This is a genomic window from Aliirhizobium cellulosilyticum (assembly GCF_014198105.1).
GTDB lineage: Bacteria > Pseudomonadota > Alphaproteobacteria > Rhizobiales > Rhizobiaceae > Neorhizobium > Neorhizobium cellulosilyticum.
The window spans coordinates 1485727-1712437 of sequence record NZ_JACIGW010000001.1 but is presented as its reverse complement, the minus strand read 5'-3'; the positions used below and the strand labels follow the sequence as shown (position 1 = coordinate 1712437).

Annotated in this window: 223 protein-coding genes, 7 tRNA genes and 1 riboswitch (1 of these 231 cut by a window edge); of the genes, 147 read left to right on the top strand and 83 right to left on the bottom strand. The window is 58.7% G+C overall.

What is annotated here, in order from left to right; translation table 11 throughout:
- On the top strand, positions 1-216 hold the end of the coding sequence (locus GGE33_RS08100; protein ID WP_183821939.1) for an acyltransferase family protein. Its footprint begins 882 nt before the window's first position; only the last 216 of its 1098 coding nucleotides appear in the window; its start codon lies off the left edge, out of view; it ends in the stop codon at positions 214-216.
- Between the two features lie 9 nt (positions 217-225).
- Here the strand turns inward: GGE33_RS08100 and GGE33_RS08095 are convergent, their stop codons facing one another.
- The 4 genes from GGE33_RS08095 to GGE33_RS08080 form a co-directional block, all read right to left on the bottom strand.
- Positions 226-435, bottom strand: a complete 210-nt coding sequence (locus GGE33_RS08095) for a KTSC domain-containing protein (protein ID WP_183821937.1) — start codon at positions 433-435, stop codon at positions 226-228.
- 342 nt (positions 436-777) lie between these two features.
- Complete coding sequence (locus tag GGE33_RS08090) at positions 778-1158, bottom strand: hypothetical protein (protein ID WP_183821935.1); 381 nt, start codon at positions 1156-1158, stop codon at positions 778-780.
- Between the two features lie 332 nt (positions 1159-1490).
- On the bottom strand, positions 1491-1682 hold the full coding sequence (locus GGE33_RS08085) for a hypothetical protein (protein ID WP_183821933.1): 192 nt from the start codon (positions 1680-1682) through the stop codon (positions 1491-1493).
- A gap of 267 nt (positions 1683-1949) precedes the next feature.
- Positions 1950-2105: a hypothetical protein gene (locus GGE33_RS08080; RefSeq protein ID WP_183821931.1), complete on the bottom strand. Its 156-nt coding sequence runs from the start codon at positions 2103-2105 to the stop codon at positions 1950-1952.
- A gap of 380 nt (positions 2106-2485) precedes the next feature.
- On the opposite strand from GGE33_RS08080, the gene GGE33_RS08075 reads away from it, so the two are divergent.
- The gene (locus GGE33_RS08075; protein ID WP_183821929.1) at positions 2486-3205 is read left to right on the top strand and encodes a YrbL family protein; all 720 of its coding nucleotides are present in this window, start codon (positions 2486-2488) and stop codon (positions 3203-3205) included.
- Between the two features lie 63 nt (positions 3206-3268).
- Positions 3269-3484, top strand: coding sequence for a hypothetical protein (locus GGE33_RS08070; RefSeq protein ID WP_183821927.1), 216 nt, complete (start codon positions 3269-3271; stop codon positions 3482-3484).
- A 48-nt stretch (positions 3485-3532) separates the two neighbouring features.
- On the opposite strand, the gene GGE33_RS08065 is transcribed toward GGE33_RS08070, so the two are convergent.
- Positions 3533-4168 (bottom strand): hypothetical protein, encoded by a 636-nt coding sequence (locus GGE33_RS08065; protein ID WP_183821925.1) that lies wholly within the window; start codon positions 4166-4168, stop codon positions 3533-3535.
- Between the two features lie 44 nt (positions 4169-4212).
- On the opposite strand from GGE33_RS08065, the gene GGE33_RS27920 reads away from it, so the two are divergent.
- The 6 genes from GGE33_RS27920 (at position 4213) to GGE33_RS27465 (ending at position 7574) form a co-directional block, all read left to right on the top strand.
- A complete protein-coding gene (locus tag GGE33_RS27920) occupies positions 4213-4905 on the top strand; it encodes a methyltransferase domain-containing protein (protein ID WP_394353611.1) in 693 nt (230 codons plus the stop codon).
- Between the two features lie 149 nt (positions 4906-5054).
- The gene (locus GGE33_RS08060) at positions 5055-5708 is read left to right on the top strand and encodes a glycoside hydrolase family 19 protein (RefSeq protein WP_183821923.1); all 654 of its coding nucleotides are present in this window, start codon (positions 5055-5057) and stop codon (positions 5706-5708) included.
- Entirely contained in the window at positions 5708-6058 is a 351-nt protein-coding gene (locus GGE33_RS08055; RefSeq protein WP_183821920.1) for a hypothetical protein, read from the top strand. Before GGE33_RS08060 ends, GGE33_RS08055 begins: the two co-directional genes overlap by 1 nt.
- Positions 6058-6486 carry a hypothetical protein gene (locus GGE33_RS08050; RefSeq protein ID WP_183821918.1) on the top strand — a complete coding sequence of 143 codons (429 nt, stop codon included), beginning with the start codon at positions 6058-6060 and terminating at the stop codon, positions 6484-6486. Before GGE33_RS08055 ends, GGE33_RS08050 begins: the two co-directional genes overlap by 1 nt.
- A complete protein-coding gene (locus tag GGE33_RS08045) occupies positions 6468-6752 on the top strand; it encodes a hypothetical protein (RefSeq protein ID WP_183821916.1) in 285 nt (94 codons plus the stop codon). Before GGE33_RS08050 ends, GGE33_RS08045 begins: the two co-directional genes overlap by 19 nt.
- Positions 6753-7163: 411 nt before the next feature.
- Positions 7164-7574: a hypothetical protein gene (locus GGE33_RS27465; protein ID WP_246435752.1), complete on the top strand. Its 411-nt coding sequence runs from the start codon at positions 7164-7166 to the stop codon at positions 7572-7574.
- Positions 7575-7686: 112 nt separating this feature from the next.
- Here GGE33_RS27465 and GGE33_RS08035 read toward each other — a convergent pair whose 3' ends face one another.
- Both GGE33_RS08035 and GGE33_RS08030 read right to left on the bottom strand, forming a co-directional pair.
- Positions 7687-7971 (bottom strand): hypothetical protein, encoded by a 285-nt coding sequence (locus GGE33_RS08035; protein WP_183821912.1) that lies wholly within the window; start codon positions 7969-7971, stop codon positions 7687-7689.
- 125 nt (positions 7972-8096) lie between these two features.
- Positions 8097-8170 (bottom strand) — tRNA-Cys (locus tag GGE33_RS08030).
- 241 nt (positions 8171-8411) lie between these two features.
- Between GGE33_RS08030 and GGE33_RS08025 the strand changes: the two genes are divergently transcribed.
- The 6 genes from GGE33_RS08025 (at position 8412) to exoR (ending at position 16469) form a co-directional block, all read left to right on the top strand.
- On the top strand, positions 8412-8609 hold the full coding sequence (locus tag GGE33_RS08025) for a hypothetical protein (RefSeq protein WP_148146396.1): 198 nt from the start codon (positions 8412-8414) through the stop codon (positions 8607-8609).
- Between the two features lie 172 nt (positions 8610-8781).
- Positions 8782-9435 (top strand): protein-L-isoaspartate O-methyltransferase family protein, encoded by a 654-nt coding sequence (locus GGE33_RS08020; RefSeq protein ID WP_183821910.1) that lies wholly within the window; start codon positions 8782-8784, stop codon positions 9433-9435.
- Between the two features lie 218 nt (positions 9436-9653).
- Positions 9654-10547 carry a PopZ family protein gene (locus tag GGE33_RS08015; RefSeq protein ID WP_183821908.1) on the top strand — a complete coding sequence of 298 codons (894 nt, stop codon included), beginning with the start codon at positions 9654-9656 and terminating at the stop codon, positions 10545-10547.
- A gap of 133 nt (positions 10548-10680) precedes the next feature.
- Positions 10681-13596 (top strand): valine--tRNA ligase, encoded by a 2916-nt coding sequence (locus tag GGE33_RS08010; RefSeq protein ID WP_183821906.1) that lies wholly within the window; start codon positions 10681-10683, stop codon positions 13594-13596.
- A gap of 352 nt (positions 13597-13948) precedes the next feature.
- On the top strand, positions 13949-15205 hold the full coding sequence (locus GGE33_RS08005) for an OmpP1/FadL family transporter (protein WP_148146400.1): 1257 nt from the start codon (positions 13949-13951) through the stop codon (positions 15203-15205).
- Between the two features lie 469 nt (positions 15206-15674).
- Positions 15675-16469 carry an exopolysaccharide production regulator ExoR gene (gene exoR / locus GGE33_RS08000; RefSeq protein ID WP_183821897.1) on the top strand — a complete coding sequence of 265 codons (795 nt, stop codon included), beginning with the start codon at positions 15675-15677 and terminating at the stop codon, positions 16467-16469.
- A gap of 47 nt (positions 16470-16516) precedes the next feature.
- Here exoR and xth read toward each other — a convergent pair whose 3' ends face one another.
- Positions 16517-17323, bottom strand: coding sequence for an exodeoxyribonuclease III (xth, locus tag GGE33_RS07995; RefSeq protein WP_183821895.1), 807 nt, complete (start codon positions 17321-17323; stop codon positions 16517-16519).
- Between the two features lie 94 nt (positions 17324-17417).
- A complete protein-coding gene (gene erpA / locus GGE33_RS07990; RefSeq protein ID WP_148146403.1) occupies positions 17418-17747 on the bottom strand; it encodes an iron-sulfur cluster insertion protein ErpA in 330 nt (109 codons plus the stop codon).
- A 170-nt stretch (positions 17748-17917) separates the two neighbouring features.
- On the opposite strand from erpA, the gene GGE33_RS07985 reads away from it, so the two are divergent.
- The 13 genes from GGE33_RS07985 (at position 17918) to GGE33_RS07925 (ending at position 33242) form a co-directional block, all read left to right on the top strand.
- Positions 17918-19135: a deoxyguanosinetriphosphate triphosphohydrolase gene (locus tag GGE33_RS07985; protein ID WP_183821894.1), complete on the top strand. Its 1218-nt coding sequence runs from the start codon at positions 17918-17920 to the stop codon at positions 19133-19135.
- A 63-nt stretch (positions 19136-19198) separates the two neighbouring features.
- Complete coding sequence (argS, locus tag GGE33_RS07980; protein ID WP_183821892.1) at positions 19199-20956, top strand: arginine--tRNA ligase; 1758 nt, start codon at positions 19199-19201, stop codon at positions 20954-20956.
- Between the two features lie 65 nt (positions 20957-21021).
- Positions 21022-24018, top strand: a complete 2997-nt coding sequence (locus GGE33_RS07975) for an SPOR domain-containing protein (protein WP_183821890.1) — start codon at positions 21022-21024, stop codon at positions 24016-24018.
- Between the two features lie 127 nt (positions 24019-24145).
- Positions 24146-25162, top strand: coding sequence for a beta-N-acetylhexosaminidase (gene nagZ, locus GGE33_RS07970; protein ID WP_148146407.1), 1017 nt, complete (start codon positions 24146-24148; stop codon positions 25160-25162).
- Between the two features lie 69 nt (positions 25163-25231).
- Positions 25232-26035, top strand: coding sequence for a segregation and condensation protein A (locus GGE33_RS07965; protein ID WP_183822451.1), 804 nt, complete (start codon positions 25232-25234; stop codon positions 26033-26035).
- On the top strand, positions 26032-26760 hold the full coding sequence (gene scpB / locus GGE33_RS07960) for an SMC-Scp complex subunit ScpB (RefSeq protein WP_183821888.1): 729 nt from the start codon (positions 26032-26034) through the stop codon (positions 26758-26760). The genes GGE33_RS07965 and scpB overlap by 4 nt, the downstream gene beginning before the upstream one ends.
- 154 nt (positions 26761-26914) lie before the next feature.
- Positions 26915-27127: a twin-arginine translocase TatA/TatE family subunit gene (locus GGE33_RS07955; protein ID WP_112507697.1), complete on the top strand. Its 213-nt coding sequence runs from the start codon at positions 26915-26917 to the stop codon at positions 27125-27127.
- Positions 27128-27160: 33 nt separating this feature from the next.
- The gene (gene tatB, locus GGE33_RS07950; RefSeq protein WP_183821886.1) at positions 27161-27994 is read left to right on the top strand and encodes a Sec-independent protein translocase protein TatB; all 834 of its coding nucleotides are present in this window, start codon (positions 27161-27163) and stop codon (positions 27992-27994) included.
- Positions 27991-28812: a twin-arginine translocase subunit TatC gene (gene tatC, locus GGE33_RS07945; protein WP_148146410.1), complete on the top strand. Its 822-nt coding sequence runs from the start codon at positions 27991-27993 to the stop codon at positions 28810-28812. Before tatB ends, tatC begins: the two co-directional genes overlap by 4 nt.
- 50 nt (positions 28813-28862) lie before the next feature.
- Entirely contained in the window at positions 28863-30143 is a 1281-nt protein-coding gene (gene serS, locus GGE33_RS07940; RefSeq protein ID WP_148146411.1) for a serine--tRNA ligase, read from the top strand.
- A gap of 12 nt (positions 30144-30155) precedes the next feature.
- The gene (surE, locus tag GGE33_RS07935; RefSeq protein ID WP_183821883.1) at positions 30156-30926 is read left to right on the top strand and encodes a 5'/3'-nucleotidase SurE; all 771 of its coding nucleotides are present in this window, start codon (positions 30156-30158) and stop codon (positions 30924-30926) included.
- Positions 30927-30934: 8 nt separating this feature from the next.
- Positions 30935-31576 carry a protein-L-isoaspartate(D-aspartate) O-methyltransferase gene (locus GGE33_RS07930; RefSeq protein ID WP_148146506.1) on the top strand — a complete coding sequence of 214 codons (642 nt, stop codon included), beginning with the start codon at positions 30935-30937 and terminating at the stop codon, positions 31574-31576.
- Between the two features lie 124 nt (positions 31577-31700).
- Entirely contained in the window at positions 31701-33242 is a 1542-nt protein-coding gene (locus GGE33_RS07925; RefSeq protein WP_183821881.1) for a LysM peptidoglycan-binding domain-containing M23 family metallopeptidase, read from the top strand.
- Positions 33243-33374: 132 nt separating this feature from the next.
- Here the strand turns inward: GGE33_RS07925 and GGE33_RS07920 are convergent, their stop codons facing one another.
- Positions 33375-34247 carry an ATP-binding protein gene (locus GGE33_RS07920; protein ID WP_148146414.1) on the bottom strand — a complete coding sequence of 291 codons (873 nt, stop codon included), beginning with the start codon at positions 34245-34247 and terminating at the stop codon, positions 33375-33377.
- Between the two features lie 182 nt (positions 34248-34429).
- Here GGE33_RS07920 and yajC point away from each other — a divergent pair, with 182 nt between their 5' ends.
- From yajC to GGE33_RS07900, 4 genes are all read left to right on the top strand, one after another.
- Positions 34430-34786, top strand: coding sequence for a preprotein translocase subunit YajC (gene yajC, locus GGE33_RS07915; protein WP_148146415.1), 357 nt, complete (start codon positions 34430-34432; stop codon positions 34784-34786).
- Positions 34787-34899: 113 nt separating this feature from the next.
- On the top strand, positions 34900-35286 hold the full coding sequence (locus GGE33_RS07910; protein WP_183821879.1) for an Mth938-like domain-containing protein: 387 nt from the start codon (positions 34900-34902) through the stop codon (positions 35284-35286).
- A gap of 1 nt (position 35287) precedes the next feature.
- Positions 35288-36142, top strand: coding sequence for a phytoene/squalene synthase family protein (locus GGE33_RS07905; protein WP_183821877.1), 855 nt, complete (start codon positions 35288-35290; stop codon positions 36140-36142).
- 40 nt (positions 36143-36182) lie between these two features.
- Positions 36183-36743 (top strand): hypothetical protein, encoded by a 561-nt coding sequence (locus GGE33_RS07900; RefSeq protein WP_246435751.1) that lies wholly within the window; start codon positions 36183-36185, stop codon positions 36741-36743.
- On the opposite strand, the gene trmFO is transcribed toward GGE33_RS07900, so the two are convergent.
- From trmFO to GGE33_RS07885, 3 genes are all read right to left on the bottom strand, one after another.
- Entirely contained in the window at positions 36721-38130 is a 1410-nt protein-coding gene (gene trmFO, locus GGE33_RS07895) for a methylenetetrahydrofolate--tRNA-(uracil(54)-C(5))-methyltransferase (FADH(2)-oxidizing) TrmFO (RefSeq protein ID WP_183821875.1), read from the bottom strand. The genes GGE33_RS07900 and trmFO overlap by 23 nt on opposite strands.
- Positions 38131-38314: 184 nt before the next feature.
- Entirely contained in the window at positions 38315-38458 is a 144-nt protein-coding gene (locus GGE33_RS07890; RefSeq protein WP_119940433.1) for a DUF1127 domain-containing protein, read from the bottom strand.
- Positions 38459-38773: 315 nt separating this feature from the next.
- Positions 38774-38920: a DUF1127 domain-containing protein gene (locus GGE33_RS07885; protein ID WP_112507721.1), complete on the bottom strand. Its 147-nt coding sequence runs from the start codon at positions 38918-38920 to the stop codon at positions 38774-38776.
- A gap of 643 nt (positions 38921-39563) precedes the next feature.
- On the opposite strand from GGE33_RS07885, the gene GGE33_RS07880 reads away from it, so the two are divergent.
- From GGE33_RS07880 to GGE33_RS07865, 4 genes are all read left to right on the top strand, one after another.
- Positions 39564-39648 (top strand) — tRNA-Leu (locus GGE33_RS07880).
- A gap of 159 nt (positions 39649-39807) precedes the next feature.
- On the top strand, positions 39808-41280 hold the full coding sequence (gene tig, locus GGE33_RS07875) for a trigger factor (RefSeq protein WP_183821873.1): 1473 nt from the start codon (positions 39808-39810) through the stop codon (positions 41278-41280).
- A gap of 88 nt (positions 41281-41368) precedes the next feature.
- Positions 41369-42991: an ABC-F family ATP-binding cassette domain-containing protein gene (locus GGE33_RS07870; RefSeq protein ID WP_183821871.1), complete on the top strand. Its 1623-nt coding sequence runs from the start codon at positions 41369-41371 to the stop codon at positions 42989-42991.
- 137 nt (positions 42992-43128) lie between these two features.
- Complete coding sequence (locus tag GGE33_RS07865) at positions 43129-43614, top strand: hypothetical protein (protein WP_183821869.1); 486 nt, start codon at positions 43129-43131, stop codon at positions 43612-43614.
- Between the two features lie 65 nt (positions 43615-43679).
- Here GGE33_RS07865 and GGE33_RS07860 read toward each other — a convergent pair whose 3' ends face one another.
- From GGE33_RS07860 to GGE33_RS07840, 5 genes are all read right to left on the bottom strand, one after another.
- Positions 43680-44054, bottom strand: a complete 375-nt coding sequence (locus GGE33_RS07860; protein ID WP_183821867.1) for a hypothetical protein — start codon at positions 44052-44054, stop codon at positions 43680-43682.
- A 114-nt stretch (positions 44055-44168) separates the two neighbouring features.
- Positions 44169-44510 carry a hypothetical protein gene (locus GGE33_RS07855; protein ID WP_183821865.1) on the bottom strand — a complete coding sequence of 114 codons (342 nt, stop codon included), beginning with the start codon at positions 44508-44510 and terminating at the stop codon, positions 44169-44171.
- Between the two features lie 109 nt (positions 44511-44619).
- Positions 44620-45237, bottom strand: a complete 618-nt coding sequence (locus tag GGE33_RS07850) for a glutathione S-transferase family protein (protein WP_183821863.1) — start codon at positions 45235-45237, stop codon at positions 44620-44622.
- Between the two features lie 96 nt (positions 45238-45333).
- On the bottom strand, positions 45334-45789 hold the full coding sequence (locus GGE33_RS07845) for a GNAT family N-acetyltransferase (RefSeq protein ID WP_183821861.1): 456 nt from the start codon (positions 45787-45789) through the stop codon (positions 45334-45336).
- 71 nt (positions 45790-45860) lie between these two features.
- A complete protein-coding gene (locus tag GGE33_RS07840) occupies positions 45861-47072 on the bottom strand; it encodes an NADP-dependent isocitrate dehydrogenase (protein ID WP_148146426.1) in 1212 nt (403 codons plus the stop codon).
- A 228-nt stretch (positions 47073-47300) separates the two neighbouring features.
- Here GGE33_RS07840 and GGE33_RS07835 point away from each other — a divergent pair, with 228 nt between their 5' ends.
- The 9 genes from GGE33_RS07835 (at position 47301) to rpsD (ending at position 55899) form a co-directional block, all read left to right on the top strand.
- Entirely contained in the window at positions 47301-47831 is a 531-nt protein-coding gene (locus tag GGE33_RS07835; protein WP_183821859.1) for a hypothetical protein, read from the top strand.
- A 53-nt stretch (positions 47832-47884) separates the two neighbouring features.
- Positions 47885-49891 carry an FUSC family protein gene (locus GGE33_RS07830; RefSeq protein ID WP_183821857.1) on the top strand — a complete coding sequence of 669 codons (2007 nt, stop codon included), beginning with the start codon at positions 47885-47887 and terminating at the stop codon, positions 49889-49891.
- Positions 49892-49953: 62 nt separating this feature from the next.
- Entirely contained in the window at positions 49954-50793 is an 840-nt protein-coding gene (locus tag GGE33_RS07825) for an RNA methyltransferase (RefSeq protein ID WP_183821855.1), read from the top strand.
- Positions 50777-51577 (top strand): glutamate racemase, encoded by an 801-nt coding sequence (gene murI, locus GGE33_RS07820; protein WP_183821853.1) that lies wholly within the window; start codon positions 50777-50779, stop codon positions 51575-51577. Before GGE33_RS07825 ends, murI begins: the two co-directional genes overlap by 17 nt.
- A gap of 399 nt (positions 51578-51976) precedes the next feature.
- Positions 51977-52228 (top strand): hypothetical protein, encoded by a 252-nt coding sequence (locus GGE33_RS07815; RefSeq protein WP_148146431.1) that lies wholly within the window; start codon positions 51977-51979, stop codon positions 52226-52228.
- On the top strand, positions 52225-52680 hold the full coding sequence (locus GGE33_RS07810; protein ID WP_343062357.1) for a GNAT family N-acetyltransferase: 456 nt from the start codon (positions 52225-52227) through the stop codon (positions 52678-52680). The genes GGE33_RS07815 and GGE33_RS07810 overlap by 4 nt, the downstream gene beginning before the upstream one ends.
- Before the next feature lie 65 nt (positions 52681-52745).
- Positions 52746-53384, top strand: coding sequence for a LysE family translocator (locus GGE33_RS07805; RefSeq protein ID WP_183821851.1), 639 nt, complete (start codon positions 52746-52748; stop codon positions 53382-53384).
- A 150-nt stretch (positions 53385-53534) separates the two neighbouring features.
- The gene (locus GGE33_RS07800; RefSeq protein WP_148146434.1) at positions 53535-55058 is read left to right on the top strand and encodes a helicase HerA domain-containing protein; all 1524 of its coding nucleotides are present in this window, start codon (positions 53535-53537) and stop codon (positions 55056-55058) included.
- A 223-nt stretch (positions 55059-55281) separates the two neighbouring features.
- Positions 55282-55899, top strand: a complete 618-nt coding sequence (rpsD, locus tag GGE33_RS07795) for a 30S ribosomal protein S4 (protein WP_148146435.1) — start codon at positions 55282-55284, stop codon at positions 55897-55899.
- Between the two features lie 122 nt (positions 55900-56021).
- On the opposite strand, the gene sthA is transcribed toward rpsD, so the two are convergent.
- Both sthA and GGE33_RS07785 read right to left on the bottom strand, forming a co-directional pair.
- Positions 56022-57521 carry a Si-specific NAD(P)(+) transhydrogenase gene (gene sthA, locus GGE33_RS07790; RefSeq protein ID WP_246435750.1) on the bottom strand — a complete coding sequence of 500 codons (1500 nt, stop codon included), beginning with the start codon at positions 57519-57521 and terminating at the stop codon, positions 56022-56024.
- A 199-nt stretch (positions 57522-57720) separates the two neighbouring features.
- On the bottom strand, positions 57721-58572 hold the full coding sequence (locus GGE33_RS07785) for a helix-turn-helix transcriptional regulator (protein ID WP_183821849.1): 852 nt from the start codon (positions 58570-58572) through the stop codon (positions 57721-57723).
- Between the two features lie 105 nt (positions 58573-58677).
- Here GGE33_RS07785 and GGE33_RS07780 point away from each other — a divergent pair, with 105 nt between their 5' ends.
- Complete coding sequence (locus tag GGE33_RS07780; RefSeq protein ID WP_183821847.1) at positions 58678-59574, top strand: SDR family oxidoreductase; 897 nt, start codon at positions 58678-58680, stop codon at positions 59572-59574.
- A gap of 15 nt (positions 59575-59589) precedes the next feature.
- Here GGE33_RS07780 and radC read toward each other — a convergent pair whose 3' ends face one another.
- The 4 genes from radC to GGE33_RS07760 are packed head-to-tail and all read right to left on the bottom strand — an operon-like array spanning position 59590 to position 63921.
- Positions 59590-60408 (bottom strand): RadC family protein, encoded by an 819-nt coding sequence (radC, locus tag GGE33_RS07775; RefSeq protein ID WP_183821845.1) that lies wholly within the window; start codon positions 60406-60408, stop codon positions 59590-59592.
- A gap of 3 nt (positions 60409-60411) precedes the next feature.
- Positions 60412-61251, bottom strand: a complete 840-nt coding sequence (gene map / locus GGE33_RS07770; RefSeq protein ID WP_183822447.1) for a type I methionyl aminopeptidase — start codon at positions 61249-61251, stop codon at positions 60412-60414.
- 47 nt (positions 61252-61298) lie between these two features.
- Positions 61299-62042 (bottom strand): DNA/RNA nuclease SfsA, encoded by a 744-nt coding sequence (sfsA, locus tag GGE33_RS07765; RefSeq protein WP_183821843.1) that lies wholly within the window; start codon positions 62040-62042, stop codon positions 61299-61301.
- 10 nt (positions 62043-62052) lie between these two features.
- On the bottom strand, positions 62053-63921 hold the full coding sequence (locus GGE33_RS07760) for a PHA/PHB synthase family protein (protein ID WP_246435749.1): 1869 nt from the start codon (positions 63919-63921) through the stop codon (positions 62053-62055).
- Between GGE33_RS07760 and GGE33_RS07755 the strand changes: the two genes are divergently transcribed.
- The 5 genes from GGE33_RS07755 (at position 63892) to recJ (ending at position 69495) form a co-directional block, all read left to right on the top strand.
- Entirely contained in the window at positions 63892-64473 is a 582-nt protein-coding gene (locus tag GGE33_RS07755; RefSeq protein WP_183822477.1) for a hypothetical protein, read from the top strand. The genes GGE33_RS07760 and GGE33_RS07755 overlap by 30 nt on opposite strands.
- Before the next feature lie 109 nt (positions 64474-64582).
- Positions 64583-65803 carry an LL-diaminopimelate aminotransferase gene (locus tag GGE33_RS07750; protein ID WP_183821841.1) on the top strand — a complete coding sequence of 407 codons (1221 nt, stop codon included), beginning with the start codon at positions 64583-64585 and terminating at the stop codon, positions 65801-65803.
- 71 nt (positions 65804-65874) lie between these two features.
- Positions 65875-67194 (top strand): homoserine dehydrogenase, encoded by a 1320-nt coding sequence (locus GGE33_RS07745; protein ID WP_148146443.1) that lies wholly within the window; start codon positions 65875-65877, stop codon positions 67192-67194.
- 200 nt (positions 67195-67394) lie between these two features.
- Positions 67395-67616 (top strand): hypothetical protein, encoded by a 222-nt coding sequence (locus GGE33_RS07740; RefSeq protein WP_183821839.1) that lies wholly within the window; start codon positions 67395-67397, stop codon positions 67614-67616.
- Positions 67617-67662: 46 nt separating this feature from the next.
- Positions 67663-69495 (top strand): single-stranded-DNA-specific exonuclease RecJ, encoded by a 1833-nt coding sequence (gene recJ, locus GGE33_RS07735; protein WP_183821837.1) that lies wholly within the window; start codon positions 67663-67665, stop codon positions 69493-69495.
- A gap of 24 nt (positions 69496-69519) precedes the next feature.
- On the opposite strand, the gene GGE33_RS07730 is transcribed toward recJ, so the two are convergent.
- The 5 genes from GGE33_RS07730 to gloA all read right to left on the bottom strand — a co-directional run bounded on the left by GGE33_RS07730 (position 69520) and on the right by gloA (position 71321).
- Positions 69520-69594 (bottom strand) — tRNA-Glu (locus tag GGE33_RS07730).
- A 141-nt stretch (positions 69595-69735) separates the two neighbouring features.
- Positions 69736-69810 (bottom strand) — tRNA-Glu (locus GGE33_RS07725).
- Between the two features lie 141 nt (positions 69811-69951).
- Positions 69952-70026 (bottom strand) — tRNA-Glu (locus tag GGE33_RS07720).
- Between the two features lie 118 nt (positions 70027-70144).
- The gene (locus GGE33_RS07715; RefSeq protein WP_183821835.1) at positions 70145-70753 is read right to left on the bottom strand and encodes a hypothetical protein; all 609 of its coding nucleotides are present in this window, start codon (positions 70751-70753) and stop codon (positions 70145-70147) included.
- Positions 70754-70880: 127 nt separating this feature from the next.
- A complete protein-coding gene (gene gloA, locus GGE33_RS07710; protein WP_183822444.1) occupies positions 70881-71321 on the bottom strand; it encodes a lactoylglutathione lyase in 441 nt (146 codons plus the stop codon).
- Between the two features lie 195 nt (positions 71322-71516).
- Here gloA and GGE33_RS07705 point away from each other — a divergent pair, with 195 nt between their 5' ends.
- A complete protein-coding gene (locus tag GGE33_RS07705) occupies positions 71517-72095 on the top strand; it encodes a cold-shock protein (RefSeq protein ID WP_148146447.1) in 579 nt (192 codons plus the stop codon).
- Positions 72096-72130: 35 nt separating this feature from the next.
- The gene (locus GGE33_RS07700; protein ID WP_183821833.1) at positions 72131-72607 is read left to right on the top strand and encodes a DUF192 domain-containing protein; all 477 of its coding nucleotides are present in this window, start codon (positions 72131-72133) and stop codon (positions 72605-72607) included.
- A gap of 147 nt (positions 72608-72754) precedes the next feature.
- Here the strand turns inward: GGE33_RS07700 and GGE33_RS07695 are convergent.
- A tRNA-Pro gene (locus tag GGE33_RS07695) sits at positions 72755-72831 on the bottom strand.
- A gap of 416 nt (positions 72832-73247) precedes the next feature.
- On the opposite strand from GGE33_RS07695, the gene GGE33_RS07690 reads away from it, so the two are divergent.
- Positions 73248-74000, top strand: coding sequence for a pyridoxine 5'-phosphate synthase (locus GGE33_RS07690; protein ID WP_183821832.1), 753 nt, complete (start codon positions 73248-73250; stop codon positions 73998-74000).
- Positions 74001-74157: 157 nt separating this feature from the next.
- The gene (locus GGE33_RS07685) at positions 74158-75423 is read left to right on the top strand and encodes an FAD-dependent oxidoreductase (RefSeq protein WP_183821831.1); all 1266 of its coding nucleotides are present in this window, start codon (positions 74158-74160) and stop codon (positions 75421-75423) included.
- 123 nt (positions 75424-75546) lie between these two features.
- Here the strand turns inward: GGE33_RS07685 and GGE33_RS07680 are convergent, their stop codons facing one another.
- Together GGE33_RS07680 and GGE33_RS07675 are read right to left on the bottom strand one after the other, a co-directional pair.
- Positions 75547-76575, bottom strand: coding sequence for a GlxA family transcriptional regulator (locus GGE33_RS07680; RefSeq protein ID WP_148146450.1), 1029 nt, complete (start codon positions 76573-76575; stop codon positions 75547-75549).
- 286 nt (positions 76576-76861) lie between these two features.
- Positions 76862-77059 carry a hypothetical protein gene (locus tag GGE33_RS07675; RefSeq protein WP_183821830.1) on the bottom strand — a complete coding sequence of 66 codons (198 nt, stop codon included), beginning with the start codon at positions 77057-77059 and terminating at the stop codon, positions 76862-76864.
- Between the two features lie 175 nt (positions 77060-77234).
- Here GGE33_RS07675 and GGE33_RS07670 point away from each other — a divergent pair, with 175 nt between their 5' ends.
- The gene (locus GGE33_RS07670; RefSeq protein ID WP_373289340.1) at positions 77235-78173 is read left to right on the top strand and encodes a LysR family transcriptional regulator; all 939 of its coding nucleotides are present in this window, start codon (positions 77235-77237) and stop codon (positions 78171-78173) included.
- Between the two features lie 33 nt (positions 78174-78206).
- Here GGE33_RS07670 and GGE33_RS07665 read toward each other — a convergent pair whose 3' ends face one another.
- From GGE33_RS07665 to GGE33_RS07650, 4 genes are all read right to left on the bottom strand, one after another.
- Positions 78207-80246, bottom strand: a complete 2040-nt coding sequence (locus GGE33_RS07665; RefSeq protein ID WP_183821829.1) for an ASKHA domain-containing protein — start codon at positions 80244-80246, stop codon at positions 78207-78209.
- A 9-nt stretch (positions 80247-80255) separates the two neighbouring features.
- Positions 80256-81221, bottom strand: coding sequence for a methyltetrahydrofolate cobalamin methyltransferase (locus tag GGE33_RS07660; RefSeq protein WP_183821828.1), 966 nt, complete (start codon positions 81219-81221; stop codon positions 80256-80258).
- A 46-nt stretch (positions 81222-81267) separates the two neighbouring features.
- Positions 81268-81570, bottom strand: a complete 303-nt coding sequence (locus GGE33_RS07655) for a virulence factor (protein ID WP_148146454.1) — start codon at positions 81568-81570, stop codon at positions 81268-81270.
- 118 nt (positions 81571-81688) lie between these two features.
- Positions 81689-82330 (bottom strand): DUF1638 domain-containing protein, encoded by a 642-nt coding sequence (locus tag GGE33_RS07650; RefSeq protein WP_183821827.1) that lies wholly within the window; start codon positions 82328-82330, stop codon positions 81689-81691.
- A 14-nt stretch (positions 82331-82344) separates the two neighbouring features.
- On the opposite strand from GGE33_RS07650, the gene GGE33_RS07645 reads away from it, so the two are divergent.
- A complete protein-coding gene (locus tag GGE33_RS07645; protein WP_148146456.1) occupies positions 82345-82506 on the top strand; it encodes an entericidin domain-containing protein in 162 nt (53 codons plus the stop codon).
- Between the two features lie 53 nt (positions 82507-82559).
- Here GGE33_RS07645 and GGE33_RS07640 read toward each other — a convergent pair whose 3' ends face one another.
- The gene (locus GGE33_RS07640) at positions 82560-83261 is read right to left on the bottom strand and encodes a corrinoid protein (RefSeq protein WP_112507838.1); all 702 of its coding nucleotides are present in this window, start codon (positions 83259-83261) and stop codon (positions 82560-82562) included.
- Between the two features lie 252 nt (positions 83262-83513).
- Here GGE33_RS07640 and GGE33_RS07635 point away from each other — a divergent pair, with 252 nt between their 5' ends.
- From GGE33_RS07635 to GGE33_RS07615, 5 genes are all read left to right on the top strand, one after another.
- Complete coding sequence (locus tag GGE33_RS07635) at positions 83514-85088, top strand: trimethylamine methyltransferase family protein (protein WP_183822442.1); 1575 nt, start codon at positions 83514-83516, stop codon at positions 85086-85088.
- Positions 85089-85197: 109 nt separating this feature from the next.
- Positions 85198-85893 (top strand): 4Fe-4S dicluster domain-containing protein, encoded by a 696-nt coding sequence (locus tag GGE33_RS07630; RefSeq protein WP_183821826.1) that lies wholly within the window; start codon positions 85198-85200, stop codon positions 85891-85893.
- A 113-nt stretch (positions 85894-86006) separates the two neighbouring features.
- Entirely contained in the window at positions 86007-86372 is a 366-nt protein-coding gene (locus GGE33_RS07625; RefSeq protein ID WP_183822440.1) for a hypothetical protein, read from the top strand.
- A 166-nt stretch (positions 86373-86538) separates the two neighbouring features.
- Complete coding sequence (locus GGE33_RS07620; protein ID WP_183821825.1) at positions 86539-87066, top strand: sigma-70 family RNA polymerase sigma factor; 528 nt, start codon at positions 86539-86541, stop codon at positions 87064-87066.
- A 2-nt stretch (positions 87067-87068) separates the two neighbouring features.
- Entirely contained in the window at positions 87069-89078 is a 2010-nt protein-coding gene (locus GGE33_RS07615; RefSeq protein ID WP_183821824.1) for a vWA domain-containing protein, read from the top strand.
- Positions 89079-89196: 118 nt separating this feature from the next.
- Here GGE33_RS07615 and GGE33_RS07610 read toward each other — a convergent pair whose 3' ends face one another.
- From GGE33_RS07610 to GGE33_RS07585, 6 genes are all read right to left on the bottom strand, one after another.
- Positions 89197-89547, bottom strand: a complete 351-nt coding sequence (locus GGE33_RS07610) for a hypothetical protein (RefSeq protein WP_183821823.1) — start codon at positions 89545-89547, stop codon at positions 89197-89199.
- 19 nt (positions 89548-89566) lie between these two features.
- The gene (gene bmt / locus GGE33_RS07605) at positions 89567-90580 is read right to left on the bottom strand and encodes a betaine--homocysteine S-methyltransferase (protein WP_183822438.1); all 1014 of its coding nucleotides are present in this window, start codon (positions 90578-90580) and stop codon (positions 89567-89569) included.
- Between the two features lie 102 nt (positions 90581-90682).
- Positions 90683-91735, bottom strand: coding sequence for a quaternary amine ABC transporter ATP-binding protein (locus GGE33_RS07600; protein WP_183821821.1), 1053 nt, complete (start codon positions 91733-91735; stop codon positions 90683-90685).
- On the bottom strand, positions 91728-92636 hold the full coding sequence (locus GGE33_RS07595) for an ABC transporter permease (RefSeq protein WP_183821819.1): 909 nt from the start codon (positions 92634-92636) through the stop codon (positions 91728-91730). The genes GGE33_RS07600 and GGE33_RS07595 overlap by 8 nt, the downstream gene beginning before the upstream one ends.
- 186 nt (positions 92637-92822) lie before the next feature.
- The gene (locus tag GGE33_RS07590) at positions 92823-93818 is read right to left on the bottom strand and encodes an ABC transporter substrate-binding protein (RefSeq protein ID WP_183821817.1); all 996 of its coding nucleotides are present in this window, start codon (positions 93816-93818) and stop codon (positions 92823-92825) included.
- 735 nt (positions 93819-94553) lie between these two features.
- A complete protein-coding gene (locus tag GGE33_RS07585) occupies positions 94554-94697 on the bottom strand; it encodes a hypothetical protein (protein ID WP_183821815.1) in 144 nt (47 codons plus the stop codon).
- A gap of 302 nt (positions 94698-94999) precedes the next feature.
- On the opposite strand from GGE33_RS07585, the gene cobU reads away from it, so the two are divergent.
- Positions 95000-95521 carry a bifunctional adenosylcobinamide kinase/adenosylcobinamide-phosphate guanylyltransferase gene (gene cobU, locus GGE33_RS07580; RefSeq protein ID WP_183821813.1) on the top strand — a complete coding sequence of 174 codons (522 nt, stop codon included), beginning with the start codon at positions 95000-95002 and terminating at the stop codon, positions 95519-95521.
- A gap of 8 nt (positions 95522-95529) precedes the next feature.
- Here cobU and GGE33_RS07575 read toward each other — a convergent pair whose 3' ends face one another.
- Entirely contained in the window at positions 95530-96366 is an 837-nt protein-coding gene (locus GGE33_RS07575; protein ID WP_183821811.1) for a TSUP family transporter, read from the bottom strand.
- 129 nt (positions 96367-96495) lie between these two features.
- On the opposite strand from GGE33_RS07575, the gene GGE33_RS07570 reads away from it, so the two are divergent.
- Positions 96496-97461, top strand: coding sequence for a nucleoside hydrolase (locus tag GGE33_RS07570; protein WP_183821809.1), 966 nt, complete (start codon positions 96496-96498; stop codon positions 97459-97461).
- Positions 97462-97480: 19 nt separating this feature from the next.
- On the opposite strand, the gene GGE33_RS07565 is transcribed toward GGE33_RS07570, so the two are convergent.
- Positions 97481-98206 carry a Crp/Fnr family transcriptional regulator gene (locus GGE33_RS07565; RefSeq protein WP_148146466.1) on the bottom strand — a complete coding sequence of 242 codons (726 nt, stop codon included), beginning with the start codon at positions 98204-98206 and terminating at the stop codon, positions 97481-97483.
- 233 nt (positions 98207-98439) lie between these two features.
- Here GGE33_RS07565 and hemN point away from each other — a divergent pair, with 233 nt between their 5' ends.
- From hemN to GGE33_RS07525, 8 genes are all read left to right on the top strand, one after another.
- Positions 98440-99789, top strand: coding sequence for an oxygen-independent coproporphyrinogen III oxidase (gene hemN, locus GGE33_RS07560; RefSeq protein ID WP_183821807.1), 1350 nt, complete (start codon positions 98440-98442; stop codon positions 99787-99789).
- A gap of 145 nt (positions 99790-99934) precedes the next feature.
- Complete coding sequence (locus GGE33_RS07555; protein WP_092662234.1) at positions 99935-100219, top strand: acyl carrier protein; 285 nt, start codon at positions 99935-99937, stop codon at positions 100217-100219.
- Between the two features lie 18 nt (positions 100220-100237).
- Positions 100238-100711 (top strand): 3-hydroxyacyl-ACP dehydratase FabZ family protein, encoded by a 474-nt coding sequence (locus GGE33_RS07550; protein ID WP_148146468.1) that lies wholly within the window; start codon positions 100238-100240, stop codon positions 100709-100711.
- A 137-nt stretch (positions 100712-100848) separates the two neighbouring features.
- Entirely contained in the window at positions 100849-102048 is a 1200-nt protein-coding gene (locus GGE33_RS07545; RefSeq protein ID WP_183821805.1) for a beta-ketoacyl-ACP synthase, read from the top strand.
- A gap of 11 nt (positions 102049-102059) precedes the next feature.
- Positions 102060-103346: a beta-ketoacyl-ACP synthase gene (locus GGE33_RS07540; RefSeq protein WP_183821802.1), complete on the top strand. Its 1287-nt coding sequence runs from the start codon at positions 102060-102062 to the stop codon at positions 103344-103346.
- A gap of 163 nt (positions 103347-103509) precedes the next feature.
- Positions 103510-104538, top strand: a complete 1029-nt coding sequence (locus GGE33_RS07535; protein ID WP_148146471.1) for a zinc-binding dehydrogenase — start codon at positions 103510-103512, stop codon at positions 104536-104538.
- Between the two features lie 6 nt (positions 104539-104544).
- Entirely contained in the window at positions 104545-105480 is a 936-nt protein-coding gene (locus tag GGE33_RS07530) for a lipid A biosynthesis lauroyl acyltransferase (RefSeq protein WP_183821800.1), read from the top strand.
- Positions 105481-105634: 154 nt separating this feature from the next.
- Positions 105635-106345, top strand: coding sequence for a PAS domain-containing protein (locus GGE33_RS07525; RefSeq protein ID WP_183821798.1), 711 nt, complete (start codon positions 105635-105637; stop codon positions 106343-106345).
- Positions 106346-106352: 7 nt separating this feature from the next.
- Here the strand turns inward: GGE33_RS07525 and GGE33_RS07520 are convergent, their stop codons facing one another.
- Complete coding sequence (locus GGE33_RS07520) at positions 106353-106859, bottom strand: hemerythrin domain-containing protein (RefSeq protein ID WP_246435748.1); 507 nt, start codon at positions 106857-106859, stop codon at positions 106353-106355.
- 207 nt (positions 106860-107066) lie between these two features.
- On the opposite strand from GGE33_RS07520, the gene ccoN reads away from it, so the two are divergent.
- Genes ccoN through ccoP form a run of 4 tightly spaced genes read left to right on the top strand, consistent with a single transcriptional unit; the run spans position 107067 to position 110463 of the window.
- Positions 107067-108689, top strand: coding sequence for a cytochrome-c oxidase, cbb3-type subunit I (gene ccoN / locus GGE33_RS07515; protein WP_183686914.1), 1623 nt, complete (start codon positions 107067-107069; stop codon positions 108687-108689).
- A gap of 12 nt (positions 108690-108701) precedes the next feature.
- Complete coding sequence (gene ccoO / locus GGE33_RS07510) at positions 108702-109433, top strand: cytochrome-c oxidase, cbb3-type subunit II (protein WP_183821796.1); 732 nt, start codon at positions 108702-108704, stop codon at positions 109431-109433.
- Between the two features lie 12 nt (positions 109434-109445).
- Entirely contained in the window at positions 109446-109598 is a 153-nt protein-coding gene (locus GGE33_RS07505) for a cbb3-type cytochrome c oxidase subunit 3 (protein ID WP_148146476.1), read from the top strand.
- 1 nt (position 109599) lies between these two features.
- On the top strand, positions 109600-110463 hold the full coding sequence (gene ccoP, locus GGE33_RS07500; protein ID WP_183821795.1) for a cytochrome-c oxidase, cbb3-type subunit III: 864 nt from the start codon (positions 109600-109602) through the stop codon (positions 110461-110463).
- Positions 110464-110555: 92 nt separating this feature from the next.
- Here the strand turns inward: ccoP and GGE33_RS07495 are convergent, their stop codons facing one another.
- Positions 110556-110960 (bottom strand): SRPBCC family protein, encoded by a 405-nt coding sequence (locus GGE33_RS07495; protein ID WP_183821793.1) that lies wholly within the window; start codon positions 110958-110960, stop codon positions 110556-110558.
- A 130-nt stretch (positions 110961-111090) separates the two neighbouring features.
- Here GGE33_RS07495 and ccoG point away from each other — a divergent pair, with 130 nt between their 5' ends.
- The 5 genes from ccoG to gndA all read left to right on the top strand — a co-directional run bounded on the left by ccoG (position 111091) and on the right by gndA (position 117144).
- Entirely contained in the window at positions 111091-112677 is a 1587-nt protein-coding gene (gene ccoG / locus GGE33_RS07490) for a cytochrome c oxidase accessory protein CcoG (protein WP_183821791.1), read from the top strand.
- Positions 112674-113165 carry a FixH family protein gene (locus tag GGE33_RS07485; RefSeq protein WP_183821789.1) on the top strand — a complete coding sequence of 164 codons (492 nt, stop codon included), beginning with the start codon at positions 112674-112676 and terminating at the stop codon, positions 113163-113165. Before ccoG ends, GGE33_RS07485 begins: the two co-directional genes overlap by 4 nt.
- Positions 113165-115444 (top strand): cation-translocating P-type ATPase, encoded by a 2280-nt coding sequence (locus GGE33_RS07480; RefSeq protein ID WP_183821787.1) that lies wholly within the window; start codon positions 113165-113167, stop codon positions 115442-115444. The genes GGE33_RS07485 and GGE33_RS07480 overlap by 1 nt, the downstream gene beginning before the upstream one ends.
- Positions 115441-115593, top strand: coding sequence for a cbb3-type cytochrome oxidase assembly protein CcoS (gene ccoS, locus GGE33_RS07475; protein ID WP_112455538.1), 153 nt, complete (start codon positions 115441-115443; stop codon positions 115591-115593). Before GGE33_RS07480 ends, ccoS begins: the two co-directional genes overlap by 4 nt.
- A 117-nt stretch (positions 115594-115710) precedes the next feature.
- Positions 115711-117144, top strand: coding sequence for an NADP-dependent phosphogluconate dehydrogenase (gene gndA, locus GGE33_RS07470; RefSeq protein ID WP_183821785.1), 1434 nt, complete (start codon positions 115711-115713; stop codon positions 117142-117144).
- A 60-nt stretch (positions 117145-117204) separates the two neighbouring features.
- Here the strand turns inward: gndA and GGE33_RS07465 are convergent, their stop codons facing one another.
- The gene (locus GGE33_RS07465) at positions 117205-118251 is read right to left on the bottom strand and encodes a LacI family transcriptional regulator (RefSeq protein WP_183821783.1); all 1047 of its coding nucleotides are present in this window, start codon (positions 118249-118251) and stop codon (positions 117205-117207) included.
- A gap of 358 nt (positions 118252-118609) precedes the next feature.
- Between GGE33_RS07465 and GGE33_RS07460 the strand changes: the two genes are divergently transcribed.
- The 10 genes from GGE33_RS07460 to GGE33_RS07415 all read left to right on the top strand — a co-directional run bounded on the left by GGE33_RS07460 (position 118610) and on the right by GGE33_RS07415 (position 131114).
- A complete protein-coding gene (locus GGE33_RS07460; RefSeq protein ID WP_183821781.1) occupies positions 118610-119842 on the top strand; it encodes an ABC transporter substrate-binding protein in 1233 nt (410 codons plus the stop codon).
- A 103-nt stretch (positions 119843-119945) separates the two neighbouring features.
- On the top strand, positions 119946-120881 hold the full coding sequence (locus tag GGE33_RS07455) for a carbohydrate ABC transporter permease (protein WP_148146485.1): 936 nt from the start codon (positions 119946-119948) through the stop codon (positions 120879-120881).
- Positions 120874-121818, top strand: a complete 945-nt coding sequence (locus GGE33_RS07450; protein ID WP_148146486.1) for a carbohydrate ABC transporter permease — start codon at positions 120874-120876, stop codon at positions 121816-121818. The genes GGE33_RS07455 and GGE33_RS07450 overlap by 8 nt, the downstream gene beginning before the upstream one ends.
- 6 nt (positions 121819-121824) lie before the next feature.
- The gene (locus GGE33_RS07445; RefSeq protein WP_183821779.1) at positions 121825-122922 is read left to right on the top strand and encodes an ABC transporter ATP-binding protein; all 1098 of its coding nucleotides are present in this window, start codon (positions 121825-121827) and stop codon (positions 122920-122922) included.
- A gap of 274 nt (positions 122923-123196) precedes the next feature.
- Positions 123197-125659, top strand: a complete 2463-nt coding sequence (locus tag GGE33_RS07440; protein WP_183821777.1) for a beta-mannosidase — start codon at positions 123197-123199, stop codon at positions 125657-125659.
- A 23-nt stretch (positions 125660-125682) separates the two neighbouring features.
- The gene (locus tag GGE33_RS07435; RefSeq protein WP_183821775.1) at positions 125683-126447 is read left to right on the top strand and encodes a sugar phosphate isomerase/epimerase family protein; all 765 of its coding nucleotides are present in this window, start codon (positions 125683-125685) and stop codon (positions 126445-126447) included.
- Between the two features lie 28 nt (positions 126448-126475).
- Entirely contained in the window at positions 126476-127609 is a 1134-nt protein-coding gene (locus GGE33_RS07430) for a Gfo/Idh/MocA family protein (protein WP_183821773.1), read from the top strand.
- Between the two features lie 67 nt (positions 127610-127676).
- On the top strand, positions 127677-128726 hold the full coding sequence (gene mgrA, locus GGE33_RS07425; protein WP_183821771.1) for an L-glyceraldehyde 3-phosphate reductase: 1050 nt from the start codon (positions 127677-127679) through the stop codon (positions 128724-128726).
- A 261-nt stretch (positions 128727-128987) separates the two neighbouring features.
- Positions 128988-130607 (top strand): glycoside hydrolase family 43 protein, encoded by a 1620-nt coding sequence (locus GGE33_RS07420; RefSeq protein WP_183821769.1) that lies wholly within the window; start codon positions 128988-128990, stop codon positions 130605-130607.
- 150 nt (positions 130608-130757) lie between these two features.
- Positions 130758-131114: an RcnB family protein gene (locus GGE33_RS07415; protein WP_148146493.1), complete on the top strand. Its 357-nt coding sequence runs from the start codon at positions 130758-130760 to the stop codon at positions 131112-131114.
- A gap of 98 nt (positions 131115-131212) precedes the next feature.
- Here GGE33_RS07415 and GGE33_RS07410 read toward each other — a convergent pair whose 3' ends face one another.
- Positions 131213-132190 (bottom strand): zinc ABC transporter substrate-binding protein, encoded by a 978-nt coding sequence (locus tag GGE33_RS07410; protein WP_183821767.1) that lies wholly within the window; start codon positions 132188-132190, stop codon positions 131213-131215.
- Between the two features lie 109 nt (positions 132191-132299).
- On the opposite strand from GGE33_RS07410, the gene GGE33_RS07405 reads away from it, so the two are divergent.
- From GGE33_RS07405 to GGE33_RS07395, 3 genes are read left to right on the top strand one after another with little or no spacing between them, the layout of a single operon-like run.
- Entirely contained in the window at positions 132300-133232 is a 933-nt protein-coding gene (locus GGE33_RS07405) for an ATP-binding cassette domain-containing protein (protein WP_183821765.1), read from the top strand.
- Positions 133225-134052 carry a zinc ABC transporter permease subunit ZnuB gene (gene znuB / locus GGE33_RS07400; protein ID WP_183821763.1) on the top strand — a complete coding sequence of 276 codons (828 nt, stop codon included), beginning with the start codon at positions 133225-133227 and terminating at the stop codon, positions 134050-134052. Before GGE33_RS07405 ends, znuB begins: the two co-directional genes overlap by 8 nt.
- A gap of 8 nt (positions 134053-134060) precedes the next feature.
- Complete coding sequence (locus GGE33_RS07395; protein WP_183686938.1) at positions 134061-134477, top strand: transcriptional repressor; 417 nt, start codon at positions 134061-134063, stop codon at positions 134475-134477.
- On the opposite strand, the gene GGE33_RS07390 is transcribed toward GGE33_RS07395, so the two are convergent.
- From GGE33_RS07390 to GGE33_RS27815, 3 genes are all read right to left on the bottom strand, one after another.
- Positions 134478-135011: a gamma carbonic anhydrase family protein gene (locus GGE33_RS07390; RefSeq protein WP_183821761.1), complete on the bottom strand. Its 534-nt coding sequence runs from the start codon at positions 135009-135011 to the stop codon at positions 134478-134480.
- A gap of 24 nt (positions 135012-135035) precedes the next feature.
- Complete coding sequence (locus tag GGE33_RS07385) at positions 135036-135722, bottom strand: fumarylacetoacetate hydrolase family protein (RefSeq protein WP_183821759.1); 687 nt, start codon at positions 135720-135722, stop codon at positions 135036-135038.
- Between the two features lie 167 nt (positions 135723-135889).
- Complete coding sequence (locus tag GGE33_RS27815) at positions 135890-136963, bottom strand: glycosyltransferase 61 family protein (protein ID WP_183821757.1); 1074 nt, start codon at positions 136961-136963, stop codon at positions 135890-135892.
- Positions 136964-137398: 435 nt separating this feature from the next.
- Between GGE33_RS27815 and GGE33_RS07375 the strand changes: the two genes are divergently transcribed.
- Positions 137399-137701 (top strand): hypothetical protein, encoded by a 303-nt coding sequence (locus GGE33_RS07375; RefSeq protein WP_183821756.1) that lies wholly within the window; start codon positions 137399-137401, stop codon positions 137699-137701.
- A 64-nt stretch (positions 137702-137765) separates the two neighbouring features.
- Here the strand turns inward: GGE33_RS07375 and GGE33_RS07370 are convergent, their stop codons facing one another.
- Positions 137766-138047 carry a hypothetical protein gene (locus GGE33_RS07370; RefSeq protein ID WP_148148875.1) on the bottom strand — a complete coding sequence of 94 codons (282 nt, stop codon included), beginning with the start codon at positions 138045-138047 and terminating at the stop codon, positions 137766-137768.
- Between the two features lie 259 nt (positions 138048-138306).
- Here GGE33_RS07370 and dusA point away from each other — a divergent pair, with 259 nt between their 5' ends.
- Both dusA and GGE33_RS07360 read left to right on the top strand, forming a co-directional pair.
- The gene (dusA, locus tag GGE33_RS07365; protein WP_183821755.1) at positions 138307-139353 is read left to right on the top strand and encodes a tRNA dihydrouridine(20/20a) synthase DusA; all 1047 of its coding nucleotides are present in this window, start codon (positions 138307-138309) and stop codon (positions 139351-139353) included.
- A gap of 145 nt (positions 139354-139498) precedes the next feature.
- A complete protein-coding gene (locus GGE33_RS07360; protein ID WP_343062352.1) occupies positions 139499-141880 on the top strand; it encodes a bifunctional diguanylate cyclase/phosphodiesterase in 2382 nt (793 codons plus the stop codon).
- Between the two features lie 71 nt (positions 141881-141951).
- On the opposite strand, the gene GGE33_RS07355 is transcribed toward GGE33_RS07360, so the two are convergent.
- Complete coding sequence (locus GGE33_RS07355; protein ID WP_183821753.1) at positions 141952-142359, bottom strand: hypothetical protein; 408 nt, start codon at positions 142357-142359, stop codon at positions 141952-141954.
- Between the two features lie 951 nt (positions 142360-143310).
- Here GGE33_RS07355 and GGE33_RS07350 point away from each other — a divergent pair.
- The gene (locus GGE33_RS07350) at positions 143311-143676 is read left to right on the top strand and encodes a DUF6693 family protein (protein WP_210303577.1); all 366 of its coding nucleotides are present in this window, start codon (positions 143311-143313) and stop codon (positions 143674-143676) included.
- A gap of 324 nt (positions 143677-144000) precedes the next feature.
- Entirely contained in the window at positions 144001-145533 is a 1533-nt protein-coding gene (locus GGE33_RS07345) for an OLD family protein (protein ID WP_183821752.1), read from the top strand.
- A gap of 186 nt (positions 145534-145719) precedes the next feature.
- On the opposite strand, the gene uvrB is transcribed toward GGE33_RS07345, so the two are convergent.
- Both uvrB and GGE33_RS07335 read right to left on the bottom strand, forming a co-directional pair.
- On the bottom strand, positions 145720-148812 hold the full coding sequence (gene uvrB / locus GGE33_RS07340; protein WP_183821751.1) for an excinuclease ABC subunit UvrB: 3093 nt from the start codon (positions 148810-148812) through the stop codon (positions 145720-145722).
- Positions 148813-148917: 105 nt separating this feature from the next.
- The gene (locus GGE33_RS07335) at positions 148918-150903 is read right to left on the bottom strand and encodes a putative bifunctional diguanylate cyclase/phosphodiesterase (RefSeq protein ID WP_183821750.1); all 1986 of its coding nucleotides are present in this window, start codon (positions 150901-150903) and stop codon (positions 148918-148920) included.
- 358 nt (positions 150904-151261) lie between these two features.
- On the opposite strand from GGE33_RS07335, the gene GGE33_RS07330 reads away from it, so the two are divergent.
- From GGE33_RS07330 to GGE33_RS27915, 5 genes are all read left to right on the top strand, one after another.
- Positions 151262-152737, top strand: a complete 1476-nt coding sequence (locus tag GGE33_RS07330) for a DUF1800 domain-containing protein (RefSeq protein WP_183821749.1) — start codon at positions 151262-151264, stop codon at positions 152735-152737.
- Between the two features lie 4 nt (positions 152738-152741).
- On the top strand, positions 152742-153929 hold the full coding sequence (locus GGE33_RS07325; protein WP_183821748.1) for a DUF1501 domain-containing protein: 1188 nt from the start codon (positions 152742-152744) through the stop codon (positions 153927-153929).
- 215 nt (positions 153930-154144) lie between these two features.
- A complete protein-coding gene (locus GGE33_RS07320; RefSeq protein WP_183686141.1) occupies positions 154145-154360 on the top strand; it encodes a DUF982 domain-containing protein in 216 nt (71 codons plus the stop codon).
- Positions 154361-154485: 125 nt separating this feature from the next.
- Positions 154486-154617, top strand: coding sequence for a hypothetical protein (locus GGE33_RS27700; RefSeq protein ID WP_281388695.1), 132 nt, complete (start codon positions 154486-154488; stop codon positions 154615-154617).
- A 303-nt stretch (positions 154618-154920) separates the two neighbouring features.
- Positions 154921-155196: a DUF982 domain-containing protein gene (locus GGE33_RS27915; RefSeq protein ID WP_148148799.1), complete on the top strand. Its 276-nt coding sequence runs from the start codon at positions 154921-154923 to the stop codon at positions 155194-155196.
- A 125-nt stretch (positions 155197-155321) separates the two neighbouring features.
- Here the strand turns inward: GGE33_RS27915 and GGE33_RS07310 are convergent, their stop codons facing one another.
- Positions 155322-155708, bottom strand: coding sequence for an acyl-CoA thioesterase (locus tag GGE33_RS07310; protein WP_148148798.1), 387 nt, complete (start codon positions 155706-155708; stop codon positions 155322-155324).
- Between the two features lie 244 nt (positions 155709-155952).
- Here GGE33_RS07310 and GGE33_RS07305 point away from each other — a divergent pair, with 244 nt between their 5' ends.
- Positions 155953-157767 (top strand): methyl-accepting chemotaxis protein, encoded by a 1815-nt coding sequence (locus GGE33_RS07305; protein ID WP_183821747.1) that lies wholly within the window; start codon positions 155953-155955, stop codon positions 157765-157767.
- A 183-nt stretch (positions 157768-157950) separates the two neighbouring features.
- Positions 157951-159228, top strand: a complete 1278-nt coding sequence (locus GGE33_RS07300) for an extensin-like domain-containing protein (RefSeq protein ID WP_183821746.1) — start codon at positions 157951-157953, stop codon at positions 159226-159228.
- A 49-nt stretch (positions 159229-159277) separates the two neighbouring features.
- Here GGE33_RS07300 and GGE33_RS07295 read toward each other — a convergent pair whose 3' ends face one another.
- Complete coding sequence (locus GGE33_RS07295; RefSeq protein WP_183821745.1) at positions 159278-159508, bottom strand: hypothetical protein; 231 nt, start codon at positions 159506-159508, stop codon at positions 159278-159280.
- Between the two features lie 648 nt (positions 159509-160156).
- Between GGE33_RS07295 and GGE33_RS07290 the strand changes: the two genes are divergently transcribed.
- The 4 genes from GGE33_RS07290 (at position 160157) to GGE33_RS07275 (ending at position 164513) form a co-directional block, all read left to right on the top strand.
- Positions 160157-160978 carry a sulfite exporter TauE/SafE family protein gene (locus GGE33_RS07290; protein WP_183821744.1) on the top strand — a complete coding sequence of 274 codons (822 nt, stop codon included), beginning with the start codon at positions 160157-160159 and terminating at the stop codon, positions 160976-160978.
- Positions 160979-162295: 1317 nt separating this feature from the next.
- The gene (locus tag GGE33_RS07285) at positions 162296-162661 is read left to right on the top strand and encodes a hypothetical protein (protein WP_183686137.1); all 366 of its coding nucleotides are present in this window, start codon (positions 162296-162298) and stop codon (positions 162659-162661) included.
- A 167-nt stretch (positions 162662-162828) separates the two neighbouring features.
- Entirely contained in the window at positions 162829-163755 is a 927-nt protein-coding gene (locus tag GGE33_RS07280; RefSeq protein WP_148148518.1) for an ABC transporter ATP-binding protein, read from the top strand.
- Complete coding sequence (locus GGE33_RS07275) at positions 163752-164513, top strand: ABC transporter permease (protein ID WP_148148502.1); 762 nt, start codon at positions 163752-163754, stop codon at positions 164511-164513. Before GGE33_RS07280 ends, GGE33_RS07275 begins: the two co-directional genes overlap by 4 nt.
- Before the next feature lie 64 nt (positions 164514-164577).
- Here the strand turns inward: GGE33_RS07275 and GGE33_RS07270 are convergent, their stop codons facing one another.
- Entirely contained in the window at positions 164578-165783 is a 1206-nt protein-coding gene (locus GGE33_RS07270) for an MFS transporter (RefSeq protein WP_183821743.1), read from the bottom strand.
- An 83-nt stretch (positions 165784-165866) separates the two neighbouring features.
- On the opposite strand from GGE33_RS07270, the gene GGE33_RS07265 reads away from it, so the two are divergent.
- On the top strand, positions 165867-166865 hold the full coding sequence (locus tag GGE33_RS07265) for an AraC family transcriptional regulator (protein WP_183821742.1): 999 nt from the start codon (positions 165867-165869) through the stop codon (positions 166863-166865).
- Between the two features lie 117 nt (positions 166866-166982).
- Here GGE33_RS07265 and GGE33_RS07260 read toward each other — a convergent pair whose 3' ends face one another.
- Genes GGE33_RS07260 through cobS form a run of 3 tightly spaced genes read right to left on the bottom strand, consistent with a single transcriptional unit; the run spans position 166983 to position 168701 of the window.
- Positions 166983-167684: a TIGR02281 family clan AA aspartic protease gene (locus tag GGE33_RS07260; RefSeq protein ID WP_148148499.1), complete on the bottom strand. Its 702-nt coding sequence runs from the start codon at positions 167682-167684 to the stop codon at positions 166983-166985.
- The gene (locus GGE33_RS07255) at positions 167681-167902 is read right to left on the bottom strand and encodes a DUF1289 domain-containing protein (RefSeq protein WP_148148498.1); all 222 of its coding nucleotides are present in this window, start codon (positions 167900-167902) and stop codon (positions 167681-167683) included. Before GGE33_RS07255 ends, GGE33_RS07260 begins: the two co-directional genes overlap by 4 nt.
- 19 nt (positions 167903-167921) lie before the next feature.
- Complete coding sequence (cobS, locus tag GGE33_RS07250; RefSeq protein ID WP_148148517.1) at positions 167922-168701, bottom strand: adenosylcobinamide-GDP ribazoletransferase; 780 nt, start codon at positions 168699-168701, stop codon at positions 167922-167924.
- A 107-nt stretch (positions 168702-168808) separates the two neighbouring features.
- On the opposite strand from cobS, the gene cobT reads away from it, so the two are divergent.
- Together cobT and GGE33_RS07240 are read left to right on the top strand one after the other, a co-directional pair.
- Positions 168809-169825: a nicotinate-nucleotide--dimethylbenzimidazole phosphoribosyltransferase gene (cobT, locus tag GGE33_RS07245; RefSeq protein WP_148148497.1), complete on the top strand. Its 1017-nt coding sequence runs from the start codon at positions 168809-168811 to the stop codon at positions 169823-169825.
- Positions 169826-169836: 11 nt separating this feature from the next.
- Entirely contained in the window at positions 169837-170235 is a 399-nt protein-coding gene (locus GGE33_RS07240) for a diacylglycerol kinase (RefSeq protein ID WP_148148496.1), read from the top strand.
- Between the two features lie 378 nt (positions 170236-170613).
- On the opposite strand, the gene GGE33_RS07235 is transcribed toward GGE33_RS07240, so the two are convergent.
- Positions 170614-172149 (bottom strand): sensor histidine kinase, encoded by a 1536-nt coding sequence (locus GGE33_RS07235; protein ID WP_183821741.1) that lies wholly within the window; start codon positions 172147-172149, stop codon positions 170614-170616.
- Positions 172150-172271: 122 nt separating this feature from the next.
- On the opposite strand from GGE33_RS07235, the gene GGE33_RS07230 reads away from it, so the two are divergent.
- The 3 genes from GGE33_RS07230 to GGE33_RS07220 are packed head-to-tail and all read left to right on the top strand — an operon-like array spanning position 172272 to position 174036.
- Positions 172272-172856, top strand: a complete 585-nt coding sequence (locus tag GGE33_RS07230) for a thermonuclease family protein (RefSeq protein ID WP_183821740.1) — start codon at positions 172272-172274, stop codon at positions 172854-172856.
- Complete coding sequence (locus GGE33_RS07225) at positions 172853-173497, top strand: uracil-DNA glycosylase family protein (protein ID WP_148148516.1); 645 nt, start codon at positions 172853-172855, stop codon at positions 173495-173497. The genes GGE33_RS07230 and GGE33_RS07225 overlap by 4 nt, the downstream gene beginning before the upstream one ends.
- A gap of 50 nt (positions 173498-173547) precedes the next feature.
- Positions 173548-174036, top strand: a complete 489-nt coding sequence (locus GGE33_RS07220) for an Lrp/AsnC family transcriptional regulator (protein ID WP_148148515.1) — start codon at positions 173548-173550, stop codon at positions 174034-174036.
- 73 nt (positions 174037-174109) lie between these two features.
- Here GGE33_RS07220 and GGE33_RS07215 read toward each other — a convergent pair whose 3' ends face one another.
- Both GGE33_RS07215 and GGE33_RS07210 read right to left on the bottom strand, forming a co-directional pair.
- A complete protein-coding gene (locus GGE33_RS07215) occupies positions 174110-174799 on the bottom strand; it encodes a DNA alkylation repair protein (RefSeq protein WP_183821739.1) in 690 nt (229 codons plus the stop codon).
- 18 nt (positions 174800-174817) lie between these two features.
- Positions 174818-175690, bottom strand: coding sequence for an NAD(P)-dependent oxidoreductase (locus tag GGE33_RS07210; protein ID WP_183821738.1), 873 nt, complete (start codon positions 175688-175690; stop codon positions 174818-174820).
- Between the two features lie 255 nt (positions 175691-175945).
- On the opposite strand from GGE33_RS07210, the gene GGE33_RS07205 reads away from it, so the two are divergent.
- From GGE33_RS07205 to GGE33_RS07190, 4 genes are read left to right on the top strand one after another with little or no spacing between them, the layout of a single operon-like run.
- The gene (locus GGE33_RS07205) at positions 175946-176923 is read left to right on the top strand and encodes an aliphatic sulfonate ABC transporter substrate-binding protein (protein ID WP_183821737.1); all 978 of its coding nucleotides are present in this window, start codon (positions 175946-175948) and stop codon (positions 176921-176923) included.
- 44 nt (positions 176924-176967) lie between these two features.
- Complete coding sequence (ssuD, locus tag GGE33_RS07200; protein WP_183821736.1) at positions 176968-178143, top strand: FMNH2-dependent alkanesulfonate monooxygenase; 1176 nt, start codon at positions 176968-176970, stop codon at positions 178141-178143.
- Between the two features lie 21 nt (positions 178144-178164).
- Entirely contained in the window at positions 178165-179079 is a 915-nt protein-coding gene (ssuC, locus tag GGE33_RS07195) for an aliphatic sulfonate ABC transporter permease SsuC (protein ID WP_183821735.1), read from the top strand.
- 10 nt (positions 179080-179089) lie between these two features.
- The gene (locus GGE33_RS07190) at positions 179090-179920 is read left to right on the top strand and encodes an ABC transporter ATP-binding protein (RefSeq protein ID WP_183821734.1); all 831 of its coding nucleotides are present in this window, start codon (positions 179090-179092) and stop codon (positions 179918-179920) included.
- Positions 179921-180051: 131 nt separating this feature from the next.
- Here the strand turns inward: GGE33_RS07190 and GGE33_RS07185 are convergent, their stop codons facing one another.
- The 8 genes from GGE33_RS07185 to GGE33_RS07150 form a co-directional block, all read right to left on the bottom strand.
- Positions 180052-181128, bottom strand: a complete 1077-nt coding sequence (locus GGE33_RS07185; RefSeq protein WP_183821733.1) for a D-alanine--D-alanine ligase family protein — start codon at positions 181126-181128, stop codon at positions 180052-180054.
- Positions 181129-181254: 126 nt separating this feature from the next.
- Complete coding sequence (locus tag GGE33_RS07180; RefSeq protein WP_183821732.1) at positions 181255-181668, bottom strand: CopD family protein; 414 nt, start codon at positions 181666-181668, stop codon at positions 181255-181257.
- Positions 181668-182234 (bottom strand): DinB family protein, encoded by a 567-nt coding sequence (locus tag GGE33_RS07175; RefSeq protein WP_183821731.1) that lies wholly within the window; start codon positions 182232-182234, stop codon positions 181668-181670. The genes GGE33_RS07180 and GGE33_RS07175 overlap by 1 nt, the downstream gene beginning before the upstream one ends.
- Positions 182235-182262: 28 nt before the next feature.
- Entirely contained in the window at positions 182263-183078 is an 816-nt protein-coding gene (locus GGE33_RS07170; protein WP_183821730.1) for a class I SAM-dependent methyltransferase, read from the bottom strand.
- A gap of 73 nt (positions 183079-183151) precedes the next feature.
- Positions 183152-183415 carry an usg protein gene (locus GGE33_RS07165; RefSeq protein ID WP_183821729.1) on the bottom strand — a complete coding sequence of 88 codons (264 nt, stop codon included), beginning with the start codon at positions 183413-183415 and terminating at the stop codon, positions 183152-183154.
- 199 nt (positions 183416-183614) lie between these two features.
- Positions 183615-184445 carry an ABC transporter permease gene (locus tag GGE33_RS07160; protein ID WP_148148483.1) on the bottom strand — a complete coding sequence of 277 codons (831 nt, stop codon included), beginning with the start codon at positions 184443-184445 and terminating at the stop codon, positions 183615-183617.
- Positions 184442-185224 carry an ABC transporter permease gene (locus GGE33_RS07155; protein WP_183821728.1) on the bottom strand — a complete coding sequence of 261 codons (783 nt, stop codon included), beginning with the start codon at positions 185222-185224 and terminating at the stop codon, positions 184442-184444. Before GGE33_RS07155 ends, GGE33_RS07160 begins: the two co-directional genes overlap by 4 nt.
- Before the next feature lie 153 nt (positions 185225-185377).
- Positions 185378-186163, bottom strand: coding sequence for an ABC transporter substrate-binding protein (locus GGE33_RS07150; RefSeq protein ID WP_183821727.1), 786 nt, complete (start codon positions 186161-186163; stop codon positions 185378-185380).
- A 477-nt stretch (positions 186164-186640) separates the two neighbouring features.
- Here GGE33_RS07150 and GGE33_RS27910 point away from each other — a divergent pair, with 477 nt between their 5' ends.
- Positions 186641-188935 (top strand): OmpA family protein, encoded by a 2295-nt coding sequence (locus tag GGE33_RS27910; protein ID WP_183821726.1) that lies wholly within the window; start codon positions 186641-186643, stop codon positions 188933-188935.
- Positions 188936-188986: 51 nt separating this feature from the next.
- Here the strand turns inward: GGE33_RS27910 and mobB are convergent, their stop codons facing one another.
- The 3 genes from mobB to GGE33_RS07130 are packed head-to-tail and all read right to left on the bottom strand — an operon-like array spanning position 188987 to position 191024.
- Positions 188987-189502, bottom strand: a complete 516-nt coding sequence (gene mobB, locus GGE33_RS07140; protein ID WP_183821725.1) for a molybdopterin-guanine dinucleotide biosynthesis protein B — start codon at positions 189500-189502, stop codon at positions 188987-188989.
- Positions 189499-190113, bottom strand: coding sequence for a molybdenum cofactor guanylyltransferase MobA (gene mobA, locus GGE33_RS07135; protein ID WP_183821724.1), 615 nt, complete (start codon positions 190111-190113; stop codon positions 189499-189501). Before mobA ends, mobB begins: the two co-directional genes overlap by 4 nt.
- Positions 190114-190115: 2 nt before the next feature.
- Positions 190116-191024 carry a DMT family transporter gene (locus GGE33_RS07130; protein WP_183821723.1) on the bottom strand — a complete coding sequence of 303 codons (909 nt, stop codon included), beginning with the start codon at positions 191022-191024 and terminating at the stop codon, positions 190116-190118.
- A gap of 207 nt (positions 191025-191231) precedes the next feature.
- Here GGE33_RS07130 and GGE33_RS07125 point away from each other — a divergent pair, with 207 nt between their 5' ends.
- From GGE33_RS07125 to thiD, 4 genes are all read left to right on the top strand, one after another.
- Positions 191232-193799: a methyl-accepting chemotaxis protein gene (locus GGE33_RS07125; RefSeq protein WP_183821722.1), complete on the top strand. Its 2568-nt coding sequence runs from the start codon at positions 191232-191234 to the stop codon at positions 193797-193799.
- A 143-nt stretch (positions 193800-193942) separates the two neighbouring features.
- Positions 193943-194039: riboswitch (TPP riboswitch) on the top strand.
- A gap of 49 nt (positions 194040-194088) precedes the next feature.
- Positions 194089-194904, top strand: coding sequence for a hydroxyethylthiazole kinase (thiM, locus tag GGE33_RS07120; protein ID WP_183821721.1), 816 nt, complete (start codon positions 194089-194091; stop codon positions 194902-194904).
- On the top strand, positions 194901-195536 hold the full coding sequence (gene thiE / locus GGE33_RS07115) for a thiamine phosphate synthase (protein WP_183821720.1): 636 nt from the start codon (positions 194901-194903) through the stop codon (positions 195534-195536). Before thiM ends, thiE begins: the two co-directional genes overlap by 4 nt.
- On the top strand, positions 195533-196357 hold the full coding sequence (gene thiD / locus GGE33_RS07110) for a bifunctional hydroxymethylpyrimidine kinase/phosphomethylpyrimidine kinase (RefSeq protein ID WP_183821719.1): 825 nt from the start codon (positions 195533-195535) through the stop codon (positions 196355-196357). Before thiE ends, thiD begins: the two co-directional genes overlap by 4 nt.
- Here thiD and moaA read toward each other — a convergent pair.
- Positions 196344-197333: a GTP 3',8-cyclase MoaA gene (gene moaA / locus GGE33_RS07105; RefSeq protein WP_148148513.1), complete on the bottom strand. Its 990-nt coding sequence runs from the start codon at positions 197331-197333 to the stop codon at positions 196344-196346. The two genes, thiD and moaA, sit on opposite strands and share 14 nt — an antisense overlap.
- A gap of 86 nt (positions 197334-197419) precedes the next feature.
- Between moaA and GGE33_RS07100 the strand changes: the two genes are divergently transcribed.
- The 4 genes from GGE33_RS07100 to GGE33_RS07085 are packed head-to-tail and all read left to right on the top strand — an operon-like array spanning position 197420 to position 200402.
- Positions 197420-197557, top strand: a complete 138-nt coding sequence (locus tag GGE33_RS07100; RefSeq protein ID WP_183686127.1) for a hypothetical protein — start codon at positions 197420-197422, stop codon at positions 197555-197557.
- Positions 197554-197937 (top strand): gamma-butyrobetaine hydroxylase family protein, encoded by a 384-nt coding sequence (locus GGE33_RS07095; RefSeq protein WP_148148472.1) that lies wholly within the window; start codon positions 197554-197556, stop codon positions 197935-197937. The genes GGE33_RS07100 and GGE33_RS07095 overlap by 4 nt, the downstream gene beginning before the upstream one ends.
- Positions 197938-197961: 24 nt before the next feature.
- Positions 197962-199785 (top strand): monovalent cation:proton antiporter-2 (CPA2) family protein, encoded by a 1824-nt coding sequence (locus GGE33_RS07090; protein WP_148148471.1) that lies wholly within the window; start codon positions 197962-197964, stop codon positions 199783-199785.
- An 11-nt stretch (positions 199786-199796) separates the two neighbouring features.
- The gene (locus GGE33_RS07085; protein WP_183822434.1) at positions 199797-200402 is read left to right on the top strand and encodes a pyridoxamine 5'-phosphate oxidase family protein; all 606 of its coding nucleotides are present in this window, start codon (positions 199797-199799) and stop codon (positions 200400-200402) included.
- A gap of 47 nt (positions 200403-200449) precedes the next feature.
- Here GGE33_RS07085 and GGE33_RS07080 read toward each other — a convergent pair whose 3' ends face one another.
- Entirely contained in the window at positions 200450-201520 is a 1071-nt protein-coding gene (locus GGE33_RS07080) for a GGDEF domain-containing protein (protein ID WP_148148470.1), read from the bottom strand.
- Between the two features lie 277 nt (positions 201521-201797).
- Positions 201798-203189, bottom strand: coding sequence for a class II fumarate hydratase (gene fumC / locus GGE33_RS07075; RefSeq protein ID WP_183821718.1), 1392 nt, complete (start codon positions 203187-203189; stop codon positions 201798-201800).
- A gap of 406 nt (positions 203190-203595) precedes the next feature.
- Between fumC and GGE33_RS07070 the strand changes: the two genes are divergently transcribed.
- Positions 203596-205581 (top strand): L,D-transpeptidase family protein, encoded by a 1986-nt coding sequence (locus GGE33_RS07070; protein WP_246435746.1) that lies wholly within the window; start codon positions 203596-203598, stop codon positions 205579-205581.
- Between the two features lie 59 nt (positions 205582-205640).
- Here GGE33_RS07070 and GGE33_RS07065 read toward each other — a convergent pair whose 3' ends face one another.
- Positions 205641-206330 (bottom strand): HAD-IA family hydrolase, encoded by a 690-nt coding sequence (locus GGE33_RS07065; protein WP_148148468.1) that lies wholly within the window; start codon positions 206328-206330, stop codon positions 205641-205643.
- A 177-nt stretch (positions 206331-206507) separates the two neighbouring features.
- Between GGE33_RS07065 and rpiA the strand changes: the two genes are divergently transcribed.
- The 4 genes from rpiA (at position 206508) to GGE33_RS07045 (ending at position 210891) form a co-directional block, all read left to right on the top strand.
- A complete protein-coding gene (gene rpiA / locus GGE33_RS07060) occupies positions 206508-207203 on the top strand; it encodes a ribose-5-phosphate isomerase RpiA (RefSeq protein WP_148148467.1) in 696 nt (231 codons plus the stop codon).
- An 18-nt stretch (positions 207204-207221) separates the two neighbouring features.
- On the top strand, positions 207222-207842 hold the full coding sequence (locus GGE33_RS07055; protein WP_183821717.1) for a DUF2059 domain-containing protein: 621 nt from the start codon (positions 207222-207224) through the stop codon (positions 207840-207842).
- Positions 207843-207952: 110 nt separating this feature from the next.
- Positions 207953-209341: a glutathione-disulfide reductase gene (gor, locus tag GGE33_RS07050; protein WP_148148465.1), complete on the top strand. Its 1389-nt coding sequence runs from the start codon at positions 207953-207955 to the stop codon at positions 209339-209341.
- Positions 209342-209517: 176 nt separating this feature from the next.
- The gene (locus tag GGE33_RS07045) at positions 209518-210891 is read left to right on the top strand and encodes a class II 3-deoxy-7-phosphoheptulonate synthase (protein ID WP_148148464.1); all 1374 of its coding nucleotides are present in this window, start codon (positions 209518-209520) and stop codon (positions 210889-210891) included.
- Positions 210892-211020: 129 nt separating this feature from the next.
- Here the strand turns inward: GGE33_RS07045 and GGE33_RS07040 are convergent, their stop codons facing one another.
- Positions 211021-212070, bottom strand: a complete 1050-nt coding sequence (locus GGE33_RS07040) for an NAD(P)-dependent alcohol dehydrogenase (RefSeq protein WP_183821716.1) — start codon at positions 212068-212070, stop codon at positions 211021-211023.
- A 190-nt stretch (positions 212071-212260) separates the two neighbouring features.
- Between GGE33_RS07040 and GGE33_RS07035 the strand changes: the two genes are divergently transcribed.
- The 3 genes from GGE33_RS07035 (at position 212261) to ilvC (ending at position 214999) form a co-directional block, all read left to right on the top strand.
- Positions 212261-213166, top strand: a complete 906-nt coding sequence (locus tag GGE33_RS07035; protein ID WP_183821715.1) for an AraC family transcriptional regulator — start codon at positions 212261-212263, stop codon at positions 213164-213166.
- 114 nt (positions 213167-213280) lie between these two features.
- The gene (locus tag GGE33_RS07030) at positions 213281-213940 is read left to right on the top strand and encodes a TetR/AcrR family transcriptional regulator C-terminal domain-containing protein (RefSeq protein ID WP_183821714.1); all 660 of its coding nucleotides are present in this window, start codon (positions 213281-213283) and stop codon (positions 213938-213940) included.
- A gap of 39 nt (positions 213941-213979) precedes the next feature.
- On the top strand, positions 213980-214999 hold the full coding sequence (gene ilvC / locus GGE33_RS07025) for a ketol-acid reductoisomerase (protein ID WP_183821713.1): 1020 nt from the start codon (positions 213980-213982) through the stop codon (positions 214997-214999).
- A 63-nt stretch (positions 215000-215062) separates the two neighbouring features.
- Here the strand turns inward: ilvC and GGE33_RS07020 are convergent, their stop codons facing one another.
- Positions 215063-215515 carry an RbsD/FucU family protein gene (locus GGE33_RS07020; RefSeq protein ID WP_183821712.1) on the bottom strand — a complete coding sequence of 151 codons (453 nt, stop codon included), beginning with the start codon at positions 215513-215515 and terminating at the stop codon, positions 215063-215065.
- Positions 215516-215715: 200 nt separating this feature from the next.
- Between GGE33_RS07020 and GGE33_RS07015 the strand changes: the two genes are divergently transcribed.
- The 9 genes from GGE33_RS07015 to GGE33_RS06975 all read left to right on the top strand — a co-directional run bounded on the left by GGE33_RS07015 (position 215716) and on the right by GGE33_RS06975 (position 224792).
- Positions 215716-216960, top strand: coding sequence for an aminotransferase-like domain-containing protein (locus GGE33_RS07015; RefSeq protein WP_183821711.1), 1245 nt, complete (start codon positions 215716-215718; stop codon positions 216958-216960).
- 145 nt (positions 216961-217105) lie between these two features.
- Positions 217106-218086, top strand: coding sequence for an ABC transporter substrate-binding protein (locus tag GGE33_RS07010; protein WP_148148458.1), 981 nt, complete (start codon positions 217106-217108; stop codon positions 218084-218086).
- 11 nt (positions 218087-218097) lie between these two features.
- Positions 218098-219792, top strand: coding sequence for an ABC transporter permease (locus tag GGE33_RS07005; protein ID WP_183821710.1), 1695 nt, complete (start codon positions 218098-218100; stop codon positions 219790-219792).
- Positions 219780-220808 carry an ATP-binding cassette domain-containing protein gene (locus GGE33_RS07000; RefSeq protein ID WP_183821709.1) on the top strand — a complete coding sequence of 343 codons (1029 nt, stop codon included), beginning with the start codon at positions 219780-219782 and terminating at the stop codon, positions 220806-220808. Before GGE33_RS07005 ends, GGE33_RS07000 begins: the two co-directional genes overlap by 13 nt.
- Positions 220809-220858: 50 nt before the next feature.
- Positions 220859-221968, top strand: a complete 1110-nt coding sequence (locus GGE33_RS06995) for an endonuclease/exonuclease/phosphatase family protein (protein ID WP_183821708.1) — start codon at positions 220859-220861, stop codon at positions 221966-221968.
- A complete protein-coding gene (locus GGE33_RS06990) occupies positions 221965-222723 on the top strand; it encodes an NUDIX hydrolase (protein WP_183821707.1) in 759 nt (252 codons plus the stop codon). Before GGE33_RS06995 ends, GGE33_RS06990 begins: the two co-directional genes overlap by 4 nt.
- A 66-nt stretch (positions 222724-222789) precedes the next feature.
- Positions 222790-223707 (top strand): PhzF family phenazine biosynthesis isomerase, encoded by a 918-nt coding sequence (locus GGE33_RS06985; RefSeq protein WP_183821706.1) that lies wholly within the window; start codon positions 222790-222792, stop codon positions 223705-223707.
- A gap of 167 nt (positions 223708-223874) precedes the next feature.
- Positions 223875-223950 (top strand) — tRNA-Lys (locus GGE33_RS06980).
- A 254-nt stretch (positions 223951-224204) separates the two neighbouring features.
- On the top strand, positions 224205-224792 hold the full coding sequence (locus tag GGE33_RS06975; RefSeq protein ID WP_183821705.1) for a BA14K family protein: 588 nt from the start codon (positions 224205-224207) through the stop codon (positions 224790-224792).
- 20 nt (positions 224793-224812) lie between these two features.
- Here GGE33_RS06975 and GGE33_RS06970 read toward each other — a convergent pair whose 3' ends face one another.
- Positions 224813-225748: a LysR family transcriptional regulator gene (locus tag GGE33_RS06970; RefSeq protein ID WP_183821704.1), complete on the bottom strand. Its 936-nt coding sequence runs from the start codon at positions 225746-225748 to the stop codon at positions 224813-224815.
- A 138-nt stretch (positions 225749-225886) separates the two neighbouring features.
- On the opposite strand from GGE33_RS06970, the gene GGE33_RS06965 reads away from it, so the two are divergent.
- On the top strand, positions 225887-226684 hold the full coding sequence (locus GGE33_RS06965; protein ID WP_148148450.1) for an alpha/beta hydrolase fold domain-containing protein: 798 nt from the start codon (positions 225887-225889) through the stop codon (positions 226682-226684).
- The last annotated feature ends 27 nt before the right edge of the window (positions 226685-226711 follow it).

Genomic DNA, 226711 nt, shown 5'->3' with positions numbered 1-226711 from the left:
CTGCACTTCAATATTCTCACTCTAGTCTATAACGGCGTCCGTATTGCCGGCTTCGATCAGGGGTGGGTAGTTTTCATCCTCTCCGCATTCTTGACATTCCTCATTACGCTTCCGCTGGCTTGGCTGGCAAATGCTTACATTGAGGTACCAGGCATCGCCGCGGGGCGGAAAGCTGCCGGCTTTTTTGGCGGAAGACTTCGTCCCCGGGCCTTGTAGCAGGGTACATTACGCGGCAGTCGACGGCTGGTAACGATCCTTGATCGACTTGAGATAGTATGATCCGGGCGACCGTGCCGCCGCGAGAGCATCAATTTCGTGCGCGGGCACGTCAACGAATTCACGAATTTGACCATTGGTCAGGAAAAGCTTTAGACGCAGTTGGGAGGCATCGTACTCGGCCGCGTCGATGAGCTTGCTACGAAGTTCGATCCGCATCGCTGATCCTTGCCTAGTGGGTTTCGCAGTGCACAAGATACGTGTGCCAGGAAATCATGCAACAGCCCGCCGCCCTGACATCAGACCTCGATTGTTGATGGGCAGTGCCATATACTCCAGGGCATGTCAGAAGAAGAATTCCATCGTCGTTTCGTGCAGGCGGTCGTCACGAAGTGCTTCCAGAGCGGAAAGCTGCCGTTCGGGCGAAATCCTGGCGAGTACGCCGCAGAGGTCGCATCGAGCTATTGGCTGGAGTTTTTGAGCGACGGTGGACACCTGAAAAATAAGCTGATGAAGACGCGTTGTTCTGGATCTAGCTGACCCACGCCCTGACATCCTTCGCTAGAGGACGATGAAGTCAACGCGCTCCGCGCCGATGTAAAATTCGGAGGAGCGAACCTGTTCAACTGTACGCTCTGTATCGCCTAGGCAGTCAAAGTCGACAAACGTGATGCCGCTTTCAATCGTGATCGCTATTCCAAAAGAAATCACGCTTTGGGTTGAGTTGGTGCGCTGCTCGATTTTAAATTCACGAACATTGTGGAAGTCGATCCGGCAAGATCTCCATGTCGGCTCGTCTGCATCGTCGTCCTGGCATGTCAGCGTGATTTGGATGTGCGGAAGAGCGCGCTCCGCATAGTCTACCGATATTGCTCCGAGAAGTGAGTCATTGAAGTGGTCAAATCGGCGAAGTACGTCGGATGTCGAGGACGGGATTAGCATTTGGGCGCCTGTCTAACGATGAACTTGATCAGAGCAGCACAATCCTGTGGCGCCTGCAACCAAGTGACTGATCACCCCGCACCCTGACATCTTGCTCTTGATGTTAACTCCCGGAGCCTACACCTCTATGGGGTATTAAGGAGATCCCTGGTGCTTGAGTTCTTGATCAATGCCTTGTCTGAAGGTTTTGGAAGCAGAATTAGGTCGAAGCACCGGTGGGTGACTGTCCTTAATGCCGGAGTATACGTTTTGTTGGCCGTATGCGTAGTACTTTGGTTCTTAGTTCCGAGCCTACGATAACCCACCGCCCTGACATCATCGGTGCTATCGAGCTAAGAAGTGATCGCTTCCGATCGCGCCTTCTCGAGCAGTTCCTTCAATTCCTTTAATATGACTTCGGTAAGGTAGACGCCCTCGTACAGAGCGGACGCCTGACCTTCATCTTCGATGTCTTCGATCGCCATCTTCACCAGCTTAAGGCGGCGAAACGCGAGATTGGTCTTGTCAATGAGGTCAATGTTCACGGGTAGCTCCTGTTCACGGTTGGCTTTCACAGCCAACCTTTCGGAACCGACAGCCGCAATATGGCAATTTCGATAGAGCGTTACGTCACATCCACGAACACGTAGAGGTATGCCGCCACGAGCACCAAAGAAGCATACATTACAAAGTTGTAGATCGTCAGGCGCATTGTTTGGCTCCGTTGAGGTGACCTAACATAGAGCCTCCGACGGCTGGCGATATACGATCTTCAGATCGTAGATAAGCACATCTTAATTTTAGAGATGACATCACGACTTCGGGTTCACGACCTCTGAGGCGGGCGCATCGTTGATCTCACCGGGAGTCTGGAAGAATGTGTAGTAGCCCACAAGCATCAGGCCCAAGACAAAGAGTGCGGCGACGAAAATGTACATACGCGAACGGGCTTGGCTTCCAGTGCTCATCGTTGATCCTTGCTGTTTCTGACGACGCGAGAACGGACAAAGTTCGAATTGGTTGCTTACCGCACGCGCATCACAGTTGTGTCGCCCACATCCAAATGATTGTCGGGTTCAGCCGTTCGAAGTTCCGCTTCCGGTTCTGCAATTATCATTTTCCGATCGATGCCACCGTTTCCAAGCCAGGGGCGGCAGTCTGCGTTTGCCCGTGGTAACGAGGGCCGCTTCCTTTTTTCGAAATTGGTCAAGCGGGGAGAGGATATCCCGGCGGGACGGGTTGATGGTTAGACGTCGGGTAGCAACAGCGTTCACATTCTTTCCGGAGGGAAAAAGTCTCCTAGATACGAGATATATGATGATGCTAGCATTCAGGGGACGAGCATTGAATGACAGGTAATGGTATGAGTGAAATGCAGTTCTCGCTAGATTATGTTGACCTCGCGCAGTGGCGGCTTGCAGGGCATGGAGCCTCGAGAAACATTTTCGAAAACAGAATGCATCCAGACGTCGTCATCAAAACGGTGAAGCCATCCGCTCAATCGGCGGGGGGCAACAGAAAAGTTAAGAGCAAACTTCTTTTTTTTAAAAAGTGGCGTCGGTTTGGCGCATACATGGTTTTCCGTCGGGAGCTTGAAGAGTATCTCAACTTGGCGAGAAAATTTGCGGGCGAGGAAAAGCGCCTCCCGATCGCCAAGATTTTCGGTTTCGTTCAGACAAGCCAGGGCCTGGGGATGATTGTTGAACGAGTGTCCTCGCGTGACGGCTCATTGGCTCCAACTCTGCGAAGGCTAATCGAGGAGCGTCGTTTCGAACAGAACCACCTTGATGGCTTGAACGAGTTTTTCAGCGAGGCACAACGTCTCCACATAGTTTTGATGGATTGTAATCTTGGTAATTTCGTCTGGTGCGATGGGGGGGGGAGCAACCCGAGGGTAGTTTGTGTCGACGGCACCGGTGAGAAATCACCAGTCGGGATGTACGCGATGAGCGGAGTGCTGAACCGCATCAAACTGAAAAGATATCGCGCAAGGCTTCATCGGCAGATTTGGAAGCACGGCGAGGCTGCTGGCATAAACGTGTCTTCGTTGGTTGGTATGTCGGTTTGACATCGAATTCAGGTTAGCGTCAGGAATAGCCGATAGGGCCGCTCCATCTTAGGAGATTATTCGATGAAGAATGACAGGGATCTCGCCTCCGAAATCGTGGATCGGGCGGCGATCGGCGACGTTGAGGGAGCTAACTTGCTACTCAACAAGGCGATACTTCAGAAGACCGAGACGACCTTTCGGGCGCACTCAGTCAAGTATTTAGTTGCATTGTTTTGTCTGACTGTGATCTGCTTGGGTATCGATGCTCTAGACGGTCACATCATTGATCACCTGTAGCAGACAGAACTTCAATCGCGGGTTAGGCAATTCTAACCCGAATTCGCTTCAGATCAGCGGAACCCCTGATTCTTCTGAAAAATCCGCCTGATTGGTATAAATTGGATGGCCTCGCATTAGCGCTGATCGCAATGCTGCTCTGTCACCCCGAACGTGAGCGCGTTCCCGGTTCTTGTTGTTGTACGCGTGGCCTTGCTTGGTTAGCGAAAAGCCGGTCATGACTATCTTTTTCACACCGTATGATACGCACAGGAAAACGGCCGCCACTCCATTGCTGGGCTTCTGTGTGTTGTCCTTAACGGCTATGCCAGTTGCACCGCGGATCCACGCCAGGCGCTCGGCAGTGGATAAAAAAATGACACGGTCATAGCTGTATCCGAGGCGAAATAGCTTGTACCGTTGGTTGTCGATGAATTTTTCTCGATCGAATAGAATAAGTGTTCGAGTTTTACGGCCTCGCAGCACGTCTTTTGCTTCGCGATTGGTCGGCTTGTTGCGTAACGTCGATGTGCCAAACAACGTGAAATCAGGAACAATCGTTTCATCCTTTAAAACTGCTTGCGAGGCATTGATCGAAACAAGTGACCATGAATCGTCCAGCTCGTCTGGAATAGAGGACCCTGGCCCGGATCCCAGCACAAAAACGTTCTCTGTAAACTCCAATGGAAGCGATGACCGCTTCATTAGGAAACTCCTAAGCGCCGGCAAGAACGACATGTTGATCCCCAATGACATCAACCGATTGTAATTCCGCATTCAGTAACGCTTCAAGTAGAAAAATACTCGGTACGGTAGTGGAACTGTCTGTCGTCCCAAGATATACCAATCTCAGATTTCCAGAGGGGTCGATCGTGGTAGCGACAAGAAATCTTGAGCAGTATGCGGAAATTCACAGACGTCAAAAGTACGGCACTGGCTCTGCAAAGGCGCGCCGATGGATCGAGCCGTGGATTATCAGTCGGAGGCCGGCTTCGATGCTAGATTACGGGGCAGGGCAAAGCAAAACGGTCGAACTTTTGCGTGCCAGGACGCTTGGCGTGCGTCACCGGTTTGACCCGGCAATTCCAGAGATAAGCAAAGTGCCTCACTCGAGATACGATATAGTTACATGCACAGATGTTCTCGAGCATTTGGACGAGGCAGAGATCCCGGCCGTTCTTCATCATATTCGATCGCTAACCACTCACGCGATTATAGCTGCTGACACGAGGCCGGCTGACATGGTCCTTCCCAACGGTGAGAACGCACATGCTACCGTTAAGCCTCCAGAGTGGTGGGCATCGCGGATTGCCAAAGTGTTCGGAACGGCTGAGTTAATCCATGTTACAGGCACGAGTGCCATCTTCCGCACGTGGCACGCTTCGCCGATAGATAAGGCTCGCGCGTTCGTAAGGCGAACTTTGCTGCGATTTAGCAACTAAACGGTCTTCCCTAAATATCCGGGGTTGCTGAGAGAGCCGCTGATCTCGTCCCCGTGAGAAAACCATGAGGCCAACCTGAAGCCGCCCACTGAGGCGGCTTTTTCTATGCCCGCCTTTCTGACCTGACATCATCAACATCGGAGAAACCCATGAATCGAGCGAAGTTCTTCGCTGGGGTGCGCACGTCTGTGTTTGACGGGCGGATGAACCAGCCACAGGTGGAAGGGATCGAAGCCATGCTCGATGCTTCCGCCGCCTTCAAGGTCAACGATCCTCGCCACATTGCCTATATCCTGGCAACACCTGTGATCGAGACCGGCGGCACCTTCCAGCCAATTGTTGAGAACCTGAACTATTCGGAGCAGGGGCTTCGGAACACGTTCCCGAAATACTTCTCGCCGGCCGATGCGAAGGCTTACGCGCGCCAGCCCCAGAAGATCGCCAACCGCGCCTATGGGAACCGCATGGGCAACGGTTCGGAATCTTCCGGCGATGGATGGCGTTATCGGGGCAGGGGGTATTGCCAGATCACGGGCAAGGACAACTACGGCAAGTTCTCCGACCTTCTCGGCATTGATCTGGTTGCGAACCCCGATCTTGCCCTGACTGACGATGTGGCCGGAAAAATCATCACCATCGGCATGCGCGATGGGATATTCACAGGCAAGCGGCTGGGCGACTATTTCACCAGCAATGGTTCCGATTGGGTCAACGCGCGCCGGATTATCAACGGCCTCGATCGGGCGAACGATATCGCAGGCTACGGCAAGAAGTTCTATGCCGCTCTTCTGGATGCCGCCTGATGCCGAAGAAAGCTGCAGCACTGAGCCAGGAACTCACTCGCGACAATTGGCCGATCCGGCGGCGCTGGATGTTCCGCGTGCTCCTATGGGCCATGGCAAACGCACAGGGCATCATCCTGGCATCCGTCGTTGGCTTCATCAAATCGAGCAATTCCATCCTTGAGCAGGCGCTCATTGCGCTCTTGACGCTCATCGCGGCGATCCTCGGCAGCTACGTCTTCGGCGCCGTATGGGACGATCGAGAGAAGCGCAAGTTCATTCGAGATATGGACGACGGCGACTTCTATCAGCCGGAGCCATACACCGCGCCATCTCGACCTTTCACCGCAGATGATACGGGGCCGAACTGATGGCAGCTATCTTCGCAACAGCCGTGCGCCTATTCGGGATCGGCGGCGTTCTCTTCATTTTGGCGATTGCATTCTACGAAGGCGTGCCCGGCGCATCCCACATCCCGTTCCTGACTTCCATCCCTGTCGTCAGCGACATCATTGCCGGCCGGGTCGAGACTTTCGCGGCCCAGCGGGTCAAGGAAGCCACTGCCGGCATGGCAAGCAAATACGAGCTGCAGTCCGTCCAATTCCAGCTTCAGCGAGAGCGAGAGCTTCGAAAGGCGGCAGATGATGCCGCAGCGTCAGAGCGCCAGCGTGCGGCCCTGTCTGAGGCTATTGCAGCCCAGCGACAGGCTCGCATCGAGCATCTGGCGGCAGAGGCCCGAACCAACACCAAGCTCACCCGTCCAACAGCGGAGGATCGCCAATGGCTCGACCACAATTGATCCTGCTCTGCCTGCTCCTGACCGGCTGCGCGACCACAGAACAGCGCGTCACCGCCGCGGCAAAGACTGAAGGCGAGGCGAGGGCGGTTATCCCGTTCCCCGAACCGCCGGCATCGTGCGTTGCCAAGATAGGCCGGGTTCGCATCGGTGATGAGCCGTGGGTTGTGACATTCAAGCGTTGGGAAGTCGTGGCGGATATCCGAGACCGTCAGGCCGAAGACTGCGCGGCGTGGTTCGCCGACATCAAGCAGAGGTGGGGCAAATGAACTTCCTGCACAACAATCCGCTGGCGGTCATGGCGGCAGTTATCTCCATCGTGGCCGGTGTTGCCACGGTTCTCTCATACTGGCTGCTCTCCTGAGCCTGCCTGAATAGCATACGCATAGAAAAGGGCGACGGGACGAATGGCGGCAGGGAACGATGACATGAACAATGGAAATGGGCAGGACGTAAACCGGATTTACACCGACGCTCTGACTGCTCAGCTTGGCGAGAGGGTTACCAACCTAAACCGGCGGCAATCAGATCTCGAGACGGAGATGAGGTCTGGTTTCAAGCAAATCGAATCGTCCATGACCTCGATGTCATCGGAGATGCGTAGCGCCGTTGCGGCCCTATCAACGAACCTGGCAGAGAGAAACCGGACCCCTTGGGCGATCATCATCGGGTTCTGTTCTGTGAGCATCACCATCCTTGGCGGTCTCGGGTTTCTTGCCTTGCAGCCGATCAAAGACAATATCGCCCAGATACGCGACGATGCTAAGGTTCTTTCCGCAAGCACGACGACAAGCCTCTCTTCCCTCGTCGACAAGATGGTGACCCAGAAGGAAATGGAGTGGCGCACGGCGCGTTCCGCGGAGGACCGTCAGCGAACGGAGGGGGCAATCAAAGAAATCCGCACGGATCTCGTCCCAAGGGCGGAGCATGAACGTGTCTGGCAGAACTATACAAACAAGGATGACGACCTGCAGCGCCAGCTCGATGAGATGAAACAGGCGGCAGGCAGCGTCTACGGTCTTCGCGATATCCTGCTCGATCTGAGGAACCGGATGGATCGCGTGGAACGAGAGCGGTCGAGCCAGCCCTAAAGCGCCGCCACGAACCTCACCACAGCCATCACCGCATTATACCCAGCCAAAACAACAGCCGCCGCCATGAAGACGAGGAAGACATAACCGCCGATGTTCCAGTCGTAGCGCATCATCGCGGTTCCAGCCCGTTCCGCTCTCTCATCGCATCATACCAGTCCTCAACCGCCTTGGCAGCTTGCCAGTGCTCTTTCTCCCAGCCCTGATGAGGCATCAACCTATTATTGAATGATTTCCCTCCAGCGCCGCCAGACCACATGAACTCGTTCTTATGGGTGTGCGTCGTCAGGTCTCGCATGATTCGGCCGATGTAGAGATCGCCGTCATATGCGCTGTAATCTTCGTGGCCTTCACCGGGCCAAGTCACGCGCCACGAGTATTTCTTCTGCCAGGTCATGAGGTGAAATCCAGAACGGAGTGCCACACCTTGTTTTACTGTGGCAGAACGTTTGAAGCCCATATTGCCACACCTGAAAAATTATTCAGTGTTGGCAATCGGTTACGTCATTGCTTGGAAGGGGTTGGAGGCCTCGCCCGGAATTGAACCGGGGTACGAGGATTTGCAGTCCTCTGCGTCACCACTCCGCCACGAGGCCATCCATGCAGTAGTTTGCGGTGTGTGTCGGGGCGTTTAGAACGAATCGAAACGCTGTGCAAGCGCCTTGACGATCAATGCGCATATTTTTCTTGTCGCATCTTGTGTCGCAGAAATTTCATGCAACCACCCAAGTCCCGCCACGGATCATGGTTAATTTTTAACTTCTTTACGCGAGCCTGGAACCGAAGGCGCGTCATGCGCTTTTAAGGCTGTACTTGAAGTGAATGGAGGATTTGCCCGTGCTCACCAAATTCGTCAACGCGTTTCGCCCGTCTGTCGCCGAGGTTGAGGGAACAGGAACCTATCCTGATGGTCTTTTTGCCGCCGCGCTTGCAAATCAGCTGGAATTTGACGGTGCGAGCGGTTTGCGATCCTCCTACGAGAAAGATTATCTGGCGGCGAAAAAGTTGAATCAGCCGCTAAGGCCACATTCATGACGCCTGTTTGAGTGAGACGCCGGGCCTGTCTCCTCGATTCTCTTTTATCTGGCGTTTTCGGCTTCGGTAACGGCACTCTCTGAAGGTTTTTTAATGAGCCGCCATGCGCCGTCTTGAAACCAGTGGGCTGCGCCAGTAATACGGTCGGCAGACAGTATACGAGGCGCAGGACATGATTGATTTCGAGGCCGCCCGGATAAAGATGGTTGAACATCAGATCCGGACCACTGACGTAACGTCGCACTCTGTTCTGCGTGCGTTTCTTTCCGTGCCACGTGAGGCTTTTGTTTCCGAGAAGGCTAAGCCGCTTGCATATCTCGATGCGGATATCGAGCTTTCGCCTGGCCGTTACCTGATGGAAGCTTCCCCTTTGGCTAAGCTGCTTCAGGCAGCCGAGATTACCAAGAACGATCGCGCGCTCGACGTCGGTGCAGGCAGCGGTTACGTGGCGGCGTTGCTTTCGCATTTGGCCGGTTCCGTCACTGCGCTCGAGAGCGATGGTGCATTGTGCGAGCTTGCAGCGGCCAATTTGAATGCGCTGGGCTGTCAGAACGTCACCGTCGTGACGGGCGAGTTGACCAAGGGATATGCGGCGGCTGCGCCATACGATCTCATTTTCGTCAACGGCTCGGTGGAGGAGGTGCCTGCCGCACTTCTGGAGCAGTTGGCGGAAGGCGGGCGCCTCGTTGCTGTGATCGGCTACGGTAACGCTGCGCAGGCAAAGATTCTGCTCAAGGAACATGGTTCTATTTCTGAAAGCTCCCGCTTCAATCTTTCCGTGAAGCCGCTACCGGGCTTCGCCAAGGTCAAGGAATTCGTCTTCTGACATCGGTATAATGGTCGTGACACGAGGGGCGCCGGGCGCCCCTTTTTGTTTTTAGCCAATATCGGCTGTTGCAAACGGGACTCTATGTCTGTGCAAAAGCTGTGTATCGCTGCCTTTGCTTATCCCCGTCACATTGTGTCTTGTCGCCAAGCCCTTACACTAGCAACGAGTTTACCACCGTCGAGAAGACGGTAGCACTCGGCAACTGCGAGGATGAAATGGCTCAGCCAAATGTAGCGCGTGAACCTTCCATGGAGGAGATATTGGCTTCGATCCGTCGGATCATTGAAAGCAATGATCCCGGTTCAGACGCGGCTGGCCTGCACGACGCTTCCTCGACCTTTGAAGACGACGAGATCGAGGATTTTGACGAAACTGCCGCTTTCGTTCCCGATTTGGTGGCTAACGATGCCGGTTTGCCGAGGCAACCGGAGTTTTCTATCCAGCGGGAGCCGGTCGCGGCTCCAGCAGCGACAGAACGATCCCTGTCGCTTGCTGATGTCGCCGCCCGGGTTCGCGCAGCCTCCGCACGGCACCAGGATATGGCGATATCCGGCTCCGGCCGCCCCTCCGATGTCGGCATCCCGTTGATGCGCGATACTGCGCCGCCCGCGAATGAAGTTCCGTCGCAGACTGTATTCAGCGAACCTTCCGCGCCTGTGATCCCCTTGCCGTTGCCCGAGCTGCGCCCGTCTTTCGAAGATAGCGCGATAAGGCCGCCGGTCGCTCCGGCGAGTGTCGAGGCCGTAAAGCTTGCAGAAGAGAAGCCGAGTCAGCTCCCCGCAATTTCGGCGCCTGAGGCTGTCAATTCCGATCATGTAAAGCCGGAACCTGTTGTGTCCACAGAGGTAAGGCCGCAAGCAGTACAGGCGGGAGCCTCGATTGCCATGATGGCCGGCCTTCTTTCTGAAACTGCCGGTGCCCAGGTGGCGAAGTCCTTTGGCGAGCTCGCCGACGTGTTCGATGGCCTGGAGCGGCGCTCTGTCGAGGATATGACGCAGGAAATGTTGCGGCCGATGCTGCAGGAATGGCTCGATGACAACCTGCCAACGCTCGTCGAGCGGCTTGTTCGGGAAGAAATTGAGCGCGTCGCCCGCGGCCCGCGCAGATAAACGCGCCGTCAAATCGCCGCTTACGCCATTGAATATGGCCGCTCCGGAAACGGGGCGGCTTTTTTATTGACTTGTCACCCCCCACATCTTTAACAACCGACCATCTCATTCATAAATAAAAACGGGTCAGGAAATGCTCGAAAAGACCTACGATTCCGCCGCCGTCGAACCGAAGATCGCAAAAGCCTGGGACGATGCGGATGCTTTCCGCGCCGGCGCCAATGCCAAGCCGGGTGCGGACGCCTTCACGATCGTGATCCCGCCGCCGAACGTTACCGGTTCGCTGCATATGGGCCACGCGCTCAACAATACGCTGCAGGACATCATGGTCCGCTTCGAGCGCATGCGCGGCAAGGACGTGTTGTGGCAGCCGGGCATGGACCATGCCGGCATCGCGACGCAAATGGTTGTCGAGCGCCAGTTGATGGAGCGCCAGCTTCCCGGTCGTCGCGACATGGGCCGCGAAGCCTTCGTCAATCGCGTCTGGGACTGGAAGGCCGAATCCGGCGGGCTGATCTTCAATCAGCTCAAGCGCCTCGGTGCATCCTGCGACTGGTCGCGCGAACGCTTCACCATGGATGAAGGTCTTTCCAAGGCCGTGCTCGAAGTCTTCGTCACGCTCTACAAGGAAGGCCTGATCTATCGCGGCAAGCGACTGGTCAATTGGGACCCGAAATTCGAAACGGCGATTTCTGATCTCGAAGTCGAGAGCAAGGAAGTCGACGGCCACATGTGGCACTTCAAGTACCCGCTGGCCGGCGGCGAAACCTATACCTATGTCGAGAAGGATACCGACGGTAACGTCATCCTGTCGGAAGAACGCGACTACATCTCGATCGCCACAACCCGCCCGGAAACCATGCTGGGTGACGGCGCGGTTGCCGTTCATCCGTCGGACGAGCGTTACGCGCCGATCGTCGGCAAGCTCTGTGAAATCCCGGTCGGTCCGAAGGAGCATCGCCGCCTGATCCCGATCATCGCCGACGAATATCCGGAGCCGGATTTCGGCTCGGGTGCCGTCAAGATCACCGGCGCGCATGACTTCAACGATTACCAAGTCGCCAAGCGTAACAAGATCCCGCTCTATCGTCTGATGGATACGGTCGCTTCCATGCGCGAGGACGGCGATTCTTACGCCGAATGTGCAGCGAGGGCGCTTGCCATCACCAAGTCCGGCGAACTGCCGAGCGAGAGCGATGTCGACGAGATCAACCTCGTTCCGGAAGAGTATCGCGGCCTCGACCGCATGGTCGCGCGTACGAGAATCATCGAGGCGATTAATGCCGAAGGCTTGGCCGTCACGGTCAAGGATGCCGAAGGCAACGACATTCCCTATGTCGAGAAGAAGAAGATCATGCAGCCGTTCGGTGACCGCTCCGGCGTCGTCATCGAGCCGATGTTAACCGACCAGTGGTTTGCCGATGCAAAGACGCTGGCCGAGCCGGCGATTGCTTCCGTTCGCGAAGGCCGCACCAACTTCGTTCCGAAGAACTGGGAAAAGACCTATTTCGACTGGATGGAAAACATCGAGCCGTGGTGCATTTCGCGCCAGCTTTGGTGGGGTCACCAGATTCCGGCCTGGTACGGACCGGATGGCCAGTGCTTCGTCGAAAAGTCCGAGGAAGAAGCGCTCGACGCGGCCGTCCAGCACTATCTGGCGCATGAAGGTCCGTGGAAGGCCTGGGTTCAGGAAAAGCTCGAAAATTTTGCGCCGGGTGAAATCCTGACCCGCGACGAAGACGTGCTCGACACCTGGTTCTCGTCTGCGCTCTGGCCGTTCTCGACGCTCGGCTGGCCGGACAAAACGCCGGAGCTTGCGCGCTATTATCCGACCAACGTTCTTGTCACTGGTTTCGACATCATCTTCTTCTGGGTCGCCCGCATGATGATGATGGGCCTTCATTTCATGAAGGATGAGGAAGGAAATCCGGTCGAGCCGTTCAACACCGTCTATGTCCACGCGCTGGTGCGTGACAAGAACGGTCAGAAGATGTCGAAGTCGAAGGGCAACGTCATCGACCCGCTCGACCTGATCGACGAATACGGCGCTGATGCGCTGCGCTTTACGCTGGCGGTCATGGCAGCGCAGGGCAGGGATGTGAAGCTCGATCCGGCCCGCATTGCCGGCTATCGCAATTTCGGCACCAAGCTGTGGAATGCTACGCGTTTCGGCGAGATGAACGGCGTTACCCGCAATGCCGACTTCAGGCCGCAAGACGCAAAGCTGACGGTCAATCGCTGGATCCTCACCGAACTGTCGAAGACGGTCGAGGAAGTCACGACGGCAATCGAGACCTATCGCTTTAATGAAGCGGCTGGCGGTCTTTATCGTTTCGTCTGGAATCAGGTCTGCGACTGGTATGTCGAACTCCTGAAGCCGGTCTTCATGGGCGAGGACGAGCAGGCGAAGGCGGAAGCCCAGGCTTGCATGGCTTACGTCATGGAAAAGACCTACGCGCTTCTGCACCCGTTCATGCCGTTCATGACCGAAGAACTCTGGGCGCACACGGCAGAGCGTGATGGTCTTCTGGCTCATGGCGACTGGCCGGCTGCTGATTTCAGTGATGAAGAAGCCGCCAGTGAAATCAACTGGCTGGTCGATCTCGTCTCCGGTCTGCGTTCGGCGCGTTCGGAAATGAACGTTCCTCCGTCGGCGACCGCACCGCTGATCGTCGTCGGCGCAAATGAGGTAACGGCCTTCCGCATGCGTCGCCATGAGGCTGCGATCAAGCGCCTGGCGCGCGTCGAAAGCATAGAACCGGCCGATAGCGCACCCAAGGGCGCCGCCCAGATCGTCGTCGGCGAGGCGACAGCCTGCCTGCCGCTCGGCAACCTGATTGATCTGGCCGCTGAAAAGGCCCGTATCGAAAAGGCGATCGGCAAGACGGAACAGGAGATGGAGCGCTTGAACAAGAAGCTCTCCAACGAGAAGTTCATCGCCAATGCAGATCCGGAAGTCGTTGCTGCCGATCGCGAGCGTTATGCCGAACTCGAAGTTCAGCTTGCCAATCTCAAGATCGCGTTGACGCGGATCGCCGAAGCCGGCTGATTTTAGAGACGACTCAGCGATGTCAAATGCCGCATCCAGCCATGGGTGCGGCATTTTCGTATGCGCTTGGATGTCCAATTGATTTATTGTGCAGATGCGTGGCCGGAGAAAAGGACTCTGTTGCGTGAAGGTCACAGACGCATATTACCACAAGATAAAATTCCAAGATCGACTGCGATTCGTCAATTTTGCGGTAATTTCATCTCCTGTCGGTCGATTCTCTCCCCGTTGCTGAATAGCTTACGTAAATTTTGAGCGATTGTGCATTGCAATCGTCCCGACGCCCGAAAGTTGTTGTTTAGGATCAACGATCTACAGTGATGCCGGTAACTTACCGGGAGTGGGAGAAAACATGGTAAGACACTTTATTTCAGGCGGAGTTCTGGCTGCGGCGGCGGTCGGTATGCTGCAAACGCCAGCGCTCGCTGGGGGGCTTGAGCGCGGCGGTTACAACATCGATCTCTTGTTCGATACGTCCAGATTTACGGCAGAGGCGACGTCGACCTTCGTTATGCCGGACCGCAAGCTGAAGAATGTCCGTGACACTGATCCGACCCCGTTTAACCCTGCTGGCGGAACAGCGGGTGGTGGCGATCTGACCGGCCTCTCGACATCGGCAGATGGCAGCGAAAATTATTGGTCTCCCCGCATTGGGATAAAGGCCGGTATCGGAGACGCGGCAGACTGCATGTTTGATTATTCGGAGCCATGGGGTGCGCACAAAAATCCGGGACGCGATTGGGCCGGTGCAAACGAGGATATCGAGACCAAGGTTGAAAGCCGCAACTATGCTGCGACCTGTTCCTACCGATTTGATATGGGGCCGGGCCAGCTTCGCCTGATTGGCGGCGGGTTCTATCAGGAGGTTTATGGATTTCAGGAACGTCTGGTTCAGGCGTTTCCGGCCGGATTTCCCCTTTCGGGCGTTGGTCGCCTCGATCTGGAAGGTGACGGCTGGGGTTGGCGCGCGGGTGTCGCCTACGAAATTCCAGAATATGCGTTCCGCGCTAGCCTCGTTTATAACAGTGAGGTCAAGCTGAACGATATTACCGGCACACTCGATCTCTCCCAGGTGTCGGGAACTCCCAAATTTGATGTCTATGGCTCTCAGGCGATGCCTGATGTTCTTGAGCTTAAGGTGCAATCCGGTATCGCGCCCGACTGGTTGGCATTCGGTTCCGTGAAGTGGACGGATTGGAGCCAGTTGCAGAAGGTGCCGTTCTTCTGCTCTTCCGGAGTTGCAGGTGTCTGCGCCTCCGGCACTCAGGTCACAACACTCGACCTCGGCTATCGGGATGGTTGGACTGTCATGGGCGGCATCGGCCATAAGTTCAACGAGCAGTGGAGTGGCGCTGTCAGCCTGACTTGGGATCGTGGAACGTCGCAAGGCTTTGGATCACAGACGGATACCTGGGCGCTCGGCGTTCTTGGCAGCTATTCACCGACGAAAAATGTCGAATTCCGCCTTGCCGGGGTTCTTGGTCTGATGACCGGTGGTTCTTCCCGTACCGTTGTACTGGATGGCCTGACTTATGGGCAAAGAGCCAATTACGATTTCGACGACGATATCGTTGCCGCTATTTCGACGGGTATAAAGGTCCGTTTCTGATCTCTGCTTTATCAAAGACAAAAGCCCGGTTTCGACCGGGCTTTTGCTTGTCGCGGTTATTCGCTTGGCTGCTAAAATACTGTGACGATTTCGCAACACTTTTTTGTGACGATCGCGGCGCGTTTCAAGGCTAGGACTTTTGTCCATTTCCCGCCACAAACGAGGCGCAGCGGTATGTAAGTAGAGAGCACGAACTGCGGGGGCGGAACGTGCGTGTTGGAGTATCATGGGCGGGTTTTCTGAAGATAAACGGGGCTTTGCTGGATTGGGCAAGCGGATAGCGAATTCGTTTTCCGCTGCTGCCGCGATCTTGTTTAGGGGTCCAAGTCTTGCCGGAAATGGAACCTACAGTTTCTCTCGCCCATCGGGAGGCAGAATGTCGGGATCGTCTTGTCCTGATCTTCTGTCCGCACGGCCAATAATGCACGCTTCGGCTCCCAGCCGCGAGCGGGTCGAAAGAAACTGAACCATGCGGAAGTCTGGCACTGGATCCATGAGAGTATTGCTTCTTGGAATATCGCTGGCGGCAATCTGTGCCGGGAACGCTCTTGCCTTCGACATCAAGGCAGGTGTGTCGAAAGAATCTGGTCCTTTCGATCTCTTCAAGTTCGGCTTCAAGGCTTACAAGAACGGTCAGAAGGAAGATGCGGTCGAAGCCTATCGTTATGCTGCCGAAAAAGGTCATACCGGTTCGCGCTGGGCGCTTGCCAACATGTATGCCTATGGCGATGGTGTGACCAAGGACGATTATACGGCCTTCAAGATCTATAACGAGATTGCAGCCCAGGGCGTCGAGCCGGGCTCCGAGGACACGGGCTTCTTCGTCAATGCGCTTCTGTCGCTTGCGAGCTATTACAGCCATGGCATTCCAGGCAGCCCGGTAAAGCCCGACCTTTATCAGGCGCGTCAGCTCTATTTCCAGGTAGCCTCCACCTTCGGTGTGGCCGAAGCGCAGTATCAGCTTGCCCGAATGATGCTGTCGGGTGAGGGCGGCGGCTCAAACATCCAGCAGGCCAAGAAGTGGCTCAATCAGGCCCGTAAGACCGGCCATGCCGGCGCCATGGCGGTATTCGGCAATATCCTCTTCCAGGAAGGGCAGGCGGTTCGCGGGCTGGCATTCATGACGGCTGCGCTGGACCGCTGCATCGCCAAGGATTGTGGCTGGATGGAGCAGCTTCAGGAACAGGCATTCTCGGTCGCCGACGAACGGGACCGCCGCGGTGCGGTTGCGCTGTCGCACCAGCTGGCAGATACCGACGACTGACCCGAACCGCGCTTTAAAGCGCGTTCGCGTCGCCCTGGCGTTGCAGATCAGGCTGCGAAATCGAATATGCCGACCACCGGAACGTGGTCGGATGGCTTTTCCCACGCACGCACGTGTTGTTCGATCGAGGTTGCCTTCAGCCGGTCTGCTGCTTCCGGTGACAGCAGCAGGTGATCGATGCGGATGCCGTTGTTCTTCGGCCATGCGCCGGCTTGATAATCCCAGAACGAATAGAGTTTGGTTGCGTCGGTCGTGGCGCGCACCGCGTCGATCAGGCCAAGATTTTCGAGCCTGCGGAAGGCCTCACGCGTCTGCGGCAGAAACAGTGCGTCTGTCGCCCACACGGCCGGATCGAAGCAGTCATGCGGTTCCGGAATGACATTATAGTCGCCGGCGAGGATCAGTGGCTCTTCCAGCGCAAGGCAGGCTTCCGCATGGCGGCGAAGCCTTTCCATCCAGGCGAGCTTGTAAGGGTATTTCACCGGATCATCGGCCGGATTTCCGTTCGGAAGATAGATCGACGCGACCCTTATAACGCCGCCGGCAATAGAGAACACGCATTCGATATAACGCGATTGCTCATCGAGAGTGCCATCCGGCCCTTCACCGCCGGGTAGACCGCGCATCACTTCGTCGGGCTTGATCTTCGACAGGATCGCGACGCCGTTAAAGCCCTTCTGGCCATGCGTTTCCACATGATAGCCGAGCGCTTCGATCTCGAGCCGCGGAAAGCGCTCATCGACCGATTTGATCTCCTGAAGGCATACGATATCCGGTGACGAATCGGCGAGCCACTGGCGCAGATTATCGATCCGCGCCTTGACGCCGTTGATGTTCCAGGTCGCGATCTTCATGCGTCATCCACTTCATGTTCCTGATCGTCCCTTTTAGACGATCAGGCGCAGGAAGGAAGCCGGGTTGGATTGAAATGCCGGCCAGAAAAAAGGATCAGATGGAGAAGCTGGTACCGCAGCCGCAACTGGCAACCGCGTTCGGGTTCTTGATCTGGAATGACTGCCCGAGCAGGTTGTCGACGAAATCGATCTCGGATCCGGCCATGTAAATCAACGACATGCTGTCGATCAGAACCTTGGCATTGCCGTTTTCAATGACGATGTCGTCTGCCTCCGGCGCCTCGGCCAGATCGAACTTGTAGGAAAAGCCGGAACAGCCGCCGCCTTCGACGGAGACGCGCAGTGCCTGCTTGCCGCTATCGGCCGAGACAATCTGGGAGATCCGCTTTGCTGCGGCATCGGAGAGGGTTACATTTTCAGTCATCTAGTGTCTCCTGCCGGGGTAAAGGCCCGGTGAGTTTCAGGCCGGTGCCTGAATAACTCGAAGATAATCGTCACCGGCTTTGCGCGCGGCTTTACTATAGGTATGAAGGCGTGAACGGCACGTCAATGGGCCGTGCGGAACGGAATTGCAATGGAAATGCAGGTGAAGGCATGACGATCGATACCAGGACGCTCGGTTTCGGTAGCGGCGAACGGGCGGTTTATGCGTCGGACCCTTGGAATTCCCGGGGGCGGATGTTTGCCGAAGATGGCAGTCTGACGCGCTCGGAGTTCCAGCGTGACCGCGACCGCATCGTCCACACCACCGCCTTTCGTCGCCTCAAGCACAAGACACAGGTCTTCATCAGCCCCGATGGCGATCACTATCGCACCCGTCTCACTCACACGATTGAAGTCGCCCAGATCGCCCGCGCACTGGCGCGCGCCTTGAAGCTCGACGAGGACCTGGCTGAAGGCGTCGCACTTGTCCACGATTTCGGCCACACGCCGTTCGGCCATACAGGCGAGGACGCCCTCGACGAGGTGATGAAACCTTTCGGCGGCTTTGATCACAACGCCCAATCGCTACGAATCGTGACCAAGCTGGAACGCCGGTATGCGGAATTCGATGGCATCAACCTGACCTGGGAAAGTCTTGAAGGTCTGGTCAAGCATAATGGTCCGCTGATGACAGCAGGCGGCGAAGGGCTGGACGGGCCTGTGCCGCAACCGATCCGCGATTATTGCGAACTCCACGATCTCGAACTGGCGAGTTTCGCCAGCCTTGAGGCTCAGGTCGCTGCGATCTCGGACGATATCGCCTATAATACTCATGACATAGATGACGGCCTGCGCTCTGGCCTGCTGACCTTCGAGATGCTGGAAGATGTACCGTTTCTGTCCGGTCTGATGCGGCAGGTGAGGGCAAAATATCCACATCTTGAGCCGAGCCGCTTCGCCTATGAGGTGACGCGCCGGCAGATCACCCATATGGTCGAGGACGTGATCGGTGTGGCGCAGGCCAATCTGGCCGATATCCGCCCGCAAAGTGCTGCCGATGTCCGGACGGCAGGCCGGGTGATCGCAACCTTCTCGCCAGAAATGGCGCAGACGGATCAGCTGATCAAGAAGCTGCTGTTTGCCCGCATCTATCGCCATCCGGAGATTATGCGCATCCGTGCTGGCGCTTCCAAGATCGTCACCGATCTCTTCGAGGCCTACATGAATGACCCGACCTTGATGCGCAGCCACTATTGGGTGGATCATATTTCCGGGTTGAAAGAGGCCGCCAAGGCCCGTCACGTTTCCGATTATCTGGCCGGAATGACCGACACCTATGCCGTCCGAGTACATGGAGAGCTGTTTGACCAGACTCCCGATTTGCGCTAGGCCGACCTCCAAACACCACCGGCTTTACAAAAGCCCGCTTCGCATTACGCGTGGATACGAGACATGAATCTTTTTGCTGACTTCGATAATAGAATTAAGAACGCGCTGGAAAAAATTGATATTATCAAGGAAAAGCGCAGTGAAATCGATTTCGGACGACTGACTGTCGAGCCGCCGCGTGACCAGAGCCACGGCGATGTGGCGACCAACGCAGCTATGGTCCTGGCAAAGCCGCTCGGCACCAATCCGCGCGCGCTTGCCGACCTGATTTCGGCAGCATTGCGCAATGATCCCGACGTCAGCGAAGTTTCTGTGGCCGGCCCCGGCTTTATCAATATCCGCCTTTCGACCGGTTACTGGCAGCGTATCCTTGGCTCGATAATCGAAGCCGGAACCGATTATGGTCGCTCGACTTTCGGTTCGGGCAAGAAGACCAATGTCGAATACGTCTCGGCCAACCCTACCGGGCCTATGCATGTCGGCCATTGCCGTGGTGCGGTGGTTGGCGACGCTTTGGCCAACCTCCTGTCCTTTGCCGGCTACGATGTCGTCAAGGAATATTACATCAACGATGCGGGCGGCCAGATTGACGTGCTCGCCCGTTCCGTTTTCCTGCGTTACCGCGAGGCGTTGGGTGAGGATATCGGCGATATCCCGGCCGGCTTGTATCCGGGCGACTATCTCGTTCCCGTCGGCAAGGAACTTGCTGCAGAGTTCGGCCCGCGGCTGCACAGCATGCCGGAAGAAGAATGGCTTCCGCTCGTCAAGGATCGTGCGGTTGACGCGATGATGGTGATGATCCGCGAGGATCTTGAGGCTCTGAACGTCCACCATGACGTCTTCTTCTCCGAGCGCACGCTGCATGCCGAAGGCGCCAAGCTGATCCGCGCGGCGATCAACGACCTTACCTTCAAAGGCCATGTCTACAAGGGCAAGCTGCCGCCGCCGAAAGGCCAGCTTCCGGAAGATTGGGAAGATCGCGACCAGACGCTGTTCCGCTCGACCGAAGTCGGTGACGATATCGACCGGCCGCTGATCAAGTCCGATGGCGCTTACACCTATTTCGCCGCCGACGTCGCCTACTTCAAGGAGAAGTACGACCGCGGCTTCGACGAGATGATCTATGTGCTCGGCGCCGACCATGGCGGCTATGTGAAGCGGCTCGAGGCGGTCGCCCGTGCCGTATCCGACGGCAAGGCGAAGTTGACCGTGCTTCTGTGCCAGTTGGTCAAGCTTTATCGCGATGGCGAGCCGGTCAAGATGTCGAAACGCTCCGGCGATTTCGTCACATTGCGCGAAGTCGTCGATGAGGTCGGTCGTGATTCGGTTCGTTTCATGATGCTTTACCGCAAGAATTCCGAGCCTCTGGACTTCGATTTCGCAAAAGTTACTGAACAGTCGAAGGATAACCCGGTCTTTTATGTCCAGTATGCACATGCGCGCTGCATGTCTGTATTCCGGCAAGCTAAGGATGCGTTTCCGGGTCTTGATATCGATTCGCTCGATCTGGCCTCGACCGTCGGTGAAATAACGGATCCGAACGAGTTGCAGCTGGTTGGAAAGCTCGCCGAATACCCGCGAATCGTCGAAAGCGCAGCGCTTTCGCAAGAGCCGCATCGCATAGCGTTTTACCTCTATGATCTGGCCAGCTTCTTCCATGCGCACTGGAATAAAGGTAAGGAACAACCTGAATTACGTTTTGTTAACGATAAAAACCGAGAATTGAGCATCGCCAGACTTGGGCTGGTGCGTGCAGTCGCTTCCGTATTGAGGTCTGGCCTCACAATTACGGGTACGGCTGCGCCGGAGGAGATGCGCTAAAAACGCCCTCATTTGCCCATATTGCTCTGGCAGAAGCGTAGTAATGTAGGTGAGTGGACGACGTCATGGCGGATAATAACCTTGCGCGTAGCCGGAATGATGTGCCGGAATTTTTTGCTGATGGTGATCCGTTGGCTGAACTGGCGCGGATCGTCGGTTATGAGGATCGGGTTGTTGCAAACCCGGCTCCTCCTGTTGCCGAGCCCGTAGCGGCAAGGCGGACCGATCCGGTCTTCAACCTTGAAGATGAACTTCTCCGCGAGTTCGAGCGTTACGATGCGCCTCGGCTCGATCCTGTCGATGATCTTGTCGTTGCAGAGCCTTCGATCGCTGCGATGGATGATGTTTCCGTCGAGCCTGTGTTCGAAGGCAACCGGTTTGTTTCCGGTCTCGATCAGGCAACAGGCGAAGATCAGGCTCAGGCTGAAGGCGATCCGCTGGAGCCGTGGGCTTCAGACGACATTTCTAATGATGCCGTGGCTTCGAACGATGAAGCTTCGGATTACGAAGCAGAGTTGGTCGATGGCGGCGATCGCGGAGTTGCCAATCACGCTTACGTAGAAAGCCTTCCGGACACGCTACCTACAGAGCCTGAAGAGGCCGGCTCGTGGCGTGTGCCGAATGAGGCTGTCGATGCAGTTCCGGCGTATCAAGTCGCTTCGTTGGCGGATCAGGATCTGTCATTCGACGAATTCGATCTGGCCGCGGAATTGGAAACGTCCTTCGTTTCCACGCCGGTTGTCGCCCCCGTTGTTGCGACTCAGCCCCTGTCTGTGGAGGCTCAGTCGCCGCCGATGGATGCGAAACGTAAAGGGGCAGGATATACGCCAAGCTTCCGCATGCCTCTTGCAAACTTCCAGTCAGGTGCAGGCGTGGCGTCCCACCAGCGGACAGAGGCCAAAGTCGAGCTGCAGGCTGCTCCGTCAAAGATTGAACCGGTTTCTTTCGATGGATGGAATGTTGCCGCGCCGGTGTCGGTTGCGGTTTCTGCCCCTGTCATCTCGGATTTGCCAATCCCCGCGATGGATATTCCCCTTGCTGGCCCGGCTGAGCCGATTGCCGCCAAGGTTGTCGCACCTGTAGGGGAGGTCGCGCCGGATCTGCCGAAAGATCAGTTCGCTGATCTGGATGCCCTTCTTTCAGGCGTTGATCATTATTCGGTCTCCTCGCGCACTGTGGCTCCGGTCGTTGAGACCGTGCAGGTTTCTGTCGACAGCGAACTCCTGTCGCTAGCTCCCGCGCAGCCGCAGGTATACGCAGCCCCCACTGCGCCATCTGTTCCATCCGAATCGGTCGACGAAGCCTCCGATCCCTTTGCCGATCTGGATTTCGAGTTGGCGCTTGACGCTCTGGAACTCGACCTAACGGATATGGTGGTCGAGGAGAATAGCAAGGTTGTTGCTCCAGTCGTTGCCTCTGTCGACCCCAACGTCTCCGCTCCTGCCACGGTTGCTCCCGTCGCACAGCCTGCTCCGGCGCCGGTCGCCTCTCCGGCTGTTGCAGCGCCCGTCTATGCTGCGGCCCCGGTATATTCCGCTGCGCCGGCATTCGACCTGGAGCCTGAAGACGACGTGCCGTTCGATCCGGCTCTGCTTTCCGAACCTGAAGAACAGCCGGAAGCGATTGCAGAACTCGATGTGCCGACCCTTCCTGTAGAGGAGAAGGAAGAGCAGCCTGCTTATCGGAACGATTTCGATCTCGATATCGACGCGGAACTCGCCTCTCTTCTGGAGGCACCTGAGACTGCGGCATCGCTCCAGCGCGGAAGTGTCCAACCGCAGCTCGCGGCTGTTGCTTCAGCACCGGCTGCTCAGAAATCCGTTTACGCGGATCTGGATGATTTCGAGCGGGCCCTCGAAGAGGATTTCCGTCGCAGTCTTGCAACCCCGCTTACCGCCAATGAAAGTTATGCTCAGGCCGAAGACTATGAGCAGAATGTCGATGACGTCGAACAGCGTGGATCTTCGCGACGTTGGATTGCTCCTCTCGTTGCCGTTGGTCTTGTCGCCGTTTGCGGCGCGGGTGCCTTTGCATGGTTTGGAAACTCCACGTCCGGTCTTGGCGGAAATGGTGAGCCGATGGTGATCGCTGCCGACAGCGAGCCGGTCAAGATTGCGCCGGCGAACCCGGGCGGCAAGACCGTGCCCAACCAGGACAAGGCCGTTTACGACCGCGTCGCCGGTGCAGGATCGGAAACTCCCAAGCAGCAGCAGCTGATTTCGAGCAGCGAAGAACCGGTTGACGTCGTCCAGAAGACTCTGATGCCGGATACCCTTCCGCTTGAAGGGGAAAACGACGTGCAGATGACCGACGTAGCAGAGACCGAGGATCCACGTCTTCTGCCGCAGGATCAGCAGCAGGCCGGTGAACAGCAGGCCGTCACGGTTATGCCGCGCAAGGTCAAGACAATGATCGTTCGCGCCGACGGCAAGCTGGTCGAGCAGGAAGTCGAACCTGCCACTACGGCAAAAATCGCTGCGGCTCCGGTTCGGGCTGATGCTCCGGCACAGCAGACGGCTGCAGCCTTCCCGACCGCCGCCCCGGCTCCTGCCGCACCTTCGACAGGTATCGTTCCGGTCTCGGCTCCAGCCGATACTGTATCGACCATGCCGGTCGCCGCCCAGGCTCCGGCATCGATCGAGCAACTGGCGGATACCGCACCGGCTGCCGCCGTTCGGGCTCCTGTTCCGACCACTCGTCCGTCGACTCAACCTGCCAATGTCGTCGCCAGTGTCAGTGATCAGGGCAATGTTCGCACCGCAGCACCTGCCGCCGCCGCTCCGGCTGCGCAGAATACGCAGGTGGCTTCGCTTGGCGAAGGTGGATACGTGATCCAGATTGCTTCACTGCCGTCCCAGGCCGATGCGCAGAAGTCCTACCAGAGCCTTTCGAATAAGTTCGGCAGTGTGATTGGTGGACGTGGCGTCGATATCAAGGCTGCCGAAGTTGCCGGCAAGGGGACTTTCTACCGCGTCCGTATCCCGGCCGGTAGCAAGGAGCAGGCTGTCGCACTCTGCGAAAAATATCGCTCGGCCGGCGGCAGCTGCCTTGTGGCGCGATAAGACTTGATTCAGCCGAAACAGACGGGGCGCGCGGCGCCCCGTTTTCGTTAGGGCAATTCCAGCAAAATTGAAAAAAAACGGTTTTGCGTCCGGAAATGCTCCAGATCATCACAGCGGGTAGTTTGATATGAGTGTTTCGAAATCCATGATTCTCGGCGCTGGCGGCGCGACTTTGACTGCCGACGAAATCTCGCTCTATCGTGATGAGCGGCCCTGGGGGTTCATTCTCTTCGCCCGCAACTGCATCGAACTTCCTCAGATTGCCGATCTCGTTGCCGCCATGCGTGACGCAGTCGGCAGGCCTGATGCACCGGTTCTGATTGACCAGGAAGGTGGCCGTGTGCAGCGTATCCGTCCGCCGATGATCGAGCGTTATCCTTCGGCCACCGCTCTGGGTGAAATCTATCGGCAGGACAGAGAAAAGGGCCTGCGCGCTGCTTGGCTGATGTCGCGCCTGCATGCCTTCGACCTCATGAAGCTCGGCGTGACCGTCGATTGCCTCCCCGTCCTCGATGTTCCTGTCGAGGGGGCGAGCAATGTCATCGGTGATCGCGCCTATGGGTTCGATCCGCAAACGGTAGCATCAATGGGCAAGGCAGCAGCCGAAGGGCTGAAGGCGGGTGGCATGCTTCCGATCATGAAGCATATGCCGGGCCACGGCCGAGGTATGGCCGATTCTCATCATGAACTGCCGGTCGTCACCGCTTCGCGCGCCGAACTCGAAGGTCATGACTTCGTACCCTTCGTCGCGATGAAGGACGAGTTGATGGCGATGAGCGCACATATCGTCTTCACCGCCTATGACGATCGCGATCCGGCAACGATTTCGCCGGTGGTGATCGAAGATGTCATTCGCGGTCATATCGGGTTTGACGGCCTGCTGGTCTCGGACGACACATCGATGAATGCCCTGAAAGGCACGATCGGCGAACGTGCCGCACGAATCATGGGGGGAGGTTGCGATATTGTCTTGCATTGCAACGGCCTCATGGACGAAATGAAAGCGGTAGTGAAGGAAGTTGTGCCTTTGTCTGGTAAGGCTTTGCAGCGCGCCGAGGCCGTCGAGCGCGGCTTTGCAGCTCCCGATGCGTCCGACGAACAGGCGCTGCGTGCAGAATTTCACGAAATGATGGCGGTCGCCTGACGAGGTAGGGCTGCCGAACGAGAGAGGTGAACTGGTTTGGCGGGGAATTCGGGGCAGGGCGCCATTCCAATGGACAAGCTCTGGCAGGACGTGTCCGAACGTGCTGCCGACGACCCGGCATTTGTCATCGACGTTGCCGGATTCGAAGGTCCGCTCGATCTTCTCCTGCATCTCGCCCGTAGCCAGAAGGTGGATCTCTCCCGCATCTCCGTGCTCGCGCTTGCAGAACAATATCTTCTCTTCGTCGATAGCGCGCGGCGTGTGCGCATAGAGCTCGCCGCCGACTATCTGGTGATGGCGGCCTGGCTTGCCTACCTGAAATCACGCCTGCTCATTCCTCAGCAGGTCAAGGGTGATGATGGTCCGACCGGCGAAGAGATGGCGGCGACACTTGCCTTTCGTTTGCGGCGCCTGGAGGCAATGCGGGAAGCGGCAAGCCAGCTTGTCAATCGCAACCGGCTGGGACGTGATGTCTTTGCCCGTGGCGCGCCGGAACATATTCCGCATCGCGTTCAATCCGCCTACGATGCGAGCCTCTACGATCTCTTGTCAGCCTACGCCAACCTTCGGCAGCGCACGGCGATCACCCAGGTCACGATCGAGAGGCGTAAGGTCTGGTCGCTGGTGGATGCACGAGAGTTGCTGACGCGCATGCTGGGCGAGATCGCTGACTGGACGGCATTGCAGACCTATCTGCTTCCCTATCTGCCGCCTGAGGATCGGGTAACGGCAACGGCAAGCGCCTTCGCCGCGTCTCTGGAACTCGTGCGTGAGGGGAAGCTGGAAATACGCCAGGACGGCGCCTTCCAGCCGATTTATCTTCGTGGTGGCAACCGGCAGCGATCCGCCCAGGTGCCTGGAGGTGGCGAATGACGTCCGGAACCGACGGAATCGAAATCTTTTCGAACGCTGGTCACGATGTGGATGACGGTCATGGCGGGGGATTTTCGGACCTCGAAGCCGAGCGCATCGCCGAGGCACTGATTTTTGCCTCGGCCGAGCCTGTTCCTGAGCGATTTCTGGTCGACAGACTGCCGCGCGGAACGGATATCCCGGCGCTTTTGGGCCGACTTGCAGAAAATTATGCCGGCCGGGGCGTCAATCTTGTCCGCATGGCAGATTGCTGGGCCTTCCGCACGGCTCCCGATCTTTCCTTCGTTATCCGCAAGGATGATAACGAGGTCAGGAAGCTGTCGCGTGCAGCGCTCGAAGTGCTGGCGATCATAGCCTATCATCAGCCTGTCACCCGCGCGGAGATCGAGGATATCCGTGGCGTTCAAACCTCCAAAGGTACGCTGGACGTGCTGATGGAGGCCGGTTGGGTTCGTTTTCGCGGTCGCAGGCGATCGCCCGGTCGCCCGGTCACGCTCGGGACTACAACGGATTTTCTCGATCATTTCGGTATCGAGGAACTGCGTGATCTTCCCGGACTGGAAGAGTTGAAGGGTGCCGGCCTGTTAAGCGGCCGTATACCGCCGGGGTTCCATATTCCCATGCCGGGTGCGGATACTGATCTGTCGGATGAAGAAGATCCAATCACTCAGCTTGATCTTGAGGAACTAGGTCTGCTGAGCCCTGGCGGTGCTTCGGACGATTAGTTTTCGCAATTTATCGCAGAGCGTGTATCGGCGGCCAATGATCTCGCATGGCGCTAACGAGCGCGTGATTAGCGATGTATCATGCAAATTTGCTGTTTGAAAAAGCGCCACAAAGCGCTTACATCGAAGACTAATTCGAATTGGAGTTGGACTAATGGGTTCTTTCAGTGTGTGGCATTGGTTGATCGTTCTGGTCATCGTGCTCGTCTTGTTCGGGCGCGGTAAGATTCCGGAGCTGATGGGCGACGTCGCAAAGGGTATCAAGAGCTTCAAGAAGGGCATGACCGACGAGGACGCCCCGGAAACGACCACTGCGAAGACCGTCGACCACAAGGCTGACGAGGCGAAGGAAACCACCCGGTCCTAGTGGAACGGGTAGGGGCTTCAGGAGCTTCGTTGCATGTTTGATATCGGTTGGACCGAACTGCTCGTCATTGCGGTCGTACTTATTGTTGTGGTCGGTCCGAAGGATCTGCCACCCATGATCCGCGCATTTGGTAAAATGACAGCCAACTTCCGCAAGATGGCTGGTGATTTTCGCACGCAGTTCGATGAAGCCTTGCGTGAAGCGGATATGGATGACGTCCGCAAAACCATATCGGATGCGCAAAAGCTTAATCCGACAAATGCCCTGCGTGATGCTATCAATCCGCTGAGGCAGATGGGGCAGGATATCAAGTCGGACCTGCAGAAGGCGACGCAGATTCCTAGTCCTCTCGCCGAAAACACGACCGAACTTTCACCGACAGATGCTGAGGCGCAGCAGTCGATCGAAGGGGCCGAGCCGATTTCTGCTGCTCCTGAAGTTCCGGCAAGCGTCGAGCCGGCAGCCGCTGCAACAGCTGCTCCTACAGCTGTAGCCGCAAATACGGTGTCAGCCCCGGTAACGCCGGTACCCGTTGTTGCCGATGCGAAAAACCTCGCTCAAGCTGCGCCTGTGGCTGCGACGCCGGCCAAGGTAGAGGCTGCCGTTGCAAAACCTCGTGCACCCCGCACGTCGGTGGTGAAGGCCGGCGGAGAAGCCAAGGTGCGCAGCAAGTCTTCCAAGAATTCTGCGGGTTCCAGCAAGACGATTGCAGAAATCGCACCTGTGGTTGAAAGGCCCAAGCGGGCCAAGGCCGCGCCGAAGAAGACTGTCGAAACCGCATCCGTTGCCGTTGAGGCACCGGTTACCAAGGCGCCCGCCCGCAAGCGCACGCCCAAAAAGACTGATACTCCGAAGGACGAAGCATGAGCGACTACGAGGACAAGCCGCAGCCGCTTATCGAACACCTGATGGAGTTGCGCACCCGACTGATGTGGTCGATCGGCGCCTTCTTCATCGCTTTCGTCGTCTGCTTCTTCTTTGCCAAGCAGTTGTTCAACCTGCTCGTCATTCCCTACAAATGGGCTGTGGTTTGGGCGGGGCTGGATATCGCCAAGTCCGAACTGATCTACACCGCCCCACAGGAATTCTTCTTCACCCAGGTGAAGGTCGCGATGTTCGGTGCATTGGTGATCGCTTTTCCGGTGATCGCGTCGCAGATCTACAAGTTTGTCGCGCCCGGCCTCTACAAGAACGAGCGATCTGCATTCCTGCCGTTCCTGATCGCATCACCGATCCTGTTTCTTCTGGGCGGCGCACTGGTCTATTTCTTCTTCACGCCGATGGTGATGTGGTTCTTCCTTGCGATGCAGCAGGCTCCGACCGAAGGTGAAGTCGGTATTTCGCTTCTGCCGCGCGTGTCGGAATATCTCAGCCTGATCATGACGCTGGTCCTGTCCTTCGGTCTGGTCTTCCAGCTGCCGGTTGTCACCACGCTGCTCGCCCGCGTCGGTCTGCTGACAAGCGACTGGCTGAAGGAAAAGCGCAAGTATGCGATCGTCATCGCGTTCATTGCCGCAGCAATCCTGACGCCGCCGGATCCGATGTCTCAGATCGGTCTTGCTATACCGACCATCCTTCTCTACGAGATTTCCATCTATGCCGCGCGACTCGTCGAGCGCAAACGCAGTGAAGATTCTGAAACTGCAGAATCTTCCTCGGAAGTCGCCGAGACCGATAAGGCTTGAGGATTTTCCTGGCCTGATGCGCGCGGCGTCTCGCGTTGAAGGCTAGGATTATGCTTGATATCAAATGGATTCGTGAAAACGAACAGGCTCTTGATGAGGCGCTCGCCAAGCGTGGCGCCGGGCCGATGGCCGCTGAACTCGTGGCGATGGATGAACGTCGCCGCAGTATAATCCAGAAGCTTCAGGACATGCAGTCCCGCCGCAACGCTGCCTCCAAGGAGATCGGCGCTGCCATGGCGCAGAAGAACCTTGAACTGGCGGACAAGCTCAAGGCAGAAGTCGCCGAGATCAAGGAAACCATGCCCGCCGCGGAGCAGCAAGAGCGCGAGGCAATTGCTGCGCTTGATGACGCGCTGTCGCGTCTTCCCAACATCCCGCTCGATGACGTGCCGGTCGGCAAGGACGAACACGACAATATCGTGAAACGCGTCGTTGGTGAAAAGCCGCGCTGGAACCATCCGGCGAAGGAGCATTTCGATATCGGTGAAGCGCTCGGTTACATGGATTTCGATCGCGCCTCGAAGCTGTCGGGTGCACGCTTCACGGTTCTGACCAGCCAGCTCGCCCGTCTTGAGCGGGCGCTTGGCCAGTTCATGCTCGACATGCACACCATGGAGCACGGTTATACGGAAGTCTCCTCACCGCTGATGGTGAAGGCCGAGGCCATGTATGGCACCGGCCAGTTGCCGAAGTTCGAGGAAGATTTGTTCAAGACGACCGACGGCCGTTACCTTATTCCGACGGCCGAAGTGACGCTGACTAATCTCGTTTCGGCCGAAACGCTTGAGCAGGAAAAACTGCCGCTGCGCTTTACCGCGCTGACGCCGTCCTTCCGTTCGGAAGCAGGTTCTGCCGGCCGTGATACGCGCGGCATGCTGCGCCAGCACCAGTTCTGGAAATGCGAACTGGTTTCCATCACCGATGCGGAAAGCGCGATCGCTGAACACGAGCGCATGACGGAATGCGCCGAGAATGTTCTGAAGCGTCTGGGCCTGCATTTCCGCACCATGACGCTTTGCACCGGCGATATGGGCTTTGGCGCTCGCAAGACCTACGACATCGAGGTCTGGTTGCCGGGACAGGACACCTATCGCGAAATTTCGTCCTGCTCGGTCTGCGGCGATTTTCAAGGCCGTCGCATGAACGCGCGCTATCGCGTCAAGGACGAGAAGGCGCTTCGTTTCGTTCATACGCTGAATGGTTCGGGTACTGCCGTCGGTCGCTGCCTGATCGCGGTTCTGGAAAATTACCTGAACGAAGACGGTTCCGTCACAATTCCTGATGCGCTTCTGCCTTACATGGGCGGCCTGACCAAGATCGAGAAGGCATAAGGATATATCACGATGCGCATTCTGCTCACCAACGATGACGGTATCCACGCAGAAGGTCTTGGCGTCCTGGAACGGATTGCACGGACGATTTCTGACGATGTCTGGATCGTTGCGCCGGAGACGGACCAGAGCGGTCTTGCGCATTCGCTGACCCTGTCCGAGCCGCTTCGGCTGAGGAAGATCGACGACCAGCGTTATGCACTGCGCGGCACGCCGACAGATTGCGTCATCATGGCCATCAGCGAGATCATGGGCGGCAAACCCGATCTCGTCCTATCGGGCATAAACGACGGCGGCAATATGGCCGACGACATCACCTATTCCGGCACGGTCGCTGGTGCGATCGAGGGAACGCTTCAGGGCGTGCGCTCGATCGCGATAAGCCAGGCTGCGCGTAAGGAAAATGGCCGTTTCACGCCATGGGAAGTTGCCGAATCATACGCTGCCGATCTTCTTCGCAAGTTGATAGAGGTCGAGCTTCCTGACGGAACTTTCCTCAATGTGAACTTCCCGCATTGTGCGCCGGAGGAAGTGAAGGGCGTAGAGGTCACTTCACAAGGAAAGCTCGATTTCGGCCTGATGATAGATGCGCGAGAGGATGGTCGCGGCCGACCCTATTACTGGCTGAAATTTTCGGAGCGGAAAGGAAATTTCCGTGACGGCACGGATATCCAGGCGCTTAAGGAAAACAAGATTTCCGTAACGCCGCTTAAGCTGGACCTGACCGATTATTCGGTTCAGGATCGCTTGGCATCCGCGCTGGGAGCAGGAGTTGCCGGTTGAAAACTGGGATGGTCGAAAAAGAAGGGTTTGCTGCACTCGTCCTGCGCCTGCGGGCCGAGGGCATCTCCGATCTGGATCTTCTGACAGCCGTGGAGCAGACACCTCGTTCCCAGTTCGTACCAGCTCCGCTGGCCGAGGAAGCCTATTCCAGCCGCACGATCCCGATCGATTGCGGTGCCTTTATGGAAGGCGCCGACCTCGCTGTGCGCCTTCTGCATCGTCTGCAGGTAAAGCCTGGTCATCGTGTGCTCGAAATTGGCACAGGTAGTGGGTTTACCGCTGCGGTGATGGGGCGAATTGCCGAGCGCGTGACGACCGTCGAGCGTTACCGCACGCTGGTTACGGCAGCCAACGCCCGAATGGACGCACTGAGTCTTCGCAACGTCATCATTCGACAGGCGGACGGTAGCAACGGCCAGCCGGGTGAGGGAACTTTCGACCGCATTCTGGTGACTGCCGCATTTACCACTTTACCGCGGTTTTATGCCGAGCAGCTCACGCATGGCGGCTCCATGATCGCTCCGCTCATCCTTGATGACGAGACCTGCCTCATGACGCGTCTGACCAAGACCGGCAGCCGTTTCGAGCGTGAGGATCTGTTCCCGGCCCCCTATCTTCCGCTTGTTCCGCACGTGGCCGAAGCTCTCTGAGCTTGGTTGGCATGGTTAGCAATTTGACAAAATACCGACTTTTGGTGCGGCGCCTTAACCTGCCAGTAAGACTAACAGGTTTTAATGACTCTCATGATGGTGGCGTCATGAGTAGGTCGAGTCAATGCGTTTCAAGAGTTCATCCAAGTTCGGTACATCCGTTGTAAAGTTCGCAGCGGCAGCCTTGCTGGCCAGCGCTGCGACCGGTTGCAGTTCAGACGCTACGCGTTTTTCCGGTCTGTTCGACGGTACGGACAATATGACCACGGCATCCATTCCTCAGCGGCAGGGAGGTGGTGCATACGGTCAGGCTCCGGTTCCGCGTGGTGACGTGTCTTCGTCTCAGGGCATGCAGCCGCAGTACGGTTCGAATAACGTTGCTTCGTCTCCGTCTTATCCGCCTTCGGGTGGCTATTCGTCGCCGGCGCGCGTCGCTTCCGCGCCTTCGAGCGTTCAGCGTTCGGAGCTGTCTGCTCCAAGCAGTCTTCCTCCGGTGTCCGGATCCGATTCTTCGATGCGCCAGCAGGCCATGGCTCAGCCATTTCCGCAGCAGTCGAACACTGCTCCGGTTCGTGGTGCAGACAACCTGACAACCGGCACGGTCAAGCCGATGTCCGGCTGGTCAACGGTCAATGCGCCGCGTGTCACGCTGAGGCCAGGCGAGTCTGCCAAGACATTGGCAAACCGTTATGGCGTTCCTGAAAAGGAAATCCTGCGGGCAAATGGCGGTACGCTCGCAGCCGGCCAGTCGGTCGTAATTCCGACCTTTGGTCCTGCGCGCAATACTGCCAAGACTGCCGCTAGCGATATCGATCTTCAGAACAATGCACATGCACCGGAAAACCAGTCCGAGCAGAAGCTCGCTGTTCTGCCGTCGCGTGACAAGTCGCTGGCGGAGCCGGGCAAGATCACGCCTCCTGGCGGCAAGCCGATTGGTGGCACATACACCGTCAAGCCCGGCGACACGCTGACCAAGATCGCCCGCGAAACCGGCACATCGGTCGAGGCGCTGAAGGCTGCGAACGGCATGACCGATGGCACCGTTCGTATCGGCCAGACGCTCAAGGTTGCCAATGGCATGACCGACCCGGTTCGCACTGCCTCGGTTCCGCAGAAACCTGCCGAGCCTATGCACGCAGCGCCGAAGGCTGCAGCTCCGCAGCAGCCGGCCGTCGCCAAGGTTGAGCCTGCCGTAGCAGCACCATCCAAGCCTGCCGCTGCAGAAAATGCATCGCTCAGCGAAGTCGAAAAGAAAGCTGATGTTGCGTCTGTCGCCCCACAGTCCACGGGGATCGAGAAGTACCGCTGGCCGGTCAATGGCGCGGTCATTGCCGGCTACGGCTCCAACGTCAATGGCAGCCGCAATGATGGTATCGACATCTCGGTTCCGGAAGGTACGCCGATCAAGGCAGCCGAAAACGGTGTCGTTATCTACGCAGGCAATGGTCTGAAGCAACTCGGCAACACCGTGCTCGTACGTCACGACGACGGCAAGGTCACCGTTTACGGCCATGCCAGCGCGATCAACGTGACCCGTGGCCAGAAGGTTACCCGCGGCCAGACGCTTGCTTCTTCGGGTATGAGCGGCGACGCACAGCGTCCGCAGGTTCACTTCGAGGTCCGCAAGGACGCAACGCCGGTCAATCCGAATACCTACCTTGAATAATGTAGTGCGTTTCAAGGGGACAACGAAAAAGCCCGGCTCTGCCGGGCTTTTTTGCGTTTTTCACTTGATCCAGTAGAAGCGGCAGCCGTTGTTCTTTCCGGAATTATGCCCTGGCGATCGAGTTTTGTGGCGTTATATGCGATCCAGCGGCTTGCGCAGTCGGCCGGCGAGATCCTGAATGTACTGCCAGGCCACACGACCCGAACGGCCTCCGCGTGTCGTTGCCCATTCCAGTGCTTCGGCGTGAAGTGTTTCTTGACCCAGGCCCAGGTTGAAATGTGCTGCGTATCCGTCGATCATTGCCAGATAATCGTCCTGGCTGCATTTGTGGAAGCCGAGCCACAGGCCGAAACGATCGGAAAGCGAGACTTTTTCTTCCACGGCCTCCGAGGGATTGATGGCCGTCGATTGCTCGTTTTCCATCATGTTGCGGGGCAGGAGATGGCGACGGTTGGACGTTGCATAGAAGAGCACATTGTCCGGTCGCCCCTCTATGCCACCGTCGAGCGCGGCCTTGAGCGACTTGTAGGCGGTGTCGTCATGGTCGAAAGACAGGTCGTCGCAGAAAAGGATGACGCGCTGTTTCGATGATTTGAGAATGTCCAGAAGGCCGGGCAGTGAAGCGATATCCTCGCGGTGAACCTCTACGAGTTTGAGCGATGAGCCGGTTGCAACACGCACATCTTCATGCACGGCCTTGACGAGCGACGATTTGCCCATGCCGCGCGCGCCCCATAAAAGCACATTGTTTGCCGGATATCCTTCGGCGAAACGAAGCGTGTTTTCATGCAGGATATCGCGCACATGATCGACCCCGCGGATCAGCGTCAACGCGATACGGTTCGGCCGCGGCACTGGCTGGAGTTTCAGGTTGGATGGCACCCAGACGAAGCAATCGGCGGCATCCCAGTCGTTGACTGCGGGAGGCGGTCCCGCAAGACGTTCGACCGCATCGGCAAGGCGCCTTATTTCGGCAAGCACCTGTGCGTTAATGTCCTCGCTCATGACGCTGCCCTTCCTTTTCCTGTGTTTCGGGCCGGGTAACACGCTCGTCATTGCATAGAAAGGCTTTGAGCCGTGGATTCGGTACGCAAATTGCCGCTTTCTGTTGCATTCCGGGCCATCGCAACTATATTCCGGCGGCTTGAACGGGGGCGGGGAGTCTCCGGTAGTTTTAGGAGTTCTCGATGTTCATTACCGAAGCATTCGCCCAGGCGAGTGGCGCAGCAGCCCCCTCGGGCACCGATTCCATCCTGCAGATGGTCATGCTGTTCGCACCCCTGATGGTGGTGTGGTATTTCTTTCTCATCCGTCCGCAGCGTGCCCAGGCCAAGAAGCGCAAGGAAACGCTTGATAACATTCGTCGTGGCGATCAGGTCGTTCTCGGTGGCGGTATCACGGGCAAGGTAAGCAAGGTCATCGACGACAACGAACTGGAAGTCGAAATCGCCGAAGGCGTCAAGATCCGCGCCCAGCGTGCCTATATCGCCGAAGTCAAGGTAAAGGGCGAACCGGTCAAGACCGAATCTGCTCCGACCAAGTAAGCGGCACGATAACCGGCTTGCTCGAAAGTCGGCTACCTGATTGCCCGGATCGTTTCTGTCTATCCGACGGAGGCTTGATCCGGGCAAAGTTGTTCTGGAAGGAAGCCATGCCAATGGCGAAAGGCATCGAAATCCGAGACGCTCATTTTCCGGGCCGCGCGCCGATCGATGCCTACGGCAATGGTGGTTTCCGTTTCGCTGACATGTCCCATCGCGGCTCCATTCTATGCTTGCCCTCTGGCATTCATGGCTGGGACATGCGGGAGGGCGATCTCCTGACGATCGCCTCTCTGGAGCGCGTACTGGCCGATGCATCCGGCATCGAAGTGCTGCTGATCGGCGCAGGGGCCAACCTCAGGCCTATACCCGCTGACGTGAAAGCTGCGCTGAAGTCCAGAGGCATCTCTTCCGATCCGATGAGCACCGGTGCAGCCGTGCGCACATTCAACATCATGCTGGCCGAATCCCGCGCTGTCGCGGCGGCTCTCATCGCGGTTTGACATGACCGATACCCTTTCCGAAAACGGCGCGCTTTGCCTCTCCATGCTGCGGGAGACGGACCGCGACCGTTATCTGGCCTGTCTTCTTTCGCCTGAAGACAAGCGGGGTGCACTTGCCTCACTTTATGCGTTCAATGCGGAAATTGCCCGCGTTCGCGACGTGGTGCGTGAGCCGCTCCCCGGCGAAATCCGCCTGCAATGGTGGCGGGATCTCTTGGAAGGTGGAGCCGCAGGAGATACCGGCGGCAATCCGCTCGCCGCTGGTCTGCTGGAGACCATAGACCGTTATCGTTTGCCACGGCAAACACTGGTTGCCATGACAGAGGCACGCATCTTCGACCTCTATGACGATGCCATGCCCGACCAAAACGCGCTGGAGGGCTATTCGGGTGAGACAGCATCGGCTTTGATCCAGCTTGCTGGTCTTGTCTTGTCACCCGAAGATGCGACTCAATCGGCCGATGCTGCCGGGCATGCGGGCGTGGCACAGTCGATAGCCGGCTTGCTGATGCTTTTGCCGATCCATAACCGCAGGCGGCAGATCTATGTCCCGCTCGATATCCTTTCCGCAACAGGCCTTGATCGTGACGGCTTTTTGGCCGGCGAGGACAAGACGCGTATCTCGGCAGCGATCGAGGCTTTTTCCGGCCTAGGGTTGGAGCATTTGCAAAAGGCCCGCCATGCAGGGCCGATCGCCAAACCACTTTTTCCGGCCTTTTTGCCCGTCTCTCTGGCGGAGCACATTTTGAAGCGGGCCAGAAAACTGGGCGCTTCGGCGCTTTTCGGTGGATTGCAGCAACCGCAATGGCGTCGCCAGATCAGCATGATGAAAGCGACGCTGCTTCGCCGCTTCTGATGCGACATAACACTCGCGCAAGCCTCGCGCGTTAGGCACTATGCAACCCAAAAACCTGCCCCCCAAACCTTCTATGCCTAGGAGAAGCGGTTTGAGTGCCCTTATCATCTGGATCACGATCGTTGCGCTGATTCTCATTCTCGTTTTCTACATAAGGCGAATTGCCCGTAGGAACGACGAACAGGGGCGTTACGATCTCGGGACCGCAATCCTCGAATTCGGCCGGGCCTTTCCGGAAGAAGCGATTCGCAGCCTGCATGGCACAAAGGATGGTGATGTCTTCGTTCGCTTGCATAATGACAAGACGGGCTTCATGCGTAATCGACGCAACCACTATGCCTGCCATCTCATCCAGCCCGGTCGAGTGCGGATCGTTCCCTTGGCAAATGCTAAAGGGTTCGTTGCTGAATTTCTCGATGCACCGACATTGAATGGCGAATTTGTATTCGTGAAGGAAAGTGAAGCAGCCGAAGTTTCTCTCTGGCTGCTCGACAATTATGTCAGCGTTACAGGTAAAATCAGCGACGACGGCCAGCCGGATGGCGGGCGTGAAATGGCCGCCGCCGATGGTGATGCCTCTACGCCAGACCGAGCCAATTAGCGCAATCTTTCAGCGCCCGCGCCGACAATAACTGCCGTTTCATAACGGTCTTGTCCTTGCCACGAAAACGTTTGACGCCTTCCGGCTTGACGATCGAGCCGGGCTCGAGTTCTGGAAAAAGGCCGAAATTGATATTCATCGGCTGGAAGGATCGTTTGCCGGGCTCCTCATCATGAATGAGGTGGCCACCGGTGATGTGGCCGAGAAGCGAGCCAAAGGCTGTGGTGGCAGGAGGTGGCGCAAGCGGTTCCCCCTTCCGCTCGGCAGCCGCAAATCGTCCGGCAAGGAGGCCTATCGCGGCGCTTTCCACGTACCCTTCGCAGCCGGTGATCTGGCCGGCAAAGCGCAAGCCGGGCCGGCTTTTCAACGTCAGTGATTTGTCGAGCAGGATCGGCGACTGAATATAGGTGTTGCGGTGAAGGCCGCCGAGCCGCGCAAACTCGGCATTCTGCAGGCCGGGTATCATGCGGAAAATCTCTGCTTGCGCGCCGTATTTCAGCTTCGTCTGGAAGCCGACCATGTTGTAGAGCGTGCCAAGCGCATTGTCCTGGCGCAGCTGCACGACCGCATAGGCCTTGACCGTCGGGTTATGCGAATTGGTGAGGCCCATCGGCTTCATAGGTCCGTGGCGCAAGGTTTCGCGGCCGCGTTCCGCCATCACCTCGATCGGCAGGCAGCCATCGAAATAGGGTGTTCCTTCCCATTCCTTGAACCCGACCGTATCGCCGGCGATCAGGGCGTCGACGAAGGCGTCGTACTGATCCTTGTCGAGTGGGCAGTTGATGTAGTCTTTGCCGTTGCCTCCAGGGCCGACTTTGTCGTAGCGCGACTGGTACCAGCATGTATCCATATCTATCGAATCGCGATGGATGATGGGTGCGATCGCGTCGAAAAAGGCGAGCTGGTCTTCACCCGTCTCCGCCTGGATGGATGCGGCAAGCGAAGGCGAGGTGAGGGGGCCGGTGGCGACCACTGCCAGGTCCCATTCCTTCGGTGGCAGTCCCTGGATTTCTTCTCGGAGAACTGTGATCAGCGGATGGCTGGAAATTGCGGCAGTGACCGCATCCGAAAATCCGTCGCGGTCGACGGCAAGAGCGCCACCCGCCGGAACCTGATGCTTGTCGGCCGAGGCGATGATCAGCGAGTTCGCAAGTCGCATCTCTGCATGGATCACGCCGACGGCGTTGGCTGTCGCATCATCGGAGCGGAACGAATTGGAGCACACCAGTTCGGCAAGGCCGTCTGTTTTATGGGCATCGGTGCCGCGAACGCCGCGCATCTCGTGCAGGATGACCGGGATGCCGGCCTGTGCGATCTGCCAGGCTGCTTCGGAGCCGGCAAGGCCGCCGCCGATCACGTGAATGGGGGAATAGGATGTCTCTGTCATGGGCCGCGTCATTATCACGACAAGCTGCCGACAGGAATCAAAAAGCACTTCATTCGAAGTCAATTTGGCGCCTGAGGCGAACTAGAATCAAAAAGGCACCTGAGAAGGTGCCTTTGATCATCCTTGGGCATTTCAGCCGCTAGACTTGTTCCTCCGGCGGTTGGGATACCGCCCCCGTCAGGGATTAACGGAAGGAACGAGCAGCGATGTTACGGATATCGTAACGGGTCAGGCCGATGTCGGAGAGGGCCTGGTTCGACAGGTTGCCGAGTTCGTTCATCGTGCGGCGGTAGCTGACCCAGTTCTTTGCGATGCGGATCGGGTTCATGGTGGTTTCCTCAAGTCGTCTTTTTCCCGGCGCTCGTTATCGGCTCCGGCGATGTGCTTCTTATACGACCGAATAATAAGAATGTGCAGTGCAAATTATGTGCAACTGCCATGCATTTGTGCGGTGAATTGTCGCTTTTCTGGGCGATGGGCGAAAAATGAGCTGAGAATTTGCGCTATGGCAATTCTAGCAAAAGACAGAGCGATTTCGCGTTTCAACAGCAGGCGAAAAGGCTTCCAGGCAATAATGAACTGCACAAACGAAAAACGCCTCCCGAAGGAGGCGCTTTCGACCGACTGGAGAGTCGAGGTATTATTAGAAGCCGACTGCAGTCCGAGCTACGCGGCGGATGTCTGCACGGCCGATGCCGAGGTCACCCAGTTCGCGGTCGGTCATGCGGCCGAGCTCGGAAACGGTTTCGCGGTACTTGCGCCAGTCGCTGAATTTCTTTGCGATGCTCATTGTGGGGATCCTTTGCCCTGTGGGCGTCATATCCGCCCTCTTCATCTGCTAATCGTTTTAAATGTTCTTCTGCACAAAAAACAGCGCCCGTTACGTATGCCACCTATGCGTCTGGCGCATTGCGATATGGAGGTGCGTGGCTCTGGTATGTTCGGTGATGGAGACACTGCTGAAACAAATAACGCCCACCGGGGGAGGAGGTCCGGTGGGCGTCATATGAATGACCGGCAAATGGGAGAAGGAGTCTCGCCGGTCTGTACGGGACAACGCTGGGAGGAGGAGTGCGTGCCCCGAATGTCTTGCGGGAAAATCCGCCTTTAAAGCTTTCGCATTTAGGAGGCGTTTGCCCCGGCCTGATCACTGCTTCGTTCGTTAAGCTGAACCTATATAAAGGAAGATAAATTGTGCACTGCAAACGCTGAATGGATGGCATGCTTTCTGTGCATGGCTGTTTTGGTCGGCGCACGTGGCGTCTGGGAGATTGTGCTGACGCCGCCAGAACGAATATCCCCCGCTTTCATCCTGTTCTGACAGTCTTCTTTTGTCCCTGTCATTTTTCCTTTGCGTGCAGGAAAACGGATGATATAGAGACGCGCGCTCTGGAAGGCCTCCGGCGACGAGGTATTTCGACGCGGTTTGGGGCGCGGGTATGGTGAAATTGGTAGACACGCCAGATTTAGGTTCTGGTGCCGCAAGGCGTGGGAGTTCAAGTCTCTCTACCCGCACCAAGCACCGCCAAGGTGTGGTCTTGAGCCAAAGAATAGGGCGAACGACCGGCGCCTTTAATGCCGCGGCTGGTCTCTTTGAAGTTCCGGCGATGTGCTGACTGTTGAACGGCTGGAGATGCCGGATAGTTGGTGCCGCCGCCACGATATGAAGGTTTGAAAATGCAGGTTACCGAAACGCTCGCTGAAGGGCTGAAGCGCGAAATCAAAGTTGTCATCCCTAAGCAGGAGATGGAAGCACAGCTGAACGTGCGCCTTGCCGATGCGAAGGATAAGGTCCGCATCAACGGCTTCCGTCCGGGCAAGGTGCCGTTGGCGCACCTCAAGAAGACCTACGGCAAGTCGATCATGGCAGATCTCGTCAACGAGATCATCCGCGACCGTCCGGGCAAGATTCTCTCAGATCGCGGTGAGAAGTCGGCAACCCAGCCGTCGATCGCTATGACCGAGGATCAGGCAGAAGCCGAAAAGATCCTGTCCGCACAGGCTGACCTTGAGTTCACGCTCACCTACGAAGTCATTCCGCCGATCGAGCTGAAGTCGACCGACAAGATCACGGTTACTCGTGAAGTCGTCGAAATCGCTGACGAAGAAGTCAACGAGCAGATCGTCAAGATCGCTGAAAGCGCTCGTACTTACGAAACCAAGAAGGGCAAGGCCGCCAACGGCGACCGCGTCACCATGAACTACCTCGGCAAGGTCGACGGCGTAGCCTTCGATGGCGGCGCTGCCGAAGATGCCGAACTGGTTCTCGGTTCCGGCCAGTTCATCCCGGGCTTCGAAGACCAGTTGGTCGGCGTTAAGGCTGGTGACGAAAAGGTCATCACGGTTACCTTCCCGGAACAGTATCCGGCTGCAAATCTCGCAGGCAAGGAAGCGACCTTCGACATCACCGTCAAGGATGTTGCTGCTCCGGGCGAAGTCGAAATCAACGACGAACTCGCTTCCAAGCTCGGCATCGAATCAGTCGATCGCCTGAAGGAAATCGTTCGCGGCCAGATCGAAAGCCAGTACGGCAACCTGACACGCCAGAAGGTAAAGCGTCAGATCCTCGACCAGCTCGATGAAATGTACCAGTTCGACACCCCGCAGGGTCTCGTTGACGCCGAGTTCGACAACATCTGGCGCCAGATCAACACCGATCTTGCCCAGTCCGGCAAGACCTTCGAAGACGAAGAAACGACTGAGGAAGAAGCCCGTGCGGAATACCGCAAGCTTGCCGAGCGTCGCGTTCGTCTGGGCCTCGTTCTCTCCGAAATCGGTGAGAAGGCTGGTGTTGAAGTGACCGAAGAAGAGCTGCAGCGCGCGCTTTATGCACAGCTGCAGCAGTTCCCGGGCCAGCAGAAGGAAATCCTCGATTTCTTCCGCAACACGCCTGGTGCTTCCAACTCGCTGCGCGCTCCGATCTTCGAAGAAAAGGTCATCGACAAGCTGCTTACCGAAGTGAAGGTCACCGACAAGACCGTCACGAAGGAAGAGCTGATGGCTGACGACGAAGCCGAAGGCGACGACAAGCCGGCCAAGAAGAAGGCTGCGCCGAAGAAGGCCAAGGCTGAAGCTGCGGAAGGCGAAGAAGCCGCTCCGAAGAAGAAGCCTGCTCCGAAGAAGAAGGCCGCTGAAGACAGCGCCGAATAATCTTCGCAGAAAATGATTGGAAAAGCCGGGTCGGCAACGATCCGGCTTTTTTATTGTCTACAACCCATCAACTGACGTTTGCCGAGCCATGATCCGTATCGAAAATATCAGCAAGTCGAACAGCCATCGCATTCTCTACATCGAGGCTTCGGCTGCGCTCAATCGCGGTGAAAAAATCGGCCTCGTTGGCCCGAACGGCGCCGGCAAGACGACACTGTTTCGGATGATCACCGGCGGTGAGATCCCCGATGAAGGCCAAGTTTCGGTCGAGAAGCACGTCACCATCGGCTATTTCAATCAAGATGTCGGCGAAATGTCCGGCGTCAGCGCCGTCACCGAAGTGATGGATGGCGCGGGTCCCGTCAGCACGGTTGCGGCCGAACTGCGCGAACTCGAAGCCGCCATGGTCGATCCGGACCGTGTGGACGAGATGGATGCCATCATCGAGCGTTACGGCGAGGTTCAGGCTCGTTACGAGGAACTCGACGGTTATGGGCTGGAAAGCCGGGCTCGCGAAGTGCTTGCCGGTCTCTCCTTTAGCCAGGAAATGATGGATGGCGATGTCGGCAAGCTTTCAGGCGGCTGGAAGATGCGCGTCGCGCTCGCCCGCATTCTTCTGATGCGCCCGGACGTGATGCTGCTCGATGAACCATCCAACCATCTTGATCTCGAAAGTCTGATCTGGCTGGAACAGTTCCTGAAAGGTTATGACGGCGCGCTTCTGATGACCTCGCACGACCGCGAGTTCATGAACCGGATCGTCAACAAGATCATCGAGATAGATGCCGGGTCGCTCAATACCTATGCAGGTGATTACGGGTTCTACGAGCAGCAGCGGGCGCAGAACGAAAAGCAGCAGCAGGCGCAGTTCGAGCGCCAGCAGGCGATGCTCGCCAAGGAAATCAAGTTCATCGAGCGCTTCAAGGCGCGTGCGTCGCATGCCGCTCAGGTTCAGAGCCGGGTGAAGAAGCTCGATAAGATCGAGCGCGTCGAGCCGCCGAAGCGCCGCCAGTCGGTCGCTTTCGAATTCCAGGCACCGCCGCGTTCGGGTGAAGACGTTGCCAACCTCAAGGGCGTTCACAAGGCTTATGGCAGCAGGACGATCTATGAAGGCCTGGATTTCTCCATTCGCCGCAAGGAGCGCTGGTGCATCATGGGCGTCAACGGTGCCGGCAAGTCGACGCTTCTGAAGCTGATTGCCGGTTCGGCCGAACCGGATCAGGGATCTGTTGCGATCGGTGCCAGCGTTAAGATGGGCTATTTTGCCCAGCACGCCATGGATCTGCTCGATGGCGAGCAGACCGTGTTCGAATGGCTCGAATCGGAGTTCCCGCGTGCCGGGCAGGGCGCTCTCAGGACGCTCGCCGGCTGCTTTGGTTTCTCCGGCGATGATGTCGAGAAGAGGTGCCGCGTGCTTTCGGGTGGTGAGAAGGCCCGCCTAGTGATGGCGGCCATGCTGTTCGATCCGCCGAATTTCCTCGTTCTTGACGAGCCGACCAACCACCTCGACCTCGATACCAAGGAAATGCTGATCAAGGCACTATCCGAATATGAAGGCACGATGCTTTTCGTCAGCCACGATCGCCATTTCCTTTCCGAGCTTTCCAATCGCGTGCTGGAAGTCTCCTCCGAAGGCGTCCATCGTTATGATGGCGGCTACCGCGAATACGTCGAGCGCACCGGTTACGAAGCTCCCGGCCTTGTCGCCTGACGTCCCCGTCGAGCACAACATTGGAAATTGTGATCGGTTCTCTGGCCGGTTACTGGTTTTGAATGTCTTGATCCGTAGCGCCTTGCGCCTAGCTAGTCCTCTGGTGGCTGGTAAAGGTAAAACGGCGATGTTGGATTATGAATTTTCAGACACTGCATTTGCGGGCTTTCGCCCGATTATCGATTTTGAGCCTGATGCTCGGCGCCTGCACGATCCCTCCGGACACATCTCGGGTTATCGGTGAAAATTCTACGATAGCCGCGGCGCGAACTGAACTCGTCGGGCTGGATGAAGACGATGTTCGCATGTGTGCGGGCTTTCCGACAGCAAGCACTGTGACGGCCGACGGCGGCACGATCTGGGCCTATCGCCGTGACATGCCGCGCGGAAACTGGAACGTCGTCAATCCGTCCTTCACCCTTTTCGGCGCGATACCCGCGGTGAATACGTCGACGAGCGGTTCCTCGGGCGGTAATTGCAGCACGCAGTTTCGATTCGCGGAAAACAGGCTGAAGCAGATGGAGTTCGCGGGTGACAACAACACCGCAACCGATCTGAACGGTCTTTGCGTCAGCATGATCGACAATTGCCTGATTTATGCCCGCAAGAAAAAGGCGCGATGAATGGAGCGCCATTTCATGAAAAAAAGCCGCGCAATGCACGGCTTTCAAAAAGCTCGCGATATGCCTCAACGGCAGACGCGGATAGATTCCATATGCCAGCCGCCATCATAGGCGTTGCGAACCCGCTGATCCTCGAACCAGCAGCGCGGCGGAGGCGGTGGTGGCTCCACGTAACGGGGACCGCCGCTATTGGCCAAGGCCCCGCCGATCAGGCCGCCGACAATACCTGCAGCCAAGCCTCCGGCAATGACCTTGCCGGTATTGTCGTGGTGGCGATGATGACGGTCACGGTCGCGATCCCAGCGTGGCGGTGGTGGCCTGCGGTCGTCCCAGCGGGGCGGCGGTCCATCGCGCCATTGCGCCATCGCAGTTCCTGCCGGCGCCATTGCGGCGCTGGTGAGAATGGCAATGGAAAGGACAGAAAGAGCGATCTTCTTCATGTGTTTCGTCCCTGGGCGCCGGGTTGTCTTGGCGCTTCGATGGCGGACATTGCGTCAGTCTGCCTTAACGTAGCTTGAACGGAATCGCTCCTTCCGTGAGCCTGTCTTCAGATCCTACTGATGAATTGTGTAGGAACCCATGGCGCAGAGATCCTGGGTATCCTCCATATTCTCGAAATTCGAGTCTTCGGTAAACTCGAAGCGCATGTCGTATTTGCAGGTTCTGCGACCGTCGGCGATCGTGATCTTCATGCTTTCGCCCGGCTCCAGAACGTCATCGCCGAACACATCATCTTCCCAATTGTCCACTCCGGTCGGCGAAGTATAGAACCGCTCGAGCGTGCCGCTGGTTTTGTTTATCAATGTAAAGACGAGATCGTCTGCCGCGCGCGAGACGCCGACGGAAAGAACAAGCGCCGCAAACGCACCGGCGGCGATGGAGGTGAACCGTGTCATGTGAAAGATCCCAGCCCATGATTGGGCGGTAGATCATTACCGCATTGATAAAGACCTTCAACATGCCTCCAGATTCATGATGAATCTTGGCTTTCGTCAATCCGATACCTTAAAGTGCGGATGCGGCCAGGTCGTCTTTCTCGACCGCACGCTGATAGGCGTCGCGGAGTGCAATGCGCCCGAAATATTGCTCGAAGGCAGGACGCTTTTCGATCGAGCCGAACTGCAGCCCCCAGCCGATCTGCGAGCCGACATAGACATCCGCGGCGCTGAATTTTTCGCCGGCTATGTATGAATTGCTGCGAAGGGCGAATTCCAGCGCATCCATTACGTCGGCAAAACTCCCGTAACCGATCATCCTCTCGCGACCTGGGGGAACTTCAAAGCCAAGCGCACGGTTGCTCACTGCTGCTTCGAGTGGCCCGGCGGCAAAGAACATCCAGCGATAGTAATCGGCACGGTCTGCGGGTGAGGGTGCCAGACCTTTCTCGGGAAAGGCGTCGGCGAGATAGGCGCAGATGGCGGCGCATTCCGTCACCGTCTTTTTGCCGTGAACGATGGTCGGCACCTTGCCCATCGGGTTGACCGCCTTGTAGCTGTCATCCTTCATCGTCGTGCCGAATTGCAGGACTTCCGTGCGGTAGGGCGCGCCTATCTCCTCCAGCATCCAGCGGGCAATGCGGCCGCGCGACATCGGGTTGGTATAGAATAGGATTTCATCTGCCATCCGTCATTCTCCTCTTGCCGTTCCTTGTTTTGGAGCGCGTGGCGACACAATCAAGGTCTGAAGTTTAGGCGATGGACGATCGGACCGGCGCGCCGGCTAGAGGGGCTTGCGGTACTGGATGAAACCCGGCGCCACCGCGACCCGGTCATAGAGACGCCGCGCCGCGTCGTTCTTTTCCTGTGTCAGCCAGTAGAGACGGCCCGCATTCTTGTCGCGGGCAAGCAGCGCCACCTTTTCGATCAGCGCCTCACCGACGCCTCGACCGCGCTGGCTGTCATCGACATAGAGATCCTGCAGATAGCAGGTCGTATCCGGCAGCCAGGTCGAGCGGTGGAAGAGTGCATGGACGATCCCGACAAGTCTTCCGTCATCAAAGGCGCCGAGCACATGCATCGGCTCGTCCGGATCGTGAAACCGCGACCACGTGATGTCGTACTGCTCTTTCGGCAGTTCCGACTCGTAAAAGCGGATATAGGCCTCGAACAATGGCTGCCACGCCTCACGGTCGGATGGCGCCAGGGGACGGATTTCGACAGGACGATTGGCAGACATGCTAAGCCTCCGGCGCAAAAGAAAACGGCGGGGAAAGCCCCGCCGTTCAAATGTAATCCGAAGATTATGGCTTACGCCATGGCCTTCTTCAGGTTTTCGTCGATCTTGTCGAGGAAGGCGGTGGTCGAGAGCCACGGCTGATCCGGGCCGATGAGCAGCGCCAGGTCCTTGGTCATGAAGCCGGCTTCGACCGTGTCGATGCAGACCTTTTCCAAGGTGTCGGCGAATTTCGTCAGTTCCGCATTGTCGTCCAGCTTGGCGCGGTGTGCTAGGCCACGGGTCCAGGCGAAGATCGAGGCGATCGAGTTCGTCGAGGTTTCCTGACCCTTCTGGTGCTGGCGGTAGTGGCGGGTAACCGTGCCGTGTGCGGCTTCGGCTTCGACCGTCTTGCCATCCGGCGTCATCAGAACCGAGGTCATCAGGCCGAGGGAACCGAAGCCCTGTGCAACGATGTCGGACTGGACGTCGCCGTCGTAGTTCTTGCAGGCCCAGACGTAACCGCCGGACCACTTAAGTGCGGAAGCGACCATGTCGTCGATCAGGCGGTGTTCGTACCAGATCTTGGCTTCATCGTACTGCGCCTTGAATTCGGCGTCGAAGATTTCCTGGAACAGATCCTTGAAGCGGCCGTCATAGGCCTTGAGGATCGTGTTCTTGGTCGACAGGTAGCAGGGAACGCCGCGCTGCAGGGCATAGTTGAACGAAGCGCGGGCGAAATCGCGGATCGAGTCGTCGAGGTTGTACATTGCCATGGCAACGCCCGAGGACGGTGCGTCGAACACGTCATGCTCGATCGTCTGGCCATCGTCGCCGACGAACTTGATCGACAGCTTGCCCTTGCCCGGGAACTTGAAGTCAGTTGCGCGATACTGGTCGCCGAAAGCGTGACGGCCGACGATGATCGGCTTGGTCCAGCCCGGAACCAGACGCGGCACGTTCTGCATGATGATCGGCTCGCGGAAGATGACGCCGCCGAGGATGTTGCGGATCGTGCCGTTAGGGCTCTTCCACATCTTCTTCAGCTTGAATTCTTCGACGCGGGCTTCGTCCGGCGTGATGGTGGCGCACTTGATGCCGACGCCGTGCTTCTTGATGGCGTTGGCGGCGTCGATCGTCACCTGGTCGTCGGTGGCATCGCGGTTCTCGACAGAAAGATCGTAATATTCGATGTCGAGATCGAGATAGGGCAGGATCAGCTTATCCTTGATCAACTGCCAGATGATGCGGGTCATCTCGTCGCCGTCGAGATCGACGACCGGGTTGGCTACCTTGATCTTCTGCATGGACTTCCTCTTGTCGTGTATGGGCCGGACCGGCCCCGAATGGATCAACGGGTTGCGCTATAACATCGCAGGGCAGGTGTGCAAAGCCGTGAGACAGGGATTGGCGGCTTTTCTGTGAGATTTCAACGCAGGGCCCTTCTGGCTTTGAAAAACAGCAAGAATGGTCATTGCCAAATAAAGGCCGAGGGGTAATGTCCGCGCAAATCGCTTCGAATACGGATCACCGCCATGCGAACTCTGCCGCTCGCTCTTGCCCTGTCGTTTCTGTCCACGGTTTCGGTTGCTGCCGAACCCGTCGATCCGGTCAAGGAGGTGATGAAGGTCACCGAAGAAAATTGGAACAGCAACGACAGCGACTGGAAGTTCATCTTCGATCCCGATCCGCTGGCGCGCCTGTTCAGCAAGCGCTTCCAGACGGCCTATGCCGATGCCGCCAAGCATCCGGCCTATGAAACGGAAAACAACCAGCCAGGCGACCCATTCGGTTACGATGTCGTCACCGCCTCGCAGGATGGCTGCCCGCTGCAGGATATCGTCATCGCGCCGGGTGTGGCCGCGAATGGCAAAACGGATTTCAAGGTCACGTTCAAGCAGTGGACCTGCATCGATGACGCCGATCTGAAGGACACGGCCTCCGAAGTGCATTTCGATGTAATCGATGAGGGCGGCAAGCCCGTGATCGACGACATCCACCGCGTGGCCGATGGTGAAAGCGATAGCGTCGTCGAGGAAATGCAGTCGATAGCCAAGGGCGAGTGATGCCGGGCGTGCCCGGCTTCGCAATGCTACAAGCGATGTCTAGGGCGCGGCGGATGGCCATGACGTTTGCCGATCGTCTGCTGGCCCATGATCCCGCCTTGTCGCGGGTGAAGATGGGAGCGCGCGTGACGCTCACCATCCTCGCCTCGATCCTCGTCCTGATCGCCATTCATCTGGCGGTAACGCCGCTGCCGTCGATTTCCTATGCACTGGCGATCGTGCTGTCGATCGAAGGCGGCGTCGCCGTGAAGGACAAGAGGCCCGGCGACCAGCTGACGACGCGCCTGATGGGCTGCGCGGCAAGCCTTTTCTGCATCACGCTTGCGGCAGCGCTCGAACCTTACCGGCTTGTCGCCGACCTGACTTTCCTGTGTGTCATCCTTGCGGCGAGCCTTGCGCGCGTATTCGGCCAGCGCGGTTTTGCCGTCGGCATGTTCGCGTTCATTTCCTATTTCATCGGCGCCTATTTGCGACCGACATTTTCGGAACTGCCGCTGGCGGCTTTGGGGCCGCTTTTTGCCGTCGCCTTCGGGCACCTGATCCGCAAATACCTGCTGGTTGACGACTGGCGTCGCGATCTGAGCAAAACTCTTCGGGCGATACAGCATCGTGTGTCGGATATTCTGCTGCGACTTGCCGGGTTTGCCGCAAGGGGAATGCTGACGGAGAAAGATCGCCTCGAACTGCGCCAGATGGAAGAGCAGCTGAAGGACGTGGTGCTGATGGCGGAAGGCCTTCTCCCGCGCAATGCTGACGGCTCCATGCCAAGTGACAGCAGTCCCGTAATGGCCGTCTCGATCGCCATCTTCGACCTTCACCTCGCTGCCGAAAGCGTGATCGTGCAGTCGCTTGGGGCCTTGCCGCCCGCCGCACTGGTGAGTGCCGTGCTCCATGATGATGCGGTCGCGGCAAAGCGGATTGCGGAAGACCCTTCTATTGCGGCCGGTGAAGAGCGGAAGAGGCAGAGCGTCCACGCGCTGTTATGGCTACAGCGGGCTTCCTCCGCCCTGCGTGAGGCCGCCACCGACCGGGCTTTCCAGCAATTGATGGCCTTTGGTGATGTGCCGCGGGCAGGGCCGCCGGTGAAACCGGATTTCTCCTGGAAGAACCCGCTTGTGCGTGCGGCTGTCCAGATCACTATCGCCTCCGGCATCGCCATGGTCTTCGGGCTGCTTCTCTCCCGTGACCGCTGGTTCTGGGCCGTGCTGACGGCATTTCTCGTGTTCAACAACACCCGCTCGCGTGGCGATGCGGCATTGCGGGCGATCCAGCGATCGGTCGGTACGCTGCTCGGCGTTGCCATCGGCCTTGCCTTAGCGACGCTGCTTTCCGGTCATACGACAACGACTGTCGGCCTTGCGGCCGTCTGTGTCTTTCTGGCCTTCTATTACCTGCAGGTCTCCTACGCGCTCCTCAGTTTCTTCGTCACCATCGTTCTCTGCCTCGTCTATGGCCTGATCGGCCAGCTCACATACGAGGTCCTGTTGCTGCGGCTGGAGGAAACGGTGATCGGCTCAATCGCCGGCATGTTCGTCGCCTTCGTCATCTTTCCATCCTCCACCCGCTCGACCGTCGAACTGGCGGTTGCCCGATGGTACGACGCGCTCGGACAGTTGCTGGAGGCGGTGGACAACGGGGAAAGCCGCTACCGGCTGATCGAATTGTCGAACCGCCTCGATGAGACTTACCGAGACCTGACCGTTGCTGCGCGTCCGCTGGGCAGTGCATGGTCGCTGGTCACCCGGCCGGGGCCGATCCGCCAGACATTGGCGATTTTCCTCGCCACCTCCTATTGGGCCCGGATCCTGGCGCGGGATTTTGCAAATGCTGGAAACGGCAACGACCCGGAAATGCACCGAGCGATTGATAATGCAAGGCAGGCGCTGGAGAAGGCCACAGCCAGGAAGGCTGACTGTTTTTCCATCAAGACGCCGCGCCATGCTGCTGCAAGCGGCAATTTGCCGGCACCGGGGCAGGGCGCCGCACATGGGGCGGATATGGTCGCCAATCTGCTCAATCGCCTTTATCCGCCGGCAGCAGATGAGCAAAAGAGCCAATAACCGGCTTGCCGTTGTTGGCCGACGGGTCTATTGCCCGGCTCCAAGAACAAGCGGAAACGAATATGTCGGGCACCAATAGCGAACGTGAACTCATTGCCGAAGGACCGGCGATCATTCTGGTCGAGCCGCAACTCGGCGAAAATATCGGCATGGTCGCCCGCGCCATGGCCAATTTCGGCCTCGTCGAACTCCGCCTCGTCAACCCGCGTGATGGCTGGCCGAATGAAAAGGCGCGCTCTGCCGCCTCCAAGGCCGATCACGTCATCGACGGCACCAAGGTCTATGACACGCTGGAAGAGGCGATCAGCGACCTCAACTTCGTCTATGCCACGACGGCCCGCGAGCGTTACGGCTTCAAGCCCGTCCGCTCGCCGGTCTTTGCTGCCGCCACCCTGCGGGAAAAATTCAAGGCGGGCGAAAAGACCGGAATCCTCTTCGGCCGTGAGCGCTGGGGCCTTAACAATGAAGAAGTGGCGCTTGCCGACGAGATCGTCACCTTCCCGGTAAACCCCGCCTTCGCGTCGCTCAATATTGCCCAGGCCGTGCTTCTCATGTCCTATGACTGGATGAAGTCGGGCATGGACGACCTTGAAGAGACACGCTTCCAGCCGATCGAACAGAACCCTTCGACGAAGGAGCAGGTGCTCGGTATGTTCGAGCATATCGAAGAGGCGCTGGATGCCCGCGGTTATTTCCATCCGCCTGAAAAAAAGCCCAAAATGATCGACAACCTTCGTGCCGTCCTGTCGCGTCGGGCCTTTTCCGAACAGGAGATCAGCGTGTTTCGCGGTGTTATACGCTCGCTTGATCGCTTTCCGCGGAAATGGCCGGAAAAGATTGTCCCGAGACAGAAGAAGGCTTCAGATTCAGGGGAGACAGAGGGGAATGACAGCGGCGAATGAGCTGAAGCCCATACTGGTGTTCGATTCGGGCATTGGTGGGCTGACGGTGCTGCGTGAAGCGCGCGTGCTGATGCCCGAGCGCGGTTTCGTTTACGTTGCCGACGATGCAGCCTTTCCCTATGGCAGTTGGGAGGAGGGCGCTCTGCAGAGCCGCATCCTTTCGCTATTCGAAAAGCTTCTTGCGGAACATCAGCCCGAAATCTGCGTCATCGCCTGCAATACGGCTTTCACCCTTGCCGGTGCCGCACTGCGCCAAAAATTCCCGCACATGACCTTCGTCGGCACCGTGCCGGCAATCAAGCCCGCGGCCGAACGCACTCGTTCCGGCCTCGTTTCGGTTCTGGCAACTCCCGGCACCGTCAAGCGCGCCTATACGCGCGATCTCATCCAGTCCTTCGCCACCCAGTGTCATGTCCGCCTCGTCGGATCCGAAAATCTCGCCCGCATGGCGGAAAGTTATATCCGCGGCGAGGCGATTTCCGATGACGAGGTGCTCGCCGAGATCGCCCCATGTTTCGTCGAGAAGGATGGCGAGAAGACCGATATCGTCGTGCTTGCTTGCACGCATTACCCCTTCATGGCCAATCTCTTCCGGCGTCTTGCGCCCTGGCCCGTCGACTGGCTCGACCCAGCTGAAGCAATAGCAAGGCAGGCACGACGCAAAGCGCCGCTCATCGAAGGCGCTGAACATCCCGAAGGTTTCGACTTTGCCGTCTTCACCTCGGGTAATCCGGATTTTGCCACCCGCCGTCTGATGCAGGGGTTTGGCCTGCGCACCGGCTGAGGCATGGCCTGATCGCCGACTGTTGCCCTTGTGCAACAAAAATACCTTTGAGTGCAATTTTCGATTGTGAGTGCTTGCGCGTTTGGAAAGAGCGTGCAATGTTCCAGCATCCGCAACTCAAGCAAGGGAGAGCATCGATGAATACATTTTCTGCTTACATGCGCCTCTCTGGCGGATTGGTCCGAACCATGCGGGTGAATTACCCGCGCAATCTGCTCGGACTGGCTTTCCGCGGCTGATAACGCCCGGAATCCGCCTTTTGGCATCTTTCTCGATCTAAACTCGATTTGACGTGACCGGTCTATCCGTCTGGCGGCTATCGCCGTTAGCACTTCCGCGCGCGTCTTTCCAAAACCACGAAAGGACCCGCTCGCATGCGCGAGGCGGGGCGGAAAAGCTATGCGTGAAATGCACGTAATGGTTGCCGATGTTCTGTCGGCAGAAATGGACGCTCTTCACCGGCGCCACGGTCCCTGGCGTCTGATAAAGGCACTTGTCGCGACCCTCGTCAGGCGCTCTTCGCCGTTTTCGGCAAACCGCTCGTCCGATCTCGACAATCACATGCTTCGGGATATCGGTTTGCCGGAGAACGTTCCGGAGGTCGATTTCGTCCTGCAGTCCCGGTTCGTCGACTGGAGGAACTACCTGTGAGCGACGGTCTGACCTGCCGCCAACTGGCCCTGGCAGACATGGAGGCCGCATCGAATGTGTTTCGCACCACATTCCATGCGCGACTTCCATGGCTCGCCGGCCTTCACAAGCCGGAAGAGGATCGGGCTTTCTGGTCGGGATACCTGTTCTCGAATTGCGCCATCTGGGGCTCCACGCGAGAGGGTGAACTGATCGGCGTCATCGCGTTCCGCCAGGGCTGGGTCGATCAACTTTATATCCTGCCGCACATGCAGGGGCAGGGCATCGGCTCTCGCCTTCTCTATCTCGCCAAGGCCAGTCATGCGCGCCTTAATCTCTGGACCTTTCAGAAGAATACCGGTGCCCGGCATTTTTATGAAAGTCAGGGATTTGAGGCCGTTCGCGAAACCGATGGCGCAGACAACGAACAATACGAGCCTGACATTCTTTACAGCTGGCGCCGCTGCGCCTGAAACGCACACTTGTCATGCGGATCTTTCCGTGACTTGATCTTGCTTATCTACCTGAGGAAACTTCCATGTCGCTCGAACACTGGCTTGCATTCGTCGCCGCTTCCGCCGTGCTTTTGGCAATTCCGGGACCGACCATCCTTCTCGTCATATCCTATGCACTGAGCCATGGTCGCAAGGTGGCAAGCGCGACGGTGGCTGGGGTGGCTCTTGGTGATTTCACTGCCATGACCGCGTCCATGCTCGGCCTCGGTGCGCTGCTCGCGACATCCGCCATGCTGTTCACGGTATTGAAATGGGTCGGCGCCGCCTATCTCATCTATCTGGGCATCAAGCTCTGGCGCGCTCCTGTTTCTGCACAGGCGGAAGCCGTCGAAGAGGCGGATACGCCGGTCGTCCGACCATTTCGCGTCTTCCTCCACACCTATGCGGTGACGGCGCTCAACCCGAAAAGCATCGTCTTTTTCGTCGCTTTCCTGCCGCAGTTCCTCGATCTGACGCGGCCGCTCTTCTTCCAGATGGCGGTCTTTGAAGTGACCTTTCTGGTTCTCGCGACCATCAATGCCGCACTTTACGGTCTTCTGGCTTCGATGGCGCGCAACACGATCCGCAAGCCCAGGGTTCAGCGCATCGTCAATCGCACCGGCGGTTCACTGATGATCGGTGCGGGGCTTCTGTCGCTCGGCTTCAAACGGGCCGCTGCCTGATCGCAGAAGTCGAATTTCAAAGACTGTGATTTTTCTCTCTTTCCCGCAGAAACGAATCTCGATCTCTGTTAAGGGGAGGGGTCGGCGCGCTGTGTCACCGCAGCAAGACTGCCGGCAAACCACCAATCTACGGCATACGAGGGCAGCATAGTGCAAGTCGGCATCGATATGGGAACTGTGACCGGCGGAGCGCCGGCCAAGCTCGATATCGAGGAGCTTCTGGCGACGCGTCTGCTTGTTCAGGGCAATTCCGGTTCGGGAAAATCGCATCTTCTGCGCCGCCTGCTGGAACAGTCTGCCCCCTGGGTGCAGCAGGTCGTCATCGATCCGGAAGGCGATTTCGTCACCCTGTCGGATAAATACGGCCATGTGGTCGTCGATGGCGAACGCACCGAAGCCGAACTCGCCGGCATCGCCAACCGCATCCGCAAGAACCGCGTCTCCTGCGTGCTGACGCTCGAAGGTCTCGATCTCGAAGAGCAGATGCGTGCCGCGGCCGCCTTCTTGAATGGCATGTTCGATGCCGATCGCGATTATTGGTACCCGGTTCTCGTTGTCGTCGACGAAGCGCAGATGTTTGCGCCGTCAGTCGGCGGCGATGTCTCAGAAGATGCCCGAAAAATGTCGCTCGGCGCGATGACCAACCTCATGTGCCGCGGCCGTAAGCGTGGTCTCGCCGGCGTCATAGCAACCCAGCGCTTGGCAAAGCTTGCCAAGAACGTTGCGGCCGAAGCCTCAAACTTCCTGATGGGCCGTACCTTCCTCGATATCGACATGGCGCGAGCGGCCGACCTGCTTGGTATGGATCGCCGCCAGGCGGAAATGTTCCGCGACCTGAAGCGCGGCAATTTTGTCGCTCTCGGCCCGGCTCTGTCGCGCCGCCCGCTGCCGATCGTCATCGGCAATGTCGAAACCTCGGCGCGCTCCTCCAGCCCCAAGCTGATGCCGCTGCCGGATGCGCCGCAGGATGTCGAAGACTTGATCTTCACGCCGGATCCGGAAGAATTCGCCCGGCCGATCACCGCAGTTCGCCGCCCGACACCGACGCCACGCCCGACCACCGATATTCTGGCTGAACTCTCCCGTTCGACGCCGGCAGCAGTTCAGCCAGCGGCCAACGAATCCCGTGTGGCCATGCCGGAATTGACTGAAGAAGAGCGCGAAGAGCGGCTGATGGCGGTGATGTCGGAAATTCTCGACGATCCGCAATCGGCTTATCGGACCGACAGCGTCCTCTATCAGGATTTTCTCGTGCGCGCCCGCATGCGCCGTCTGCCCGGCCCGCCGATCTCGCTCAGCGATTTCCGCCGCCGCACCGCGATCGCCCGTTCCGGCGTCGATGCGACCATGGCGGCGAGCGAGGCCTGGGCGACCGTGCTTTCGCTGTCGAATGGTGTCTCCGATGACCTTCAGGGCGTGTTCCTGATGATGGCCAAGGCGGCACTCGGTTCCGAGCCTTGCCCGTCTGATGCCCGCATCGCCCGCGCTTACGGCACCCATTCCGCGCGCCGCGCGAGGCGCCTTCTCGGTTATTTCGAGGAGCAGGGGTTGATCGTCGTCCACGCGGATTTCGCCGGCAAGCGCATCGTCGCGTTCCCGGACCTGCAGGCTGAAACCGCACCCGGTGCGGCCGAGGCACCCGATGAGGGCGATCTCAAGATCGCTGCGGAATAAAGGGCTTAAAGCCATTCCGCTGTTGACAATTCCATGACAGCCCCCTAAAGACCGGCCCAGCACCGGGTGGCAACGCCCGGTGTTTTATTGACATGTCCCGTGGCACTCTCCGATCGCTTTCGTGAGAAGCCTGTCAGAACTTCCAAAACGAGGTTCAGAGGAGGGCGTGTTTCCTTCATCCGGTTTGGCAACAAACCGGTGCAACCGTTCGAAAGGAAATGCGATGAGCAAGCGCGAATCGTCCAAGTATAAAATTGACCGCCGTATGGGCGAAAACATCTGGGGCCGTCCGAAGTCCCCGGTTAACCGCCGCGAATACGGCCCGGGCCAGCACGGCCAGCGCCGCAAGGGCAAGCTCTCCGACTTCGGTGTTCAGCTCCGCGCAAAGCAGAAGCTGAAGGGCTACTACGGCGACATCCGCGAGAAGCAGTTCCGCGCGATCTACGAAGAAGCCAACCGCCGCAAGGGCGACACCGGTGAAAACCTGATCGGTCTCTTGGAATCGCGTCTGGACGCCATCGTCTACCGCGCCAAGTTCGTTCCGACCGTCTTCGCTGCCCGTCAGTTCGTCAACCACGGCCACGTTACGGTCAATGGCGTTCGCGTCAACATCGGTTCCTACCGTTGCAAGGCCGGCGACGTCATCGAAGTCCGTCAGAAGTCCAAGCAGCTCGTCACGGTTCTCGAAGCCGTTTCGCTCGCTGAACGCGACGTTCCGGATTACCTCGAAGTCGACCACAACAAGATGGTTGCCACCTACGCCCGCGTACCGGCTCTCTCGGATGTACCGTACCCGGTCATCATGGAACCGTCGCTGGTCGTCGAATTCTACTCGCGTTAATCGCGACGAAAATTTGCGAAAATGGCCCCTTTCGGGGCCATTTTTGTATCTGCTGGTCAAAATCGGCCACAACAAAAAAGCCGCCCGAAAGGAGCGGCTTTTTTGTTAGTCGTGAATACTGCCTACTTTGAAGATGCCTTCTTCTTTTCGACGGTGACATTCACCTCAACCGTTGTTGGAGTGGCGGTATCCGTCAGCTGAACGGTCTTGGTGGCGGGTTCCTCGGTCCGTTTTTCCCCCATCCTGTTCCAGGCATCGAGGCCAGCGATCTTGTAGGCTTCAGCAAGCGTCGGATAGTTGAAAGTGTTCTCGACGAAATACTCGACGGTGCCCTTGAGGTTAAGCACTGCCTGGCCGATGTGAACCAGTTCGGTCGCACCTTCGCCGACGATATGGACACCCAACAAGCGCCGCGTCTTCAGCGAAAAGATCAGCTTCAAGAGGCCGCTATCGAGACCCATGATGTGGCCGCGCGACGTTTCTCGGAAGCGGGCGACACCGCATTCATAAGATATGCCGCGCTCCCGCATCTCTTCCTCTGTCAGGCCGCAGGTGGAAATTTCCGGCACGGCATAGATGCCATAAGGGAAATATTTCTGCGGCTCCTTGGCCATCGCGCCGACTGCGACACGGGCCGCGATCCGCCCCTGTTCCATCGATGTGGAGGCAAGGCTCGGAAAGCCGACAACGTCGCCGGCGGCATAGATGCCAGGCACGGAGGTCTCGAAGGTTTCCGGGTTGACGCGAAGTCGGCCCCGGCTGTCGGCATCCAGTCCCGCGGCCGCGAGGTTCAGCGTATCGGTCGCACCAACGCGTCCGGCTGCATAGAGCACCATGTCGGCGACGATCCTGCGGCCTGTGTCCACCGTCACGGCAACCTTGCCATCCGCCAGTTTCTCCACCTTCTCGGCCTTCTGCCCGAGCAGAAGCTTCATGTTGCGGTCACGCAGCTGATAGGTGAAGTCTTCAATGATTTCCTTGTCGATGAAATCGAGAAGCGTCGATTTCGGATCGATGACGGTAACCGCAGCGTCCAGCGCGGAAAAGATCGTCGCGTATTCGATGCCGATGACGCCGGCGCCTATCACCACGATCGAGCGAGGGAGATTGTGGATCTCCAGCAATTCGTCGCTGTCTAGAACCGTCTTGTTATCGAAGGGAATCGATTCCGGACGATAGGGGCGGGTACCGACTGCCAGAAGGATGCTTTTGCCCGTGACGTGAACGGTGTCGTCGTCATCCTTGACGATCTGCATCGTATCCTTCGAGACGAAGCTCGCCTTGCCGCGAATATGCTGAACCCGGTTGCGGGCGAACTGATGTTCCAGAACGTCGACTTCATGGTCGAGCGTGATGAGCAGGCGGCGGCGCAGGTCTTCTGCGCTGATCTCCTGCTTGACCCTGTAGGAGCGGCCGTAAAAGCCCCGTTCTCGCCAGCCGGAAAGATTGAGCGCGGTTTCGCGCAGTGTCTTCGACGGGATCGTGCCGGTATGAACCGATACGCCGCCGACGCGCCGACCTTGCTCGACGACGAGCACCTTTTTGTCGAGCTTTGCCGCCTGGATGGCAGCACGCCGTCCGGCCGGTCCGCTGCCAACCACGATGAGGTCGTACTGGTGCATGAAATTCTCCGTTTGGAACCCGCTGGTCTCGCCAGCCAAAACAACCAGACCTGATCTACACGACTATTCTAAAATTCTGATTGCATGCGGCAATTTTTCGAAAATGACAAAAGACAACTGCGTGAGCAAGGCCCAAGCCTGTCTAAGAATACGACTATTGTGCGGTGCAGCGATGATGGCTTTCGAGTGATGCCTGTGGTTATCGGTCGTTTCGCGCGGTCTTGAGCAGCTGCCTGACGCGCTCGGCATCGGCTTCGGTCATCGGTGTGAACACGACAAGGCCGAGATCCGGCCGGCCATCGACGGTAAAGGAGGAATATTCCATCATCAGGTCGCCGGCGATCTCGTGGCGGAAATGCTTCGTTCCGGCTCCGTAATTCTGGATGTCGTAATTCTGCCAGATCGCACTGAACTCGGGGCTTGCCTGGCTGAGCTCTTCGACCATCGCCTGCAGAGCTTGCGCAGGTGCCGCCTTGATCGCTTCGGCACGGAAAGACGCGACCGCCGAGCGAGCGTCCCGTTCCCAGTTGACCATATGTCCGCGAACCCGTTGGTTGCAAAAGATCAGCTTCAGAATGTTGCGTTCTTCCGGTGGCAGGAGAGCGTAATCGGTCATGACCACGCTTGCCGCGGCATTCCAGCCGACGACGTCCCAAAGCGCGGTGCGCAGTACGGCTGGGCTAAATGTCATTGCGTCCAGAACCCGCTGTAATTGCGCTGATATGGGCTCAAACGGCTGGTGGCGTATTTCAGGCGGCCGATGCTGCGCCAGCAGGAAAAGATGTTCGCGTTCGGCGCTGGTGAGCGCCAGCGCCTTGGCGAGCCGGTCCAGTACATCGCTCGACGGTGAGCCACCGCGGCCCTGTTCCAGCCACGTATACCATGTGGCGCTGACATTGGCGCGCTGAGCAACTTCTTCGCGCCTCAGCCCCGGCGTGCGGCGGCGTGTTGCTTCGATACCAAATTCCGCCGGATCGAGCTTTGCCCGGCGATCCTTCAGGTAGCTCCCAAGCGGATTGTCGTCCCGCGCTTTGTCGATCGCCTCTGCCATTGTCGTCAGCCTGTTAGTCCCGATACGGGTATAAGGTCACGGCTTTTATCGCCCGCATCCGGATCATATTCGACATCCGTCAACATGCCAGCATGAGGGTTTCATATGCGTGTCTTTGTTACGGGTGCAACGGGTTTTGTCGGTTCCGTCGTCGTTCGGGAGCTTGTTTCTGCGGGTCATCAGGTTCTCGGCCTGTCTCGCTCCGAGGCCAGTCATGCTTCGTTGCAGGCTGCCGGAGCCGAGGTGCATTCTGGGTCTCTGGATGATCTTACCAGCCTTCAGGCCGGAGCTGCTGCGGCCGATGCGGTGATCCATACGGGTTTCAACCACGATTTTTCCAGGTTCAAGGAGAACTGCGAGGCGGATCGACCGATCATAGCGGCCCTTGGTGACGCGCTCGCCGGATCCAATCGTCCTTTTCTGGTGACATCCGGCACGGGCCTGCTTCAGCTGGGGCGGCCGGCCACGGAAGACGACCTGCCGAATGTCGGCTCATCCGTCATTCCCCGTGTCGCGACTGAAGAGGCCGTGGCGGCAATCGCTGAGCGCGGCGTTAAAGTCTCTCTGATCCGTCTGCCGCCCTCCGTTCATGGAACCGGCGACCACGGTTTCGTCCCGATGTTGATCGCCAAGGCGCGCGATACCGGCGTCTCCGCCTATGTCGGCGATGGCGACAACCGCTGGCCGGCGGTCCATCGGTTAGACGCCGCAAACGTCTATCGTTTGGCGCTGGAGCGGGGAGCACTTGAGCCGCGCTACCATGCGGTGGCGGAAGAAGGTGTCCCGTTCAGGCAGATTGCCGAGTTGATCGGCCGCCGTCTCGGCGTGCCGGTCGTCTCCAAAAACCACGAAGAGGCCGCGGCGCATTTCGGCTGGTTCGCCCATTTTGCCAGCATGAATAGCCCGGCATCGAGCGCGAAAACAAAAGCGTGGCTGAACTGGAAGCCAACCCAACCCGGCCTGCTGGAAGATCTCGATCAGGACGCCTATTTCGCCGGCTGAAAACCGGGCGAGGGGTCAGATCAGCCTCAATCCCTTGAGGCTGGCATGGCCATCCTTGCCGATGATGATGTGATCATGAACGGTGATGCCGAGCGGTTTTGCCGTATCCACGATCGTTTTGGTCATGTCGATATCGGCGCGTGACGGGGTCGGGTCGCCGCTCGGGTGATTGTGGACGAGAATGATGGCGGTGGCGGAAAGTTCCAGCGCCCGCCGCACCACTTCGCGCGGATAGACCGGCGTGTGATCGACCGTTCCCTTGCCCTGGATTTCATCGGCGATCAGCGCATTGCGCTTGTCGAGAAACAGGATGCGGAACTGCTCGCGGGATTCATAGGCCATGGCCGCATGGCAATAATCGATCACGGAAGACCAGGAAGAGAGAACCTGCTTTTCACGAATCTCGCTGCGCAAAATCCGCTGGCCGACCGTCGCAACCAGTTTCAGATCGAGCGCGACGCTCTCGCCGATCCCCTTGACCTCCTGCAGCAGGCTTGTCGGGGCGCCAAACACGCCTGCAAGCGAACCGAAACGGGCCAATAGCGCTTTCGCGAGAGGTTTGGTGTCCCGGCGCGGGATCGAGCGGAACAGCAGAAGTTCGAGGATTTCGTAGTCGGCGAGCGACGTATCGCCATGGTCGCGGTATTTGTCGCGTAACCGCTCGCGGTGCCCGAGATAATGCTCGGCGGCTCCGGGCAGCTGATCCGCCTTGAGCGGCGGCCGTTTTCCCACATGTTCGGCAAAATAACCGCGCTCGTCGGCGAACAGGTCGTCGCGGCCCGTCTCCTCGGCTGGTTCATGCGAATCTTGCGAGGAGGCGGGGCGCTTGTTCATGGATCAGCTTTCGAGCGGCGGAAGTCCGGGGCGGTCGAAACCACCCGGCGAAAGGGTGAAGATCTCGCAGCCCGTGGCGGTAACGCCGATTGCGTGTTCGTATTGTGCCGAAAGCGACCGGTCGCGGGTCACCGCCGTCCAGCCATCGGCAAGAACCTTCACATGCGGCTTGCCCAGATTGATCATCGGCTCGATCGTGAAGATCATGCCCTCTTTCAATTCTGGCCCTTCGTCGGATCTGCCGTAATGCAGGATGTTCGGCGAATCGTGGAACAACTGCCCGACGCCATGGCCGCAGAAATCGCGCACGACGGAGCAGCGCTCGGCTTCCGCATAGGTCTGGATCGCTTCACCAATTGCGCCGGTGCGCACGCCGGGCTTGACGACGGCAATGCCGCGCATCAGGCATTCATACGTCACTTCCAGCAGCCGTTCGGCAGCACGCTTGATCTGCCCGACGGGATACATGCGGCTGGAATCGCCATGCCATCCGTCTAGAATGTAGGTCACGTCGATATTGACGATATCGCCTTCGCGCAGCGGCTTGTCGTCCGGCATGCCGTGGCAGACGACATGGTTGATCGAAGTGCAGACCGAATATTTGTAACCGCGATAGTTCAGCGTAGCGGGAAGCGCGCCGTGATCCATGCCGAATTCGAAAACGAACCGGTCGATCGCCGCGGTGGTAACGCCCGGCTTGATGATCGAAGCGAGTTCGTCGAGGCAACGTGCGGTCAGAAGACACGCCTTGCGCATGCTGGCGAAGTCGTCGGCCGTGTTGTAAAGGCGGATTGCACCCGTGTTTTTTTGGGGGGCGGAAACCGCCTCGATGTAATTGACCATCATATTTCTCTCAATCGTTCCCCCGTTCATAATGCAGCACGCCCGCCTTAGTCCATGGCGAACAATAACTCCGACTGCATTCCTCCCGGCAGGGGCTTCATTTCGATCAGATCCAGCGGTTCTATTCCTTCGGGAGAAACCGCGAATCTGAGTGCGTATGCCTCGACACCACGTTTCTGTGCCCGGGCGAATGCCGCAGCGTAAAACGGATCGAGGTCGGCGCAGATCGAGAAGCTTTGGCAATCCGGTCTCTGGATGAGGTAGATCATCACCGCCCGGTGACCAAGTTCCGCCATGTCGCCAAGTTCTTCCAGATGCTTGGCGCCGCGCTTGGTGACCGTATCGGGAAATTCGGCCAGTCCCGCCTGCCGACTGAAATGGACGTTCTTCACCTCCACATAGGCATCCGGCAGGCCGTCGCCTTTCAGCAGGAAATCGATCCGCGAATTGCGGCCGTATTTCTGCTCCCGTAAGATTGTCGGATAACCGGAAAGGCTGGGGATCAGGCCGGTGCGGATTGCTTCTTCAGTGAGTTTGTTTGGCATGCCGGTATTGACGCCGACTACCTCTCCATCCGCCTCGATCATCTCGAAGACATGCCGGTACTTGCGCGTCGGGCTGTCATGCTCGGAAAGCCAGATCCGCGATCCCGGCGTCGTCAACCCGCGCATCGAGCCGGTATTGGGGCAGGAGCCGGTAATCGGCGTTCCGTCGCCCAGAATGGCGTCGAACAGGAAGCGCTTGTAGCGCTGCACCAGCGTGGCGGGAATAAGAGGAGGGTGAAAACGCATGAGAAGTCCGTCAGGCGCGCGCCAGAACATAGGTGCCGGGGGCGTCTCCAAGCGGTGACAGGGTTCGGTCGCCGGGAATGCGGGCCGGAACAAGGTCGGTATCCTGCGCTTCCACCCATGCCTGCCAATGCGGCCACCAGGAGCCAGCGGTTTCAGTCGCCTCCTTCAACCAGCCGTCCAGCGTATCTGCAGACTTGGCACCTGTGTCGCCTTGGGCCCAATAACGATACTTCGTCCGGCTCGGTGGGTTGACGACGCCGGCAATATGCCCGGAGCCGGAGAGAACGAATTCGACCGGCCCGCCGAACAGGGCGTTGCCGCGAAAGACGGAGCGGGCAGGGGCAATGTGATCTTCGCGCGTGGCGAGATTGTAGATCGGGATGCTGATGTCGCGGAGATCGATCGAGCCGCCGCCGAGCTTCATCTGGCCGGCAGAGAGCGCGTTGTCGAGATAACAGCTGCGCAGGTAATAAGCGTGGTTGGCGGCCGCCACCCGCGTCGAATCGGAGTTCCAGTAGAGCAGGTCGAAGGCCATAGGCTCCTTGCCCTTCAGGTAGTTGTTGACGACATAGGGCCAGATCAGCTCCGAAGAGCGGAGAAGGTTGAACGCCGCCGCCATCTGCGATGCCGCCATATAGCCGCTCGTCTTCATCTGTGCCTCGATGACGGCAAGCTGCTCCTCATCGACGAATACCTTCAACTCGCCAGCTTCGGCGAAATCCACCTGCGCGGTCAAAAGTGTGGCGGAGGCGATGCGCGCATCGTTCTTCTGCGCATGCCAGGCAAGGGTTGCGGCAAGCAACGTTCCGCCGACGCAATAGCCGATCGCATTGACCTGTTTTTCCCCGGTTGCCTGTTCGGCCGTATCTAGCGCGAAATCGATGCCTTCGCGAATGTAGGATTCCCAATCCTTTGCCGCATGCTCACGGTCCGGATTGACCCAGGAGATGACGAAGACCGTATGCCCCTGATCGACACACCACTTGATGAAGCTCTTTTCCGGCGTCAGGTCGAGAATGTAGAACTTGTTGATCCAGGGCGGCACGATCACCAGCGGTCGCTTGAACACCGTCTCGGTCGATGGCGCATACTGGATGATCTCGCACAGTTCGTTGCGGGCAATCACCTTGCCGGCCGTGATTGCGAGATTGTTTCCGACAGAGAACTGGCTGGCATCCGTCTGGCGCAACCGCAAATGCCCGCCGCCGGCAATCACGTCTTCGGTCAGCATCCGCATGCCGGTGACGAGGTTCATGCCCTGGCTTTCCACCGTTGCGCGCCAGACCTCCGGATTGGTCATCGCGAAATTGCTGGGTGAAAACGCGGCTGTGAACTGCCGGACATAGAATCGGGCCTTGTATCTAGTGATTTCGTCCAGCCCCTCCGCCTCGCTCACTAGCCTCTCGGCCCAGGTGGCGCTTGCAAGATAGATTTGCCGCAGGAAGGAGAAGAACGGGTTGCGATACCAGTCCTCATCGGCGAAGCGCCGGTCCTTGTTTGCAGCCATATCCGCCTCGGCGCTGTTTTCTTGCTGCCCGCCGGCCTGCTGAATGCTGCGCATCCAGATCTCGAAATAGGTCGACAGAAGCAATGTCTGCGCTTCGAGCATCCGCTTCTGGTCCGAAGTCCAGTATTCGGTGAGCGCCGACATGGTCTTGATGAAATCGCCGATCGGCCCGGCGAAAAGATCATCGGATGTCTCGCCGCGTTCACGCGGTCCGAGCCATTCGGAGGCGGCGCGACCCAGATTTTCGAATGCCCGCGCGGCATTCATCATCAGGGACTGGGGGTCCTTGATCGCATAGGCATCGAAGAAACGCGCATCGAAGCCCGGAAATTCCTGTCCGGAATGCCCGTGATCGTCGGACTTTTGCGCCAATCGCAGCCTCCCGTGCATGACCGTTGTTTTCATTTGTACATCGCGCCCGAAACCGAATACAAGTGCCGGAAAGGACGACGATGGCGGATCACCGCCCGCGTCAGGGTCGGACAGGGTCCGATGACGGCATTGACGGAGATGGGGCAGGCCATGGGAATTCTAAAGCGCGGGATCGGATGTTTGTCTGTCGCGGCACCTCTGGCTCTATTGCCGCTGCTGGCCTCCTGCAACAGCCAGAGCTTTGCGCTTGACGACGGTATCCCCAACACCGCGCCGCCGGCCGTTATTTCTCAGTCTAAGACTGAACGCGCGCCGGGTCCGCTGGCCAAGAAGGATACCGGCACCTATCCAACCTTCGATCGCACGCTTCTCGCCGCCAACGAGCAGATCGAGGACGAGGATTATAACAAGACCGAGCCTCGTATGGCAGCACTTGCTCGTGCTCGCCGCAGCGGTTCGATCAGCGAAGCTGAATACAAGAAACGCGTCGCCGAATATCGCAAATTGGCCACTGAGCATGGCACTGACGCGCTGAACACCATCTCGAAGTAACGGGTCGCCTCTCTTAGCACTTGCCTTTCGTCCTGTTTGGCCGCAAAGCAATCGGATGCGACACATTGATGTCGCTCAATTGCTGCTTCGTGCGCCAATGGGAAGAGAGATGGAAGAGTTTCATAAAGTCCGCAGACTGCCGCCTTACGTTTTCGAACAGGTCAACCGTTTGAAGGCCAGCGCGCGAGCGGGTGGCGCGGACATTATCGATCTCGGCATGGGCAATCCCGACCTTCCGACACCGAAGGCGATCGTCGACAAGCTGTGCGAAGTGGTTCAGGACCCGCGCACCCACCGCTACTCGTCCTCCAAGGGCATTCCGGGGCTGCGCCGCGCTCAGGCCGCCTATTACGCTCGCCGATTCGGCGTGAAGCTCAACCCGGATACACAGGTCGTTGCGACCCTCGGCTCGAAGGAAGGCTTTGCCAACATGGCGCAGGCGATTACCGCGCCTGGCGATGTCATCCTTTGCCCCAACCCGACCTATCCTATCCACGCCTTCGGCTTCCTGATGGCAGGCGGCGTGATCCGCTCCATGTCGGTAGAGCCGGACGACAGCTTCTTCCCGCCGCTTGAGCGCGCGGTAAAGCACTCGATTCCCAAGCCGCTGGCGCTGATCATCAACTATCCGTCCAACCCGACGGCCTTTGTGGCGAGCCTCGATTTCTACAAGGACGTCATCGCATTCGCCAAGAAACATGACATCATCGTGTTGTCTGACCTTGCCTATTCCGAGATCTATTTCGACGACAACAATCCGCCGCCCTCGGTCCTTCAGGTTCCGGGTGCGATCGATGTCTGCGTTGAGTTCACCTCGATGTCGAAAACTTTCTCCATGCCGGGCTGGCGGATGGGCTTCGCCGTCGGCAACGAGCGCCTGATCGCAGCGCTGACGCGTGTGAAATCCTATCTGGATTACGGCGCGTTTACGCCGATCCAGGTTGCTGCAACCCACGCGCTGAACGGCGATGGCTCAGATATCGCGGAAGTCCGCAATGTCTACAAGCGCCGCCGCGACGTGATGGTCGACAGCTTCGGCAAGGCCGGTTTCGAAGTGCCGCCGCCGGCTGCCACGATGTTCGCCTGGGCAAAGATCCCGGAAAAGTTCCGTCACCTCGGCTCGCTTGAATTCTCCAAGCTTCTCGTCGAAAAGGCTGACGTTGCCGTCGCTCCGGGTATTGGTTTCGGCGAAATGGGCGACGATTACGTTCGCCTCGCACTCGTTGAAAACGAGCATCGGATCCGCCAGGCGGCCCGTAATATCAAGAAGTTTTTCTCGACCGTCGACGAGACGATGCACAACGTCATTTCGTTGAATACGCACCGCTAAGTCGGTCATCGACCGTCATAATCCTCAAGCGGCCCGTTCGTGGCCGCTTTTTCAAACATCGGGAATGCGAAATGGCAGACGCCCTCAAAGTCGGCATCGCGGGTCTTGGAACCGTGGGTGCTTCGCTGGTCAAGATCATCCAGACACGTGCCAATGAACTGGCCGTGACATGCGGACGAGCGATCGAGATCACTGCCATTACCGCCCGCGACCGCAACCGTGACCGTGGCTTCGACATGTCCGGCATGGCATGGTTTGAAACACCGGAAAAGCTTGCAGCCGAAGCCGATATCGATGTCTTCGTCGAATTGATGGGCGGCGCCACGGGTGCTGCTGCCGATTCCGTCAGGATCGCGCTGGAGCGCGGCCTGCATGTGGTGACCGCCAACAAGGCGCTTCTGGCGGCCTCAGGCGTCGAGCTTGCGACGATTGCCGAAGAAAAGGGCGCGCTCCTGAATTTCGAAGCCGCCGTTGCCGGCGGTATCCCGGTCATCAAGGCGCTGCGCGAGAGCTTGACGGGTAACACTGTCTCGCGCGTCTATGGCATCATGAACGGCACCTGCAACTACATCCTCACCAAGATGGAGAAGGAAGGCCTTTCGTTTGAGGAGTGCCTGAAGGAAGCCCAGCGTCTCGGTTATGCCGAGGCCGATCCGGCCTTCGATATCGAGGGTAATGACACGGCCCACAAGCTGGCGATCCTGACGACGCTCGCCTTCGGCACGAAGATCGCAGCCGACGAGATCTATCTCGAGGGCATCACCAACATCTCGATCGACGACATTCTGGCCGCTGCCGATCTCGGTTACCGCATCAAGCTGCTCGGCGTTGCCCAGCGCACCGAAAGCGGTATCGAACAGCGCGTTCATCCGACCATGGTGCCGCATGACAGCGTGATTGCGCAGGTCGACGGCGTCACCAATGCCGTGGCGATCGAATCTGATATCCTGGGTGAACTTCTGATGGTCGGCCCCGGTGCCGGCGGCAATGCGACGGCCTCGGCCGTGCTCGGCGATATCGCCGACATCGCCAAGAGCCAGCCTGGTGCGCAGCGCGTGCCGGTACTCGGCACTCCGGCAGTCGCACTTGCTCCCTACCAGAAGGCCCGGATGCGCAGCCATGAAGGCGGCTACTTCATCCGCCTGACGGTTGCCGACCGCACCGGCGTTTTTGCCAGCGTCGCGGCCCGCATGGCGGAAAACAACATTTCGCTGGAATCGATCGTCCAGCGGCCGAAGCCCGCACAGACGGACACCTCCAAGACGATCATCCTCGTCACCCACGCCACGACCGAAGCATCGATCCGCAAGGCAGTCGAGGGGATCAAGCAGGAGACCTATCTCGTCGGCGAGCCGCAGGTGATCCGCATCGAGCGGCCCCGCGCATCCTGAAAAATCTCGGGCCGGCTGCGTAACAACAGCCAAGAACAAGAAGCCAAGGCGTAGCGTGTAGACCTGAAGCGGCGACGCGCTTTGGCCCTATTTTAGTATTTTGTGAAAATATTCCCGAATGACAGTTTGATGACTGGTCGCAGGGAGAAAATCGCCGTACACTCTCCTCATTCACCATCGCAGGAGGAGGCGTTTGCGTGATGTCTATTGACATGAGTGACGGCCTTTACGGCCAACCCAAGCGTCACAGCGGGCACAGCAGTGTGCCGTATCTGAAGCTTGTTTATTCGTTCAACGAGGATTTGGTTGGTGAAGACGATGGCGAGCCTGAAAGGGCAGGTTCATTTGTTGTCGCTATCCTCGCTGTTGCATCGGCGTCTATGTTCGCTGCAGTGTGGTTGTTGATTCACAACTGGCTTTGACGCGAAAGCATTTCCGCTTCTGCACGTCGTCGGCTATGGATAGCCGATGACGACAAAGACATTTACCGCTTTAACGCCCCAGGAACCCGCGGATCCCGTCCAGAGGGCATTTCTAGGAGTGGAGCGGTCTGCATCCGGGCAGCGCTGGATGTCCAGGCTCGATCAGGCAGCGCAGAACCGTGCGCTGGCAATCGCCCAGATCCATGGGATTCCCGAGATCATCGCCCGTGTTCTTGCCGGGCGTGGCGTGTCTTTGGACGACGCTCCGGCCTTTCTTGATCCGACCATCCGCTCGCTGATGCCCGATCCATTGACGCTGACGGATTGCGACAAGGCTTCGGCGCGAATTCTCGAAGCGATCCGCCGGCGCGAACGTGTCGCTATATTCGGCGACTATGACGTCGATGGAGCATCGTCCTCAGCACTTCTCTATCGTTTCCTGAAGCATTTCGAGATCGATGCCGAAATCTACATTCCTGACCGCATATTCGAAGGCTATGGCCCGAATGTTGCCGCCATGGAACAGTTGATCGCACGCGGCGCGAGCCTGATCGTCACCGTCGACTGTGGTTCGACTAGCCACGAATCGCTTGCGGCCGCCGCGGCGAAGGGATGTGACGTGGTGGTGATCGACCATCACCAGGTAGGAACCGAGCTGCCGAAAGCAGTCGCGCTCGTCAATCCCAATCGCGAAGACGATTTGTCGGGGCAGGGGCATCTATGCGCCGCCGGCGTGGTGTTTCTTGTTCTTGTCGCCACCGCGCGTCTTTTGCGTGAAGCCGGAGACAAGCGAGCGGCAAATCTAGATCTTCTTGCGTGGATCGATCTCGTGGCGCTCGCGACCGTGTGTGATGTTGTGCCGCTCAAGGGGTTGAACCGAGCTTACGTGGTCAAGGGGCTGATTGCGGCCCGCCATATGACCAATCTCGGCCTCGCGGCACTTTTCAGGAAGGCTGGCCTATCGGGACCGGTTACGCCTTATCATTTTGGCTTCCTCATCGGTCCGCGCATCAATGCCGGCGGACGCATCAGCGATGCAGCGCTCGGCAGCCGCCTACTGACCCTCGAAGACGGCGTGCAGGCAGAGGAAATCGCAGCCCGCCTCGATGAACTCAACCGGGATCGTCAAGCGATGGAAGCGGCGATGCTTGCCGAAGCGGAAGCCGAAGTGCTGGCCGAATACGGAGACGGCGAGGGCGCCAATGTTCTGGTCACCGCACATGAAGGCTGGCATCCCGGCATCGTCGGTCTGCTTGCGGCTAGGCTGAAGGAGAAGTTCAAGCGCCCCGCTTTCGCGATCGCCTTCGATTCGCAAGGGAAAGGCACCGGCTCCGGCCGCTCGATCAATGGTTTCGACATGGGCCATATGGTGCGGGCGGCCGTGGAAAGCGGTCTGCTGGTGAAGGGTGGCGGTCATGCCATGGCAGCGGGCCTCACCGTCGAGCGAGCCAAACTCGGGGCGTTGAGGGCATTTTTCGAGGAGAGTGCCGCCTCGCGCGTGCCGTCTCTCGTCTCAAGCCACTCATTGAAGATCGATGGCGCTCTGTCGGCATCAGGAGCAACCCTCGACCTTTTCGATCAATTGGAAAAAGCCGGGCCCTATGGCTCCGGTCATCCGCAGCCGATCTTCGCCATCCCCTCCCATCGTTTGAGGGATGTCCGTCCGGTGGGCACTGCTCACATCAAGATAACACTGGAAGCAATGGACGGCTCACGCCTGGACGGGATCGCTTTCCGTGCCGCAGATACACCTCTGGGCGACCTCCTGATGAAATCACGCGGCCTGCAAATCCATGCCGCCGGAAGCCTGAGCGCAGACTATTGGCAGGGCAGTCGACGGATACAGTTGCGCCTGCTGGATGCAGCATTGGCAAAATGATTTTCCGATTTTTGGATAAGGAAGTGGCACGCCCTAGGGGAGTCGAACCCCTCTTTTCAGAATGAAAATCTGACGTCCTAACCGATAGACGAAGGGCGCGTGCGGTGAGCGCTCTCATAGGGGGGAAGAGGAGATATCGCAAGCGAAAAATGCGTGTCTTCGCCATCTTCTGCGGAAAAAAACAGAAATATCCACAAAACCGAATAGGCTCTTTTGAACAACGACTTGGCAGAGAGGAAGTGGCACGCCCTAGGGGAGTCGAACCCCTCTTTTCAGAATGAAAATCTGACGTCCTAACCGATAGACGAAGGGCGCGTGCTGTGGCGCCCTTATAGGGGCGTCGATTAAAGACCGCAAGCGCAAAAATGCACTTTTCAAAGGTCAAATTAAGAAAAATTCCAAACTGCCATCAGATGGTAATTGGGTAATTCTAACAATGACTTGGCGGAGGGGGAGTGGCACGCCCTAGGGGAGTCGAACCCCTCTTTTCAGAATGAAAATCTGACGTCCTAACCGATAGACGAAGGGCGCGTGCTGAGGTGCCTTATAGAGAGGGGATTTCTTTCCCGCAAGCTGCAAAACGATGTTTTTTGCAAAAAAAATGACAAGCGGTAAAAACTTGTATGAAACCAGAGAAGGGCTCGTGAAATCAGCAGCTTATCATGTTTCCATTGACGTCGTTGCCACAAGCGACGGGTGTGCCGGTGCTGAATACGCTGCGCGTCATTGCGTTCACGCCGCCAGCCGGCATGGCTCTTGCTGCAGGATAGGGGGAATCGAGCGCAGTCGAGCCGGTCGTCATTGTCGCCGCCATTTCCGGGCCAGCCGCCTGGGCGTGCCCTGAAAAGATGCTTGTATTGCCGGCACGCACGCCGGTCGGCTCGGTTACCGCGCCCGCGATCGATGCCTGAAGGGGCGAATAGGTCTGTGTCAGTGCGTTGTGGGTGGGCGTGCCGCCAGCAGTTGCCCGCATGCCCATAGCCTGCGTTCCCTTCTGGGGGATCTTGCGGCCATGCGCGGTTGTCACCATCGGATCGACATAAGCGCTTTGGGAGCCTGTTGTCGCGGTCTCGCCCCTTGCGAGCATGTCGACCGCCGCCGCGGCGGTGTCCGCCTGGCCCGCATCATCTGCCTCGGCCACTTTTTTTGTCGTGGCGCAACTTCCGAGCAGGGTGATCAGAATTCCCGTCAACGCAATCTGCCTGATGACGGTGCCTGTGGCGGAACGGGGAAAATGGCTGGGAGATATGGTCGTCAACGCTCTGGCCTTCCGGCTGGTGAGAAAGATTGAAGCCGCGAATCGCGTAGCGTCAATCATTACCTTCAAGCTTGCGTGGACCCTGAGTGGTTGACGGCGACACGAAATGCGCCGCCGTCAAAAGTCATTACCAGCTGCCGATATTCGGCATCGAGGCCCATGGCTCAGCAACCGGAAGATTGCCGCCTTTTTGGAGGATTTCGAATGAAATGCCATCGGGAGAACGTACAAAGGCCATGCGGCCTTCGCGCGGCGGCCGGTTGATGGTCACGCCGTTCTTCTGCAGATGCTCGCAATATTCATAGATATTGTCGACTTCGTAGGCGAGATGGCCGAAATTGCGGCCACCCGTATAATCCTCGGTGTCCCAGTTATAGGTGAGTTCCAGGCAAGGTGCCTGATTGGCTGTCGCCTGATCGATATCGTCGCTTGCCGCTAGGAAAACCAGGGTGAAACGGCCCTTTTCGTTTTCAATTCGGCGGACTTCTTTCAGGCCGAGCAGAGTTGTATAAAAATGAAGGGAGGCATCCAGGTCTTTGACCCGGACCATAGTGTGGAGATATCGCATTTGGATCCCTCGATTTAAGCGTTTTCGCCATCTTCGATATGGAACAGCCGCCAGCCTGGAGCAAGCCACCGCGAATAGAAAGGACGTGAATAAGAAGAACACGAGACTTGCGCTGGACGGTTGGCGCAATGTTAATCTATCCTCTAAGAATCAGTTAACCGTCATGTGTGGCGCGTAACCGAGGGGCCGACAGGTATGGCAGACAGAATGTCATCGAAGGGCATTGCCAGTTTCGAAGAATTTGCGGGTGAACCGGTTGATCTGATCGAGATCACCGGCGTCGTGAAATGGTTCGACGTGGCCAAGGGCTTCGGGTTCATCGTGCCGGACAACGGCATGCAGGACGTGTTGTTGCACGTGACCTGCCTGCGCCGCGACGGATACCAGACCATTCTCGAAGGCACACGCATCGTGGCGATGATCCAGCGACGCGATCGCGGCTATCAGGCCTTCCGCATCCTTTCCATGGACCAGTCGACGGCGGTTCATCCATCGCAGATGCCGCCGGTACGCACCCATGTGCAGGTGACGGCGACGAGCGGTCTTGAACGCGCGCTGGTCAAGTGGTTCAACCGCACCAAAGGGTTCGGCTTCCTGACCCGCGGCGAGGGCACGGAAGATATCTTTGTTCACATGGAAACATTGCGACGCTTCGGCCTGACCGAGTTGAGGCCGGGTCAGGTCGTTCTGGTGCGCTTTGGACCTGGCGACAAGGGGTTGATGGCAGCCGAAATCCATCCTGATAACGTCGTGCCCACAAACCGGTCGCATTGATGTTTGCAACAGTTCGGTCAGAAACCAGGAATGTTATGAAAGGCGCCTTGATGGCGCTTTTCTTCGTTTTTGCCGCCGCCGGCGCGTCATCGCAGACGGCGCAGGCGCAACAGGATGTGGTTTTTCCACGATCCGAGCTGTCCATTCGCACCGCCGGCGGCAAGACTTATCCTTTCACGATCGAACTTGCGCTCAACGACGCGCAACGCGAACACGGCCTGATGTTCCGCAAGCAGATGGACACCAATCACGGTATGCTCTTCGATTTCGGAGCGGAACGTCAGGTGTCCATGTGGATGGAGAATACGGTTCTGGCGCTCGATATGGTCTTCATCCGGACCGACGGGTCGATCGCCCATATCCGTGAAAACGCAGTCCCTTTTTCTCGCGACATCATCGATTCGCGCGGCCCGGTGAAATACGTGCTGGAACTCAATGCCGGCCGCACCAAAGCCCTCGGCATCAAGGTCGGCGACAAGGTAATCGGCAAGCCTTTGCACAATGGCGGCTGACTGCTGAGTTCGCGGAAACCGCTTTAAAAAACCATCGTGAGCGTAACTTAAAGACAGTCAACTCAACACGTTGCGGCTGTTTCGCACCAAAACGGGTTGAGATGAGCGCCTAAGCGCTTTAGAGCAGATGATTTTTTGGGAAATAAATGGTCGGAGTGGAGAGATTCGAACTCCCGACCCTCTGGTCCCAAACCAGATGCGCTACCAGACTGCGCTACACTCCGTGCCAAGGTGAAGGCGAGATACACGGTTCCTGGGCAGGCCGCAACTGCAAAAATAGACATTCTACAAGACAGGATACGTCAATCTGCGGATACCAGGATATTTTCGGCTTATAAGCGCAAATCTTCTGCCCGATAATGACGCGTTACCAGGGCTGTTCGGATACGGTCTGCTTTGTTTGCAGAAAGAAAGAAGTGACAGAATTCGCCGCGCCAGTCCCGGTCCGCCGCCTCGGTCCGGTGGGTGGTGGGCGAATTCTGTTAGATAAATCTAATGTAAAATGCGATCAAATCCAACCTTGCCGCGCACCAAAATCTCTTCGATGAAAATTCTTGATGACAATCATGGTTTTCGGTTGGTGGTTTTTGCGCGGTCGGTCATCTAAGAAGGATTGTCCTTCGATCAACGGATACCCGCCATGCCTACATTGCTTTCCGTGAACCTGAATGCCATTGCCATGCTGCGCAATCGTCGTGATCTTCCATGGCCGAGCGTCGAAAATCTGGGGCGCATCACACTTCAGGCGGGCGCTTCCGGCCTGACGGTTCATCCCCGGCCTGATCAGCGGCATATCCGCTTCTCTGACCTTCCGACGATTCGGGCGTTGATTGATGACGAGTTCCCTCATGCGGAATTTAATATCGAGGGATATCCGAGCGAGGATTTTCTCGCCCTCTGTGAAAAGATCGAACCTGAGCAGGTTACGCTTGTGCCTGATGACCCGTCTCAGGCAACGTCCGATCACGGGTTTGATTTTCGCCGTGACGGCGAGATGCTGAAGCCGATTGTCGCGCGGCTGAAAAAGGGCGGCATGCGGGTGTCCCTGTTTGCCGATGGTGATGGAGACCTTGAGGCTGTAAAACTGGCAAAGGCCACGGGGGCCGATCGTATCGAGCTTTATACCGGTCCGTATGGCGGCTGCTTCGACGATCCGCAGAAGGGCGCGGACATTCTTGTCGATCTGGGCAAGACTGCGGATGCTGCAATCGCTCTTGGTCTCGGCATCAATGCCGGCCATGATCTGACGGTTGCCAACCTTCCGGCGCTGGTCAAACGTATCCCGAAACTGGCGGAAGTCTCGATCGGCCACGGCTTGACGGCCGATGCCTTGGAATTCGGCATGGCGGAAACCGTCCGCCGCTTCCGCCACGCCTGCGGCCAGGCGGTCTGAGGTCTGCATCCTATCGGATCACTTTGAATTGGATCGGTGATATGCGCTCAGCGCATTTGTTCTTGAGGATTATCAACCTAAGTCACTGTTAGCGCGGCTCCACCGTTGAGGTTGGAGCCTGCGTCAATTGAAGCTGCCAGAAGAAAGGGCGCTTACAGTGACCAAGCATAGGATTGTCGTCGTCGGCGGTGGTTTTGGAGGGATCCAGACCGTTCATGGGCTCAAAGGCAGCTCCGCCGATATAACCCTGATAGACCGGCGCAATCACCATCTGTTCCAACCGCTTCTCTACCAGGTCGCGACGACATTGCTCGCAACCTCGGAAATCGCCTGGCCGATTCGCAGGCTTTACCGCGATCGGAAGGATGTCACCACCATTCTGGATGAGGTTGTCGACGTTGATACGGAGGCCAAGCTTGTTCGCCTCCAATCCGGCCGCGCTATCCCTTATGACACGCTCGTTCTGGCAACCGGCGCACGCCACGCCTATTTCGGCCGCGACGAATGGGAAAAGCTCGCCCCGGGCCTCAAGACGCTGGAAGATGCAACGACGCTGCGTCGCCGTATCCTGCTTGCCTTCGAGCGCGCAGAACTTTCGGAGAAGACGGCCGACCGCGATGCGCTATTGACCTTCGCCATCATCGGCGCCGGTCCGACCGGCGTCGAGATGGCCGGCACGATTGCCGAACTCGCCCAGAAAGTTCTGCCGCCGGAATTCCGCAGCATCGATACGACAGCAACGAAGGTGATACTGATCGAGGCCGGCCCGCGGGTTCTGGCAGCCTTCTCCGAGGATTTGTCGGCTTATGCGAAATCAGCGCTGGAAAAGCTTGGCGTCGAAGTCAGAACCGGGAAGCCTGTAACTGCGATTACCGAGGAGGGGGTCACGGTCGGCGAAACCTTCGTGCCTTGCCGTACGGTCATCTGGGCGGCTGGCGTGCAGGCATCTCCCGCCGCACAATGGATTCGTGCCGAGGCCGACCGGGCGGGGCGTACCATTGTTGGTCCCGATCTTTCTGCCGCACACGATCCGAACATTTTCGTCATTGGTGACACAGCGTCGGTCAAACAGGACGATGGAAAGCCTGTTCCCGGTATCGCGCCGGCTGCCAAGCAGCAGGGCGCTTATGTGGCCAAAGTCATCAAGGCGCGTCTGGCTGCCAAGCCTGCGCCGGCACCCTTCAGGTATTTCCACCAGGGCAGTCTTGCGACGATCGGAAAACGAGCCGCTGTCATCGATTTCGGCAGGATAAAGCTTAAGGGCGGGCTTGCCTGGTGGATATGGGGGCTCGCCCACATCTACTTCCTGATCGGCACGCGATCACGGCTCGCCGTCGCCTGGAGCTGGTTATGGATCTATCTTTCGGGCCAGCACAGCGCTCGCCTGATAACCCAGAAAGAGACGCTGAAGGACGAGGCGTGATCCGGCGATCATCATGCTCGGGCCTGTCCCGAGCATCTACTGCCGCCTCAGCAGCTGCAACGCAGACAGACCCTCGTCGAGAGGCGAGGGTGGCGCCGGATAAACAGCACCTCCGGATGTGTATTAAACAACGACGCCGGTGCGCGCCGTGTTGAGCGTCAGCTTGCGCTCGGCGCGCTCCTGTTGCGGCGAGCGGTTATAAACCTCGCGATAGCATTTGGAAAAATGCGAGGCGGAAACGAAGCCACAGGCGACCGCCACTTCGACTACCGGCATGGAGGACTGCACAAGCAGATGGCGGGCGCGATCCAGTCTGATTTCGAGATAATACCGTGCCGGCGAACGGCCCATTTCCTGGCGGAACAGCCGTTCGATCTGCCGACGGGATAGGCCGGCATCATCGGCGATCTCGATGAGCGACAAAGGCTCCGCAAGATTGTTTTCCATCAGCTCGATGATCGAAAGCACCTTGGAATTCTGTACCCCGAGACGCGCGCGAAGCGGTAGGCGCTGACGGTCATGCGGGTTGCGCACCCGGTCGGTCAATTGCTGTTCGCAGACCCGGTTGACGAGGTTGTCGCCAAAATCCTGGCCTATCAGGTTTAGCATCATGTCGAGCGACGCCGTGCCGCCGGCGCAGGTATAGAGATTGCCGTCGACCTCATAGAGATCGGCATAGACCTCTGCCTGCGGAAAGGCTTCGGAAAAGCCGGGCAGATTTTCCCAATGGATCGCGCAGCGCTTGCCGTTGAGCAGGCCCGCCTGCGCCAGGACATGCGCTCCGGTGCACAGGCTGCCGACGGCGATTCCACGATTATAGGTCTCGCGCAGCCATGCATTGACTGACTTGTTGTTGAATTCCTCGACATAGATACCTGAGCAGACGAGAACCATGTTCGGTCGGTTTTCGCCGCTAAGATGACGTCTTTCGTCTGCCAGCGACGAATTGACTTCTATACCTATCCCGCTCGACGAATATACCTTTTCGCCATCGGCGGAACAGAGCCGCCAGCTATAAGCCGAATAACCGAGCATGCGGTTGGCAATCCGCAGCGTTTCGATCGCCGCCGAAAACGGCAGCATGGTGAAGTGTGGAACGAGAAAGAAGACGATCGTGCGCTTCTTTACCTGTGGCTTGCTGGTCAGATCCATTGTCGTAGTTCCCCTTGCCGCCGCTTGATGCGGTCTTGCATTGCTTCAAAAGCGACACTCGCATGGATGCTATTCTTGAGCAGAGCTTTTGACGACAGGGAAATGGCATTTTTGCGACATCTAGGCGTCGCACTGGTGATAGGTTCCTGGCTTTTCCTGCATTTTATCAAATTGCCGGAATGCGACATGGTCCGCAGCGTCTGGCTGGCGGACCATGTCTAGGGTTCATATCTCTGTATCGCCGGAACTATCCGGCTCGTATAGCGGGTCGACCCCGGGATGGACATCACTTGCCGATCGTTGTCGGCCAGCCGATGTCCTTGCGGATTTCCTGCGGAAGTCCTTCCAACATGCGTTCCGTCTTGCGGCGGTTCCAGGCTGCAACCGCACGGTCGAACAGGGAGATGACCTGCTGCGGGTGGGAGGTCTGAGGCTTTGATGAGGCGCCCAACCGGCGCTCGTCGAGATAAGTGATAGTCGTCATTTCGCTTGCTCCTTGGATTTCGTTCAGATTTTCGGCGGCTTCCTTCTGGGAGGGAAAAGGCCAATCCATCAATCGATCGGATGGCTGTCGCACGTCTTATGAAATTCTGTTTTGCAACGACGCCTGCTTCCGATGTTTTGCAGTATCCGCCCTGTTTGACTTTCAATCAAACGAAATGATATGGTGCTTAAGTTCAGAAAATTTGATGGGTGCACCGATGACCGTACCGTTCAGAACGCCGCTGCCATTGCTTGATAATGATGTCCTGCGCACTTTCGTCGCCATTGCCGAAACCGGCAATTTCTCGACAGCTGCTGATGTCGTACTGCGAACACCCTCGGCAGTCTCGATGCAGATCAAAAAGCTGGAAGAGCAGTTGAAGTCGACGCTTTTTCTGCGTGATGCCCGTTCTGTGACGCTCACCCAGAACGGCGAAGTGCTTTTATCTTATGCTCGACGCATGCTGGCATTGTCCAATGAGGCGGTGTCGCGCTTCGTAATGCCGGAACTGTCGGGCGTCGTACGGCTCGGCGCACCGGACGATATCTCCGAAAGGTTGCTGCCAAAGATCCTCAAGGATTTCGGCGAGCATTTTCCCGGCATCATGGTCGACGTAACTGTCGATCAGAGCACGCTGTTGCGCAAGCGTATGGAGGAACAGCGGCTTGATCTGGCACTGATCAACTGCGCCACCCGCCCGTTTCCGACCGGTGGCGAGATTATTCACACGGAAAAACTCGTCTGGGCCGGCGCCAAATGCGGCAATGCCTATCTGCGCGATCCGATTCCCATCTCCGTTTGGGAAGAAGGCTGCGTCTGGCGCAATGATGCAATCGCCCAGCTGGATAAACAGAAGCGGCCTTACCGGATCGCCTATGCCAGCGCCCACACGATGGCACAGCGTGCTGCAGTCGTTTCCGACCTGGCGATCGCGCCGTTCCCGCTGTCCTACATTACCGAGGACATGCAGATTCTCGGGCCCAAGGAAGGCATGCCGGATCTCATCACGTTCGATATTCGTCTTTTGACCGCGCCGAATCTCTCCATTCCGGCCAAGGCGGTTGCCGAGAGCATCAAGGATGCCTTCAGTTCGCTGGATGCCGTCGCGGCCTGAGTTACATCATTTCAAGATAATATCCGGCGCCGTTCACGTATCACGCGAGCGGCGCCTTCTGCGTCCGCCATCCGCACCTGCATCCGCCAACATCTTTCGTTCCGGCAGAGTGACGACCATCCTGAGGTTGGGGAACGCATCGACTTTGTTCGGCAGAGCCATGGCCGCGACGAAGTGTTCCTGGAATTTAGGCTCCAGTGCAGTTTCGATCTTCTCGATCTTGCTGACCGTTTCTTCGATTTCCCGGCGATAATCGCGATTGAGCAGGCACATGCGCGCGCCGGTTCCCGCCGCGTTGCCGACGGCCTTCACCTTTTCAAGGTCACAGTCGGGGATGAGGCCCAGCACCATCGCATATTTGGGGTCGATGAACGTGCCGAAGGCTCCTGCAAGTCCGATCCGGTCAAGATGGCCGGCGCCCTGCTTGTCCATCAGAAGTTTTACGCCGGCATAAAGCGCCGCCTTGGCAAGCTGGATCGCCCGCACGTCATTCTGCGTCACTGTGATCCGCGGCGTCCCGTCATGCAGCAGGTAGGAGAAGGTGCGGCCGTTTTCGAGAATACGCTGGCTGCGCGCGGCGAGCCCGCCATCGACAACGCCATCCTCCGAGATGATCCCCGCAAGATACATTTCGGCGATCACCTCGATGATGCCGGAACCGCAGATTCCGGTTACGCCGATTTGCGCCGCCGCTTCAGCAAACCCCGGCTCGTCCGACCATGGTTCGACGCCGATCACGCGGAAACGCGGTTCAAGCGTGACCGGGTCGATCCGCACCCGTTCGATCGCACCCGGCGCTGCACGCTGGCCCGATGAAATCTCGGCGCCCTCGAAAGCAGGGCCGGTCGGCGAAGATGCGGCAACGACACGCGTCCGGTTGCCGAGCACGATTTCCGCATTGGTGCCGATGTCGACCAGCAGCATCATCTCGTCCTGCCGGTGCGGTCCTTCGGATAATGTCGCCGCCGCCGCATCGGCGCCCACATGCCCGGCAATGCAGGGCAGAAGATAGGTCCGCGTACCGGCAGTCATCGGCAGGCCGATTTCCGAAGACTTCACCTCGACGGCACCTGAGACCGCCAGCGCAAATGGCGCGCCACCCAGTTCCGTCGGGTCAATTCCAAGAAACAGGTGATGCATGATCGGATTGCCGACAAAGACGCTGTCGAGAATGTCCGCGCGTGAAATGCCACCGTCGGCACACACCCGGTCGATCAACCCGTTCAGAGCCTCACGCACGGCATCGGTCATCGCTCCGCGCCCGTCCGGGTTCATCATCACATAGGAAACCCGGCTCATCAGGTCTTCGCCGAATCGGATCTGCGGGTTGGAGGTGCCGGCAGACGCGACCGTGCGGCCGGACAGAAGCGACGACAAATGCATGGCGATCGTTGTCGAACCGATGTCGCAGGCGATCCCGTAAGCCTCGTTCTTCAGCCCCGGATAAAGGGCGATCAGGCGAGGGCGTTCGTCCTCGCGATCCTTGTGGATCGCCGCCGTCACCTTCCACTCGCCTTTGCGCAGGATCTGCTGCACCTGCGGGATGATATGGAAATCCACTTCGACATCGTCGAAATGCCAGTCGGTCGCGAGCGCCACTTTCAGCCGGTCGAGATCACCGAGCGGCTTTTCCATGTCGGGTTCCTCGACCTCGACATAACACATGCGCACTGCCGGATTGCGGTCGAACACCCGCTCGTCGGCTGCCTTGCGCACCACTTGCGCGTTGATGACCGTATCCTGCGGCACATCGATGACGAGATCGCCGAGGATCTGTGCCGAACAGGAAAGCCTGCGCCCTCCGGGCAGCCCGCGTACCCGGTCGTATCGATCTTCCTTCGGCCCGACTTGCGAGATGTGGTCGACTGACGAGATGATCCCATGTTTGGCGAAATTGCCTTCCTGCACCGAAATCTGGCAACGTCCGCAGGTCGCCCGCCCGCCGCACACGCTTTCCACATAGACCCCAAGCTGGCGCGCAGCATCGAGCACCGGCGTGCCGACCGCAAAGCGGCCACGCTTGCCGGATGGCATGAACAGGACGAGGGGATCTCTACGGGATGCGTCAGCCATTCTCGTCGCTTACTCCGCCCTCGCGCCTGCCCCAGCCCGTGCGGCCCTTCCACCACGCCGTCCGCCACCAGCCGATGGGGCAGGGACCGCCGCTGCGGTCGCACCTCCTTCGGCAGGTTTGTAATCACGATAGGTCATGATCCAATTGCCGCAATTCTGGTCGGTGCCATTAAGCACATTTGCAGCGCGAACAGCCTCCATTTCCTGCGGACGGCAGGGGTTCATGATCGCCGATGTCATGCCGGCACCGATTACCATGGGAATGAAACCTGCATTGATTCCGTGGCGATGCGGCAGGCCGAAGGAGATGTTGGAAAGCCCGCAGGTCGTGTTGACCTTCAACTCCTCGCGCAACCGCCGCAGAAGGGCGAACACCTGCAGTCCCGCCGACCCGAGTGCCCCGATCGGCATCACCAGAGGATCGACGACGATATCATGGCTCTTGATCCCGTAATCTGCTGCGCGCTCGACGATCTTTTTCGCCACTGCAAATCGCACGTCCGGATCCATCGAAATCCCGGTCTCGTCATTCGAGATCGCCACGACCGGCACGTCGTATTTCTTGCAGAGCGGCAGGATCGCTTCGAGTTTCTCTTCCTCGCCAGTGACCGAGTTGATCAGCGGCCGCCCCTTGGCGACCTTCAGCGCCGCCTCGATCGCCGCCGTTACCGAACTGTCGATCGACAGCGGTACATCCACCATGCCCTGGACGATCTCCAGCGTCTTTACCAAAAGCCCCGGCTCCGTCTCGTTCGGATTGACCGAGGTGACACCGGCATTGACGTCGAGCATCGTCGCTCCAGCCGCCACCTGTTCCAGCGCATCCTTGATGACCGTGTCGAAATTGCCCTCGATCATCTCGGCGGCCAGCTTCTTGCGGCCGGTCGGGTTGATCCGCTCTCCGATGACGCAGAAAGGCTGGTCGAAGCCGATCACGATTTCCCGGGTTGCGGATGCGACGATGGTGCGTGTCATTGCGATCTCCGGTTCAGGGGGGAGTGATAAAAGGATCGGCGGTGGTTTATGCGCTCTCCCGGCCGCCGGCCTTTACCAGCGCCACGAGTTTTTCCTTGTCGTAGGCGGCTTCAAGCTCCGCCGCTGCCGCATCCGCCTCAGCTTCCAGGTCGTCGGAAACCGGTATCGGATCGGCCTTACGCCATTCAGCGAGGTAATCGTCGGTTTCTGCCGCTCCGGTGCGCATGGCGCACATGTCGATCGCCTCGGTGAAGCGCAAGGAAAGCTCGCGCTTTGCGGTCTGTCGTCCCTTTTTGATGATCACCTGGGCCGGGATATCCCGCCAGAAGACGACAATGCGATCCGCCATGAGCTCCTCCGATTACTCCGTGAACATGCACCGGTCCTTCGGTTCGGACTGTGCTTCGCACGACGTCGCAGATGACGAAAAGCGACGTCATGCCTTTCATATGTTTTGCCGGAAACAATCACACCGAGCGGATCGCCGAGGTTAGGTCACCATAGCCGGTAAAACGATATTCGTATTCCAGCCCGAGATAGTCTGCCGCCTCGCGCGCTTTATGCTGCAACTCCTCGTCTTCTTCCTGCGAGAGATAGATGAGTTTCCGGTAATTGCCGAAATACATGGGCTTCAGTTCGGGATGACGATCGAGGCCAAGCGGTTCGATGACAAAAGCACGAAACTGACGTGCGAGAAAATCCGTCAGGAAAAAGGATAGGAGATCCTGGTCGGCCCTGTCGTGGAAGGCCTCATTGCCGGAGAAGAACGAATAACAGTGCGGCCCCTCGATCCGGGCAATGCCCTCGCGCTCACACAGCCGGTCGATCTCGCCGCCGGTTCCGCAATCGGCATAAGCGAAAAAGATTCTCTCGAACCCGTTTTGTCTGGCCTCGGCCACGGCCGCTTCCAGCCCCGGAACGATCTTTTGCGGATAGGCATGCCAAATCGCCGGCAGGCAGTTGAGGTCGATATGGTTGAGCCCCTGTTGCCTGGAAACCGCAAGAATTTCCCTTGCGATCGCTCCGCACGCGATCACGTGAACTTTTTCGCGAGTTGAACGTTCCATAGCCGGAAAATCACTTTCCGGCACATTTTGATCCTTACCCATCGGAGTATTCCATCATGACGGCCAAGACATTCACAGTTATCGCCGCACTTTTCGCCACCACGGTTTCGCTCAGCTCCTGCGGCAATACGATCCGCGGAATGGGTCAGGATACGGCAAATACCGTGAACGCCACCCAGGACGCCGGTCGTCGTGTAGACCGTGCAGCTTCGCACTAAATCGAGACGGCCGATAGAAACGCGCCGCATCGCTTGAGATGCGGCGCTTCCCGTCAGGCACCTGCGGCCATCCGGTTGTGACGGCGGCTGAGGAAGTCTTTCGCGGTCTCGACGGCGACTGCCGCATCACGGCAATAGGCATCGGCACCGACCGCCTTGCCGAATTCCTCGTTAAGCGGCGCGCCGCCGACCAGCACGACATAATCGTCACGAATTCCCTTTTCCTTCATCGTGTCGATCACGACCTTCATATAGGGCATGGTCGTCGTCAGAAGTGCCGACATGCCGAGGATATCCGGTTTCTCGCGCTCGATCGCATCGAGATAGTTCTCAACTGGATTGTTGATGCCGAGATCGACGACGTCGAAGCCCGCACCCTCCATCATCATGCCGACGAGGTTTTTGCCGATGTCGTGGATATCGCCCTTCACGGTACCGATCACCACCTTGCCAAGTTTCGGAGCGCCGGTTTCTGCCAGAAGCGGCCGAAGGATCGCCATGCCGGCCTTCATCGCATTGGCCGATAGCAGCACTTCCGGCACAAACAGAATGCCGTCGCGAAAATCGATGCCGACGATCCGCATGCCCTCGACCAGAGCCTGGGTCAGAACGTCGTAGGGCGTCCAGCCGCGCTCCAGCAGGATATTGGTCGCTTCTTCGATCTCTTCTCTGAGACCGTCATAGAGATCGTCATGCATCTGTTGAACGAGTTCTTCGTCGGAAAGCTCCGATAGAATGATGTCGTCGTCGGACATGAATTCTCTTCCCTGGTTGGGGGCGATGTTCCGGATCGCCCAGATCGTAACGATACCCGCAACTATGTCTAACCGTATTTTGTTTCGCGTTTTCTTTCGTAAGCGACGTCGCACGTCGGAAAGCGACACTCGGCGGCGCATGATAGAATGTCTGTCTCGCACAAGCGCGTGACGCATAAAGGCAGGAGCGTCGCCGTGCGGGGGCCTAGCATGCCCATCAAAAGACCAGGTGAGATCGAGGCGAGGAAGATCATGGACGATATCAGCCAGCAGGCGGACGCGGGTGGCGGTTCTGGACGGCGCGGTCGGGGCGAGCGGGGAGCAGCCGGCAGGCGCGCGGCCCGCACCGGCGGCGGCCCCGGCGCATCCTTGCCCTATATCACCCGCAGGATCGGCGTTTACGAAGTCCTCGACGAAGAGGGGCTGGAACTGATCGAGCGTAATGCCGACACGATCCTCGAAGAGATCGGCATCGAGTTCCGCGACGACGAGGAAGCGCTGGAACTCTGGGCCAAGGCCGGTGCCGATGTGCGCGGCAGCCGCGTGCATTTCCCCAAGGGCCTGTGCCGTGAACTTTTGAAGACGGCGCCGAGCGAATTTACCTGGCATGCGCGCAACCCGGAGCGCAATGTTCATGTCGGCGGAAAAGCGACGATCTTTGCGCCCGTCTACGGCCCGCCCTTTGTCCGCGATCTCGACGGGGTGAGGCGCTATGCGACGATCGAGGATTTCCGCAATTTCGTCAAACTGTCCTATCTCGCGCCGTCGATGCATTCGTCCGGCGGCACGGTCTGCGAGCCGGTCGACGTGCCGGTCAACAAGCGTCATCTCGATATGGTCTACAGCCATATCAAATATTCCGACAAACCGTTCATGGGGTCAGTCACCGCGCCCGAACGCGCCGAGGATACGATCGCCATGGCGAAACTCGTCTTCGGTGATGAATTTGTCGAAAACAATAGCGTCACGCTCAACCTCATCAACGCCAATTCGCCGATGGTCTTCGACGGCACCATGCTCGGTGCACTGAAAGTCTATGCACGGCATAACCAGGCTTCGGTCGTTTCGCCCTTCATCCTCTCGGGCGCCATGAGCCCGGTCACGGTTGCCGGCACGCTGACCCAAATTCTGGCCGAGGTTCTGGCCGGTGCCGCAACCACCCAGCTCATCCGCCCCGGGTCACCTGTCCTGTTTGGCACTTTTGCCGCGTCGATCTCGATGCAGTCCGGCGCCCCGACATTCGGAACGCCGGAACCTTCGCTGGTCTCCTACGGGGCAGCCCAGCTTGCCCGCCGCCTCGGTCTGCCGTTCAGAACCGGTGGCTCGCTTTGTGCTTCCAAAGTGCCTGATGCCCAGGCAGCCCACGAATCGGCCAATACGCTTAATATGACCCTGCTCGCCGGCACCAATTTCGTTCTCCATGCTGCAGGCTGGCTCGAAGGCGGTCTTGTTTCGTCCTATGAGAAATTCATGATCGACCAGGATCAACTCGGCATGATGCAGAAAATGGCGGAAGGCGTCGATCTGTCGGCCGAGGGCCAAGCGCTTGATGCGATCCGCGAGGTTGGACCCGGCAGCCATTATCTTGGCTGCGCCCACACCCAGGCGCATTTCCAGACCGCCTTCTACCGCTCGCCGCTTGCCGACAACAATTCCTTCGAACAGTGGGAAATCGAAGGCTCCAAGCGCATCGAAGACCGCGCTAATGCGCTCTGCCGCTCCTGGCTCGATCATTACGAAGCCCCGCCGCTCGACCCGGCGATCGACGAGGCGCTTCTCGCCTTCATCAAGGATCGCAAGGATTCCATGCCCGACGCCTTTACTTGAAGAGAGCCCGAGGCCGCCAGGGAGCAAGGCGGCGCACGGCAGGTAGCCGATTTTATCCAGGGCAGCGTCTGGCGGCCGCATTATGAATACAAGGGGCCGCGCTGAGACGATGAGCGGCCGTTTGTCCATCTGTCGCGAGATTGAAGCCGCGCTTAAGCCGAGCGGTATCGTGATCCGCGGCACGGTAGATTTTGCCGTGGGCGAGGGGCCTCTGCTGGCCGATGGAAAACCAGCCGCCTCGGTTGTCCTGCTCGGCAATGCCGGCGGCTCGATCTGGCCGGCTTTCTCCCGCTGGAATACTCGCAATAACGGCCCCGATCCGCTCGACACATGGTCGAAGGAGATCATTTGTCCGCTGGCGGAAAAGATTGGCGGCACAAGTTATTTCCCCTCCGATCCGCCCTGGCAACCGTTCCAGCAATGGGCAATGCGCGCAGAAGGCCTGAAGCCTTCTCCGCTCGGCATCCTCATTCATCCGGAATACGGTCCTTGGCATGGTTATCGTGGCGCGATCGGTTTTCCCGCTGTGGTCGGAAAGTCCCATGCCGGAAAGGTCGTCACCGTTGGGAGACATGCCTGCGACGTCTGCGAGACGAAACCGTGCCTGACCACCTGTCCCGTTTCTGCCATCTGCATGGATCCGGCGGATTTCGGAGTTTCGACCTGTCGCAGCCACCTCGTTACGCCGTCGGGGCAGGGTGGCTGCATGGTCTCCGGTTGCCTTGCTCGCAATGCCTGTCCGGTCGGCCAAGGATACCGCTATCCCAAGGAGCAGCTGAAATTCCACATGCGGGCGCTGGGCTGAGCCGCGTCAAAATCGCCATCGCATCTCAATGACGTTGCGTCTGCCAACAGGCGCGCTACATTCATGATGTCTGACATATGAAACCAGCCGGGAGGAGTGACTGTATGAAACGTATGTGGCCTGACGAGTTTGACTACATTCTGGACAACGCCGAGGAGGTCATGCTGGAGGCTCCGGCTTCTGTGAATGAAGATGGTGTGGAGCTTGATGCGATCAATCGACCAGCCCTGAAGGTTCGTCTGTCACAGCAGGATTTCGAACGGATCTGGCCACTCGCCGAGGCCCGTTACCGGCTTGATGGACGCTTTGCCGGCAAGGCGATCACGCTGATCACTAACAATCCGCATTATCACGCCTGGCACCCGGCCGATGGCGGATCTGATGATTCCGTCTCCGGCAGTGGCACTAAATACACGACCAAATATGTCGTCGCGCACTTCCTGTTCGATGACGTGCGCGAATCCGCGGTCGCAGCCTGACACGGCTTGCTGACACGAGATTAAAAAAAAGGGCCGGTTCCTGACAAAAAGGGGCCGGTCCTTTTTATGTCGAGAAGACGATCGAATATTTTTTCCCTGAACACCCAAGGATTTTCTCTCGCCTGGCGTCTAAGCTCCAGAAGACGAGAGAGCGGATAATACGAGCGTGAGCGCCGAGATCCTCAAGAGAGCGTGCGAAGGTGACCGGGATGCATTCTCGGCACTGATCGAGACGCATTACGATTTCATCCACGCGGTCGCCTGGCGATGGTCCGGTGTCGCAAGCGACGCCGAAGATATCGCCCAGGAGGTCTGCATAAGGCTTGCCCGGGCGATCCGCGGGTTCCGGGGAAACTCTTCCTTGCGTACCTGGCTCTACACAATGACGCTGAATGCGGTACGCGATCACCAGCGCCAAGCCGCTCGCCGCAGTCGCGAAGAGAAACGGCTCGCAAACGACCCGCTTTATAGTTCGCCGCCGCCTGAGCACGATGGTAGCGGCGATGACGCACTCTGGGCCGCTGTCCGTACCCTGCCGGAAAAGCAGCGTGATGCAGTTTTGCTCGTTTATGCCGAAGGCCTCAGCCACGCCGCGGCGGCCGATGTGATCGGTTGTTCCGAAAAAACGGTGTCCTGGAATCTGCACGAGGCACGAAAACGATTGAAGGACCTTCTGAGGAAGGAGGCAGTCTGACCATGACCGACGAATTCGACAGATTGCGGAACAATCCGCCAGCTCCCGCTCCTTCGGAGGCTGCACGCACCCGTGCGCTTTCCGCCGCCATGCAGGCTTTTGACGCGGAAGAAAAAAACGCGAGCCAGACCCAAGGAACAAACTGGTGGCACCGTCAAAGCTCCATCCTCAACCGGATCTGGAGCAATAACATGATTACCCGACATCACTATCTCGCAGGCTCGGCGCTCGCCACGCTTCTGCTCGTCCCGTCTGCCGCCTATCTCACCTTCGAACTTAATCGTGGCAATCTGCCGTTCGCGACCGGAATTTCCGTCTCACAGCCAGCCGAAGTGCAATACCAATCGGAAGCAGAATCGGCATCGGGCAAGAAAAAGGACTTTAATGCCGATGACGTCGCACGAACCCTGAACAGGGAAAACTCTGCGGGTGGCGCGGCAAGAAACGTCACCGCAATGAAACCTCAGCAGGATGCAGCCCCGGCGCCTGCACCGATTTACGAGAACATCATCGCCGCGCCGCCGGCCCTGCGTGCTGCGCCGCGAGCCAGCGCGCCAAGTTCTGATCCCGCCGCGTTTCAATCACATCAGGCGGGCGACCGTTTCGCCAATGCCGACTTAAATCCGGTCAAGAGCGTCGCGACCGACCCGGTCTCGACCTTTTCCGTCGATGTCGACACCGCCTCTTATTCGGTCGTCCGTCGGGCGCTGATGCAGGGGAGGTTGCCCGATCCCGACAGTGTTCGCGTCGAGGAGATGGTCAACTATTTCCCCTATGACTGGCCGCGCCCGCAATCGGCCGACACGCCGTTCCGCACCACCGTCACGATGACGCCGACGCCCTGGAATGCCGGCACGCAGCTGATGAGCGTCGCGATCAAAGGCTACGATATCGCGCCGTCATCCGCGCCGCCCGCCAATCTCGTGTTTCTGATCGATGTTTCCGGCTCGATGAATGCACCGGACAAGCTGCCGCTGTTGAAAAGCGCCTTCCGTCTTTTGCTCGGCAAGCTGCGGCCCGAGGATAAGGTATCGATCGTTACCTATGCCGGTTCCGCAGGCACGGTGCTCGAACCCACTTCCGCGAGCGAACGTGACGCAATCCTGAACGCCATTGACACGCTGCAGCCGGGCGGCTCCACCGCCGGTGCGCAAGGCATCGAGGCGGCATACGATCTGGCTCGCCGGGCCTTCATCAAGGATGGCGTCAACCGCGTCATGCTGGCGACCGATGGCGATTTCAATGTTGGCGCATCGAGCGATGGCGATCTCAAGCGCCTGATCGAGGATCGCCGCCGCGATGGAATCTATCTTTCGGTGCTCGGCTTCGGTGAAGGCAATCTCAACGATAGCCTGATGCAGACGCTTGCCCAGAATGGCAACGGCACGGCCGCCTATATCGACACGCTGGCGGAGGCGCAAAAGGCGCTGGTGGAGGAGGCGGGGTCGACGCTTTTCCCGATCGCCAAGGATGTAAAAATCCAGGTCGAGTTCAACCCCGCGCGGATCGCCGAATACAGGCTGATCGGTTACGAGACGCGTGCCTTGCAACGGGAGGATTTCAACAATGACCGCGTCGATGCCGGCGATATCGGCTCTGGCCATGCGGTGACGGCGATCTACGAGGTCACTCCGAAAGGCAGCGAGGCCGTGCTCAACGATCCGCTGCGTTATGGCAAACCGTCCTCCGAAAGATCCGAAACGCCTGCTTCCGACGAACTCGCCGTCGTCAAGCTTCGCTACAAGCAACCGGATGGTGACACGAGCAGGCTCATCACCACCGCGGTGACACAGGAAAATGCCTTCAGCGATTTCAACGCGGCGCCGCAGGATGTCCGCTTTGCAACGGCAGTTGCCGCCTTCGGGCAGAAATTGCGGGGCGCCGGGACGCTTGAAGCCTATTCCTACGGCTCGATCCTCGATATCGCCCGCAACGCGCGCGGCGAAGACCCGTTCGGTTATCGATCGGGTTTCCTGGATCTGGTCCGGCTCGCGGAGACGCTAAAGCGATAGGCCTGCAGCATGTCTCCCGAAAGTGGTCACTGGTTTCGGGATAAAGCCATGCGCAAAAACAGAGAGCTAAAGCACGGCAAGCGAAGCTTGAGCATCACGACGTGCTTTAGCGCGCTGATCAGACCGGCGCTTTGGGATAGGCCCGCTCCAGACCACCGGAGCGGGTCAAGCCTTGCTTGAAGGCCAGATAGGCGGGATGCTGGCTGGATTTTCCTGCTTCCGACAGACGGATTTGCAGGCGGTCCGGCGCTGTGTTGCCGAGCCACTCACCGCATTTTTCGAGCTTCAGCGTATTAAGGAAACGCGCCTCCGAAGCCTGATCGAGATAAAGATGCAGACCAGCCAGGATCAGGTCGTCCTGGGCCGGATTTTCCATCAGAAGATTAAGCCAGCTCTGTTTGTCTTCGGAAAGGCTGGCCAGCCCTTCGGCGACGGTTTCGCGGCTGCCTATTGGCGATACACTGGTCATTCTGTTCGTCCCCGTTGCCTTAACTCCGGCGACGACGGCGCTCCCGGCCGGAATCGCCACCGGATTCGCTCGCCGTCTTATTGCGGAGCGGGCCGATCTTGTCGACGATTTCTTCGATTGTCGGGCGCGGGCGCGGCGTATAATTGTCCAGCGCTACACGCATTGCCGAAAGATGCTCGCAGGAGGTACCGCAGCAGCCGCCTATGATTTTTGCGCCCGCATCGCGCGCCAGCCGCGCATATTCCGCCATCAGCGGCGGTGTGCCGGAATAATGGATTTCAGAACCGCGAAACTCCGGAATGCCGCAATTGCCCTTGACGATGGTGATTGCATCCGGGTTGGCATCGGTCATGTCGAGAAGCGAGGAAAGAATGTCGGACGCACCGACGCCGCAATTTGCGCCGACTGCTTCCGGCCCGCTGCCGACATCGGCGGCAACACCATGGATATCCTTGGGATTAAGCCCCATCATCGTTTTGCCGGCCGTGTCGAACGATCCGGTATAGGTGTACGGCAGGCCGACTTTCACCGCCGCTTCTGCCGCGGCACGGATCTCGTCCGCCGCCGACATGGTCTCGATCCAGGCGACATCGACACCGCCGGCCTTCAATCCTTCCATCTGTTCGGCAAAAGCCTGAACCGCATCCTCATAGGACAAAGCCCCGAGCGGGATCAGCAACTCGCCGGTCGGCCCGACAGAACCTGCAACGATGACCTTTCGACCAGCCTTGTCGGCCACGGCGCGCGCGATCTCGGCTGCCCGCCTGTTGAGTTCAAACACCCGGTCTTGCGCATGATGCAGCTTCAACCTGTGGCGGGTGCCGCCAAATGTGTTCGTGAGAATGATGTCGGCGCCAGCGTCGACGAAATCCTGATGCAGCTTGGTGATCCGGTCCGGATGCGCCTCGTTCCAGAGTTCCGGCGCTTCGCCTGCTTCGAGCCCTGCGGCAAACAGGTTGGTTCCGGTTGCGCCATCCGCCAGCAGAACGCCCTTTTCTGCAATGAGCGCGGTCAATGGATTGGCTGTCGGCATGGCACCCTCCTGAAGCTGAAAGTAAGACATAAGGATCTCTTTATATGCTTTCAACCAACAGGATATGCGCCGGCTGCGACGCCGGCGCTTCTGTTTCCGTCTTCACTCAGCCGCCATCTTGGAGGTGTCGGAACCGGCGGGTGTCACCATGGCTGCCATCATCGTCTGCAGGTCGAGCGTGCCGGTGGGCGCTCCTGCTTCGTCGATGATCGTCGCCTTTGTCTGGCCACTCTCGGTCATAGCCTTGGCGGCAGCTTCGAGCGTGGTGGTCGCCTCTATGCGCACCCCGTCCGCCAGTCCGTCGAACGGCTTCATCACCGTTTTCGCCTGGATCACCCGGCCGCGGTTCACCTCCTTGACGAAGGCGGTGATGTAGTCATCGGCCGGTGACAAAACGATTTCCTGGCCGGTCCCCTGCTGCACGACCTGGCCATCGCGCAGGATGGTGATCTTGTCACCAAGCCGCAAAGCCTCGTCGAGATCGTGAGTAATGAAAACCACGGTCTTCTTCAGTTCCGCCTGCAGGTCGAGAAGAACGGTCTGCATGTCGACGCGGATCAGGGGGTCGAGTGCCGAATAGGCTTCGTCCATCAGCAGGATGTCTGCATCGTTGGTCAGTGCACGGGCAAGGCCGACGCGCTGCTGCATGCCGCCCGACAGCTGGTTCGGATAATGGTTCTCGAACCCGGTCAACCCCACGCGTTCGATCCAGTATTGACCTTTCTTCAGGCTTTCCGAGCGGGAAATGCCCTGGATATCGAGCCCGTAAACGGTGTTCTCGATCACTGTACGATGTGGCAAAAGCGCAAATTTCTGAAATACCATCGCCGTCTTGTGACGACGGAATTCGCGCAGGTCCCGCTCGTTCATGCCGCAGACATTGACACCGTCATAAACGACTTCGCCATAGGTCGGTTCGATCAGCCGGTTGATGTGACGGATCAACGTCGATTTTCCGGAGCCGGAAAGTCCCATGACAACGGTAATGCCACCGGCCGGCATGGAAATGTTGATGTCCTTCAGCCCCAGAACATGGCCGTAGCGTTCATTCAGTTCCGCTTTGGAAAGGCCGTTCCTCACCGCCTCCACATGCTGTCGGGCATTTGCCCCGAAGATCTTGTAGAGGCCTTTTATCTCTATGCCGTGACTAGCCATGCACCACCTCCGAATGACGCTGAAGCCGCATGCCGAAGGCCTGGCTGGTGCGATCGAAGATGATGGCGATCGCCACAAGCGCAAAACCGTTGAGGAAGCCGTAGGTGAAAAACTGATTGTTGATCGCCTGCAGCGTATTGCGGCCAAGCCCTCCGACCCCGACCATCGAGGCGACGACCACCATGGCAAGCGACATCATGATCGTCTGGTTGATGCCGGCCATGATTGTCGGCAGCGCCAGCGGCATCTGCACGTTCCAGAGTTTCTGGCCGCGAGAAGACCCGAAAGCATCCGCTGCCTCTAATACCTCCTTGTCGACAAGCCTGATCCCGAGATTGGTGAGGCGGATCATTGGCGGCACGGCATAAATGACGACCGCGATCAGTCCCGGTACCTTGCCGATCCCGAAAATAACCACCACCGGGATGAGATAGACGAAGCTGGGCATCGTCTGCATCACGTCCAGAATGGGATTTATCACGCCCTGCACGCGTTCCGATCGCGCCATCAGGATACCGATTGGCAGGCCGATGATGATGGCAATCAATGTCGACACGGTCACGATGGCAAGCGTCGTCATCGTGTCTTCCCACAGTCCCACAAGGCCGATGAGCAGCATCCCGATCGCAGTGCCGACGGTTATGCGGATGCTTCGGCTGCCAAAATAGACGACCACCAGCATGACGATCAGAACGACCGTCCAGGGCGAGGTGGTGAACAGCCTCTCGAGATAGTTTAGGAACCACTGAAGCGGAGCTTTCAGCGCATCGATTATATATCCGTATTCCCGCACGAGGCCTCTAAAACCGTCATCGATGACTTGGCGTGCCTGGCGAATATAACTGTCGCTGATGGCCGGGAACCGACAGAAGGCTCGTGGCTGGAACTCGCAGATTGCCATGCTCTTCCCCTTGTTGTGCCTGTTTGCATCTTGCCAGCATGGCTTCCCGGCATCGCTTCATGCTCGGGCTGGCAATCATCGCGGACGACTTGGCGTGTCGCAGCCCATAAGGGATCTTATGCTGCGCGCTTCTGTGAGGTCATCCGGAGGAGAGGCGGCAGCAATCCGCCGCCTCCCTTGTCCGCATCAAAGCGATGCCTTCACCTTTTCGGCGATCTCCGGTGAAACCCACTTGGTCCATACGTCCGGCTGGGTCTCCAGAAAATGCTTGGCTGCGTCCGCATTGGTGCCCTGGTTGTCAGTCTGCCAGGCGAGAATGCCGTTGACCGTCGCATTGGTCCACTTTCGGGCCTTGATATAATCCATCGCAACACCCGCCTTGTCGGCGAACTGCTTGGTCACGACTGTGAAGGCCTGCGATGTCGGATAGGAATTGACCTTCGGATCGGCGCAGTCCGGAACCGCGGTGCAGGCGTCCCAGTTTGCCTTGTCGTGCGGCACATCGAAGGATAGCTTCACCATCTCATACTTGCCGAGAATGGCGGTCGGTGCCCAGTAATAGCCCAGCCAGCCGGTCTTTTTCTCGAAAGCGCTGGCAATCGAGCCATCGAGGCCCGCAGCCGACCCGGTATCCACCAGATCGAAACCTTTATCCTTGGCGCCGAGGGCGCGATATAGATTGGCCGTCGAAACCTGGCAGTTCCAGCCGGATGGGCAGTTGGTCACTGCGCCCTTGGACGGATCTTCCGGGGCAGGGAAGAGTTCCGGATGTTTGAGCGCCTCTTCGACGGTCTTGATATCCGGATGGGCGTCAGCCAGGAATTTCGGGATCCACCAGCCTTCGACGGCACCATCGGCAAGGATTTCGGCGGCCTCGATCAATCTGCCTTCCTTGACCGCCGCATCAAGTGGGGTGCGCACGGCATTGACCCAGAACTCGGGTGCCATGTCGGGCTGCGACTTCTCGTTCATCGAGGTAAAGGTTGGCATCGTGTCGCCGGTAACGAGTTCAACGCTGCAGCCATAACCTTCTTCAAGGATGATCTTGTCGACATTCGCGGCAACGCCGGCCGAAGCCCAGTTCATTTCAGCAATAGAGACTGAGCCGCAGTCGGCATAGGCTGCCCCGGCAAACCCATAAAGACCGGCTGCGAAGACGGTGGAAGCGAGGAGTTTTTTCATCGTAAGACCTCCCAGTCTTGGTGTTGACAATCGATACGTGGAGCCGGTGTTACCGAAATCCGTGATGAAAGCGCCTGGGAGCGACGAGGCCGCACCCTCTCAATGGTCGCTGTCCCCATGCGTCTTTTTGCTACCTGTCAACAGCCACAGATAGGGCGCATTTTTCTGTCAGCGCAGGCAGCGTACGGCTTAAATCAAATAAATCAACAGCAGCTGTCAGCGTTGCTTATCCGAGAGTTTCTCGTAACTCCTTGGAAGAACGTGATTTGTGCTGCTTGGAAGGCCTAAAAACGATCAATTGCCGCCTATCTGCGCTGTCCGTATCGGCGCAACTTCGGCGCGATCATAAATGGCGATAAAGTCACGCCCGAGATTTGACCTTTTGTAGCCGATTAGCGGCGCGAAAAAATTTCAGAAAAAAGTGCGGTGCACCGAAAAAACGTGTGACCGGTGAATATTGTTTGCTTCTCGCACTCCTCAATAACCATCCGGTAAGGAAGTGTCGCTAAGTTTCGTGACGCGGACAAGAGCTCCGCCAGTGGCGCCGGAATTTTGGTAATGCGTACCGGCTGCCTCTTTATAGGCCTCAGGCTAGTTCATCATATCTAAGATATTTCAGAGCTGTGATGCAGCAAGGATGCTCTCCTAGGTGGCATCAAGGCGGCTTTGTGATCCATCGTCTGCCGATTGTCAGCGTGATGTGCCGGAAAGCCCGGAATATCGGCAGTGCCGGCTTCAGCCGGAATTGGATGTTCTGATGAAGCCGAACAGCGACATGCGGCGTGAGATGTCCGATGGGCGCGTCTGACGGAATGCCTTGGGGGGTTCGGAATTCCAGGCGATCTGCAGGCCATTGCTGTTTTTGAACACGTAGAGCATTTGGGTGTTTCCTCAGTGGCTGCGATCTCGTCGCGACGCCTTATGTTTTGTCGATCCAATACGCCTCACAAACCCACGACGCCCCTCTGTAATTCGTCACGCGATGTCGCAAAATGAATAGTGCGTCCAAATGCGCAGGCAGGCGGCGATCCGGTTCGGATTTGCGGGACCTGTTGACTTCAAGCCCCGCATGTCCGACGATCTGCGTGCAATACGAATCCAGACAAACCCAAACACGGACCGGACGCCTCTGACATCTACGAATCGTCCGGTTTCGTCTGGCCTCTATGCGACCTTCCTCAATGATCCTATCCGGCAAAACAGCTCTTGTGCTCGGCGGCGCCCGCTCCGGGAAATCGGCCTTTTCCGAACGCCTGGCTGAGGCGACAGGCCTCGAGCGCCATTATATAGCAACCGGTCGAGCCTATGACGACGAGATGCGCGAACGGATTGGCCGCCATCAGGAGGATCGTGGGGCATCCTGGGTGACGCACGAAGAGCCGGTCGAACTTTCCCATACGCTTGGCGCAATCGACAGGCCGGGACGCGTGGTGCTTGTCGATTGCCTGACGCTCTGGGTCACCAATCTGATGATGGAGGGCGAAGATATCCCGATCCGCTGCGCCGAACTCGCCGCAGAACTCTCCAGCCTCGACGCCCGGATCATTTTTGTCTCGAACGAAGTCGGTCTAGGGATCGTGCCGGAGAACAGGATGGCGCGTGAATTCCGCGACCACGCCGGGCGCCTGCACCAGCAGATTGCCGCCGCGGTTGACGAAGTGTTCTTCGTGGCCGCTGGGCTACCCCTTCGTATGAAGGGGTAATCTTCCTCTCACCAGCCGAGCCAGAGCCGGGCAGGGTGGTTCGGGTCCGCAAGAAGCTTTGTCGCCAGCACAAGACATGACAGCACCAGCAGCGGCTTGATGATCTTCGCGCCCTTTTTCATCGCCAGTCCCGAACCGATCTGCGCGCCGATAAACTGGCCGACCCCCATCAGCAAGCCGACTTTCCACAGGATCGATCCTGTCGCGACGAAGACCAGGAACGAGCCGAAATTCGAGCCGAAATTGATGAGCTTGGTGTGTGCCGTCGCTTTGAGCATGCCGAAGCCTGCGAGAAGCACGAAGCCGAGCATATAGAAAGAGCCCGCGCCCGGCCCGAACAGGCCGTCATAAAGCCCGACGATCGGCACGGCGGTCAGGCCGAAAACGAACGGTGTCACCCGCCGCCGCCCATCCGTGTCCGACAGGCTGGGCTTGAAGGCGAAGAACAGCGCGATTGCAATCAGCAGGAAAGGGATGGCGGCGGCCAGCGCCGAAGCCGGAACAACCGAAGCAAGCACTGCCCCCACAGCGCCGCCCGCGGCTGCCATCAGCGCCATGGGCAACTGGTTACGCAGGTTGATATGTCCCTTGCGCGCATAGGCAATCGTTGCCGACGCCGCGCCGAACTGGCCTTGCAGCTTGTTGGTCGCGATCGCCTCCAGCGGCGGTATGCCGGCGATCAGCAGGACGGGAATGGTGATCAGCCCGCCGCCGCCAGCGATCGAATCGACGAAGCCGGCGAAAACGGCGGCAAGAAACAGGAGGAACAGAAGTTCGAATGCGATATCGGGCACGGGATCAGGCTCGGAGGAGGGCAATTTCAGGAAGGTGCCGCCTTCTTCCATGGAACGGCCGGTCCGACAAGCCCTCTCTGCCTTGATGGCGTTCTGCCTTATGCCCTCGGGATTGCGCCTGATCCGAATGCCGTTATGGTGCGCGGCTTCGCATTCGATTGAAAGACTGGATAAGCTCGCATGCTCAAAGTGATATTCGACACCGATCCCGGCGTGGACGATGCCATGGCACTCCTCTACCTGCACCGCCATCCGGGCATAGATCTCGTCGGTGTCACGACAGTGTTCGGCAATGCTCCGATCGAGATCACGACCCGAAACGCACAGTACCTGCATCAGCAGTGGAAGATCGAAGCGCCCATCGCCAAGGGGGCGGGGCGGGCCTTTGACGATGGCCGTGATGCCGCACATTTCGCACCGATCGTTCATGGCGAGGACGGGCTTGGCAATATTGGCGTGCCGCTGGACGTCGACCATCCGATTGACGAGCGTTCGGCGGCGCAGTTCATCATCGATACGGTGAGAGCCGATCCCGGCAATGTCACGCTGGTCGCCGTCGGTCGCATGACCAACCTGGCGCTCGCCCTGAAGGCCGATCCGGAAATCGCGGCCCTCGTCAAGGACGTGGTGATCATGGGCGGCGCTTTCGACGTTAACGGCAATGTCACTCCGGCGGGCGAGGCCAATATCCACGGCGATCCCGAAGCCGCGGATGTCGTCTTCACCGCATCCTGGAAAGTCACGATTATCGGTCTCGACGTGACCCTGAAAACAACCATGTCATCGGATTATCTGGCGAAAATGGTCGAGGCCGGGCCTTCGGAGCTCAGGCTCCTTTCCGACCTGTCGCAATATTACATCGATTTTTATCGCCAGCGCGTCGGTCTCGACGGCATGGCGTTGCACGACAGCTGCGCCTGCGTTTATCTCACCGAGCCGCATCTCTTTGAAGTTCGCACCGGTCCGGTTCGTGTCGTTTGTGGCGGCCTTGCGGATGGAAAGACGATCCAGGCACCGGATCACGGCCGCAAATATGTCGGCAGCGCCTGGGACGGCGTGCCGAGCCAGCTCGTTTGCACCGGCATTCAGCCGGATGCGATACTCGAAGCAATCCGCGCTGTACTCGTCGAAGGACGTACGCCGTAATCGTGGTGTGTGCGGGCGGTCAGTCGCCGCCCGCGGTCACGGCCAGCTTGTCGAGATCCGGCACATAAACCTGCCGGTTGTTTTCTATGTGAATGAGGCCGTCCTTGCGCAACTTGGTCATCTGGCGGCTGACCGTTTCGATCGTCAATCCGAGAAAGTCTGCGATATCCGCGCGCGACAGCGGCAGTTCGAAGGCGCAGGCACCAAGCCGGTCGGGGTCGGCATGTGCTGCGACCAGAACCAGAAGGCTTGCGACTTTCTCGCGGGCGGATTTGCGCCCCAGCGTCAGCATCCAGTCCCGCGCTTCGTCCAGTTCCGTCAGTGCCTGGTTGTGAAGACGGCTGCCGAGTTCCGATGATTCGGAAATCATTCGTTCGAGAATTTTTCGCGGCAACACGCAAAGTTCGGCATCTGTTGCCGCTTCCGCTGCCATCAGGCTTTCGCCGAGAAACGGCCGGCCCATGAAATCCGGCGCAAATTGCAGCCCGACGATCTGCTGGCGTCCGTCCGCCATGATCTTCGAAAGCTTTATGACGCCCCTGAGTATATTCGAATAGGAATGAACCTGCTGGCCCTGGCCGATAAGCTCCGTACCAGCTTCTACCGCTCTGCGTTGCGAATGCTTGTTCAGCTCTGTGAGTTGAAGCGGGGTGAGCGTCGAACAGATACCGCTATGACGGGCGTCGCAGGCGCGACACACCAGCGGCACCTCGTGAATGTCCAGAATCTTTAGCTGCGCATCCATTCCCATTCCCCCACGCCGGCACACCTGGCCCGAAAATCGGAATTGATTTTCGTAAACCTGATACACTGCTCAAAAGCTACAGCACTCCTCATTCACCTGACGAAAGGCGCGGCGCTGCAGGCGGCGATCGATGGTCCGAACTTGGTTCAGTTGCCCTTCTCATGCTTGATCCAAGTCAAAGTCGCTAAAATATTCCGCAGGTAGCTCTTGAGGCACATGAGAAGAGGTGTGCGATGAGCGAAAGATTGCTTGCAAAATATTCAGGCTCTGTGCCGCGATACACTAGCTATCCGACTGCGCCGCATTTTCACACTGGTGTAAATTGCGACATCTATTCGCAGTGGCTGTCCAAACTGGATACCGGCAACAATCTGTCGCTCTATCTTCACATCCCCTATTGCGATCGGCTCTGTTGGTTCTGCGCCTGCCATACCAAGCAGACGCTCCGCTATGATCCGATAACAACCTATCTCGCCGCACTCCGCTTGGAGATCGCTGCTGTCGGCGCAAAAGTGCCGAAAGGTGCAAAGGTCACGGCCATACATTTCGGCGGCGGATCGCCGACAATGCTGAAGCCTGAGGACATGACCGATCTGATGGCCTGTCTGCGGGCATCATTCAATGTCGCCGCCGATGCCGAAATCAGCGTCGAAATGGATCCGAACGATCTGGACGAAGCCCGTTATGACGCGCTGGCGGCGATTGGTTTGACGCGCGCAAGCCTCGGCGTTCAGGATTTCGATCCGACCGTCCAAAAGGCGATCAATCGCATCCAGACCTTCGAACAGACCAAGTCCGTCGTTGATGCCGTCCGTGCACGTGGCGTCGGTTCGGTCAATTGTGATGTGCTCTACGGGCTTCCGCATCAGACGCTGGAAGGCGTCGGGCGCACGCTTTCCGACATCTTGTCCCTCTCGCCCGATCGCGTGGCGCTTTTCGGCTATGCTCACGTTCCGTGGATGAAGAAACATCAGACGATGATACCCGAATCCGCATTGCCGGATATCGGCGAACGCTTCCGTCAGAGCAATTTTGCCAGTCGGCTTCTTATTGAAGCGGGTTACCAGGAGATCGGTATCGATCATTTCGCAAAGCCGTCTGATTCGATGGCTGTTGCGGCAAGGACAGGCCGGCTGCGGCGCAACTTTCAAGGCTACACGACCGATAGCGCTGATGCGTTGATAGGTCTCGGCGCGTCTTCCATCAGTCAGTTGCCGCAGGGCTATGTGCAGAATATGCCGGCTACCGGCGAGTATCAGCGCATGGTCGAAGTCGAGGGGATGGCGGCAGTCCGGGGCGTGGAATTGTCTGAAGATGATCGTATGCGCGCCTATGTCATCGAGCGGCTGATGTGCGATTTCGGCTTCGATTTCATGCCCTTGCTCGCCAATTTTCCGGCCGGCGCTCATGCGTTGATTTCCGAGGCCCGCGCTTTTGCCCGCAGCAATCCGGATGACATCTGTCGCGTCGGCAACGCCTCCTTCACGATTACGCCGGAGGGGCGGCCGTTTACCCGGACGATCGCCGCGGTCTTCGATCGTTATCTTGAGAGCGGGCGTGGCAGGCACTCTATTGCGGTATAAGTCGCAAGCCTTCATGATTGCGGTGTCAACGATTGCTGTTTAGGCAACAGTTTCGGTGCAAATTTTGCGTCCGAAAAAACGAAGCCATTGGCATTTGGAACCATTTTCCCTATGTGGAGCTACGAATTACCTATTCTCAAAGGACATGGGCGTGACTGCTACATTCGACAAAGTTGCCGACATCATTGCTGAAACCAGCGAAATCGACCGGGAAACCATCACCCCGGAAAGCCACACGATCGACGATCTCGGCATTGATAGCCTTGACTTCCTCGATATCGTGTTTGCGATCGACAAGGAATTCGGCATCAAGATTCCGCTCGAGCAGTGGACCCAGGAAGTCAATGAAGGCAAGGTTTCGACCGAAGAGTATTTCGTTCTGAAAAACCTCTGCGCCAAGATCGACGAGCTGAAGGCGGCCAAGGGCTAAGGTCCTGCCGTAAACCAGATGCTGCTTGAATATTTCCAGATGATCGATCGGGTGGAAACGCTCGATCTCGAAGGAAAGACGCTGACGGCGCGGTCTACCGTGCCGGCGAAAAGCCCCGTGTTCGAAGGTCACTTCCCCGGCATGCCTCTCGTGCCGGGCGTCCTTCTCATCGAAACCATGGCGCAGGCGTCGGGCATGCTCGTGCTTGCCGCCACCGATTTTGCCGCCATGCCGTTCCTGATGTCCGTTGACGGCGCCAAGATGCGCGCTTTCGTCGAGCCCGAAGCCGTGCTCGATATCGAAGCGTATCTCGAACACGAAGGTTCTGGCTATGCTGTCACCAAGGCGAAGATTTCGTCCGGCGGCAAAAAGGTCTGCGACGCTCAGCTGAAGCTGCGCACCATGCCCTTTTCCGAAATCCCGCTGGCGCCGATCGTGCGCAAGCGTGCAGAGGAAGTCGGTCTGGTCGCTGCGATGAATGCCGGCAGGTGAAGACTGTTGCGCGGAAACGCGCGGCGGCCTTGTGGCCACGGCATGGAATGAAACAGAAGCTTGAACCGCGATCCTGATGGGTCGCGGTTTGCTTTGAAGGCGCGGCAAAAGCTGCAAGTCCGCGAAAGAGGACAGAGATGAAGTCTGACAATGATGTTGTGATCACCGGTATTGGCATTGTCACCGGCCAGGGCGTCGGCAAGGATGCGCATGTCGCGCTCCTGTCTGCGGCCACCACCGGCAAGCCGACCGTGGAAACCGAGCGTTTCGCGCCTTATCCGGTCCATCCGCTTCCGGAAATCGACTGGTCCGCCCAGATCGTCAAACGCGACCAGCGCCAGATGGAAAACTGGCAGCGCCTCGGCGTCTTTGCCGCCGGTCTGGCGCTTGATGACGCCGGTCTCAAAGAAGATGCCGAAGCATGCGCCTCGATGGACATGATTGTCGCCGCCGGTGGCGGTGAGCGCGACATCAAGGTCGATTCGCTGATCGTCGATGAAGCCTTGAAGCGCAACGACCGCGACATTCTGCTGAACGAGAAGTTGACGACGGAACTGCGGCCGACGCTCTTCCTCGCGCAGCTCTCCAATCTGATGGCCGGCAATATTTCGATCGTCCACAAGGTCACCGGTTCCTCGCGCACCTTCATGGGTGAAGAGGCTGCCGGCATTTCGGCTGTCGAGACGGCGTTTCATCGTATCAAGGCAGGCCAGTCGAGCCACAGCCTCGTCGGCGGCGCCTTCATCGCCGAGCGCGCCGATATCCTGCTTCTCGTTGAAGGCATCCGTGCCCATGCGACAGGCGAATGGCAGCCTCTGTGGTCCCGTTCGGGCGACAATGGCGGCGGAATGATCACCGGTTCGGTCGGCGCATTCCTGGTGCTGGAATCCCGCGCCCGTGCCGAAAGCCGCGGCGCCCATATCTATGCCGTCATCGATGCGGTCGAAGGTGATCGCGGCAACCGCGACGAAGGCAAGCTGGAAACACGCCTGTCGCGTCTCGCAGCCTCCGCCTCCGGCCTCAAGCGCGACGACACGGTGGTGTTTTCCGGCGCAAGCGGCCTTGTGGATCTGGCAGCCCGCGAAAAGATCGTGCTGGAAAAGGAATTCGACGGCGCTGCGATCCGTGGTTTCGGTGGTGTCACCGGTCACGCGCTGGAAGCCCAGTTCCCGCTCGGCCTGGTCCTTGCGGCCCTCTCGCTCGACGGCAAGAGCCTCGTCCCGGTCTTTGATACGGACCACGAAAAGCCGATGTCCAAGCCGGCAAATCACGCCGTGGTGACAACGGTGGGTTACACGCGCGGTGAGGGTGTTGCCGTCCTCTCGGCGAACGCGTGAAGGAGTAGACGATGAGTGACAACCGCTTCACCGACCACCTTGGCCGCCCGCTCGTAGCCGTTACCGGCATGGGCGTCATCACCTCGCTCGGTCAGGGGCTTGCTGATAACTGGTCGGCGCTGACCTCCGGTACTTCGGGCATCCACAAGATCACACGGTTCCCGACCGATGGTCTGTCGACCCGCATCAGCGGCACGGTGGATTTTATCGCCGTTCCTGCCAACAATTCCGTCGAACGTTCTTTCGCTTTCGCCCGCGAAACGACCAAGGAAGCGCTGGCGCAGGCTGGTCTTTCGGGTGATTTCGAAGGCCCGCTCTTCCTCGCCGCGCCGCCCGTCGAGCCCGAATGGCATGACCGTTTTGCGCTTGCCGATCGTTCGCCGCCGTCGAAGACCGAGGGCGATGCCTATGATCGCTTCTTGACTGCCATGCGCGAACGTCCAGATCCGGTCTTCCTCGAAGCCGTTCAGTTCGGCTCGATTTCCGAGCGCCTTGCCGACATGTTCGGCACGCGCGGTCTGCCGGTAACGCTGTCGACCGCCTGTGCATCTGGCGCAACGGCAATCCAGCTTGGTGTCGAGGCAATCCGCCAGGGTCGCACCGACCGGGCGCTTGTTGCCGCCACTGACGGCTCCGTCAGCGTCGAGGCGCTGGTGCGCTTCTCGTTGCTTTCGGCCCTGTCGACGCAAAACGACCCGCCGGAAAAGGCATCAAAACCGTTCAGCAAGGATCGCGACGGTTTCGTCATCGCCGAAGGTGCTGCGACACTGGTACTTGAATCGGTCGAATCCGCGCTTGCGCGTGGCGCAACCGTGCTCGGCATCATCAAGGGTCTTGGCGAAAAGGCCGATCATTTCCACCGTACCCGGTCCTCGCCGGATGGCGGCCCGGCTATCGCCACCATTCGCGCCGCACTCGAAGACGCGGGTATGGATGAAAGCGGTATTGGTTATATCAACGCCCATGGCACCTCGACGCCCGAAAACGACAAGATGGAATATGGCTCCATGCTCGCCGTCTTCGGTGACCGCATGAAGAACATCCCGGCTTCGTCGAACAAGTCGATGATCGGCCATACGCTGACTGCGGCAGGTGCCGTGGAGGCCGTATTCTCGATCCAGACCATGCTGACCGGCACGCTGCCGCCGACCATCAACTACACCAATCCCGATCCGACGATCGAGCTCGATGTGGTGCCGAATGTGAAGCGCGACGGCTCGCCCAAGGCGGTTCTGTCCAACTCCTTCGGCTTTGGCGGCCAGAACGCCAGCCTTGTCATGACGCTGGAACCGGTCTAAGGCCTGCGCCACAGAAAAAGGACGTCATCCTCGGGCTTGTCCCGAGGATCTATTGACGTTGATACGTGAAATTGAGTGTTGGCAGATGCTCGGGATATGCCCGGGCATGACGCATTTTTGAACGTCGGCGCCCGCCTCATGCATCCGGAAGGAAAAGAAGTACATGCGCGCGCTGCAACTGATCGATGACCGCAAACTTGAAGCCGTCGATATTCCCGAGCCGGATGCCCCGGGTCCCGGTGAAGTGACGCTGCGCGTCAAGGCTGTTGCTCTCAACCACATCGACGTATGGGGCTGGCGCGGCATGGCATTCGCCAAGCGCAAGATGCCGCTGACGATCGGCGCCGAAGCCTCCGGCGTCGTAGAAGCCATCGGCCCGGGCGTTTCCAACGTCCTTCCCGGCCAGCTTGTGTCGATCTACGGCGCCCGCACCTGCGGTCTCTGCAAGCCCTGTCGCGAAAAACGAGACAATCTCTGCGAGCACGTCTCGGGCGTCCACGGCTTCCACCTCGACGGTTTTGCCCAGGAAAAGGCGAACATTCCGGCCCGCCAGCTGGTGCCGGCTCCTCCGGGCGTCGATGCGGTTGCAGCCGCTCTTGCTCCGGTCACCTTTGGCACGGTCGAGCACATGCTGTTCGACAATGCAAAACTGCAGCCGGGCGAAACCATTCTCGTTCATGCCGGCGGCTCAGGCATCGGCTCGGCGGCCATCCAGCTCGCCAAGAAGATCGGCTGCACCGTGATCACCACGGTCGGTTCCGACGATAAGATCGAAAAGGCCAAGGCGCTTGGTGCCGATCACGTCATCAACTACCGCACGGACCGCTTCGAAGGCGTCGTGCGCAAGCTGACGAAGAAGAAGGGCGTTGATGTCGTCTTCGAACATGTCGGCAAGGATACATTCGCCGCCTCGATGTTCTGCCTGAAGCGCGGCGGCCGATTGGTCACCTGCGGCTCGACTTCTGGCGTCTCGACCGACGTCAACCTGATGATGCTCTTCCAACAGCAGCTCAAGCTCCTCGGCTCCTTCGGCTGCCGCATGGAAAACATGGCCGACGCTATGCAGAAGATGGCGCAGGGCATCGTTCATCCGGTTATCGATACCGAAGTCACCTTCGACGAGATCGACCGCGCGCTCGAGCGGATGGAAGGTCGCCAGATCTTCGGCAAGATCGTCCTGCGCATGGATTGATCGGCCATGAAGATGGTCATCACCCGCATCGTTCTGGCGCTCATGCATTTCCGGCAGTGGCTGGTGGCGCAGGCGACCTTTGGCTTGCTCAACCTGTTGAAGGTATTGCCGGCGGATCCCGCCATACGTTTTGCCGATCGCATTGCGCGTTTCGTTGGTCCGAAGCTGTGGCGTCACAAGCTGATGATGACCAATCTGCGCAACGCCTTCCCGGAAAAGTCGGAGAATGATCTCCAAGAGATCGCGGTCGCCAGCTGGGGACATATGGGGCGCATGGCTGCCGAATATGTGTTCCTCGACCGGCTTTTCGATTTCGATCCGGAAAAGACGGAAGCGGGCAGGGTAGAAGTTTCGGGCATACCGATTTTCCTCGATCTACGCGATAATCCGCGGCCTTTTATCGTCTTTACCGCGCATACCGGCAATTTCGAACTGCTGCCTGTTGCTGGAAAGGCATTCGGTCTTGAGGTCATGGTGCTGTTCCGTCCGCCGAACAACCCTTACATTGCCGACAAGGTCTTTTCCTTCCGTGCGGCCCGGATGGGAAGTCTCGTCCCCTCGCATGCGGGATCGTCCTTCGCGCTTGCCCGCCGCCTCGAGGCCGGCGGCGGAGTGGGGGTTCTGGTCGACCAGAAATTCAAGAAGGGCCTGTCGACCTCTTTCTTCGGGCAGCCGGTCAAAACCAATCCGCTTCTGGCCAAACTGGTCCGTCAGTTCGATGCGGAGGTCTACCCGGCCCGCTGCATCCGCCTTCCCGACAATCGCTTCCGCCTGGAAATCGAACCGAGAATCGATCTGCCGCGCGATGAAAAGGGCAACCTTGATGTTCAGGGTACGGCTCAGGTGTTGAACGACAAGGTTGAGAGCTGGGTTCGCGAATATCCCGAACAATGGCTGTGGTATCATGATCGCTGGAACATCAAAGGAACAGTCGAGCGTTGATCGGCCTTCGATAACTTGTGATCCTATGGTATTTTGTGGGGCATTATTTGGGGCCGCACTAGACGAAATGATTAATTATAATCATATCTTATGCAGGGTAGGCTCGCATCAGTAGAAGGCGCCACTTCTCGCGTTGTTTTGAGAGGGGTCGATTTTGAAGGCATTGATTGATCTGTTCTGGGCGAAATATTCTGATCTTCGCCAGGCGGTCGAGCAGGAAGACGACGATGCGGTTTCTCGGATCGACCGGGAAATTGATCCGCTCGTCAAGGCTATACTTGGAAGCCAGGGGCGCGATCAGTCGGCGATTGGCGTGCAGTTCCGATTCGCACTCGATCTGTTGAATGAGGAAGCCGATGATGGTGGCTGCGTCAGGCGCAATGGCCACCTGCTGCAGATGCTGGTCGAGCGTTATCTGATAACCGACCAGTCGCTGCCTTCCAAAACGAAAACCACCGAAGATCCGGCCCTGCCCGTCGATATCCCGCAGGCCATCGCCGACGGTTATCTCGATGATGCGCTGCTGAATAGCCTGCCGGAACGGGTCATGGTTGTCGCGCCCGGTTATCGCATCTTTTATAGTAACGAAACCAATGCGCAGCGAATGGATGTGCCGCGCGATACTCTCATTGGCCGCCATTTCGCCGAATTTGTCGGACTGCATCATTTCCGTCATGATCTGCAGCCCAGCCTTGATCGTTGTTTTGCAGGCGAGAGCCTGACCTTGACCTATGCTGACAAGCTTGAGGGCCGCACAGTCGTCATTCATTGCCGCATGTCGCCGATAAGCAGATCGGGAACATTGATCGGAGCGTTGGTGGTGATGCAGGAGAAGGAAGATCGCCGGCGGCGACGTGCCGACTGACCGGTCGTTACTCAGATATCGGGCTGAACGGCAGGTAGTCGTGTAGCAGATAGGCCTTTTCGAAGGCGATATGCCGCCTTACGCCCTCAAAGAAGCCGCGCAACATATATCCCACCGCTTCGTCATTGACAGGTTCTCCTGAGCCGAGGCGCAAGAGCGCTTCCGTCAGTTCCTCCGCATAGCCTTCATCCTCGAGATGTTCGAATTTGAGCCGTGAAAGCGTTGCCAGCATCGGTCCGGAATGGGCGTGCTGTCGTGCGATATGCGGAAACAGAACGCTCTCTTCGTAATGGTGGATGCTGCGGATCAGCGGACAGAGTGCCTTGGCGGCATAGATGCACTTCTGTTTGTTGATGCTCGCCGGCAGCGAGTCGGCGATTTCTTCAAGTTCGACGCAAAGCGCGAGTTGTTCCCCATGCGCCTGCCGGATCCACGACATGATGACGTCCTGATCGTATTGTCGGACGGGCTGAGCAGACAGAACTGCATTCGTCAGATCGATATCGTGTCTCAAGTCTGACCTCCGGAAGCTGCATGACCGTTGATCGCGCAAAGTTCCATCATGCCCGGCTTACTTGCGTTGATTCAAATCAAGGCATTTGACGTGGCCTGCTGCCATCTGTCGCGGTGGTCGCGACGGAAAGTGGCAGGGGGGATTCGTTCGGAATCGTTGTTTAGCCACCCTCGCGACGGCCAATCACGCCGTTGGGGGATACCAACAATGAACTACCCTTTGGAAACTGCAGCGCTGGTAATCGGGACATTCCTGGCGCTGCTTGGCGCGGCTTACGCGCATGACAGTCTGTTTGCCGCCCATATGTGGGTGCTGTTCCTGACACTCGGCATCAGCAGCATCGTCATGCTGCGCCGCGTCTCTTTCGCACCCGCAGGTGCACCACGAGCCGTCCCGGCAAAGTCGGAATATTTCGACGAAGTCATCAAATACGGCACGATCGCCACTGTTTTCTGGGGTGTCGTCGGCTTCCTGGTCGGCGTTGTCGTTGCCCTGCAACTGGCTTTTCCTGATCTGAACATTGAGCCATGGCTCAATTTCGGTCGCACGCGCCCGCTGCATACTTCAGCCGTCATCTTTGCCTTCGGCGGCAACGCTCTGATCGCCACATCATTCTACGTTGTCCAGCGCACCTGTCGGGCCCGCCTGTTTGGCGGCAATCTCGGATGGTTCGTGTTCTGGGGCTACCAGCTTTTCATCGTCATGGCGGCAACCGGCTATCTGCTCGGTATCACCCAGGGCAAGGAATATGCGGAGCCGGAATGGTATGTCGATATCTGGCTGACCATCGTCTGGGTCGCCTATCTCGTCGTCTTCCTCGGCACGATCTTCATGCGCAAGGAGCCGCATATCTATGTGGCGAACTGGTTCTATCTGGCCTTTATCGTCACGATTGCCATGCTGCACATCGTCAACAATCTGGCGATGCCGGTCTCTTTCCTGGGCATCAAGAGCTATTCGGCCTTCTCCGGCGTGCAGGATGCCCTGACCCAGTGGTGGTACGGCCATAACGCGGTCGGCTTCTTCCTGACGGCCGGCTTCCTCGGCATGATGTACTACTTTATCCCGAAGCAGGTGAACCGTCCGGTCTATTCCTACCGCCTGTCGATCATCCACTTCTGGGCCCTGATCTTCATGTATATCTGGGCAGGCCCGCACCACCTGCATTACACAGCGTTGCCCGACTGGGCGCAGACGCTCGGCATGGTCTTCTCCATCATGTTGTGGATGCCGTCCTGGGGTGGCATGATTAACGGTCTGATGACGCTTTCCGGCGCTTGGGACCGTATTCGTACTGACCCGATCGTCCGCATGATGGTCATGGCCGTCGCCTTTTACGGCATGGCGACCTTCGAAGGCCCGATGATGTCGGTCAAGGCCGTTAACTCGCTCAGCCACTATACCGACTGGACCATTGGTCACGTCCACTCCGGCGCACTCGGCTGGAACGGCATGATCACCTTCGGCGCGGTCTATTTCCTCGTGCCAAAACTATGGAACCGCAAGCGGCTCTACAGCCTGCAGCTGGTCAACTGGCACTTCTGGCTCGCAACGCTCGGCATCGTTCTCTATGCCGCCGTCATGTGGGTTGCCGGTATCCAGCAGGGCCTGATGTGGCGCGAGTATGATGACCAGGGCTTCCTCGTCTATTCCTTCGCGGAAACTGTCGCGGCCATGTTCCCCTATTACCTGCTGCGCGCCCTCGGTGGCCTCATGTTCCTCGCCGGCGCACTGCTCATGGCATTCAACGTCACAATGACAATTCTCGGTCACGAACGGCAGGAACGCACCCCCGGTGTCGCCCCCGCCGGTCTGCAGCCGGCCGAATAAGGAGCTGACAGCATGTCTCTTCTCGATAAACACAAATTCATCGAGCGAAATGCCACGCTCCTTCTCGTCGGCTCACTACTTGTCGTCTCAATCGGCGGTATCGTGGAAATCGCACCGCTCTTCTATCTCGAAAACACCATCGAGAAAGTCGACGGGATGCGGCCCTATACGCCGCTGGAGCTCGCCGGCCGCAACATCTACATCCGCGAGGGCTGCTACGTCTGTCATAGCCAGATGATCCGCCCGTTCCGCGACGAGGTGGAGCGGTACGGTCATTACAGCCTTGCGGCGGAATCGATGTACGACCATCCGTTCCAGTGGGGCTCGAAGCGAACCGGACCGGATCTGGCACGCGTCGGCGATCGTTACTCGAACGAGTGGCACGTACAGCATCTCATTGAACCGCGCGACGTCGTGCCGGAATCGGTGATGCCGAGCTATTCCTTCCTCAAGGAAAATACGCTCGAAGTAACCGATGTCTCCATGGATCTGAAGGCAAACCGCATCGTCGGCGTTCCTTATACCGACGAGATGATTTCAGAGGCGAATGCCGATCTGAAGGCGCAGGCCGATCCGAATGCCGATACCAGCGCTTTGCTGGCACGGTATCCGAAGGCAAAGGTCGGCGATTTTGACGGCGATCCGACCAAATTGACCGAAATGGATGCGCTGGTCGCCTATCTGCAGATGCTCGGCACACTGGTCGATTTCTCGACCTATGACGACACAACCGGTTACCGCTGAGGAGGGCGCGATATGGAAACCTATACCGCACTCCGCCAATTCGCCGACAGTTGGGGGCTGCTCGCCATGACCCTGTTCTTCGCCGGCGTCATCCTGTTCACTTTGCGCCCGGGCTCGAAGTCTCATGCAGACGATGCCGCCCAGATCCCTCTGAAGGAGGACTAAAATGGCGGACAAACATATCGATGAGATCAGCGGCGTCGAAACCACCGGCCACGAGTGGGACGGCATCCGCGAACTGAACAATCCCATGCCCCGCTGGTGGGTGTGGACGTTTTACGCCACGATCGTCTGGGCTCTCGGATACACCGTCCTTTATCCTGCATGGCCGCTGGTAAACGATGCGACCCGCGGTGTTCTCGGCTATTCCAGCCGTGGTGCGCTGTTGGACGAAATGGCGACAGCAAAAGCAGCCCAGGGCGCAATCCTTGAACGGATCGCGGCTGCGACACCAGAAGAAATCATCGCCAACCCTGAACTCAACCAGTTTGCCATGGCCGGCGGCGCGGCGGCTTTCCGCGTCAACTGCACGCCCTGTCACGGAACCGGTGCAGCCGGTGGTGAAGGTTATCCCAACCTTAACGACGATGACTGGCTTTGGGGTGGCAGCGTAGATGCCATCTACCAGACTGTTGCGCATGGAATTCGCGATGCGGTTGATCCCGATACTCGTATCGGTGAGATGACTGCTTTTGCGGATGTGCTTCAGCCGGACGAAATACGTCAGGCAGCGGCCTATGTTGTCAGCCTCACCGGTAAGCCTCGCGATCCTTCGATGGTCGAACCCGGAAAGCAGATCTTCATGGATAACTGCGCATCCTGCCACGGCGAAAATGCCGAGGGCAATCGTGATCTGGGTGCTCCGAACCTGGCCGACGCCATCTGGCTGAAAGTGCATGGTGAAGATCAGATTGCGGGCCAGATCCGTGCACCGAAGCATGGCGTCATGCCGGCCTGGACCACCCGTCTTGGTGACGTCACCGTCAAGCAGTTGGCAGTTTATGTCCATTCCCTGGGAGGCGGGGAGTAGAGTTTCAGTCCTTCCAGGGCAGAAACTCTCTTGGGCCGGGATCCTTGGGTCCCGGCCATCGAACATCCGGTATGGCAGGAGGTTACGGCCGATTAGGATTGTTCAAGGATATGCTTCAGGGTGCTTAGGTCCGTTTGGATGGCCGCCGCATCCACCTCGAAAGCCTGATCGTCCGTGTCTGGCTGTCGGAGCAAGGTGAACATGATTTCTGCGCCATCGCCATTGGGCACGACCCGCAGTGCATTTTCGAAACTCCTCCCTGTATCCAGCGTGACGGTGTGATCGATGACGCCAAGATCGTTTCGGGGCGTAAACCGCACACGGATCTTGCCGATAGGCCCACCGTCGCCGATCCAGTCTTCGCCTTCTCGGCTCAAGCCCGAAGCGAGGCCGGCAGCCCATCGGGGCATGTTTTCCGGCTGGGATGCGAAGGCGTAGACGTCACGCCAGGGCCTGTCGATCGTCGTGTGAATGATGCGTGCGGGCATTGGTGTCATTGTAATCTCCGTTCTGTCGTCCGCATGGGCGAGGGGCGTGAACCGGTCTGCGAATGCTGCATGCCTTGACTTGCGTCAAGGAATTGAGGGTCGCGCGGTGGGAAAAGGCATGGTGCAAAGGAATGTTCCGATGAATCTCTATACCGCCGAAAGCGTTGCCGCAGGTGACGCATCTGTCGAACGGATTGATGTCAAGGCGGTGCATTCGCCTGGCGAAAAACGCCAGCCGCTTTATGAAAAACGCAAGAAGATTTTTCCCAAGCGTGCCGAGGGACGTTTCCGCCGGTTCAAATGGCTGGTGATGCTTGTCACGCTGGGCATCTATTATCTGACGCCGTGGATCAGGTGGGATCGTGGCCCCTTCGCACCGGATCAGGCCGTGCTTGTCGATCTCGCCAGCCGGCGCTTCTATTTCTTCTTCATCGAGATCTGGCCGCAGGAATTCATCTTCGTTGCCGGCCTTCTGGTCATGGCGGGCTTTGGCCTTTTCCTGCTGACCTCGGCCGTCGGTCGCGCCTGGTGCGGATATGCCTGTCCCCAGACGGTCTGGGTCGATCTCTTTCTCGTCGTCGAACGCTTCATTGAAGGCGATCGCAATGCGCGGATGAAACTCGATGCCGGCCCCTGGACAGCGAACAAGATCGCCAAGCGTGTCGTCAAGCATTCGATCTGGATTGCCATCGCAATCGCTACAGGCGGCGCCTGGATCTTCTATTTCGCCGACGCGCCATCTCTTGCCTTCGATTTCATCACCGGTCAGGCCGCCTTCGTTGCATATTCCACCGTCGCCATCCTGACCGCCACCACCTATCTGCTCGGTGGCCTGATGCGCGAGCAGGTCTGTATCTACATGTGTCCCTGGCCGCGTATTCAGGGCGCCATGCTCGACGAGCATTCTCTGGTCGTGACTTATAACGACTGGCGCGGTGAACCGCGCAGCCGCCACGCCAAGAAGGCGGCAGCGAGCGGCCAGATCGTCGGCGACTGCGTCGATTGCAACGCCTGCGTCGCAGTCTGTCCCATGGGCATCGATATTCGCGACGGCCAGCAGATGGCCTGTATCACCTGTGCACTCTGTATCGACGCCTGCGATGGCGTGATGGACAAGATCGGCAAGGAACGCGGTCTGATCGCTTATGCGACGCTCGACGAATACGATGCCAACATGGCGCTGGCGACGGCCGGTGGTACATCGCCGATCAATCCCACCCGAGCCCGCAAGCCGGATGGTGGTTTTGTTGAAGGCGTCCGCCATTTCAACTGGAAAATCCTGCTTCGCCCGCGCACGTTGCTCTATATGGGCGTCTGGACTGCGGTCGGCATCGGCCTTGTCGTTGCGCTCCTGTCCCGCGACCGGCTGGAAATCAACGTGCTGCATGATCGCAATCCGCAATTCGTCATGGAGTCGGATGGTTCCATCCGCAATGGCTACACCGTTCGCCTCCTCAACATGATCCCCGAACCGCGCACAATCATGCTGACGCTCGACGGCATGCCGGAGGCGACGATGAAGATCATCGGCATTTCGGACGTGCCCGGACGCGAATTCGCCATCGAGGCCGCGCCGGACAAGGCGATGGCGCTGAAGGTCTATGTCACGCTGCCGAAGGATGAAGCCAAAAGCGAAGCATCCTTCCATTTCATCGCCGAAGACCGCTCCAGTCACGAGCGCAACAGTTACTCGGCTAACTTTTTCGTACCAGGAGGCAAGAGATGAGCACGGCATCGCAAAAGGGCTTCGTTTTCACGGGCTGGCACATGGCGGGCGTCATGGTGCTCTTCTTCGGCACGATCATCTCGGTCAATGTCTTCATGGCCTATAACGCCATTACCAGTTGGAGCGGTCTCGTCGTCCCGAACACCTATGTCGCCAGCCAGCAGTTCAACGGCAAGGTGGCCCAAGCGAGGGCGCTTGCCGCGACGGGTGTCAACGGCAAGCTCGCCGTCGCCGCCAATGGAGCTCGCTATGAAGTGCTCGGCCCCGACGGACAGCCGGTTGAAGCAGACCACCTTGTCCTCAATTTCAAGCGCCCTGTCGGCGAGCATCAGGATTTCAGCATCGATATGACCGCAGAAGGCAAGGGAGCTTTCAGCGCTTCCCATGACATCCTGCCGGGTCACTGGATCGTCGAGGCAATCGCCGAGCGCGGCGGAGAACGCATCCTCCACCATGCGGAGCGTGTCTCTGTCCACGGAGCAAAATAATGAGCTGCTGCGCACCCGGAACGGAAGGCGAGATCGTCAGGTCCGCACCGTCTTCCGAAGAAATGCTGCTGGCAAGCCGCGATCTCGGCGAAGGCAGGCGGCAGGTGGACCTGAGCGTTCCGGGCGTCCATTGCGGCGCCTGCATCGTCTCGATCGAAAACGCGCTGAAGGCCATGCCCGCGGTAGAAAAGGCTCGCGTCAACCTCTCAACCAAACGTGTCTCCATCGTCTGGCGGCAGAAATCCGACGAACTGTCCGTCGATCCGGCCGGCTTCGTCGGCTCGATCACCGCGGCAACCGGCTATGACGCCTATCTTTTCGATGCCTCGCTTGATGACGGCGACAAGCTGCAGCGCGACCTCGTGCGCGCAGTCGCCCTTTGCGGTTTCGCCGCCGCCAATATCATGCTTCTGTCGGTCTCCGTATGGTCCGGTGCCGATGATGCCACGCGTGACATGTTCCACTGGATCTCCGCCTTCATCGCCGCACCCGCACTGATCTATGGCGGCCGGTTTTTCTACTCCTCTGCATGGGCCGTCCTGAAACGCGGCCGCACCAACATGGACGTGCCGATCGCTCTTGCGATCACGCTCTCCTATGCGGTGTCGCTGTGGGAGACCATGCATCACGGCGAACATGCCTGGTTCGATGCTACCGTCTCGCTTCTGTTCTTCCTGCTGATCGGTCGAACGCTCGACCATATCATGCGTGACCGGGCGAGGGCGGCGATCAGCGGTCTTGCCCGCCTGTCACCGCGCGGTGCCATGGTCGTCTTGCCCGATGGTACGCGTGAATACCGCCCCGTCGAGGACGTGAAACCCGGAGATCGCGTCGCGATTGCCGCTGGCGAACGCATTCCCGTCGATGGCACCGTCGAATGGGGCGCAAGCGATCTCGATGTCTCGATCGTCAACGGCGAAAGCGTGCCGCAGGCCGTCGCAGCCGGTGCCGCCGTCCATGCCGGCACGCTCAGCCTCACCGGCTCGCTCGTCATCAAGGTCACCGCAACGGCAAGAGAATCCTTCCTCGCCGAAGTCATCGCGCTGATGGAAGTGGCCGAAGGCGCCAAGGCCGGTTACCGCCGTCTCGCAGACCGAGCCGCGCAATATTATTCGCCGGCAGTCCATCTTCTGGCACTTACCGCCTTCGTCTCGTGGGGGCTTGCCGGCGGGGACTGGAAGCGCGCCATGCTGATCGCGATCGCCGTCCTGATCATTACCTGCCCCTGCGCGCTTGGGCTGGCCGTGCCGGTCGTCCAGGTCGTCGCCGCCGGTCGCCTGTTCAAGAACGGCATCATGGTCAAGGACGGCTCGGCCATGGAACGGCTCGCCCAGGCGGACAGCGTCATCTTCGACAAGACCGGAACCCTGACGCTCGGCCGCCCGCGCCTCGTCAATGGCAGCGATATTCCGGGGCCTATTCTGTCGCTTGCAGCCGGCCTTGCTGCCCATTCGCGCCATCCGCTGTCGCGGGCAATCTGCGCCGTGGTATCCGGCCCGTTCCCGCTCTTCGACGACGTGATCGAAATCCCCGGAAGCGGGCTGGAGGCTCGCCGTGCCGAAGGGCTCTACAGGCTCGGCAATCGCCGCTTCGCCTGCGGTGACGTGAGCGGCAGCGAGAACGCCGATCTCGAAGTCGTGCTGTCGCGCGACGGTCACGAGGTCGCCTGCATCCGTTTCGAGGATGCGCTTCGTCAGGACGCCGCCTGGGCCGTCCGCACGCTTGAAGCTGACGGCATGCCAGTCGACCTCGTCTCGGGTGATCGCGCTGGGCCGGTAAGGGCGCTGACGGCTCAACTCGGCATCGCGCGCTGGAAGGCGGAAGTCTCGCCCAAGGGCAAGGCCGATTATTGCGCCTCGCTTGCCGGCGAAGGCCGCAACGTGCTGATGGTCGGCGATGGTATCAACGATGCGCCGGCGCTCGCCGCGGCCTATGTCTCGATGGCGCCGGCTACCGCGGCGGATATCGGCCGCAAGGCCGCAGATTTCGTCTTCATGCATGAAAGCCTCAATGCCGTGCCTCTGGCGGTCGATATCTCGCGCCGCGCAAGCCGCCTGATCCGGCAGAATTTCGGGCTCGCCATCGGTTACAACATCATCGCCGTGCCGATCGCGCTTGCCGGCTATGCAACGCCGCTGATCGCAGCCGTCGCCATGTCCACCTCTTCGATCATCGTCGTCGTCAACGCACTCAGGCTGAACCGGATCGGCAGCGAGGATCTGGCGGCACAGGCGGGGGCCGAGAAGACGGCTGAAAAAGGAAAGATGCGCGCCGCATGAACATGCTCATCTACCTCATCCCGGTCGCGCTGTTTCTCGGCGGCCTCGGGCTTGCGGCTTTCCTCTGGTCGTTGAAGAACGGCCAGTATGACGATCTTGACGGCGCCGCATGGCGCATCATCGACGACGGCGAGGATCGTCCCGGCTGATGGGCAAGGATATAGGGGTATACAAAAGCGTAATATGGCCGATTTAGACAATCGCTCCCTTGCCCCCATGGCGCACCAATGCCAAAAGAAGGCGCAACAAAATCGGAGGCTCCTCCCGTGGAACAGGCAGAAATCGGCCTAATCGGCCTTGGCGTCATGGGCGCCAACCTTGCCCTCAATATTGCTGAAAAAGGCAACAAGATCGCGGTTTTCAACCGCACTACCGAAGTCACCAAGAAATTCTACGCGGATGCAGGCGCTCTTCAGGGCCAGATCATTCCGTGCGAAACAATGGAAGATTTCATCAAGGCCATCCGCCCGCCACGCCCGATCATCATCATGATCAAGGCCGGAGATCCGGTCGATCAGCAGATGGAACTTCTGAAGCCCTACCTGTCGTCCGGCGACATCATGATCGACGCCGGCAATGCCAATTTCCGCGATACGATGCGGCGCTTCAAGAGCCTCGAAGGCAGCGACCTGACCTTCATCGGCATGGGCGTCTCCGGTGGCGAGGAAGGTGCGCGTCACGGACCATCCATCATGGTCGGCGGCACGGAAGACAGCTGGAAGCGCGTCGAAAAGGTCCTGACCTCGATTTCGGCAAAATTCAACGGCGAACCCTGCGTCGATTGGCTCGGCCCGAACGGTGCCGGCCACTTCGTCAAGACCATCCATAACGGCATCGAATATGCCGACATGCAGATGATCGCCGAAATCTACGGCATCCTGCGTGACGGCCTCGGCATGAGCGCACCCGAGATCGGCGGCGTCTTCGGCCGCTGGAACGAAGGTCGCCTTGATTCCTATCTCATGGAAATCTCGGAAAAGGTGCTGAAGGCCAACGACCCGATCACCGGTAAGCCGATGGTCGATATCATCGTCGACAGTGCCGGCCAGAAGGGCACCGGCAAGTGGTCGGTCATCGAGGCCCAGAACATGGGCGTTGCAGCGACCGCCATCGAAGCAGCCGTTGCCGGCCGCGTCATCTCCTCGCTCCGGTCCGAGCGTCAGGCCGCCGAAAAGATCCTCGGCAAGCCAGCGCTGGTCGATCGCCCGAAGGATGGCATGGCCTTCCTCGCCGATCTGGAACTCGCGCTTCTGGCCGCCAAAATCGGCGCTTATGCGCAGGGCTTTGCCGTCATGGCGGAAGCCTCGAAGGAATTCGGCTGGAACCTGCCTATGCCGACGATCGCCAAGATCTGGCGCGCCGGCTGCATCATCCGTTCGCAGTTCCTCGATGAGATCACCTCGGCCTTCACCAAGGATCCGAACGTGGCAAACCTCATCGTCACCCCGGCATTCTCGCAACTGGTCAAGGAAACCGACGGCGCGCTTCGCCGTATCGTCTCCTATGCAGCACTGAACGGCCTGCCGGCTCCGGCGCTCACTTCGGCTCTTTCCTACTTCGACGCCTACCGTCGCGGCAGGGGCACGGCCAACCTCATCCAGGCCCAGCGCGACTTCTTCGGCGCGCACGGTTTCGACCGCCTCGATTGCGTCGACAAGCATCACGGCCCCTGGGGCAGCGGCCTCGCCGATTTCGCCTGATCGCTTGATAAACTAGATGAAAAAGCCCGGCCAAGTGCCGGGCTTTTTTGCAGGTAATGCCTAATCCTTCGGTCCCATCTGCGACCAGACCGGACCATCGATACTCTGCAGCAATTCGGGCGCTACACCGTCGATACGGGCCAGTACCGCCTTTGCCAGTTCCCGGCCGGCGTGACGCACGTCTTCCGTCACGGTCAGCATTTCCGGCCTGATCCAGTTCAAGAATTCGGCCGACTGTTTCGAGACAATATCGATCTCCTTGCCTAGCCGGCGTCCGGCTGCCTCGGCTCCGGCAACCAGTGCGATCGATGCGGATCCGCTGAGCGAGATGATACCGTCCGGCGGCTCAGTAAGGCGACACAGGCGCTCCGCATAGGCGCGGATTTCCTCGAGTGGCGTCTCCGTGGTCATCCGGCCCATCGAAACTTCCGTCACCTGAAAATCGTTCATGCCGTGCTCGAAACCTATCCGGCTATGTATCTGGTAGGAAAACCGGCTGAGCGGCGCCAGGAGCGCGATGCGCCGTCTTCCACGCTGCACGAGGCGTTGCACCGCCTGATAGACATAGGCCTCGTTGTCGAAGTCGTGGAATGGGTGAACAATGCCCATATCCGTTCGCCCATGGGTAACGAAAGGCAGGTTCCGTTCCGTCATCAGGCGCACGCGCGGATCCTCCGGTTCCATGCGCGAGATGATCACTCCATCCGCCGAACCGGTATCGAGAATGTAGCGCACCGGCACCATCGGGTCTTTCTCGAAGGAGTGCGGCGTCACCACGAGGTGATACTGGGTTCCCCCCAGCACTTCCGAAATTCCCTGCACCATCTGGCTGGTGAAGCCCATCAATTCCTGCTCGATGCTCAGCACCAGCGCGATCACGTTGGTCTTGCCGGTCCGCAGGCGCACACCCGCCCGGTTCGGCTGGTAGCCGAGCTGGCGCGCCACCAGTCGTACGCGCTCCTTGGTCTCGGACCCGATATCCGGCGCATCTTTCAGCGCGCGCGATACGGTCGTGATCCCAAGACCCGTCATGAAGGCGATCGTCTTGAGGGTAGGGCGTTCGTTAGCCGCCGCGCTGCTCGTGGATGTTTTTCTGATCTCGTCCATCTTGCTGCTCGCATCGATTGCCGCCATTGGCTTTTGAATGACGCAGTCCGGTTATTACAGAAAAAACTGAAACGTTACAGGTAATTTTCAACCCGTCTCCGACGAAAACATCTCGATCCGCAACCATGTGTTGGCATTACGCAATTGCACATCGATTTTGTGCATATGCGAAATAAAATCGCCTTGGATCGATCTCATGGCGGCATTTCATGGAATTATATACCTGATAATTCTGAATTTAATGCTCTTATAAGTTGTTATTGTGATGGGTCATGCAATAATTTGGAGAAGCAGGCTTGCCACCCCTCTGGCTTTGCCCTAGCTTTTTACTGCAACGTTTCAGTGAGGGAGGAGACTCATGCGTATCCGTGCATTTGCAGCCGTTCTGGCTGCCACCGCGGCGCTGCCTTGTGCAGCTATGGCCGCCGATCTGGAAGTCACGCATTGGTGGACATCGGGAGGCGAGGCGGCAGCCGTGAAAGAGCTGGCGACCGCATTCGATGCAACCGGCAATAAATGGGTCGATGGTGCAATTGCCGGTTCAGGCAGCACGGCGCGCCCGATCATGATCAGCCGTATCACCGGTGGTGACCCGATGGGCGCCACCCAGTTCAACCACGGACGCCAGGCCGAAGAACTGGTCATGTCCGGCCTGATGCGCGACCTGAGCGACGTCGCCGAAAAGGGCAAATGGAAGGATATCATCAAACCCGCGAGCCTGCTCGACAGCTGCACCTTTGAGGGCAAGATCTACTGCGCCCCGGTCAACATCCATTCCTGGCAGTGGTTGTGGCTTTCCAATGCGGCCTTCGAAAAGGCGGGCGTACCGGTCCCGAAAGACTGGAACGAGTTCGTCGCAGCCGGCCCCAAGTTGCGGGAAGCCGGTCTTCAACCGCTCGCCGTGGGCGGTTCCGCCTTCCAGGTCAACGGCCTGTTCGACACGCTGGTAATCGCGCTGGGCGGCACAGACCTCTACAACAAGGTCTACAAGGAAAAGGACGAGGAAACCGCGGCCGGTCCTGAAATGGCAAAGATTTTTGCGGCGGCCGACGATGCCCGCAAGCTTGCCAAGGGCTCCAACGTGCAGGACTGGAACCAGGCCACCAATCTGGTCATCACCGGCAAGGCCGGAGGCCAGATCATGGGTGACTGGGCGCAGGGCGAGTTCCAGCAGGCCGGAAAGGTTGCCGGCAAGGACTATACCTGCCTCCCGGGCCTTGGTCTCAATCAGACCCTGACCACCGGTGGTGACGCCATCTACTTCCCGGTTCTGAAGGACGAGGCAAAGTCCAAGGCGCAGGAAGTGCTGGCGGAAACGATCGTCGATCCCAAGGTGCAGGTCGCCTTCAACCTCAAGAAGGGCTCCGTGCCGATCCGGAGTGACGTCGATCTTGCTGCTGCAAACGACTGCATGAAGAAGGGCATCGAGATCATCTCGAAGGGCAGCACGGCAACCAGTACCGACCAGCTCGTTTCGGCCGATACGCAGAAGCAGAAGGAGGACCTGATGTCCGAATTCTTCGCCAATGCGTCGATCACGCCGAAACAGGCGCAGGAACGCTTCGCCTCCATCATCGGCTCGGCGGACTGATCACTCCATCACGATCCTGAACCGCACTGGCCTCGCCCTTTCGCAAGAGGGGCGGGGCCGGAAGGAAAGGCTGCGCCTTGAGCGCGCCGATCGAGGAGGAATAATGTCTCGTACCGTGCCGTCCGCTACACCATCCAGACCGCTGCCGAAATCGTCCGGCCGGCCTAATCAGCTCTTCCGCAATCTCAATTCCAAGATTGCGCTCACCCCCATGATATTAGTTGCCGCGGTCGTGTTCTTCGGCGGCACGATCTGGACGGTGATATATTCCTTCACCAATTCCAGACTTCTGCCGCGCGCAAGCTTTGTCGGTTTTGACCAGTATGAGCGCCTTTGGGCCTCGTCCCGCTGGATCATCTCGATCCAGAACCTCTTGATCTACGGCATCCTGTCCCTGATCTTCTCGCTCGTGGTCGGCTTCGTGCTGGCAGCGCTGATGGACCAGAAGATCCGCTTCGAAAGCGCCTTCCGCACCATTTTCCTTTATCCCTTCGCTTTGTCCTTCATTGTCACCGGCCTTGTCTGGCAATGGATCCTCAATCCGGAATTCGGCGTGCAGGGCATCGTCCGTTCGCTTGGCTGGACAAGCTTCACCTTCGACCCGCTCTACAATCCCGATATCGTCATCTACGGCATCCTGATCGCAGGTCTCTGGCAGGGGACAGGGCTCGTCATGTGCCTGATGCTTGCCGGCCTGCGCGGCATCGACGAGGATATCTGGAAGGCGGCGCGCGTCGACGGCATCCCGATGTGGCGGACCTATCTTTTCGTCGTCATCCCGATGATGCGCCCGGTCTTCATCACCACGCTCGTGCTCATCGGCAGCGGCATCGTCAAGCTTTACGATCTGGTCGTGGCGCAGACGTCAGGCGGCCCCGGCAATGCGTCGGAAGTGCCTGCCAAATATGTCTATGACTACATGTTCCAGGCGCAGAACCTGGGGCAGGGCTTTGCCGCCTCCACCATGATGCTGCTTACCGTCGCCATCATCATCATCCCCTGGGCCTATCTCGAATTCGGAGGGAAGAAGCGTGGCTAACGTCTCCACTCTCAATGCGACCGGCGCTGCGATAGACGCCGTGAGAACTGAAATTGCAGCGGGACCGCGCGGCAAGAAACCGAAAAAGGTCCTCTCCCGCCGCAATATCATGATCTACGGCATCCTCGGTCTGGCAGCGCTCTATTACCTCCTGCCGCTCTACGTGATGGTCGTGACCTCATTGAAGGGCATGCCGGAAGTCCGTCTCGGCAACATCTTCTCGCCGCCGATGGAAATCACCTTTGAGCCCTGGGTGAAGGCCTGGGCTGAGGCCTGCACCGGCCTCAACTGCGACGGTCTTTCCCGCGGCTTCTGGAACTCGGTGCGCATTCTCGTGCCCTCGGTTATCGTCTCGATCGCGGTCGCCTCGGTCAGCGGTTATGCGCTTGCCAACTGGCGCTTCAAAGGCTCGGAGCTGTTCTTCTCCGTGCTCATCATCGGTGCCTTCATTCCCTATCAGGTAATGATCTACCCCCTCGTTATCATCTTGCGCGAGATCGGCATCTACGGCTCGCTGACCGGCCTCGTCATCGTCCACACGATCTTCGGCATGCCGATCCTGACGCTGCTTTTCCGCAACTATTTCGCCGGCCTGCCGGAAGAGCTGTTCAAGGCCGCGCGCATCGATGGCGCAGGCTTTTGGCAGATCTACGGCCGCATCATGCTGCCCATGTCGCTGCCGATCTTCGTCGTCGCGATCATCATTCAGGTCACCGGCATCTGGAACGACTTTCTCTTCGGCGTCGTCTTCACGCGGCCGGATACCTATCCAATGACCGTCCAGCTCAACAACATCGTCAACTCCGTCCAGGGGGTGAAGGAATACAACGTCAACATGGCAGCGACGCTGCTCACCGGCGCTGTTCCGCTCATCGTCTATTTCGTCTCCGGCCGGCTGTTCGTTCGCGGCATCGCCGCCGGCGCAGTTAAGGGGTAAGCCTTGATGACCGACCTCTCCAATTCCGTTTCCATCCGTGACCTGTCCCTACACTTCGGGGCGGTGACCGTTCTTCAGAATCTCGATCTCGACATCAAGGACGGCGAATTCCTCGTCCTGCTCGGCTCCTCCGGCTGCGGCAAGTCGACATTGCTCAACTGCATCGCCGGCCTGCTGGAGCCGACCGACGGCCAGATCTTCATCAAGGACAAGAATGTCACCTGGGAAGAACCCAAGGACCGCGGCATCGGCATGGTATTCCAGTCCTATGCGCTTTACCCGCAGATGACGGTCGAGAAGAACCTGTCTTTCGGGCTCAAAGTCGCCGGCATGCCCAAGGAGGAGATTGCAAAGCGCATCGCCCGTGCAGCTGGCATCCTGCAGATCGAGCCGCTGTTGCAGCGCAAGCCCGCAGCGCTCTCCGGCGGCCAGCGCCAGCGCGTCGCGATCGGCCGCGCGCTTGTTCGCGATGTCGATGTCTTCCTGTTCGACGAACCGCTTTCCAACCTCGATGCAAAACTGCGCTCCGAACTGCGTGTCGAGATCAAGCGCCTGCACCAGTCGCTGAAGAACACGATGATCTACGTCACCCACGACCAGATCGAGGCGCTGACGCTGGCAGACCGCATCGCCATCATGAAGAGCGGCGTCATCCAGCAGCTCGACGACCCTATCACCATCTATAACCGCCCGCGGAACAAGTTCGTCGCCGGCTTCATCGGTTCGCCCTCGATGAACTTTCTGACCGGCGAACTGGCCGACGAGGGCGGCCGCACGGTGTTCAGAACCAATGGCACCAGCTTTTCGCTCACCGGCTACGAGGCGACAGAAACGCTGCCCCCCGGCCGCAAGGTCGTGCTCGGTGTCCGCCCCGAACATATCAAGGTCGATGGCGATCTGACGGGTGAGGAGGCCCATGACGCAATCGTCGACATCGAGGAGCCCATGGGCGCCGACAACCTGATCTGGCTGAAACTCGCCGGCCACACGATCTCCGTCCGCATCGGCGGAGCCCGGCGTTACGCCGTCGGCGCAAAAGTCCGCCTCGGCTTCGACATGACCATGGCCTCGCTGTTCGATGCGGAAACGGAGGAACGGATCTGATGGCCGTCCTGCGTCCCTCGTTCCACCCGCCTCTGGCCTGCCGGCCATCTCCCCCACAAGGGGGGAGATCACAAGTGGCGCGCCCTTTGCCCAAGCTCTACGCTTGCTCTTTGCTGAGCCTTCAAATGGAGAGCAATCAACTTGGTGAGACGAGTTCCGGTGAAAATTGGGGCAGAACGTTGAGCCTAGCTGATCTCCCCCCTTGTGGGGGAGATGGCCGGCAGGCCAGAGGGGGGCTCGCTGCCGCAAATGGTGACCTCTCCGGGAGGCACCAATGACCATCATCCCGCTCACCGGCCAATGGCACCTCTCATCCCCCGACAGCACCCACGCCACCAGCATGCCGATTCCCGGCGACATCCACACAGCGCTGAAAACCGCCGGCATTATCCCGGACCCCTATATCGGCCGCAACGAAAACGACGTTCAGTGGGTCGCCCATCAGGATTGGCAGATCGAAAGGACCTTTGTCATCGATGACCCGGATGGCTCTTGGTATCTCGACATCACCTATCTCGACACGGTGGCGATTGTTTTCGTCAACGATGTGCCCGTTCTCTCCGCCGACAACTGCTTCCGCCGTTATCGCCCCGATGTCTCGTCTGCCCTGAAGCCGGGCGAAAACACGGTTCGTATCCTCTTCCATTCCAACATCAAGGCAGGGGCGGAGCGCCAGGCAAGGCAGCCCTTTTACCTGCCGTTTTCGAAAAACTGCCCGATCCCCGATGGCAACATGCTGCGCAAGCCGCAATGCCATTTCGGCTGGGACTGGAACCTCGCGATCTCACCGCTCGGCCTCTACGGCGAAATCTCCCTGAAACGCCTGGATATCGCCCGCATCGAACATGTCGTCACCGAGCAGAGACATCACAATGATGGCTCCGTCGATCTCCACGTCACCGTATCCTTCCACGCCGACACACAGGGCGTAGTCCCCATCCATCTGCAATTCGACGAAGAACGCCTTCGTCTCGATTGCCGTATGCGCCCCGGCGAAAACAGCATCACCCACGTCTTCCATGTCGAGAACCCCAAACTCTGGTGGCCGGCCGGAAGCGGCGAACAGGCGCTCTATTCACTGATCGTCGATACGCCGAGCGAGACGATCACCCGCCAGATCGGCCTGCGTACCGTCGAACTCCTGACCGACAAGGACGAGGCCGGCAGCCGTTTCGCCTTCCGCATCAATGGTCGCGAAATCTTCTGCCGTGGCGCCAACTGGATTCCCGCCGACGCGCTCTTCTCGCTCACCAGGCCGGAGAAGACGGAAGATCTGCTGCAATCCGCCGTCGACGCCAACATGAACATGATCCGCATCTGGGGCGGCGGCTTTTACGAGGACGAGCATTTCTACGACACTTGCGACCGCCTCGGCCTGATGGTCTGGCAGGATTTTCAGTTCGCTTGCAACATCTATCCCTCGACGCCGGATTTCCTCGAAAATGTCGAACACGAGGTCGACTACCAAACGAAGCGGCTGATCTCCCATCCCTCGATCGTGCTGTGGTGCGGTGACAACGAACTCGTCGGCGCGCTTCTCTGGTACGAGGAGACCCGCAATAATCGCGACCGCTACCTCGTCTCCTATGACCGCCTCAACCACACCATCGAGCGGGCGATGAAAAAGGCAGTGCCGCAGGCGATCTGGTGGCCGTCGAGCCCGGCGTCGGGTTATCTCGATTACGGCGATGCCTGGCATGCCGATGGTTCCGGCGATATGCATTTCTGGTCGGTCTGGCACGAGAACAAGCCGTTCGAACACTACCGCGATGTCAAGCCGCGCTTCTGCTCCGAATTCGGCTTCCAGTCCTACACGTCGCTGCCGGTGATCCAAACCTACGCCGAAGACAAGGATCTCAACATCGCCTCGCCGGTGATGGAGCATCACCAGCGCAATGTCGGCGGCAACGAGCGCATCGCCGCCACCATGTTTCGCAATTTCCGCTTTCCGAAGGATTTTGCCAATTTCGTCTATCTGAGCCAGGTCCAGCAGGGTATCGCGATCAAAACGGCGGTCGACTACTGGCGCTCGCTGAAGCCGCATTGCATGGGCGCGCTTTACTGGCAGCTCAACGACACATGGCCCGTCGCCTCCTGGGCAAGCCTCGATTACGGCGGCGGCTGGAAAGTGCTGCATTACATGGCCCGCCGCTTCTTCCAGCCGGTCGCCGTCGCCGCCATCCCGTCCGACGACGGAAAGGAGATCCGCTTCTCGCTGGTCAACGACACGCTCGAAGACGTCACCGTAACACTCAACATCTCGACCCTCAGCCTGAGGGGCGAGCGCCGCTCACTGAGGAGAATCGACGCCGTCTGCTCACCGGATGCGGCAGTCACTGCCCTGACCATCCCCGCAGACACGATCCCGAGAGACAGCCTGCTTTCCTGGAACTTCACAGCGTCTAACGGTTCAGGCGGCGAGGGCCATCATGTGATGGACAGCTACAAGGCGCTGGAGCTTCTGCCCGCCAGCCTGGAAATGTCGGTGTCTCCATCCGGAGACGGCTCGTTCGACATTCTCGTCCAGTCCGCCGGCCTCGCACTTTTCGTCCTGATCGAGAGCGAGACGCCAGGCCGTTATTCCGACAACGCTTTCGATCTTGCCGCCGGCGAAAACCGAAAGGTTCGCTTCACCCCGAGCGTGCCGGCGGCAAGTCCCCCAGAGGCGGCAAGTTCCCAAGACTCCCCGCCCGTTTTCCGCATCTACGATCTTCAATCCTGCCAGTCCGCAGGCTGATATTTCATTTCAAGGAGGATGACATGACGACCTTTGGTTTCCAGCTTTATAGCGCCCGCAATTTCCCGCCGCTCTCCGACGTGCTGAAACTCGTGGCGAAAAACGGCTACAAACACGTTGAGGGTTATGGCGCGCTCTATGCGACGCTGGACGAGGCGGGCCTCAAGGCCATGCGCGCCGAACTCGACGCCAACGGCCTCACCATGCCGACCGGCCATTTCGGCATCGACCTTCTCGAAAAGGAGCCGGAACAGGCGCTGCTGATTGCAAAGACGCTCGGTATCGAGGCAATCTATTGCCCGCATCTGGTTGCCGACCAGCGCCCGACCGACGCTGGCGGCTGGTTCGCTTTCGGCAAGCGGCTGGCTGAAGCCGGCAAGCGTTATCAGGATGCCGGCTATACATTCGGCTGGCACAACCACGATTTCGAGTTCAAGGCATTGCCGGATGGCTCCACCCCGCAGGAACAGATTTTTGCCGGCGGTCCGGATCTCACCTGGGAAGCCGATATCGCCTGGGTCATCCGCGGCGGCGCCGACCCCTTCGCCTGGATCGAAAGCTATGGCCGGAAGATCACCGCCGTCCACGTTAAGGATATCGCGCCGGCCGGTGAAAACACCGATGAGGACGGCTGGGCGGATGTCGGTCACGGCACCGTTCCGTGGAAGGATCTGATCGCCGCCTTGAAGGCGAAGACTTCGGCGAAATACTATGTTCTGGAGCACGATAATCCCAAGGATATCGAGCGCCTTGCCTCCCGTTCCATCGCCGCCTTCAACACCTACTGATCTCACGTAATCATTCGGAGTTTCCCCAATGACCAAGGAACTTGGCGTCGGCATCCTCGGATGCGGCAACATTTCCACCACCTACTTTTCGCTGTCACCGCTGTTCAAGGGCATCAGGGTTCTGGCCTGCGCCGACCTGAACCCGGCCGCTGCCGAGGCGAAAGCCAAGGAATATGGCGTCAAGGCGCAAACGGTCGAAGAGCTTCTCGCCAATAGCGAGATCGACCTGATCGTCAATCTGACCATCCCGGATGCGCATTTCCCCGTGTCAAAGGCGATCCTCGAAGCTGGCAAGCACGTCTATTCGGAAAAGCCGCTGACGGTGACGCTGGAAGAGGGCAAGCAACTGCAGGCGCTGGCGAAGTCGAAGGGCCTTGCTGTCGGCTGCGCACCCGACACTTTTCTCGGCGGCGCGCACCAGTTGGCCAGAGCCTATATCGATGGCGGCGGGGTAGGGCGCATCACGTCGGGCACCTGCCACGTCATGAGCCCCGGCATGGAAATGTGGCACCCAAATCCGGGCTTCTTCTTCCTGAATGGCGGCGGCCCGATCCTCGATCTCGGTCCCTATTATATTGCCAACCTGATCAACTTCCTCGGCCCGGTAAAGCGTGTCGCGGCTTTAACCTCGATGGCGAACAAGACCCGCACCGTCACCAGCGAGCCGCTGAACGGCACGATCATCCCGGTCGAAACCCCAACCAACATCCATGCATTGCTGGAGTTCGCGGAAGGCGCGACGATCACGCTCTCGGCCAGCTGGGATGTCTGGTCCCACCGCCATGCAAATATGGAGCTCTATGGCACGGAAGGCTCGCTCTACGTGCCCGACCCGAACTTCTTCGGCGGCGTGGTCGAGGCGAGCGGCCGGAACAAGGATATCCAGCCGCTCAAGGATTGGGACCATCCCTTCGGCAAGGCCAACCAGGACCATCCGAACGGCCCGCGCGCCAATTACCGCACGGCGGGTCTGGCCGATATGGCGGTGGCGCTGATCGAAGGCCGCGATATCCGCTGCTCGATTGACCGCGCGCTTCACGGTGTCGATGTCATGACCTCGATCCTGAAATCCGGTGCGGAGGGCAATTTCGTCGCCACCACGACGACCTGCACCAAGCCTGCGGCACTTGGAATAGAAGAGGCACTGGCGCTTCTGGCGTGAGACGCTACAACTGCTGCCGGCGCCGGAAATGAGGTTCGGCGCCGGTTTCATTTGGAGGACTTTTCATATGGCTTGGCTCCCGGCGGAAAACCGCTACGAAAGCATGACCTATAATCGCTGCGGCAAATCCGGCCTCAAGCTGCCGGCGATCTCGCTCGGCCTCTGGCACAATTTCGGTGACGACACGCCGCACCAACGCAAGGTCGATATCTGCGAGAAGGCATTCGATCTCGGCATCACCCATTTCGATCTCGCCAACAACTATGGCCCGAAGCCCGGCAGCGCCGAACTCGCCTTCGGCCAGATCCTGCGCAAGGAATTTTCCGGCCTTCGCGACGAACTGATCATCTCGTCGAAAGCCGGCTACAACATGTGGCCGGGTCCTTACGGCGAATGGGGCAGCCGCAAATATCTGATCGCCTCCTGCGACCAGAGCCTCAAGCGCATGGGTCTCGACTACGTCGACATCTTCTATTCGCACCGCTTCGACCCGGATACGCCGCTCGAGGAAACCTGCGGCGCGCTGGAACACATCGTCCGCTCGGGCAGGGCGCTTTACGTTGGCCTCTCGTCTTACAATTCCAAGCGCACCCGCGAAGCGGTCGAAATCCTCAAAGCGATGGGCGTGCCGGTCCTCATCCATCAGCCGAGCTATTCGATGATCAACCGCTGGGTCGAGGAAGACGGTCTTCTCGATACGCTGGAAGACCTCGGTGTTGGCTCGATCGTCTTCTCGCCGCTGGCGCAGGGCATGCTGACCTCGAAATATCTCGGCGGCATCCCGGAAGACAGCCGCGCGGCCCAGGGCAAGTCGCTGCGTCCGGCTTTCCTCAACGACAAGAACATCGAGAACCTCAAGGGCCTTAACGCAATCGCCGAACGCCGCGGTCAGACCCTGGCCCAGATGGCGCTCGCCTGGGTCCTGCGTGGTGATCGTGTTACCACCGCCCTGATCGGCGCGAGCCGCCCGGAACAGGTCGAGGATTGCGTCAAGGCTCTCGAAAAGCGCGATTTCGCGGCGAAAGAGCTGGCCGAGATCGACGGGTTCGCAAAGGAGGCCGACATCAACATCTGGGCAGCCTCGGCAGAACGTCAGGGGCCGGCACGGAACAAGTAGGCGGGAGATAGTTGCCCACGCTCTGTGCAAGAAGCTGCCCCTCACCCTAACCCTCTCCCCGCAGGCGGGGAGAGGGGACTTGCCACGGTGAACGTCAGCGAGATGCGGAGAGGTGCGACTTGCGTCCTTCTCCCCGTCAGAACGGGGAGAAGGTGCCGGCAGGCGGATGAGGGGCAGCTCCGGTCGCCAACACAGACATCAAAAATTGCCGAAAGGCGGTTGAGGAGCCGCCTCACACATTCTCTGGGAGGAGACACGATCATGATCCGCAACCCGATCCTGCCCGGCTTCAACGCCGACCCATCGATCTGCCGTGTCGGCGAGGACTATTACATCGCCACCTCCACGTTCGAATGGTATCCCGGGGTCCAGATCTACCACTCCCGCGACCTCGTCAACTGGACGCTCATCCGCCGCCCGCTAGAACGAAAATCCCAGCTCGATATGCGCGGCAATCCCGATAGCTGCGGCGTCTGGGCACCGTGCCTCTCTTATGCCGATGGCCTGTTCTGGCTGGTCTACACCGACGTCAAACGTTATGACGGCAATTTCAAGGATGCCCACAACTACATCGTCACATCACCGACGATCGAAGGCGAGTGGTCCGATCCGGCCTATGCCAATTCCTCCGGTTTCGACCCGTCTTTGTTCCATGATGACGATGGCCGCAAATGGTTCGTCAACATGCAGTGGAACCATCGCACCGAAAGCTATGGCGGCGCGCCGAAACATCCGGCCTTCGACGGCATCCTGTTGCAGGAATGGGATGTTGAGGCAAACGCGCTGAAAGGCCCGATCACCAACATCTTTCCCGGCAGTCCGCTCGGCCTCGTCGAAGCACCGCATCTGTTCAAGCGCAACGGCTGGTATTACCTGACGACGGCTGAAGGCGGCACCGGTTACGACCACGCGGTAACCATGGCCCGCTCGCGCACGATCGATGGACAATACGAACTCCACCCCAACACCCATCTGCTGACGTCGAAGGATAATCCCGAGGCCGTTCTGCAGCGCTCCGGCCATGGCCAATATGTCGAGACACCGGATGGTGACGTCTACCACACCCATCTCTGCAGCCGGCCGCTGGCGCCCAACCGTCGCTCACCGCTCGGCCGCGAAACCGGCCTGCAGAAATGCGTCTGGAAGGAGGACGATTGGCTTTATCTCGCCCAGAGCGGCCTCGTGCCGGATGTCGATGTGCCTGCTCCAACCGACGCCGAGCCAGCCGCAAAACCCGAACGTATCAATTACACCTTCGACGGTGACACGCTGCCGATCGACTTTCAATGGCTGCGCACGCCTGAGCCGGATCGCATCTTCAGCCTCACGGCAAATCCCGGCCGCCTGCGTCTGATCGGCCGCGAAAGCATCGGCTCGTGGTTCGAGCAGTCCCTTGTCGCTCGCCGGCAGGAGCATCACAGGTTTCGGGCTGAAACCACGGTTGAGACCTTCGATCCCGACACCTACCAGCAGGCCTGCGGCCTGGCCCACTATTACAATCGGCACAAGTTCCACGCCCTAGTCGTCACCTTGCATGAAAAGCTCGGCCGCGTTGTGACGATCTTTTCCTGCCCTGGTGATTTTCCCCATGGCCGCATGCAGTTCCCGGCCGGTAGCGGCGTCGCCATCCCCGATGGCCCGGTGGAGCTTTCCATGGAAATCCGCGACAACGACCTGCAATTTTCGTGGCGTTCCGGCGGAACGAATGATTGGCAGCCGATCGGCCCCACCCTTGATGCCAGCGTAATATCGGACGAGGGTGGGCGCGGCGAGCACGGCTCGTTTACCGGTGCCTTTGCCGGCATGTTCGCCTTCGATACGTCTGGCCGGGCGAAATCAGCGGATTTCAGCCGCTTCTCCTATGAGGCGATTCCCGGCTGATCTTTGGAAGGGCTTGCGAATTCGTTAATTTTCGCCATGAGAACGTTACCGCAAGTCCATATTTTCATTACGCATATTTAATCTTACATTCATACGGCATTCATCGCTTGCGCCCTAATTCTTGGCTGTGTTCAACGCGAGGATTTAGCCATGAAGAAGTTCATTGTCGCACTTGTTGCCGCCACCGTTCTGGCCGGCCCGATCGCCACCGCAGCCCAGGCGCAGGATTGGCGCAATGACCGCAGCCGTCAGGTCGAGCGTCACGTCGACAAGCGGGTAGACAAGCGCGTCCATGTCGACAAGAAGGTGGTCATCCACAAGCAGCGCTGGTCCAAGGGGCATCGTGCGACTGCAGCCGAGCGCCGTCGTATGGCTGATGTTCGCGACTACCGCCGTTACCGTCTGTCGGCTCCGCCGCGCGGCTATAAGTGGGTAAAGGTCGATAACGACTACCTGATGATCGGCATCGCCACCGGCGTCATCTCCAGCATCATCGCTGCTCGCTAAGAGCAAAAATAGGAGACCGGCGGGTGTGTCGTTAAGCACCCGCCGGTCGTCTGCCTGAAGACCGGTCGTGAGGGGAAACTCTTGCCCGGTCCGTCACATCACTGCGACAGGCAGGTCTTCAACGAGGTCGCAAGACCCCGCATCATGTCGAAATAAAGCTCCGGCCCTTCCTTCAGGGCGCCGGCCTCCGGATCCAGCACGCCGGATTTCGCCTTGCTGCCCTCCGTCACCACCTTCACCAGCTTTGGCTCGAACTGCGGTTCGGCAAAGACGCAGGTGGCGCCCAGATCCTCTACCTTCTGATGGATCTCCTTGACCCGCTCGGCACCTGGCATGGTCTCGGGGCTGACCGTGATCGAACCAGCCACCTTCACGCCATAGCGATGCTCGAAATACTGATAGGCGTCGTGGAAGACGATGAACGGCTTGTCCTTGATCGGCGACAGCTCCGCTTTCAGTTCCGCATCCAGTGTGTCGAGCTTGCCCATCAGTTCGGCAGCATTCTTCTGATAGGTGGCGGCATGTTCCGCATCGGCCTGAACCAGCTGCTTCTCGATCTCGGCCGCCATCGCCTTGGCATTCATCGGGTCGAGCCAAAGGTGTACGTCATTGCCTTCATGGTCGTGATCGCCGTCATCCTCGCCATCGGCATGTTCTTGCGCTGCGCCATGGCTATGCCCGTGGTCATGGCCTTCTTCTTCCGCTTCCGGCTCGAACACGCCGCCCTCGCGGAATTTAAGTTTCGTCAGCCCCGGCGCATCTTCCAGCGTCACCACGCTTGCCTTCGAGCCCAGCGCCTCGAGCGGCTTTTCCAGGAATGCCTCCATGCCATGGCCAACCCAGAAGATCAGGTCGGCATTCTGTAGTGCCGCTGCATTCGACGGCCGCATGTTGTAGGTATGCGGGGAGGCCGCGCCCTCGACAATCAGCTTCGGCTCGGCAACACCCTTCATCACCGAGGCGACCAGCGAATGGATCGGCTTGATCGATACGACGACGTCCGGCGTAGCGGCAAAGGCACCGGGTGCGCTTATCATCGCAGCAGATGAAAGAAGCAGGGCGGCGGCAAATTTCATGGCATTCTTCCTTGTTTAGAGATGTAATGTTATTACATCAATTGCGTTATGCTATAACGTGTGCCAAGACGGTCGGCAAGAGGGCCGGTAACAGGAATTTTGAACCAAGATGCTGATGAGCAAGCGGGCCGCCCCGGCCGCAGACAACCGCCCGAAATCGAAAGAAACGCTGGTTTCTCTTTCCAATGCCGGCATCCGCCGCGATGGTCGCTGGCTTGTACGCGGCATCGAATTCGATATTGCTCGAGGCGAGGTCGTCACCCTTATTGGCCCGAACGGCGCCGGAAAATCGACCACCGCCAAGATGGCGATCGGCGTTTTGAAGGCCGATGAAGGCTCCGTCACCCGCAAGCGCGATCTGCGTATCGGCTATGTCCCGCAAAAACTCGCCATCGACTGGACCATGCCGCTTTCTGTCCGCCGCCTGATGACGCTGACCGGCCGGCTGAAGGACACCGAGATCGCGACCGCTCTTGAGGCCACCGGCATTGCGCATCTCGCCAATTCCGAAGTCCGCCACCTCTCGGGCGGCGAATTCCAGCGCGCCCTGCTGGCCCGTGCGATTGCCCGCAAGCCCGACCTGATGGTGCTCGACGAACCCGTCCAGGGCGTCGATTTCGCCGGCGAGGCAGCCCTTTACGATCTGATCCGCACCATCCGCAACAAGACAGGCTGCGGCATCCTGATGATCTCGCATGATCTCCACATGGTCATGGCCGGCACCGATACGGTGATCTGCCTCAATGGCCATGTCTGCTGCCGCGGCACGCCGGAAGTCGTCAGCCAGAGTTCCGATTACATGAAGCTCTTCGGCGGCAATGCCCGCTCGCTCGCCGTCTATAACCACCATCACGATCATACCCATCTTCCCGATGGCCGGGTGCGTCATGCGGACGGCTCGATCACCGAACACTGCCATCCCGAAGACGGCCACCACCACGATCATTCAGGCCACGACCACGGCCATTCTCATGATCACGCCCACGGCGATCATGCCCATCACCATGACACGCAGAAAGGTGAGGGCACCCGCCATGCTTGACGACTTCTTCATCCGCGCGCTGATCGCCGGCATCGGTGTGGCGCTGACTGCCGGTCCGCTCGGTTGTTTCGTCGTCTGGCGACGCATGGCCTACTTCGGCGACACGATGGCCCATTCGGCACTGCTCGGTGTGGCGCTGTCGCTGTTCTTCGAAGTCAACCTTTTGATTGCCGTTTTCGGCGTTGCCATCCTTGTCTCCGCCATGCTGCTCTTGCTGCAGCGACGCCAGTCGCTCTCGGCCGATGCGCTTCTCGGCATCCTCTCCCATTCGGCACTGGCGATCGGCCTCGTTCTCGTCGCCTTCATGACCTGGGTAAGGATCGACCTGATCGCCTTCCTCTTCGGCGATATTCTCGCCGTCACGCCGTCCGATATCGCCCTCATCTGGGGCGGCGGCGCCGTTGTCGTCGCGGCGATCGTCTATCTCTGGCGCCCGCTCGTCGCCTCCACCGTCAGCGAGGATGTGGCGGAGGCCGAAGGCATGAACCCGGCGCGCACGAAACTGTTCTTCATGCTCCTGATGGCGCTTGTCATCGCCATTGCCATGAAGATTGTCGGCATCATGCTGATCACCTCGCTGCTGATCATCCCGGCCGCCACCGCGCGCCGCTTTTCGGCAAGCCCTGAATGGATGGCGGTGTTCGCGTCTCTCATCGGATCGGCTGCTGTCGTCGGCGGTCTTTTCGGATCGCTCACCTATGATACGCCGTCCGGCCCTTCCATCGTGGTCGCGGCACTCCTACTTTTCATATTAAGTCTGATTCCTGCCTTCGGTCGCACCGCTGCCGAACGGCCTGCAAACAAGGGAGTGCAAGGATGAACGCCCCGATCGTCAATCCGGCCCTGACAAAAAACCAGGCCTTGGTCTTCGATGCGCTGAACCGCGCCGAAGGCCCGATGAGCGCCTATACGATCCTCGACAAGCTGCGCGACCACGGCTTTCGCGCGCCGCTTCAGGTTTATCGCGCGCTCGACAAGCTGACCGAATTCGGCATGGTTCACCGGCTGGAAAGCCTCAACGCCTTCGTCGCCTGCGCCCACCGCGAGCATGAGTGCTGCGGCGGCGCCCAGGGGCACGGCCACGGCACGGTCGCCTTCGCCATCTGTGAAAGCTGCAATCAGGTGATCGAATTCCACGATCACAAGGTCGATCATCAACTCGGCGACTGGGCCAAGTCGAAAGGGTTCAAACCGTCCAAGACGACGATCGAAATTCGCGGCCTTTGCGAAAAATGTGCGGCCTGATTAGGGCTTTATTTCTTTGAGATCTCGCGAAAACCGCTTCCAGTTTGCCACGTAACGCGCAGCCGAGGCCTTGAGCTTGGCGGCAGATTCATCGTCCAGCACGCGGATCGCCTTGGCGGGCGAGCCGACGATCAGAGAATTGTCGGGAAACTCCTTGCCTTCGGTCACCAGCGCATTTGCGCCGACAAGGCAGTTCCTGCCGATCTTCGCGCCGTTGAGGATCGTCGCCCCCATGCCGACCAGCGAATTGTCGCCGATCGTGCAGCCATGGATGATCGCATGATGCCCGATCGTGCAGTCGGAGCCGATGGAGACCGGGAAGGCGGGATCGGTATGCACCGTCACGCCTTCCTGAATATTGGAACGTGCGCCGATGGTGATCGGCTCGTTGTCGCCGCGCAGGGTCGCGCCGAACCAGATGCCGACATCCTCATGAAGAATGACCTTGCCTATGACATTGGCATCCGGCGCCACCCAGTAACGGTCGGGGGCGGGAAGCGAAGGCAGGAAATCCCCGAGCGCATAGATCGGCATCACGTCACTCCCCGAGTGTTTCCGTCAGATGACGGACAGCGAAAGCTCGCCGACCCCGGCCACGCCGCAGGTGACCTTGTCACCCTTGACGATTGCGCCGACCCCGGCCGGTGTGCCGGTCATGATGATGTCACCCGGTGCCAGAACGAACTGTTTGGACAGTTCTGCGATGATCTCCGGCAGCTTCCAGATCATCTGGTTCAAATTGCCGTCCTGCTTGCGGGAGCCGTTGACGTCGAGCCAGACTGCGCCTTCCTGCGGGTGACCGATCTTCGAAGCCGGCACGAGTGCCGAAACCGGAGCCGACTTTTCAAATGCCTTTGCCACTTCCCAGGAACGGCCCATCTTCTTCATCTGGTCCTGAAGGTCGCGACGGGTAAAGTCGATGCCGACGCCATAACCGTAGACCTTGGACAGCGCGTCTTCGGCGGCAATATCCGCACCGCCGCCCGAAAGCGCCATCACCAGCTCCACCTCGAAATGCACGTTGGAGGAGAGCGGCGGATAGGGAAAGCTTTCGCCGTTATAGGCGTTGTCTGCATTTTTCTGGAAAAAGAACGGCGCTTCGCGGGAAGGGTCATGCCCCATCTCGATCGCATGGTCGGCATAGTTGCGGCCGACGCAATAGACCCGGCGCACCGGAAACTGTTCGGTTACACCGACCACATCGAGAAGCACGGATTCGGGGGCAGGGATCACTGTAGCGCGCATCTTGGGTATCCTTACATCACTGGAAAAAACGCTGGGTCTTTGTCCATCAATTCGCCCGGTAATCCTAGAGATGAAGGAAAATAAATTCACATGCGGTCAGATGGATACGGCCGAAATGACCGTATCCGGTTGGCCACGCGCAGCAAATGTCAGCGGATACCTCGTTATCAGCCTGCCAGCATGATCGGTGCCTGATTGTGGTCGATCGGCTTTTCCAGCAGGTAGACGGCGCGATCTCTCAGGGCATCGACAGTCATCGTCTCGCCAACCATCCAGACATGATAGTCATGAATACCCAGGCCATCGGCAAACATCAGAAACGAGCCGTCCCAATAATCGGGCGAATGCAGTTCCACCACCCGCTTGGTCTGCCAATAGACGAGATTGTACATGGCGCTTCCGTGATCGGCAAAAACCGTCTCGGCATTTCCGGCTGCGGCGAGATATTCTTCCAGAGAACGGCCCGCTGTCCTGATGATGGAGACGCCGGCAGCCGTCATTGCTGCCTCGATCAGCATGTTGTTCATCTGCCGTTGCGGCCCTTCGCCTTTTTCCCCCAGTCGCGAGAGATAGATGGCGCTGCCGGGGCGGGCGGGCTTGGGTGCCACCTTCAGGGCTTTACGAAGATTGTCGGTCTCCGCTGCGGTCCAGTAATGTCCCGGACGTGTCTTGCTCAGAACGGTTGCTTGCGCAATCTCGACCGGTTCATCGATTGCGATTGCCTCGATACCCAGTCGTGCCAGGTCTCGTTTTACATAGGGTTTCGCCAGCCAGTGGCTCGGCAGGATCAGAGGATCGAGCGTTCCCAATCGATTGAGGGCTATAGCAAGCGACGACACGTGTTCTGACATCCAGTCGCCAAATGTCTTCGGCGTTTGCGCCTGCAGTATCGTACCGCGTTCAAGTCGCCGCGCCGGTCTGGATGGCTTGTCCAGAAGATGTTTGAGATTTACTTCCTGGAAGCTTAGGCGCCGTTCAAGCCGGCCATTTACCCAGCCCATGCCCTTTGCGGTATAAATGACATTCGACGCACTGCCGATCACGTTACGTGGAATATCGTATTTCAGCCGGTACTGGTTGAATTCCGTGCCCGCCATCGGCGGTATCTCGCCCGAAAAATTCACAGCTTCGCGTCTGCTGAAGCGCCTCTCATCTCGCGACCAGTTCCGATAATAACCAATCTGTTCGGCAATTGTGTAGACGACGGGCGCAATGGTTCGCTTGAAATGAGAAAAACCCACAGAACACCTTCCAGTGAAGCGCGTTTAAGATGATTATTTAGTTGTTTGTTACAGTATTGTTTGGGGTTGGTGTCCGAATGTTATTCGGATGATTAATTTAATTGTCATTTTTATTAAATTGTTAGCTGTTATTTATTTTGTTTTTTGTTTTGGTCTGTGAAGGGGCGTGGTCTTGGGTGTCAGTGTGACTTGGGTACCTGAATTGCGGTCGGCGCCTGAATGAGTGATCCGCAAATTCCCGGACCGTGATACGGGAGTGAGTGACTTGCCGAAAGCGATAAGCTCGTTTCGAGCCCGTAAGTCATCGTCGGGGAGAATGCTGCACAGCGACTGCCATCAGCAGTTGATCAGTTGTTCAGAAGGCTGCTTGCACTGGCTAGCGTTTCCGGCCAATGACTATTGTGGACTAAAACAGGACTAGAAGGTCAGTACCCAATGTCGAAACCGCCTAAACCGAACCAGCCGAAGTCGAACCAATCGAAGGAGCCTCAACTTGAGCACTCCGAATTTGCAGGCGAGTTCGAGGATGAAGGCGTCACTGTTCTGGTTGATATTTTTCGGGAAGCCGGCACCAATGGTGACTGGACGCTGGAAGTCATCAGCCAGACGGAGATCGTCACCACTTGGGAAGAAGACTTCGAAACCGATCAGGCGGCGTGGGAAGAATTCCTGGCAACGGCTGAGCGCGACGGGCTGAAGAGTTTTCTGGAAGAGGATGATACACCCTCAGTACATTGAGTCTGCGCTTAAAGACTGCAGACGATAGATCCGCAGTCTTCTCAGGCCTCTGGGCTGTCGTCGTTCAGCCGCGATCCGAACCGCCCTTTGATAATAAAAATGCAAAGCCGGCGATCAGCGCCAGCGCTCCGACAATTGCCCCGGTCGTTGCTCCCGGGTTCTGCCGAGCTGTATTTGAAAGCTGATAACCTTCATGGCGAAGCTGACGTACAGCTTGGCGAGCACGCGGCATTATATAGCTCGAAGCGTCGTCTGCCGAAGCACTGGCCTGTTTTGCCAAGGCAGCACGCAAATCTGCGAGCTGGGTTGTCAGGCGGTCGATATCGTTAGACAGATCGCGGTGCATTGATAGTCCTCGGTTGGCGTTGACGTGATGATGAACGGTCAGCGCGTGATACTGTTCCTTGCTCGTTGATATCTTTGCACGGCCTCGAACCTTTCTTTCCCTGCCGATCGCCTGTATAGCACCGCCATCTGGTCAGCCCTAAAGGTCTGAGCGGTTTCCCGGATAAGCCCCGGCCTGGAGATCGGGTCATGAACTCCGGTTTATCCCCGAGGCGAAAGGGTGTGGCATAGTATTGTGTCACCCACGCGGAGAAAAAGACGTGAGCTTTTACGAGACAGCGCTGGAAACGGGTCGAAAAATCTTCGCCGTCGCGCCGATGATCGACTGGACCGATCGACATTGCCGTTTTCTCCATCGGCAGCTGTCGTCAGATGCTCTGCTTTACACTGAAATGGTCGTGGCTGACGCAATCATTCACGGTCCGCGCGAACGTCTTCTGTCGTTTTCCGCTCAGGAACATCCCGTGGCACTGCAACTCGGCGGTTCGGATGCAGGCAAGCTCTGCGAAGCGATCCGTATAGCCTCCGATTACGGTTATGACGAAATCGGGCTCAATGTCGGCTGTCCGTCCGATCGTGTCCAGTCGGGCACGTTCGGCGCCTGTCTGATGCGCGATCCCGGCCATGTTGCCGATCTGATCGCTGCAATGAAGAAAGTGTCTCCCGTTCCGGTTACGGTGAAATGCCGCATCGGTATCGATGACCAGGAGCCGCGCGATGTCCTGCCTGACTTTCTGGCCCGCATGATCGGGGCAGGGGCGGATGCAATCTGGATCCACGCCCGCAAGGCCTGGCTGCAGGGCCTGTCACCGAAGGAAAACCGCGAGATCCCGCCGCTCGACTACGATCTCGTCCACCGCATGAAGAGCGAGAACCCCAACGTGTTTGTCGGTATAAATGGCGGCATCTCCACTCTTGAGCAGGCTGAAAGCCACCTTTCGGTTATGGATGGCGTCATGCTCGGCCGCGCCGCCTATCAGAATACTGGTCTGCTGGCCGGGGTGGATGCCATGCTGGATGGTTCGAGACCTGCCGGGGCTCGAACCCGTGAGACTGACTGGATGAGCCTCCGCGACACGATGATTGCCTATGCCGATGAGGTCATCGCCTCCGGCGGACGCCTGCATCATGTCACTCGCCACATGGTAGGCCTATTTCAGGGCTATGCCGGTGCCCGGCGTTTCCGCCAGATCCTGTCGTCCGAGGCGACAAAACCCGGTGCGGGGACGGAAATCATCACGGCAGCCTTCGCCGCCGTCGATCTTTCCGGCAACGCTGAGCGTGAGCCGGAACGAATCGCGGGATAGACCCCCAATAATTTATGGGTATTGGTGCATGTATCAGAATGCAACAGCCCTGCGTTGTTTCGTATTAGACATTTCTTAAATAGCGTACTCGTAATGTTCCAGCCCAGTGACGGTGAAATCAATCACCGCGTGGATCTGGTAGTGTATGATGTTCAAGGTTCTGGAATGCGTCGCGGTCCAGCACGATCACGCGCTGGTGGCTCTGGCAGCCGGCATCTGCGTCGTCGGCATGCTGGCGTTCTTTCTCATCCATCGCCGGGCAGTCGAATGCAGCGAGAAACGCCGAAAAATCTGGCTGCTCGTTGCGGCCGTCACCGGCGGGCTTTCGGTTTGGGCCACCCATTTCGTCGCCATGCTCGCTTATGAGGGCACGGTCGCCATCGAATTCGAACTGTTCCGCACCATCCTTTCCGCCGTCATCGCCGCTGTCGGTTTCTGGGCAAGCCTCAGGATCGCCGAGGGCGGCACGCTGAAGAGCGAGATTGCCGCCGGCATTGCCGCGACGCTGACGGTTGCGGCAATGCATTTCACCGGCACGGCATCGATCCGCGCTGCGGCGACGATCCGTCACGAGATCGGCATGATCCCGGTCGCTGCCCTGCTGTCGATCGGCCTCGTGACCTTCGCCTTCCGAATGTCGATGCGTCGCAACGGGCGCCGCGGCCTCTGGGCAGCTGTCGGGGCAAGCGTGTTGTCGATCTGCCTCCTGCATTTCTCCGCCATGTCGGCCACCACGCTCGTCCCAGATCCGTCGCTGCGGGAAGTGTCTCTGGATGGTGATGTCGGCCGGATCTGGATGGTCTGGGCGGTCTCCGTCGTTGTCGGCATGATCGTGCTGGCAGGCACGATCGCGAGCTTCCTCGATCGTTATCTCACCGACCTGCGCGGTTTCGCCAATGCGACGCTCGAAGGCCTCGCGGTGGTGCGCGAGGGTGTCATCATCGAGGCCAACGCCCGTTTTCCCGCCATGCTCGGCCTCAGAGACCGGGATGTGCTCGGTCGCTCTCCCGATGCGCTGATGGTGGCCGCCGACGGGATTTCGCTGATCGATGTCGAGCGCACCCGCGCGGTCGAGGCTGCCCCCCTGAAGGCGGGACCGTTGAAGCACGGCAAGGAGGCCTTTCTCGAAGTCGCGGTCCACACGATCGAATATCGCGGCCGCCAGTGCCAGGTGCTTGCGGTCCGCGATCTGACCGAAAAGCGCATCGCCGAACTCAAGGTCGAGCACATGGCCCGCCACGACGCGTTGACCGATCTGCCGAACCGTTCGCTGTTCAACGAGAAGCTCGACACCGCGATCGAAGTCGCGGGCGGCACCGGCGAGCGGCTGGCGGTGCTGGCGCTTGATCTCGACCGCTTCAAGGCCGTCAACGACGTGTTCGGCCATGCCGAGGGCGACCGGGTGCTGATCAGGGTCGCCGATATCCTGCGCCGCTGCGTCGGGGTGACCGACACGCCGGCCCGCATTGGCGGCGACGAATTCATCATCCTCCACCCCGGCCTTGAGCAGCCGACCGCCGCCTATCTCCTGGCCGACCGCATCCTCGACACGTTCCGCCAGGAGATGAACGTCAATTTCGACCCGAAGGCGGTCGGCGTCTCGATCGGCGTTTCGATCTTCCCGGAGGACGGCCGCACCGCCGACGAGCTGCGCAATGCCGCCGACATGGCGCTCTATAACGCCAAGTTCAACGGCCGCGGCACCGCCGCCTTCTATTCCGCCGACATGGACGCCGACCTGCGCCAGCGCCGTCTCGTCGAAAGCGAGCTGCGCCACGCGGCCCTGCGCGACCAGCTGTCGCTCGTCTTCCAGCCGCTGTTCGACGCCTCGAACGGCACCTGTACCGGATATGAGGCGCTGATGCGCTGGCACCACCCGGACCTCGGCCAGGTCTCGCCGGCAACCTTCATTCCGGTCGCCGAAGAAACCGGCATCATCGTCACGCTCGGCGAATGGGCGCTGCGCGAGGCTTGCCGCACCGCTGCCTCCTGGGATGATGGCCTGGCGGTGGCGGTCAATGTTTCGGCGGTGCAGTTCCGCTTCCCTGATCTGGTCGACACGGTCTCATCGGCGCTCACCGACAGCGGGCTCGAACCGCACCGGCTTGAGCTGGAAATCACCGAAACCTCGCTGATCGAAAATCGCGAGACGGTGCTTGCCATGCTGCAAAAACTGCGCGCGCTCGGCGTGATGATCGTCATCGACGATTTCGGCACCGGATATTCCTCGCTCGGCAACCTGCAGGCTTTTCCCTTCGACAAGATCAAGATCGACCGCAGCTTCATCTGGCAGATGGAGGAGGATGAAAGCGCCCGCGCCATCGTCAAGGCGATCATCGGGCTCGGCAAAAGCCTCGACCTGCCGGTCGTCGCCGAAGGCATCGAGACATTCGGCCAGCACCGCATGGTGATCGAGGAAGGCATCGAGCAGCTGCAGGGTTTTCTGCTCGGCAAGCCGAAAAGTGCCGGCGAAGTAGAGGTCCTGTCCGGCATCCGCCGCGTGCCGACCTTCCGCAAGCGGGGGTGAGGCGGGGCGAGGACAGGCGGCGGGGGCAGGGCGCAGGCCGGAAGTCTTCGGGAAACTCCCGCCGCATTGCTTCATTCCTCCGCACCCCTCAGCCGATCGGCTGCCACTATCCGTTTTTCGCGTGCGCGTCTGGCTTTATCCCATCGTTCCACCATCCAGCGATGCGCCACATTGCGGGCGATTGCGATCGACAGATCGTCGGAAAGCCGCTCCGGCCCGCTCAGTGCCTCGAAGAACGGACCGTCGCTGCCGAGAAACCCTTTTGCAAAATGCGCCGCCTGATAGATCTGGTCGAAGATCGCCCGCTGACCAGGATCGAGATTGCGCAGGCAGCAGGGTTCGCGGCTTGTCTCGAAATACCAGCGACAACGCTGGCCACGACGGCAGCTATGGCGGCGGCAGACCATCTGCGGCATGGCCATTGCGTCGGCGGTGCACATGGCAAGATGGGCATCTAATGACGGCTTGCTGTTGGACATTTTTCCCCCTTGGCGATCCTCGTTTTCCTCTCGAGGGTCAACTCGAAGAGGCTTGAACGGACGGGGCGCTGAAAGCTGCCTCGTAAGTTAGTTTATAGGTGACACCTCTCAGCGCCCCGTTCGGCAGTTTTTATCCGCGACTCCGGTCCCTCTGCCGTTGCCTTGCCGGATGATGTTCGTCTGGCTCGGTGGAAAACGGACGAAACGACTTATCGCCAACCTTCCATTTCACCGCCGCCGGGCCTTCCGTTCTCACGGACGGACTTGGTCGAAGCCCGGCGAGACCATCCTTCAGGCCACCATGTGTGCCGCACAGGCACATCCGACGCGCCGTTCGGGCATCAGAAGCGGCAGGCCGGTCCGAAACCTTGCCGCTTCCCCCGTGTCGCCGGAGGGAGACCATTTTCCGCGGACCCCGATGGCGACGGTTCACGTCGTCCCTTCACCACCAGCGCCGGTCCCGTCTCGTCGGCACGCCTGCCGGTGTATCCGTGACGGGACGGGGAGATTGTAGGCACGAGGCGAGGGGGCGGGGATGAAAAGGGAAGGGATTCCGTGCAAGTTGTTGGTTTTGTTTGCTGGAGGGAGCTGCAACGTCCACGTTATGGATTGCAACCCCGCCCGCCGTCATCCTCGGGCTTGACCCGAGGATCCAAAACCAAGCGGACTGACATCGGCCCTTTTGAGGTCATCTTATGGGGACCGTACATGGATCCTCGGGTCATCCTCGGGTTAAACCCGAGGACGAGGATGACGGCCGAGAGGGAGGCGCAAAGGTGCCTAAAGCAAGCGGCGTGGGAGACGCGATTGCCCAGAACCGCATGCGCGAAATTATCCACTTTGAGCCGAGACCAATTTCCCCAATCTCGAAAACCCGCCGCAATTGACACTCTGTCATGTTCTGTCACTGTGGCCACGGGCAAGCATCATCGTGTCGGGGGACAGGACAGCATGAACCAGGTATTGCAGGCGGCTCAGACCGGGTCGCGCGCGGCGCGTCTGCGCTGCGAATTTTCGATCGGCCAGTCCATCGGCCATGTCATTGTCTGGGTCGTCCTGACGCTCGTCACCTTCGGCCTCGCGCTGCTGGTCTTTCCCTATTACCTCAACCGGGCGGTGCTGAACCGCACCGAAGTGCTCGACCAGCAGGGCCGACCGATCGGCAAGCTGCGTTGCAACTTCGACCTGATCTCCTCGATCGGCCATGTGATCATCTGGGGAATATTGATCCTCATCACCTTCGGTATCGCCGGGTTTTTCTATCTCTACCGGGTGGTGCGGGTCGTGCTGAGTGATACGGTGATTGAGTATTATTGAGAACGCATCTCGGTGAAAGTAAACATCAGATGCAAAAGACTAAGGGTATAATCACGCCCAACGTATTTCGCATGCCGGCGAATCTTGATACGCCGCAATGAGGGGTTGCATTCGGTATCGTAGCATAGATTGAGGCTGACGGGTTATGAGAATTATAGACTCAGTAGAAATAAACTATTTTCGCTCTGTATATCAGGTAAAACTTAAGTCTGTTAAAGATTACAATGTTTTCGTCGGGTCAAATGACAGCGGTAAAGTAATGTATTAAGGTCTCTTAATCTATTTTTTAATAACGAAATATCTGATTTCGAGAACTTTTCTTTTTTGGATGATGTAACTCATTTACGGCAGGATGAGGCGAGAGACGCAAAAGGCCGGCTGACAATTTGGATGAAAATCACGTTTCTCAATTATGAGGGCTGGAAGACTCTTCCGGAGAAGTTTTGGGTGAAAAAAGTTTGGAACAGATATGCAGACTTTCCTGAAGTGACGTCTGATGTTGAAAATCAAGCATCCCTCACTAAATTTCTAAATAAAATTAGATTTCATTACGTGCCGGCGGTGAAGACTCAAGATACTTATTCTTACTATCTGCGGCAGCTTTACGAAATTTTATCTGCAAAACAGGATTTGGATTTGGTTGCTCCTGCGCAATTTTTGTCTCAAACCATAAATGGTGCTGTTGAGACTATGTCTGGGAGAATTAAGTCAGCAACTGGAGTGGATAGTACGATAAATATTCCAAGCAACTTTCTGGATATATTTGAGAGGTTGAGTTTTTCAACTCAGGTTGGAGAATATTTTGTTCCGCTAAACCGGAGAGGGGATGGTATACAGGCGAGGCATATCCCTCATATAATTGAGTATATTTCGGAAAATAATAGTAAAAGCAACATTTGGGCTTACGAGGAGCCAGAAAATTCACTCGAGCTTTCAAATGCATTTGAGCAGGCTGAGCAGTTTGTTGGTGAGTTTTCTGAACGAAATCAGATTTTTTTGACTAGCCATTCTCCAGCTTTCTACGGCATGGAAAGCGATCGAGCTCAGAAGTACTTTGTTGAGAAGGTAGATTACAATGGCGCCAGTGTATCTTCATTATCTAAGTTGCAAGATGTTGAGAAGGCTGATGGAACTTTAGGTGTTGCTCGGTTTATAGCCAAAAAAACGGAAGCTCTATTTGATGAATTAAGAATACTGAAGGACAATAACGATCGATTATCACGACTGCATCGTCCGGCAATCGTGACTGAAGGTGCTACGGATGTTGAAATTCTCCGTGAAGCCCAAAAGAGAATATTAGGCGATGCAGACTTCTACGATGTATTTTGCTGTGAAAGTATTGAAGGGGGAGGAGGTGGGCATACAACTCTAAAGTCGCTCGTTGAGAGTATTCCATCTAAAGAGCGTTTCAAAAGAGTTGCTATTTTTGACAGGGATAAGGGAGGGTGTCTGTCCTTCGAGAATCTCAAAAATTTCGATTTATTTGAACATTATGCAGATGCGAAGCGTCGTGTTTGCGGGCATGTTTTTGCGGTAGTTCTTCCCGATTTGGATTGGGACGTGCCATACTTTGAGTTGGCTGGACGACCAGTTGCAATTGAACAAATGTTTTCCCCCGATACGATTGGGCGGGATATTATCAAGTATAAGTTCTCAAGCTCCTCAGGAAGTCTACAGCAAAAAAAGATAGATGGTTTAATAAAGGCAATTGGATTAGAGGAAACTTCTCAATTCGTAAAAACGCACATTGAGATTTCGGATAAGAAACTTGCCTTATCTCGTATAAAAAAAGCAAAAGATAACGAATTTTCTTCGTTTGAAGGATTGTTCGATATTATAGGAAAGGCGGTTGAATAGTAAAAATTCTTTAAGTGTAACTACGTTGAGACCAGAACATTTTCTGTCTATGCGCCATGGCAGTGAGGATAACGCTTATCAAAGCGAGTGAGCGCCCAAGATCGACATCCGTCGATTTTGGGCATCTTGAATATGTTCACGTAGAAAAGTGTACTATTTGCGGAGTAGTGATTTAGAGCGTCCAAATTACCGCCCCGGCCGCCCGGTCTTGCCCTTCGTACGTCCCTTCCGCTTCTGCTCCCCGGCATCCTCGTAACTCCCGGCACCAATCTTGCCGCGGACAACCGGGCGGGGATTGTCCTTGCTGCCATCGGCGCGTTCGGGTTGGCCTTCCATGAGGGGCGAGAAGCGTTTTTTGGTGCTATAGGTTTCCGGCGGGCGTTCGGGGAGGGCGCCGGTCGATGGTTTTTCGGTGCGGCCGACGGTCATTTCGTCGAGTGTGTTGCGACGGAAGAGAGGGCGTGCGGTGTCGGTGCCCGGGCCCATGTCGTCGAGCGTGGGTTTGTTGAAGTAGGAGGCGCTCTCCTCTGATCTCCCCCCTTGTGGGGGAGATGCCCCGTTAGGGGCAGAGGGGGGTGTCGAGGCGGGCTCAGAGGGTAAGGCGCGCCCCTCTGTCCTGCCGGACATCTCCCCCACAGGGGGGGAGATCGACTCGCGGTTAGGTTTCGTTCCACCTTTGCCGCCGCGTTCCTGGCTTCTTGCCTCGTCTCTTGCGATCGGGTCGTCCATGGTCGCCAGTTCGGCGGCCTTGAGGCGTTTGATCTCGTCGCGCAGGCGGGCGGCTTTTTCGAAGTCGAGATCGGCTGCGGCATCGCGCATGCTCTTTTCCAGCGCGTTGAGATGGGATTGCAGGTTGTTGCCGACCAGATGGCCGCCATCGGCAAAACCCTTGCCGGATGCGCCGGAAATGTCGGCGCGGACGTGGTCGCGTTCGTAGACCGAGTCGAGGATATCGGAGATCTTTGCCTTGACCGATTCCGGCGTGATGCCGTGTTCGGTATTGTAGGCCATCTGCTTTTCGCGGCGTCGGGCGGTTTCGTCCATGGCGCGCTGCATCGAGCCGGTGACCTTGTCGGCGTAAAGAATGACCTTGCCGTCGACGTTACGCGCCGCGCGGCCGATGGTCTGGATCAGTGATGTCTCTGACCGGAGAAAACCTTCCTTGTCGGCATCGAGAATGGCGACGAAACCGCATTCCGGGATGTCGAGGCCTTCGCGCAGGAGGTTGATGCCGACGAGCACGTCGAAGGCGCCGAGGCGCAGGTCGCGGATGATCTCGATGCGTTCCAGCGTGTCGATGTCACTGTGCATGTAGCGGACGCGAACGCCCTGTTCGTGCAGGTATTCGGTGAGGTCTTCGGCCATGCGCTTGGTAAGAACGGTACATAGCGTGCGGTAGCCTTTTTGCGCGGTTTCGCGGATTTCGCCCAAAACGTCGTCGACCTGGGAGCGGGCGGAGCGCACCTCTACGGGGGGATCGATCAGGCCCGTCGGGCGGATGACCTGTTCGGCGAACACGCCGCCGGACTGTTCCATTTCCCAATTGCCGGGCGTGGCCGAGACGGCGACGGTGAGCGGGCGCATGGCGTCCCATTCCTCGAAGCGCAGCGGGCGGTTGTCCATGCACGAGGGCAGGCGAAAACCGTATTCGGCAAGCGTCGCCTTGCGGCGGAAGTCGCCCCGGTACATGCCACCGATCTGGCTGACGGAGACGTGGCTTTCGTCGATGAACAGAAGGGCGTTGTCGGGGATGTATTCGAACAGGGTCGGCGGCGGCTCGCCGGGATTGCGGCCGGTGAGATAACGCGAATAGTTCTCGATGCCGGCGCAGGAGCCGGTGGCCTCGAGCATTTCGACATCGTAACGGGTGCGCTGTTCGAGGCGCTGGGCTTCGAGCAGGCGGCCGCCCTTTTCCAGCTCGGCGAGGCGGTGCTTCAGTTCTTCCTTGATCTGCTTGATCGCGCCGTTCAACGTCGGACGCGGGGTGACATAGTGCGAGTTGGCGTAGATTTTTACCGACTTCAGGTCGCCGGTCTTCTGGCCGGTGAGCGGGTCGAATTCGGTGATCGAGTCGATCTCGTCGCCGAACATCGAGATGCGCCATGCGGCATCTTCAAGGTGGGCCGGGAAGATTTCAATGGTGTCGCCGCGGACCCGGAACGAGCCGCGGATGAAATTGATGTCCTGGCGTTTGTATTGCTGGGCCACGAGATCGGCGAGCAGCTGGCGCTGGTCGAGGCGGTCGCCGACTTCCATCTGGAAGGTCATCGCCGTGTAGGTTTCGACCGAACCGATACCATAGATGCAGGAGACCGAGGCGACGATGATACAGTCGTCGCGCTCCAGCAGCGAGCGGGTGGCGGAGTGGCGCATGCGGTCGATCTGTTCGTTGATCGACGATTCCTTCTCGATGAAGGTGTCGGAGCGCGGCACATAGGCTTCCGGCTGGTAATAGTCGTAATAGGAGACGAAATATTCGACCGCGTTATCGGGGAAGAAGTTCTTGAACTCGGAATAGAGCTGGGCCGCGAGCGTCTTGTTGGGGGCGAGGATAACGGCGGGTCGCTGGGTTTCCTCGATCACCTTGGCCATGGTGAAGGTTTTGCCCGAACCGGTGACGCCGAGCAGGACCTGAGAGCGCTCGTTGTTATTGATGCCCTCGACGAGATCGGCGATCGCGGTCGGCTGGTCGCCGGCGGGCTGGTATTCCGAGGCCATGCGGATGGTGACGCCACCCTCGGATTTCGCCGGGCGTTCGGGCCGGTGCGGCGTCCACAGCTTGCCGTCCTTGAACAGCGGGTTTCCGGATTCGATCAGGGCGGAGAGGGCTTCGACAGTGGCGGTGACGGCGCCGGGGGCGAGGCTTTGCGCGTCTTCGAGGCTGATATCGAGGCCTGCGACCGGATTGAGGCCAGCTGCGGCGCGGGTTTTCGGGTCGGACGAGGCGCCGATCGACACGCCGCGGGCGGTTTTGCTGGCCGTCGTGTTCTTGGCGGTCTTGCCGCTGGTTTTGGCCGCTTTCTTCGCCTTGGCAGCGTCCTCTTCCGCCTCGCGCAAAGCCTGTTCGCGGGCGGCGATCTCGATCTTCTTGCGGTGCTTGCCGGCCTTGGAGGCGATCTCGCGCTGGGTCTCGATCCCCGACGCTTCCGCCTCCGCCTCGAGCTGCTTCACCCAGTCGGCCACACTGCCTTCCAGCGGCGCACCTTCAAAGGATGACTGGGGAGCTTCACCGAAGCCGCTGGAGGCATCGGGCGTGGATTTTTTCGGGGATCTGGCCATGGCCCGAATATGGAGAGAGTTTTTGCGGAAGTGAAGAGGGGGAGGTGGAAAAATGAGTACAAAAGGGAAACAGCTGGGCGCCGCCGAGAGCATAGACGTGGCGGGTCAGGCCGCCGGCGTCAGAAGCCTCGTCAGCAGCCAGCCGGCGATGGCCTCGACAGGCATCGGGCGGCCGAGGAAATAGCCCTGTGCGGCGGGACAGCCGAGATCGCGCAGGGTTGCGGCTTCTTCCGCCGTCTCGACGCCTTCCGCGACGATATCCATAGACAATGCCTTGCCGAGGCCCGCCATGGCGCCGACGATTTCCTGGTTCTGGAAGCTGCTCTCGATGCCGGCGACGAAACGGCGGTCGAGTTTCAGCCGGTCGACCTTCAGCGTCACCAGATAGGCAAGCGATGAATGGCCGGCGCCGAAATCGTCGACGGCGAGCTTGTATCCGGAGCGTTCGATATGTTTCAGCTGCTCGCCGGCCACCAGCGTATCGAGGATCGCCTCTTCGGTGATCTCGATCTCGAACAGGGCCGGATCGATGCCATGTGCATGGGTGATGCGGTCGAGCGTTTCGGCGACGGAATACAATTCGAATTCGCGCGGCGAGACGTTGACCGACACGCTCGCTTCCGGCAGGCCGAGCGAGGGCAGTGTGGTGAGCAGTCGGCAGGCGCCGGTGGCGATGCTCGCCGTCAGCGCTTCGGAAAGATTGGCCGCATGCGCCGCCGCGACGATTTCCGGCGGCGGCACGGCGCCGAGTGACGGATGCGTCCAGCGGACCAGCGTTTCGAAACCGATGACGCTGTTCTGCGCAAGCTCCACCTGCGGCTGGAAGACGACGGTCAGTGCGCCGGACGAGATCGCGCCGGCGAGATCCTGTTCGATACGCCGCTGGCGATCGGCGCGGGCTTTCAGCGACGGGTCGAATTCACGCCACTGGCCGCGGCCTTCATCCTTGGCGCGATAAAGCGCCATGTCGGCGGAGACGAACAGGTCAGCAGCGCTTTCCGCATGCTCCGGCCAGATGGCGAAACCGATCGAGACGCCGGACACGACCGGCCGGTTGCGGATGACGAAGGGCTCGCGGCCGCGATCAAGGATGCGGGAGGCAAGCTGGCGCGCCTCGGCGGCAGCGGTGGCGCCACCGATGACGACGGCGAATTCGTCACCGCCCAGCCTTGCGATGAAACCGCGTTCGCCGACGACCTCGCGCAGTCTGTGACACGCTTCCAGCAGCAGTTCGTCGCCGGCCGAATGACCGAACGTGTCGTTGATCGTCTTAAATCGGTCGAGGTCGAGGATAAGCAGCGCCAGTTGCTCATTCTGCGCGCCCGCATTTTCGATGCCGCGTTCAAGCGCGACATTGAATGCGGCGCGGTTCGCAACCCCGGTCAGCGGATCGCGATTGGCGAGCACTTCCAAACTTTCATTGGCGCTGAGAATGCTTGCATTGGCCCGGCTGAGCGATTGCGCCAGCGCCGTCGCCTTCACCTGCGCCTCGATATTGCCGATGACGATCGCCTGGCCCTTTGTGCTGCTCTTGTAGAGCACGAATGTCAGGGCCAGCACGTTGAGTGCCAGAAGATGACCACCGGCCGCTTCACTCATCAAAAGCGTGACTACGACCGAAAGATGGACAGGAAGGGCGAAGGCGAGCGCGGTGATTGCATGGCCGGTTCCGAGCAACACGGCGCCCGTGGCCATTCCGCACATCAGGATATAGATGCCGCCGTCGACACCCAGCGCATCGAAATTCGAAAGCATGAAGGGCAGGGCAGCCCAGGCGATGCCGCTGACCAAGGCGCCCAAGGTCATCAGGCGAAGACAGTGGTTCGGCTTCAATTCGTCCAGGCGGCGGCGTTTTATTGCGGTGCCTACGGCAAAACGCCAGACAACTGTTGCCAATGCGGCAATGCACCAGACGACGGCAAGAGTTGTTATGCCGCGATTGATCGCGCTCATCAGGAGCGCCGAAACCGACACTAGCGCATTCACCGTAAGCGTCGTGGGGAGGCGCTCAAGTGTGGCCGCGGCTTGCGCCTGCCTCACCGCGAGTTCAAGTCGCGGGGCGTTTATCTGACTTGTCGAATCCTGCAGCATTCACTAGGTCGTCACATTCACGGTTTGCAAATGTAACATAAGGTCAAGCTAATAATAAAGTCTTTCCGATACTGTGGCCGAGTGCGAGTGAGGCTCTGATTGGCCCAACATGCCGGTTTTCAAAGGACTGTCAGGTTCTTTCCCTATCCTCCTCACGCATGATGCCGAAAGTGTGAGATGAGCCGGCGAAACCATTGTGTTGAGATGAAGTTGGTCGAATTCGAAGTGCTGCTTTGGCAGGAACCTCAATACGGATCGACCGTTGGATTACAATCTGTCCATCTCTCGAAAATGCCACATTCTGTCACCGTTTCCGCCCTAGTTGTCGGTGAGGATTCTATCGAACAAGGAGTAGCGCATGGCTCTTGCACGGCCCACGCTTGCGGCAATCCGCTATGGATATGGTCTTCGGCCCGGGCAGGACAGCCCGTCCGATGCCGATGGGCTGATGACCCAGCTTGCCAAAGGCATTGCCGCCAAGGATCGTTTTCCTCGCGAAGGACTTGTGGGCCGTCGTGAAACCGCCACGCGCGTGATCTCGCTCAGGGCCGCGGAGGCCAAGGCCGCGCGGGAAGGCAAGCCGAACGAAAGCATCCGCAAGGAGACGCAGCGCGAAGCGCAGCGGATCTATCGGCTCGATGCGATGTCGCGCCTCGCGCAGGCCATTCATTCGCCTTTCGGTTTTTACGAGCGCCTGGGCAGTTTCTGGATGGATCATTTTTCCACCAGCGCGCTCAAATCCCTGCCAATGCGCATGATCGTGCCGCTTTACGAGACGGAAGCGATCCGGCCGCGCATGGCGGGGTCGTTTGCCGATCTGTTGAAGGCTGCCATCCTGCATCCGGCGATGCTGATCTATCTCGATCAGGACCAGAGCGTGGGCCCGGATTCGCGGGTTGCGCAGGAGAATGGTCGCGGCCTGAACGAAAATCTGGGACGTGAACTGCTGGAACTGCACACTCTGGGCGCTGGAAGCGGCTATACTCAGGAGGATGTACGGGCCGCGGCACTGATCCTGACCGGGCTGACGGTGGATAACCGAGCGCTGGAAATGGTCTATCGCCCGCGTCGCGCACAGGGCGGTACGATCACGCTGCTCGGACGCGACTATCAGGACGACGAGGCCGGTAGCCAGGATCACGTGCGCATGCTGGAGGATCTTGCTGCCGATCCCCGCACTGCCACCCATATCTGCCGCAAGATTGCAGCCCATTTCATCAGCGATGAACCGCCGGCCGACATGACCGAGGTGATGGTGGCAATCTGGAAGGCAAGCAATGGCAATCTCGGTGAGGTCTACCGCGCCATGCTCGAACATCCGCTTGCATGGGAGAATCCGGGTCAGAAGATCAAGCAGCCGTTCGAATTCGTCGTGTCCGGTTTTCGCGCACTGAACCTGCCCGACGACAATATGTCGGCACTTCTGGCCGATATGGAAGGCGATGACGATGATGTCGGTCCGGTCGGAAAGGCCATGCAGATGGCCGGGGCGGCGAAATCGGCCGAACAGCGGCGCAAGCGCGCCGGACAGGCAAATGCGCTGACGCTCGGCGCGCTGCAGAAGATGGGGCAGCCGATCTGGCAACCGCCAAGTCCGGCAGGCGTGCCTGACAAAAGCGATGCCTGGCTGACGCCGGGCCAGCTCAGCGAGCGGATCGACTGGTCGCGTCGTGCCGCCAGGTTGCTTGGACAAAAACTCGAACCGGCCGATTTTCTCCAGATGGCGCTCGCGGACGCCGCGACACCGGAAACACGCAAGATTATCTCACAGGCGCCAAGCAAGCTGCACGGGCTGACCATGGTGCTGGCATCGCCCGAGTTTAACAGGAGATAGGTGGATGGCATGGATCAAGGATATCGAGCGTATTGCGCTGTCCCGTCGCGGTTTTCTCGCCGGCGCCTGCTGCGTTGCCGCCGCGCCGGTCCTCACCCCGGTAACGTTCGCCGCCATGCCCGGAGACAACCGGTTTGTCACCATCATCCTGCGCGGCGCCATGGATGGCCTCGACCTCGTGCAGCCTTACGGTGACCCGGCCTTTGCCGCGCTGCGCCCCAAGCTCGGGCTGACGCCCGATACGGGACTGCTCGACCTCAACGGCTTTTTCGGCCTTAACCCGGCAGCCTCTGCACTGATGCCCTTGTGGCAGGCCGGCCAGCTATCCTTCGTTCATGCTGTTTCGACGCCCTATCGCGACCAGCGAAGCCATTTCGACGGGCAGGACATTCTGGAAACCGGCGGTGCCGACAAAAGCCAGAAAACCGGCTGGCTGAATCGGGCACTGGCCGTCATCCCGCGTTCCGATGCGCGCAAGGCGATCGATATCAATACATCGATGGAACTGATCCTGACCGGGCCGAACCAGGCGGATAACTGGTCGAGCCAGAGCGATTTTTCGCTGGCCGATGACGAGATCGCCTTTCTCGACCGGCTTTATTCCCACGATCCGCTGTTCGCCAAGGTTTTCGATGAGGCGAAGACGACGGGGGCCGCGGCGGATCAGCTCTATGCCGATGGAAAGCGCGGTTCTGGCATTGCCGATATGGCGAAACTCGCCGGCGGCATGTTGCGCGAGCAATACCGGGTCGCAAGCTTCTCGATCAACGGATGGGATACCCATGTCGGCCAGGCGGGCCAGTTCAAAAAGGCGGCCGGCGACCTTGCGACAGCAATCATGACGCTGAAGGACACGCTTGGTGACGAAGTCTGGAACAAGACCGTGGTTCTGGCCATGACCGAATTCGGGCGCACTGCCCGTGAAAACGGTACCAATGGTACCGACCACGGTACGGGCGGCCTTGCCGTGCTTGCCGGCGGTGCCGTCGCCGGCGGTAAGGTGCTCGGCACATGGCCGGGGCTTGGCGAAGGGAAACTGCTCGACGAACGCGACCTGATGCCGACCGGCGATGTTCGTGAAGTGGCCGCCGCCATGCTCTACCGCCAGTTCGACATCAAGCCGAGCAGCCTGAGCAGCCGGGTGTTCCCGGGGCTGGGGTTTGACGAGGGCTCGGTGTTTTTGAAGGGGTGAGGTGGTGGCTGAGCCAATTCCACCGCGGGTGTGACGCGCTTTAGATAACTTGCCTGCGTCCCGGAGTGGACGTCCTGTTGAAGCCGGTCACCGGTTCGCTCTCATTATGTGGCCTGCAAGCTGTCTCCATGTTGGGGCGAGGGCACAGTGCGAGGATGCCTTATTTCTCGCCTTCCGCCTTTGTCGCGCTATTTGACCGGCTTTGGAGAACCGTGATGCGAACGATATATTGGGACAAGCCGGTCAGCGTGGGCGGCAGATTGATTTTTGGCCCGCTGGATGCGCAGGAACACATGGTCAGTTCGTGGACTGCCGTGAAGGATAGCTCATTTGCCGTCGCTGCAAGCGCGATACTCGATGCTCTGGCAGGGCGGGCATCCCCTGATGTTGCGCGCGAGCTTTTCGAAAAGGCCTTGAGTAATTCCCGATAGAACCGACAGACATTCTTCCCAGACGCCGAGAGAATGATCTCGAACTGACAGGGACTGGCTTCCATGGAACTTAAGGTGTTCTGTTTTGTTGGCCATATGTCGCATCCCGCGACAGGGAGTAAGCAATGACTGACACTCCAAAGCCTGGTCAGCAGGACGATAAACGTTCGGATCAGCAGAACAACCGACCGGATGACAAATCAGGCGTCCAGACCAAGCCGTCCGATCGTGAAAACGACAAAACCGATCGACGCTAACTGATGACCCGGCTGGGTGATGCCCCAGCCGGAGGCCACGCAGAAGTACAATATCAGCATCGACTTACATGTGGGTATCGGATATGTTCAGCATATCGTCGGCAACCGAATTCGTAGGCGCTGACGGCTGAGAGTTTGTAACTCCCGCCTGCAAAAGCATGGCGGTCGATCATGACACGTAGCTCAGCACTCATTTCGCATTTTCTAAAACTACACGATCTGACGGCCCAATATGGCCGTCTCAAACCGCTGCCGGTTTCCAATCATGCTCAGACAGGCAGTGCTCCTGCGAGCCCCACATAGATGGGGACGGTCACGCGGATTGGTTTCGCGCTACATTGGGCGAAGCCAGTCTACGTAGGCGAGGGCGACCAGCTTGATACGGTCGTGTCAGGCCCTGCCGACGCAATCAGGTGGATGCAGGCCCATTTCAAGCACAAGCGCGGCCTTGTGTACTGGCGCGCTCACTCCCTTTGCCATGAGGCCCTTCTGGGAACACTGCACCATGACTTTGCTCGCCAACCTTTCGTCGATGCGTGGGTCGAGCAAAGCCATTTTGAACCGGTACCGGAGACCTAGTCGTCAAGCGTACGAATGAGGGAGCACGCTAGATGCAGATGATCCCTCGACCGAGCGGCCGGAGTCGGGGTTCTTCGGCTGCTCGGTTCATGTCTGTTTTGGAATGGCGATGCGACAGAGTAGCATCATTCTGCCGGAACCGGCTTCGGTTTGCCGTCCTCATCCAGCGCGACCATGACGAAAGTTGCGGCGGTGACTTTTTCCAGTTGCTGGTGACGTGCGCGGTGGGCCCAGGCTTCGACATTGAGCGTGATCGAGGTGGTGCCGACGCGGGTGATTTCCGTGTAGATCGCCATCGTATCGCCGATCTTGACCGGCAGCTGGAACGCCATTTCCTTGACCGCCGCGGTGACGACGCGGCCGCGGGCGCGCTCGGCGGCGCGGATGCCGCTGGCAAGGTCCATCTGGGCCATGACCCAGCCGCCAAAAATATCGCCGGCCGGATTGGCGTCGCTCGGCATGGCCAGCGTTCGAAGGGTCAGTTCACCGGTCGGTCTGGCGAGTTCGGTCATTCCGGAATCATCCTTTGCAATTATTCGTGTCGGTCGGGAGGCGGACACTAGCCTTGTTTCTGGCGATTGCCAGTTTCTTTTGGTCATGGCGACCATGAGCCATCGTCATGACTTGGCTGCGGAGAATAACCCAAGAAGAAATGTGGGTTCGACTTGATCGCGCCTTGCCGCCCGAGTTCTTCACGGCCCGGTAACTTCCGATCATTATCATTTAATGAGAATTGCAAATATCGGGGGAGGTATCATGCAACGTCTTGCCATTTCCTGGCGTCTTTATTGTCTCGTCGCGCTGTCGCTCGTCATTCTGGCCGGCGCGCTGACCTTCAGTCTTTTCGAAAGTTATGCGTCTTCCGAACGGGAACGGAAGGCCGGGCTTGCCCAGATGAATGATACGGCGCTGGCCGTGCTGGCCAAATATCAGGCGATGGAAGCCTCCGGCGCCCTGTCTCGCGAAGAGGCGCAGGCGCAGGCAAAGGGCGTCATCGCCGCCATGCGCTACGACAATGGTTCCGGTTATTTCTGGATCAACGACATGCACCCGAAAATGGTCATGCATGCGGTAAAGCCGGAGATGAATGGCTCGGACCTTTCACAGAACAAGGATCCGAACGGTAAATTCCTGTTCGTCGAATTCGTTCAGGTGGTGAAGGCAAACGGCAAGGGCTTTGTCGATTATTACTGGCCCAAGCCCGGCGCGAGCGAGCCGGTGGAGAAGTTTTCGCATGTGGCTGGATTCGCGCCCTGGGGATGGATCGTCGGTACCGGTGTTTATGTCGATGACCTGAAGGCGATGTTCCGCGAGGATGCGACGGATTTCGCCATGATCTTTGCGGTCGGCGCTCTTCTTGTGATCGGCGGAGCATGGCTGGTGGTCAAGAGCGTCACTACACCTCTGTCGCGCGTGCAGCGGGTGCTGCAGGCGATTGCCGGCGGCGCGACGGGTGTTGTTGTTCCCTGCACGGGCGAAAAGAACGAGATCGGCGAAATGGCGCGGGCGCTGGTCGTGCTGCGCGATAATGTCGAGGAACGTGCCGAATTGCAGGCGCGCGAAGCGGAGCAGCAACGCGCCATCGCCGCCGAACGTTCCGCGAGCGAAAGGGCGATTTCGACCGCCGCTGGCCGGCAGTCGCACGCAATGCATGAACTCGGGCAGGCGCTCGAAGGGCTGGCGGCCGGTGATCTTTCGGTGTCGCTCGGCGATATCGGCGAGGATTTCGTCAAGCTGAGGCAGGACTTCAACGATGCCGTCGGCGCGCTCAATCAGGCGATCGTGGCGATTTCCGAAACGGGCGTGATCGTGCGCGACAGTGCGTCGGACATTTCCGGTGCGACCGGCAATCTGGCCAAGCGCACCGAACAGCAGGCGGCGGCGCTGGAAGAGACGGCGGCGGCGCTCGACGAGATCACCACCACCGTGCGCACGGCATCGCAGCGTGCAAGGGAAGCGCGGGAAATGGTGAGTGAAACCAAGCTCAGCGCCAGCCGCTCCGGCGAGATCGTCCGCAATGCGATCGACGCGATGGGGCGGATCGAGCAGTCGTCCGGGCAGATCAGCCAGATCATTTCCGTCATCGACGAGATTGCCTTTCAGACCAATCTTCTGGCGCTGAATGCCGGTGTCGAGGCGGCGCGCGCCGGCGAGGCGGGCAGGGGCTTTGCCGTGGTGGCGCAGGAAGTGCGCGAACTGGCGCAACGCTCGGCGACCGCTGCAAAGGAGATCAAGGTTCTGATCGGCAACTCCGTGCAAGAGGTCGAAGGCGGTGTGACGCTGGTGCGTTCGACCGGCGAGGCGCTGGTGGAGATCGCCGTGCTGGTCGAGAAGGTCAATGCCCATGTCGAGACGATCGCCACCACATCGCAGGAACAGGCGAGCGGCCTGGCCGAGATCAATTCCTCGGTCAATCACATGGACCAGATGACCCAGCAGAACGCAGCCATGGTGGAAGAGACGACGGCGGCAAGCCAGACGCTTGCCGACCAGAGCCTGCATCTGCAGCAATTGCTGGGGGGCTTCAGGCTCGGCAATACCGGTATCCGCTCCGTCTCCCGCGCTGCCTGACGCGTTCGATACGGTTGATTTCCCAAAGGGCCGGAACGCGGAGGCGTCCGGCCCTTTCCCGTAATATGGCGAAGCCGATCCGAAATGGCCCGCAAACCGCCATGCTTCATCAAGCTTTCGTTTACCCAATCTGCCTAAAATCAAAACCTGTGTCATTTCGGCATCGAGCGAGAGGCAACTGGTATGGCGTATGCTTCCCTATCGACGCGAGTGATCAGCTCGCTTCTGGTTTCGACCTTTCTGGTCGCCTGTTCGGCAGAGAGCCTCGTGCCGCCGGCATCGATCGACAATGGCACGCAGGTCGGCTCCATCTCGCGCTCGTTGCCGCCGTCACCGATTTCCCAGCCCGCATCGCATCAGCCTTATTCAGTTGCTTCCGCGCCCGTTTCTCAGGCAAGCGGCGGCGGATATCTGGCGGCGCCTTCAGCCCAATCACCGATGCAATCAAATGGCGGCGGTCATTATCTGCGCGCCCCGAATGGTGCGCCGGCGACGATCCCGGCCGAAGGCGTCAACATGGATGAAGAGTTCGGTTTCAGCCCCGACGAAAGCGATGTCGTCGGTTTGGCCGAGGAGCAGGATGGCGATATCGCAGAAGGGGTCGGCGACCAGCCGGTGGTCGGTGGCATCGGCACCGATAATCCGGTGGCGCTTAACGCACGTCGTCAGCCGATCGATGACCGCGTAATCGTACCACCGAAGCGGTCAGCAGCGGGCATTGGCAGGCAGGGCTCTTCCGCCCCAATGACCTGGGGTGACAATTCTCCCGTGACCGCACCCGGTCGGGCGCCGGCGCGGGCCGAGGAGGTCGCCATGCTGCGGCCGAATAATCCGGTCGCCGGCCCGGTAACCGACGATGCCCCGATGAGCGCGCCCGATGGCGCCTGGCAGCGCACGGTCATGCCGCAGTCGGAAGTGGCATGCCGCACCGAACTGCGCCGTCTCGGTGTCGAGTTCAAGGATCTACCGCGCATTTCCCAGGGGCCGAGTTGCGGTATAGATTATCCGGTGAAGCTTGCCGGCCTTTCGGGCGGTATCGATGTGAGGCCGGCGGTGACGCTGAACTGCCAGGTGACGCTTGCCTTCGCCAAATGGGTGAAGAACGATCTGGCGATTTCCGCCCGCACCCGTTATCTCACCGGCATTCGACAGATCCAGCCGATGGGCGGTTATTCCTGCCGCAAGATGAACAACAGCCGCCAGCGCTACAATCCGATGTCCGAACATGCCCGCGGCAACGCGATCGATATCGGCCGCATCACACTCAAGAACGGTCACGATATCGATGTTCGCAAGAAGGGGCTGTTCTCTTTCCGCGAAGGCGGGCTGCTGAAATCGGTGCGCGGTGACAGCTGCAAGTATTTCTCGACGGTACTTGGCCCGGGCAGCAATGCCGAGCATTGGAACCATTTCCACTTCGACCTTCGCTCACGCAAAGGCGGCCGCCAGTATTGCAACTGAGCGAACTATCTGGATTTGAAGCCTGATATGGCGAGAAACTTCTCGATGCTCAGTTGAGGCGCTTGGAAGGGGAAGGCGCGAGCATGTCTTTTTCACCGATATCGCAGCTATCGGTATCGCGGAAATCTGCCTGCATCGGAATTGTCAGCGCATCGACCATGAAATTCGCCAGATCATCAAGGGACGCGAAGTCGAAATCATCAGCCTCAGAATTAGCCTCTGGGGCGTTTTCGGTTTCTTGCTGAATTATGTTCTTCTTCACGGAATTCGGCATGATCATCGACTCTCATCTGCAGCAACGAATTTAGGAAAAATATGTGGTCTGGTATCGTGGTACCACATATAAGGCAACGTACCCGAAATTGCATACGTCAATTGCCTGTATCTATTTCATCGCCAAAGAGTTTCTGACGGCAATGAAAAGCAGGATGTTGCTGGGAGCCGGCAGCGGCCAACTCACGGCAGCATCTTATCTGCCCAGATATTTCTGTTTTCTAAATGTCATCTCGCGAACCGGCGTCGCTGCTGTTTGCGCCAACCCTTGCCCCCCATTATTTAAGGGGTATTTCAGCATCTGCCGTAACTACAGTCGCCACCCGTTTGGGTGAGCCGCTTTCGGAATTGCAGCACTGATAACAGGGTACCCGGATACCCTGTTTCGGCAAAACGGATTGACCGACGAGTGTGTCATGGGGCGGTAGGAAGGCAAGTCTTCCCTGTCCTTTACCCTACGGTCCGAACGTACTGATGACATTGTGGGGCCGTCGCCACGCTGTGACTTGTCTGACAACGACAATGATGCGATGAGGTCTCTTGATGATGAACAACCGTCAAGGGCCGTTTTCTCGGCTTAGTAGTGCATGCCCCGCCCAATCGCTCATGCCTTTTTCTTCCGGCTCATGAGTTAAAATCGCTGCCGGAGAACGTGATGCCTGCCTTTCTCGATATTCTTCCCTTCGTGGTGGCGCTGCTTGCTGCCGGCGTTCTGGCAGGGCTTCTTGCCGGCCTGTTCGGGATTGGCGGTGGCGCTATCCTCGTGCCGATCTTCTTTCACGTCTTTGGGCTGCTCGGCGTGGACGATGCGGTGCGCATGCATCTGGCGTTAGGTACATCGCTTGCCATCATCGTGCCGACTTCGGTTCGCTCTTTCACGGCGCACCGGCAGCGTGGAGCCGTGGATATCGACCTCCTGAAGGGCTGGATCATTGCCGTTCCGCTCGGCACGCTTATCGCCACATTGATCGCCGCCTGGGCGTCCAGCACGGAACTAAGGCTGATCTTCGCGGTGATCGCGCTCGTCCTGGCGCTGCGAATGATTTTCAATCGGGCAAGCTGGAAACTCGGCGACGATCTCCCCAGAAATCCGCTGAAATTCTTGGTCGGTACCGGCATCGGCATCCTGTCTGGCCTGATGGGGATCGGCGGCGGCGTGTTGAACAACACCTTCATGACACTTTACGGCCGCACCATCCACCAAGCGGTCGCAACCTCCTCCGGCGTCGGTGTGCTGATCTCAATCCCTGGTCTTGTCGGTTATATCTGGGGCGGCTGGGGCAAGAGCGGCTTACCACCGTTTTCGACCGGTTATATCAACTGGCTGGCAGTGGCGCTGCTGATCCCGGTCACGCTCTATACGGCACCTTACGGTGCACGACTTGCGCATGCGCTGTCCAAGCGCCAGCTGGAGGTCGGGTTCGCGCTATTTCTCGTCTTCATCGCACTGCAGTTTTTCGCCAGCGTGATTTTCTAGTGTTATGCCGACGTGAAGGGCTACCGTCTCTTTTGCGCCAATTGCTGTCATAGCAAAAATCTAGCTGATTTCGTCGTCTTCCAGGAAGAGCCTCCACTTGACTAAAGAGGGAAAGATTTCTGTAGAGGGAAACATCGGGTTTGTCTCAGGGTGCCAGGTGAGATGCACTTGAGCATAACAATCATCGGGGACCTGAAACAGAAAGTCGTCTCGCTGTTGCAGCCTCGCCAATGCCCGCACTGGCACATTGTGGAGAACATGTTCAGGGCTTAGTTCTCGATGTAACTCAAGTTCAAAATGCTCAGCGGATTCGGCGGATATGAGTTGCCAGCCTTCGGGAAGTTCTATCTCAACCATGCTTCGGCATTAGCAAGCCATTATTGACTTTACAACGTCCGGTTAGGGCCGGAAGCTGACCAGAAACCATGGCAGCTTCGCGCCAAAAGCAGTCATTACTACAGAGAATGATTTGGCATCACGATATGAGGCCAGTGCGACTGCGAAGGCTTTATTGAGGCTTCCGTCCGCGCATTCCAAATTGGCTGCGCTGTCCGGGTGGCGATACGGCTTTGCGTAGCGTTGCCTTATCGAAATCGGCTACATTGCCGTCCCTCCGGACCCGTTTATCCGGTCTTGCAATTGCCCAGAATGTAGCTCCAGCTGGAATCCAAGGAAGATTGAAGAGGAAAGACCTAGCCAACGCACTTACGATGTCGTTCTGAACTGGCGTCAAATTGATATAACCCCACCACAGTATGTGCGACAACAGAAACCAAACAGATACATAGCTGAGAAGGGAAGTGCGTCTTCTCCAGCTCAACAATAAGTGCGCGAGAGGAGCGAGGACAATCATGGGAAGAAACCCATACGCAAATCCGAATGTCCAATTTATACTTGCCGCGTATAGCACCGACCAATCCGCACCAACCTCTGGCAGCCCCGTGAAGACAACATTGGCGAAAAAAGCCGTGTACAATGGTGCCCAAAGGGGTGAAAGCAAAGTAGCCCAGAATACGCGTAGCATGATTAAATCCTAAATTGGACGTCACAACGAGGCCGTCGCCAACCACTGCAACCTTAGCGTTCGATTGTGAACCTTTACTGCCTCAGTTTGCCGCAATTTTACTGTTGCGTGGTGTTGAGATAGTGAATTTTGTTGGCGCGAATGGCCGACAGCCGTCACGTCCGCTTCGGGCCGACTACCGTCATGGCGCAGAAGCGCCAATTGCGGACGTTGCCTCAGTCTAGGACTCATGGTTTTTTGGATACTGAGATATCAAGATTGGCAACGATGCCCCGTCACTACAGAGAACAAGCATGCGCTTCCCAGAAGAAAGACTTTGGGACCACATTAACGATGGATGGAGCCGCATGTCGTTCAAACAGCGCAAGTTTTGGGACGCTATTAAGCGGCCACCTGAAGAATGGGAGTTGAAGGGTTACGGGCCTTGCTGGGTTGTCGCATTAATTGGCGAAATTGTGATTTACTACAACCATTATGAGCATGGGTTTAATCGATCACCGTGGTCGCAGTTTGGCGTCATCGAACGATATCAATCGCTGCAAGATGAGTTGGAGGGCGCGGTTCAGACGCAGCTCAATAGTCTTGAAGCAGGCTACGACGTTGGCCCGTGGACTAGCGGCCCAATCGCTGGGGAATATGCTGTCAAGCATACCCGATGACCGGTTTGGGCCGATAACGGACAACCCCGAACGTCTCCGCATCGTCCCAAAATCCCGAACGCAATATTCTTCCATGAAGGGATAGCTTCATGGGAACGCGACCCTATATTGCGGCATCTCCGGGGAACAACTTCCTCGCAATGTCGCCCTATACAAATGCGGTTCCCATGCCCCCCATTATTTCCGTACAGCAACTGACAAAGACCTATGGTAACGGGTTCGAGGCCCTGAAGGGCATCGATCTCGATATCGAGCGTGGCGAGATCCTCGCTTTGCTCGGGCCGAACGGCGCCGGCAAGACGACGCTGATCTCTATTGTCTGCGGTATCGTCAACCCGACCGGCGGCAAGGTGCTTGTCGGCGGGCATGATGTGGTCAAGGATTTTCGCCAGACGCGATCGCTGATCGGTCTCGTGCCGCAGGAGCTGACCACCGACCAGTTCGAAACGGTCTGGAACACGGTAAGCTTTTCCCGCGGCGTCTACGGCAAGAAGCCGAACCCGGCGCTGATCGAGAAGATTTTGCGCGAACTGTCCTTGTGGAAGAAGAAGGACAACATGTTGCGCGAACTTTCCGGCGGCATGAAGCGGCGCGTGCTGATCGCCAAGGCGCTGAGCCACGAGCCGGAAGTGCTGTTCCTCGACGAGCCGACAGCCGGCGTCGATGTCAGCCTGCGCCGCGACATGTGGGAAGTGGTCAAGCGGCTGCGCGAGGATGGCGTCACCATCATTCTGACCACCCATTATATCGAGGAGGCGGAAGAGATCGCCGACCGCGTAGGGGTCATCAATGGCGGGCAGCTATTGTTGCTGCAGGAAAAGACCGGGCTGATGAAACAGTTCGGCCGCAAGCAGATGAAACTCGAACTGACCGAGAAGCTGGACGAGATACCGCCGAGCCTTGCGGCCTTTTCGCTTTCGCTCAGTGAAGACGGCATGTCGCTTACGCATGAATACAGCCACGAGGAAAGCCAGGACAGCATTGCCTCGCTGCTTTCGGCGCTGACGGCGGCAGGCATCCATTTCCGGGATCTCTCGACCCGGCAAAGCTCGCTGGAGGACATTTTCGTTGCTCTGGTGGAGGAAAAGGCATGAATATCGAAGCGATCAAATCCATCTACTTCTTCGAGATGGCGCGCATGCGCCGCACGCTTTTGCAGAGCGTCATCTCGCCGGTCATCACCACTTCGCTCTATTTCATCGTCTTCGGCACGGCGATCGGTTCGCGCATCCAGTCGATCGAAGGTGTGTCCTACGGCTCGTTCATCACGCCGGGCCTGATCATGCTGACGCTTCTGACCCAATGCGTCGCGAACGGCTCGATCGGCATATACTTTCCGAAGTTCACCGGCACGATATACGAGATCCTGTCGGCGCCGGTGGCGATGACGGAAATCCTGATCGGTTATGTTGGTGCAGCCGCCAGCAAGGGGCTGATCATCGGGTTGATTATCCTCGCGACGGCTTCCTTCTTCGTCGATATCCGCATCGCCCATCCGTTCATGATGGTGCTCTTCCTTGTGCTCACCGCAATCACCTTCAGCCTGTTCGGCTTCATCATCGGTGTATGGGCGAAGAATTTCGAGCAGTTGAACATCGTGCCGATGCTTGTCGTGCCGCCGCTGACATTTTTGGGTGGAAGCTTCTATTCGATCGACATGCTGCCGCCATTCTGGCAGGCGGTAAGCCACTTGAACCCGGTTCTTTATCTCGTCAGCGGCTTTCGCTGGAGCTTCTATGAGATCGCCGACGTCAATCCGGTGATCAGCCTGATCATGATCGGCGTCTTTCTGGCTCTGTGCCTGTCGATGCTCGGCTGGATGTTCAAGACGGGCTATCGGCTGCGCAGCTGACGCGGAGAGGGCGATAGGCGGCTTATCCCCGCCTATCGCTTTGTCTTTCAACAGTCGGCCACTCTTATCCGAGCGACAGCTGGCGGCGTTCGCCGCGTGCGGCCATGACCGATGCGGCAAGCAGGCTGGCTGCCGCAAGAAGCATCACGACGGAAACCGGACCCTGGGTTTCGATCAGGAGGCCGCCGAGAACCGCGCCGCTCGAAATCGCGATCTGGAAGGCCGGGATCACCAGAGCGCCGGCGCTTTCCGCCTCATCCTGCGCATGGCGCACGACGAAACTCTGTACGCTGACCGGGAAGGCACCGAAGGCGAGGCCCCAGAATGCGATCGCAGTCGCCGCAACGGCAAGCGAGGCACCGCCAACGGCCAAAACGACGGCCGATGCGGCAACGAGCGTGGTGAACAGGACGATCGACAGGCGCGGGCTGCGTTCCGAAACCATGCCGCCGAGCATGTTGCCGAAAAAGCCTGCAACGCCATAGGCAAGCAGGATCAGCGAGATGGTTTCGACATCAAGCTGCGGCACCCGCTCCAGGAACGGACGGATATAGGTGAAACCGGCAAAATGGCCTGCAACGAAAAGCAGGATGGTGATCAGGCCGGTGCGGATTGCCGGCCGGCGCATCAGCGCCGCAAGCGTGCCAAGCCCGGCGTGACCGGTCGGCGGCAAAGCGGGCAGGAGCGTCGCCTGGGCGACCAATGCAACGAAGCCGACGGCAGCGGACAGATAGAATGCCGCCCGCCAGCCGAGCGTGTCGCCGATCCAGGCGCCGAGCGGCGCGGCACAGACGGTGGCAAGCGAAACGCCGGCCATGATGATGGCCATCGCGCGCGGCATCCGCGCCGGTGGGACGAGGCGCATGGCAAGTGCTGCCGACATGGCCCAGAAACCGCCGAGCCCGACGCCGAGAAGGATGCGGGCGGCGAATACCGTATAGATATCGGTGGCGATCGCGGCGAGGAGGCTGGAAATGACCAGAAGTGTCGTCAGCGCCAGAACTGTCCAGCGCCGGTCGATCTTGCGGGTTCCGATGATGACGCCGGGTCCGGCGATTGCGGCGATCACTGCGGTGGTGGTGATCGACTGGCCGGCGACGCCGGTGCCGACGCCGAGATCAGCCGAGAGCGGGGTCAACAGGCTGACGGGAAGGAATTCGGCAGTGACGAGGCCGAACACGCCCAAGGTCAACGAGGCGACTGCGCCCCAACGTGCGACATCATGTTCCGTTCGCGCTGCATCGTCAGATGATAAGGGGGTGCCGTGCATGAGATTCTCCTGAATTACAGCCTATTTGGCTTTTGTCAGGAATAGGCGTGACGGACTGGCGTTTCCATGCTAGAAAATCCGACATGCTTGACAGATCGTCCAAATTCTCATCGTCGGCTGGAGCCGATCCCTTGTCGGAAATGCTGCGGGGCCTACGGCTCGACGGTGTCGAATACGGGCGTTGCCGGCTCGCGGACCCTTGGGCCACGGCCTTTCCGGCCGAGGATGCGGCGCGGTTTCATTTCATTTCGTCCGGCAGGGCGCTTCTCAAGGCGCCTTCAGGCGAATGGCTGCAGCTGAATGCCGGAGATGCCGTCATACTGCCGCGCGGTGACGCCCATGTGATAGCGAGTGCCGAGACTGTCGAGCCGCTGCCTTTCGGGCGTTACGGCAAGAAGCAGGTCTGTGAGGGCGTATTCGACATGCAATGCGCCGATGCACGTTGCGGCACGGTGGCGCTGACCGCGTCGATGCGCTTCAATATAGACAGGTTGCATCCGCTTCTGCAGCTCATGCCCGAAACGATACTGACCAGCGACCTTGCAACCAGCGAGCCGGCCATTCCGCATCTTCTGGATGCCATGGCGCGCGAGGTGGATATGGATCGGGTCGGCGCCGGCGGTATTCTGGCGCGGCTGGCGGATGTCCTGACGGCGACGATCATTCGCACCTGGGTCGAACACGGCTGCGGCAATACGAATGGCTGGATTGCGGCGGTGCGTAATCCGGAGGTCGGGCGGGTTCTCGCTGCCATTCACCTTGAGCCTGAACGTGACTGGTCTGTGGCCGAACTTGCGCGGCTGATGGGTGCCTCACGTTCCGGTTTCTCCGAGCGGTTTGCCCGCGTCGTCGGAGAAACGCCCGCCCGGTATGTTGCGCTGGTGAGAATGCACCAGGCGCGTCTCTGGCTGAAGCAAGGCATGCGGGTAGCGACGGCGGCCGAAAAACTCGGTTATGACGCTGAAGCCTCGTTCAGCCGTGCCTTCAAGCGTATCATCGGACACCCACCAAGCCATTTTCGAGGCAAGCCGGATAGCGAAACGGCGCCTGACGAGATGGTCGAACTGGCCGCGGTCGGGTGAGGCGAAGGACGCGGGAACCGGCTCTGCCCATCCGATGGCGCGAGGAGCTGGAAGCCTGATGGACCGGCGGCGTTTCTCAAGCATGTCGTCACAATGAGACGGCGTGTGCCGGCTTGCCTAATCCCTTAGCCGCAACTCGTCTGTCTGCATGTTGAGCGAACTCAGCGTCGACAGAAAGCTCATGCCAAGCAGGCTTTCGTCCAGCATTCCGTCCTGGGCTACCATGGCGCGGACGTTTCTGCGCGAGATCGGGCCGATGGCGATCTCGTCGAGCCTGACGGGGGCGGCCATGGCAGGGCCGTTGGCGGTCATTACCCGGACAGTGTAGGCGAGGCCGCCGGTATCTATTCCGACTGCCGAGGCATCCTCGAAGGAGAGAACCACGCTGCTGGCACCGGTGTCGACGAGCATCGGGATGTTTTTTCCGTCGACCGCGACATCGGCCTGGAAATGCCCGCCGAGTGCCTTCTGGATGATGACCTCGTTTCCGTCGCTTCCCGTGACGACGACGGCTCGGCCGGGCATCAGCCCTGCGACCATGCGGCCGGCGAACTGGTTGGCGTCGTTTCTGTAAAGATAGGCGGCAACCAGTCCGAGGATGATGACCAGCCAGATGGCGAGATTGCGTAATGCCTCGTTCATGCCGCCGCGGCGACCGGCAAGAATGCCGGCACCAAGCAGGCCGGCAATCGGGACGAGATAGATGAGTTGGCCGAAATCGTTGTTGTCGATGCCGAAGGTCTGGCCCGACGAATGGTTGAAGACCAGCAGCGCAAGGCCTGCGCCGAGCACGAGAAGCACGAAGGTCAGTCCGTTCATGTGATCTGGCGCTCCTTTGCTATTTTCTGTCGTCTGGTCTCCCGCCGCGGTTTTCGTTCGACCGTTTCCAGCCGGGCGGTAAGCCCGTCCATGATCGAATGCCGCTCGGCATCGGAATAGTCGATCCAGCCGGCAATCTCGTCGCGCGTGCGGCCGCAACCAAAGCAATAGCCGGTTTTCAGGTCGATCGAACAGACAAGGATGCAGGGCGAAATCATGCAAACCTATATCGGAGGTTCAGGCGATCAGGGCAAGGGTCGAAAGAAGCACGATTTCGCTAACCTGTTGTGTGGCGCCGATCGTATCGCCCGTATGGCCGCCAAGCTTGCGGCGGACGAAAGCGGTAAAGAACTGGCCGGCGGCGGCGCAGACGAGGATCGCAAAGATCGCAACCGGAATGCCGAGGTGAGAGGCGATGAAGATCAGCCCCATCACGCCGCCGATCAGCAGTGCAAGGTTACGCGAGCCCCGTTCGGGTGCGCCGATGGCCACCGCCACGCCGTTTGTTCGGGCAGGCGGGAGCGCGCTCCAGTGCCAGATCATTACCGAGCGGCTGAGGCAGGCCGCGGCTAGCATCGAGACTGCCGCCAGGCTGGAATCGAACCGGGCGAGTGCCGCGAGCGATGCTGCGCGCAGCAGGAAGGACAAAAGCATTGCAACGACACCGTAGGAGCCGATACGGCTGTCTTTCATGATCGCGAGCGCATGTTCGCGGTCACGTCCGCCGCCCAGCCCATCGGCTGCATCCGCAAGGCCATCTTCATGCAGCGCGCCGGTCAACAGAACCATCAGTGACAGAGCAATCATGCTCGTCACAAGCGCGTCACCCGTCTGCGACAACATGTAAAGCACGAGTGCGGGGACGAGCGCGATCAGCACGCCGGCAAGCGGAAATGCCCTGACTGCACGGGAAAACGAGCCGCTTTGACCGAGAAAGAAACGGTCCGGCACGGGGATGCGGCTGAGAAATGCGACCGAGCGGGCTAGGTCGGCGATGAAATCCGTCGCGTTTGGCAGTTGTCGCTCCCGATATAGGCGATTAAGAGATGCGCACACAAAGCGCGATTTGCCGGTGAACACAAGTGCCGGACGATGACGCGCCGGCTAAGACGAGAGAGATTTCGATGAGTTTGAGCGGCCTGCCTTTCGACGATTTTCGTAACCTGATTGCCAACTTGCCGGGACCGGATCCGCGCGCATTGGTGGATGCCCGTGAGCGTGACGCCAAGCTGACAAAGCCGCTCGGAGCGCTTGGAAGGCTTGAGGAAATCGCCTTCTGGCTCGCCGCTTGGACGGGCAGGGCACCTGCGGTCAACCGCCCGCTTGTTGCGATCTTCGCCGGCAATCACGGTGTTACCCGGCATGGGATCACTCCCTTTCCGCCGTCCGTGACGCAGCAGATGGTGGATAATTTTGCCGCAGGCGGTGCGGCAATCAACCAGATCTGCGTCACCCATGACCTGGGCCTGAAGATTTTCGACCTTGCGCTCGATTATCCGACCGGCGACATTGCAACCGAAGCGGCTCTTTCCGAGCGCGATTGCGCTGCGACCATGGCTTTCGGTATGGAAGCGATTGCCGGTGGCACGGATCTCCTCTGCCTCGGTGAAATGGGCATCGGCAACACTACGATCGCCGCAGCTATCCATCTGGCGCTTTATGGTGGCGAGGCCGAAGACTGGGTCGGTCCGGGCACCGGCTCCCATGGCGAGCTGATGGCCCGTAAGATCGCCGTCGTTAAACAGGCGGTCGAGTTCCACAAGGACCATCTCTCCGATCCGCTCGAAATTCTTCGCCGTCTCGGCGGTCGCGAGATCGCAGCAATTGCCGGTGCGATTCTGGCAGCCCGCATGGAAAAGATCCCGGTTCTGCTTGATGGCTACGTCGTCACTGCTGCCGCTGCAATTTTGAAGGCGATGAACCCGTCGGCGATCGACCACTGCCTGATCGGTCACGTTTCTGCCGAGCCGGGACATCTGCGCTCGATTGAAAAGCTCGGCAAGACACCGCTGCTGGCACTCGGCATGCGCCTAGGTGAAGGCACGGGCGCAGCACTGGCGGCCGGTATCGTCAAATCTGCAGCCGCCTGCCATACCGGCATGGTGACCTACGAACAGGCAGGCGTGACCAACAAGGCATAAGAGAACCGCCAATGGAAAACACGCCGCTCGACAGCACCCTTGGAAAAGCGAGCGGCGTCCGCCGGATTATCGCCGCGACCCGGTATTCGATGCAGGGTCTTGTGCGCCTGTGGCGTGAACAAGCCTTCCGGCATGAGGTCTATGCCTTCTGCGCAGGTCTCGCGCTCTTTGCGATCGTCGGTGCCGCGGCGATCGATTATTTCATCTTCCTCATTCTGACTCTGCTCCTGTTTTGCGTCGAGGCGCTCAACACGGCGATAGAGGAACTTGTCGACCGGATATCTCCCGAAATCTCCACGGTCGGACGCCACGCCAAAGATCTCGGTTCTTTCGCTGTCTTCTGTATGCTGACCGCAAACGGATTGTTTGTGCTTTACGTTCTGGTCAAGCCCTTCTTTCGATTGCATTAGGAAGGCGCGATATCGGCGTTTTCCGGATCTTCCGAGTTGCGATCACGGACCCGTGATCTTCAGATACAACTTTTTATAGTGGACGCGCGAATGTCAAAAAATTAGCATTTGTCATGTTTTGGAGATTGCGGGACCTGTCACCTTGACTGATGACTCGATCGAAGTTTTTGAATGTGATTTCAAATGGATTGTTCGGGTATGCGAAAACGGAGAAGTGACGGAGCGCGTTTTTAGCATCGCTGAACATGCCCATTCCTGGGCAGCAGGTCAGCGTATACGGATCAAATGTCCGCCGCAGAGATTCGCTTGCAGGCGCGAAGACTAATGACCGTGAACGATTTGCGGACGAATGCACGGATGATTATTCGGTAATTAAGTTCAGGCGAAAGAACGCTTACGTTTTTCGATCGCCGGCGCATCGGCAACGGCGGGAATGCTTTGCATCACCCGGGTGGCAGGCAGGATGGCTATGACTTCGGTGCCTTCACGCAGTTTGGAACGAAGCACGAATTGGCCGTCGTGCTTGGCCAGGATGGCCTGGACGATCGGCAGCCCGAGGCCGGTACCCTGCTCGGCGCTTTTGATGGCGATCGAGCCCTGTCCGAAGGCCGACAGCACGACGGGAATTTCTTCCTCGGGAATGCCGGGGCCGTTATCCTTGATTGCCACATATTGCCCGCCGCCTGCCGTCCAGCCGACCTTGACCGAGATCTCTCCGCCTTGCTGCGTGAATTTCACCGCATTCGAGAGCAGGTTGAGAATGACCTGTCGGATCGATTTTTCATCTGCCCAGACATGCGGCATCTCGTTTTCGAAATTGTGGCGAATGGCGATGTTCTTCGCCCGTGCCCGCAACTGAACCATGCCGATGCAGTCCTCCGCCACTTCCAGTAGCGACAGCGTCTCCTCGTTGAGATCATAACGGCCGGCTTCGATACGCGATAGATCAAGGATTTCGTTGATCAGGTTGAGAAGATGCTCGCCGGAGCGGTGGATGTCGCCGGCATATTCGCGGTATGTGGGGTTCGGCATCGGGCCGAGCACTTCTGAACTCATGACCTCGGAAAAGCCGAGAATGGCATTGAGCGGTGTTCTCAGTTCATGGGACATGGAGGCGAGGAAGCGGGATTTTGCCAGATTGGCTTCCTCCGCCCGGCGCCGCGCCTCGTCCGACATCGATTTTGCCACTTCCAGCTCGGCGATCAGGTCGTCCTTTTCCGACTGGTAGGACATCAGGGTAAGGTTCGAGCGGTAGAGGCGGTCGCCGATGAAATGAAAGAAAACCACGGCGATGGCGCAGATCGCGGTCAAACCGATGTCGAGGAGGTCCCGTGAGATCGCGACACGAAAGAGAAGTGCCGCAATCACCGGGACAAAGCCGACGAGAACGCCCTGGCGCAGCATGAAGCTGCTCATGGCTGTGATTGAAATCGCAAAGAGCAGGACGGCGCCCTTGTAGAAGTAAAAACTGTCGCCACCACACGCGTCGCAGGATTGAAGCGCAAAAGTCGCCCATCCCACGCCAAGCAGAATCTGCGCAAGCAGCAGCCGCCGGCGCCACTTGGTGGTTTCCGCCGCCGCGATTTCCTTGCGGCTGAAACGTCGGGCGAGCAGAAGGTTGATCGCATGCAGGCTGAGCATCAAAAGCGCCCAGGCAATCAGGTGGGCGCTCGGCGAGATATACATTCCGATCGCGGTGACGAGCGCGATGAAGAGTGGCACGACCGCCGCCGCCTGCAGTACCGCATTGACATGCATGGCGAGCATGTCACGGTCGAAGGCTTGGTTGCCGCTATTGGAAAGTTGCAGCCGTTCACGTGTCGCGCGGACGGTTTTGGATACCGCCTTGTTGCGGTGGCCACGCGATCGATCAACGATTATCTTGTCGGTCGAGATACTGACGCCGCTACTCATTGGTTGTGAACTAATTTATTCGGATGATTGAGAGCTTATGTTCCAAACCTTAAGAAGATACTGCCGGGAAAGGTTTTGTTTGCCATTCTCCTGAAGCTTCCGTTTGTAATTGAGACCGGATTGTGACCCGCCTTGCCAAGACCCTGAAGGATGGTTTGTTCCTCGGAGCATTCCTTGTCCTTGCCTCACTTATCGTTGCCAAGATCGACCTCAACGGTGACACCCGCATCAACGGTCCGTTTTACGCGATCGACGGCGATACGCTGGCGGCTGGAGCCGAGCGCTTGAGGCTGATCGGCATCGATGCCCCGGAGGCTGATCAGTCCTGCGGCGAAGGGCAGAATGTCTGGACATGCGGCGATGCCGCACGCGACGCCCTGGCAAAATTCGCCTCGGCGCCCGACGCATATTGCGCAGGATCCTCCAGGGATCGTTATGGCCGTGTTCTTGTACGCTGTCGGCTGGGTGAAACGGATATCAACGCCGAACTCGTACGCCGCGGAATGGCTGTCGCATCCGGGGACTATCACGCAGAAGAGACAGCTGCGCGGGCACAGGCAGAAGGGATATGGTCCGGTCCTTTCGAAACCCCACGCGCGTGGCGTACGGCCAAGGGTGCTGAGGCCGAAGATGATGGATCGACCGGGACCGGAAGCCGTGTCGAAGCGATCCTCGATCGGCTGAAAGGCATGCTGCCGTGGACGTGATTGAACCGGACCGGATTGCCGATCTCGGTGCAGGCATCGCAGCCTGTCGCATTTGTCGCGACCATCCTGCAAAACCAGGAAATCCGTTGCCCCACGAGCCGCGGCCGGTTGCGACATTGTCCTCGACGGCACGGTTACTGATTGCCGGTCAGGCGCCGGGCTTGCGAGTTCATCAGAGCGGACTGCCATTTGACGATGCCTCGGGCAACCGGCTGCGCGACTGGATGGGCGTGACCCGAGAAGAGTTTTACGATGCAGACCGTCTGGCGATCGTGCCAATGGGCTTCTGCTTTCCCGGTTACGACGCAAAGGGAAGTGACCTGCCACCGCGCAAGGAATGTGCGCCCGCATGGCGCAGCAGGGTGATTGCGGCAATGCCGCAGATCGACACGGTTCTGGTGATCGGCCAATATGCTGCGGCTTGGCATCTGGGCGCTCGCCGAAAGAAAACCACGACGGAAACGGTGAGGAACTGGCGGGAATATTTCTTCGTCAATGACGGGCCGCGCATCCTGCCGCTGCCACATCCGAGCTGGCGCAACAGCGGCTGGCTGAAAAGCAACGGCTGGTTTGAAGCGGAGATCTTGCCCGTGTTGCGCCAGCATGTGGATAGCTTGATCCGCGGAACAAAATTCGCTTAACTGTGTGAAAATCGGGTGTATAACGAAAAATCATTTCGAAGGGGACAATGATGGACCGTCTTGACCGCAAGATCCTGCGTATTCTGCAGGAAGATTCCACACTCGCAGTGGCGGATCTCGCCAAGAAGGTCGGCCTGTCCACCACGCCTTGCTGGCGCCGTATCCAGAAAATGGAAGAGGACGGCGTCATCCGCCGTCGCGTGGCGCTGCTCGATCCGGGCAAGGTCAATACGAAGGTTACCGTTTTCGTCTCGATCCGCACCGCCAGCCACTCGATCGAATGGCTAAAGCGCTTTTCCGAAGTCGTGGTAGATTTTCCGGAAGTGGTAGAATTTTACCGCATGAGCGGTGACGTAGACTATCTGCTGCGTGTCGTCGTGCCGGATATCGCTGCCTATGACGCCTTCTACAAGCGCCTGATCGCCAAGATCGAGATCCGCGACGTCTCTTCCGTTTTTGCCATGGAGCAGATCAAATACACGACGGAACTGCCGCTCGACTACATGATGATCGACAACCAGAAATCCGGCGACGACTGAGCGATCCAACTCAGCTGAGATGATTTTGAAAGCGCTGCAATCCGGGTTGGGTTGCGGCGCTTTGCTTTGGTATTCAGACCTTTAGTCGCCGCATCACCTTCTCGCCCGACAGTTCTTTGAGCGCGTCCTTGCCGATCCAGCGTGCCGTTTTGTCATTCGATTCTGCGAGTTTCTGCGCAAGGGCGAGAGCCGGCTTATGGCAGGTGACATTTCGCTTGCCGATATTGCGCAAGGCCCAGTTGACAGCCTTTTTGACAAAATTGCGCGGGTCGGTGGAGTGTTGTTCGATCAGGCGCAGACAGCCTATCAAGGTCGCGTCCGGCTCCTTCTTCAGATGGACGGATGCTCCGGCGATCATCGCAAAGGCGGTGCGGCGGACGAATTCACGCTCGTCTTCGGCAAACTCGGCGATCAGGTCCTGCCAGAAGGGGGCTTCGGTAAAGAGGTCGGCGGCGGCATCGACGATTTCCCAGGAGGCGAAATCATCCGCCCAGGAATGCGCTTCGGCAGAGGTAAGCGCTTTCGGGTCGGCGGTGTAAATCGCCACCATCCGCGCTTCGCGAATGCCTGTGTTCCACAGATCAAGCGCCCGGGCGTGATCGCGTTTCACCACATGGGCGATTTTCTGCAGGTCAGGATTGGAGATGCCGAGCGCCGCATCGGTGACGATGCCGAAGCGACCCATGCCGGCAATGTTCTCCTCCGACCGCAAAGTACCAAGATGATCGATGATCCCGGCGACGTCGGAGGAGGGGCTGAGCATTGCCTTTGACCTTTTGTCTTACTTCCGTTCGAGACGGGCAAGCAGCGAGGACGTATCCCAGCGATTGCCACCCATGGCCTGCACGTCGCCATAGAACTGGTCGACCAGTGCCGTCAGCGGCAGTTTCGCCCCGTTGCGACGTGCTTCTGTCAGGACGATGTCGAGATCCTTGCGCATCCAGTCGACGGCAAAGCCGAAATCGTACTTGCCCTGGTCCATCGTCTTGTGGCGGTTTTCCATCTGCCATGAACCGGCAGCACCCTTGGAAATGACATCGACGACGGTCTCGATGTCGAGGCCGGACTGCTTGCCGAAATGAATGGCTTCCGACAGTCCCTGGACGATGCCGGCGATGCAGATCTGGTTCATCATCTTGGTGAGCTGGCCGCTTCCGACCGGTCCCATCAGGCCGACCATGCGGGCATAGGCGTCGATGACCGGCTTGGCCTTGTCGAACACGGCCTGATCGCCGCCGCACATGACGGTGAGCACGCCGTTTTCGGCCCCCGCCTGACCGCCGGAAACCGGGGCGTCGATGAAGTGGACGCCGCGCTCCTTCGCAGCCGCATCCAGTTCGCGCGCAACCTCGGCACTGGCTGTGGTGTTGTCGATCAGAATCGCGCCGGACTTCATGGCCGAGAGCACACCGTTTTCGCCCGTTGTCACCGAGCGGAGATCGTCGTCATTGCCGACGCAGGTGAAGACGAAATCGGCATCCTTGGCAGCTTCCGCCGGCGTGGCTCCGGTCGTGCCGCCGAATTTCGCGGCCCAGTCGGCGGCCTTGGCGGCGGTGCGGTTATAGACGCTGACGTCGTGGCCACCCTTTTGCTTGAGATGTCCCGCCATCGGGAAACCCATGACCCCGAGACCGATGAATGCCACTTTCGCCATGCCGAACCTCCGAACGCTTGTTGTTCCCGATGATTAGAACAAAGCATGGCCGACGGGAAGAACAAAGCAGGCAAAAATGATTTTCCGCAATGCAGTGGAGATTTGCACTTTAGCAGTTTTGCATTCCCATCGGCTTGAATCGGAGAAATGAAATCTCCGATTGCAGTTGTTTTTTGAAACGATGGAATGTCGACCAACTCGATAGAGTATGGGAGCCTTCTATCATCAGAGATCTGGTGAGGAAGGGCTCATTCCATGGTGACAGGCAATTTGAACCGTCGACAGACACTTGGCTTGTTCGGCGCGGCAGCGGCCACTGCCGTCCTGCCCATCGCGGGAAAGGCAAAGGCGGCAGCCAAGGAACTGCGCATCGGCTGGCAGAAGAACGGCGTGCTGGCTCTGGCAAAAAGCCAGGGTGCGCTCGAAAAGCGTTTCGCCGATCGCGGCATCAAGGTGACATGGGCGGAATTCACCTCCGGCCCTCCGCTTCTGGAAGCGCTCGGGGCGGGCGCGCTCGATTTCGGCCCGACCGGTGACGTGCCGCCGCTCTTTGCACAGGCCGCTCGCGGCAACCTGCTTTATGTCGGTACCTATCGCGGCAGTTCTCAAGGTTCGGCCATCCTCGTCCACAAGGATAGCCCGATCCAGTCGATCGCGGATCTGAAGGGCAAGAAGCTGGCCTTCAAGCGCGGCTCCAGCGCCCACAATGTTGCAGTCAAGGTTCTGCGCAAGGGCGGACTTTCCCCCAGCGACGTGACGCAGCTCGATCTTGCGCCACCGGATGCGGCCGCTGCCTTCAAGAATGGTTCGATCGATGCCTGGTCGATCTGGGATCCCTATACGGCAATTGCCCAAGCCGACCCGCAGACCCGCGTGCTGACGACGGCGGAGGGTATTGTCGATAGCTGGAGCTATTTCCTCGGCAATGGTGATTTCGCTGCCGAGAACGGCGATCTGATCGTCGAGGTGATCGACGAGCTGAAAAAGGTCGGCGGCACGGCACAGTCGAATTTCGATGAGACGGTGAAGGCGATCGCCTCAATCACCGGCGTGCCGGAAAACGTCACCAAGGTCGTGCTGTCGCGCCGTGGGGCGGATCTGGGCGCGGTCTCCACCGTGCCGGATGCGGCGGTCCAGTATCAGCAGGCGCTGGCCGATGAATTCTACGATCTCAAGATCATTCCGCGAAAGCTGGACATCTCCGACATCGTCTGGCGCCCCAAGGCCAGCTGAGCCTGCGTCCGTCACAGACCAACCGAGATCAAGGATTTTTCACGATGAGCGATACGAAGAACCCCATCGATTTTCTCTGGTTCATCCCGACCGGCGGCGACGGCACCTATCTCGGCGGCAGCGAGCTTAACCGTCCGCCTGAAAACAGGTATCTGCGCGAACTGGCGCAGACTGTGGACAGGCTTGGGTTTTCCGGCGTGCTTTTGCCGACCGGCGTCTCCTGCGAAGAGTCCTTCGTGACGGCTGCCTCGCTGGCGCCGTTCACCGAAAAGCTTAAATTCCTGGTGGCGATCCGCCCGGGCACGGCGGCGCCGGCCTATTATGCAAGGCTCGCGGCAGCGCTCGACCGGGTATCGAACGGTAGGCTGCTGCTCAATATCGTCGTCGGCGGCAATCCGTCGGAACTAGCGGGCGACGGCATCTTTCTTGAGCATGACGAGCGCTACACCCATGCTGAAGAATTTTTCCAGGTCTTCGAGGATCTCGTCACCACCGGCCATGCGGATCTAGACGGCAAGCATATCAAGGCGAGGAATGCCAAGCTCGGTTTCCCGACCATTCAGCAGCCACGGCCACCGCTCTATTTCGGCGGATCGTCGGATGCCGGCATCGAGTTCTTCGCCGGCCGTGGCGACAAATATCTGACCTGGGGCGAGCCACCGGAACAGGTGGAGCAAAAGATCAAGGCCGTGCGCGCTGCCGCCGAAAAACGGGGCAGGGAGGTTTCCTTCGGCATCCGGCTGCATTTCATTGTCCGCGAGACCGACGAGGAGGCCTGGGAGGCTGCGGACAAGCTGATCTCCAGGCTCTCTGACGAGACAATCGCCAAGGCGCAGGCGCATTTCGCGCGCGATTCCGACAGTGTCGGCCAGCAGCGGATGGCGGCGCTCCACAATGGTCGTCGCGACAAGCTGGAAGTCTCGCCCAATCTCTGGGCCGGCATCGGTCTGGTGCGCTCGGGGGCGGGTACCGCCCTGGTCGGCTCGCCGAAGACGGTGGCGGCGCGCCTGCGCGAATATCAGGATCTTGGCATCGAGACGGTGATCGGCTCCGGTTATCCGCATCTGGAAGAGGCTTACCGCGTGGCGGAATTGCTTTTCCCGGAACTCGGCATCACCCGCGAGGAACAGCGTGCCGGTTTCGGCAATGAATTCGCGTCCGAAAAGCCGCTCTTCGGCGGCGGCGGCCACGCGACTATCCGTGCTGTTGCTGCATCCTGATAAGATAGCGAGGGCGAGATAATGACGGCAGTCGATACGTTTTCGGAAGGGCGCAGCCTGAGGCGCATCAGGGAAGACAGGACTTCTTCGGCGGCAATCGGCTATTCAGATCCTCCCAAGGGGTCGGCGGAGAAGGCTGCGCGGGCAAATGACGGGAAGCCGCTACGCCCGCGCAGCGTCTCCGGCGTAGCGCTTTTACCTTTTCTCCTGCCGGTGACATTGGTCATACTCTGGCAGGCGGGCTCGTCTTTCGGCTTAATCTCCGACCGGATCATGCCGTCGCCGGTGGCGGTGGTTGCGGCCTTTTGGGAACGGTTGCTCTCCGGTGAACTGGTCCGCGATGTCGGCGTCAGCGGCGCACGGGCGCTGAGCGGTCTTCTGATCGGCGGCTCGATCGGGTTCCTGCTAGGCATCGCCAACGGCGTGTCGAAACTGTCGGAACAACTGACCGACACGACGCTGCAGATGCTGCGCACGATTCCGCATCTGGCGATGATCCCGCTCGTCATCCTCTGGTTCGGGATCGGCGAGGAGGCAAAGCTGTTCCTCACCTCGCTCGGTGTACTCTTCCCGATCTACTTGAACACCTATCACGGGGTGAAGAATGTCGATCGCGACCTCATTGAGATGGGACGTATCTACGGCATGAGCGGCTGGTCGCTGTTCCGCAAGGTGATCTTTCCGGGAGCATTGCCGTCGATCTTCGTCGGCTTACGGTATGCGCTCGGTATCATGTGGCTGACGCTGATCGTCTCTGAATCGATCGCTGCAAATTCCGGCATCGGCTACATGGCCAATACCGCCCGCGAGTTCATGATGACCGATGTCGTCGTGCTGGCGCTGGTCATCTACGCGGTGCTCGGCAAGCTCGCGGACGTCATTGCCCGGACGCTGGAGCGCGCAGCGCTCTCTTGGAACCCGGCCTATCAGCGGTAAGGAGGAAAAAATGCCTGTTGGACCCTATCAATCACCGCTCGCCTTCATTTCGGATGTGGAACTCGATGCGCACCATGCCGCGCAGCCGGTGGACTATCAGGCCGCGCCGCAACCCGCTGGCCTGAAGCTGCGCGGCGTCGAGAAACGCTTCGGCGACAATCTGGTCTTACGCGGTCTTGATCTCGATGTGCCCGCCGGGCAGTTCCTGGCAATCGTCGGCAAGAGCGGTTGTGGCAAGAGCACGCTCTTGCGGCTCCTGGTCGGGTTGGACGAGCCGACTGGTGGCCGGATCGAATTCGTCGATGAGGAAGGCAAGGCGGTGGAGCCCAATTCCCGCATCGTCTTCCAGGAGCCGCGGCTTCTGCCCTGGTTCTCGGTGGCCGACAATGTGGCGGTTGGATTGGGCGACGGCGTGCCAAAGGCATTCGGGCGGCGAGAGGCCGAGCGGGCGCTCAAGGGCGTGCAGCTGTCGGAAAAGGCGAAGGACTGGCCGTCGAAACTTTCCGGCGGCCAGCGCCAGCGCGTGGCCTTGGCACGCGCTCTGGTCAGCCGGCCGGGCCTGCTGGCGCTCGATGAGCCGCTCGGGGCGCTCGATGCCCTGACGCGGATTGGCATGCAGGATCTGGTGACCGATGTCTGGCGCGAACTTGGCTTTACCGCCGTGCTCGTCACCCACGATGTGGCGGAAGCCGTGCATCTGGCCGACCGGGTGATCGTGCTCGATGAAGGCCGTATCAGCCTCGACCTCGAGATCCCGAGAGATCAGCCGCGCCGGCATGGCGATCCGGTTCTGGCGGAACTGGAGGGCAGACTGCTTGATACGATCCTCGGGAGAACCTGAGGATCGTATCTAGAGCATTTCCGCCTTTCTTTGAAATGCGAAACCGCTCTATCTCTTTGTTTTAACGCAATTCCGGACGCAAAACCGGTTCCCACTTTTGCTGGAATTGCTCAAAAAACAGGTCGGGCCGATCAGATCGATCGGCCGGCCCGTGCCAGGCCGTGTTCGACAAGCCGGTCAATGACTTCAGGATAGCTGACGCCGCTTGCGCCCATCACCTTGGAATACATGCTGATATCGGTGAAGCCGGGAATGGTGTTCAGCTCGTTGATAAGAATGCGCCCTTCCGAGGTGAGGAAGAAATCCGCTCGCGCCATGCCGTCACAGCCGAGCGCGCGAAACGCCTTGATCGCGAAGGCGCGGATCTCATCCTCGACATCCGGCGGCATCTGCGCCGGAACTCTCAGCGCTGCGCCATCCTCGTCGATATATTTGGCATCGTAGCTGTAAAAGCCGTGGCTCTCCGCCGGAACGATCTCGCCCGTTGTCGAGACGAACAGGCTGCCGTCCGGCGCTTCCAGAACAGCACATTCGATCTCGCGGCCCTTGATGAATTCTTCGGCGAGAAGCTTGCTGTCGTGGCGAAAACCTTCAGACAAGGCCGCGTCGTAACCGGCTTTCGTCAAAACCTTGCTGACGCCGACCGAAGATCCCTGGCGGGCCGGCTTGATGAAGATCGGCAGGCCGAGCGCCTGTTCCAGTTCCTCGAAAGCGGGTGCCGCATCCTGATAGATCGTCACCGAACGAGCCGCCGGAATGCCGGCCTCGTTGAACAGCCGCTTGGCGATATCCTTGTCGAGCGCATTGGCGGAACCGAGAATGCCGCAGCCAACTAGCGGTACGCGCGCCACTTCGGCAAGCCCCTGAACCGCACCATCCTCGCCATGCAGGCCGTGAAGCACTGGAAACAGGATATCGATCTTCGGCAGTTCGTATGCCGCAGCACCTTCGGGAAGTGCAAGAAGACGACCCTTGCCACCGGGGATCAGGGAAAGCTGGGTGCCGTTTTCCGGCTTTGAAAGCGCGCCGCCCTCGAACGCGCTGAGCAGCCATAGGCCTTCGCGACTGACGAAGACCGGTACCGCATCGTATTTTTGCGGATCGAGCGCGTTCATGACATTGGTGGCCGAAAGCACCGACACGTCATGTTCCGCCGAACGCCCGCCGAACAACACGGCAATACGCAACCTGCCTGAGTTTCCCGTCATGTAACCCTCTCCAGTCCGGCTCGTGGCCGGTATCCGATTCTGCATCGGTTTTTCACCCACTCCTTGCGACGCCGCAAAACGGGCTGTTTTGCGGCGCGCTGGCTATGGAGATTAGGAAAGTTGGTGTCAGAACGGCTTGATGACGGCGAGCGCCACGACGAGCACGAGACAGATCAGGATGACCGGCATGCCGATGCGCACGAAGGCGTTGGGGTCGAATTTCGGATCGGCAGCCATCTTGCGCATCGCAGCCTGCTGCATGCCGTGCAGCGCCGAAAGGATGACGACGAGCAGAAGCTTGGCATGCAGCCAGCCATTGCCGGCAAAGCCGATGTAACCGAAGGCAAGCCACAGGCCGAAAATCCAGGCGCCGGCAAGCGCTGCAGTGGTCACTGTGCGGTCGTATTTGCGTAGCGCGACGATCACGCCGACACGGATCGGCGGCGGCACCATCGAAATGACGAAGGCATTGATCAGCATGCCGCCGATCAGGAGGAAGTCGGAGAGTTGGTGCAGAGCCTTGATGACGAAATACAGCATTATCGATCACTCCAGATCATGGATTCGGTAAACCCGAGTTCAGCAAGATCCTGCGCTCGAAGCGCCTGTTCTGCCGGGTCGGATGGAAAGAATTCGTCCAGTTGCGGCGGCTTTACGCCCGTTGCGGATAACATCGCATGAACCTGTCCGCGATGATGTATCTGGTGTTGGAAGAGATGCAGAAGGATGCGGTCTGTCGGCTCGACCTGCATATGCATGTAGCGCGGGATGCGGACTTCGGCGCAAAGCGTGTCGTCCGTCAGGCTGCGACAGTGGTCGATGAGACGGTGATCGGCTGCGCGCTGTTCGCGGTCGAGATCGGCAAGGGCGGGAAACGGGATTTCCGGTTCGAAGGCGGAAGCACCCGGACAGTCGCCTTCGAGCGCGCCGATATAGAGCCAGTCGACGGTCAGGATATGGTTCAGCGTGTGGATGATCGACGGAAAGAAGTTTTGCCGCGGCGCGGCCAGCTCTTCGGAAGACAGCAGGGCGCAGGCTCTCAGCAGCCGGTGATTGGCCCAGGCGTTGTTGTATGCCTGGGCTATGAGGTAACGCTCCGGCGTCATGGGGCCGTTCTCCGTTGAGGCGAAGAAATTATCCCTTCAACTTCGCGATGACCAGATGGCCCGGGCTGGGATTGCCGTCCTGCATCCGCACGTTGATATCGCTCATTTCGACAAGTTCGAAACCGGTATCGGCAAGCCGTGCGCGGATATAGGCCGGCGAATGCATGAAGCGCTGATGCGGGCCGACCGTGTAGGTGCGTTCATCACCTTCCGGCAGGGATTCGGAGGAAAAGATGAACAGGCCGCCAGCGACCATGTTTTCGGCCGCACCGAAGAACAGCGGTTCGAGCGCACCGAGATAGGGAAGCACGTCGGTCGCGGTGATCAGGTCGAAAGGCTCGTCGTCATTGTCCTCGAGGAAATCCTCGACTTCGGCGACATAAAGCGTCTCGTAGAGATCCTTCTCATGGGCGATCTCGACCATGTTTTCGGAAATGTCGAGACCGGTAATGTCGTCGACCATGTCGCGCAGGGTGCCGCCGGTCAGACCCGTGCCGCAGCCGAGATCGAGCATGCGCTTGAACGGGCCGAGCTTCAGTTCCTGCAGGCGCTGGCGCACCAGAACCGGGACAGCATAACCGAGCTGTTCGACGAGGATGTCTTCGAAGCTTTCCGCATGCTGGTCGAACAGCGTTTCGACATAGGCGTCGGGCGCCTTCGGAGGCGCTTCGCCGCGGCCCATCGAGGCGATGCGAACGGCGGCACCACCATGATCTTCGGGATCGATTTCCAGCACCTGGCGATAAGCTTCGACGGCAGCATCGATCTCGCCGGCCTTTTCATGCGCGAGCGCCCGGTTATAGGCTTCCGCCAATGCTTCTTCGTCGATCTTCGCCATAACCATATCCTCGTTGTTGCCAGCCGCTTTACGTGTCGCGGCAGCGTTTGGCAATTGCGAGGATCACAGCCAAGCGCAATCAGTGCAGGATGATTTCGCCCTTCACCTGCCGCCACTCGCTGGCCGAGATCAGCTTGCGATGCACGTAGCGGACAGAATGGATCGGGCCTTCCAGCTTTTCCTGCCAGAATTTCAGAAAGCCGTTCATCTCCGGAAAGTCGGGGGCGAGATCGTAGTTCTGCCAGAGGTAACTCTGCAGCAGGGCAGGGTGATCCGGCATGCGGTAGAAGATCTGTGCGGTGGTGAGGCCGTAGCCTTTCAGCATCATTTCGAGTTCCGACATCTGCTGTTCCCTTTTTTCAATGACGCATTGTCTGCGTCATTGAAATGGGATCATGTCATGCTTAACGGAAGCTTGACAATTGTCGCTTTTGGCTGAAATTGATGGTTTATTTCAGCCTGTTAGCATCCATCGTCTGGGAGTGCTGCTAACGCATGTCTCCCGAACGTGCTCAACCGCTTCGGGGGGATCGCGACGTGCATCAGCGCACCAGATGGCGGGTCAGGCGCCGTTCGATGAAGTTCCACAGATGCCGCAGCGCTTCGACCATGGTGAGGTAGAAGATCGCAGCCCAGAGATAAGTCTGGTAGTCGAACGTCCGCGAGAAGGCGTAGCGCGTCTCGCCCATCAGGTCGTAGACGGTGACGATCGCAACGACGGCGGAACCCTTGATCATCAGGATGATCTCGTTGCCGTAGGGGCGAAGTGCCACGATCAATGCCTGAGGCAGAATGATCTTCCAGAAGGCGACGCGCTTGGAAATGCCGAGTGCGGCGGCACCTTCATGCTGGCCGACGGGAACACTCTGGATCGCGCCACGCAGGATTTCCGCCTGATAGGCGGCCGTGTTCAGTGTCAGCGAGAAGAGGCCGCAATACCAGGCCTCGCGGAAGAACCACCACAGGCCGACGGATTCCAGCTGCGGCCGGAAACTGCCAAGACCGTAATAGATCAGGAACAGCTGGGCGAGCAGCGGCGTCGAGCGGAAGATGTAGACATAGGCGTAGGCGATCGCATTCAGCACGCGGTTCTTCGACATGCGGGCAAACGCGATCGGCAGCGAGAGAACGGCGCCGAGCACGATGGAGATTCCGACCAGCGAAATCGTCGTCCATAAACCGTTAAGGTAACGCGGTCCGTAACGTTCGAATTTGGCCGGATCCCATCCCTCGATCACCATGCTGATCAGAGCCATGGCAAGCAGGGCCCAAAGGATCAGCACGCCAATGCCGACGACTTTCGCTGTCGTCAGAGGCCGGTGCAGCACTGCAGGTGCCGGGCGTGGCGGGATCATTTCTTTCGCCACGCTCATCGGGAAACCTCCGACCGCTTGGCCCAGCGCTCGATGAAGCCGAGACCGTAGGAGGAGATCATCGCCAGGATCAGATAAAGCAGGCAGGCCAGGAAATAGAAGAAGAAGGCTTCCTTGCTGACGCGCGCCGCAACGCCCGTCTGGCGCACGATATCTGAAAGCCCGATAACGGATACGTAGGACGTATCCTTCAGGAGGATCAGCCATAGATTGGTAAGACCGGGCAGGGCGATGCGGATAAGCTGAGGCAGAACGATCAGCACCATCGTCTTGCTGCGGCGAAGACCGAGTGCGTCACCAGCCTCATATTGCCCGCGCGGAATGGCGCGGAAGGCGGAGAGCAGCACTTCCGACGAATAGGATGAGAAAACCACCGCAAGCGCCACCATGCCGGCAACGAAGGCGTTGATCTCGACGCGCCCGTCATATCCGAAGAACGCCAGCACCGACTGGATCAACATCTGCGCGCCGTAATAGACAATGAACAGCGTCAGCAGTTCGGGCAGGCCGCGAAAGATGGTGGTGTAGATACCGGCGGCCAGCCTGAGCAGTTTTTCCTGCGACTGCGCGGCAAGCGCGATCAGGAAACCGATCAGCAGCCCGACAGGCAACGTGGCGAGCGCCAGCGAGATCGTCACCTTGACGCCGAAGGCGATTTCGTCGCCCCAGCCGGTGTCGCCACAGGAGACGAGGCCGGTGCCGCCGAACCAGGTGAAGACACCGGCGGGGCCGCAAAACGGGTCGAGTGTATTAAAGAGGGCGGAGAGCCATCCGCTCATAGGATCATGTTCCGGTTCATATTCCCCTGCGGCTTATGTCGTGCCGCTTTCAAATGCCAATTAAAAAGGAAAATTTTCTGAGGACAAGTGCTTGATGAAAATGAAAACGGCGGAAGGTGACCCTTCCGCCGTTTTTTTTAGCGATTGGACGGATTACTTGTCGCCGCCATAGACGTCGAAGTCGAAATACTTGTCCTGGATCTTCTTGTAGGTGCCGTCGGCGCGGATTGCCGCGATTGCGGTGGTGAACTTGTCTGCGAGCGCCTGTTCGTCCTTGCGCACGGCAATGCCGGCGCCCTGACCGTTGATTTCCGGATCGACCGGCAGCGGGGTCAGGATTTTGCAGCAGGAGCCGGCATCCGACTTCACCCATTCGGTGAGCACGACGATATCGTCGACAACACCGTCAATACGGCCGTTGGTCAGGTCGAGCTTGTATTCGTCAGCTGTCGGATAGAGCTTCTCATCCGCATCGGGGAAATGCTTTTCGACATAGTTGGCGTGGCTGGTCGAACCCTGCGCGCCGATGGCCTTGCCCTTCAGCGAAGCAGCAGTTGCTTCCGTCAGCGGCGAATCCTTCGGCACGGCAATTGCCGGAGGCGTGTTGTAATACTTCTTGGAGAAGGTGACCTGCTGCTGGCGCTCAGGCGTGATCGACATCGAAGCGATGATCGCGTCGAACTTCTTGGACTGCAGGGCCGGGATGATGCCATCCCAGTCATTGGTGACAAAGGTGCACTCGGTCTTCATCTGGACGCAGAGTGACTTGGCGATGTCGATATCGAAGCCGGTCAGTTCGCCGTTGGATTCCAGAACGTTGAAGGGCGGGTATGCGCCTTCCGTGCCGATGACCAGCTTGTCCTGGGCCGAAGCGGCGCCAGCAAAAAGCGAGATCGCCGCGATCGACGCGGCAGCAAACAAACGGGTGGAGATCTTCATAATTGTCCTCTCTGTTGGCAGGCCGGCGACGTGTTCTCGGTTTTTCGCAGCCGGCGAGGGGCATTTCGCAGCCCTTGTTTTTTATAGATACCGGCTCCGGCAAAATTGCAACGGCATTTTCTACGGCAACCTCGGGCTTCACATGCGTTTGACGTTTACGTCCAAACCCTGATGTCGCCAGAGGGTTCCTGGAGGAGATTGTTGCCGGAAGAAAATGCCTGACATCGCAGGCGGAGCTTTTTGTGATGCGCCAAGATGGCGCAGCCATAATTGCCGGATGAATACAGCATTCAAACACAGTTCAGACTTTGGTCCCGATGATACGGACCTTTGCAGGCGGCCATAATGGGAACCAAATTGGAACAAATACAGTTGTGGTGCCGCGAAAAACTGCCCGCAAGAGGTGGGCCTCAACAGTCATGATCATTGGGGCCGTCGCGAGCATCTAGGGACGAAAGCCAGAAGAAGGAAAATGTCATGTCGATGAAATCCAGATTGTTCGCCAGCGTGGCGGCGCCTGTTTTGTCCCTGCCATTGTTGATGCAACCTGCCTATGCCCTGCCGTCCGGTGTGGATCTCGGATCGGTGCAGCCGGCGGCGCCCGGTATCATTCGGGTGCAGGAGCAGGTTCCGGCAGAGGGCGAGGAGCTTCCGAAGCGCCGCAAGCCGCAGGCTGATCAGGGCGAAGGAGCTGAACGTCCGCGCGGCGAGCGCCAGCAGCGGGCAGAACAGCCAGAGGGTGAACGTCCCCAGCGTCGCCAGCAGCAGGCAGATCAGGGTGAGGGTGGTGAACGGCCGCAACCCCGCCAACGTGAACAGCGTGCCGAGCAGCCGGACGCCGAGCGCCCTCAGCGCCGTGAGCAGCAGGCAGATCAGGGTGAGGGTAGTGAACGGCCGCAACGGCGTCAGCAGAACGCCGAGCAGGCCCCCGATCTCCGTCAACAGGCAAAGCCGGATGCAGATCAGGCCGAACAGCCCAAGCCGCGCAAGGAACGCCAGCAGCAAGCGGAACAGCCGCAGGCTGAGCAGCCTCAAGGCCGTCCGCAGCAGGCCGAGCGTCCTCAGACTGAACGGCCGCAGCGTCAACAGGCAGATCAGGGCGATGCGATCCAGCCGCCAAAACCTCGCGCACAACAGAATGCCGATCAGGCACCTGAACCAAAGCCGACAGCAAAGCCGCCTGCACAGGCGGATGCGGAACAGCCCAAGCCGGGGCAGGAACGCCAGCAACAGGCGGAACAGCCGCAGGCCGAGCAGCCTCAAGGCCGTCCGCAGCAGGCCGAGCGTCCTCAGACTGAACGGCCGCAGCGTCAACAGGCAGATCAGGGAGATGTGATTCAGCCGCCAAAGCCTCGCGCGCAGCAGAATGCCGATCAGGCGCCGGTGCCCCAGCAGCAGCCGGGCCAGCCGCCCAAACCTGCCCGACAGCAGGCTCAGGACGCGGACAAGGCACCTGATCAGGCGGTGAGCGGTGGAGAGCGCAATCAGCCGCGTCCCGTTGAGCAGAGCGCCGAGCAGCCGAATCTTCCGGTCGAAAACGGAGCCGCCGTGCTCGACAGTGCCAAGGAACAGCGGCCGGATCGTGCGCAACGCGGCGGTGACCGTCCGCAGGATCCGAGCCGTCCGGACAGACGCGGAAATCCGAGCGCGCCAGACCAGCAGCAGGCACAGGAACGCGCGGCTCCGCCGCCGCGTAACGATGCAGACGCGCAGGCCAATGATCGTGTCACCCGCGAAGACCGGGAGCGCTGGCGCAACCAGCGTCGCGAGCTGGTAGAGGAACGCGGCCAGCGTATCGATGGCCGGCCCGATTTCGAACGGCCGCGCGGCTGGGATGTTTTGGGCCCGATCGGCGACGCCCTTCTGGGACAGAACCAAAACCAGGATCGCAATCGTGACCGTGGCCGCGACAGGAATTGGGATCAGGACCGTGACGATGGTCGCGTTATCATCTCGATCGACAACCAGACCTATGTGCGCCACGACGACAGCCGCCGCTTCTACGATGATGGAGGCCGTCCGGAATATGAGCGTCTGGGCGACGGTCGCTATCGCGAGGTCGTCGAACGCAACGACGGTACCCGCGTGGTGACGATCCGCAACCGCTATGGCGAAGTCGTCCAGCGTTCGCGCATCGTCCGTGGCGGTCGGGAGTATGTGCTCTATTACGCACCGGAGCTTCTGGAAGACCGTCAGGACTATACCTGGCGCGATCCGGGTGACGACCTGCCGCCGATGCGCCTTGGCGTGCCGATTGACGACTACATCATCGATACATCCAGCCAGCCGGATCGCGACTATTACCGCTTCCTTGAGCAGCCGCCGGTGGAGCGGGTCGAACGGCCTTATTCGCTCGATGAGGTCCGTTATTCGGCCCGTATCCGCGACAAGGTTCCGCGTATCGACCTCGATACCATCACCTTTGCCACGGGCAGCGCCGAGATTCCGATGAACCAGGCAACCTCGCTGCGCAAGGTTGCAGACGCGATCAACAAGGTGCTGGAAAAGGATCCGTCGGAAACCTTCCTGATCGAAGGTCATACGGATGCGGTCGGCTCGGATGAAAGCAATCTAGTCCTTTCGGACAAGCGCGCAGAATCGGTGGCTGTTGTCCTGTCGGATGCTTTCGGCATTCCGCCCGAAAACATGACGACGCAAGGTTACGGCGAGCGGTATCTGAAAGTGAGTACCGAAGCGGCAAACCAGGAAAACCGCCGCGTGACGATCCGCCGGATCACGCCTCTCGTAAAACCTGTCGCCTCGAACCAGTAACGGATCGGACAGGCAGGAATTGGAAGCCGTCGGCCAATCGGTCGGCGGCTTTCAGCGTTTTGGAAGACCTGTGATGTCGATGATGAAGTCGGCAATGGATGCCGTGTCGTCGAGCTCGAAGACGGGCAAGGTTTGCAAAGCGAGCGAGTGATCCGTGGCGATCGCAACGATATGGGGATCAATCGGTGCCAGAGGCTCGCGGCTTTTCGATTCCAGCCGGCGCAGTTCTATCTTCGGGATGGCCTCGTGCTTGTAGCCCTCTACGAGTACGAGATCACAAGGTGCCAGCCGTGAAAGGATTTCGGCAAGCGTCGGCTCAGCTTCGTCTCGCAGTTCATGCATGATCGCAAAGCGCGTTCCCGAGACAATTGCCACTTCCCCGGCGCCCGCCTCCCTGTGCCGAAATGAATCCGCACCGGGCTTGTCGATGTCAAAGTCATGATGCGCGTGCTTGACGGTGGAAACGCGATAACCGCGGGCGGTAAGCTCCTCAACCAGACGAACGGTCAGTCCCGTCTTTCCAGAATTCTTCCAGCCGGAAATCCCGAAGGCGGGCGTGGTGTTCATTCAAGGCTCTCCGTAAAGGCCGCGGCTTGGGTAAGCTCTTCTGGTGTGTTGATGTTGAAGAAGGGATCAAGCAGGCCGCGGCGTGTCTGAAGCGACGGGAAATCGATAGTCACCATGCGGTGACGGCTCAGGAACCCATTGATACGGCGATTATCGTTATCAATCAGCCAGTGTTCGAGATCCTCCGCAAGAGCGATCGGCCAGAGGCCGAAAACCGGGTGACGGCGCTCCAGTGAGGTGGCGATGACGATGGTTTCCGGATCGGAACAGGCTGCGCTGAATTGCAGCACAAGATCTAACGGCAGAAAAGGGCTGTCGCACGGAACGCTGGCGAAATGCGACACTTCTGCGAGCCGGCGGGAATAATGGCGCATCCCGGTAAGGATGCCGGCGAGTGGTCCTAGCTGTCCGGCGAGATCATCTGCAAGATAGCGATAGCTCTCAAACCCCGGGAAGGGGGCATTGGCGTTGACGGCGAGATCCGATACCTGAGGAGCCAGTCGCCTAATGACATGAGCGAGAACGCTTTTGTCGCCGAGCGGAAGCAGCGCCTTGTTCGCTCCCATGCGGCTGGAGCGGCCACCGGCAAGAATGAGACCGGGCGGGCGCATCCTCAGCCACCCGCCGTGGGCGTCACCGCCTTTTTGGCCGTATCGATGGCGCGGCGGCTTTCGCGGTAGAATGTATAGAGGCCGGAGCAGATCACGACGGCTGCGCCCAGGAGCACTGTCATGCCCGGACGCTCACCGAAAACCAGGACCCCGATGAGGAGCGCCCAGATCAGGCTGGTATAGCGGAACGGCGCAATGAAGGAGATTTCTCCGCCGCGCATGGCGAGGATGATTGCCTGATAGCCGCAGAATACCGCAATCGCCGTCAGCGCCAGAAGCAGCCAGTTGAAACCCGAAATCGGGTGCCATCCGCCTGTCGGGCCGACGAGAACAAAGCCGACGACCATGATGATGAAGGAGGTGAAGAGGGTCACGTGGATGGTCGGGATTTCCGTTGCGATCCTGCGTGTCACGAGATCCCGGCAGGCGGTGAAGAAAACCGCTGCAAGCGGGAACAGCGCGTCGCTGGAAAAGCCTTCAGGTCCCGGCTGGATGATCAGCAGCACACCCAGGAAGCCGACGATGATGGCGCTCCAGCGCCGCCAGCCGACCGGTTCGTGAAACAGAAGCGCAGCCCCGAGCGTAACCGCAAGCGGCAGCGACTGCATGATCGAGGAAGCCGAAGCGAAATCGATCCTGGCAAGCGCGTTAAAGAAGGACAAAGTTCCGCCGAGTTCGCAGGCGGTGCGCAAAAGCACCAGCGGATGGGTGAAGGCGCGTAGCGAGAATTTGGCGCGCAGGAGAATGGAGACCGCAAATACGAGTATGGTTGTCAGAACCCCACGTACTGCCATGATCTGCGGAATGCTGAGGTCGTGCGTCAATGCCTTGACCATCGCGTCATTGCAGGAAAACACCGCCATCGCGGTCGCCATGAGCAGCGCACCGCGCGTGTTATCCGACAATGCCATCCCGATTCCTCCACCCTTTGCGTCCCGTCTTTACGTGATCGGCAAGTTTGCTGCCAGCAGATTTCCATCTGATTTTTCCGCGCGCAAATGTCGCCGGCTGCCATTAACGGTTGCTCAACCGAAAGTGGCCATCGTGTGCAGATGTTCCCGCATGAGGCTGGAATCGCTCCGTTGTGCACACATGCAATCGTGCCTTCAGCGCAGCTAATGACGGGGAAAAAATTGTTTATCGATCGACTTTTGCAAAGCCGGAAAATTGTAACCAAGGTTCTTCTGTTCGTTGTTCCTCTCGTTCTGCTGATCGCGGGCGTGGGCCTTGCCGGATATTACACGGCCAATACTCTGAATGGCCATATGACCGTGACCCGCGCCACGATTGAGAACATCGGCGATTTCGAGCGCCTTCAGTCGAGCTTGCAGGAATATTCCGCTACGCCGAATGAAAAGACGCTTTCGGCACTAAGAGCCGATATCGATGCCCAGGAACAGGGCGTCGGTGTGCTTGAGGGACTTCTGACAAGCGAAGGGGATCGATCACGGGTTGCACCGGTTATGGGGCTCGCCTCGGCAATGCGCAGTCATGTCGATGCGCTGTGGGCCGTCAAGCTGCTGCGGGACGAAACGGATGCGCAGATGGCCAGCGCCGTGACGGAAATCGATACGCTCGGCACGGAAGTGGAAGCGCAGGTGGGCAGCCTGCGCAAGCAGAGCGCCGGCAAGGAGAAATTTGCCAAGGGCATGTTGCTGGAAGCCTATGCCTATAACGCCATTTCGGGCAGGGTCTCGGACTTGCGTGAAGCAATGCGTCGTGCCGAAAGCGACGATGCGGCCATCAATACGGCCAAGCTCTACCTCAGCCCATTGGAAGAGGAATTCGCAAAGATCAGCACTCTCGTATCGGAAAAGGCGGGCAAGGCTTTCGATCCGGCGCGACAGGCCGCCGCCAGCTTGAAAGCGACCATTGCCGGCGACGCCCCGATCGCCGACAAGGCGCAGGCGGTGCGTGTCGGAACAAGTGCACTCATGCCGATACAGCGAGATTTGGATAATCTGTCCAACAGCCGGGCCGTAACGGCGGCTGAACGGTTTGTCGGTCTTGAAGGTGATGTGGCCGTCCAGCGTGAGCTGCTTGCCCAGACAGAGGATTCGCTGCGCAGGATCGATGAGCTCAAACTGCTTGTCGAGCGGATGAGCGGTACGATGAGCGAGGCTTCGCAGAAGCCGCTTCTTGAATCGACGGCGGGTTTGCGTACCGTCTCGGCGCGTGTTTCTGAACTTGCCAAGACCAACTTCACCATGGCTGGCTTTGCTGTGAAGCTGGAGCCGCTTCTCGCATCGCTCGACGCCGGATCGACAAAGCTGATCGTGATCGCTTCCGACTGGCAGAAGAAGAGGGCGGAAGCCACGGCCACTCTGACCGGCGCAATGGCCGGGCTGAAGAATTTCGTTGCCCAGGCTCAGGAAGTCGGCAAGGAAGATAGCGAACGGTCGGCAAACCTTTCGGTCGTCGCCATGGTGGTCGGTACGATATTGGCGATCGCTGGCGGCCTGATGCTGGTCGAGACATTGCGTGGCCCTCTGCGCCGGGTGACCGAAGTGATGAAGCGTCTTGCCGACGGCGACCTCGAAGTTTCGATCGAAGGCCGCGAGCGTGGCGATGAGATCGGTGACATGGTTCGTTCCGTTACGGTATTCCGCGACGCTGCGAGAGAAAATGTTCGGCTGGAGCAGGAAGCCGCCGCCGCCCGGGAGCTCTCCTCGGCGGAAGCAGAACAGCGTGCCGGCGAACGTGCCCGCATCGCGGCCGATCAGCAGCATGCGTTGACCGCGCTCTCGGGCGTGCTCGGCAATCTGGCCGAGGGCGATCTGGCAACGGGGATGGACGAAAATCTCCCGGCAGATTTCGTCATGATGGCCAGAACCTATAATCAGGCTGTCGATGCTCTCCGTGCGACTTTGTCCGAAGTCGGTTTTGCGGCGCAGGAGATCAATGGCGGTACGGCCAATCTTTCCGCCTCCGCCGACGATCTGGCGAAACGCACGGAACAGCAGGCGGCCGCGCTGGAGGAAAGCTCTCGGGCTTTGCGCCACTTGAGCGGTGTTGTGCGTAGCACCGCTACCAATGCCCGTCAGACGTCTCAATCGGTCAACGAGACCGAAGAGTTCGCCGTCCGCTCAGGCGAGGTCGTGGCACGCGCAGTCAATGCCATGGGCGAGATCAGCCGCTCCTCCGACAAGATCAGCCAGATCATCGGCGTCATTGACGAGATCGCCTTTCAGACGAACCTCCTGGCGCTGAATGCCGGCGTCGAGGCTGCTCGCGCTGGTGAAGCAGGCCGCGGTTTTGCTGTTGTCGCCCAGGAGGTCCGCGAACTGGCCCAGCGCTGCGCGGGTGCGGCTCGCGAGATCAAGCAGTTGATTTCGGCAAGTGCAACGCAGGTCGAAAGCGGCGTGCAGCTCGTCGAGGAAACCGGCGAAGCACTCTCCAGGATCATTGCTCACGTCACCGATGTTCGAAAACTGGTGGCACAGATTTCCTCGGCTGCCGCAGAGCAGTCGACTGGCATCACGCAGGTCACGCAGGCTGTCAACGACGTCGAACTGATAACCCAGCAGAATGCCGCCATGGTCGAGGAGAACAATGCCGAAATACGTGGCCTGCGTCACCGGGTGGAGGATCTGACCCAGAAGATCGGCCGCTTCAGGACCAGCGACAGCAGCGGGACCTATTACCAGGAGCCTCAGCCGCGTTTGCACCGTAGCAGCGCCGCATGACGTGAAGGCAGATGCCCAGAATCTCGTGAAACTTCAAAAGCCGCCGCCAGACACGACGGCGGCTTTCGAGGCTAAGGCTAAGCCCGCATCTCGCCGCATTTGCGTAAAAAGGCTGGAATCGCGGATCATCATCCGGTAGTTGTTGATCATGACAGGGGCGTCCGGCGAAAGCCGGGCTGAGAAGTACCCTTTGAACCTGAACCAGATCATGCTGGCGGAGGGAGTCGTTCGGGTCTTCGTTCTTGACGTCGTATCCCCACGTCGACCTCCGCCTCAAAAGGAGGCGCAGATGGCAGACGATTCCGCTCAATCATTGAAACCCGGCGCATTGCTGGCAGCGATGCGGCAGAAAAATCCATTGGTGCAGAACATCACCAATTTCGTCGCGATGAACATTGCCGCCAACGTGATGCTGGCTGCGGGCGCATCGCCTGCAATGGTGCACAGCCCGGAAGAGGCGGCGGAATTCGCAGGCATAGCGGCGGCATTGACCGTCAATATAGGGACCCTCTCGCCGGACTTTTTCGACGGCATGAAGCAGGCCGCCGAGGCTGCAAGCGAAGCGGGAAAACCCTGGATACTCGATCCGGTCGCGCATTTCGCGACCGCCTATCGGCGTGCCGCAGTGTCCGCGCTTCTGGAGCACAGGCCGACGGTAATCCGCGGCAACGCTTCCGAAATCATTACGCTTGCCGGCGAGCATGCATCGGGGCAGGGGGTGGATTCGGGTGACAGCGTTGCTTCCGCGCAGGCTGCTGCCCGCGCTCTTGCCATTCGTCATGGCTGTGTCGTCGCAGTGACTGGGGAACGGGATTTCGTCACCGACGGTCATCGTGCCGTTCATGTTCTCGGTGGATCTGCGCTGATGCCGAAAGTGACGGCGCTCGGTTGCTCGTTGACCTGTGTCATCGGCGGTTTTGCAGCAACCATGCCGGACAAGCCGTTTGAGGCAACGGTTGCGGCGCTTGCCTTGTTTGCGTCAGCTGGCGAACTGGCGGGACGGGACGCTCATGCGCCGGGTTCCTTTGCCGTGCGTTTCCTCGATCTGCTTGCGGAGGTGACCCCGGATGCCGTTGATGCCGTAGCGCGGGTGATACCGGCATGAAGCAGTTCGACCTTTCCCTTTATCTGGTGCTGGACCCGGATCTTTGTCGCGCGATCGGCATGGTCGAGACGGCGCGACTTGCCGTGCTGGGCGGGGCAACGATGGTGCAGTTGCGCGACAAGCAGGCAACGACCGTAGAGATGATCGCGACGGGCCTGCAGCTGAAAGCTGCCCTTTCAGGGACCGGCGTGTCGCTGATTGTCAACGATGATGTGGAGGCCGCGCTCGCGATCGGTGCAGACGGTATTCATGTCGGGCAGGAAGACATGAATGCGACGGAGGTTCGAAAGCGTGTTGGCGATAGGCTAATCCTTGGTCTCTCCGTAGAGACGGAAGATCTGGCGCGACGGGTTGATCCGGCGGTGGTTGATTATGTCGGCGTCGGCCCGGTCTTTGCGACCGGCACGAAGCCGGATCACAAGCAGCCGATCGGTTTTGAAGGCCTTGCGCGGATCGTGGCGGCATCCCCGATACCCGCAGTGGCGATCGGCGGCGTCAAGGTTCAACATGTCGAAGAAATCTTTCGCGCAGGGGCAAAGGGTCTCGCGGTCGTATCTGCCATATGCGGATCGCCCGATCCCCAAGCTGCCACACGATTGATCGCCGATAAAATTGCGGAGGCAAAGAAATGACGATTCGCAATGTCTTGTCGATTGCCGGCTCCGATCCATCCGGCGGCGCCGGCATACAGGCGGACCTCAAGGCATTTTCCGCCCGCGGCACTTATGGCATGGCAGCGCTGACGGCGTTGACGGCCCAGAATACGCAGGGCGTGACCGCCATTCATGCGTTGCCTCCGGAGTTCGTTCGCGCCCAGATCGAGGCGATTTTTGCCGACATAAGGGTCGATTCAGTGAAGATTGGCATGATCGCCAATGCGCAGATTGCGCGCACCGTTGCAGAATTGCTTGAGACCCATGCAATGGGTATTCCGATCGTGCTTGATCCGGTGATGGTCGCAAAGGGTGGCGCTCCGCTTCTTGCCTCCGATGCCGGTCAAGCGGTTATCGACCGGCTGCTGCCGCTTGCTTCCGTCATCACGCCGAACCTTCCCGAAGCTGCAGTCCTGCTGGGCGAGAATGAGGCTAAGACACGGGCGGAAATGGCCAGCCAGGCGACGGGTTTGCTGCAGCAAGGACCGGGTGCCGTGCTGATCAAGGGAGGCCATCTCGCCAGCGACGACAGTCCGGATGTACTGGTGGATGTTGGTGGCGTGACCTGGTTTGAAGGGCCGCGAACGACGACAAGGAACACCCATGGCACCGGCTGCACCCTGTCGAGCGCCATTGCCGCCGAACTTGCCAAGGGACGATCCATGGTGGAGGCGGTGAAGTTGGCGAAAGCTTATCTGGCCGAGGCTATAAACGCTGCCGACACCTTATCGGTCGGCAGCGGACACGGGCCGGTCAATCATTTCGTCGAGCTGTGGGAGGATGAGGTCACCCGCCGGTGACGCTCATGTGTCGCGCGACCGCGGGGCGTTTGTGAGTGCGGTCGATGATGAAGTCATGGCCTTTCGGCTTGCGGGTGATCGCTTCATCGATAGCATTGGCGAGGTAATCATCATCGTCAGAGCCGCGCAAGGCGGAACGCAGGTCCGCGGCGTCGTTCTGGCCGAGACACATGTAGAGCGTGCCGGTGCAGGTGAGACGTACGCGATTGCAGCTTTCGCAGAAATTATGCGTCATCGGCGTGATGAAGCCTAATCGTCCATTTGTTTCCTTTACCTCGACATAACGGGCGGGACCGCCTGTCTTGTAAGGAATTTCGGAAAGAGTGAACTGCTCTTCAAGGCTTTCCCGAACCTGCGACAGGGGGAGATAGCGGTCAGTGCGGTCCTCTTCGATCTCGCCCATCGGCATGGTCTCGATCAGCGTCAGGTCCATGTCCCGGCCATGTGCGAAACGGATCATTTCCGGGATTTCATGCTCATTGAAATCCTTCAGCGCCACGGCATTGAGCTTGATCTTGATCCCGGCTTTCTGGGCAGCATCAATACCGTTCATGACCTGACGGAAATTGCCCCAGCGGGTGATAGCCTTGAATTTCGCTTCGTCGAGCGTGTCGAGCGAAACATTGATGCGGCGCACACCGTTGTCATGAAGCTCTTGCGCATAACGGGCAAGCTGCGAACCATTGGTCGTCAGCGTCAGCTCATCGAGCCTTCCTGCATCGATTTGTTTTCCAAGCGCCTCGACCAGGAACATGATGTTCTTGCGCACAAGCGGTTCGCCGCCTGTGAGTCTCAATTTGCGAACACCCTTCGCGATGAAGGCGGAACAGAGACGTTCCAGCTCTTCGAGCGTCAGCAGGTCCTTCTTCGGCAGAAAAGTCATATTTTCTGCCATGCAATAGGTACAGCGGAAATCGCAGCGATCCGTCACTGACACACGAAGATAAGTCACCGCACGACCAAACGGATCGATCATCGGTGCCTGGGCCGATGCTGGATTGCCGAACAATGGTGGGGTAACGATGGAATTCAAGTCAATATACTCCTGATTGCCGGAATCTGGTGGTCATCATCGATGACGTCAAGCTTTATACCGACAAAGCGGATGGCACTTTGATCAAAACGGCGCGACGCGCAGGGTTGCGGCGAATTGATGAAATCCATAATCCTGAGCGGGTGAAATTGGAAGAGCGGATATGACCGAGGTTTCGAACGACAGCTGGCCCACCGAACTGCGTGTGGCCGAAGACAAGCGGACGTTGACGGTGACATTCGACGATGGAGCGCGTTTTGCGCTGCCCGCCGAGCGGCTGCGCGTTCTCTCGCCCTCGGCCGAGGTTCAAGGCCATGGTCCAGGCCAAAAGGTGACGGTTCCCGGCAAGCGTATGGTGGCAATCCGAAATTTGGTTGCGGCCGGAAATTATGCCGTGCGAATTGCTTTCGACGACGGACACGACAGTGGAATTTTCACCTGGCGTTATCTGCGCGAGTTGGGAACGAATGGTGACGATCTTTTTCGACAATACGAAGAGGATCTGGCTGCTAAGGGCCTGAGCCGAGACGGCGCGCGAGCGCGTTAACAGGATAAGCAAGGGGAAAAGCGGGTGGCGGCAGAATCGAATGCAGGTGAACTGGTACAGGTCGTGGCGCTTTTGGGCGCAGGCGTTATCGCCGCGCCGCTGTTCAAGCGTATAGGGCTTGGCTCGGTTCTCGGTTATCTGGCGGCAGGCCTGGTTGTCGGCCCATTCGGCCTGAAGCTGGTCTCCGATCCACAAGCCATCCTCCACATTGCCGAACTCGGCGTGGTCATGTTCCTCTTCATCATTGGGCTGGAAATGCAGCCCTCGCGCCTATGGAGCATGCGCAAGGATATATTCGGCCTCGGCGCACTTCAGGTTTGCGCCTGTATTGTGGCGCTGATGGCGATTGGAATGGGGTTTGGCCAGACGGCTCCCGTTGCCTTCGTGGCAGGGACAGGTTTCGTCCTGACATCGACGGCAATCGTCATGCAGATGCTGCAGGAGCGCAATCATCTGCATACCCCGAAAGGCCAACATATCGTCTCGATCCTGCTCTTCGAGGATTTGGCCATTGTACCCCTGCTGGCGATTGTCGCGCTCCTTGCTTCGCACGGTGAGACCGTATCCATCATGGAACGTTTCCAGTCTGTTGCTATCGGCTTCGCCGCGCTGGTGGCTCTCGTTCTTGCTGGACGTTATCTTCTCAACCCCTTTTTCCGGTTGTTGGCCAATTCCGGTGCCCGTGAAGTTATGACGGCAGCCGCCCTGCTGGTGGTGCTGGGGTCAGCGCTGCTGATGGATTTCGCCGGACTTTCCATGGCCATGGGCGCCTTCCTTGCTGGCGTTCTCCTGTCCGAATCCTCTTTCCGGCATCAGCTTGAAGCCGATATCGAACCTTTCCGGGGGATATTGCTCGGCCTGTTCTTCCTGGGCGTCGGCATGGCGGTTGATCTCGCAGTCATCGCCGCGAACTGGCAGCATGTCGTTCTTGCCGTGATCGCCTACATGATCGTAAAGGCACTGGTAATCTATGGTGTTGCCCGCCTTCTCGGTACGCCTCATCCGGAAAGTGTCGGCCGTGCGATCCTGATGGCGCAGGGCGGTGAATTCGCATTCGTGCTCTATGCCGCTGCGACATCGGCCGGCATTTTCGACGCAGAGACGAATGCAGTGCTGACCGCAACGATCGTGCTGTCCATGGTGGTCACGCCGCTGGTCGTGGCTGTTTATGTCCGAATTGCACCCAAGCCGCAGGTCGACACAAGCGGGCTTGACGCGCCGGAAGATATTGCGGGCACTGTGCTGATGATCGGTTTCGGCCGTTTCGGCCAGATCGTCAGCCAGCCGGTGCTGGCGCGCGGTTATACGCTGTCGATCATCGACAAGGATGCCGAATTTATCCGGGATATCGGCGATTTCGGCTTCAAGGTCTTTTACGGGGACGGTTCCCGCCCGGAAATCCTCCACGCCGCGGGGGCAGCGACCGCAAAGGCGATCCTCATCTGTATTGACGACAAGGAAGCGGCCATCAAGATAGCCGAGATCGTCAAGGATGAATTTCCCATGGTGCCGCTGCTTGCCCGTGCCTATGACCGCGGCCACGCGATAGATCTCTTGAAAGCCGGCGTCGACTACCAGATTCGGGAGACCTACGAATCGGCGCTGAATTTCGGCACCGAAGTGCTGAGCGTGCTTGGCGAGGAGGAAGAACTGGCAGCCCAGATCATCGAGGAATTTCGCGAGACCGATCGCGAGCGTTTCGCACTAGAGCAGATCGGTGGCATCTATGCCGGTCGCTCGCTGATCAAGGGCAACGCACGTCCCGCCGACGTCATTGCCGCAAGAACGGGACGGCAAAGAGAGCAACGCGCGGCAGAACAGGCCGCCGCGCAGGAGGCTGCAACGTGAATGACGAAACCATGATCATCCGCTCGATCGAGGAATTAAAAGCGATCTATGGCGCTTCGAGCGAAGCGTCGACTGCCAAGGTGACGACAAAATTGACGCCGGAATATCGGCACATGATCGAGATCTCTCCGTTCGTAGCGCTTGCGACGGTGGGCCCGGAAGGTCTCGATTGTTCGCCGCGCGGCGATATTGGCGGTGTTGTCAGGGTCGAGGATGAAAATACGCTGCTGCTGCCGGATTGGCGCGGCAACAACCGTGTCGATTCGCTTATCAACATCGTTCGCGATCCTCGTGTCGCCCTGATGTTCCTTATTCCCGGTTCGACCACCACAATGCGCGTCAACGGCAGGGCAGTCGTTTCCGCCGAGCCATCTCTCCTGCAGAGCTTCGAGATGGATGGCAAACATCCGCGAACGGTTGCGATCGTCAGCATCGATGAGGTCTATTTCCAATGCGCCCGCGCACTGATGCGATCCGAGCTGTGGAATGTCGATCGTTTCGTCGACCCGACGACTTTGCCGACGCCAGGGCAATTGTTGAAGGCGGCAAAAGCGGATTTCGACCGGGAAACCTATGATCGTGAATGGCCGGCGCGTGCGGCCAAAACCATGTGGTGAGTGAGAGATATCCTGAAAGAGAAAAGGCAGGCCGGGCGGCCTGCCTTTTACTTCTTGTAGATCAGCCAGTTCTTGCTGATGTAATGACTCTTCATGCTCTCCTCGAAGAAGACCGAGCGATTGCGACCGCTGTTTTTGGCATAATAGAGAGCTGCATCCGACTGTGCGTAAAGCTCGCCGGGATCGGCTGCCTGGACGGCCATCGAATAACCGAGCGAGATTGTCACCGGTCCGTAGTTTACGCCCGAGCGAGAGTTGCGGAAGGTTCTTGTCTCAAGGGCACGGCGCACGCGCTCGCAGATCACCATTACTTCGTCCGGCGTATTGCCTTCAACGATGATCGCAAACTCTTCACCGCCGGTGCGCGCGACGAATACATCTTTCCGTACATTGGCGCGCAGCACAGAAGCGACAGTCGCGAGAATTTTGTCGCCAACCGGATGGCCAAAATTGTCGTTTATCTTCTTGAAGTTATCGATGTCAGCCAGAACAAGCGCGGTGAGGGGCAGGGCCGTCTGGTTGTCGAATGAACTGGCCAGGCGCTCATCAAAGGCGCGACGGTTTGAAAGTCGCGTCAGTGAATCGGTATTGGCAATGCGCTTATACTCATCAAGTTCACGGCGCACCTGATCCATTTCGTTGGATCGCTGAACCATGTCGTCGACGGTCTTTTCGCCATGCGCCATCTTGTCATCGGTTGCCTGGTGCAAGAGGCTGATGGCACTGCGGATGATATCCGTAGAGAAACTGTTCTTCGTATTGATTCTCGACGCGGTCTCGCTGAGCAGCTTGCCGTAACTTTCGAGCGAGTTTTGCTCTTGGCGCAGAAGCTTCAGCAGCGCATCGAGTTCCCCGAGCAAACGGTCGTTTGCCTTCTCGATAACGGCAGCTTGAGGCCCGCCGAGATAACGCTCTGAAATTATGTCCAGATCTTCCTGAGTAGCTCGGCTGCCAAGCGCTGCGAGTTCTCGAGTAAGATCCGGGTTCGAGCCTATATAGGCTTCATAGAAAAGCTGATAATTGCGCGGTATGGGCGATACGCCCATTGACCGCACTGCATAGATGATCTGCCCCATCAGGTCACCCGAATGCGGCTTCGATGCAGATATCGTCGTCATCGACGACCCCCAGTTAGACCCTATGGATTTGATAAAATCTTATATTAAAATCTATTGGAAAATAATTAAGGATCTATTTCGTCGACGCTTCGTTCAAGTAGTAAAAGGAATTTTTGGTGGCGCTAAAATTTATTATTACTCAATACGATAAGTGACTACGTGTCGTAACTAAGTATCTTTTGATTTATCTATAGTTGTATGATGATAGGTGCAATTGTGGTATGCAGTGGCCGCATTCCGGCTGCGCGCCGGAATGCGAAACCCTGTTTCATGATATTTATTTCGGGCCGATCATGTTTTCCGGACGGACATACTGATCGAATTCTTCATTCGTCAAGTAACCGCCGCCAACTGCTTCGTCGCGTAGCGTCGTGCCATTCTTGTGAGCGGTCTTGGCGATCTTGGCGCAGATGTCGTAGCCGAGCTTCGAATTCAGGGCGGTGACGAGCATAAGTGAGTTCTCGACACCCTTTCTGATGTTGTCTTCGCGTGCCTCGATGCCGACAACGCAATTGTCGGTGAAGGAGACTGCAGCATCGCCAAGAAGCTGTGCCGACTGCAGGAAGTTGTAGGCCATCATCGGATTGTAGACGTTGAGCTCGAAATGGCCCTGGCTACCGGCGAAAGTCAGCGCCGCATGGTTGCCGAAAATGTGCGCGCAGACCTGGGTGAGCGCTTCAGATTGGGTCGGATTGACCTTGCCCGGCATGATCGATGAGCCCGGTTCGTTTTCCGGCAGCGAAAGCTCGCCGAGGCCGGCGCGAGGACCTGAGCCAAGGAAACGGATGTCGTTGGCGATCTTGAAGAGGGCGGCTGCAGCTGCGTTGATGGCGCCATGCGAGAAGACCATCGAATCATGCGAGGCAAGAGCCTCGAACTTGTTCGGCGCGGTGACGAAAGGCAGGCCGGTAATCTTGGAGATTTCGTCGGCAACCTTTTCAGCAAAGCCGATCGGGGCGTTCAGGCCGGTACCGACGGCAGTGCCGCCCTGTGCCAGCTTTGAGAGCGCCGGCAGCGTCAGTTCGATATTGGCGATCGCCGATGCGACCTGGGCTGCGTAACCCGAAAATTCCTGGCCGAGCGTCAGCGGCGTTGCGTCCTGCGTGTGGGTGCGGCCGATCTTGATGATATGGCTGAAGGCCTTGACCTTCGCTTCCAGCGCTTCGTGGAGATGCTTCAGCGACGGCAGGAGGTGGCGAACGATCGTTTCGACGCAGGCGATATGCATGGCTGTCGGATAGGTGTCGTTCGACGACTGGCTCATATTGACGTGATCGTTCGGATGTACCGGCTTCTTTGAGCCCATGACGCCCCCGAGCATTTCGATTGCCCGGTTGGAGATCACTTCATTGGCATTCATGTTCGACTGCGTGCCTGAGCCGGTCTGCCAGACGACGAGCGGGAAATGCTCGTTGAGCTTTCCGTCGATAACTTCCTGGGCGGCGTCGATAATTGCATTACCAAGGCCTTTGTCGAGACCTGCCAGTTCCATATTGGCAACAGCTGCGGCCTGCTTGACGATGCCGAGTGCGCGAACTACCGCAAGCGGCTGCTTTTCCCAGCCGATCTTGAAGTTTCCAAGCGAACGCTGCGCCTGAGCGCCCCAATAGCGGTCGCTCGCGACCTCGATCGGGCCAAACGTATCGGTTTCGGTGCGGGTCGATGCCATGGTTGTTGCCTTTTCTCCCTGATGCATTCACCGGCGTCGCGATCCTCGATAAATATATGGTGGAGGCGTAACCGTACCGGCGCGGCGCATTACTATACGATTGCCGGACGTCCGCAAGCTTCCGATGCGGCTTTTTGCAGCAGCAAATGCGTGTCCTTCATGACACGCCGAACCGATTTATGCGGAGGGTAGGCCGACGCTGCGGGTAAGATCGTGTCGGCTGTCAGCAAAAAATTAACCAATACTTTCTTAACCTTTATGCAGATCGGCGCGTCGCTTTTTTCAGTCTTTTGGAACCGAGAAGTGAACGACCGTTTTCTTTCCATCCCTCACGCGATCGGATAGATGGCGTGATACTGAAGTCGAGCCCGCCAACGAGACGCGGACGAAGGTCACGGGGACTACATTGCAGCACAAACATAAGAAGACATCGATCGCACTGGCGCTCCTGTCGGGTATTTCCATCTTTGCAGGAGCGGCTGCTCCGGCCCATGCCATCACTCTTATGGATATTCTTCGCGGTGGGCCAGGCAAGCGCGATGGTGCAGCTCAGGCAAATGCAAGGGCGCAAGAGGCAATGCCGAGCGAGCGCGCCTTGGCTGATCCCGAGCCTCTGCCCAAGGTTACCGGTCCTCGATACTACACATACAAGGCGGACAGTCAGCGTCTGGTAAGGACAGGTTTCTCTTCCTCCGCTGTGGCCCCGTTCCAGGCAATGGCGAACGCCAAGGTGTCCGCACCCGGAGATATAGCATCCGTGCTTGAGGCCTATTATGGCAAGGCCACGGCGCCGCTTTGGGTTTCCGGTGGTGAGATCAACGACAAGGCGAGGGCAGTCCTCGCGCTTTTCGAAAGAGCATGGGACTACGGGCTTGATCCGGCCGACTATCTGCTGACGCCGCCGGTACTGACAACCGCAAGCGTTGAGCCGGCTGCTGCACCCGCAGTCGATGCGACGGCTGCGGACGTTGCCCCTGTAGCTGCACAGGCGCCGGTTGCTGACACAACTGCCGCCCCGGCCACCGATAATGCATCTGCGCCTTCAGTTGAATCCGCTGCATCTGCTCCCGTTGTCGCTGCAGAGCCGGCGGTTTCCCATGATGCCGAACTGATGCAGTTCGAGCTAGCGCTGTCCGGCAAGGCGCTGCTGTTCGCGCAGGATATGGTGCGTGGCCGGATCGATCCGAACCGCATTTCCGGATATCACGATTTCAAACGTAAGGACGTCAATCTTTCGCAGACCCTGTCATCGACTGCGACGGCACCCGATGCTGCAGTCTATCTCGAAGGCCTGGCGCCCAAGGGTCCGAATTTTATGGCACTCAAGGCGGAACTCGCAAAGCTGAAGGCCGAGGCAGCTAGCGCCGGTGACGATATCCTTTTGCCTGAAAAACTGTTGCTGAAGCCCGGTAATGTAAGCACAGACCTGCCGCAGATCGTGGCCGTGATCGAGAAGAAGGGCTCAGAATCGCTTAGGACGCAGCATGCCGCAACGCTTGCCGCCTATCAGAAGACTCCGGAATACACGCCTGAACTGGTCGAACTGGTGAAATCGTTTCAAGGTGAGGTCGGTCTGAAGGCCGACGGCGTCATCGGTACCGCGACGCTGCGAAAGATGGCCGGTCATTCTCCGCAGGCCATGATCGACAAGGTGGTCGTTGCCATGGAGCAGGCGCGCTGGCTGCCGGATGATCTTGGTCAGCGCTACGTCTTCATCAACCAGCCCGCCTACCGCGTCTATTATCACGATCATGGCGCCGAGCAGTTCTCGATGCGCGTCGTCATCGGCGCCAAGGCGCATCAGACATTCTTCTTCGAGGACCAGATCCAGACGGTCGAGTTCAATCCCTATTGGGGCGTGCCGCAGTCGATCATCGTCAACGAGATGCTGCCCAAGCTGCGCCAGGATCCGAGTTATCTCGACCGCACCGGTTATGAAGTCGCCGTCAACGGCAAGGTTATGCCGTCTAGCGCGGTCAACTGGTATGGTTCGACCAACAACATCTCCGTGCGCCAGCCGCCATCCAGCGACAATGCTCTCGGCGACCTGAAGATCCTCTTCCCCAACGCACATGCGATTTATATGCATGACACGCCATCGAAGAGCTTTTTCCAGCGCGACATGCGTGCGCTCAGCCATGGTTGCGTGCGCTTGCAGGAGCCGCGCAAGATGGCCGCAGCTGTGCTTGGGGTTACCGAGCAGCAGGTCGACGCTGAAATTGCCGCCGGCAAGAATGTCGCCGAAAAGGTGAATGCGAAGATCCCGGTCTATGTCGCTTACTTCACCGCATGGCCTAACAAGGACGGCGCAATCGAATATTTCGATGACGTCTATGATCGTGATGTTGCGGTCCAAAAGGCTTTTGATGCCACGACGAAGGCGCGCATCTGATCCTTCGGGATATTGGGATACGAAAAAAGGCGACCGATCGGTCGCCTTTTTTGCAAGGTTCAGGAGACGACCTTGCTGGCGACCAAGAGGTCTCTCACCAGATTATCGGTGAGCGCGTCAAAGTGGCTGATTACGCTGCTGGGCGAAAGGCTTGCTATCGGAACGTCGGAGTAGCCAAAATCGACCCCGATCGACGGAATACCCGCATTTTTGGCGGCAAGAATGTCATTGATGCTGTCGCCGATCATGACTGCCCGATCTCTCGATCCTCCGGCCCTTTCGATTGTGCCGAAGATGTGGGCGGCGTCAGGTTTGCGGACCGGGAATGTGTCGCCGCCGGTGATCGCCGCGAAATGGTCGCTCAGGCCCAAGGTCTCGATAAGCGGGATGGCGAGTGCCTCGCTTTTGTTGGTGCAGATCGCAAGTGTCATGCCGGCAGCGGCAAGGCGCTCAAGGCATTCAACCGTGCCCCGAAACGGCTGGCTTTTGCCCGGCATGTTGTGCCGATAATGTTCGACGAAATTGTTGAACAGGGTGTCGGCATCCGCCTCGTCGAGCGGGACGTTTCGCAATTCGAAGGCACGTTTGATCATCACTCGTGCACCCTGGCCGACGAGATGGTGCAGGTCGTCCAACGTCATGGGAGCAAGGCCGACTGGCGCAATCGTGTGGTTTAGGCTGTCGATCAGATCGGGCGCGGTATCGATCAGCGTGCCGTCCAGATCGAAGATGACGAGGGGAGAACTCACGGGGATATTACCTCACTGCTGCTTTGGATGGTCTGACCGGTTAAGCACGCCGGGACGCCCTTGGAAAGGCCGCCGGTGCCGCATGTTGGCAGTGAGAAACGACTGCGGGGGTCTTCCGCTCAATCAATCAGGCGTGTAAACAGCGTCTCGGCTGGAACAATGGGGAGCAACAGGCGCATGGACGCCCGGGAAATGAAGGTCAAGGCGGCTGCAGCAGCACTTGCGCATGTCGAAGACGGGATGAAGCTTGGCATCGGGACCGGCTCGACGGCGGAGGAATTCGTTCGTCTTCTGGCCGAGAAGGTTCATGCAGGTTTGCGTGTTCAGGGTGTTCCGACCTCTGAACGAACAGCACGGCTTTGCCTGGAGCTTGGGGTCTCGCTGAAGTCTCTGGATGAGCTTCCTGAACTCGATCTGACGATTGACGGCGCTGACGAATTGGACGGCAATCTCAGCCTGATAAAGGGCGGCGGCGGTGCTCTGTTGCGCGAAAAAATCGTTGCCGCTGCATCCGAACGCGTCATCGTTATTGCCGACGAAAGCAAGCTGGTCGAGACGCTCGGCGCATTTCCGCTGCCGATCGAAATCAACCCGTTCGGGCAGATGGCGACGCGCGTTGCGATCGAAAAGGCGGCGGCGAGGCTTGGTCTCGGTGGCTCGCTCTCGATGCGCAAGGCGGGCGACGAACTCTTCACCACCGACGGCGGCCACTACATCGTCGACGCATCTTTTGGCCGCATTCCTGATGCAGAGGCACTGTCAGCCGAACTGCATTCGATTCCAGGCGTCGTAGAACACGGACTTTTCATTCATATGGCGTCCCTTGCGATCATCGCCGGCCCGGCGGGAGCGCGGACGCTTCAGGCCAAATAAAAGTAGGAGCATTCACTCATGATCAAATCCGAGGTTTTCGGCCGTGCCGTCGTGCTAGCTGTTCTTCTGTCCGGCACCGTGGCTGTTCAGGCGCGTGCCCAGGAAATTCCGGAGGCTCATCTGGCGGCGGCGCGCGACGCGATCAAGGCGCTTAACGTCACGGATCGATACGACAATATTCTGCCGGCTCTTGCGGAAAATCTGAAGGCACAGTTCATTCAGTCCTCCCCCAATTTCCAGGATCAGATTTCCGCGATCGTCAACGAGCAGGCCCTGACGCTGGCCCCGCGCCGCGCTGACCTCGAGAAGGAAGCGGCAACCATCTATGCCAAAAGCTTCTCGGTCGACGAACTCAAGGCGATCGCCACCTTCTTCAACACGGAAGCAGGCAAGAAGCTGATGACCAGCACGCCGCTTGTTGCCCGTGAACTCGGCCGCGCCGCCGAAATCTGGAGCAACGGCATTTCGCGTGACCTGACGGCTCAGAGCACCGCAAAGCTGCGCGGCGTGATCGATGCCAATCCGATCCAGATGCCGACGGCAGAAGCTGCTCCGGCCCCCGCAGCTCAGGCGCCTGCCGCAGCCGCTCCGGCCCCTGCGCGCGCGCCTGCACCGACGCTCAACCTGCCGAAGCCGTAATCGGCTGAGGAAAGCAGGATGTTTATCAAAAGCCCGGAGCGATCCGGGCTTTTTCTTGTTCAGGAACATGCCTATATGCGGCATCACCCTATATGCCGAAGGAGATTAGAATGGCCGCCTATGACTACGATCTGTTTGTAATTGGCGGAGGCTCCGGTGGTGTAAGGGCAGGGCGTGTCGCGGCCAGCCTCGGCAAGAAGGTCGGCATCGCCGAGGAATATCGTTTCGGCGGCACTTGCGTCATCCGTGGCTGCGTGCCGAAGAAGCTTTTCGTCTATGCATCGCAATTTCACGAACACTTCGAGGACGCTGCCGGTTTCGGCTGGGAGGTCGGAAAAAGCACGTTCGACTGGGCGAAGCTGATCGAAGCCAAGGACAAGGAAATCACCCGTCTGGAAGGGCTTTATCGTCGTGGGCTTGAAAGCAACAAGGCCGAGATTTTCGATAGCCGTGCAGAACTGGTCGATGCCCACACGGTGCGGCTCATCAAGACCGGCGAGACGGTGACGGCCGAACGGATCGTGATTGCCACGGGCGGCGTTGCCAACCCGCATAGCGCGCTTCCCGGTCACGAGCTTTGCATCACCTCCAACGAGGCGTTCCATCTCGAAACCCTGCCGAAGTCGATTCTGATCGCCGGCGGCGGTTATATTGCCGTTGAATTCGCCAACATCTTTCACGGCCTCGGCGTCGACACGACCCTGATCTATCGCGGCAAGGAAATCCTGTCCCGATTCGACCACGACATGCGCCAGGGGCTACACAAGGCCATGGTCGAGAAGGGCATCAAGATCATCCTCACCGACGTGATCGAGGAAGTCGCCGAGGCGCCTGCCGGCGGACTGACGGCGCGCACCAAATGCGGCGAGACGCTTTCGGTCGAGACAGTCATGCTGGCACTCGGTCGCGACCCCTACACAAAGGGTCTCGGACTTGAGGCGGCCGGTGTGAAGACCGACGAGCGTGGTGCAATCGTCGTCGATGAATATTCCCGCACCAACGTGGAGAATATCTACGCGCTGGGCGACGTCACCGACCGGGTACAACTGACGCCGGTCGCAATCCACGAAGCCATGTGTTTCATCGAGACGGTCTATCGCAACAATCCGACCTCGCCGGATTATGACCTGATCCCGACAGCTGTTTTCTCGCAGCCGGAAATTGGCACGGTCGGGCTTTCGGAAGAGGAAGCCGCCAAGCGTTATGACGAGCTGGAAGTTTATCGCGCCGAATTCCGCCCGATGAAGGCGACTCTCTCCGGCCGCTCCGAGCGAATGATCATGAAGCTGGTCGTCGATGCGGCAAGCCGCAAGGTTGTAGGCGCACATATTCTCGGCCACGAGGCCGGTGAAATGGCGCAGCTTCTCGGAATCTGCCTCAAGGCTAGTGCGACCAAGGACGATTTCGACCGGACGATGGCACTGCACCCGTCAGCCGCCGAAGAACTCGTGACCATGTACAATCCGAGCTATCGGATAAAGAACGGCGAGCGCGTCTGAAAACCGACCGATTTCAGAGGCCGGAGGCGTCTTTCAAGGGCGTCTCCGAGGACTGATCGTTCACCGAAACGAGCTGTCCAAAGCGGCTAGGCAAAGGCGGAATCACGGTTTATAAGCCGCCACTATTGTGAAGAGGAACGGCCGGACCCGGTGGTCCGGTCCCACAGGTGAGACAAATGGCACAGAATTGGACCCCGAGCAGCTGGCGGAACAAACCCATCCAGCAGGTTCCGGCATATCCCGATCCGGCCGCTCTGGCGGCTACAGAAGCCCAGCTGGCGAAGTTTCCCCCGCTCGTGTTTGCTGGTGAGGCACGCCGCCTCAAGGCGCAGCTTGCCAAGGTTGCGGAAGGCGATGCCTTCCTGCTTCAGGGCGGCGATTGCGCCGAGAGCTTCTACGAGCATGGCGCGGACAACATCCGCGACTTCTTCCGATCATTCCTGCAGATGGCGGTTGTCCTGACCTATGGCGCGCAGCTGCCGGTCGTGAAGGTTGGCCGCATTGCCGGCCAGTTCGCCAAGCCGCGCTCCTCGAATTTCGAGAAGCAGGGCGACGTGGAGCTGCCGTCCTACCGCGGCGACATCATCAACGGCATCGATTTCACGCCGGAGAGCCGTATTCCGTCACCGGAGCGCCAGCTCGATGCATATCGTCAGTCGGCCGCGACGCTGAACCTTTTGCGTGCGTTTGCCATGGGTGGTTACGCCAACCTGGAAAACGTCCACAAATGGATGCTCGGCTTCGTCAAGGACTCACCCCAGGGCGAGCGTTACAAGAAGCTGGCGGATCGCATCAGCGAAACGATGGACTTCATGCGCGCGATCGGCATCTCTGCTGACAACCAGCCGAGCCTGCGCGAGACGGATTTCTTCACCAGCCACGAAGCGCTGCTTCTTGGTTATGAAGAGGCCTTCACCCGCGTTGATTCCACCTCGGGCGACTGGTACGCGACCTCCGGCCACATGTTGTGGATCGGTGACCGCACCCGCCAGCTCGACCATGCCCATGTGGAATATTTCCGCGGCATCAAGAACCCGATCGGCCTGAAATGCGGCCCCTCGCTGCAGCCTGACAACCTGATCGAGCTGATCGATGCGCTGAACCCGGCAAACGAGGCTGGTCGTCTGACGCTGATCTGCCGTTTCGGCCACGATAAGGTTGCAGAACATCTGCCGAAGCTCATCCGCGCCGTCGAGCGCGAGGGCAAGAAGGTGGTCTGGTCCTGCGATCCGATGCACGGCAACACGATCACGCTCAACAACTACAAGACCCGGCCGTTCGACCGGATCCTGTCGGAAGTGGAGAGCTTCTTCCAGATCCATCGTGCCGAAGGCACGCATCCCGGCGGCATCCATGTCGAAATGACCGGCAAGGACGTAACCGAATGCACCGGCGGTGCACGCGCCGTCACCGGTGCGGATCTGCAGGATCGCTATCACACCCATTGCGACCCGCGTCTCAACGCGGATCAGGCTTTGGAACTGGCCTTCCTTCTGGCCGAACGGATGAAGACCGGTCGCGACGAAAAGCGGATGGTCGTCAACGGCTGAGCGATATCGCAATCCCTGCTTCAGGAACGAGAAAAGGCCGGCAATCGCCGGCCTTTTCCTTTTCACATTCGCCGCAACCTCCGCATTTATCATCGATGGCAGTCATGGCGTCCGGATATGTTCGCCGGATCAGGCGTCGAGCGAAGCCATATCGATGACGAAGCGGTAGCGGACGTCGCTCTTCAGAACGCGTTCATAGGCTTCGTTGACCTGGCTGATGTTGATCGTCTCGATTTCAGAGACGATGCCCTTCTCGCCGCAGAAATCCAGCATTTCCTGGGTTTCCTTGATCGAGCCGATCATCGAGCCAGAAAGTTCCTTGGCGCCGAAGATCAGCGAGAAGGCGTGAACCGGGATCGGGTTTTCCGGAGCGCCGACGACAACCATGCTGCCCTTCGGCTTCAGCAGGCCAAGATAGGCGTTCCAGTCGATTTCAGCCGACACGGTGCAGATGATCAGGTCGAAGGTGCCTGCGAGCTTCGTGAAGGTTTCGGCGTCGCTGGTGGCGTAATAGTCTTTCGCGCCGAGCTTCAGGCCGTCGTCCTTCTTGGAGAGCGACTGGCTGAGCACGGTGACATCGGCACCCATGGCAGCGCCGATCTTGACGCCCATATGGCCGAGACCGCCCATGCCGACGATAGCGACCTTCTTGCCCGGACCTGCCTGCCAGCGATGCAGCGGCGAATAAAGCGTGATGCCGGCGCAGAGAAGCGGGGCTGCTGCGTCGAGCGGCAGGTTGTCCGGGATAGACAGGACGTAACCTTCCTTGACGACGATCGAGTCGGAATAGCCGCCATGGGTCGGGGCATTGCCGTTCAGCGTGTCGACGTCGTTATAGGTCTGGACCAGGCCCGGCAGGTAATGTTCGTTGTCGAGGTCGCGGGTGGCGCAGCCGACGCAAGAATCGACGAAGCAGCCGACGCCGACGCGGTCGCCAACCTTGAACTTGGTGACCTTGGAGCCGACGGCCTTGACGATGCCGGCGATCTCGTGGCCGGGCACGATCGGGTAGACGGCATTCTTCCATTCGTTACGGACTGTGTGGATGTCGGAATGGCAGATGCCGGCGAACTTGATGTCGATGACGACGTCGTCATCATTGGGTTCGCGGCGCTCGAAGGTGAAAGGGGTGAGCGGGCTCGACGCGTCGGTCGCAGCATAGCCTCTGGCGATGGGCATGGGGAACTCCATTCATGGATGGGTTGAAAATCAACGGCCGGACTATGCGTCACGACACGGGGCAGGCGTTAGATCGATCCTCCAAGCTTCTTGCACGATCCTGCAAGATTGCGAGACACCCCTCGTTGCGAAGACCGCGACGCATTATAGAATGGAGACGGTTCGGCGCCTGCTTCGGAGAAATGGCTCAATGACACTCCCTTTCAATCCCTATCAGGAAATTGCCTCGATCGCAGCGCGCCATGGAGGCGGCGAGGGTGATGGAACGACGGCGATAGACGGGCTGGGCATCAGCCGGCGGACATCGCCGAGCGAGCCTTGCCATGGGAGCTACCGCCCCTGTTTCGCGATGGTCATCCAGGGGGCGAAATGCGTTCAACTCGGCAGCGATACGATCAATTACGGGGCAGGCGACTATCTTCTGACATCGCTCGACCTTCCTGTTGCGTGGAGGGTTGTGGAGGCCAGTCCTGAGGTTCCGCATTTCTGTATCACGGTTGCGATCAGCAGCGACAAGGTGCTCGACCTGATGGGCCGAAACGGGCTTTCGAAGCCGGTGGGGCCGAACAAGAACCAGCGCGGCATCGTCGTCAATGTCGCCACGCCGGAGCTTCTGGATGCTGCCGTACGCCTGATGCGCTTGCTTGATCGTCCAGCGGATATCGCCTCGCTTGCACCGCTGATCGAGCAGGAAATCCTCTATCGTATCCTGACCGGCCCGGCAGGCGGGCAGTTGATCAACATCGCCATAGCCGACAGCCACGGCAACCGGGTGGCACGGGCCATCGCGTGGCTGAAGGAGAACTTTGCCGGATCGCTGAGGATCGAGGAACTGGCCGAACATGTCGGCATGAGCGTCTCGTCGTTCCATCATCATTTCAAGGCCATCACGGCGATGACGCCGGTTCAGTACCAGAAGCAGTTGAGGCTTCATGAGGCCAGGCGGCTGATGCTGGTGGAAGGGCTGGACGTCGGCAATGCCGGGCACCGCGTCGGATATCAGAGCCCGTCGCAGTTCAGTCGCGAATATAGCCGCCTCTACGGGCTGTCTCCGGCGCGTGACATGGAGGCGGTCCGGGTTTCTGCCGCGGGCTGAGTTCCTCGGTTCCCACAAATTCCTCCCCGCCGTTTGCTAATCCGGCTTGACGGAAAGCAGAATTGCTTTATACGCCAGAACCGTACCGTACGGTACCTGAGAGGAGCAGCCGCAGTGAGACCCGATACCGCCGACACGCCCCAGTTTTCGCCGCGCCAGAACGAGGTTCTGGAGCAGGCGCTTCGCCTTCTCGTCGAAGGTGGCGACAAGGCTCTCACGACGTCGGGGCTTGCGCGTGCGGCGAGCTGTTCCAAGGAGAGCCTGTATAAATGGTTCGGCGATCGCGACGGCGTTCTGGCCGCGATGATCGCCTATCAGGCAAGCAAGGTTCGCACCGCCGACCGTTCGGGCGAGAAGCTGACAGAACAGGTCCTGAAGCAGTATCTCGAACAGTTCGGGCGCGATTTGCTGGAAGTTCTGGGCGGTGACGTGTCTCTGGCTCTCAACCGCCTGGCAATCGGCCAGACGAGCCGCGACGGCTCGAAACTCGGCAAACTTTTGGTCGAACATGGCCGCAGGCAGATCGATCGTCGCGCGATGGCGCTGATGGAAGCCGGCAAACGTGCCAGCCTGCTGCGCTTCGAGAATGCCGATGCCGCCTATCACACATTTTACGGCCTGGTCGTTTCCGATCTGCATGTACGCATGCTGCTCGGCGAGCCGGGGCTGAAGGACAATTCGCGCCAGGCGGAGAGGGCGGTCGAAGCCTTCCTCGCACTGCACGGCGTCGAGCAGAAAACTGCGGACGCGCTTCGCGTATCCGCCGGACGATGAACAACTGAAACAAACACTCGCATAGGGAAGGAATTTAAGATGCGCGTTTATTATGATCGTGATGCCGACCTCAACCTGATCAAGTCGAAAAAGGTCGCCATCATCGGCTACGGTTCGCAGGGTCGCGCACATGCGCTGAACCTGAAGGACAGCGGTGCGCAGAACATGGCAATCGCTCTCAAGGCCGGTTCCGCCACCGCCAAGAAGGCCGAAGCCGACGGCTTCAAGGTCATGACCGTTGCCGAAGCTGCCGCCTGGGCCGACCTGATGATGATGGCAACCCCGGACGAGCTGCAGGCCGACATCTACCGCGATGAAATCGCCGGCAACATCCGCGACGGCGCAACGATCGCATTCGCTCACGGCCTCAACGTTCATTTCGGCCTGATCGAGCCGAAGGCATCGATCGACGTCGTCATGATCGCACCGAAGGGTCCCGGCCACACGGTTCGCGGCGAATACCAGAAGGGCGGCGGCGTTCCCTGCCTCGTCGCAATCCACCAGAACGCTTCCGGTAACGCGCTTGAGCTCGCTCTTTCCTACGCCTGTGGCGTTGGCGGCGGTCGCTCGGGCATCATCGAAACGACGTTCAAGGAAGAGTGCGAAACCGACCTCTTCGGCGAGCAGGTTGTTCTCTGCGGCGGTCTGGTCGAACTGATCCGCGCTGGATTCGAGACGCTGGTCGAGGGCGGTTATGCGCCTGAAATGGCCTATTTCGAGTGCCTGCATGAAGTAAAGCTGATTGTCGACCTGATCTATGAAGGCGGCATCGCCAACATGAACTACTCGATCTCCAACACGGCCGAGTGGGGCGAATATGTCACCGGTCCGCGCATCATCACGGAAGAAACCAAGGCCGAGATGAAGCGCGTCCTGAAGGACATTCAGACCGGCAAGTTCACCTCCGACTGGATGCAGGAATACCGTGCCGGCGGCGCCCGCTTCAAGGGCATCCGTCGTAACAACGACAGCCACCAGATCGAAGAAGTCGGCGCCAAGCTGCGCGGCATGATGCCGTGGATCGGCAAGAACAAGCTCGTCGACAAGGCCGTAAACTAATCGGCTCGGTCACCGAGTAGGGAAAACACACCGCGCGGGATAACTGCGCGGTGTTTCGTATCATCATTCCCTGGGCGGAATAACGCCCTTTGTGAGGATGAAACAGCCGTAGAAGCGCAGTTCGCCGGTGGCGACGACGCAATAGGCTTTTTTGGCCGTCTCGTAGAAGGCGTGGCGTTCGATTGCGTACATGGGCGCAGGCTGGCCTTCGGCGGCATCGATTTCCGCCTGTATCTCTTTCTGGATCTCCGGGATTTCATCCGGCTTGCCGATAACCTCCATACGCGCGACCGAAGGTTGCAATGGTGTGTCGAGCGGCAGGACCGACAGGATCGCCTTCAGGGCGCGCGGCGCCGAAATGTTGTCCATCCTTATCACCTTGCCTAGCACCGTTTGACGGGCAATCGAATCGGATGGGAAATTGGCATCGGCCAACACGAGCGTATCGCCGTGGCCCATGGATTTCAGGGCATAAAGAAGATCGGCACTCAGCGCCGGATCCAGGTTTTTCAGCATTCGTCTCTCCTCCAAGACACATAAAAGCTCAGCTCGCCCTTTATCGCAGGCAAAAGCCAGAGCGTACCAGCGAAATATCGGCCATGTCGGAATGTCATGGAGACAAAAAATGTCGCAGGAGGCGATAGGTCAGTATTGCTGACCTGTCGGAATTTATGTAAAGCCATGGCAACAAAATTGAAATAACAGGAAACATCCCCATGCTTGATTGGGAACATATCTTCGCTACGCGTTCCAGCCGGATGAAGGCGTCGGAAATCCGCGAACTGCTGAAACTGCTCGAACAGCCCGATATCATCTCGTTTGCAGGCGGCATTCCTGATCCGGCTCTGTTCCCGGCGGAAGAGTTCAAGGCAGCTTACGCCGATATCTTTTCCAGCACACAGGTAAACTCTGCGCTGCAATATTCCGTCAGTGAGGGTTACAAGCCGCTGCGCGACTGGATCGTCGAGGACGTCGCCAAGATCGGCATCGACTGTTCCGCCGATAACGTTTTCATTACCTCCGGTTCGCAGCAGGCGCTCGACTATCTCGGCAAGCTCTTTCTGTCGCCGAAGGATACGGCCCTGGTCACCTGGCCGACCTATCTGGGTGCGCTGTCTGCGTTCAACGCCTATGAGCCGAATTACGATCAGCTGTCGCTGAACGGCAACCGCACGCCGGATGCCTATCGCGATACGGCATCCAAGCTGGGCGGTTCGGTCAAGTTCGCCTATTTATCGGCCGACTTCTCCAATCCGACCGGTGAGACGATCGACCGCGCGGGCCGTGAAAAACTACTGGCGCTGGCCGACGAGTTGGATATCGCGATCCTCGAGGATGCGGCCTATCAAAACCTGCGCTTCGACGGCGAGGCAGTCCCGCCGATCCTGTCTCTGGATATCGCGCGCAAGGGCGGCATCGAGAACACGCGCACGATCTATAGCAGCAGTTTTTCCAAGACGCTGGCTCCGGGCCTGCGCGTCGGCTTCGTCATTGCCGCGATGCCTGTCATCCGCAAGTTGGTGCTGATGAAACAGGCGGCCGACCTGCATTCCTCGACGATCAACCAGATCGCCGTCGAACATGTCGCTTCGCGGGGCTTTGCCGAACAGGTTGCCAAGATCAAGCGCGTTTATAGCGGCCGCCGTGATGCGATGCTGGCGGCGCTTGAAAAATACATGCCGAAAGGTACGACATGGACGAAGCCGGAAGGCGGTATGTTCGTCTGGATTACGCTGCCGGAGGGCATGGACGGGGCCGAACTGCTCGCCAAGTCACTGGCGACAGAAAAGGTCGCCTTCGTGCCGGGCAAGGCGTTTTATGCGGATGGCAGCAATGCCAACACGCTGCGCGTATCGTTCTCCTGCGCCAACAACGAGATGATCGACGAGGGTATCAAACGCCTTGGACGTCTGGTCGCCCACGCATCGGTAAGTGAACACGAAAGCCTGCCGATCATCTGATCGCTGCTCACGAATTCGTATGGAAAGGGCGGATCCACAGGCGATCCGCCCTTTTTTCGTCGGAACTCAGCCTTAGGCCGAAGCCTGTCACATGAGTGTCGTTGAATGTGTGTTTAAGCGCGTCAACTCAAACAGGAACTCTCCCATGAAAAAGCTCCTTTCCTCTTTCACGGCGCTTGTCGCGCTCGGTCTCGCCGGCGTTGTCAACGCTGCCGACCTGGTGGTCTATACCAGCCAGCCGAATGCCGATGCGCAGGCAACCATCGACGGCTTCAAGGCCGCCAATCCGGGCGTCGATGTCGAGTGGGTGCGTGACGGAACTCCGCAGATCATGGCAAAGCTCAACGCCGAGATCGCTGCCGGCAACCCGGTCGCCGACATTCTGCTGATCGCCGACACGGTGACGTTCGAGCGCATGAAGGCCGCCGGCCAGCTCTTGGCCTACAAGTCGCCGGAAGCCAAGAATTTCGACGCTTCGCTCTATGATGCCGACGGTTACTACTACTCGACCAAGCTGATCACCACCGGCATCATGTACAACACCCAAGCTGCGATGAAGCCGACGAGCTGGGCTGATCTTGCCAAGCCGGAAGCCAAGGGTCTCGTCACCATGCCGAGTCCGGTTGCTTCGGGCGCCGCCCTCATCCACGCCCAGACGCTGGCAGCCGTCGATGGTCTCGGCTGGGACTATTACAAGCAGCTGAAGGACAATGGTGCGGTTGCCGCTGGTGGTAACGGTGGCGTGCTGAAGGCTGTCGCCTCCGGCGAAAAGGCCTATGGTGTCGTCGTCGACTACATGCCGATCCGCGAAAAGGCAAAGGGCGCCCCGGTCGAGTTCGTTTTCCCGAAGGAAGGCGTTTCGGCCGTCACCGAACCGGCTGCGATCCTGTCGTCGACCAAACATCAGGACAATGCCAAGAAGTTCATCGACTATCTTCTCTCGGAAAACGGTCAGAAGATCGCAGCCGGCCTCGGCTACATCCCGGCTCGCAACGGTATCGACCTGCCGGCTGGCTACCCGGCACGCGACAAGATCAAGGTTCTGCCGCTCAACGCCGCGGACGCGCTGAAGAACTCGGAAAAGGACGTGAAGACGTTCTCCGATATTTTCGGCACCAAGGGCTGATATAAGGCCTCATGTTCCGATCTCAGAATCGAGGAAACAGCCAGCCCCGCTGGCTGTTTTCCTTTGTCGTAGTGGTGATCTTCTTCCTGAGCGTCCTGCCGCTCGGACGGCTTGCCGCGACCGGCTTTTCATCGCTTTTCAATGGCGGTGCGCGTGCGCTTCTTTCCGATCCTGTCGTCTGGCAGGCGGTTTATGACACGCTCACCACCTCAATCCTCGGCATGATCGCGGCCGTCATCCTCGGCGGCGGGTTTGCGCTGCTGCTGACACTGTTTGACGTGCGCGGCAAGACGGCTCTGGGTTTCCTGTTCATGCTGCCGACGATGATCCCGCCGCAGGTGACGGCTCTGTCCTGGATCGGCATGACCGGACCGTCGAGCGCGCTTTTGAAGGCGGTCGGCATGGCGCCGCCGCTGGGGAGCCCGCAGCCGCTTTATTCTATCGGCGGTATTGCGCTGCTTTATGGCGTGCAGAATGCACCACTCGTTTTCCTGTCGCTGCGCGCCGGTCTTCTGGCCCTGCCGCGTGATGGCGTCGAGGCCGCACGGCTGTCCGGTGCATCGTCCTGGCAGGTGCTGAAGGATATCATTCTGCCCTTGTCACTGCCCGGTTTCGTCGCCGGTGCAGCGATCGCTTTCGTTTCCTGCGTCGGCAATTTCGGCATTCCGGCCATTCTCGGCATTCCGGCCTCGATCTACACGCTACCGACGCTGATCTATTCGAAATTCGCCGCTTTCGGCACGAACACCTTTGCCGACGTCTCGCTGCTTTCCGGTCTTATCGCGATCCTTTCGGTCATCGGCCTAACGGTCGAGGAAAGGGTTTTGCGCGGGCGCGACTATCGCGTCATCGGGCTCTCAGGGCAGGTGGCGATGTTCCGGCTTGGAAACTGGCGTCTGATCGGCGAACTGGTGCTGTGGCTGGCGATTTTCATCACCCTCGTCATGCCGCTGACGGCACTGATCGCAAGTTCTCTGGCGCCCGCCTATGGCGTGCCGTTGACCCCTGCGACCGCAACGCTGGATGCCTATCGCGAGGTCCTGTTCAAGCAGTCTATTACCCGAACGGCGTTCACCAATTCCGTCTCGCTATCGCTTGCGACGGCGCTTGGTCTCCTGGTGGTGACTGTGCTGACGGGGTATTATCTCGTGCGTTCGAAAAGCCGCTTGGCTCCGGTGCTTTCGGCACTTGCCGAAATTCCCTACGCTCTGCCGGGCATCGTGCTCGCGGTGGCGCTGATCCTTGTCTTTGCGGCTCCGATCCCGATCATCGGCATTTCCATCTACGGGACGATCTGGATCATTCTCGTTGCCTATTTCTCCAGCTTCTTCGCTGTGAGCCTGAAACCGGTGGTGAGCGCGTTCCGGCAACTGGATCCGTCGCTGGAGGAGGCCGCACGCCTTTCCGGCGCAGGGTTCGGACGGCGGCTTACGGATATCGTCGTGCCGCTGGTGGCGCCTGCGGCGGGCGCATCCGTCATTCTCGTCTTTCTCATTGCCTGCAACGAGCTCACCGTCTCGGCCATCCTCTGGTCGGCCGGCACGCAGACGCTCGGCGTGGCGATTTACAATCTCGATGACAGCGGCAGCTTCAATCTCGCTGCAGCGCTTTCCGTCCTCGTGGTCATCATGGTGATCGCGATGATGCTGGTGCTGGAACTGATGGCGAAGAGACTGCCGAAAGGTGTGGTACCGTGGCGAAGCTGATCCTAAACCGCCTGTCCAAGGCATTCGAAACCGGCGGCCGTCCAGCCGTGAACGATGTATCGCTGGAAGTTCGCGATGGTGGTTTTCTCGCATTGCTGGGTCCCTCCGGCTGCGGCAAGACGACGGTGCTCAGAATGATCGCCGGCTTCGAGCAGCCGACCGACGGCTCGATCCTGCTTGGTGACCGGGTGCTGGCGGATGCCGGCGAGATGGTGGCGCCGGAACATCGCAACATGGCGATGGTGTTCCAGTCCTACGCGCTGTGGCCGCATATGAGCGTTGCCGACAATGTCGGCTATCCGCTCAAGGTTCGCGGTGTCACCGGCGAGAGACGCTCGACCAAAATCCGAGAGGCGCTCGCGGCGGTTAGGCTCGAAGCCTATGCGGATCGCCGCCCCGCTGATCTCTCCGGTGGCCAGCGACAGCGTGTTGCGCTGGCGCGATGCCTTGTGACGGATCCTGATGTGGTTCTGCTCGACGAGCCGCTCGCCAATCTCGATCGGCATCTGCGGCAGGAAATGGAAGAGACGTTCCGCGAGTTTCATCAACGGTCCGGCGCGACGATGATTTATGTCACGCATGACCAGGCGGAAGCCATGGCGCTGGCGACGGATGTCGCGGTGATGTCGGAAGGCCGGCTTCTGCAGGTGGCAAGCCCGCAGGAAATCTATGCGCGGCCGGAAGGCCGGCTGGTTGGCGGACTGGTCGGGCAGGGGGCGATCGTCGCATGGCCGGCAGCCTCGGTCGAGAACCGTCAGCTGGACTGGGATGTCTTGCAGCAACTGCTCAGCCGCTCACATGGCGCCGATTGTGCCGATATCCTCATCCGGCCGCAGGATGTGGAGATCGCCGGCGAAGGCGTGTCTGCGCGTGTAACATCCGTGCTGTTCGAGGGCGAGCGTTACGCGCTGAAACTGGCACTCGGCGACGAGCAGGTTCTGCGCGCGTTCAGCCGCCAGCCGGTCAAGGTCGGCGACATGGTGGCGATCATCATCCGCTCGGCCTGGAGGCTGTAGCCAGCTAACTGTCGAGCCGCTAATGTGCCGGTCGCAATAGGGAAGTTTGCATGTCTCTTCGCCTCGGTACCTTCAATATCGAAAACCTCATGACCCGTTTCGATTTCTCCGGCTGGCGCAATCAGTTGCGCCAGGACAGGGTTCTGCGACTGTTCGAAGTGGGCAGCAAACAGGAATACGAGCAACTTGAGCAGGCCCGGCTGATCGCCGAGACGGATGATACTCGCCAGCTTTCGGCGCTCGCCATTGCCGATGCGGATGCCGATATCCTGTGCCTGCAGGAAGTCGACAATATACCGGCATTGCAGGCTTTCGAATACGGCTATCTCTACCGCATGGTCGGCAATGGCTATCTGCAGAAGTTTCTGGTTGAGGGTAATGATGGGCGCGGCATCGATGTCGCGGTCCTGATGCGCGACGAGACGCGAAGCGGCCAGAAAATAGAAGTACTCGATGTCCGCAGCCACGCGATGCTGACCTATCAGGATCTCGATCTGTTTAACGACGAACTAGCGCTGACCAGCCGACCGACCGACAAGATCTTCAAACGCGACTGCCTGGAGCTGGATCTCAAAATCGGGGACAAGCGCTTGTCACTCTACGTCGTGCATTTCAAATCGATGAGTAATGCACGCGATAACAAGGACGGACGTATCGGTACGATGGCGCTCCGGATCGCAGAAGCGAAGGCCGTGCGACACATCATCGAGAAAAGATTCGGTACGGAGAATACCGGTCGAATGAATTTCGCTATCTGCGGCGACATGAATGATTATCAGGAGCGGGTGAAGGTGATCGGCACCCGCCGCACCGGCTATCGGTTCGAGCCTGTGACGGAGGAGATGAGTGCACTTGACGTTTTCAGTCACGACGACTTTGCCCACAATGTCATGACCCGGCGCGGCGTGATGGATCGATGGACGCTTTATCATGCGCGCGGGCCAGAAGAACAGCATCTCTGCCAACTTGACTACCTCTGGCTCTCTCCGGCACTTGCGGAACATAATCCGGCTGCAGTGCCGGATGTCATTCGCAACGGCCAACCGTTTCGCACGATTTTTCCGCCGGGGCAGGAGGTGGAGCGCTATCCGCGTATTGGCTGGGACAGACCCAAGGCATCCGACCATTGCCCTGTGGTCGTGGAGATAAACCTCCCATGATAACCCCATTCGCTCCCGGATTAGCTGGCAGGCCTGCAGGTATCTGGCCGCCATCTACAAGTCCTGTGCGCGTCGATGCCTTCGATCTTTCGGTGGTAGACGATCCGCATCCCCTCTACGTAGTGCATCAGGCTGAAATCGAGGCGAATTGGGAGAGGGAAATCAACGCCAATCCGCATCTCTTCAACGGCCAGATGGTCCTTCAGCGGCATCTGACCTACGATCAGGGCGTCATTAGAGGGGTAGCTCATGTCATTCCCTATTCGACGCTTCTGTGGTGGCGCAAGCGGCCTGATCCCGAAGGGGCTCTGCATCTGTTCGGCTTTGCGGTGATCGTCTCGTCCGACGGCGCGATCATTGCCATCCGTATGAGCGATCGCACGGCCAATCCGGGGCAAGTCTATTGCGCAGCCGGCTCGCTCGACCTCAGCGACATCGTCGATGGAAAGCTCGATGTTGCGGGCAATATGGCGAGAGAAGTGCGTGAGGAAACGGGGCTCGCTCTCTCTGAAGCAGAGGCAGATCAGCATTTTTACGCCAGCCACAAGGATAACCGCATCGTGGTTTTCAGGCTTTATCGCTTTCCGGTGACATCGTCCGAAATTAAGGCCCGGATTGAGGCGCATATGCCGCATGACAAGGAGCAGGAGATCGACGGCGTCGTCATCATCCGATCTGCAGATCCCATTGCCCACAACTATAATCCGCTGATGTTACCAATTTTGGACTGTTTTTTCTCCGGCATAGGCCGCTAGCCTGTCGCTTGCTTCCTTAAGCGCGCTCGGGCAGGGTGCGGCCCTGTCTTGAAAGGGAGGGGAGTCGTGGCAAGACATTATGCCATCTACGATGTTTTCACCGATCGGAGACTTTCCGGCAATCCGCTTGCGGTCATATTCGATACGGAAGGACTTTCGGACGACGCCATGCAGGCGATCGCACGCGAGATAAACCTGTCGGAAACGGTCTTTCTGTGGCCCGCGGAATCGAACGGGCATTCGGCCCAGATTCGCATTTTTACGCCGGGAAAAGAATTACCCTTTGCGGGACACCCAACGGTCGGTGCGGCCATCGCACTTGCGGAGCGAGACCACGAGCCGGGGGTGACGGAGCTTGATCTTATGTCCGTGATTGAAGAAAAGGTCGGCCCGGTTCGCTGTGCGATCAGGATGCGGACGGGGGAGGCGACCTTCGCCGAGTTCGAGCTTCCACGCCGCCCGGTAAGGATAGACATCCCGCTGGATCGGGAAGGTATCGCGGATTCGATTACGGTCAAAACCACTGACATGGCGTTTGAGAACCATACTCTGTCGATTTGGACTGCCGGGGTTCCGTTTCTGCTCGTGCCGCTGCGCAATCTCGCAACGGTGCAGAATCTCGAATTTGAATCGACCCTGTGGGAGCGGGTGGCCCCATTCGTCGATGGTGCGCTCGCTTCAGCCTATGTTTATTGCAGGGGCGGCGTGCATCATCAGGCGAAATTTCACGCACGGATGTTTTCGCCAGATATGCGGATCTGGGAGGATCCTGCGACTGGTGCTGCGGTTGCCGCACTGGCGGGTGCGATCCAGCAATTCGATGCTTTGCCTGAGGGACATCATCCGATCATCGTGGAACAAGGCTTGGAAATCGGTCGCACGTCCTTCATCCATCTGCATATCGATTCCAAGGGTGGTGAGATCGCGAAGGCACGTATTGGAGGGCATGCGGTGAAGATAGCGGAAGGCATGCTGCACATCTGAAAAATAATCAGGGCGGGAAGTCCCACGAAATAAGGCTTTCCATCGAGAGCGGTGATTTTTTTGAGCAGTTGCACAAAGAAAATCATTTTGGCCGCTAGACAAGCCAAAAGAAGCTCTTTATACGGCCACTCACACCAACGGCGCAGGCCACTGAAGCGGTTGGTTACGGGTGATTAGCTCAGTTGGTAGAGCAGCTGACTCTTAATCAGCGGGTCGTAGGTTCGAGCCCTACATCACCCACCATATCTTCTTAAAACAAATATATGACAATAGTTTATCGCTGAAAACAAAGTTTTCGGCGGTCGGAACTTCTTTGGCTTTCCGCGCATTTTACCGGCAATTCCAATCTTTATGGGCTGCTAGGCGTGCGCGCGATTTTTACTCTTGTCTCCACAATCGTATGTGCGGTGTTTCTGTTCGTCGCAGGCCTTGTTGTCGTGGCATATGCCACCCGAGACTATGAGCCGTATCATTTCGCCCACATGGAAACGCCCGACTTGTGGACGTCCAGGCCGACTTCCGTCGATCCGGCCAAACAGGGCTACGAGCGCATCGAAGGCGTTCAGGTGGCTGCCTACGTCGCGCCGACCGATGGAGACGTGGAAACCGCTTCCTTTGCCCGTAGCGAGGAGCGGGGTTCGAAGACACCGGACATCGCCGAAAATGTTGCCGAGGCTGCCCAGCCGGTCGATAGCGCCGCGACGGGTACTGCGCAGCTTGATGCCGGGCATGTGGATTGGTGTCTTGCTCGTTACCGATCCTATCAGGTCGAGGATAACAGTTATCAACCCTATGGCGGCGGTCCACGGAGGGAATGCGTGTCGCCGGCCATGGACACCGCTTCCGTCCAGCCGGCAACGGACTTGTTCGCTGACGGTGGGCGTGAGCCGGCGAGGAATATTGCTGTAGCGTCGTCTGTCGTCATGGCATCACAGGAGCAGCAGACCGCAGACGTGAGGTCGATGCCTATCGGCACGCACGAGGCATGGTGCCACGAGCGCTACCGCTCCTATCGAAGTGAAGACAATAGCTACCAGCCTTTCGACGGTGGTCCACGCCGGGCCTGCACGTCTCCCTACGGCTAACCCGCAAAGCAGGCTGTCCGTCAGCTTGCCTCACGCATGAGCATGCGGTTTTCCTCGACCTTCAAGGTCTGTACGCGCTTGGCAAGCCAATCGACGACGACACGCACTTTGTTGCTGAGATGGCGTGTCTGGGGATAAACGATGTAGAGCGGGAAACTCTCACAGACCCAATCCGACAGGATCGGCACAAGCTTGCCCTCCTGCAAAGCCTTCTGGGCCATGAAGCGCGGCACCTGGGCGACACCGACACCGGCGATTGCCGCATCCAGATAGGAGCGGGCGTCGTTGACGGAGACGATGTAGTTCGGATCGATCTCGATTTCCTCGTCGCCGCGCGTGAAACTCATCTGCATGATTTTTCCGGACGGCGCCTGCAGATATCCGACACAGCGGTGACCGTTATTGAGGTCTGTCGGATGCGCCGGCTCGCCCATTTTTTCCAGATAGAGCGGAGCGGCATAGGCTTGCATGCCGATTTCTCCGACCTTTCGAACAATCAGCGACTGGTCCGTCGGGGTGCCTCCGCGAAGCGCGCAATCGACGTTTTCTGCAATGTAATCCACCAGCCGGTCACCCACGCCGATGTCGAGCTTAATCAGCGGATATCGTTCATGAAAATCGCACAAGTGCGGGATGATCAGGAGGTCGGCAAAGGCGCCTGCCATCTCCAGGCGAACACGGCCGCTGGGCTGTGTCTGAGAGGTCGAGAGACTACCATCGAGCTCGGCTATATCGGCGAGGATCTGGATCGCCCGCTCGTAATAGAGGGCGCCGTCCGTCGTCACCATGACGCGCCGCGTCGTGCGGTTGAGCAGAGTGGTCTGCAGATGCGCCTCAAGTGCCTGCACCATGTTGGTGACGGTGGTTTTCGGGATGTTGAGCGTCGTCGCCGCACGGGTGAAATTGCCGGTCTCGACGACCCTTACGAAAACACGCATTGCCGATAGCTGGTCCATGGAATTCTCCTTGCGACGCGATTATCCATGAATTTGGAAAAGTGTTGCCGATCGAGGCGTATTGCGCTTGCGATCCCGAACAATAATATCTGAATACGAATTCGCCGCAAGACCTGTGGCTAAAACGGAAGAAACGCTATGTCGCTGCGCTGGGAAACATTGGAGATTGATGGGCCTTGGAAGGCCGCTATCCCCGTGCGCATTCACAAGGGCAATGTGCAGGGCGGCAAGCCGCCGGTCGTGCTCTACCTGAAGGGTGATGCATTTCAGACGCCAGTAGACGAAAACGCTCCGCGGCCAGTGATCAGCGCTCTTGAAGACGCCGGCGCGGTCGTGGTCGAAGCCGACTACGGGAGAGTTTCTGGCAATGTATTCCCGAAGGCGATGGAATGCGCGTTTTTGGCGCTCTATGGCCTCAGCAAGAAGCTGAATGATTATGGCAAGGGCAAGTCGCCCCTGCTGATTGCCGGAGACGAGGCCGGTGGCAATGTTGCCGCAGGAGCCGCGTTGAAGGCAAGGGACCAGATGCCGGGCCGGCTTACCGGGCAGGTTCTGCTCTCCCCCATGATCGACCCGATGATGACATCGGCCTCGATCCGCGGTGCCGACGAGATCGGCATGCGTGAACGCTGGTCGGACGGATGGAGCCATTATCTCGGTTCCGCCTGCTCGATGCAGCACCCTTACGCCGCGCCCTGTCTGTGTTCGCGGTTATCGGGTGTCGCGCCGGCGCTGGTCATGACATCTGACGACGATCCTTTGCGCGACGAAGCACTCGGTTATGCCGACAAGCTTTCCGGGGCAGGGGTGAGTGTCACCAAGCGTGTATTGCCCGCCGGCAGTGGCTGGACGGGCCTGTATCACGGCGTTGGCGGAGCCTGGTTAGCCGGGCTCTGCACGGAGTTTTCGACCTTCGTTCGTCAGTTGACGAGCTGAGGTCAGCAGTTTCTGCCCATATTTCTA

Bases quoted from the DNA above. Each gene is read 5' to 3' on its own strand.
- scpB (WP_183821888.1), top strand. From the start codon at position 26,032: ATGACGTCCGGAACCGACGGAATCGAAATCTTTTCGAACGCTGGTCAC.
- exoR (WP_183821897.1), top strand. From the start codon at position 15,675: ATGCGGAAGTCTGGCACTGGATCCATGAGAGTATTGCTTCTTGGAATA.
- GGE33_RS07040 (WP_183821716.1), bottom strand. From the start codon at position 212,070: ATGCCCATCGCCAGAGGCTATGCTGCGACCGACGCGTCGAGCCCGCTC.
- bmt (WP_183822438.1), bottom strand. From the start codon at position 90,580: ATGCCGACAGCCAATCCATTGACCGCGCTCATTGCAGAAAAGGGCGTT.
- GGE33_RS07815 (WP_148146431.1), top strand. From the start codon at position 51,977: ATGCGTGAAATGCACGTAATGGTTGCCGATGTTCTGTCGGCAGAAATG.
- hemN (WP_183821807.1), top strand. From the start codon at position 98,440: ATGAGCGAAAGATTGCTTGCAAAATATTCAGGCTCTGTGCCGCGATAC.
- ssuD (WP_183821736.1), top strand. From the start codon at position 176,968: ATGAGCGATACGAAGAACCCCATCGATTTTCTCTGGTTCATCCCGACC.
- GGE33_RS07845 (WP_183821861.1), bottom strand. From the start codon at position 45,789: ATGTCTGCCAATCGTCCTGTCGAAATCCGTCCCCTGGCGCCATCCGAC.
- uvrB (WP_183821751.1), bottom strand. From the start codon at position 148,812: ATGGCCAGATCCCCGAAAAAATCCACGCCCGATGCCTCCAGCGGCTTC.
- GGE33_RS07985 (WP_183821894.1), top strand. From the start codon at position 17,918: ATGACGATCGATACCAGGACGCTCGGTTTCGGTAGCGGCGAACGGGCG.
- GGE33_RS07505 (WP_148146476.1), top strand. From the start codon at position 109,446: ATGGAAACCTATACCGCACTCCGCCAATTCGCCGACAGTTGGGGGCTG.
- GGE33_RS07975 (WP_183821890.1), top strand. From the start codon at position 21,022: ATGGCGGATAATAACCTTGCGCGTAGCCGGAATGATGTGCCGGAATTT.
- GGE33_RS07635 (WP_183822442.1), top strand. From the start codon at position 83,514: ATGGACGATATCAGCCAGCAGGCGGACGCGGGTGGCGGTTCTGGACGG.
- radC (WP_183821845.1), bottom strand. From the start codon at position 60,408: ATGAACAAGCGCCCCGCCTCCTCGCAAGATTCGCATGAACCAGCCGAG.
- cobU (WP_183821813.1), top strand. From the start codon at position 95,000: ATGATCCTATCCGGCAAAACAGCTCTTGTGCTCGGCGGCGCCCGCTCC.
- GGE33_RS07625 (WP_183822440.1), top strand. From the start codon at position 86,007: ATGTGGCCTGACGAGTTTGACTACATTCTGGACAACGCCGAGGAGGTC.
- nagZ (WP_148146407.1), top strand. From the start codon at position 24,146: ATGAGTGTTTCGAAATCCATGATTCTCGGCGCTGGCGGCGCGACTTTG.
- ccoO (WP_183821796.1), top strand. From the start codon at position 108,702: ATGTCTCTTCTCGATAAACACAAATTCATCGAGCGAAATGCCACGCTC.
- GGE33_RS07965 (WP_183822451.1), top strand. From the start codon at position 25,232: ATGGACAAGCTCTGGCAGGACGTGTCCGAACGTGCTGCCGACGACCCG.
- GGE33_RS07385 (WP_183821759.1), bottom strand. From the start codon at position 135,722: ATGCGCGCTACAGTGATCCCTGCCCCCGAATCCGTGCTTCTCGATGTG.
- GGE33_RS07885 (WP_112507721.1), bottom strand. From the start codon at position 38,920: ATGAGCATCGCAAAGAAATTCAGCGACTGGCGCAAGTACCGCGAAACC.
- GGE33_RS07185 (WP_183821733.1), bottom strand. From the start codon at position 181,128: ATGACGGGAAACTCAGGCAGGTTGCGTATTGCCGTGTTGTTCGGCGGG.
- GGE33_RS07640 (WP_112507838.1), bottom strand. From the start codon at position 83,261: ATGTCCGACGACGACATCATTCTATCGGAGCTTTCCGACGAAGAACTC.
- GGE33_RS07670 (WP_373289340.1), top strand. From the start codon at position 77,235: ATGATATGGTGCTTAAGTTCAGAAAATTTGATGGGTGCACCGATGACC.
- GGE33_RS07865 (WP_183821869.1), top strand. From the start codon at position 43,129: ATGAATTTTCAGACACTGCATTTGCGGGCTTTCGCCCGATTATCGATT.
- GGE33_RS07280 (WP_148148518.1), top strand. From the start codon at position 162,829: ATGCCCCCCATTATTTCCGTACAGCAACTGACAAAGACCTATGGTAAC.
- GGE33_RS07220 (WP_148148515.1), top strand. From the start codon at position 173,548: ATGGACCGTCTTGACCGCAAGATCCTGCGTATTCTGCAGGAAGATTCC.
- GGE33_RS08090 (WP_183821935.1), bottom strand. From the start codon at position 1,158: ATGCTAATCCCGTCCTCGACATCCGACGTACTTCGCCGATTTGACCAC.
- GGE33_RS07180 (WP_183821732.1), bottom strand. From the start codon at position 181,668: ATGCTGTATTTCGTCATCAAGGCTCTGCACCAACTCTCCGACTTCCTC.
- GGE33_RS07545 (WP_183821805.1), top strand. From the start codon at position 100,849: ATGAAGTCTGACAATGATGTTGTGATCACCGGTATTGGCATTGTCACC.
- GGE33_RS27700 (WP_281388695.1), top strand. From the start codon at position 154,486: ATGACTGACACTCCAAAGCCTGGTCAGCAGGACGATAAACGTTCGGAT.
- GGE33_RS08015 (WP_183821908.1), top strand. From the start codon at position 9,654: ATGGCTCAGCCAAATGTAGCGCGTGAACCTTCCATGGAGGAGATATTG.
- GGE33_RS07295 (WP_183821745.1), bottom strand. From the start codon at position 159,508: ATGATCATGCCGAATTCCGTGAAGAAGAACATAATTCAGCAAGAAACC.
- rpiA (WP_148148467.1), top strand. From the start codon at position 206,508: ATGGACGCCCGGGAAATGAAGGTCAAGGCGGCTGCAGCAGCACTTGCG.
- GGE33_RS07615 (WP_183821824.1), top strand. From the start codon at position 87,069: ATGACCGACGAATTCGACAGATTGCGGAACAATCCGCCAGCTCCCGCT.
- GGE33_RS08005 (WP_148146400.1), top strand. From the start codon at position 13,949: ATGGTAAGACACTTTATTTCAGGCGGAGTTCTGGCTGCGGCGGCGGTC.
- thiE (WP_183821720.1), top strand. From the start codon at position 194,901: ATGAAGCAGTTCGACCTTTCCCTTTATCTGGTGCTGGACCCGGATCTT.
- GGE33_RS07610 (WP_183821823.1), bottom strand. From the start codon at position 89,547: ATGACCAGTGTATCGCCAATAGGCAGCCGCGAAACCGTCGCCGAAGGG.
- GGE33_RS07755 (WP_183822477.1), top strand. From the start codon at position 63,892: ATGCCCGTGATCGTCGGACTTTTGCGCCAATCGCAGCCTCCCGTGCAT.
- GGE33_RS07955 (WP_112507697.1), top strand. From the start codon at position 26,915: ATGGGTTCTTTCAGTGTGTGGCATTGGTTGATCGTTCTGGTCATCGTG.
- GGE33_RS08095 (WP_183821937.1), bottom strand. From the start codon at position 435: ATGCGGATCGAACTTCGTAGCAAGCTCATCGACGCGGCCGAGTACGAT.
- GGE33_RS07590 (WP_183821817.1), bottom strand. From the start codon at position 93,818: ATGAAAAAACTCCTCGCTTCCACCGTCTTCGCAGCCGGTCTTTATGGG.
- GGE33_RS07550 (WP_148146468.1), top strand. From the start codon at position 100,238: ATGCTGCTTGAATATTTCCAGATGATCGATCGGGTGGAAACGCTCGAT.
- GGE33_RS27915 (WP_148148799.1), top strand. From the start codon at position 154,921: ATGGGGACGGTCACGCGGATTGGTTTCGCGCTACATTGGGCGAAGCCA.
- GGE33_RS07745 (WP_148146443.1), top strand. From the start codon at position 65,875: ATGGCAGACGCCCTCAAAGTCGGCATCGCGGGTCTTGGAACCGTGGGT.
- GGE33_RS07905 (WP_183821877.1), top strand. From the start codon at position 35,288: ATGACCGATACCCTTTCCGAAAACGGCGCGCTTTGCCTCTCCATGCTG.
- GGE33_RS07350 (WP_210303577.1), top strand. From the start codon at position 143,311: ATGAACCAGGTATTGCAGGCGGCTCAGACCGGGTCGCGCGCGGCGCGT.
- GGE33_RS08020 (WP_183821910.1), top strand. From the start codon at position 8,782: ATGATTGATTTCGAGGCCGCCCGGATAAAGATGGTTGAACATCAGATC.
- ccoG (WP_183821791.1), top strand. From the start codon at position 111,091: ATGAATCTCTATACCGCCGAAAGCGTTGCCGCAGGTGACGCATCTGTC.
- GGE33_RS07435 (WP_183821775.1), top strand. From the start codon at position 125,683: ATGACGACCTTTGGTTTCCAGCTTTATAGCGCCCGCAATTTCCCGCCG.
- GGE33_RS07390 (WP_183821761.1), bottom strand. From the start codon at position 135,011: ATGCCGATCTATGCGCTCGGGGATTTCCTGCCTTCGCTTCCCGCCCCC.
- GGE33_RS07530 (WP_183821800.1), top strand. From the start codon at position 104,545: ATGAAGATGGTCATCACCCGCATCGTTCTGGCGCTCATGCATTTCCGG.
- GGE33_RS07825 (WP_183821855.1), top strand. From the start codon at position 49,954: ATGTCGGGCACCAATAGCGAACGTGAACTCATTGCCGAAGGACCGGCG.
- ccoP (WP_183821795.1), top strand. From the start codon at position 109,600: ATGGCGGACAAACATATCGATGAGATCAGCGGCGTCGAAACCACCGGC.
- GGE33_RS07900 (WP_246435751.1), top strand. From the start codon at position 36,183: ATGCAACCCAAAAACCTGCCCCCCAAACCTTCTATGCCTAGGAGAAGC.
- gloA (WP_183822444.1), bottom strand. From the start codon at position 71,321: ATGCGATATCTCCACACTATGGTCCGGGTCAAAGACCTGGATGCCTCC.
- GGE33_RS07480 (WP_183821787.1), top strand. From the start codon at position 113,165: ATGAGCTGCTGCGCACCCGGAACGGAAGGCGAGATCGTCAGGTCCGCA.
- GGE33_RS07930 (WP_148146506.1), top strand. From the start codon at position 30,935: ATGGTCGAAAAAGAAGGGTTTGCTGCACTCGTCCTGCGCCTGCGGGCC.
- GGE33_RS07410 (WP_183821767.1), bottom strand. From the start codon at position 132,190: ATGAAATTTGCCGCCGCCCTGCTTCTTTCATCTGCTGCGATGATAAGC.
- GGE33_RS07005 (WP_183821710.1), top strand. From the start codon at position 218,098: ATGTTCCGATCTCAGAATCGAGGAAACAGCCAGCCCCGCTGGCTGTTT.
- rpsD (WP_148146435.1), top strand. From the start codon at position 55,282: ATGAGCAAGCGCGAATCGTCCAAGTATAAAATTGACCGCCGTATGGGC.
- gor (WP_148148465.1), top strand. From the start codon at position 207,953: ATGGCCGCCTATGACTACGATCTGTTTGTAATTGGCGGAGGCTCCGGT.
- GGE33_RS07455 (WP_148146485.1), top strand. From the start codon at position 119,946: ATGTCTCGTACCGTGCCGTCCGCTACACCATCCAGACCGCTGCCGAAA.
- GGE33_RS07095 (WP_148148472.1), top strand. From the start codon at position 197,554: ATGACCGAGGTTTCGAACGACAGCTGGCCCACCGAACTGCGTGTGGCC.
- GGE33_RS08065 (WP_183821925.1), bottom strand. From the start codon at position 4,168: ATGAAGCGGTCATCGCTTCCATTGGAGTTTACAGAGAACGTTTTTGTG.
- mobB (WP_183821725.1), bottom strand. From the start codon at position 189,502: ATGAACACCACGCCCGCCTTCGGGATTTCCGGCTGGAAGAATTCTGGA.
- GGE33_RS07285 (WP_183686137.1), top strand. From the start codon at position 162,296: ATGCGCTTCCCAGAAGAAAGACTTTGGGACCACATTAACGATGGATGG.
- GGE33_RS07910 (WP_183821879.1), top strand. From the start codon at position 34,900: ATGGCGAAAGGCATCGAAATCCGAGACGCTCATTTTCCGGGCCGCGCG.
- GGE33_RS08055 (WP_183821920.1), top strand. From the start codon at position 5,708: ATGCCGAAGAAAGCTGCAGCACTGAGCCAGGAACTCACTCGCGACAAT.
- GGE33_RS07485 (WP_183821789.1), top strand. From the start codon at position 112,674: ATGAGCACGGCATCGCAAAAGGGCTTCGTTTTCACGGGCTGGCACATG.
- GGE33_RS06970 (WP_183821704.1), bottom strand. From the start codon at position 225,748: ATGGACCAGCTATCGGCAATGCGTGTTTTCGTAAGGGTCGTCGAGACC.
- surE (WP_183821883.1), top strand. From the start codon at position 30,156: ATGCGCATTCTGCTCACCAACGATGACGGTATCCACGCAGAAGGTCTT.
- GGE33_RS07335 (WP_183821750.1), bottom strand. From the start codon at position 150,903: ATGCTGCAGGATTCGACAAGTCAGATAAACGCCCCGCGACTTGAACTC.
- fumC (WP_183821718.1), bottom strand. From the start codon at position 203,189: ATGGCATCGACCCGCACCGAAACCGATACGTTTGGCCCGATCGAGGTC.
- GGE33_RS06965 (WP_148148450.1), top strand. From the start codon at position 225,887: ATGTCGCTGCGCTGGGAAACATTGGAGATTGATGGGCCTTGGAAGGCC.
- GGE33_RS07415 (WP_148146493.1), top strand. From the start codon at position 130,758: ATGAAGAAGTTCATTGTCGCACTTGTTGCCGCCACCGTTCTGGCCGGC.
- GGE33_RS07645 (WP_148146456.1), top strand. From the start codon at position 82,345: ATGACGGCCAAGACATTCACAGTTATCGCCGCACTTTTCGCCACCACG.
- GGE33_RS07460 (WP_183821781.1), top strand. From the start codon at position 118,610: ATGCGTATCCGTGCATTTGCAGCCGTTCTGGCTGCCACCGCGGCGCTG.
- trmFO (WP_183821875.1), bottom strand. From the start codon at position 38,130: ATGACAGAGACATCCTATTCCCCCATTCACGTGATCGGCGGCGGCCTT.
- GGE33_RS07690 (WP_183821832.1), top strand. From the start codon at position 73,248: ATGCCTACATTGCTTTCCGTGAACCTGAATGCCATTGCCATGCTGCGC.
- sthA (WP_246435750.1), bottom strand. From the start codon at position 57,521: ATGCACCAGTACGACCTCATCGTGGTTGGCAGCGGACCGGCCGGACGG.
- GGE33_RS07215 (WP_183821739.1), bottom strand. From the start codon at position 174,799: ATGCTCAGCCCCTCCTCCGACGTCGCCGGGATCATCGATCATCTTGGT.
- tatC (WP_148146410.1), top strand. From the start codon at position 27,991: ATGAGCGACTACGAGGACAAGCCGCAGCCGCTTATCGAACACCTGATG.
- GGE33_RS07080 (WP_148148470.1), bottom strand. From the start codon at position 201,520: ATGACGACGATATCTGCATCGAAGCCGCATTCGGGTGACCTGATGGGG.
- GGE33_RS07630 (WP_183821826.1), top strand. From the start codon at position 85,198: ATGAGCGGCCGTTTGTCCATCTGTCGCGAGATTGAAGCCGCGCTTAAG.
- GGE33_RS07785 (WP_183821849.1), bottom strand. From the start codon at position 58,572: ATGGCAGAGGCGATCGACAAAGCGCGGGACGACAATCCGCTTGGGAGC.
- GGE33_RS07565 (WP_148146466.1), bottom strand. From the start codon at position 98,206: ATGGATGCGCAGCTAAAGATTCTGGACATTCACGAGGTGCCGCTGGTG.
- GGE33_RS07325 (WP_183821748.1), top strand. From the start codon at position 152,742: ATGGCATGGATCAAGGATATCGAGCGTATTGCGCTGTCCCGTCGCGGT.
- GGE33_RS07330 (WP_183821749.1), top strand. From the start codon at position 151,262: ATGGCTCTTGCACGGCCCACGCTTGCGGCAATCCGCTATGGATATGGT.
- GGE33_RS07890 (WP_119940433.1), bottom strand. From the start codon at position 38,458: ATGAACCCGATCCGCATCGCAAAGAACTGGGTCAGCTACCGCCGCACG.
- ilvC (WP_183821713.1), top strand. From the start codon at position 213,980: ATGCGCGTTTATTATGATCGTGATGCCGACCTCAACCTGATCAAGTCG.
- GGE33_RS07160 (WP_148148483.1), bottom strand. From the start codon at position 184,445: ATGAGCGTGGCGAAAGAAATGATCCCGCCACGCCCGGCACCTGCAGTG.
- ssuC (WP_183821735.1), top strand. From the start codon at position 178,165: ATGACGGCAGTCGATACGTTTTCGGAAGGGCGCAGCCTGAGGCGCATC.
- GGE33_RS07585 (WP_183821815.1), bottom strand. From the start codon at position 94,697: ATGCTCTACGTGTTCAAAAACAGCAATGGCCTGCAGATCGCCTGGAAT.
- GGE33_RS07680 (WP_148146450.1), bottom strand. From the start codon at position 76,575: ATGGATCTGACCAGCAAGCCACAGGTAAAGAAGCGCACGATCGTCTTC.
- GGE33_RS07540 (WP_183821802.1), top strand. From the start codon at position 102,060: ATGAGTGACAACCGCTTCACCGACCACCTTGGCCGCCCGCTCGTAGCC.
- GGE33_RS07205 (WP_183821737.1), top strand. From the start codon at position 175,946: ATGGTGACAGGCAATTTGAACCGTCGACAGACACTTGGCTTGTTCGGC.
- GGE33_RS07675 (WP_183821830.1), bottom strand. From the start codon at position 77,059: ATGACGACTATCACTTATCTCGACGAGCGCCGGTTGGGCGCCTCATCA.
- GGE33_RS07835 (WP_183821859.1), top strand. From the start codon at position 47,301: ATGCGAACTCTGCCGCTCGCTCTTGCCCTGTCGTTTCTGTCCACGGTT.
- GGE33_RS07535 (WP_148146471.1), top strand. From the start codon at position 103,510: ATGCGCGCGCTGCAACTGATCGATGACCGCAAACTTGAAGCCGTCGAT.
- GGE33_RS27910 (WP_183821726.1), top strand. From the start codon at position 186,641: ATGTCGATGAAATCCAGATTGTTCGCCAGCGTGGCGGCGCCTGTTTTG.
- GGE33_RS07210 (WP_183821738.1), bottom strand. From the start codon at position 175,690: ATGGCGAAAGTGGCATTCATCGGTCTCGGGGTCATGGGTTTCCCGATG.
- GGE33_RS07235 (WP_183821741.1), bottom strand. From the start codon at position 172,149: ATGAGTAGCGGCGTCAGTATCTCGACCGACAAGATAATCGTTGATCGA.
- GGE33_RS08050 (WP_183821918.1), top strand. From the start codon at position 6,058: ATGGCAGCTATCTTCGCAACAGCCGTGCGCCTATTCGGGATCGGCGGC.
- GGE33_RS08010 (WP_183821906.1), top strand. From the start codon at position 10,681: ATGCTCGAAAAGACCTACGATTCCGCCGCCGTCGAACCGAAGATCGCA.
- GGE33_RS07020 (WP_183821712.1), bottom strand. From the start codon at position 215,515: ATGCTGAAAAACCTGGATCCGGCGCTGAGTGCCGATCTTCTTTATGCC.
- GGE33_RS07430 (WP_183821773.1), top strand. From the start codon at position 126,476: ATGACCAAGGAACTTGGCGTCGGCATCCTCGGATGCGGCAACATTTCC.
- GGE33_RS07870 (WP_183821871.1), top strand. From the start codon at position 41,369: ATGATCCGTATCGAAAATATCAGCAAGTCGAACAGCCATCGCATTCTC.
- GGE33_RS07375 (WP_183821756.1), top strand. From the start codon at position 137,399: ATGTCGAAACCGCCTAAACCGAACCAGCCGAAGTCGAACCAATCGAAG.
- murI (WP_183821853.1), top strand. From the start codon at position 50,777: ATGACAGCGGCGAATGAGCTGAAGCCCATACTGGTGTTCGATTCGGGC.
- GGE33_RS07320 (WP_183686141.1), top strand. From the start codon at position 154,145: ATGCGAACGATATATTGGGACAAGCCGGTCAGCGTGGGCGGCAGATTG.
- GGE33_RS08060 (WP_183821923.1), top strand. From the start codon at position 5,055: ATGAATCGAGCGAAGTTCTTCGCTGGGGTGCGCACGTCTGTGTTTGAC.
- GGE33_RS07420 (WP_183821769.1), top strand. From the start codon at position 128,988: ATGATCCGCAACCCGATCCTGCCCGGCTTCAACGCCGACCCATCGATC.
- GGE33_RS07125 (WP_183821722.1), top strand. From the start codon at position 191,232: ATGACGGGGAAAAAATTGTTTATCGATCGACTTTTGCAAAGCCGGAAA.
- xth (WP_183821895.1), bottom strand. From the start codon at position 17,323: ATGAAGATCGCGACCTGGAACATCAACGGCGTCAAGGCGCGGATCGAT.
- GGE33_RS07275 (WP_148148502.1), top strand. From the start codon at position 163,752: ATGAATATCGAAGCGATCAAATCCATCTACTTCTTCGAGATGGCGCGC.
- GGE33_RS07920 (WP_148146414.1), bottom strand. From the start codon at position 34,247: ATGAGCGAGGACATTAACGCACAGGTGCTTGCCGAAATAAGGCGCCTT.
- serS (WP_148146411.1), top strand. From the start codon at position 28,863: ATGCTTGATATCAAATGGATTCGTGAAAACGAACAGGCTCTTGATGAG.
- GGE33_RS07860 (WP_183821867.1), bottom strand. From the start codon at position 44,054: ATGAAGAAGATCGCTCTTTCTGTCCTTTCCATTGCCATTCTCACCAGC.
- GGE33_RS07805 (WP_183821851.1), top strand. From the start codon at position 52,746: ATGTCGCTCGAACACTGGCTTGCATTCGTCGCCGCTTCCGCCGTGCTT.
- GGE33_RS08080 (WP_183821931.1), bottom strand. From the start codon at position 2,105: ATGAGCACTGGAAGCCAAGCCCGTTCGCGTATGTACATTTTCGTCGCC.
- GGE33_RS07255 (WP_148148498.1), bottom strand. From the start codon at position 167,902: ATGATTTCGCCCTGCATCCTTGTCTGTTCGATCGACCTGAAAACCGGC.
- GGE33_RS07655 (WP_148146454.1), bottom strand. From the start codon at position 81,570: ATGGCGGATCGCATTGTCGTCTTCTGGCGGGATATCCCGGCCCAGGTG.
- GGE33_RS07270 (WP_183821743.1), bottom strand. From the start codon at position 165,783: ATGCACGGCACCCCCTTATCATCTGACGATGCAGCGCGAACGGAACAT.
- mgrA (WP_183821771.1), top strand. From the start codon at position 127,677: ATGGCTTGGCTCCCGGCGGAAAACCGCTACGAAAGCATGACCTATAAT.
- GGE33_RS07035 (WP_183821715.1), top strand. From the start codon at position 212,261: ATGACACTCCCTTTCAATCCCTATCAGGAAATTGCCTCGATCGCAGCG.
- GGE33_RS07170 (WP_183821730.1), bottom strand. From the start codon at position 183,078: ATGGTTATGGCGAAGATCGACGAAGAAGCATTGGCGGAAGCCTATAAC.
- GGE33_RS08075 (WP_183821929.1), top strand. From the start codon at position 2,486: ATGACAGGTAATGGTATGAGTGAAATGCAGTTCTCGCTAGATTATGTT.
- argS (WP_183821892.1), top strand. From the start codon at position 19,199: ATGAATCTTTTTGCTGACTTCGATAATAGAATTAAGAACGCGCTGGAA.
- GGE33_RS08035 (WP_183821912.1), bottom strand. From the start codon at position 7,971: ATGACCTGGCAGAAGAAATACTCGTGGCGCGTGACTTGGCCCGGTGAA.
- thiD (WP_183821719.1), top strand. From the start codon at position 195,533: ATGACGATTCGCAATGTCTTGTCGATTGCCGGCTCCGATCCATCCGGC.
- GGE33_RS07555 (WP_092662234.1), top strand. From the start codon at position 99,935: ATGGGCGTGACTGCTACATTCGACAAAGTTGCCGACATCATTGCTGAA.
- GGE33_RS07265 (WP_183821742.1), top strand. From the start codon at position 165,867: ATGCTTGACAGATCGTCCAAATTCTCATCGTCGGCTGGAGCCGATCCC.
- GGE33_RS07300 (WP_183821746.1), top strand. From the start codon at position 157,951: ATGGCGTATGCTTCCCTATCGACGCGAGTGATCAGCTCGCTTCTGGTT.
- GGE33_RS07310 (WP_148148798.1), bottom strand. From the start codon at position 155,708: ATGACCGAACTCGCCAGACCGACCGGTGAACTGACCCTTCGAACGCTG.
- GGE33_RS07660 (WP_183821828.1), bottom strand. From the start codon at position 81,221: ATGACACGCACCATCGTCGCATCCGCAACCCGGGAAATCGTGATCGGC.
- znuB (WP_183821763.1), top strand. From the start codon at position 133,225: ATGCTTGACGACTTCTTCATCCGCGCGCTGATCGCCGGCATCGGTGTG.
- tatB (WP_183821886.1), top strand. From the start codon at position 27,161: ATGTTTGATATCGGTTGGACCGAACTGCTCGTCATTGCGGTCGTACTT.
- GGE33_RS07575 (WP_183821811.1), bottom strand. From the start codon at position 96,366: ATGGAAGAAGGCGGCACCTTCCTGAAATTGCCCTCCTCCGAGCCTGAT.
- GGE33_RS07445 (WP_183821779.1), top strand. From the start codon at position 121,825: ATGACCGACCTCTCCAATTCCGTTTCCATCCGTGACCTGTCCCTACAC.
- GGE33_RS07830 (WP_183821857.1), top strand. From the start codon at position 47,885: ATGGCCATGACGTTTGCCGATCGTCTGCTGGCCCATGATCCCGCCTTG.
- GGE33_RS07465 (WP_183821783.1), bottom strand. From the start codon at position 118,251: ATGGACGAGATCAGAAAAACATCCACGAGCAGCGCGGCGGCTAACGAA.
- GGE33_RS07240 (WP_148148496.1), top strand. From the start codon at position 169,837: ATGGAAAACACGCCGCTCGACAGCACCCTTGGAAAAGCGAGCGGCGTC.
- GGE33_RS07925 (WP_183821881.1), top strand. From the start codon at position 31,701: ATGCGTTTCAAGAGTTCATCCAAGTTCGGTACATCCGTTGTAAAGTTC.
- GGE33_RS07155 (WP_183821728.1), bottom strand. From the start codon at position 185,224: ATGAGCGGATGGCTCTCCGCCCTCTTTAATACACTCGACCCGTTTTGC.
- GGE33_RS07130 (WP_183821723.1), bottom strand. From the start codon at position 191,024: ATGGCATTGTCGGATAACACGCGCGGTGCGCTGCTCATGGCGACCGCG.
- GGE33_RS07190 (WP_183821734.1), top strand. From the start codon at position 179,090: ATGCCTGTTGGACCCTATCAATCACCGCTCGCCTTCATTTCGGATGTG.
- GGE33_RS06990 (WP_183821707.1), top strand. From the start codon at position 221,965: ATGATAACCCCATTCGCTCCCGGATTAGCTGGCAGGCCTGCAGGTATC.
- ccoS (WP_112455538.1), top strand. From the start codon at position 115,441: ATGAACATGCTCATCTACCTCATCCCGGTCGCGCTGTTTCTCGGCGGC.
- GGE33_RS07750 (WP_183821841.1), top strand. From the start codon at position 64,583: ATGGAAGAGTTTCATAAAGTCCGCAGACTGCCGCCTTACGTTTTCGAA.
- GGE33_RS07355 (WP_183821753.1), bottom strand. From the start codon at position 142,359: ATGTCCAACAGCAAGCCGTCATTAGATGCCCATCTTGCCATGTGCACC.
- GGE33_RS07015 (WP_183821711.1), top strand. From the start codon at position 215,716: ATGCTTGATTGGGAACATATCTTCGCTACGCGTTCCAGCCGGATGAAG.
- moaA (WP_148148513.1), bottom strand. From the start codon at position 197,333: ATGATCGATCCGTTTGGTCGTGCGGTGACTTATCTTCGTGTGTCAGTG.
- GGE33_RS07085 (WP_183822434.1), top strand. From the start codon at position 199,797: ATGATCATCCGCTCGATCGAGGAATTAAAAGCGATCTATGGCGCTTCG.
- GGE33_RS06995 (WP_183821708.1), top strand. From the start codon at position 220,859: ATGTCTCTTCGCCTCGGTACCTTCAATATCGAAAACCTCATGACCCGT.
- GGE33_RS07855 (WP_183821865.1), bottom strand. From the start codon at position 44,510: ATGACACGGTTCACCTCCATCGCCGCCGGTGCGTTTGCGGCGCTTGTT.
- GGE33_RS07360 (WP_343062352.1), top strand. From the start codon at position 139,499: ATGATGTTCAAGGTTCTGGAATGCGTCGCGGTCCAGCACGATCACGCG.
- yajC (WP_148146415.1), top strand. From the start codon at position 34,430: ATGTTCATTACCGAAGCATTCGCCCAGGCGAGTGGCGCAGCAGCCCCC.
- GGE33_RS07665 (WP_183821829.1), bottom strand. From the start codon at position 80,246: ATGGCTGACGCATCCCGTAGAGATCCCCTCGTCCTGTTCATGCCATCC.
- GGE33_RS07600 (WP_183821821.1), bottom strand. From the start codon at position 91,735: ATGGCTAGTCACGGCATAGAGATAAAAGGCCTCTACAAGATCTTCGGG.
- GGE33_RS27920 (WP_394353611.1), top strand. From the start codon at position 4,213: ATGACATCAACCGATTGTAATTCCGCATTCAGTAACGCTTCAAGTAGA.
- GGE33_RS07055 (WP_183821717.1), top strand. From the start codon at position 207,222: ATGATCAAATCCGAGGTTTTCGGCCGTGCCGTCGTGCTAGCTGTTCTT.
- GGE33_RS07705 (WP_148146447.1), top strand. From the start codon at position 71,517: ATGGCAGACAGAATGTCATCGAAGGGCATTGCCAGTTTCGAAGAATTT.
- GGE33_RS08070 (WP_183821927.1), top strand. From the start codon at position 3,269: ATGAAGAATGACAGGGATCTCGCCTCCGAAATCGTGGATCGGGCGGCG.
- thiM (WP_183821721.1), top strand. From the start codon at position 194,089: ATGGCAGACGATTCCGCTCAATCATTGAAACCCGGCGCATTGCTGGCA.
- GGE33_RS07495 (WP_183821793.1), bottom strand. From the start codon at position 110,960: ATGACACCAATGCCCGCACGCATCATTCACACGACGATCGACAGGCCC.
- tig (WP_183821873.1), top strand. From the start codon at position 39,808: ATGCAGGTTACCGAAACGCTCGCTGAAGGGCTGAAGCGCGAAATCAAA.
- GGE33_RS07290 (WP_183821744.1), top strand. From the start codon at position 160,157: ATGCCTGCCTTTCTCGATATTCTTCCCTTCGTGGTGGCGCTGCTTGCT.
- GGE33_RS07595 (WP_183821819.1), bottom strand. From the start codon at position 92,636: ATGGCAATCTGCGAGTTCCAGCCACGAGCCTTCTGTCGGTTCCCGGCC.
- cobT (WP_148148497.1), top strand. From the start codon at position 168,809: ATGAGTTTGAGCGGCCTGCCTTTCGACGATTTTCGTAACCTGATTGCC.
- GGE33_RS07150 (WP_183821727.1), bottom strand. From the start codon at position 186,163: ATGAAGATCTCCACCCGTTTGTTTGCTGCCGCGTCGATCGCGGCGATC.
- erpA (WP_148146403.1), bottom strand. From the start codon at position 17,747: ATGACTGAAAATGTAACCCTCTCCGATGCCGCAGCAAAGCGGATCTCC.
- GGE33_RS07165 (WP_183821729.1), bottom strand. From the start codon at position 183,415: ATGTCGGAACTCGAAATGATGCTGAAAGGCTACGGCCTCACCACCGCA.
- GGE33_RS07780 (WP_183821847.1), top strand. From the start codon at position 58,678: ATGCGTGTCTTTGTTACGGGTGCAACGGGTTTTGTCGGTTCCGTCGTC.
- recJ (WP_183821837.1), top strand. From the start codon at position 67,663: ATGACGACAAAGACATTTACCGCTTTAACGCCCCAGGAACCCGCGGAT.
- GGE33_RS07840 (WP_148146426.1), bottom strand. From the start codon at position 47,072: ATGCAGAAGATCAAGGTAGCCAACCCGGTCGTCGATCTCGACGGCGAC.
- GGE33_RS07010 (WP_148148458.1), top strand. From the start codon at position 217,106: ATGAAAAAGCTCCTTTCCTCTTTCACGGCGCTTGTCGCGCTCGGTCTC.
- GGE33_RS07405 (WP_183821765.1), top strand. From the start codon at position 132,300: ATGCTGATGAGCAAGCGGGCCGCCCCGGCCGCAGACAACCGCCCGAAA.
- map (WP_183822447.1), bottom strand. From the start codon at position 61,251: ATGGTCAATTACATCGAGGCGGTTTCCGCCCCCCAAAAAAACACGGGT.
- GGE33_RS07570 (WP_183821809.1), top strand. From the start codon at position 96,496: ATGCTCAAAGTGATATTCGACACCGATCCCGGCGTGGACGATGCCATG.
- GGE33_RS07175 (WP_183821731.1), bottom strand. From the start codon at position 182,234: ATGACGCCGGAGCGTTACCTCATAGCCCAGGCATACAACAACGCCTGG.
- GGE33_RS07260 (WP_148148499.1), bottom strand. From the start codon at position 167,684: ATGAACGGACTGACCTTCGTGCTTCTCGTGCTCGGCGCAGGCCTTGCG.
- GGE33_RS07700 (WP_183821833.1), top strand. From the start codon at position 72,131: ATGAAAGGCGCCTTGATGGCGCTTTTCTTCGTTTTTGCCGCCGCCGGC.
- GGE33_RS07045 (WP_148148464.1), top strand. From the start codon at position 209,518: ATGGCACAGAATTGGACCCCGAGCAGCTGGCGGAACAAACCCATCCAG.
- GGE33_RS07850 (WP_183821863.1), bottom strand. From the start codon at position 45,237: ATGGCAGATGAAATCCTATTCTATACCAACCCGATGTCGCGCGGCCGC.
- GGE33_RS07370 (WP_148148875.1), bottom strand. From the start codon at position 138,047: ATGCACCGCGATCTGTCTAACGATATCGACCGCCTGACAACCCAGCTC.
- GGE33_RS08045 (WP_183821916.1), top strand. From the start codon at position 6,468: ATGGCTCGACCACAATTGATCCTGCTCTGCCTGCTCCTGACCGGCTGC.
- GGE33_RS07440 (WP_183821777.1), top strand. From the start codon at position 123,197: ATGACCATCATCCCGCTCACCGGCCAATGGCACCTCTCATCCCCCGAC.
- sfsA (WP_183821843.1), bottom strand. From the start codon at position 62,042: ATGCGTTTTCACCCTCCTCTTATTCCCGCCACGCTGGTGCAGCGCTAC.
- GGE33_RS07305 (WP_183821747.1), top strand. From the start codon at position 155,953: ATGCAACGTCTTGCCATTTCCTGGCGTCTTTATTGTCTCGTCGCGCTG.
- ccoN (WP_183686914.1), top strand. From the start codon at position 107,067: ATGAACTACCCTTTGGAAACTGCAGCGCTGGTAATCGGGACATTCCTG.
- GGE33_RS07740 (WP_183821839.1), top strand. From the start codon at position 67,395: ATGTCTATTGACATGAGTGACGGCCTTTACGGCCAACCCAAGCGTCAC.
- GGE33_RS07650 (WP_183821827.1), bottom strand. From the start codon at position 82,330: ATGGGTAAGGATCAAAATGTGCCGGAAAGTGATTTTCCGGCTATGGAA.
- mobA (WP_183821724.1), bottom strand. From the start codon at position 190,113: ATGCGCCCGCCCGGTCTCATTCTTGCCGGTGGCCGCTCCAGCCGCATG.